206 protein-coding genes, 1 tRNA gene and 6 pseudogenes (2 of these 213 only partly in view) are annotated in these 228430 nt (G+C 59.2%); 89 read left to right on the top strand and 124 right to left on the bottom strand.

Annotated features, from left to right (window positions below; translation table 11 throughout):
- Nucleotides 1-683: the 3' portion of a sensor histidine kinase gene (locus AB4N84_RS25585; RefSeq protein WP_460043801.1), read on the top strand. 613 nt of this gene lie to the left of the window's left edge; only the last 683 of its 1296 coding nucleotides appear in the window; the start codon falls outside the window, past its left edge; its stop codon occupies nt 681-683.
- Here the strand turns inward: AB4N84_RS25585 and AB4N84_RS25580 are convergent.
- From AB4N84_RS25580 to AB4N84_RS25570, 3 genes are all read right to left on the bottom strand, one after another.
- A complete protein-coding gene (locus AB4N84_RS25580; protein WP_460047144.1) occupies nt 643-1491 on the bottom strand; it encodes a phosphatase PAP2 family protein in 849 nt (282 codons plus the stop codon). The two genes, AB4N84_RS25585 and AB4N84_RS25580, sit on opposite strands and share 41 nt — an antisense overlap.
- 46 nt (nt 1492-1537) lie before the next feature.
- A complete protein-coding gene (locus AB4N84_RS25575; protein ID WP_460043799.1) occupies nt 1538-1753 on the bottom strand; it encodes a hypothetical protein in 216 nt (71 codons plus the stop codon).
- Nucleotides 1754-1846: 93 nt separating this feature from the next.
- On the bottom strand, nt 1847-2221 hold the full coding sequence (locus AB4N84_RS25570; RefSeq protein WP_460043798.1) for a hypothetical protein: 375 nt from the start codon (nt 2219-2221) through the stop codon (nt 1847-1849).
- 407 nt (nt 2222-2628) lie between these two features.
- On the opposite strand from AB4N84_RS25570, the gene AB4N84_RS25565 reads away from it, so the two are divergent.
- Both AB4N84_RS25565 and AB4N84_RS25560 read left to right on the top strand, forming a co-directional pair.
- Nucleotides 2629-4086, top strand: a complete 1458-nt coding sequence (locus AB4N84_RS25565) for an ArnT family glycosyltransferase (protein WP_460043796.1) — start codon at nt 2629-2631, stop codon at nt 4084-4086.
- A 31-nt stretch (nt 4087-4117) separates the two neighbouring features.
- Entirely contained in the window at nt 4118-5743 is a 1626-nt protein-coding gene (locus tag AB4N84_RS25560; protein ID WP_460047143.1) for an ArnT family glycosyltransferase, read from the top strand.
- A gap of 54 nt (nt 5744-5797) precedes the next feature.
- Here AB4N84_RS25560 and AB4N84_RS25555 read toward each other — a convergent pair whose 3' ends face one another.
- The 16 genes from AB4N84_RS25555 to AB4N84_RS25480 all read right to left on the bottom strand — a co-directional run bounded on the left by AB4N84_RS25555 (nt 5798) and on the right by AB4N84_RS25480 (nt 22016).
- Nucleotides 5798-7192, bottom strand: coding sequence for a UDP-glucose dehydrogenase family protein (locus tag AB4N84_RS25555; protein ID WP_460043795.1), 1395 nt, complete (start codon nt 7190-7192; stop codon nt 5798-5800).
- A complete protein-coding gene (gene arnF / locus AB4N84_RS25550) occupies nt 7189-7614 on the bottom strand; it encodes a 4-amino-4-deoxy-L-arabinose-phosphoundecaprenol flippase subunit ArnF (RefSeq protein ID WP_460043793.1) in 426 nt (141 codons plus the stop codon). The genes AB4N84_RS25555 and arnF overlap by 4 nt, the downstream gene beginning before the upstream one ends.
- Nucleotides 7611-7955 (bottom strand): 4-amino-4-deoxy-L-arabinose-phosphoundecaprenol flippase subunit ArnE, encoded by a 345-nt coding sequence (arnE, locus tag AB4N84_RS25545; RefSeq protein ID WP_460043791.1) that lies wholly within the window; start codon nt 7953-7955, stop codon nt 7611-7613. The genes arnF and arnE overlap by 4 nt, the downstream gene beginning before the upstream one ends.
- The gene (gene arnT, locus AB4N84_RS25540) at nt 7952-9598 is read right to left on the bottom strand and encodes a lipid IV(A) 4-amino-4-deoxy-L-arabinosyltransferase (RefSeq protein WP_460043790.1); all 1647 of its coding nucleotides are present in this window, start codon (nt 9596-9598) and stop codon (nt 7952-7954) included. Before arnT ends, arnE begins: the two co-directional genes overlap by 4 nt.
- Nucleotides 9595-10479, bottom strand: coding sequence for a 4-deoxy-4-formamido-L-arabinose-phosphoundecaprenol deformylase (arnD, locus tag AB4N84_RS25535; protein ID WP_460043788.1), 885 nt, complete (start codon nt 10477-10479; stop codon nt 9595-9597). The genes arnT and arnD overlap by 4 nt, the downstream gene beginning before the upstream one ends.
- Nucleotides 10479-12470, bottom strand: a complete 1992-nt coding sequence (gene arnA / locus AB4N84_RS25530; RefSeq protein ID WP_460043787.1) for a bifunctional UDP-4-amino-4-deoxy-L-arabinose formyltransferase/UDP-glucuronic acid oxidase ArnA — start codon at nt 12468-12470, stop codon at nt 10479-10481. The genes arnD and arnA overlap by 1 nt, the downstream gene beginning before the upstream one ends.
- Nucleotides 12467-13477, bottom strand: coding sequence for an undecaprenyl-phosphate 4-deoxy-4-formamido-L-arabinose transferase (arnC, locus tag AB4N84_RS25525; protein ID WP_460043786.1), 1011 nt, complete (start codon nt 13475-13477; stop codon nt 12467-12469). Before arnC ends, arnA begins: the two co-directional genes overlap by 4 nt.
- Nucleotides 13474-14622 (bottom strand): UDP-4-amino-4-deoxy-L-arabinose aminotransferase, encoded by a 1149-nt coding sequence (gene arnB, locus AB4N84_RS25520; protein ID WP_460043785.1) that lies wholly within the window; start codon nt 14620-14622, stop codon nt 13474-13476. Before arnB ends, arnC begins: the two co-directional genes overlap by 4 nt.
- A gap of 675 nt (nt 14623-15297) precedes the next feature.
- On the bottom strand, nt 15298-15708 hold the full coding sequence (locus AB4N84_RS25515) for a RidA family protein (protein ID WP_074750686.1): 411 nt from the start codon (nt 15706-15708) through the stop codon (nt 15298-15300).
- A 65-nt stretch (nt 15709-15773) separates the two neighbouring features.
- A complete protein-coding gene (locus AB4N84_RS25510; RefSeq protein ID WP_460043784.1) occupies nt 15774-16739 on the bottom strand; it encodes an agmatinase in 966 nt (321 codons plus the stop codon).
- A gap of 37 nt (nt 16740-16776) precedes the next feature.
- Nucleotides 16777-17544 carry an amino acid ABC transporter ATP-binding protein gene (locus AB4N84_RS25505; protein WP_074750690.1) on the bottom strand — a complete coding sequence of 256 codons (768 nt, stop codon included), beginning with the start codon at nt 17542-17544 and terminating at the stop codon, nt 16777-16779.
- An 11-nt stretch (nt 17545-17555) separates the two neighbouring features.
- Nucleotides 17556-18200, bottom strand: a complete 645-nt coding sequence (locus AB4N84_RS25500; RefSeq protein WP_074750692.1) for an amino acid ABC transporter permease — start codon at nt 18198-18200, stop codon at nt 17556-17558.
- A gap of 9 nt (nt 18201-18209) precedes the next feature.
- Complete coding sequence (locus tag AB4N84_RS25495) at nt 18210-18866, bottom strand: amino acid ABC transporter permease (protein ID WP_460043783.1); 657 nt, start codon at nt 18864-18866, stop codon at nt 18210-18212.
- The gene (locus tag AB4N84_RS25490) at nt 18863-20251 is read right to left on the bottom strand and encodes an MmgE/PrpD family protein (protein ID WP_460043782.1); all 1389 of its coding nucleotides are present in this window, start codon (nt 20249-20251) and stop codon (nt 18863-18865) included. The genes AB4N84_RS25495 and AB4N84_RS25490 overlap by 4 nt, the downstream gene beginning before the upstream one ends.
- 2 nt (nt 20252-20253) lie before the next feature.
- Nucleotides 20254-21042 (bottom strand): transporter substrate-binding domain-containing protein, encoded by a 789-nt coding sequence (locus AB4N84_RS25485; RefSeq protein ID WP_460047142.1) that lies wholly within the window; start codon nt 21040-21042, stop codon nt 20254-20256.
- Nucleotides 21043-21140: 98 nt separating this feature from the next.
- The gene (locus AB4N84_RS25480; protein WP_074750700.1) at nt 21141-22016 is read right to left on the bottom strand and encodes a MurR/RpiR family transcriptional regulator; all 876 of its coding nucleotides are present in this window, start codon (nt 22014-22016) and stop codon (nt 21141-21143) included.
- 397 nt (nt 22017-22413) lie between these two features.
- Between AB4N84_RS25480 and AB4N84_RS25475 the strand changes: the two genes are divergently transcribed.
- The 8 genes from AB4N84_RS25475 to AB4N84_RS25440 all read left to right on the top strand — a co-directional run bounded on the left by AB4N84_RS25475 (nt 22414) and on the right by AB4N84_RS25440 (nt 32633).
- Nucleotides 22414-23661, top strand: coding sequence for a 2-aminoadipate transaminase (locus AB4N84_RS25475; RefSeq protein ID WP_074750702.1), 1248 nt, complete (start codon nt 22414-22416; stop codon nt 23659-23661).
- Between the two features lie 112 nt (nt 23662-23773).
- Entirely contained in the window at nt 23774-23956 is a 183-nt protein-coding gene (locus AB4N84_RS25470; protein WP_143024298.1) for a hypothetical protein, read from the top strand.
- A 148-nt stretch (nt 23957-24104) separates the two neighbouring features.
- Nucleotides 24105-25526 carry an ATPase domain-containing protein gene (locus tag AB4N84_RS25465; protein WP_460043781.1) on the top strand — a complete coding sequence of 474 codons (1422 nt, stop codon included), beginning with the start codon at nt 24105-24107 and terminating at the stop codon, nt 25524-25526.
- A gap of 51 nt (nt 25527-25577) precedes the next feature.
- A complete protein-coding gene (locus tag AB4N84_RS25460) occupies nt 25578-25946 on the top strand; it encodes a response regulator (RefSeq protein WP_460043780.1) in 369 nt (122 codons plus the stop codon).
- 148 nt (nt 25947-26094) lie between these two features.
- Entirely contained in the window at nt 26095-26376 is a 282-nt protein-coding gene (locus AB4N84_RS25455; protein WP_074750708.1) for a DUF1652 domain-containing protein, read from the top strand.
- Nucleotides 26377-26766: 390 nt separating this feature from the next.
- Nucleotides 26767-29976, top strand: a complete 3210-nt coding sequence (locus AB4N84_RS25450) for an efflux RND transporter permease subunit (RefSeq protein WP_460043779.1) — start codon at nt 26767-26769, stop codon at nt 29974-29976.
- 1 nt (nt 29977) lies between these two features.
- On the top strand, nt 29978-31183 hold the full coding sequence (locus tag AB4N84_RS25445; protein WP_460043778.1) for an efflux RND transporter periplasmic adaptor subunit: 1206 nt from the start codon (nt 29978-29980) through the stop codon (nt 31181-31183).
- Nucleotides 31176-32633 (top strand): efflux transporter outer membrane subunit, encoded by a 1458-nt coding sequence (locus tag AB4N84_RS25440; protein ID WP_460043776.1) that lies wholly within the window; start codon nt 31176-31178, stop codon nt 32631-32633. The genes AB4N84_RS25445 and AB4N84_RS25440 overlap by 8 nt, the downstream gene beginning before the upstream one ends.
- Nucleotides 32634-32737: 104 nt before the next feature.
- On the opposite strand, the gene AB4N84_RS25435 is transcribed toward AB4N84_RS25440, so the two are convergent.
- The 3 genes from AB4N84_RS25435 to AB4N84_RS25425 form a co-directional block, all read right to left on the bottom strand.
- Complete coding sequence (locus AB4N84_RS25435) at nt 32738-34303, bottom strand: methyl-accepting chemotaxis protein (protein WP_074750716.1); 1566 nt, start codon at nt 34301-34303, stop codon at nt 32738-32740.
- 128 nt (nt 34304-34431) lie between these two features.
- Nucleotides 34432-34659, bottom strand: a complete 228-nt coding sequence (locus tag AB4N84_RS25430) for a hypothetical protein (RefSeq protein WP_074750718.1) — start codon at nt 34657-34659, stop codon at nt 34432-34434.
- Nucleotides 34660-34926: 267 nt separating this feature from the next.
- Nucleotides 34927-35703 carry a FadR/GntR family transcriptional regulator gene (locus AB4N84_RS25425; protein WP_143024299.1) on the bottom strand — a complete coding sequence of 259 codons (777 nt, stop codon included), beginning with the start codon at nt 35701-35703 and terminating at the stop codon, nt 34927-34929.
- A gap of 203 nt (nt 35704-35906) precedes the next feature.
- Between AB4N84_RS25425 and AB4N84_RS25420 the strand changes: the two genes are divergently transcribed.
- The 3 genes from AB4N84_RS25420 (at nt 35907) to AB4N84_RS25410 (ending at nt 38911) form a co-directional block, all read left to right on the top strand.
- A complete protein-coding gene (locus tag AB4N84_RS25420; RefSeq protein WP_460043774.1) occupies nt 35907-37217 on the top strand; it encodes an MFS transporter in 1311 nt (436 codons plus the stop codon).
- Between the two features lie 16 nt (nt 37218-37233).
- A complete protein-coding gene (denD, locus tag AB4N84_RS25415) occupies nt 37234-38214 on the top strand; it encodes a D-erythronate dehydrogenase (RefSeq protein ID WP_074750723.1) in 981 nt (326 codons plus the stop codon).
- Nucleotides 38215-38362: 148 nt separating this feature from the next.
- Nucleotides 38363-38911, top strand: a complete 549-nt coding sequence (locus AB4N84_RS25410; RefSeq protein ID WP_074750725.1) for a cupin domain-containing protein — start codon at nt 38363-38365, stop codon at nt 38909-38911.
- A gap of 223 nt (nt 38912-39134) precedes the next feature.
- Here AB4N84_RS25410 and AB4N84_RS25405 read toward each other — a convergent pair whose 3' ends face one another.
- A complete protein-coding gene (locus AB4N84_RS25405; protein ID WP_460043772.1) occupies nt 39135-39497 on the bottom strand; it encodes a winged helix-turn-helix domain-containing protein in 363 nt (120 codons plus the stop codon).
- Nucleotides 39498-39780: 283 nt separating this feature from the next.
- Between AB4N84_RS25405 and AB4N84_RS25400 the strand changes: the two genes are divergently transcribed.
- Both AB4N84_RS25400 and AB4N84_RS25395 read left to right on the top strand, forming a co-directional pair.
- Nucleotides 39781-40059 (top strand): DUF2790 domain-containing protein, encoded by a 279-nt coding sequence (locus tag AB4N84_RS25400; protein WP_074750729.1) that lies wholly within the window; start codon nt 39781-39783, stop codon nt 40057-40059.
- 252 nt (nt 40060-40311) lie between these two features.
- Entirely contained in the window at nt 40312-40998 is a 687-nt protein-coding gene (locus tag AB4N84_RS25395) for a dihydrofolate reductase family protein (protein WP_460043770.1), read from the top strand.
- 87 nt (nt 40999-41085) lie between these two features.
- Here AB4N84_RS25395 and AB4N84_RS25390 read toward each other — a convergent pair whose 3' ends face one another.
- On the bottom strand, nt 41086-42321 hold the full coding sequence (locus tag AB4N84_RS25390) for a Zn-dependent hydrolase (protein WP_074750731.1): 1236 nt from the start codon (nt 42319-42321) through the stop codon (nt 41086-41088).
- A complete protein-coding gene (locus AB4N84_RS25385) occupies nt 42318-42809 on the bottom strand; it encodes an L-2-amino-thiazoline-4-carboxylic acid hydrolase (protein ID WP_074750733.1) in 492 nt (163 codons plus the stop codon). The genes AB4N84_RS25390 and AB4N84_RS25385 overlap by 4 nt, the downstream gene beginning before the upstream one ends.
- A 241-nt stretch (nt 42810-43050) precedes the next feature.
- Between AB4N84_RS25385 and AB4N84_RS25380 the strand changes: the two genes are divergently transcribed.
- Nucleotides 43051-43947 (top strand): LysR substrate-binding domain-containing protein, encoded by an 897-nt coding sequence (locus AB4N84_RS25380; protein ID WP_460043768.1) that lies wholly within the window; start codon nt 43051-43053, stop codon nt 43945-43947.
- 155 nt (nt 43948-44102) lie between these two features.
- Here the strand turns inward: AB4N84_RS25380 and AB4N84_RS25375 are convergent, their stop codons facing one another.
- Together AB4N84_RS25375 and AB4N84_RS25370 are read right to left on the bottom strand one after the other, a co-directional pair.
- A complete protein-coding gene (locus tag AB4N84_RS25375) occupies nt 44103-44999 on the bottom strand; it encodes an EamA family transporter (RefSeq protein ID WP_074750737.1) in 897 nt (298 codons plus the stop codon).
- Nucleotides 44996-46285 (bottom strand): MFS transporter, encoded by a 1290-nt coding sequence (locus tag AB4N84_RS25370; RefSeq protein ID WP_460043767.1) that lies wholly within the window; start codon nt 46283-46285, stop codon nt 44996-44998. Before AB4N84_RS25370 ends, AB4N84_RS25375 begins: the two co-directional genes overlap by 4 nt.
- A gap of 126 nt (nt 46286-46411) precedes the next feature.
- Here AB4N84_RS25370 and AB4N84_RS25365 point away from each other — a divergent pair, with 126 nt between their 5' ends.
- Nucleotides 46412-46870: a winged helix-turn-helix transcriptional regulator gene (locus AB4N84_RS25365; RefSeq protein ID WP_460047141.1), complete on the top strand. Its 459-nt coding sequence runs from the start codon at nt 46412-46414 to the stop codon at nt 46868-46870.
- 113 nt (nt 46871-46983) lie between these two features.
- Here the strand turns inward: AB4N84_RS25365 and AB4N84_RS25360 are convergent, their stop codons facing one another.
- Nucleotides 46984-49068 (bottom strand): 2Fe-2S iron-sulfur cluster-binding protein, encoded by a 2085-nt coding sequence (locus AB4N84_RS25360; RefSeq protein ID WP_460043765.1) that lies wholly within the window; start codon nt 49066-49068, stop codon nt 46984-46986.
- A 315-nt stretch (nt 49069-49383) separates the two neighbouring features.
- On the opposite strand from AB4N84_RS25360, the gene AB4N84_RS25355 reads away from it, so the two are divergent.
- Nucleotides 49384-50166 carry a sulfite exporter TauE/SafE family protein gene (locus AB4N84_RS25355; RefSeq protein WP_074750741.1) on the top strand — a complete coding sequence of 261 codons (783 nt, stop codon included), beginning with the start codon at nt 49384-49386 and terminating at the stop codon, nt 50164-50166.
- 65 nt (nt 50167-50231) lie between these two features.
- On the opposite strand, the gene AB4N84_RS25350 is transcribed toward AB4N84_RS25355, so the two are convergent.
- Nucleotides 50232-51152 (bottom strand): LysR family transcriptional regulator, encoded by a 921-nt coding sequence (locus AB4N84_RS25350; protein ID WP_460043763.1) that lies wholly within the window; start codon nt 51150-51152, stop codon nt 50232-50234.
- Nucleotides 51153-51261: 109 nt separating this feature from the next.
- Here AB4N84_RS25350 and AB4N84_RS25345 point away from each other — a divergent pair, with 109 nt between their 5' ends.
- Nucleotides 51262-52131 carry an SDR family oxidoreductase gene (locus AB4N84_RS25345; RefSeq protein ID WP_460043761.1) on the top strand — a complete coding sequence of 290 codons (870 nt, stop codon included), beginning with the start codon at nt 51262-51264 and terminating at the stop codon, nt 52129-52131.
- A 119-nt stretch (nt 52132-52250) separates the two neighbouring features.
- Here the strand turns inward: AB4N84_RS25345 and AB4N84_RS25340 are convergent, their stop codons facing one another.
- From AB4N84_RS25340 to AB4N84_RS25330, 3 genes are all read right to left on the bottom strand, one after another.
- Nucleotides 52251-53555, bottom strand: coding sequence for a tyrosine-type recombinase/integrase (locus AB4N84_RS25340; protein WP_460043759.1), 1305 nt, complete (start codon nt 53553-53555; stop codon nt 52251-52253).
- A gap of 141 nt (nt 53556-53696) precedes the next feature.
- Nucleotides 53697-53948, bottom strand: a complete 252-nt coding sequence (gene grxC / locus AB4N84_RS25335) for a glutaredoxin 3 (RefSeq protein WP_074750747.1) — start codon at nt 53946-53948, stop codon at nt 53697-53699.
- Nucleotides 53949-53973: 25 nt separating this feature from the next.
- Nucleotides 53974-54492, bottom strand: a complete 519-nt coding sequence (locus AB4N84_RS25330) for a carboxymuconolactone decarboxylase family protein (RefSeq protein WP_074750749.1) — start codon at nt 54490-54492, stop codon at nt 53974-53976.
- Nucleotides 54493-54622: 130 nt separating this feature from the next.
- Here AB4N84_RS25330 and AB4N84_RS25325 point away from each other — a divergent pair, with 130 nt between their 5' ends.
- Nucleotides 54623-55435, top strand: a complete 813-nt coding sequence (locus AB4N84_RS25325; RefSeq protein ID WP_074750751.1) for an AraC family transcriptional regulator — start codon at nt 54623-54625, stop codon at nt 55433-55435.
- Between the two features lie 51 nt (nt 55436-55486).
- Here the strand turns inward: AB4N84_RS25325 and AB4N84_RS25320 are convergent, their stop codons facing one another.
- Both AB4N84_RS25320 and AB4N84_RS25315 read right to left on the bottom strand, forming a co-directional pair.
- Nucleotides 55487-56827, bottom strand: a complete 1341-nt coding sequence (locus AB4N84_RS25320) for an OprD family outer membrane porin (protein ID WP_460043757.1) — start codon at nt 56825-56827, stop codon at nt 55487-55489.
- Nucleotides 56828-57163: 336 nt separating this feature from the next.
- Nucleotides 57164-57316: a hypothetical protein gene (locus tag AB4N84_RS25315; protein WP_460043756.1), complete on the bottom strand. Its 153-nt coding sequence runs from the start codon at nt 57314-57316 to the stop codon at nt 57164-57166.
- Nucleotides 57317-57734: 418 nt separating this feature from the next.
- Here AB4N84_RS25315 and AB4N84_RS25310 point away from each other — a divergent pair, with 418 nt between their 5' ends.
- A complete protein-coding gene (locus AB4N84_RS25310; RefSeq protein WP_460043755.1) occupies nt 57735-58655 on the top strand; it encodes a LysR family transcriptional regulator in 921 nt (306 codons plus the stop codon).
- The gene (locus tag AB4N84_RS25305) at nt 58655-59566 is read left to right on the top strand and encodes a LysR family transcriptional regulator (protein ID WP_460043754.1); all 912 of its coding nucleotides are present in this window, start codon (nt 58655-58657) and stop codon (nt 59564-59566) included. The genes AB4N84_RS25310 and AB4N84_RS25305 overlap by 1 nt, the downstream gene beginning before the upstream one ends.
- 38 nt (nt 59567-59604) lie before the next feature.
- On the opposite strand, the gene AB4N84_RS25300 is transcribed toward AB4N84_RS25305, so the two are convergent.
- Nucleotides 59605-60381 (bottom strand): alpha/beta fold hydrolase, encoded by a 777-nt coding sequence (locus AB4N84_RS25300; RefSeq protein WP_460043752.1) that lies wholly within the window; start codon nt 60379-60381, stop codon nt 59605-59607.
- Between the two features lie 219 nt (nt 60382-60600).
- Here AB4N84_RS25300 and AB4N84_RS25295 point away from each other — a divergent pair, with 219 nt between their 5' ends.
- Nucleotides 60601-61266, top strand: coding sequence for a DJ-1/PfpI family protein (locus AB4N84_RS25295; RefSeq protein ID WP_460043750.1), 666 nt, complete (start codon nt 60601-60603; stop codon nt 61264-61266).
- A gap of 341 nt (nt 61267-61607) precedes the next feature.
- On the top strand, nt 61608-62147 hold the full coding sequence (locus AB4N84_RS25290; protein ID WP_460043749.1) for a cytochrome P460 family protein: 540 nt from the start codon (nt 61608-61610) through the stop codon (nt 62145-62147).
- 100 nt (nt 62148-62247) lie between these two features.
- Here AB4N84_RS25290 and cynR read toward each other — a convergent pair whose 3' ends face one another.
- The 8 genes and pseudogenes from cynR to AB4N84_RS25250 form a co-directional block, all read right to left on the bottom strand.
- On the bottom strand, nt 62248-63144 hold the full coding sequence (gene cynR, locus AB4N84_RS25285) for a transcriptional regulator CynR (RefSeq protein ID WP_460043748.1): 897 nt from the start codon (nt 63142-63144) through the stop codon (nt 62248-62250).
- A 291-nt stretch (nt 63145-63435) separates the two neighbouring features.
- Complete coding sequence (locus AB4N84_RS25280; RefSeq protein ID WP_074750766.1) at nt 63436-64509, bottom strand: ArsO family NAD(P)H-dependent flavin-containing monooxygenase; 1074 nt, start codon at nt 64507-64509, stop codon at nt 63436-63438.
- A gap of 39 nt (nt 64510-64548) precedes the next feature.
- The gene (gene arsC / locus AB4N84_RS25275) at nt 64549-64971 is read right to left on the bottom strand and encodes an arsenate reductase (glutaredoxin) (protein ID WP_074750769.1); all 423 of its coding nucleotides are present in this window, start codon (nt 64969-64971) and stop codon (nt 64549-64551) included.
- A gap of 20 nt (nt 64972-64991) precedes the next feature.
- A complete protein-coding gene (arsH, locus tag AB4N84_RS25270; RefSeq protein WP_460043746.1) occupies nt 64992-65705 on the bottom strand; it encodes an arsenical resistance protein ArsH in 714 nt (237 codons plus the stop codon).
- Between the two features lie 47 nt (nt 65706-65752).
- Nucleotides 65753-66223: an arsenate reductase ArsC gene (locus AB4N84_RS25265; protein ID WP_460043744.1), complete on the bottom strand. Its 471-nt coding sequence runs from the start codon at nt 66221-66223 to the stop codon at nt 65753-65755.
- Between the two features lie 16 nt (nt 66224-66239).
- Nucleotides 66240-67523: an arsenic transporter gene (locus tag AB4N84_RS25260; RefSeq protein WP_460043742.1), complete on the bottom strand. Its 1284-nt coding sequence runs from the start codon at nt 67521-67523 to the stop codon at nt 66240-66242.
- Between the two features lie 25 nt (nt 67524-67548).
- Entirely contained in the window at nt 67549-67905 is a 357-nt protein-coding gene (locus tag AB4N84_RS25255; RefSeq protein WP_460043741.1) for a metalloregulator ArsR/SmtB family transcription factor, read from the bottom strand.
- Nucleotides 67902-67991: pseudogene (locus AB4N84_RS25250) on the bottom strand (arsenate reductase ArsC); the annotation flags it as partial. The gene AB4N84_RS25255 and the pseudogene AB4N84_RS25250, both read right to left, overlap by 4 nt.
- 187 nt (nt 67992-68178) lie before the next feature.
- On the opposite strand from AB4N84_RS25250, the pseudogene AB4N84_RS25245 reads away from it, so the two are divergent.
- Nucleotides 68179-68475: pseudogene (locus tag AB4N84_RS25245) on the top strand (N-acetyltransferase family protein); the annotation flags it as partial.
- A gap of 108 nt (nt 68476-68583) precedes the next feature.
- Here the strand turns inward: AB4N84_RS25245 and gorA are convergent.
- The 15 genes from gorA to AB4N84_RS25170 all read right to left on the bottom strand — a co-directional run bounded on the left by gorA (nt 68584) and on the right by AB4N84_RS25170 (nt 82956).
- Entirely contained in the window at nt 68584-69945 is a 1362-nt protein-coding gene (gorA, locus tag AB4N84_RS25240) for a glutathione-disulfide reductase (RefSeq protein ID WP_460043740.1), read from the bottom strand.
- 308 nt (nt 69946-70253) lie between these two features.
- A complete protein-coding gene (grxC, locus tag AB4N84_RS25235) occupies nt 70254-70517 on the bottom strand; it encodes a glutaredoxin 3 (RefSeq protein ID WP_460043739.1) in 264 nt (87 codons plus the stop codon).
- A gap of 28 nt (nt 70518-70545) precedes the next feature.
- Nucleotides 70546-71208, bottom strand: coding sequence for a carbonic anhydrase (locus tag AB4N84_RS25230; RefSeq protein ID WP_074750782.1), 663 nt, complete (start codon nt 71206-71208; stop codon nt 70546-70548).
- A 198-nt stretch (nt 71209-71406) separates the two neighbouring features.
- On the bottom strand, nt 71407-71874 hold the full coding sequence (gene cynS, locus AB4N84_RS25225; RefSeq protein WP_460043737.1) for a cyanase: 468 nt from the start codon (nt 71872-71874) through the stop codon (nt 71407-71409).
- Nucleotides 71875-72070: 196 nt separating this feature from the next.
- Complete coding sequence (locus tag AB4N84_RS25220) at nt 72071-73018, bottom strand: LysR family transcriptional regulator (protein WP_460043736.1); 948 nt, start codon at nt 73016-73018, stop codon at nt 72071-72073.
- Between the two features lie 412 nt (nt 73019-73430).
- On the bottom strand, nt 73431-73802 hold the full coding sequence (locus AB4N84_RS25215; RefSeq protein WP_074750790.1) for a response regulator transcription factor: 372 nt from the start codon (nt 73800-73802) through the stop codon (nt 73431-73433).
- Nucleotides 73803-73907: 105 nt separating this feature from the next.
- Nucleotides 73908-74483: a response regulator gene (locus tag AB4N84_RS25210; RefSeq protein WP_143024320.1), complete on the bottom strand. Its 576-nt coding sequence runs from the start codon at nt 74481-74483 to the stop codon at nt 73908-73910.
- 71 nt (nt 74484-74554) lie between these two features.
- Complete coding sequence (locus AB4N84_RS25205; RefSeq protein WP_460043735.1) at nt 74555-76396, bottom strand: PAS domain-containing sensor histidine kinase; 1842 nt, start codon at nt 76394-76396, stop codon at nt 74555-74557.
- A 188-nt stretch (nt 76397-76584) separates the two neighbouring features.
- Nucleotides 76585-76977: a lecithin retinol acyltransferase family protein gene (locus tag AB4N84_RS25200; protein WP_460043734.1), complete on the bottom strand. Its 393-nt coding sequence runs from the start codon at nt 76975-76977 to the stop codon at nt 76585-76587.
- Nucleotides 76974-77177 (bottom strand): hypothetical protein, encoded by a 204-nt coding sequence (locus AB4N84_RS25195; protein ID WP_460043732.1) that lies wholly within the window; start codon nt 77175-77177, stop codon nt 76974-76976. The genes AB4N84_RS25200 and AB4N84_RS25195 overlap by 4 nt, the downstream gene beginning before the upstream one ends.
- A 253-nt stretch (nt 77178-77430) precedes the next feature.
- Nucleotides 77431-78489 carry an acyl-CoA dehydrogenase gene (locus tag AB4N84_RS25190; protein ID WP_460043730.1) on the bottom strand — a complete coding sequence of 353 codons (1059 nt, stop codon included), beginning with the start codon at nt 78487-78489 and terminating at the stop codon, nt 77431-77433.
- An 86-nt stretch (nt 78490-78575) separates the two neighbouring features.
- Nucleotides 78576-79967, bottom strand: a complete 1392-nt coding sequence (locus AB4N84_RS25185; protein WP_460043729.1) for an MFS transporter — start codon at nt 79965-79967, stop codon at nt 78576-78578.
- 255 nt (nt 79968-80222) lie between these two features.
- Nucleotides 80223-80690 carry a cyanase gene (cynS, locus tag AB4N84_RS25180; RefSeq protein ID WP_074750800.1) on the bottom strand — a complete coding sequence of 156 codons (468 nt, stop codon included), beginning with the start codon at nt 80688-80690 and terminating at the stop codon, nt 80223-80225.
- A gap of 351 nt (nt 80691-81041) precedes the next feature.
- Nucleotides 81042-81674: a carbonic anhydrase gene (locus AB4N84_RS25175; RefSeq protein ID WP_460043727.1), complete on the bottom strand. Its 633-nt coding sequence runs from the start codon at nt 81672-81674 to the stop codon at nt 81042-81044.
- 361 nt (nt 81675-82035) lie between these two features.
- Nucleotides 82036-82956: a LysR family transcriptional regulator gene (locus tag AB4N84_RS25170; protein WP_074751387.1), complete on the bottom strand. Its 921-nt coding sequence runs from the start codon at nt 82954-82956 to the stop codon at nt 82036-82038.
- Between the two features lie 104 nt (nt 82957-83060).
- Here AB4N84_RS25170 and AB4N84_RS25165 point away from each other — a divergent pair, with 104 nt between their 5' ends.
- The gene (locus tag AB4N84_RS25165) at nt 83061-83813 is read left to right on the top strand and encodes an SDR family oxidoreductase (RefSeq protein ID WP_074750804.1); all 753 of its coding nucleotides are present in this window, start codon (nt 83061-83063) and stop codon (nt 83811-83813) included.
- A gap of 129 nt (nt 83814-83942) precedes the next feature.
- On the opposite strand, the gene AB4N84_RS25160 is transcribed toward AB4N84_RS25165, so the two are convergent.
- Complete coding sequence (locus AB4N84_RS25160; RefSeq protein ID WP_460047140.1) at nt 83943-84158, bottom strand: SLAC1 family transporter; 216 nt, start codon at nt 84156-84158, stop codon at nt 83943-83945.
- A gap of 207 nt (nt 84159-84365) precedes the next feature.
- Nucleotides 84366-84989 (bottom strand): glutathione S-transferase family protein, encoded by a 624-nt coding sequence (locus AB4N84_RS25155; RefSeq protein ID WP_460043725.1) that lies wholly within the window; start codon nt 84987-84989, stop codon nt 84366-84368.
- 629 nt (nt 84990-85618) lie between these two features.
- Here AB4N84_RS25155 and AB4N84_RS25150 point away from each other — a divergent pair.
- Entirely contained in the window at nt 85619-86299 is a 681-nt protein-coding gene (locus AB4N84_RS25150) for a glutathione S-transferase N-terminal domain-containing protein (protein WP_460047139.1), read from the top strand.
- Nucleotides 86300-86420: 121 nt separating this feature from the next.
- Here AB4N84_RS25150 and AB4N84_RS25145 read toward each other — a convergent pair whose 3' ends face one another.
- The 3 genes from AB4N84_RS25145 to cynS (AB4N84_RS25135) all read right to left on the bottom strand — a co-directional run bounded on the left by AB4N84_RS25145 (nt 86421) and on the right by cynS (AB4N84_RS25135) (nt 87938).
- Nucleotides 86421-87083, bottom strand: a complete 663-nt coding sequence (locus AB4N84_RS25145; RefSeq protein ID WP_460043724.1) for a carbonic anhydrase — start codon at nt 87081-87083, stop codon at nt 86421-86423.
- A gap of 38 nt (nt 87084-87121) precedes the next feature.
- Complete coding sequence (locus AB4N84_RS25140; RefSeq protein ID WP_460043723.1) at nt 87122-87370, bottom strand: DUF2790 domain-containing protein; 249 nt, start codon at nt 87368-87370, stop codon at nt 87122-87124.
- A 100-nt stretch (nt 87371-87470) separates the two neighbouring features.
- On the bottom strand, nt 87471-87938 hold the full coding sequence (gene cynS / locus AB4N84_RS25135) for a cyanase (RefSeq protein WP_460043722.1): 468 nt from the start codon (nt 87936-87938) through the stop codon (nt 87471-87473).
- 139 nt (nt 87939-88077) lie between these two features.
- Between cynS (AB4N84_RS25135) and AB4N84_RS25130 the strand changes: the two genes are divergently transcribed.
- Nucleotides 88078-88647 carry a hypothetical protein gene (locus AB4N84_RS25130; protein WP_460043721.1) on the top strand — a complete coding sequence of 190 codons (570 nt, stop codon included), beginning with the start codon at nt 88078-88080 and terminating at the stop codon, nt 88645-88647.
- Between the two features lie 1207 nt (nt 88648-89854).
- Here the strand turns inward: AB4N84_RS25130 and AB4N84_RS25125 are convergent.
- Both AB4N84_RS25125 and AB4N84_RS25120 read right to left on the bottom strand, forming a co-directional pair.
- Entirely contained in the window at nt 89855-91060 is a 1206-nt protein-coding gene (locus tag AB4N84_RS25125; protein ID WP_460043720.1) for an MFS transporter, read from the bottom strand.
- A 55-nt stretch (nt 91061-91115) separates the two neighbouring features.
- Nucleotides 91116-91298 (bottom strand): annotated as a pseudogene (locus tag AB4N84_RS25120) (IS5/IS1182 family transposase); the annotation flags it as partial.
- A gap of 92 nt (nt 91299-91390) precedes the next feature.
- Here AB4N84_RS25120 and AB4N84_RS25115 point away from each other — a divergent pair.
- Complete coding sequence (locus tag AB4N84_RS25115; protein ID WP_460043719.1) at nt 91391-92203, top strand: DUF1206 domain-containing protein; 813 nt, start codon at nt 91391-91393, stop codon at nt 92201-92203.
- 69 nt (nt 92204-92272) lie between these two features.
- Here the strand turns inward: AB4N84_RS25115 and AB4N84_RS25110 are convergent, their stop codons facing one another.
- Entirely contained in the window at nt 92273-92521 is a 249-nt protein-coding gene (locus AB4N84_RS25110; protein WP_460043718.1) for a hypothetical protein, read from the bottom strand.
- A 593-nt stretch (nt 92522-93114) separates the two neighbouring features.
- Here AB4N84_RS25110 and AB4N84_RS25105 point away from each other — a divergent pair.
- The 4 genes from AB4N84_RS25105 (at nt 93115) to AB4N84_RS25090 (ending at nt 95508) form a co-directional block, all read left to right on the top strand.
- Entirely contained in the window at nt 93115-93579 is a 465-nt protein-coding gene (locus tag AB4N84_RS25105; protein ID WP_460043717.1) for a thiol-disulfide oxidoreductase DCC family protein, read from the top strand.
- Between the two features lie 141 nt (nt 93580-93720).
- Nucleotides 93721-94281 (top strand): GTP cyclohydrolase I FolE, encoded by a 561-nt coding sequence (gene folE, locus AB4N84_RS25100; RefSeq protein ID WP_074750987.1) that lies wholly within the window; start codon nt 93721-93723, stop codon nt 94279-94281.
- Between the two features lie 36 nt (nt 94282-94317).
- Complete coding sequence (locus AB4N84_RS25095) at nt 94318-95028, top strand: SDR family oxidoreductase (RefSeq protein ID WP_460043716.1); 711 nt, start codon at nt 94318-94320, stop codon at nt 95026-95028.
- Between the two features lie 33 nt (nt 95029-95061).
- Entirely contained in the window at nt 95062-95508 is a 447-nt protein-coding gene (locus AB4N84_RS25090) for a PAS domain-containing protein (RefSeq protein ID WP_074750991.1), read from the top strand.
- A 72-nt stretch (nt 95509-95580) separates the two neighbouring features.
- Here the strand turns inward: AB4N84_RS25090 and AB4N84_RS25085 are convergent, their stop codons facing one another.
- The 3 genes and pseudogenes from AB4N84_RS25085 to AB4N84_RS25075 form a co-directional block, all read right to left on the bottom strand.
- Nucleotides 95581-96141, bottom strand: a complete 561-nt coding sequence (locus AB4N84_RS25085; RefSeq protein WP_460043715.1) for a carboxymuconolactone decarboxylase family protein — start codon at nt 96139-96141, stop codon at nt 95581-95583.
- A 146-nt stretch (nt 96142-96287) separates the two neighbouring features.
- A pseudogene (locus AB4N84_RS25080) lies at nt 96288-96722 on the bottom strand (SDR family oxidoreductase); the annotation flags it as partial.
- A 13-nt stretch (nt 96723-96735) separates the two neighbouring features.
- Nucleotides 96736-97035 (bottom strand): annotated as a pseudogene (locus AB4N84_RS25075) (Rieske 2Fe-2S domain-containing protein); the annotation flags it as partial.
- Between the two features lie 218 nt (nt 97036-97253).
- On the opposite strand from AB4N84_RS25075, the gene AB4N84_RS25070 reads away from it, so the two are divergent.
- Nucleotides 97254-98564, top strand: coding sequence for an MFS transporter (locus AB4N84_RS25070; protein WP_460043714.1), 1311 nt, complete (start codon nt 97254-97256; stop codon nt 98562-98564).
- A gap of 143 nt (nt 98565-98707) precedes the next feature.
- On the opposite strand, the gene AB4N84_RS25065 is transcribed toward AB4N84_RS25070, so the two are convergent.
- Nucleotides 98708-99946, bottom strand: a complete 1239-nt coding sequence (locus tag AB4N84_RS25065) for a LysR family transcriptional regulator (protein WP_460043713.1) — start codon at nt 99944-99946, stop codon at nt 98708-98710.
- A 116-nt stretch (nt 99947-100062) separates the two neighbouring features.
- Between AB4N84_RS25065 and galB the strand changes: the two genes are divergently transcribed.
- Genes galB through AB4N84_RS25050 form a run of 3 tightly spaced genes read left to right on the top strand, consistent with a single transcriptional unit; the run spans nt 100063 to nt 102602 of the window.
- Nucleotides 100063-100803, top strand: coding sequence for a 4-oxalmesaconate hydratase (galB, locus tag AB4N84_RS25060; RefSeq protein WP_460043712.1), 741 nt, complete (start codon nt 100063-100065; stop codon nt 100801-100803).
- Nucleotides 100800-101516, top strand: a complete 717-nt coding sequence (locus tag AB4N84_RS25055) for a 4-carboxy-4-hydroxy-2-oxoadipate aldolase/oxaloacetate decarboxylase (protein WP_460043711.1) — start codon at nt 100800-100802, stop codon at nt 101514-101516. Before galB ends, AB4N84_RS25055 begins: the two co-directional genes overlap by 4 nt.
- Before the next feature lie 3 nt (nt 101517-101519).
- On the top strand, nt 101520-102602 hold the full coding sequence (locus AB4N84_RS25050) for a 4-oxalomesaconate tautomerase (RefSeq protein ID WP_460043709.1): 1083 nt from the start codon (nt 101520-101522) through the stop codon (nt 102600-102602).
- 80 nt (nt 102603-102682) lie between these two features.
- Here AB4N84_RS25050 and AB4N84_RS25045 read toward each other — a convergent pair whose 3' ends face one another.
- A complete protein-coding gene (locus tag AB4N84_RS25045) occupies nt 102683-103219 on the bottom strand; it encodes a cytochrome b (RefSeq protein ID WP_074750995.1) in 537 nt (178 codons plus the stop codon).
- Between the two features lie 176 nt (nt 103220-103395).
- Here AB4N84_RS25045 and AB4N84_RS25040 point away from each other — a divergent pair, with 176 nt between their 5' ends.
- The 7 genes from AB4N84_RS25040 to AB4N84_RS25010 are packed head-to-tail and all read left to right on the top strand — an operon-like array spanning nt 103396 to nt 109734.
- The gene (locus AB4N84_RS25040; RefSeq protein WP_460043708.1) at nt 103396-104073 is read left to right on the top strand and encodes a thermostable hemolysin; all 678 of its coding nucleotides are present in this window, start codon (nt 103396-103398) and stop codon (nt 104071-104073) included.
- Nucleotides 104063-105544: an AMP-binding protein gene (locus AB4N84_RS25035; protein ID WP_460043707.1), complete on the top strand. Its 1482-nt coding sequence runs from the start codon at nt 104063-104065 to the stop codon at nt 105542-105544. Before AB4N84_RS25040 ends, AB4N84_RS25035 begins: the two co-directional genes overlap by 11 nt.
- Nucleotides 105541-106230, top strand: a complete 690-nt coding sequence (locus AB4N84_RS25030; protein WP_074751000.1) for a TenA family transcriptional regulator — start codon at nt 105541-105543, stop codon at nt 106228-106230. The genes AB4N84_RS25035 and AB4N84_RS25030 overlap by 4 nt, the downstream gene beginning before the upstream one ends.
- Entirely contained in the window at nt 106217-107026 is an 810-nt protein-coding gene (locus AB4N84_RS25025) for an SDR family oxidoreductase (RefSeq protein WP_074751002.1), read from the top strand. The genes AB4N84_RS25030 and AB4N84_RS25025 overlap by 14 nt, the downstream gene beginning before the upstream one ends.
- Nucleotides 107023-107664, top strand: coding sequence for a tetratricopeptide repeat protein (locus AB4N84_RS25020; protein WP_460043706.1), 642 nt, complete (start codon nt 107023-107025; stop codon nt 107662-107664). The genes AB4N84_RS25025 and AB4N84_RS25020 overlap by 4 nt, the downstream gene beginning before the upstream one ends.
- Before the next feature lie 10 nt (nt 107665-107674).
- Entirely contained in the window at nt 107675-108337 is a 663-nt protein-coding gene (locus AB4N84_RS25015) for a response regulator (RefSeq protein WP_074751006.1), read from the top strand.
- On the top strand, nt 108334-109734 hold the full coding sequence (locus tag AB4N84_RS25010) for an ATP-binding protein (protein ID WP_460043705.1): 1401 nt from the start codon (nt 108334-108336) through the stop codon (nt 109732-109734). The genes AB4N84_RS25015 and AB4N84_RS25010 overlap by 4 nt, the downstream gene beginning before the upstream one ends.
- A gap of 37 nt (nt 109735-109771) precedes the next feature.
- Here the strand turns inward: AB4N84_RS25010 and AB4N84_RS25005 are convergent, their stop codons facing one another.
- Both AB4N84_RS25005 and AB4N84_RS25000 read right to left on the bottom strand, forming a co-directional pair.
- Nucleotides 109772-112276 carry a phosphoketolase family protein gene (locus AB4N84_RS25005; protein WP_460043704.1) on the bottom strand — a complete coding sequence of 835 codons (2505 nt, stop codon included), beginning with the start codon at nt 112274-112276 and terminating at the stop codon, nt 109772-109774.
- A gap of 58 nt (nt 112277-112334) precedes the next feature.
- On the bottom strand, nt 112335-113543 hold the full coding sequence (locus AB4N84_RS25000; protein WP_460043703.1) for an acetate/propionate family kinase: 1209 nt from the start codon (nt 113541-113543) through the stop codon (nt 112335-112337).
- Between the two features lie 161 nt (nt 113544-113704).
- On the opposite strand from AB4N84_RS25000, the gene AB4N84_RS24995 reads away from it, so the two are divergent.
- Nucleotides 113705-114265, top strand: coding sequence for an N-acetyltransferase family protein (locus AB4N84_RS24995; RefSeq protein WP_460043702.1), 561 nt, complete (start codon nt 113705-113707; stop codon nt 114263-114265).
- A gap of 45 nt (nt 114266-114310) precedes the next feature.
- Here AB4N84_RS24995 and AB4N84_RS24990 read toward each other — a convergent pair whose 3' ends face one another.
- Nucleotides 114311-115222 carry a universal stress protein gene (locus AB4N84_RS24990; RefSeq protein ID WP_460043701.1) on the bottom strand — a complete coding sequence of 304 codons (912 nt, stop codon included), beginning with the start codon at nt 115220-115222 and terminating at the stop codon, nt 114311-114313.
- Between the two features lie 444 nt (nt 115223-115666).
- Here AB4N84_RS24990 and fnr point away from each other — a divergent pair, with 444 nt between their 5' ends.
- Nucleotides 115667-116419 (top strand): fumarate/nitrate reduction transcriptional regulator Fnr, encoded by a 753-nt coding sequence (fnr, locus tag AB4N84_RS24985; RefSeq protein WP_460043699.1) that lies wholly within the window; start codon nt 115667-115669, stop codon nt 116417-116419.
- A gap of 1 nt (nt 116420) precedes the next feature.
- On the opposite strand, the gene AB4N84_RS24980 is transcribed toward fnr, so the two are convergent.
- Entirely contained in the window at nt 116421-117479 is a 1059-nt protein-coding gene (locus tag AB4N84_RS24980) for a universal stress protein (protein WP_460043697.1), read from the bottom strand.
- Nucleotides 117480-117553: 74 nt separating this feature from the next.
- On the opposite strand from AB4N84_RS24980, the gene AB4N84_RS24975 reads away from it, so the two are divergent.
- Nucleotides 117554-118027: a potassium channel family protein gene (locus AB4N84_RS24975; protein WP_460043696.1), complete on the top strand. Its 474-nt coding sequence runs from the start codon at nt 117554-117556 to the stop codon at nt 118025-118027.
- Nucleotides 118028-118032: 5 nt separating this feature from the next.
- Here AB4N84_RS24975 and AB4N84_RS24970 read toward each other — a convergent pair whose 3' ends face one another.
- From AB4N84_RS24970 to AB4N84_RS24950, 5 genes and pseudogenes are all read right to left on the bottom strand, one after another.
- The gene (locus AB4N84_RS24970; protein ID WP_460047138.1) at nt 118033-118452 is read right to left on the bottom strand and encodes a cation transporting ATPase C-terminal domain-containing protein; all 420 of its coding nucleotides are present in this window, start codon (nt 118450-118452) and stop codon (nt 118033-118035) included.
- Nucleotides 118361-119224 (bottom strand): HAD-IC family P-type ATPase, encoded by an 864-nt coding sequence (locus AB4N84_RS24965; protein WP_460047136.1) that lies wholly within the window; start codon nt 119222-119224, stop codon nt 118361-118363. Before AB4N84_RS24965 ends, AB4N84_RS24970 begins: the two co-directional genes overlap by 92 nt.
- 186 nt (nt 119225-119410) lie before the next feature.
- Nucleotides 119411-119611 (bottom strand): annotated as a pseudogene (locus AB4N84_RS24960) (hypothetical protein); the annotation flags it as partial.
- Nucleotides 119533-120837, bottom strand: coding sequence for an HAD-IC family P-type ATPase (locus AB4N84_RS24955; protein WP_460043695.1), 1305 nt, complete (start codon nt 120835-120837; stop codon nt 119533-119535). The gene AB4N84_RS24955 and the pseudogene AB4N84_RS24960, both read right to left, overlap by 79 nt.
- Before the next feature lie 197 nt (nt 120838-121034).
- Entirely contained in the window at nt 121035-122108 is a 1074-nt protein-coding gene (locus AB4N84_RS24950; protein ID WP_460043693.1) for an NAD(P)-dependent alcohol dehydrogenase, read from the bottom strand.
- A gap of 323 nt (nt 122109-122431) precedes the next feature.
- Here AB4N84_RS24950 and AB4N84_RS24945 point away from each other — a divergent pair, with 323 nt between their 5' ends.
- The 4 genes from AB4N84_RS24945 to AB4N84_RS24930 all read left to right on the top strand — a co-directional run bounded on the left by AB4N84_RS24945 (nt 122432) and on the right by AB4N84_RS24930 (nt 128915).
- The gene (locus tag AB4N84_RS24945; RefSeq protein WP_460043692.1) at nt 122432-123679 is read left to right on the top strand and encodes an efflux RND transporter periplasmic adaptor subunit; all 1248 of its coding nucleotides are present in this window, start codon (nt 122432-122434) and stop codon (nt 123677-123679) included.
- Nucleotides 123676-126882 (top strand): efflux RND transporter permease subunit, encoded by a 3207-nt coding sequence (locus AB4N84_RS24940; RefSeq protein WP_460043690.1) that lies wholly within the window; start codon nt 123676-123678, stop codon nt 126880-126882. The genes AB4N84_RS24945 and AB4N84_RS24940 overlap by 4 nt, the downstream gene beginning before the upstream one ends.
- A 93-nt stretch (nt 126883-126975) precedes the next feature.
- Nucleotides 126976-128313 carry an efflux transporter outer membrane subunit gene (locus AB4N84_RS24935; RefSeq protein WP_460043688.1) on the top strand — a complete coding sequence of 446 codons (1338 nt, stop codon included), beginning with the start codon at nt 126976-126978 and terminating at the stop codon, nt 128311-128313.
- 431 nt (nt 128314-128744) lie between these two features.
- A complete protein-coding gene (locus AB4N84_RS24930) occupies nt 128745-128915 on the top strand; it encodes a hypothetical protein (protein WP_460043686.1) in 171 nt (56 codons plus the stop codon).
- A gap of 60 nt (nt 128916-128975) precedes the next feature.
- On the opposite strand, the gene AB4N84_RS24925 is transcribed toward AB4N84_RS24930, so the two are convergent.
- A complete protein-coding gene (locus AB4N84_RS24925) occupies nt 128976-129629 on the bottom strand; it encodes a MarC family NAAT transporter (RefSeq protein WP_460043685.1) in 654 nt (217 codons plus the stop codon).
- Between the two features lie 198 nt (nt 129630-129827).
- Here AB4N84_RS24925 and arcD point away from each other — a divergent pair, with 198 nt between their 5' ends.
- The 9 genes from arcD to AB4N84_RS24880 all read left to right on the top strand — a co-directional run bounded on the left by arcD (nt 129828) and on the right by AB4N84_RS24880 (nt 140317).
- The gene (arcD, locus tag AB4N84_RS24920) at nt 129828-131255 is read left to right on the top strand and encodes an arginine-ornithine antiporter (protein WP_460043684.1); all 1428 of its coding nucleotides are present in this window, start codon (nt 129828-129830) and stop codon (nt 131253-131255) included.
- Between the two features lie 31 nt (nt 131256-131286).
- Complete coding sequence (gene arcA / locus AB4N84_RS24915) at nt 131287-132543, top strand: arginine deiminase (RefSeq protein ID WP_460043682.1); 1257 nt, start codon at nt 131287-131289, stop codon at nt 132541-132543.
- A gap of 67 nt (nt 132544-132610) precedes the next feature.
- Complete coding sequence (locus AB4N84_RS24910; protein WP_460043681.1) at nt 132611-133621, top strand: ornithine carbamoyltransferase; 1011 nt, start codon at nt 132611-132613, stop codon at nt 133619-133621.
- 142 nt (nt 133622-133763) lie between these two features.
- Nucleotides 133764-134693 carry a carbamate kinase gene (gene arcC / locus AB4N84_RS24905; protein ID WP_460043679.1) on the top strand — a complete coding sequence of 310 codons (930 nt, stop codon included), beginning with the start codon at nt 133764-133766 and terminating at the stop codon, nt 134691-134693.
- A 63-nt stretch (nt 134694-134756) separates the two neighbouring features.
- On the top strand, nt 134757-135119 hold the full coding sequence (locus AB4N84_RS24900; protein ID WP_460043678.1) for a DUF5064 family protein: 363 nt from the start codon (nt 134757-134759) through the stop codon (nt 135117-135119).
- 477 nt (nt 135120-135596) lie between these two features.
- Nucleotides 135597-136244 (top strand): BON domain-containing protein, encoded by a 648-nt coding sequence (locus AB4N84_RS24895; RefSeq protein WP_460043676.1) that lies wholly within the window; start codon nt 135597-135599, stop codon nt 136242-136244.
- A 92-nt stretch (nt 136245-136336) separates the two neighbouring features.
- The gene (locus AB4N84_RS24890; RefSeq protein ID WP_460043674.1) at nt 136337-137032 is read left to right on the top strand and encodes a hypothetical protein; all 696 of its coding nucleotides are present in this window, start codon (nt 136337-136339) and stop codon (nt 137030-137032) included.
- Between the two features lie 137 nt (nt 137033-137169).
- Nucleotides 137170-137817 carry a BON domain-containing protein gene (locus AB4N84_RS24885; RefSeq protein ID WP_460043672.1) on the top strand — a complete coding sequence of 216 codons (648 nt, stop codon included), beginning with the start codon at nt 137170-137172 and terminating at the stop codon, nt 137815-137817.
- A 226-nt stretch (nt 137818-138043) separates the two neighbouring features.
- Nucleotides 138044-140317, top strand: a complete 2274-nt coding sequence (locus AB4N84_RS24880) for a heavy metal translocating P-type ATPase (protein ID WP_460047135.1) — start codon at nt 138044-138046, stop codon at nt 140315-140317.
- 76 nt (nt 140318-140393) lie between these two features.
- Here AB4N84_RS24880 and AB4N84_RS24875 read toward each other — a convergent pair whose 3' ends face one another.
- The gene (locus AB4N84_RS24875) at nt 140394-141377 is read right to left on the bottom strand and encodes a universal stress protein (protein WP_460043671.1); all 984 of its coding nucleotides are present in this window, start codon (nt 141375-141377) and stop codon (nt 140394-140396) included.
- Between the two features lie 292 nt (nt 141378-141669).
- Here AB4N84_RS24875 and AB4N84_RS24870 point away from each other — a divergent pair, with 292 nt between their 5' ends.
- Nucleotides 141670-141924: an Lpp/OprI family alanine-zipper lipoprotein gene (locus AB4N84_RS24870; protein WP_074751032.1), complete on the top strand. Its 255-nt coding sequence runs from the start codon at nt 141670-141672 to the stop codon at nt 141922-141924.
- 127 nt (nt 141925-142051) lie between these two features.
- Here AB4N84_RS24870 and AB4N84_RS24865 read toward each other — a convergent pair whose 3' ends face one another.
- The 4 genes from AB4N84_RS24865 to AB4N84_RS24850 form a co-directional block, all read right to left on the bottom strand.
- Nucleotides 142052-142471 carry a DUF6691 family protein gene (locus tag AB4N84_RS24865; protein WP_460043670.1) on the bottom strand — a complete coding sequence of 140 codons (420 nt, stop codon included), beginning with the start codon at nt 142469-142471 and terminating at the stop codon, nt 142052-142054.
- 2 nt (nt 142472-142473) lie between these two features.
- Nucleotides 142474-142908 (bottom strand): YeeE/YedE family protein, encoded by a 435-nt coding sequence (locus tag AB4N84_RS24860; RefSeq protein ID WP_460043669.1) that lies wholly within the window; start codon nt 142906-142908, stop codon nt 142474-142476.
- A gap of 21 nt (nt 142909-142929) precedes the next feature.
- Nucleotides 142930-143157 (bottom strand): hypothetical protein, encoded by a 228-nt coding sequence (locus AB4N84_RS24855; protein ID WP_074751038.1) that lies wholly within the window; start codon nt 143155-143157, stop codon nt 142930-142932.
- 61 nt (nt 143158-143218) lie between these two features.
- Complete coding sequence (locus AB4N84_RS24850) at nt 143219-144202, bottom strand: zinc-dependent alcohol dehydrogenase family protein (protein WP_460043668.1); 984 nt, start codon at nt 144200-144202, stop codon at nt 143219-143221.
- Nucleotides 144203-144550: 348 nt separating this feature from the next.
- Here AB4N84_RS24850 and AB4N84_RS24845 point away from each other — a divergent pair, with 348 nt between their 5' ends.
- Nucleotides 144551-145198: a BON domain-containing protein gene (locus AB4N84_RS24845; protein ID WP_460043667.1), complete on the top strand. Its 648-nt coding sequence runs from the start codon at nt 144551-144553 to the stop codon at nt 145196-145198.
- 51 nt (nt 145199-145249) lie between these two features.
- Here AB4N84_RS24845 and AB4N84_RS24840 read toward each other — a convergent pair whose 3' ends face one another.
- Nucleotides 145250-146158, bottom strand: coding sequence for a universal stress protein (locus tag AB4N84_RS24840; RefSeq protein WP_460043666.1), 909 nt, complete (start codon nt 146156-146158; stop codon nt 145250-145252).
- A 385-nt stretch (nt 146159-146543) separates the two neighbouring features.
- Here AB4N84_RS24840 and AB4N84_RS24835 point away from each other — a divergent pair, with 385 nt between their 5' ends.
- A complete protein-coding gene (locus tag AB4N84_RS24835; RefSeq protein ID WP_074751046.1) occupies nt 146544-146879 on the top strand; it encodes a hypothetical protein in 336 nt (111 codons plus the stop codon).
- 62 nt (nt 146880-146941) lie between these two features.
- Here the strand turns inward: AB4N84_RS24835 and AB4N84_RS24830 are convergent, their stop codons facing one another.
- Nucleotides 146942-147907 (bottom strand): oxidoreductase, encoded by a 966-nt coding sequence (locus tag AB4N84_RS24830; protein WP_460043665.1) that lies wholly within the window; start codon nt 147905-147907, stop codon nt 146942-146944.
- Between AB4N84_RS24830 and AB4N84_RS24825 the strand changes: the two genes are divergently transcribed.
- The 3 genes from AB4N84_RS24825 to AB4N84_RS24815 all read left to right on the top strand — a co-directional run bounded on the left by AB4N84_RS24825 (nt 147906) and on the right by AB4N84_RS24815 (nt 150514).
- A complete protein-coding gene (locus AB4N84_RS24825) occupies nt 147906-148934 on the top strand; it encodes an AraC family transcriptional regulator (protein ID WP_460043664.1) in 1029 nt (342 codons plus the stop codon). The two genes, AB4N84_RS24830 and AB4N84_RS24825, sit on opposite strands and share 2 nt — an antisense overlap.
- A 133-nt stretch (nt 148935-149067) precedes the next feature.
- Entirely contained in the window at nt 149068-149904 is an 837-nt protein-coding gene (locus tag AB4N84_RS24820) for a helix-turn-helix domain-containing protein (protein WP_460043663.1), read from the top strand.
- A gap of 181 nt (nt 149905-150085) precedes the next feature.
- Nucleotides 150086-150514, top strand: coding sequence for a helix-turn-helix domain-containing protein (locus AB4N84_RS24815; RefSeq protein ID WP_460043662.1), 429 nt, complete (start codon nt 150086-150088; stop codon nt 150512-150514).
- 45 nt (nt 150515-150559) lie between these two features.
- Here the strand turns inward: AB4N84_RS24815 and AB4N84_RS24810 are convergent, their stop codons facing one another.
- Nucleotides 150560-151849 (bottom strand): diguanylate cyclase domain-containing protein, encoded by a 1290-nt coding sequence (locus tag AB4N84_RS24810; RefSeq protein ID WP_460047133.1) that lies wholly within the window; start codon nt 151847-151849, stop codon nt 150560-150562.
- A 297-nt stretch (nt 151850-152146) separates the two neighbouring features.
- Between AB4N84_RS24810 and AB4N84_RS24805 the strand changes: the two genes are divergently transcribed.
- A complete protein-coding gene (locus AB4N84_RS24805; RefSeq protein ID WP_074751054.1) occupies nt 152147-153523 on the top strand; it encodes a pyridoxal-phosphate dependent enzyme in 1377 nt (458 codons plus the stop codon).
- Nucleotides 153520-154698, top strand: a complete 1179-nt coding sequence (locus AB4N84_RS24800) for a cystathionine gamma-synthase (RefSeq protein WP_460043661.1) — start codon at nt 153520-153522, stop codon at nt 154696-154698. The genes AB4N84_RS24805 and AB4N84_RS24800 overlap by 4 nt, the downstream gene beginning before the upstream one ends.
- 94 nt (nt 154699-154792) lie before the next feature.
- Here AB4N84_RS24800 and AB4N84_RS24795 read toward each other — a convergent pair whose 3' ends face one another.
- Complete coding sequence (locus AB4N84_RS24795) at nt 154793-156682, bottom strand: sigma-54-dependent Fis family transcriptional regulator (protein ID WP_460043660.1); 1890 nt, start codon at nt 156680-156682, stop codon at nt 154793-154795.
- Between the two features lie 266 nt (nt 156683-156948).
- On the opposite strand from AB4N84_RS24795, the gene AB4N84_RS24790 reads away from it, so the two are divergent.
- From AB4N84_RS24790 to AB4N84_RS24780, 3 genes are all read left to right on the top strand, one after another.
- Complete coding sequence (locus tag AB4N84_RS24790) at nt 156949-158772, top strand: NAD(P)-binding domain-containing protein (protein WP_460043659.1); 1824 nt, start codon at nt 156949-156951, stop codon at nt 158770-158772.
- 157 nt (nt 158773-158929) lie between these two features.
- Complete coding sequence (locus AB4N84_RS24785; RefSeq protein WP_074751062.1) at nt 158930-159166, top strand: hypothetical protein; 237 nt, start codon at nt 158930-158932, stop codon at nt 159164-159166.
- A gap of 368 nt (nt 159167-159534) precedes the next feature.
- Complete coding sequence (locus AB4N84_RS24780; protein ID WP_460043657.1) at nt 159535-159777, top strand: hypothetical protein; 243 nt, start codon at nt 159535-159537, stop codon at nt 159775-159777.
- Between the two features lie 83 nt (nt 159778-159860).
- Here the strand turns inward: AB4N84_RS24780 and AB4N84_RS24775 are convergent, their stop codons facing one another.
- On the bottom strand, nt 159861-160196 hold the full coding sequence (locus tag AB4N84_RS24775) for an ArsR/SmtB family transcription factor (RefSeq protein ID WP_460047132.1): 336 nt from the start codon (nt 160194-160196) through the stop codon (nt 159861-159863).
- Nucleotides 160197-160245: 49 nt separating this feature from the next.
- On the opposite strand from AB4N84_RS24775, the gene AB4N84_RS24770 reads away from it, so the two are divergent.
- Nucleotides 160246-161337, top strand: coding sequence for an NADH:flavin oxidoreductase/NADH oxidase (locus tag AB4N84_RS24770; protein WP_074751072.1), 1092 nt, complete (start codon nt 160246-160248; stop codon nt 161335-161337).
- Between the two features lie 219 nt (nt 161338-161556).
- Nucleotides 161557-162426 carry an isocitrate lyase/PEP mutase family protein gene (locus AB4N84_RS24765; RefSeq protein ID WP_074751075.1) on the top strand — a complete coding sequence of 290 codons (870 nt, stop codon included), beginning with the start codon at nt 161557-161559 and terminating at the stop codon, nt 162424-162426.
- A 63-nt stretch (nt 162427-162489) separates the two neighbouring features.
- Here the strand turns inward: AB4N84_RS24765 and AB4N84_RS24760 are convergent, their stop codons facing one another.
- On the bottom strand, nt 162490-162723 hold the full coding sequence (locus AB4N84_RS24760) for a hypothetical protein (RefSeq protein WP_074751077.1): 234 nt from the start codon (nt 162721-162723) through the stop codon (nt 162490-162492).
- Nucleotides 162724-162905: 182 nt separating this feature from the next.
- On the opposite strand from AB4N84_RS24760, the gene ligD reads away from it, so the two are divergent.
- Nucleotides 162906-165782, top strand: a complete 2877-nt coding sequence (gene ligD / locus AB4N84_RS24755) for a DNA ligase D (protein WP_460043655.1) — start codon at nt 162906-162908, stop codon at nt 165780-165782.
- Nucleotides 165783-165836: 54 nt separating this feature from the next.
- On the opposite strand, the gene AB4N84_RS24750 is transcribed toward ligD, so the two are convergent.
- The 4 genes from AB4N84_RS24750 to AB4N84_RS24735 form a co-directional block, all read right to left on the bottom strand.
- Nucleotides 165837-168191, bottom strand: a complete 2355-nt coding sequence (locus tag AB4N84_RS24750; protein WP_460043654.1) for an FdhF/YdeP family oxidoreductase — start codon at nt 168189-168191, stop codon at nt 165837-165839.
- A 258-nt stretch (nt 168192-168449) separates the two neighbouring features.
- A complete protein-coding gene (locus tag AB4N84_RS24745) occupies nt 168450-168647 on the bottom strand; it encodes a hypothetical protein (RefSeq protein WP_460043652.1) in 198 nt (65 codons plus the stop codon).
- Between the two features lie 244 nt (nt 168648-168891).
- Complete coding sequence (locus tag AB4N84_RS24740) at nt 168892-169944, bottom strand: GGDEF domain-containing protein (RefSeq protein ID WP_460043650.1); 1053 nt, start codon at nt 169942-169944, stop codon at nt 168892-168894.
- A 222-nt stretch (nt 169945-170166) separates the two neighbouring features.
- On the bottom strand, nt 170167-171309 hold the full coding sequence (locus AB4N84_RS24735; RefSeq protein ID WP_460043649.1) for a Gfo/Idh/MocA family protein: 1143 nt from the start codon (nt 171307-171309) through the stop codon (nt 170167-170169).
- Between the two features lie 152 nt (nt 171310-171461).
- On the opposite strand from AB4N84_RS24735, the gene AB4N84_RS24730 reads away from it, so the two are divergent.
- From AB4N84_RS24730 to AB4N84_RS24715, 4 genes are all read left to right on the top strand, one after another.
- Nucleotides 171462-172370: a LysR family transcriptional regulator gene (locus tag AB4N84_RS24730; RefSeq protein ID WP_074751401.1), complete on the top strand. Its 909-nt coding sequence runs from the start codon at nt 171462-171464 to the stop codon at nt 172368-172370.
- A 122-nt stretch (nt 172371-172492) separates the two neighbouring features.
- On the top strand, nt 172493-172873 hold the full coding sequence (locus AB4N84_RS24725) for a RidA family protein (protein WP_074751088.1): 381 nt from the start codon (nt 172493-172495) through the stop codon (nt 172871-172873).
- 122 nt (nt 172874-172995) lie between these two features.
- A complete protein-coding gene (locus AB4N84_RS24720; protein ID WP_074751089.1) occupies nt 172996-174990 on the top strand; it encodes a peptidase U32 family protein in 1995 nt (664 codons plus the stop codon).
- Nucleotides 174991-175134: 144 nt separating this feature from the next.
- Nucleotides 175135-175704, top strand: a complete 570-nt coding sequence (locus AB4N84_RS24715; protein ID WP_460043648.1) for an N-acetyltransferase family protein — start codon at nt 175135-175137, stop codon at nt 175702-175704.
- A gap of 28 nt (nt 175705-175732) precedes the next feature.
- Here AB4N84_RS24715 and AB4N84_RS24710 read toward each other — a convergent pair whose 3' ends face one another.
- On the bottom strand, nt 175733-176062 hold the full coding sequence (locus AB4N84_RS24710) for a hypothetical protein (protein ID WP_074751091.1): 330 nt from the start codon (nt 176060-176062) through the stop codon (nt 175733-175735).
- A 296-nt stretch (nt 176063-176358) separates the two neighbouring features.
- Here AB4N84_RS24710 and pcsA point away from each other — a divergent pair, with 296 nt between their 5' ends.
- A complete protein-coding gene (gene pcsA / locus AB4N84_RS24705) occupies nt 176359-177078 on the top strand; it encodes a phosphatidylcholine synthase (protein WP_074751093.1) in 720 nt (239 codons plus the stop codon).
- A 319-nt stretch (nt 177079-177397) separates the two neighbouring features.
- Here pcsA and AB4N84_RS24700 read toward each other — a convergent pair whose 3' ends face one another.
- The gene (locus tag AB4N84_RS24700; RefSeq protein WP_074751096.1) at nt 177398-177862 is read right to left on the bottom strand and encodes an Lrp/AsnC family transcriptional regulator; all 465 of its coding nucleotides are present in this window, start codon (nt 177860-177862) and stop codon (nt 177398-177400) included.
- A 210-nt stretch (nt 177863-178072) separates the two neighbouring features.
- Between AB4N84_RS24700 and AB4N84_RS24695 the strand changes: the two genes are divergently transcribed.
- Nucleotides 178073-179230 carry an aminotransferase class V-fold PLP-dependent enzyme gene (locus AB4N84_RS24695; protein ID WP_460043647.1) on the top strand — a complete coding sequence of 386 codons (1158 nt, stop codon included), beginning with the start codon at nt 178073-178075 and terminating at the stop codon, nt 179228-179230.
- A 53-nt stretch (nt 179231-179283) separates the two neighbouring features.
- On the opposite strand, the gene AB4N84_RS24690 is transcribed toward AB4N84_RS24695, so the two are convergent.
- Both AB4N84_RS24690 and AB4N84_RS24685 read right to left on the bottom strand, forming a co-directional pair.
- Entirely contained in the window at nt 179284-180003 is a 720-nt protein-coding gene (locus AB4N84_RS24690) for a hypothetical protein (protein WP_074751099.1), read from the bottom strand.
- Nucleotides 179996-180628 (bottom strand): hypothetical protein, encoded by a 633-nt coding sequence (locus tag AB4N84_RS24685; RefSeq protein ID WP_460043645.1) that lies wholly within the window; start codon nt 180626-180628, stop codon nt 179996-179998. The genes AB4N84_RS24690 and AB4N84_RS24685 overlap by 8 nt, the downstream gene beginning before the upstream one ends.
- 228 nt (nt 180629-180856) lie before the next feature.
- On the opposite strand from AB4N84_RS24685, the gene AB4N84_RS24680 reads away from it, so the two are divergent.
- Nucleotides 180857-182008 (top strand): MalY/PatB family protein, encoded by a 1152-nt coding sequence (locus AB4N84_RS24680; RefSeq protein WP_460043643.1) that lies wholly within the window; start codon nt 180857-180859, stop codon nt 182006-182008.
- Here the strand turns inward: AB4N84_RS24680 and AB4N84_RS24675 are convergent, their stop codons facing one another.
- Nucleotides 182009-182893 carry a LysR substrate-binding domain-containing protein gene (locus AB4N84_RS24675; protein ID WP_460043641.1) on the bottom strand — a complete coding sequence of 295 codons (885 nt, stop codon included), beginning with the start codon at nt 182891-182893 and terminating at the stop codon, nt 182009-182011.
- Between the two features lie 99 nt (nt 182894-182992).
- Here AB4N84_RS24675 and AB4N84_RS24670 point away from each other — a divergent pair, with 99 nt between their 5' ends.
- Nucleotides 182993-184027, top strand: a complete 1035-nt coding sequence (locus tag AB4N84_RS24670) for a D-cysteine desulfhydrase family protein (RefSeq protein WP_460043639.1) — start codon at nt 182993-182995, stop codon at nt 184025-184027.
- Between the two features lie 89 nt (nt 184028-184116).
- Here AB4N84_RS24670 and AB4N84_RS24665 read toward each other — a convergent pair whose 3' ends face one another.
- The 3 genes from AB4N84_RS24665 to ggt all read right to left on the bottom strand — a co-directional run bounded on the left by AB4N84_RS24665 (nt 184117) and on the right by ggt (nt 188161).
- The gene (locus AB4N84_RS24665; RefSeq protein ID WP_460047130.1) at nt 184117-185199 is read right to left on the bottom strand and encodes a DUF1624 domain-containing protein; all 1083 of its coding nucleotides are present in this window, start codon (nt 185197-185199) and stop codon (nt 184117-184119) included.
- A gap of 137 nt (nt 185200-185336) precedes the next feature.
- The gene (folE2, locus tag AB4N84_RS24660; RefSeq protein WP_460043638.1) at nt 185337-186275 is read right to left on the bottom strand and encodes a GTP cyclohydrolase FolE2; all 939 of its coding nucleotides are present in this window, start codon (nt 186273-186275) and stop codon (nt 185337-185339) included.
- Nucleotides 186276-186433: 158 nt separating this feature from the next.
- Nucleotides 186434-188161, bottom strand: a complete 1728-nt coding sequence (ggt, locus tag AB4N84_RS24655) for a gamma-glutamyltransferase (RefSeq protein WP_460043636.1) — start codon at nt 188159-188161, stop codon at nt 186434-186436.
- 421 nt (nt 188162-188582) lie between these two features.
- Between ggt and AB4N84_RS24650 the strand changes: the two genes are divergently transcribed.
- Complete coding sequence (locus tag AB4N84_RS24650) at nt 188583-189797, top strand: MFS transporter (RefSeq protein WP_460043635.1); 1215 nt, start codon at nt 188583-188585, stop codon at nt 189795-189797.
- A gap of 51 nt (nt 189798-189848) precedes the next feature.
- Here the strand turns inward: AB4N84_RS24650 and AB4N84_RS24645 are convergent, their stop codons facing one another.
- Entirely contained in the window at nt 189849-190526 is a 678-nt protein-coding gene (locus AB4N84_RS24645) for a TIGR04211 family SH3 domain-containing protein (protein WP_460043633.1), read from the bottom strand.
- A gap of 2 nt (nt 190527-190528) precedes the next feature.
- Between AB4N84_RS24645 and AB4N84_RS24640 the strand changes: the two genes are divergently transcribed.
- Entirely contained in the window at nt 190529-190678 is a 150-nt protein-coding gene (locus AB4N84_RS24640; protein WP_460043631.1) for a hypothetical protein, read from the top strand.
- 308 nt (nt 190679-190986) lie between these two features.
- On the opposite strand, the gene AB4N84_RS24635 is transcribed toward AB4N84_RS24640, so the two are convergent.
- The 7 genes from AB4N84_RS24635 to fdnG all read right to left on the bottom strand — a co-directional run bounded on the left by AB4N84_RS24635 (nt 190987) and on the right by fdnG (nt 200284).
- A tRNA-Sec gene (locus AB4N84_RS24635) sits at nt 190987-191082 on the bottom strand.
- Between the two features lie 28 nt (nt 191083-191110).
- Nucleotides 191111-193042 carry a selenocysteine-specific translation elongation factor gene (gene selB / locus AB4N84_RS24630; RefSeq protein WP_460043629.1) on the bottom strand — a complete coding sequence of 644 codons (1932 nt, stop codon included), beginning with the start codon at nt 193040-193042 and terminating at the stop codon, nt 191111-191113.
- Nucleotides 193039-194469 (bottom strand): L-seryl-tRNA(Sec) selenium transferase, encoded by a 1431-nt coding sequence (selA, locus tag AB4N84_RS24625; RefSeq protein ID WP_460043627.1) that lies wholly within the window; start codon nt 194467-194469, stop codon nt 193039-193041. Before selA ends, selB begins: the two co-directional genes overlap by 4 nt.
- Before the next feature lie 188 nt (nt 194470-194657).
- A complete protein-coding gene (gene fdhE, locus AB4N84_RS24620) occupies nt 194658-195590 on the bottom strand; it encodes a formate dehydrogenase accessory protein FdhE (RefSeq protein ID WP_460043626.1) in 933 nt (310 codons plus the stop codon).
- 4 nt (nt 195591-195594) lie between these two features.
- The gene (locus AB4N84_RS24615; protein ID WP_074751122.1) at nt 195595-196275 is read right to left on the bottom strand and encodes a formate dehydrogenase subunit gamma; all 681 of its coding nucleotides are present in this window, start codon (nt 196273-196275) and stop codon (nt 195595-195597) included.
- On the bottom strand, nt 196272-197219 hold the full coding sequence (gene fdxH, locus AB4N84_RS24610; protein ID WP_325951151.1) for a formate dehydrogenase subunit beta: 948 nt from the start codon (nt 197217-197219) through the stop codon (nt 196272-196274). Before fdxH ends, AB4N84_RS24615 begins: the two co-directional genes overlap by 4 nt.
- The gene (fdnG, locus tag AB4N84_RS24605; protein WP_460043625.1) at nt 197219-200284 is read right to left on the bottom strand and encodes a formate dehydrogenase-N subunit alpha; all 3066 of its coding nucleotides are present in this window, start codon (nt 200282-200284) and stop codon (nt 197219-197221) included. Before fdnG ends, fdxH begins: the two co-directional genes overlap by 1 nt.
- 340 nt (nt 200285-200624) lie before the next feature.
- Here fdnG and AB4N84_RS24600 point away from each other — a divergent pair, with 340 nt between their 5' ends.
- Entirely contained in the window at nt 200625-201668 is a 1044-nt protein-coding gene (locus AB4N84_RS24600) for an alpha/beta fold hydrolase (RefSeq protein WP_460047129.1), read from the top strand.
- 570 nt (nt 201669-202238) lie between these two features.
- Here AB4N84_RS24600 and glgB read toward each other — a convergent pair.
- From glgB to AB4N84_RS24585, 3 genes are read right to left on the bottom strand one after another with little or no spacing between them, the layout of a single operon-like run.
- Entirely contained in the window at nt 202239-204470 is a 2232-nt protein-coding gene (gene glgB / locus AB4N84_RS24595) for a 1,4-alpha-glucan branching protein GlgB (RefSeq protein WP_460043624.1), read from the bottom strand.
- 2 nt (nt 204471-204472) lie between these two features.
- Nucleotides 204473-207793, bottom strand: a complete 3321-nt coding sequence (gene treS, locus AB4N84_RS24590) for a maltose alpha-D-glucosyltransferase (protein WP_460043623.1) — start codon at nt 207791-207793, stop codon at nt 204473-204475.
- 16 nt (nt 207794-207809) lie between these two features.
- A complete protein-coding gene (locus AB4N84_RS24585) occupies nt 207810-209846 on the bottom strand; it encodes an alpha-1,4-glucan--maltose-1-phosphate maltosyltransferase (protein WP_460043621.1) in 2037 nt (678 codons plus the stop codon).
- A 323-nt stretch (nt 209847-210169) separates the two neighbouring features.
- On the opposite strand from AB4N84_RS24585, the gene AB4N84_RS24580 reads away from it, so the two are divergent.
- Nucleotides 210170-210346, top strand: coding sequence for a hypothetical protein (locus AB4N84_RS24580; protein ID WP_167362035.1), 177 nt, complete (start codon nt 210170-210172; stop codon nt 210344-210346).
- Between the two features lie 54 nt (nt 210347-210400).
- On the opposite strand, the gene AB4N84_RS24575 is transcribed toward AB4N84_RS24580, so the two are convergent.
- Nucleotides 210401-210946: an MgtC/SapB family protein gene (locus tag AB4N84_RS24575; RefSeq protein WP_074751145.1), complete on the bottom strand. Its 546-nt coding sequence runs from the start codon at nt 210944-210946 to the stop codon at nt 210401-210403.
- Nucleotides 210947-212092: 1146 nt separating this feature from the next.
- On the opposite strand from AB4N84_RS24575, the gene AB4N84_RS24570 reads away from it, so the two are divergent.
- Both AB4N84_RS24570 and mapR read left to right on the top strand, forming a co-directional pair.
- Nucleotides 212093-212341 carry a DUF3203 family protein gene (locus tag AB4N84_RS24570; protein WP_460043620.1) on the top strand — a complete coding sequence of 83 codons (249 nt, stop codon included), beginning with the start codon at nt 212093-212095 and terminating at the stop codon, nt 212339-212341.
- 123 nt (nt 212342-212464) lie between these two features.
- Nucleotides 212465-213913 carry a GntR family transcriptional regulator MpaR gene (mapR, locus tag AB4N84_RS24565; protein ID WP_460043619.1) on the top strand — a complete coding sequence of 483 codons (1449 nt, stop codon included), beginning with the start codon at nt 212465-212467 and terminating at the stop codon, nt 213911-213913.
- Nucleotides 213914-214004: 91 nt separating this feature from the next.
- Here mapR and AB4N84_RS24560 read toward each other — a convergent pair whose 3' ends face one another.
- The 8 genes from AB4N84_RS24560 to AB4N84_RS24525 form a co-directional block, all read right to left on the bottom strand.
- Nucleotides 214005-214751: an SDR family oxidoreductase gene (locus tag AB4N84_RS24560; RefSeq protein WP_074751151.1), complete on the bottom strand. Its 747-nt coding sequence runs from the start codon at nt 214749-214751 to the stop codon at nt 214005-214007.
- A 53-nt stretch (nt 214752-214804) separates the two neighbouring features.
- A complete protein-coding gene (locus AB4N84_RS24555) occupies nt 214805-216895 on the bottom strand; it encodes a putative bifunctional diguanylate cyclase/phosphodiesterase (protein WP_460043618.1) in 2091 nt (696 codons plus the stop codon).
- Between the two features lie 127 nt (nt 216896-217022).
- Complete coding sequence (locus tag AB4N84_RS24550) at nt 217023-218513, bottom strand: efflux transporter outer membrane subunit (RefSeq protein ID WP_460043616.1); 1491 nt, start codon at nt 218511-218513, stop codon at nt 217023-217025.
- Nucleotides 218510-221617, bottom strand: coding sequence for an efflux RND transporter permease subunit (locus AB4N84_RS24545; RefSeq protein ID WP_074751157.1), 3108 nt, complete (start codon nt 221615-221617; stop codon nt 218510-218512). Before AB4N84_RS24545 ends, AB4N84_RS24550 begins: the two co-directional genes overlap by 4 nt.
- A 112-nt stretch (nt 221618-221729) precedes the next feature.
- Complete coding sequence (locus AB4N84_RS24540; protein ID WP_074751159.1) at nt 221730-224825, bottom strand: MdtB/MuxB family multidrug efflux RND transporter permease subunit; 3096 nt, start codon at nt 224823-224825, stop codon at nt 221730-221732.
- Nucleotides 224822-226168: an MdtA/MuxA family multidrug efflux RND transporter periplasmic adaptor subunit gene (locus AB4N84_RS24535; RefSeq protein WP_460047127.1), complete on the bottom strand. Its 1347-nt coding sequence runs from the start codon at nt 226166-226168 to the stop codon at nt 224822-224824. The genes AB4N84_RS24540 and AB4N84_RS24535 overlap by 4 nt, the downstream gene beginning before the upstream one ends.
- 194 nt (nt 226169-226362) lie before the next feature.
- Entirely contained in the window at nt 226363-226863 is a 501-nt protein-coding gene (gene tpx / locus AB4N84_RS24530; protein WP_346831024.1) for a thiol peroxidase, read from the bottom strand.
- A gap of 108 nt (nt 226864-226971) precedes the next feature.
- Nucleotides 226972-228430, bottom strand: partial view of a translocation/assembly module TamB domain-containing protein gene (locus AB4N84_RS24525; protein WP_460047126.1) — the 3' portion only. Its footprint extends 2171 nt past the window's final position; only the last 1459 of its 3630 coding nucleotides appear in the window; the start codon falls outside the window, past its right edge; its stop codon occupies nt 226972-226974.

Genomic DNA, 228430 nt, shown 5'->3' with positions numbered 1-228430 from the left:
TGCGTGCTGCGCTGGGCCGTGAAAAACTGTTCACCAGTGACGTCAGTCATGAATTGCGCACGCCCCTGATGGTGCTCGCCACCTCCTGCGAGCTGTTGCTGGAATACCCCGGCCTTGATGACCGTTCGCGCACGCAGGTGCAGCGGATCAGCAAGGCGACTTCAGGCATGAACCAGTTGGTCGAAACATTCCTGCTGCTGGCACGTACCGAAGGCAAGCGCGCACCCGAAGGGCAGCGTTCAAGCGTTCCCCGGATGGCCGAAGAGTTGATCGAGGTCTGGCGCCAACCTATCGAGGAAAAGGGACTGGAGTTGATCTATGTTGACGCATCGCAGGGTGCTGAATGTGGTCAATACAATGCACCGCTGCTGCGCTCTGTCATGGGTAACCTGTTGCGCAACGCCTGGCATTACACCGATCACGGCTTCATCCGCCTGACCTTGACCGATCAGGGGTTCAGCGTCGAGGACAGCGGTATCGGCATTCCGCAAGAGAAGCAGCTGGCGATGTTTCAGCCGTTCGTGCGGGGTGACGAGCAGCGGGGGGAAGGGCTGGGATTGGGTTTGTCACTGGTCCAGCGGATATGCGTCAATCAGCACTGGACCGTAACATTGACCAGCCGGGAGCCGGCCGGGTGTTGCTTTACCGTTGCGCTGGGGACACCACAGTCGTTGTCGGTGTAGCGTTCAGCGTTCGCTCTGGCTGCAACGCCACCGACGGATCCAGCCGGGCCCGGCCATAGAACACCATTGCCGTGAAGAACATCGAGAACCATACGATGATGCCTGCCCATGGCGTGTGCGACATGAAGTGCCAGCCCTGAAACACGCGCGTTGTTCCGTAAACGGTCCCCAGGATCAGCGAGAACGCCAGCACTTTGCGGGCATGGCGCCAACGGTAACGGCGTGCTACGAAGAACAACGCCATCATCGTGAAGCCACCCGAGGCATGCCCACCCGGCCAGCAGCGACCTTTACCGGCATCGTGCAGCAGGTTGAAGTTCTCGTACCACTCTTTCTGCTGCTCGGTCCCGCCATACAGGGTGGTTTCCACTGGACAGTAGATGCTGGTGTGGCTTTTGAAATAGTGGATCGCGCCCGTCGTGATGGAGAACGACAACACCACGAATAACAGGTCGCGACGGTGGCGGGTCAGAAAACGCAACGCGGGCGCGATGCGGACCTTCTCCAACCAGGCCATCATCCGGGCGTGCTTCTCTGCCCTGAAGCGCGGCCACAGAAACGAAAGAAGCGCTCCGATGATGGCCGCTTCGCCCGTCCAGTTCGGGATGATCCTGGCCCACTTGTGAGTAATGGTCTCGAACAGTTTGCTGTGCTGCAGCGGGAAAGCGTGCGTGCTGGTGTTGTATAGCCAGTCGCTGAACCTGACGTCGAGCCCCGTCAGATCGAAACTGACAAACAGCACCAGCGCGAGGACCAGGGGAATACCCACATGATTGAAGTAAAAGCGGTTTCTGCTGTTTTGCACGATCACAGGTTCCGATGGGCTGTTGGACGAAAGGGTTGAGCTAGGCGGGTCAAGGGCGCTTGGCAAGCACCTTCCCCCAGTCTTGTGCGTCGATAAACCCCAGCACGCGGGCCGCGTGTGTACCAGGGTCAATGGAGACGATCAGCGATGAGCCATACCCGATGGACGACGGGGCTGGCGTGTTCAGGGATTGCTCGAGCGCAGCGGCGCATTCGCTATGGGTCACCAGCACCATATTGCGATGATCGAGTTTGTGCTTCAGCACGTCCTCCAGCATCGTTTTGCGGCAGTTGATCAACCAGTCTTCGCCCGTGCTCGTGCGGTTGAATGCGTAGGCCGAGGTTTGTTCGGTGCGTCGCTAGGGACTGTTGTAAACGTCGACCTGGCTCAATCCCAGATTCTTGAACGCCAGACCGACGTGTTGCGCCATCTGCCGGCCTTTGACGGTAATGCCGTCGCTCTTATCCAGACAGGGATTCGAGGAATGGTCGCAACGCTCAGCGTGGCGCATAAGCACCACCAGATCACCCCTGTCCCACAACGAGAAGAGATTGGCCTTGCGTGCATGATTTCCCTCGGCCAGGTCAGCGATGGTGGCCGGGCGCAGCGCAACGGCGCAGACGGCCGCCATGAGCACAATTCCCAGCGCCAACAGACCCACGCGTGCGGATTTTCCTAGCGCGTGATAACGCGCGTTCAGTTCATCCAAAGCGTGGCTTACGTTCGAGTTCATGAAGGGATCTTTTGCCGATTAAGCGTGAATGACGGGGCACTTCAATTCGTCGGTGGATACGTTACGACCACCCAGCGGCACGCGCCGAGACATCGATGAGTTCTGGTCGCGAGGGTAAGGGGACGGGAGTCAACAGCGAGTGAAGTGCATGTGAAAACTGCTTTCACATTTGTACGAGGGGTTCATGTCAATGTGGGCAGATACAGGCGTCGTTCAGTGCGGTTCATCAATAATGGCCGGCAGGTGATGTGCCACTTCAGTGAAAGGGGTGGCGGGCGGAACATTGCACTCGCGCGGAATCCTTACTCACGGGTTATATCTTCGCAATTTATCTGGACTGACGTTCACACACTTGATCGGGAATGAGGCGGCCATTGTTCAGCGTGATATCAGGGCGCGTAACCCACGTGAAAAACGACAGTGTCTATGCCGTATTTGTTTTGTGCGGGTTGCTGTTGTTTTTTGCCTTGGGCAACCATCAGTTACAGGATTCCACCGAGCCGAGAGTCGCTGGTATTGCGATGGAAATGCACCTGAGTGGTCATTGGGTCACACCGACATTGAACGGCGAACCGTTTCTGGAAAAACCTCCCCTGAGCGTGTGGCTTGATGCCGGTGCAATCCGAGGGTTTGGCGCAACCCCGCTTGCCGTTCGCCTGGCGTCGGCGTGTGCAGGTTTTCTGACCCTGTTCTTGCTGTATTCCATGCTGTGTCGAATGGGCCGTCCACGCCATGTGGCGCTCGGCGCGACGCTGTTGTTGGTGACGACAGCGACGTTCTGGGGCAACGCGCGTCAGGTGGGCGAGGATGCCTTGTTGACGTTGGGCGTGACGATGGCGCTATTGGCGTTTTTCAATGCGTGCCTTCAGCGCAACCGGTCTACCGTCCCCCTCGGTGACTGGCTACTCTTCAGCTTGGGGATCGTCATCGCGACATTGAGCAAAGGCGTGTTGGGCCTGGCGATGCCCGGTGTCGTGATCTTCGCCTATCTAAGCATTGAAAGCGGGCTGGAAGGTCGCCTGGTCCTGCGGCACTGGTTTTATCCGCTGTCGTTCACACTGCTGGCGCTTGTGCCGTTGGCGGTGTGGTTGTGGTTGTTGTACGGACAAGGGGGAACCGAGTCGCTGAAGGCCGTGTTGTGGACCAACAGTGTCGGACGCTTCGACGGCTCGTTCTCGGACGCCGGCCACTACGAAGCCTTTTACTACTACCTGGGCAAACTGCCCCAGGCGTTCCTTCCCTGGAACCTGCTGGTGTATCTGGGGCTGTGGCATTTCAGACAACAGTGGCGAGGCAATCGCTACGTCTTGTTTTTCAGCGTCTGGCTGATCGCTCAATTCCTGCTGCTGACGCTCGCTTCCAGCAAACGGATGGTTTATCTGATGTCGCTGACGCCGGCCGCGGCGGTGATCGCGATGGAGTACCTCGCGATGTGGCACGAACGCTTGCGTCATCGTGCTGAAACTTCAGTCCGGGTTCGCCGTTGGTTGCAGCATCGTCGAGGCTGGGTGACGGGCATTGTGGCGGTGGTTTGCGTTGCGTACCTGAGTGATGCGTATTGGTTGGCGCCGCGTGCCGACATGAAGCTGTCATTTTTGCCACTCGCTGAGCGTGTTCGGACCTTGCAGGCGCAGGGCAGGCATGTGGTGCTTTTTCAACCCAGTGAGCGGTTGGCAGGGGCCAGCGTGTTCTACAGTGAGAGTTTGCTCGACACGGTGCTGGACGAAGATGCCTTGCAGGGGGTGCTCAAGGGGGATGCGCACACGGTAGCGATCATGGAAAAGACTGAGGCGCCTCGGCTGCCCTTGAAGATCGTGGACCGAATCACCGTGGGCGACCGCGTCTATTATTTCGTCAGCCGCTGAACGCTCAGTGGCCGGGCAAGAGGAGTTTGTGTTGACATCGATCGCGTCTGAATTTTTATCGGGTGTCACGCCGGCGCGCGCCAGACGCCAGGCCTGGAGCGCGGGCGGGCTGGCCTTCCTGCTGTTTGTTGCCGCCAGCTGGCACCTGAGCATCGTGGGTTTCGACTCACGTTTCGTGCTCTTCGCCCAGGAAATGCTGCGCCATGGACCGGGCTTTTTCCCCACCACGTATGGCGAGCCTTACCCGGATTATTCGGCGTTTTCCACCTGGCTGATTTATCTCTTTTCATTGCCGCTCGGCGAAGTCACGAGTTTGACGGCGTGGTTGCCCACCTGCATTGCCTCGGCGGTCATGGTGGGGTTGATGTATCGCCTGTTGGCGCCCTATTCGCGACGCTGGGCGTGGTTGAGCATTGCGTTTTTGTTGCTCACCAACACGTTCATTACCGAAACCCGGGCGGTGTCCCTGGACCAGATGCTCGCGACCGTGTCGTTCTTTGTGTTCTACCTGGCCTATGCGACTGATCATTTCGGCTCAGCGCGACGGCTGTGGGCGGTGTTCGCGCTGCTGGTGCTGGGGTTCGCGATTCGGGGGCCGATTGGCCTGGTCGTGCCTGCCGGCGTCATGTGCAGTTACTACGTATTGAGCCAGCAATGGCGCCGCTTGTGGTCGTTCGGGTTGTCTGCGCTGGCGCTATTAGTGGCGTGCATGCTGATTCTGTTGCTGTTAGCGCGGCTCAGTGGTGGGGAGGCGTTATTGGCCGAGGTGCTGCGCATGCAGATCACTTCACGGATGGATGGCAGTGAAGGCAGCAGTCCGTTGCTGTGGTATTTCGGCAGCTCGCTTGGCAACTACGCCTTGGCCTACCCCATGGCGCTGGTGGTGTTGGCGGTGGTGGGTGTCACCGGGCGGCGGCCGACCAGTGCTGCCTTGCACCTGTTGTACCTCGCTGCTTTCGCCGGTCTGGTGGTGATGGTTGGATTGTCCGTGCCGCAGGCAAAAAAGGCCCGTTACGTCCTGCCGATGTTGCCGATGGCAGCGATCATTGCGGCGTATCCGTTTCAGGTGCGCACAGGGCGCGTCTTCTGGTGGCTTCGGGGGATGACGCTGACGGTGTGCTGTTTCATTCCTGGCGCGCTGGTCGCCGGGTTGCTGGCGGTGCGCCCGCGTTTTCCGGAGGCGCTGAGCGATATCGGCCCCGTTCTGGTGACGCTGGGCCTGTTGCAGTTGATCGCGTTGCCCTTGCTGATGCGCCCGCGTTTGCGCTTGTACGGGCTGCCGGCGTGTGCGGTGTTGGCGGTCTGGATCAGCTACATCGGCATTTTCGAGAAAGCGGAGCGCACGCTGTACGACACCCGTCACTTCACCCAGGCGGTCCGACAGGTCACACAAGCCGACAAGGCGCTGCTGGTGCTGCATTCGATGGGCAAAGACGCCAAGGCCATCAAGTTCATGGTCAATGTCGATCAGGACCTGATGCCGCAGTTCACCGAAACCCCGGAACAGCTGAGTACGGTGCAGGGGCCAGCGGATGTGGTGATGAGCAACAACGATTTTCAGCGGTTGCAAGGCACCCCGTTGGGCGCATTGCCGGTGTTGCTCAGCGGCCGGTTCGATAAGGAAGAGTACGTGCTGCTTCGGTTACCGGCGCCGTGACAGCGCAGGCATAAAAAAGCGCGGCCTGGATGACCAGGCCGCGCAGTCTTGGGGTTACACCGCGTGATGGTTGGCCAGCAGTTCGTAAGGCGCCCACAGCTGTTGCGGGATGGGCAGGTTGCAGGAGTCGCCCCGGCCAATCGGGAAGTACTGGAAGCCGCGCTTGGCCAGGCGTTCGGTGTCGTACAGGTTGCGGCCATCGAAGATGACCGGTGACTTGAGTCGCTGCTGAATCAGGTCGAAGTCCGGTGCCTTGAACTGCTGCCATTCGGTACAGACGATCAGCGCATCGGCCCCCAACAACACCGATTCCGGTGTGCCCATCAGGATCAGGTTGGGCTGCTCGCCGTACAACCGCTGGGTTTCCTGCATGGCTTCCGGGTCGTAGGCGCGAACCGTTGCACCTGCTGCCCACAGCGATTCCATCAGCACACGACTCGGTGCATCGCGCATGTCGTCGGTGTTGGGTTTGAAGGCCAGCCCCCACAGCGCGAACGTCTTGCCCTTGAGTTCGCCCTTGTAAAACGCGTTGATGCGGTCGAACAGCTTGTTCTTCTGGCGCTCGTTGATGTCTTCGACCACATTCAGCAGGTCGTTCGAGCATCCGGCTTCACGCGCACTGTGAATCAACGCGCGGATGTCCTTGCCGAAGCACGAGCCGCCGTAGCCACAGCCTGGATAGATGAAGTCATAACCGATCCGAGAGTCGGCACCGATGCCAAGCCGCACGGACTCGACGTCGGCACCCAGGTGTTCGGCCAGCTCGGCAATCTGGTTGATGAAGCTGATCTTGGTCGCGAGCATGCAGTTGGCGGCGTATTTCGTCAGTTCCGCGCTGCGCAGGTCCATGAACATGATGCGTTCGTGGTTGCGGTTGAACGGCGCGTAGAGTTCGCGCATGACGGGGAACACATCCGGGTTGCCACAGCCGATGACGATGCGGTCCGGGCGACGGCAGTCCTTGACCGCCGAGCCTTCCTTGAGGAATTCGGGGTTGGACACAATATCGAATTTCAACAGGCGGGCCGACTGGCGCAGGTGCTGCTCGATGTGGCTGCGCAAGGCATCACCACTGCCCACGGGCACCGTCGACTTTTCGACAATGATCACCGAGGTCTCGCGGTGCCGGGCGATGGCGTCGCCGACTGCGAAGAAGGCGGTGAGGTCAGCGGAGCCATCAGGTCGGGAGGGCGTGCCCACGGCAATGAACAGCACTTCTCCGTGCTCCACCGTGCGTTTTTCATCGGTGGTGAAGTGCAAGCGCCCGGCCTCAAGGTTCTCCCGAACCAGGTTTTCAAGGCCGGGCTCGTAGAGGGTCACATGGCCCTTGCTCAGTTGCTCGACCTTGGCCGGGTCAATGTCCATGCACACCACGTCGTGACCAACCTCAGCCAACACCGTCGCCTGCACCAGACCCACATAACCGCTACCGAAGACGCTGATTTTCATCGGGAAAGCTCCTTGTCACTGTTATTGCCGTTGTCGCAGCTACGCCGGAAATTGATCGTCACTACACCGAGCACGATCAGGGTCACACCCACCGTTCGAGGAACGGTGAGCGTCTCGTTGAAAAAGGGGAGCAAAGCCGCCAGAACGTACACCGCTGCGTAACTGATGCTGAGCAGCGAATAGGCGCGGCTAAGAGGCACATCACGCAGTGCGCCTAGCCAGCACAGCATTGACAGCGCGTACGCCGCGATCGCTGCCGTCACCACGCTGAGCGCGACCGAGTCGACGTTGCCGCTTTGTAGGTCTGCCAGCCACTGGGCGGGTTGTGGCAGCCGCTGCATGCTCCAGCGCATGCCCAGCTGTGCCGCGCTGACCAGCACGACGCTGCCCATGGCCAGGCTCAAGCCGCGGCGCGCGCTCACGCTTGACGCCCCAGCAAGACCACACCGACCAGAATGAGCGCCACGCCGAACCAGTGGCGACGGTCAACGGATTCCTTGAACAGGTAGCGTCCAGTCAAGGTGATCAGCACGAAATTCAGCGCCAGCATCGGGTAAGCAACGCCGACGTCCACGCGCTGCAGCACCAGCAGCCAGAGCAACAGGCCTGCGCCCAGACACGCCAGCGCCAGCCATAACCAGCCACTTCGCAGCGCCGCGCCAACGCCGGGGAACCTGTGCCCCCAACGCTCGACGGTCAGCTTCTGCGCAATCTGACCCATGCACGTCAGCAGACAGGCACACAGCAAGAGGCCGAACGTCATGACGGCGTCCTGTCGAAGATCATGATCGTGAGATTGCCTTCCTCATAACGCTTGCCGTCCTGCGGCAGCAGGCTGAATTCGTAGGCGTCATCGACCGCGTTGCCGCGCATCACCACCGCGACCGCACCTTCCTGGCGGGCCTTGGTCATCCACGCCTGGACCTGTTTCCAGTCGATTTCTCTGGGTTTGGATTGTGGGTACGCGAGCCCGTACTCGAGCTCGCCACGGGTGTCGTAAAACACCACATCGTTGCGCTTGAGACGCCAGGAAAGCGCGGCCGCTGCACCCAGGTCGTTACTGAGCAAGTGGGTGGCAGCGTCCAGTTCATCGAAGTGGCGCACCACGAACTGATCCGGCGTCTTGTTGAAGACAATGCTGTTGGGCAGCGCCGCCGGAACCAGCGCGATGGTCAGCCAGCTGCCCAGCGCCGGCATCAGCCAGAAACGAAGAGGCCTGGCGCCCTGTAGCGCATTGGTCGCGATCCAGCCCAGCAACACGGCAATCGCCAGTGTCAGGTGCTGAGGCTCCTGCTGATACACCGTTTTCTTGAACTGGATGAACAACAGCGCAGCCAGCGCAATCACGCCAAAGGCGCTGTTGAACAGGCCGTTGATGCGCAACGCGGTGGTCCTCCCAGCGTTCAAGGCTTCAACAAGCGCATGACCCATCAACAGGGCCAGTGGCATCAGGCACGGCAAAATGTAGGTGGGCAGCTTGCCTTTGCTCAGGCTCAAGAAAGCCAGCGGCAGGATCAGCCACATCAGCAGAAAACCGCTGTGGCTCTGGCGTCGTTGCTCCCAGGCTTGCTTGAGCGTGCCGGGCAGCAACAAGGCCCAGGGTACGCATGCGGCCACCAGCAGCGGCAAGTAGTACCACCATGGCTCGGCATGCTGAGCGTCTTCGCCGGCAAAACGACGGATGTGTTCGTGCCAGAAGAAGAACCGCCAGTAGTCAGGCTCACGGCCATGCACTGCCAGGACCCACGGCAGGCACACCAGCACCGCGACAACGATGGCCAGCGGACCGAAGGTCAGCAGCTCGCGCAGGCGTCGCTGCCAGATCATGTAGGGCAGGGCGACCACCACAGGCAAGGCCCAGGCGAGAAATCCCTTGGTCATGAAACCCATGCCGCAGGCAAAACCGAGCAGGGCCCAACACAACACACGCTGCCGTCCAACACTGTGGATGGCGAACCAGAAGGCGACCAGCGTCAGGTTCACCCAGAGCGTGAATTGCGGATCGAGATTGGCATACCCCGATTGCCCCGCGACCAGGAAGAAGCTCATGAACAGCAGCGCGCACGCGAAACTTTTGCGCGGGTCAGACCAGATGCGTCGCGCGATCAGCCAGGTCAATAGCACGCTCAGGCCGGTGGTCAACGCGGAGGCGAAACGGACGCCGAACAGGTTTTCGCCGAACACCGCCTGCGCCGCCGCGATCAGCCAGTAGCCCGCGGCGGGTTTTTCGAAATAGCGCAGCCCCATGAAATGCGGAACGGTCCAATTGCCGCTGTGCAGCATTTCCTGGCTGATCTGGGCGTAGCGGGTTTCATCGGGAATCCACAGACCGTGAGTCCCCAGCGGCAACAGATACGCGAGCAAGAATGCCGCGATCAGCAACGCGATGTTCTGATGGCGGCTCATGGTTGCTGCACGCCCAGCCAGCCTTCACGCCCATCGAGCGCGCCGCGCACCAGATGCCCCTGAGGGAGCGTCCCCAGGTTGTTAGGCAGCAGATTCCCCAGCGGTTGAAAGTGTATGTCCCGGGTTTTCGCCTGGATGAGCAGATGACGGAAATGTTCGGCCATGACAATCCCTTCCACTTCCGCGTGCACGGTGTAGACATTCAGCTTCGAAGGGCTGAACCGGCCCAGCAAGTAATTGTTGAAAGCGCGGGCATCCAGCTGAGGACCGACGACTTCATCGAAGGTCGGCAGGTCCACCGGGATCTGCGGCGTGCCCGGCTGACCGTCCGTGAGTAACGGACGGAATACACCTTGCCCTCGGCAATCGCTGTTGTAGCGGAAGCCGAAACCTTGTTTGGCTTGCACAACGCGTTCATCCGCACGCCACCCGGCGGCGGCTGAACAGGTCACGGCATTGCCGAGGATGTCACTGAGGCAATCCACGCCACGGGCGATCTGGGCCGTGAGCTGGTGCTGCGTCCAGTTGCCCGCATGCGCCTGCCAGCCATGGTGATCCCACGCGTGCAGGCCGACTTCGTGACCCGCGTCCTGGGCGCGACGCATCAAGGGGCCCAGGTCGCGACCGATGGGTTTGCCTGGCCAGGCGGTGCCGGCCAGCAAGATGTCCCATCCGTACAGACTGGCGGCTTTGGATCGCAGCATTTTCCAGAAAAACTGCGGTCTTGCCAGGCGCCACAGATGACGGCCCATGTTGTCCGGGCCGACGCTGAAAAAGAACGTGGCCTTGATCTGTGCTTCGTCCAGCAGGTCGAGCAGTCGCGGCACGCCGTCCCGCGTGCCGCGATAGGTATCGACGTCAATGCGCAAGCCTGCCTGCATCAGTTCGCTTCCGCTTTTTCAGCCATGGCTTCGCGCAGGAAGAAATCCAGGGTCTTGCCGATGGTTTCACGCAGCTCGATGGTCGGCTGCCAGTCGATCAGGCGACGCGCGTTGTCGATGCTTGGCTTGCGGTGGCTGACGTCCTGGTAGCCCTTGCCGTAGAAGGATTGGCTTTCTACTTCGCGGAAACCGGCAAACGGCGGGAAATTGTCACGCAGCGGGTGCGCGTCGAACTGACGCAGCAGCTCTTCGCCCAGTTGGCGAATGCTGGCCTCGTTGTCCGGGTTGCCGATGTTGATGATCTGAGCGTTGCAGCGGTCATCGCGGTTTTCGATGATGCGCGCCAAGGCTTCGATGCCGTCAACCACGTCGGTGAAGCAGCGTTTTTGCGCGCCGCCGTCTACCAGGCGGATAGGCGTGCCTTCCACCAGGTGCAGGATCAGCTGCGTAATCGCGCGCGAGCTGCCGATGCGAGCGGAATCCAGTCGGTCCAGGCGCGGGCCCATCCAGTTGAACGGACGGAACAGGGTGAATTGCAGACCTTTTTGCCCGTAGGCCCAGATCACCCGGTCCAGCAACTGCTTGGACACGGAGTAAATCCAGCGCTGTTTGTTGATCGGGCCAACGACCAGGTTGGAGGTGTCCTCGTCGAAGTTCGCGTCCTGGCACATGCCATAGACTTCCGAGGTCGACGGGAAGATCACACGCTTGTTGTACTTGACGCAGTAGCGAACGATTTTCAGGTTTTCTTCAAAGTCCAGCTCGAACACACGCAACGGGTTGCGGGTGTACTCGATCGGGGTGGCAATGGCCACAAGCGGCAGCACCACGTCGCATTTCTTGATGTGGTATTCGATCCATTCGGTGTGGATGCTGATGTCGCCTTCGATGAAGTGGAAATTCGAATGGCTGCGCAGGCGCTCGATGGCATCGGAGCCGATGTCCATGCCGTAGACTTCGTAGCGATCATCCTGGAGCAGTCGCTCCGACAGGTGATTGCCGATGAAACCGTTGACGCCCAGGATCAGCACGCGGGTACGCTTGAGCTGACGCCGCTTCTGGCCGCCCACCAGTCGCGAACCCTCCACCAGACCGAACTCCCGCGCCAGTTGCGGACCGCTCAGATAGAGTCCGTCATCGCCTCGCTGCCCGGCAGTGATCAGCAGGGAGTCTTCGCCACAGGCAATGCGCAGCGGTTCGCAGCTGATGACCGTGCTTGGGGCCTGACCGTCATTGCCGGATTGCACCTTGGCGCTCCAGACGATCATTTTGTGTTCACCCACCGGGCAGAACGCGCCCGGGTAGGGTTGCGTAACAGCACGCGTCAGGTTGTACAGGTGCGATGCGGGTTGCTGCCAGTCGATCAGGCCGTCGGCCGGCGTACGGCGACCAAAACAGGTGGCTTTGGATTCATCCTGCTCGGTCCCCGGCAATTGTCCCTTGCCCAGCAACGGCAGGGTTTCGGACAGCAGGTCCGCCGCGCTGGCGCGCAGCTTGGCGTGCAGGGTCAGGGCCGTGTCGGTGGTGCTGATGCTCACCCGCTGCTGAGCCATGATGGCGCCGGCGTCGGCCCGTTTGACCATGCGGTGCAGGGTCACGCCGGTTTCGGTCTCGCCGTTGACCAGCACCCAGTTGGCCGGCGCACGGCCACGGTAGCGAGGCAGCAACGAACCGTGCAGGTTGAAGCCGCCGTTTTTGGCGCATGCCAACAGGGTTTCGCTGAGCAGATGGCGGTAGTAGAACGAGAAAATGAAGTCAGGCGCCAGCTTGCCGACGCGTTCGATCCACAGCGGGTGATTCGCGTCTTCAGGGGCATGAACGGGGATGTTGTGCTGCGCACACAGTTGTGCGACCGAGCCGAAGAAGGTCTTTTCCCTGGGGTCGTCGGCGTGGGTAAACACCGCCGAAATCTCATAGCCAGCGTTGAGCAGGGCTTCAATCCCGACACAACCGATATCGTGATAAGCAAAAACAACAGCTTTGAGGCTCATGGTGCGACCTTATTCAAAATGGGAGCAGGGGCATCGACTTTCTGGGGGGCGGAAACGGGTTGGCTGCGCACGACCTTCTCGATGAAAAAACGTGGACGCGCGCGTACATCGCTGTACATGCGACCCAGGTATTCGCCAAGCAGGCCCATGCCGATGAACTGTCCGCCGGTGAAGACAAACAGCACCGCGAACAGGACAAAGGTGCCGTGTCCCGCCCATGGCGCACCGAAGATCAGGCGCAGTACGATCAGCAGCGTCGCGAACAGCACGCCGAGAAAGGCCATGCTGAAACCGATGATGCTCAACAACCGCAACGGCGTCGTGGTCATGCAGGTGACCAGGTCGAACATCAGATTGATTAGCTTCATTGCGCTGTATTTGGATTCCCCATGCTCGCGCTCAGCATGCATCACCTGTACTTCAGTGGTGTGACGGGCAAAACTGTTCGCCAGAATCGGGATGAAGGTGCTGCGTTCCCGGCAGGCCAGCATGGCGTCGACGATGCTGCGTCGGTAGGCGCGGAGCATGCAGCCATAGTCCGTCATGGCCACGCCGGTGGAGCGCTGCACGGCCAGGTTGATGAGTTTTGAAGGCCAGCGCCGCAAGGCCGAGTCCTGCCGATTGCCACGCACCGTGCCGATCACGTCGTAACCCTGTTCAGCCAGCTTGACCAGTCGCGGGATCTCTTCCGGCGGGTTCTGCAGGTCGGCATCCAGCGTGATCACCAGGTCGCCTTTGCACTGCTCGAAACCGGCCATGATCGCGGCGTGCTGACCATAGTTGCGGTTGAGGATGACCGAGACCACCGGGCTGCCTTCACGCTGGCTGGCCTCGAGCAGGATCTCGGCGGACTCGTCGCGGCTGCCGTCGTCAACCAGGATGATTTCGCAGGGTTGGCTCACCTGCGCGCAGGCCGCTTCGGTGCGGCGCAGCAGTTCCGGCAGGCTTTGTTCCTCGTTGTAGACCGGGATGACGATCGACACGCGGTGGATGGGGTACGGTTTCACGAGCGGACTTCCACAATGGATTCAATGGCGCTGACGACGCGGTCAACATCGTCAAGGGTCATGTCAGGGAACAAGGGGATGGAACACAACCGCGACGAATTCCATTCGGTCTCGGGCAAGCGCACGTCCGGGAACCGTTGGCGGTAGTAGCTGTGCAGGTGGGTCGCAATGAAGTGGATGCCGCTGCCGATGTTTTGCGCCTGCAGGGCTTTCATGAACGCGTCCCGGTCCAGGCCGCAGCGCTCGGCGTCGATGCGCAGAATGAACAGATGCCAGGCGTGGTGCTGGTCGTAGCGCGGATGCGCCAAGGGTTGTACGGGGCTGCCTGCCAGACGTTCCAGATAATGACTCGCCAGTTCGGCGCGACGGGCATTGAGCGCGTCCAGGCGCTCAAGCTGGACCAGGGCAATGGCGGCGTTGATGTCCGCAAGGTTGTATTTGAACCCCGGTTCGATCACCTCGGCTTGGGGCTTGCGGCCGTGGGTCAGGCGGTCATAGGCATCGACGCCCAGACCGTGGAATTTCAGGCGGCGAACACGATCGGCCAGCCCGGGATCGTCGCTGACGAACATCGCGCCTTCGGCGCAGGTCATGTTCTTGATCGCATGAAACGAAAAGATGGCGGTGCCAGAGGCGCCGACTGGCCGACCTTTGTAGCGCGTCCCGGCGGCGTGGGCAGCGTCCTCGATCACCGCGACTCCATGGCGTTTGGCCAAGGCATACAGGGGATCGAGATCAAACGCGGCACCGGCGTAATGCACCGGAATGATGGCCTTGGTACGCGGGGTGATGGCGCGCTCGATCATCGCGGCGTCGGTCATCAGCGTGTCGCGGTCTATGTCGACGAACACCGGGGTCGCGCCCAACAGGCAAATCATGTTGGCGGTGGAGACCCAGGTCTGCGAGGGCGTGATGACTTCATCGCCCGGACCGATGCCCAACGCGAGCAGGGTGATGTGCATGGCCCCCGTCGCTGACGAAAGCGCCACGGCCTGCTGCGCGCCGCAACGCTCGGCGAATTGCTGCTCCAGCCGCTGGCATTCCGGGCCCGTGGTGATCCACCCTGAGCGCAGAACACGGGTGGCGGCTGCCACTTCCTCGTCGCCCATGCTCGGGCGGGAAAAAGGAAGAAAATCCAGACTCATGTAGACCCTCCAGCACGTGTGACGATAGTGAGGTCGTCGTCGAGGCGCGCAAGCGAACACGCGAGTCGCCTGTAGCGAAGACGCTCGTTACTTAGATGATGTCGGCCGCATGGGCGTGCAGATAAAACGGGTGTTAGCGGTGCCCGATTCTTGGTGTAATGCATTTGCTGTGCTGTTAAAGAACAGCAAGTTTTCGCAGTTTCGTTATTGGGATGGTAGAACGTTAATTATGAAAATTCCGTTGAAAGCGTGTTGTTGTTTCATCGGTGTGGACGGAGATGAAGACGCTTTAAATTTTCTGTGGGGGTGAAATGAAAAAGTCATAAATTTCCTCTATTCTCCGCCGCTTTTTTACAGGTGCCCCGTGCTGCAGGCGTTCAGGACTCACCGTTCTACGGGGCCTTGAGTCGAGCGTACGCTCCTGAAGCTGAACAGAAACTGAAACGCCGCACGGTGACAACCCGTGAGGCCTGGCACTATCAAAAATGGATGACAAAACATCGTGAAAGAGGCGAAACAGTATTAAGCAGCGGAGCGGGGCGGGGAGCGCAGAGAGGGGCAGTCGCAATAACCGTTATAAGTCGTCCGGCCGGCCAGAAGACACAGGCCGGACAGGTGTATGAGTTGTTTAGGATCCGTTTATAACAGGACACTTTGTTGAGAAGTAAAAGCGAGTCATTCCGGAATAACAGCGATGACATCTATTTCCATTAACCACTGGGGTTGCCCCAATGCGGAGACCACCAGGCCGGTAGAAATCGGAAACACGCCCTTGAGCCATTTCCCCACCTCGCGGTACACCTCTTCGCGGTAACGCGGGTCGATCAGGTAGATGGTGATTTTCACGATGTCCTGCAGCTGGCTGCCGGCTTCCTCCAGCAGTTGCTTGACGTTTTTCATCGCCTGCTCGGCTTGCGCGCGGGCGTCGCCCAGACCGATGAGGTTGCCGTCGAAATCCGTGCCCAGTTGGCCACGGACGTACACCGTGTTACCGGCGCGTACCGCCTGGCACAGATCATTGTCCAGCGATTGATTGGGGTAGGTGTCCTTGGTGTTGAACATTCTGATGCGGGTGTGGGTCGGCATGGTTTCTAACCTGATGAGCGTGGACCGGGGGCCATCCCTGGCCGGAATATGAGAGCGCAGGGGCCTTACAGCGGCGGCGCGTCGAAGTAATCAGCGCGCACGGCGGCGCCAATCAGGTTGACGATCAAGCGCCCGGCGGTAATGGAGCTGATGTTGTTGACGTCGATCGACGGGGTGATTTCGACGATGTCCATGCCGACCACCTTGCCTTTGTTGACCAGCCCGTGGATCAACTTGCGGATCTGCACGTAGGTAATCCCCCCCAGCGCCGGACCTGCAACGCCGGGCATGATCGAAGGGTCAAGCCCGTCGGCGTCGATGGTCAGGTAATAATTGCCGCCCTCTGGAATCCGGTCGAGCACCGACTGCATGCCGTTGTCGTGGACGTCGTAGGCCGTGATCAGGTGTGCGCCGTAGTCGACGGCCGCCTGGAAGTCCGTAGGGCGTCCGCTGCCTTGAGCGCGCAGGCCGATCTGGTAGATTTCGCCGATGTGGTCCATCTCCGAGGCTCGGCGGATCGGGCTGGAAAGGCCGTCGCGCACACCGTTGATTTCTTCTCGCCAGTCCAGGTGCGCGTCGATATGAATCAGGGTGATCGGACCCCGTCCTTCGTAAGCGCGCAGGACCGGGATCGGGATGCTGTGATCGCCGCCCAGAATCACTGGCATGGCACCCGCATCGAGGATCTTGCGCACGGCTTGTTCGGCTCTCAGGCTGGTGCTGTTCAGGTCGGACGGATCGGCGGGCACATTGCCGCAGTCCACCACCTTCAGCGCGCGGTTGTCGTAGATCGGGCCGCCCACGTCGAAGTCGTAGTGGTGCAAGGCACGGCAGATACGGTCGCTCATCGCGCGAATGGCGTCAGGCGCCTTGCTTTGGTCGTTGCTGATGTGTTCGGCGACGTACGCCTTGCCGAACGGAATGCCCAGAATGGCGACATGGGCGTCCAGCGTGTCGAGGTCGGTGCAGATCGGCGACCACAAAAAGCTCTGGTGTTTTTTCGAAGGTGGAACGGTCAGCGGGAAAGCCATGAGTGTCTCCTGAGGGGGTGAGCGATCGGTCAAGCGATCAGTGATCCAGAGAAAGAAAGCGCCGCAGCTCGACGGTCTGCGGGTTATCGAAGAGCGCATGGGGCGGGCCGGATTCGTGCACCTGCCCCTGATGCATGAAAATCACCCGGTCACTGACGCGGCGCGCGAAGGCCATCTCATGGGTCACCATGATCAACGTCATGCCCTCGGCGGCCAGGCCTTCCACCACGTGGAGCACTTCGCCCACCAGTTCGGGGTCCAGCGCCGAGGTGATTTCATCGCAGAGCAAAACCTGCGGGTTCATGGCCAGCGAGCGGGCGATTGCCACGCGCTGTTGCTGACCACCGGAAAGCTGGTCCGGGAAGTAATCGAAACGTTCGCTCAGGCCGACACGCTCCAGCAGCCTGCGGGCCTGGCGTTCGGCATCGGCGTTCGCGGTTTTCTGTACCAGGCGTGGCGCGAGCATCACGTTCTGCCCGGCGGTCAGGTGCGGGAACAGGTTGAAACCCTGAAAGATCATGCCGACGTTCTGGCGCAGCTCACGCATCGCCTGGCGGTTGTCGGGGCGAATCGGCTGGCCGTCGACGGTGACCGATCCTTCTTGAAACTGTTCAAGGCCGTTGAGGCAGCGCAGCAGGGTGCTCTTGCCTGAGCCACTCTTGCCGATGATGCAGACGACTTCCTTGCGCGCGATCTGCAGGTCCACGCCTTTGAGGACTTCGTTGTCGCCGAAGCGCTTGCGCAGACCGCGAATGTCCACCAGGGCGAAGGCCCCACTGGCGTCGGTGTGATTTGACGGTGTCATGAATGAAACCCTTATCGGCGAAGTGAGTGTTCGAGGCGGCGGCTGTACAGCGACAGCGGAAAGCACAAGGCGAAGTACATGAGGGCCACCGAGCCGTAGATGAAGAACGGCTGGAACGTGGCGTTGGTGATGATTTGTCCGGCGCGGGTCATTTCGACGAAGCCGATGACCGAGGTCAGCGCAGTGGCTTTGACCACTTGCACCATGAAACCCACGGTGGGCGCGATGCCGGCCCGCAGCGCCTGTGGCAGGATCACGTAGCGCATCTGTTCGCTGAAGCTCAGTGCCAGGCTGCTGGCCGCTTCCCACTGACCGTTGTCGATGGACTCCACGCAGCCACGCCAGATCTCGCTCAGGTACGCGCTGGCGTACAGCGTCAGGCAGATCGACGCGGCGACCAGTGCCGTGGTTTCGAGGCCGAACATCGACAGACCGAAATACACCAGGAACAACTGCAACAGCAGCGGCGTTCCCTGGAACACTTGCACATACAGCATGATCAGTCGGCGCAGAAAGCGCGTGCCGGTGAGGCGCAACACGACCAGGAGCGCCCCCAAAAGCCCACCGCCAATGAAGGCGATCAGGGACAACCCGACGGTCCAGCGCATGGCCAGCAACAGGTTGCGGGCGATGTCCCACAGCGTGAATTCGTACATGACAGTCCCTCAGCGACCAAAGATTAAATGCGGACCGACCCAATTCAGCAGGCGGCGAAGCGCGATCGACAGCAGCAGGTAAAGCCCGGCCACGACGATGTAGGTCTCGAAATTCCTGAACGAGGTACTGGCGATCTGGTTGGCCGCATAGGACAGCTCTTCGGTGGAGATCTGGCTGCACACGGCCGAGCCCAGCATGATGATGACCATCTGCCCGACGAGCGCTGGCCAGACCCGTTTGAGCGCAGGGGGCAGAATGACGCGGGTGAAAATCTGCCAGCGGTCAAGCGCCAGACTTTCTGCGGCTTCGATCTGGCCATTGGGGGTGGCTTCGATGCCGGAACGTGCGATCTCGCTGACGTAGGCCCCGAGGTTGATCACGTTTGCGAGGATGGCTGCGGTCAGTGCGGTCATTTTCAGCCCTAGCCCCGGCAACCCGAAGAAGATGAAAAACAACTGAATGATGAAAGGCGTGTTGCGGATCAGTTCCACATACAGTCCGATCAGCCAGCGCGCCCAACGCGGCCCTTTGCTGCGGATCACGCCGCAGGCGATGCCCAGCGTCGTTCCGAACACCGCCGCCAGCAGGGTCAGCAATGCGGTCAGCAACAGGCCATTGAGCAGTTGCGGCCACTGCGCGAATACCACCGAGAAATCCAGAGTCATGGTTCTATCGTTTCCACATTGAGCGCTTCAGGTGCCAGCAGGTGACGAACACCCGGAAGCTGTTCGAGGCGCAGCAGGTCGTCCAGCAGGCGCCGTGCACGAGGCAGCGGCACCGCCCGGGTGCTGCATTGCATGAATTTGTCGTTGAGTTGCGCGGATGAGAGCGGTTGTGCGGCTGACCCCAAGGGCATGGCGCAGAAGCCTTCAATGGCGCTACCGTCGTGGCGCACGACCTTGACCCAGGCCCCTTCCGGGGCTGATTCAAGCAACCGCGGTTGCCAGCGGTCGCTGCTGAACATGCGCACACGCTTCATCCATGTCCTGAGGTCGGCACGGCCGAGCACGGCGTCGTCCAGCATTGCGAGCGAAAGGTCACCCAGCAGGACGGTACAGGCCATGGCAAACGGCATGCTGAACTGCGCCTGTTGTCGGGTCACCGGAAGGTCATGCGCGAGGTTCTGGATCACGATCGGCGGTACGTCGCAGATAATTTCAGCGATATCGGGCGCAGCAACGACACCACGGCCAAGCATTTCACGCAGGGCATCGATGGCGGCATGGGAAGACAGGCACACCGGCACACGCTTGATGTCGACGCCTGGTTTTAGCAGGCTCCAGCTGTCGCCAGGCATCGTCACCGGCTCCAGCCGCCCGCCGTTGAACATCGCGGCGAGACCACGGCTGTGCTCGACAATGTCCAGTGGGCCGGTGCAGCCCTGGCGGGCCAACAGCGCAGCGATGACGCCCGCTTCACTGCTGCGTCCGGCCATGAGCGTTTTCGCGTCGCTGCCAAAAGTTGCTTTCATGCCCCCGGTCCCTGCCAGCGCGAGGGCGAATGCCGCCGCCGTCTGGCCGGTGGTCAGGTCCAAGGCATGGCTGGCAGCCGCGCACGCCCCGACGACCCCCAGCACACCGGTCGTCCACCACCCCCGGTCATAAAGCTGGCGGGTCAGTGCCTTGCCGAGCGCGTATTCGCACTCGGCGCCCGCCACGAACGCAGCCAGTAAGCGTGCGCCGCTGAGGCCCTGCATCTGCGCCACCGCGAGTGCCGCCGGCATGATCACGGCCGAGCCGTGGACAAACGCGGGGTAGGCGTTGTCGTCGAAATCCAGCGCATGCGCCGCTGTCGTGTTGACGAATGCGGCGGCTGGCGCACAGACCGGACGCTCATCGCCCAGTGCGCGGGCCTGACCATCGGCTGCGGTCAGGCGCGAGAGGGCAAGTGCCTGCATGGCGACCGAAGTGCGACTGCCTGCCAGGGCGACACCTGTGGTGTCGATCAGGCAGCGCTTGGCGGCGTGCTGCACAGCGGGCGGAATGTCCGCCAACTGCAGGCCCGACGTCCAGCGTGCGAGCGTCACCAGTGAGGGCGTGAAATCGTCCATGGTTACTCTGGCAACTCGCCTGCGGGCGCACCCAGCCATTTTTGCGAGATTGCATCGAGCGTGCCGTCGGCCTTGGCCTGACGAATGATCTCGTTGACCTTGTTGCGCAACTCGGGCTCGTTCTTGTTCATGCCGATGTAATTCGGCGCATTGGACAGAATCACCTTGAGCGCAATGTCCATGTTCGGGTTCTTCTGCTTGAGCGCGGCGGCCACCGTGGTGCCGATGGCGACCATCTGTGTCTGGCCGGAGAGGAAGGCTGAAATACTGCTGTTGTTGTCCTCGAACCGTTTGGTGATGGCTTCAGGCGCCATGTCGGTCAGTTCACGATCCTGCATCGACCCTCGGGTCACCGACACGGTTTTGCCCGCCATGTCGGCCATCGTTTTGACCGGCAGCGCGGTCTTGCCGAAGACCGCATCGAAGAAGGGCGAATAGGCGATGCTGTAGTCGATCACTTTCTCGCGCTCAGGGGTTTTGCCCAGCGAGGAAATGGTGAAGTCAGCTTTGCCCGACTGAAGATACGCCACACGGTTAGGCGCGGTGACGGGCACCAGTTGCAGCTTCACGCCCAGTTGCTTCGCCATCAGGTTGGCGACGTCGATGTCCAGGCCTTGAGGAACCATGTCCGGTCCGACGTAACCATAAGGCGGGTAGTCCACCGGGACGGCGACACGCAATTCCTTGCTTTTGATGATGTGGTCCAGCGCTTCGCCGGCCTGGGTGAGGGTGGAGCAGAACAGGGCGCTAAGGCCCGCAAACAGCCCTGCGGCGACGAGGGTTTTACGCATGGGCTTGCACAGTCTGGCTTTCATCAGGACGCTCCGGTAGAGGAATGATTCGGGATGGACAAGGTGTCCAGGCAAAACGGCAGGTCTAGAAAAAAGGGTCAACCCAGGTCCCACCACTCTCCGAGGCTCAGCAGCTTCTCTTCGGTATGGGTGACCGAGGCTTCTACGTCCTGGGTCGAGGCGGCAGACATCAACGCCACCAGCATTTCGCTGACGAGCATGGCGGGCACGATGGTGTCGTAGAACGAAGGGGTCTGGTTTTTCACGATGATCGTTTCAGCCGCCAGGCGTGCGGTGGGTGAGGTCAGGCTGTCGGTGATGGTGATGATGCGCACACCCTGCTGGTGCAGGTAATTGGTGAGGGTAATCAGCCGCCGCGAGTAGCGCGGCAGGCTGCACACCAGAGCGACGTCCTTGGGGCTGGTCTGATTGATGATCGACATCACGCCGCTTTCACCGGCGCCTTCGACCAGCCTCACGTTCTTGGCAAAGTAGGAGGCCACGTGGGAAAACTGAAACGCCACCCCGAACGACGAGCGCATGCCCAGGCAGTAGACCTGACGCGCGCCTGCAAGGAGGGCTACGGCACGGGAAATGGCGCGCAGGTTGTCGTTGCTGCACATCGACTGAATCTGCTCGATGGCGTTGTTGGCCATGTCCTGAATGACCCGCTGTTCGCCGACGCGTTGCTTGAGTTCAACCAGGTCATGCGCACGTGAACCGTAGGCGCTGTTCTGTCCGCGCAATGAGTCGATGAACACTTCACGCAACTGATCGTAGCCGGTCATGCCCATGCGCTTGGCCAACCGGGTCATGGTCGAGGGCGGCACATTGGCCAGGCGGGCGATGTCTCGCATCGACATAACGGCGATTTCATGGGGGTTGTCCAGAATGAAACTGGCCGCCGCACGCTCCTGTCGCGGGAAGGTCTCGAACTGCTGCTGGAGCTGGGTGCAAATCTGATCGCGGTCCATCCGGTTGGCCACCTGGAACTGAAGTCCCGGGTGAAATTGCAACAGGTGTGCCAGAAAATTTCGAAATGATTCAAGTGATTCATGACTGAGGGGCGGTCAGTCGGCGCACCGTTGAAGGGGCGGCGACTCAGGTCGGTCGATTTCGATTGGTTTGATTCAAAAAAGGCAGAGCGGCAATGGGTGGTGAATGACGTGGTTTCTTTCCAGGGCATCCCGTGACGTCGGATGCCGGGGGCGCCACGCGTCGACGTGGTGCGACGCACTGCGACAGTGCGACCGCATTGCTGCAGTGATGTCAGTCCCTGGTGGAATGACCCGTTGCCTTTATTTCGTTTGTGAGAAAGCGGGGAGATCGCTTGAATAGGCGCCTCTCCCACCGCCTGCAGGTCGTTTGAGCATGGATTTTCCGTCAGTCAGCCAGTCCATTTCCTTCGTTCACCCCATCAGCCTTACCCATGGAAAAAACGCTGAGGTCTGGGACGTTGATGCAAAGCGTTACATCGATTTCGTCGGGGGTATCGGTGTATTGAATCTGGGGCATTGCCATCCCAAAATCGTGGCGGCCATTTGCGAGCAGGCTCAGCGCATGACGCATTACGCGTTCAACGCAGCCCCCCATGTGCCGTATCAACGGTTTATTGAACGGCTGGCGGCGTTTATTCCGGTGAGCTACCCGGTCAGCGGCATGCTGACCAACAGCGGCGCCGAAGCGGCGGAGAATGCGCTGAAAATCGTACGTGGACACACTGGCAAGTCGGCGGTCATCGCGTTCGATGGCGCGTTTCACGGGCGGACCCTGGCGACGCTGAACCTCAACGGCAAGGTGGCGCCCTATAAGCAGAAAGTCGGGTCGCTGCCCGGGCCAGTGTTCCATCTGCCGTATCCGAGCGCGGACAATGGTGTTTCGACCGCCGAAGCCCTGAAGGCGATGGACAGGCTGTTCAGCGTGGAAATCGACATCGACGAAGTCGCGTGTTTCATCATCGAACCGGTGCAAGGCGAGGGCGGCTTCCTGGCACTGGACGTCGAGTTCGCTCAGGCGTTGCGCCGGCTGTGCGACGACAAGGGCATCGTCCTGATCATCGATGAAATCCAGTCAGGCTTCGGCCGCACCGGTCAACGCTTTGCCTTCAGCCGTCTGGGCATCGAGCCGGATCTGCTGTTGCTCGGCAAGAGCATCGCAGGCGGGGTTCCGTTGGGGGCAGTCGTCGGTCGCAAGGCGCTGATGGATACATTGCCCAAAGGCGGGCTGGGTGGGACCTACTCCGGGAATCCACTGGCGTGCGCGGCAGGTCTGGCCACGCTGGATGAGATGACCGATGCCAACCTCGCTGCCTGGGGTGAGCAGTATTCGGTCGCCTTGCTGACCCGCTACGAACAATGGCAGGCGCAGAAGCTGTCGCCGTACCTTGGGCGGTTGACCGGCGTCGGCGCGATGCGCGGCATCGAGCTGCTGACCCCGGAAGGTAAACCGGCTACCGCACAAATGGCTCAGTTGCTGGCGAGCGCAAGGGAGCGCGGGTTGCTCTTGATGCCGAGCGGCAAAGCCCGTCACATCATTCGACTGTTGGCGCCCTTGACCATCGAGCCCGAGGTGCTGAACGAGGGGTTGGACATTCTCGAGGCGTGCCTGGCGAGCCTCTGATCCGTCATACCTTCAAAAAAAGCGCTGTGCGCGGTGCATCTGTGTGAAAAGAAACGCACGTCTGTGTGACCGCGCACTCTAACCCCTGCATTCACCGAATGAGTCAGTGGTCATGAGCGCAAAAACACCTCCGCCAGCGTCGCAATCTCCCGAACTCCCCGACGAGACGCCGGAATACCCGCTGTCGGCACCCATCAAACCCGATGATCCAGAGCGCCGTAGCGAACAGTCCAAGGCCGAAACGCAAGGCTGCGTTGAAGAGCAGGGGGCCGTCGACTCTGGACCGGGCACATGAGAGTGACTCGAGCTTTGCATGGTAACTGCATGCCATTCTTGATGATTGTGCTTGGAATACCCGACTAAACCCGGAAGAATGCGCCTTTTTCTCGCGCGCGTTGGTCGTGCGAATCACCACGCTGACAACCCCAGCGGAGGAAGCGAATTTGAACCAGCTAAAACGCCTTCAGAGCGGCATTGAAGGACTGGATGAGTTGCTGAAGGGCGGTTTCGTCGCCGGATCGTCGTACATCATTCAGGGACGTCCGGGGTCGGGCAAGACCATTCTGGCCAATCAGATCGGGTTCAACCATGCGCGTGCGGGTGGACGTGTGCTCTTCGCCACGCTGCTTGCCGAACCGCACGAGCGTCTGTTTCAGTTTCTGTCGACGTTGAGTTTTTTCGACAAAGACAAGATCGGCGATCAGATCCAGTTCGTCAGCGCGTTCGACACGATGGAAAACGACGGGCTGGATGAGGTGGTCAAGCTGTTGCGCCGAGAAATCGTGCGTCAGAAGTCCACGGTGATGATTCTCGACGGTCTGCTGAACGCTCGGTCCAGGGCGGATTCGCCGCTCAATACCAAGCGGTTCATCTCTGAATTGCAGGGCCACGCCGCTTTTGCCGGCTGCACGGTGTTTTTCCTGACCAGTTCGCAGCTCGATGATGGCAGTCCTGAACACACCATGGTCGATGGGGTGCTGGAGTTGGGCGAAGAGGTGGTCGGCACCAAATCGATCCGCCGCATCAAGATGCGCAAGACCCGGGGCAGCGGCGCGTTGGCCGGGGCGCATGAATGCGAGATCACCGAGGACGGGCTGGTCGTCTATCCGCGGCTTGAAAGCACCCTGACCGATTCGGCCATGCGTGACAGCGACCATTGCTCGCTCGTGTCAAGCGGTCTGCCTTCACTCGACCCGCTGATCGGCGGAGGGTTGGTGACCTCTTCCTCGACGTTGATCATCGGGCCTTCCGGCTCGGGCAAGACATCGTTCGGCATCAGTTTTCTGGGACAGTCGACGGTCGAATCGCCAGGCCTGCACTTCGGCTTCTACGAATCACCGCAACGCCTGCGCATGAAGGCTGCGTCACTGGGTCTGGATTTCGCCAGCATGGAGCGGTCCGGCGCCCTGACCATCCTGTGGAAATCGACGGGTGCCGGCTTGATCGACAAAATGGCCCTTGAGCTGCTGCGGGTGGTCGAAGAAAAATCCATCAAGCGGGTCTTTCTCGACAGCCTGGGCGGAATGGCCCGGGTCGCCGCCGACACGTCGCGCTTGCAGGACCTGTTTACCTCGTTGATGGGCGAGCTGCGAGCGCGGGATGTCACTGTAGTAGCGTCCTGGGAGGTCCAGAGTCTGTTCGGCGGAGAGATCAATGCGCCGGCACCGGACCTGTCGAGCATCGTCGACAACTTGCTGGTCCTGCGTTTCCTACAAGAAAGGGCTGAACTTAAACGCCAATTGTCCATTCTTAAAATCAGGGACAATCCCTACGATCCTGCGCTGCTGGAAGTCACCATCAGTGAGCAAGGTCTTGACGTGAAAAAGGCTCATTTCCATGCCCTTGGCGATTCCCATAACGCGTAGACACCGCGGTCGCCAATACGCTCACGATGCGTCGAGCGGACCGAGGGCCCTATGACCACCATATTGATCGTCGATGACGAGTACTTGATCGCCGACATTCTCAGCTTCGCGCTTGAGGATGAGGGCTATCTCACCGTGACCGCAGGCAGCGGCCAGAAAGCGTTGAGCATTCTGGACCGGGAAAAACCGCAGTTGATCATCACCGACTACATGATGCCTGGCATGAACGGCATTGAGCTGGCCGAGGCGGTGCGGGCGCACAAGACGCTGGGCCAATTGCCCATGATGTTGATGAGCGGTGCGCAGGCGCATCTCGGGGTCGCACGGCCTGATCTGTTTGTGGACGTGTTCGACAAGCCGTTCGAGATTCAGTCCGTGCTGTCCAGGGTCAAATCGCTGCTGGGCCCCGGCGGCGCCTGATTCGTCAGCGTCTCAATCGATGAGTTGATCATCAGCGACCGGTTACTTGCGGGTGCATGAACAGGCGTTCGTCCGGCGGAACGAAAATATCCGGAATCTCGCCCGTGACGCAGAGTCGAGTGTTTATAACACTTAAAAGGACTGCGCCATGATCTCCTCACTTGAACTCTGCCAAATCATTGAATCCTCATTCCTGCCCGCCCGCTGCCAGTGCTCGGTAGACGCGAGAGGCCTCATGTCTATCCAGCTGTACACCTCGCGCACTGGGCATGCCGACTTCATGACCACGGGAATAGATGTATCCACCCTCAACACCAGCCGCAGCATCGCGTCGCTGATCACCGGCCTTAAAGAAGATCTGCGCCTGCGTTCACTGGGCGGCGGTTCGCCGCGGGCGATTGATCGCAGAGCGACGACGTTCGGCGGTTAAGGCGGATCAAGCGGCTGCAACGGCGGCGATCATCATCTCTTTCGGCTTCACCGATGCGCCCACCGCAACGGTGAATGGCCTGCGGCATCTCCGAAATCTCCCTGACGAACGCTTTGAACCGGATCACGGCACCGACAGGTAAGCGGTGATGCACCTGTATTTACGGCGCGACGTCAATACCCAGAGTTGAAAAACACTTTATCCGCGACGCATGAAAAAATACTGGCATATACCTCTGAATCTGAATATCGTGGCATATGCCACCTTTTTCGGATGGGCGTCGTCGACTGTTTCGACCTGGATGTCGGTGAAGCCTCAACCGTGGGTTTGAAGTGGTTGAGCCGCGCACCACCGATTTTTTGATGTTCAACGCTTGTCTGGATACCTCCCATGCTTGGCCTTGTACGCGTTGCTTTGAGACGACCGTATACGTTCGTCGTGCTCGCCATCCTGATTCTGATCATCGGCCCGCTGACGGCCTTACGCACGCCCACTGACATCTTTCCGGAGATCCGCATCCCGGTCATCGCGGTCATCTGGCAGTACACCGGCCTTGCGCCGGATCAGATGGCGGGGCGAGTCACGTCGCCGTTCGAGCGGGTGCTGACCACCACCGTGAACGACATCCGCCACATCGAAGCGCAGTCGCTCAACGGCTTTGGCATCGTGAAGGTGTTCTTCCAGCCAGGCGTCAACATCAGTACCGCCAACGCGCAGCTAACCTCTGTTGCCCAGGCTATTTTGCGTAACCTGCCGCCCGGTACGGTGCCGCCGTTGATCCTCAACTACAGCGCATCGACGGTGCCCATTGTCCAGTTGGCATTGTCGGGCAAGGACCTTAGCGAGCAGAAACTCGGCGACCTGGGCCTCAACACCGTGCGCCTGATGCTGACCACTGTGCCCGGCGCTGCGTTGCCGTACCCGTTTGGCGGCAAGACCCGTCAGGTGCAGATCGATCTCGACCCGGCTCAGATGCAGGCCCGAGGCTTGTCGGCCCAGGATGTGGCGAACGCACTGGCCACGCAAAACCAGATCACCCCGGTGGGCACCGAGAAAATTGGCAGCTTCGAGTACATGCTGCAGCTGAACAACTCGCCGGTCGCTTTCAAGGACCTGGAGGACCTGCCGATCAAGACGGCCAATGGCACCACGGTATTGATCCGTGACGTCGGCACGGTGAAAGATGGCAACCCGCCACAAAGCAACATCGTGCACGTGAACGGCAATCGTTCGGTGTTGATTCCGGTGCTGAAAACCGGGTCGGCGTCGACGCTGGGCGTCATCGCCGGTATCAAGGAAAAGCTGGCGGACTCCAAGGCGCAGCTGCCGGAAAACCTGAACATCGACCTGATCGGCGATCAGTCGCTGTTTGTCCGCGCCGCGATCAGTGGCGTGGCGCGGGAAGGTCTCATCGCCGCGGCGCTGACCAGTCTGATGATCTTGCTGTTCCTCGGCAGTTGGCGTTCCACCGTGATCATCGCGGTGTCGATCCCGTTGGCAATTCTCTCGTCCATTGCGGCGTTGTCCGCGCTGGGAGAGACACTCAACATCATGACGCTGGGAGGATTGGCGCTGGCCGTGGGCATCCTGGTAGACGATGCCACGGTGACCATCGAGAACATCAATTGGCACCTGGAGCAGGGTAAGCAGGTCGAGGCGGCGATCATGGACGGAGCGGCGCAAATCGTGACGCCCGCGTTTGTTTCGCTGTTGTGCATCTGCATCGTGTTCGTGCCGATGTTCTTCCTGGACGGTGTTGCCCGCTTCCTGTTCGTGCCGATGGCCGAAGCGGTGATCTTCGCCATGATCGCCTCGTTCATCCTGTCGCGAACGCTGGTGCCGACGATGGCCAACTTCCTGCTCAAACCCCATGCGGCGGGTGAGGCGCATGGCGAAAAGCCGGTCAGTCGTAACCCGCTGGTGCGCTTCCAGCGCGGGTTCGAAGCGCGCTTCGAGCAAGTCCGCGAAGGGTACCGCGGCATGCTGGAAACCGCCCTGGAACACCGCCGGTCCGTCATGATCGCGATCTTCGCGTTCGTCATCGCCTCGTTCGCGCTGGTACCGTTCCTGGGCCGCAACTTTTTCCCGGCGGTCGACTCCGGTCAGATCCTGATGCACGTACGTGCGCCGGTCGGCATGCGCGTGGAAAGCACAGCGCGTCTGATCACCGATGTCGAGAACAGCATTCGGCGCGTCATCGAACCGTCGGAACTCAAGGCAGTGGTGGACAACATCGGTCTGGCGGTCAGCGGCATCAACGCGGCCTACAACAACACTGGTACGGTCGGCTCGCAAGACAGCGACATCCAGATCAGCCTTAATGAGGACCACAAACCGACAGCGGACTACATTCGCCAGTTGCGCGAGGCGCTCCCGCGCGAATTCCCCAATGCCGTGTTTTCGTTTCCGCCGGCAGACATCGTCGGGCAGATCCTGAACTTCGGTTCATCGGCGCCGGTGGACGTGCAGATCGCCGGCAACAACCTGCCCGCCAACTTCGCCTTCGCCAACACCTTGCTGCGCGAGATCCGTCGCGTCCCGGGCGTTGCCGACGCGCGTATCCAGCAATCCCAGCAATTGCCGACGTTCAAGATCAACGTCGACCGGACTCGCGCGCAGCTGGTGGGTATCAGCGAACGCGATATCACCAACAGCCTGGTGGTCAACTTCGCCGGTTCGAGCCAGGTCGCACCGACGTTCTGGCTGAACACGGCCAACGGCGTTTCCTACCCGATCGTCCTGCAAACCCCGCAGTACAGCCTCGACTCGCTGGCACAGCTGCACAACCTGCCGTTGACATCGGCCACAGCGCCCGGATCGCCGGGAGCGGGGCAGATTCTTGGGGGGCTGGCGTCGGTAGAACGTAGCCACAGCAACTCGGTGGTGAGCCAGTCCGATATCCAGCCGGTCGTGGAAGTGTTGACCTCGATTCAGGGTCGGGACCTGGGCGGTGTCGCTGCTGACATTCAGAAGATTCTCGCGGCGCACGCCAGTGAGATCCCGAAGGGCTCCAAAGTCACCCTGCAGGGGCAGGCGACCACAATGAACAACGCGTTCAGCGGCATGTTGTTCGGCCTGCTCGGCGCGGTGGTGCTGATCTACCTGTTGATCGTGGTCAACTTTCAGTCCTGGAGCGACCCGTTCGTGATCATCACTGCGTTGCCAGCGGCCCTGGCCGGGATTGTCTGGATGCTGTTCGTGACGCACACGCCGCTGTCGGTGCCCGCGCTGACGGGGGCGATCATGTGCATGGGTGTGGCCACAGCCAACGCCATTCTGGTCGTCAGTTTTTGCCGGGAGCGTCTGGCTGAGCATGGCAATCCGGTGCTGGCCGCGCTGGAGGGCGGATTCACCCGGTTTCGCCCGGTTCTGATGACCGCGATTTCGATGATCATCGGCATGGCGCCGATGGCGTTGAGCCTAGGCGAGGGGGGCGAGCAGAATGCGCCGCTCGGTCGCGCGGTCATTGGCGGGTTGAGTTTTGCCACGGTCGCCACACTGTTCCTGGTGCCTATCATCTTCAGCCTTGTCCACGCCCGCGATGCTCGCTCTCGCGACCGCCACGCCACCGTGCAGACCAACGCAACACAAGGGTTTTGACATGCTTACTGACACTCCTGTAATCCATCCTCAACCGCGCCGCAGTGCCGGACGCGCAAGACTCGGCCTGTTGGTCGCGCTGCTGGCGGTGGTCGCCATCGTCACGGTCGGTATCGGTGTGCGCGCCAACGAGTCGAAGGACCTGAAAACCTGGACCGACACACAGGCGCTGCCCAGTGTGATTCTGGTCAGCCCGGTCGCAGCCGCCCAAGGTGCCGCGCTGGTTCTGCCGGGCCGTCTGGAAGCCTGGTCGCGGGCGGCGATCTTTGCTCGGGTCGGGGGTTATCTGAAGTCCTGGAAGGCGGACATTGGGGCGAAGGTCAAGGCCGGTCAGTTGCTTGCCGAGATCGATACGCCCGAAGTGGATCAGCAACTGCTCCAGGCCCGCGCCGATCTGGCCGCTGCCAAGGCCAACGCCTCACTGTCCCAGACCAGCGCCAAACGCTGGCAGGCGATGCTGGCGTCCGACTCGGTGTCGAAGCAGGAAGTCGACGAACGTAACGGGGATCTGGCCGCCAAACAGGCGCAGGTCATGGCCGCCCAGGCCAACGTCGAGCGACTGACCGCGACCAAGGGTTTTCAACGCCTGACCGCGCCATTCGATGGTGTCGTCACCGCGCGTTCGACCGATGTCGGTGCTTTGATCAACGTCGGCAGCAGCACCAGCGGTCAGGAGCTGTTCGCCGTATCGGACGTCAGCCGCCTGCGTGTTTACGTGCAGGTGCCGCAGTCCTATGCGCCGCAGATCAAGGTGGGCACCGACGCACGGCTGAGCGTGCCTGAGTACCCGGGCGAACCCTTCAAAGCAACTGTGATTGCGTCGGCCGATTCGGTGAACGCGGCCTCGGGCAGCACGTTGGTGCAGCTTCAGGTCGATAACCCGGCAGGTCGTCTGTTGCCGGGTGCGTACACCAGCGTGCGTTTCGACCTGCCGGTACAACCCAATGTCGTGCGTTTGCCGGCCAGTGCCTTGCAGTTCGATGACCGTGGCATGCGTGTCGCGACGCTCGATCAACACGATCATGTGCTGTTCAAGACCGTCACCATTGCACGGGACTTCGGTGACACCGTCGAAATCGGCTCAGGCGTCACGGCAGCGGATCGAGTCATCGATACACCGCCCGATGGTTTGAGCGATAACGACCCTGTTCAGGTATCAAAACCTGCAGCGGCGAACACTGTCGCCGAGGCGAAACCTCATGGTTAAGCACAGCCTGCTGTTCATCGCCATGTTGGGCGTGGGCGCGTGTTCGTTGGCCCCGCATTACAAAGTCCCCGAGACACCGGTGCCCGCGCAGTATAAAACCCAGGGCGTCTGGAGCCTGGCGGCGCCGAGCGACCAGATCAGCCGCGACGGATGGTGGCGTGTGTACCGCGATCCGCAACTCGATGCGCTGCAACAGCAGTTGCTGTCGAACAACCCGAATCTGAGTGCGGCGCTGGCGCACTACGCTCAGGCGCAGGCGTTCGTGGCGCAGGTGAATTCGGCGCTGCTGCCGACGGTCAAGGGCTTCGGCAACGGCCAGCGTATTCGCCAGTCGGACACGCGACCGTTGCGATCAACGACCACAGACAACGTTTACAACTCCGGCACGCTGGGGTTGCAGGTCGATTACGAAGTGGATTTGTGGGGCCGCGTGCGTGACTCGGTGAACGCAGGAACCGATGAAGCGCAGGCCTCACTGGCAGACTTGGCGTCGGTACGCCTGAGCCTGCAAGCACAACTGGCGGACAGCTACATACGCTTGCGTGGGCTGGACCAGCAAACCCGGTTGCTCGAGCAAACGACCGAGGCGTTCAGCAAGGCGGTCAATTTGACTCAGGGCCTGCATGACGGCGGCATCGTCTCGGGACTCGACGTCGCGCGCGCCCATTCGCAGTTGTCCTCGGCCAGATCGCAGCTCAAACAGAACACCGTGCAGCGCGCCTTGCTTGAACACAGCATCGCCGCACTGACCGGCGCCTCGGCGTCGCAATTCAGCATCACGCCGTCGACCGAGGCATTGCCGCTACCGGTTGTGCCGACCGGCGTTCCGTCGACGCTGCTGCAGCGCCGGCCGGATATTGCTGCAGCCGAGCGTCGAATCGCGGCTGCGAATGCACGAATCGGCGTCGCACGCAGTGCGTTCTTCCCGACCCTGACGCTGAGTGCGCAAGGCGGGTACCAGAGCGACGAGTTCGCCCACCTGTTGAGCGCACCCAACCTGTTCTGGGCCATTGGCCCTGCGTTGGTCACGACTGTTTTCGACGGTGGCTTGCGACAGGCCCAAGTGGACGCTGCGAAGGCTGCGACCGACGAGGCGGGTGGCAAGTACCGGGCGCAGGTGCTGGCGGCATTCGAACAGGTGGAGGACAACCTGGCGATCATCGACGGCCTGGGTTCGGCACTGGAAGATCAACGTGCCGCAGCCGACGCGGCGCACTACAGCGAAGACCTGTCCCTGGCGCGTTACAAGCAGGGTGCGGTGGGTTATCTGGACGTTGTGGCCGCGCAGACTGCTGCATTACAGGCACAGCGCAGCGTGCTCGATCTGCAAACCCAGCAACTGGCTGCCAGCGTGGGATTGGTGAAGGCGTTGGGCGGGGGCTGGACGTCGGCCGACTTGGCGGTTGACGCAACATCGCAGGAGGCCAGACCCGCAGCACGGGTTAGATGATGCGGTCTTCGGCCTCGAAGACGCTGTGCGGGTAATCCTGCGCCGCCTGGATCAGGTGCTGTCTGAAGACGTGCTCGCCGTGGTCAATCAACGAGTAGAGCACCTCACCGGTTGAAGCGCTCCGCCAGGCTATGAAGGTAATGCGCCATTTGTTCGAGTTCGCGGCTGATGCTTGAGCCCTGTTGGGCCTGTCCGGCGCTCTGATCGCACAGTTGGGCAATCCGGTTGATCTGCTGGTTAATGCTTTCGGCCACGTGGGTCTGTTCCTCGGAGGCAGACGCCATTTGCTGGCTCATGCCGGTGATCCGTGTAACGGCCTGACTGATACCGCTCAACGCCTGTTGCACGGCCTCGACGCTGGCCACGCTTTCCTGAGACATGGCTTGCCCTCGACTCGCGGTGGCCACCGCACGGGAGGCGCCTTCTCGCAGTTCGCCAATGATCCCTTGTATCTGCTCGGTCGAGGTTTGCGTGCGGGACGCCAGCGAGCGCACTTCGTCGGCGACCACGGCAAAGCCACGGCCTTGTTCGCCGGCCCTCGCGGCTTCGATGGCGGCATTGAGGGCCAGCAGGTTGGTCTGCTGGGCAATGGCGTTGATGACGTCGACCACGCTGCCGATCGACTGGGTCGCGGTCGCGAGCTCACCCACAGCCTCGCCGATCTCCGAGACCGAGTTGGCCATATGCCGAATGGCCAACAGGCTGTCGTCGGCCAACCCACGGCCCTGTTGCGCCAGCGTGTCGGCTTCGAGCGCCGCGTGCGCGGTGTTCTGGACGTTATGGGTGACTTCCTGAATGGTCGCCGCCATCTGAGTGATGGCGGTCGCGGACTGATCGGTTTCGTTGCGTTGCTGATCCAGTGCTTCGGCTTGCAACAACGACAGGCTGGCTGACTGCCCGGCGCGCTGCTTGACCCCTTCGCCCGCGTCGACAAGGCGGGTCAGGGCGGTCTGCAGGCGCGCTTCTTCGCTGAGCATCGCCAGGTCCAGTTGTGCCTGCGGACCGCGGTTATCGCTGTAGGTGAGGGCGATCAGCGGGTCGGTGAAGGCTTTCGGGTGCTCGCTGAGTATCGTCTTCAGCGTCCGGTTCTGGCGCAGTTCCAGCGCCGCACTCAGTGCAATCAGGGTGAACAGCATCACGGCGAACGAAAGGTGTTCGGCCAGCAGGTAGTTGCACAGCCCCAACACGACGGCGGCAATGATCAATGGCAGTTGGCGCAGCAGGTGATAGCGGGCCGTGCTAACGGCCGATACGGCGGATTTGCCTGCCCGAAGGCGTGCATACAAAGCTTCGGCGCGGCGGACCTGGTCACGGGTGGGCAAAGCGCGAACGGATTCATAGCCGGCAATCTTGCCGTTCTCGTACACCGCGGTGACGTAGGCGCTGACCCAATAGAAGTCACCGTTCTTGCTGCGGTTTTTCACCACGCCCATCCAGGGTTTGCCCTGCTTGATGGTCTCCCACATGTGGGCGAACACGGAGGGTGGCATGTCGGGATGGCGGACGAGGTTGTGCGGCTGACCGATCAGCTCCTCGCGGGTAAAACCGCTGAGGGTGACAAAGGCGTCATTGCAATAAGTGATATGGCTGCTGAGGTCAGTGGTGGAGATGAGGCGCTCGCTGGCGGCAAAGGTACGTTCCTGCTGTGTAACGGGCATGTTCAAACGCATAAGACCGACTCTTCCCTGAATGACTGACATGGTGCCTGCCAGTAGGTGTAGCACAACATGTTCAGCTGCATGGGAACAGTGTGCAGCGGGCGTCCTTTCCCGCTTGCGGAGCAGTCGCGGCGGCCGGTTCAGTTGCCGTCGGCGACCTTTCTTTCGATCTCGGCCGTCTTGCGATTGAGGTCTTCTACTTCCTGCTCTTTGACCCTGTTCGAGGACGGGGTGATGACTTCATCCACGGCGCGGGTGTCGTCATCAGGGTCTTGCAGATCACGCTCGACGACATTGACCGGTTTGCCGGACGCGTCGGTGGGCGGTGCATCGGGTTGAACGTGTGGGGTGCGGTCGTCATTGCTCATGTCGATATCCTCCGGTGTGATAGGGGTTGGATAGCGGGGGCAGACACGAGTTCGAGGTTTTTGCGAGGCACGTTCTCGACGCGGCAACGATAAACGGCAGGCAGAAAAAAGCCCGCTGGGGAGAACGGGCTTAAAGAGGATCAAAAGGAGTAGGTGCAGACTGACCCTTATGGCGTGAATATTTTGTGAAAACCGATTTATAACTAATTCCCATTTAGGAGTAAGCGACGAACGGTCAAGCGTCGCTGAGGACGATGCCTATCTGGATCACGAGGTTCGGGCCCCAGGGTTTTGCCAGAACGCCGGATCGGCGCTCTTCAACCGTTCCACCGCATTGTTGATATGGTTCAGCGCGGCATGTCGCGCGGCCTCGGGATCGCACGCTGCAATGGCGGTGTAGATCGCGAAATGTTCGACGCGCACGGTTTTGGCCATGTCCCGACGGCGTTCTTCGTTCGAGCGGGTAATGCGGATTGCCTCCTTGACGAACTGACCGATGAATTCGTGAAGGGAAGGGTAGAGCGGGTTTCCCGTGGCATGGGACACCGACAAATGGAAGGCCAGGTCTTCCTCTACACCGTCGCGCCCTTCGTGTTCGGCCAGATCGATGGCCTTCAACGCGCGCTCGATCGCTTCCAGTTGCGCAGCGGTATGTCGTTGTGCAGCCAGCGCCGCGGCTTCGCCTTCGATACCGCGCCGCAATTCCGTGACCCGCAACACAGCCTCGATGGAGCCGGTCACGTCCAGATCGAGGGTGAATGCCTTGATATGCGCACCTTCGCAGACGACGGTGCCGCTGCCCTGACGCACCTCGACGAGGCCCGCGGACTTGAGCCTTGAAATGGCTTCGCGAATGACCGTGCGGCTCACGCCATAGCGCTCGGACAGCACCGGCTCGGTCGGTAAACGTGAACCGGGCAGCGCCTCCCCGCTGGCGATGTGGGCTTTCAGCGCCGCGGTGACTTGATCGGCCAGCGTCCCCTTGGAGGCATCTTTCAAACTGGACGAGGCGTTCGGTAACGAGGGTGGAGCGGGCTGGACCATAACAATCTCGTGCGTCAAATCAGGGAACGTTACTGCATTTTACCCAAGACGTCGTCCCTTCTACGCGCCTTGAGTTCGTATGACGTATTATGTAATTTGTTTTTTCTGAACACGGCGTCGAATGCTGTTTCGTTTAGCGCTGCAACGCTTGGTTCTACCCACATAACAACACCCCACTACAAAAACAAAGGGATGGGAAAGAGATGAGTGAATCACTGGCTCAAGACGGCGTCAGTCCGGTCGTCGATGCTTCAGAAGACGCGGCCTATCGCAAAGCCGCCTGGCGGATTTTGCCGCTGCTGTTGCTCTGTTATTTGCTGGCCTACCTGGATCGGGTCAACGTCGGATTTGCCAAGCTGCAAATGTCCGATGACCTGCATTTCTCTGAAGCGGTCTACGGCCTGGGCGCCGGGATCTTCTTCATCGCGTACTTTCTGGTGGAAATCCCCAGCAACCTGATCCTGCACAAGGTCGGCGCGCGACTGTGGATCGCTCGCATCATGATCAGCTGGGGTGTGATCTCCTCGTGCATGGCCTTCGTGACCACGCCGACGTCGTTCTACGTCATGCGTTTTCTGCTGGGGCTGGCGGAGGCCGGTTTCTATCCGGGTGTCATCCTTTATCTGTCGTACTGGTTCCCGACCCACCGCCGCGGCAAGATGTTCGCGATGTTCGCCACGGCCGTTCCCCTGTCCGGTCTGATTGGCGCTCCGCTGTCGGGCTGGCTGATGACCGCCTTCAACGGCGCCCATGGTTACGCCGGTTGGCAGTGGCTGTTTTTCATCGAAGGATTGCCTTCGATTGCTGTCGGTATCCTGGTGATCTTTTGCCTCAGCGACCGGATTTCCCACGCTGGCTGGTTGACTCAAGAACAGAAAACACTCCTGCAGTCGCGCATCGACGCCGAAACAAAGGGCCACGTCGCTCATAGCGTTCGGGAGGTTTTCCTTCAGCCGCGCATGTGGCTGCTGACGGGTATCTACTTCTGCCTGATCGCCGGTTTTTATACCGTTGGTTTCTGGTTGCCGACCCTGGTTCGTCAAGCGGGTGTGACGGATGTCCTGCAGATCGGCCTGTTGACAGCGATCCCTTACGGCGCGGCCGTCGCCACTATGGTTCTGGTCTCACGCAACGCCGATCGACTGCGTGAGCGTCGCTGGCATCTGGCGTTGACGGCCGTGGTTGGCGGGATTGGCTTAATCATCTCCGCGACCTGGAGTGACAACTTCACCGTTTCGATGATTGGCCTGACCCTTGGGGCAATGGGCGCGCTCAGCACCTTGCCGCTCTTCTGGCCGCTGCCGACTGCGTTTCTGGGTGGTACGGCTGCGGCTGCCGGTATCGCACTGATCAACTCGTGCGGCAACCTGGCCGGCTTTGTGTCGCCCTATCTGATGGGTTTTCTCAAGGACATGACGCAAAGCACCACTATCGGCATGTACGTCATGGCCAGCGCGCTGTTTCTCGGCGCGGCGCTGGTGTTTCGTATCCCCGCCAAACTTGTTAACCGCTGAGCATTAGGAGCTACTCATGAATATTCTCGTGACCGGTGCGGCTGGCTTTCTGGGCCGTCGCCTGATCGAAGCACTCCTGCAGCGCGGTTCGCTGACCGATCGCCAAGGCGTCAAACAGATCATCCGCCGCATCGTGGCATTCGACGTGGTGCCGCTGAGCGGTATTGAGGATGAACGGGTGCAAGTGGTGTGTGGCGACATCGCCGACCCGCACGTGCTGAAAGGACTGGTCAGTGCCGAAACGGACAGCGTGTTTCATCTCGCTGCGGTGGTGTCGAGTCAGGCCGAGCAGGATTTCGAGCTGGGCATGCGCATCAACTTCGCCGCCACGCACAATCTTCTGGAACGAATCCGCAGCCTGGGTCATTGCCCCAAATGGGTAATGACCAGCTCAGTCGCGGTGTTCGGTGGGCAATTGCCTGCGCAAGTCGAAGACGACCAGGTGTGGGCACCGCAAAGTTCTTATGGCACGCAGAAGGCGATGAACGATCTGCTGCTCGCCGACTACAGTCGCCGGGGTTTCGTTGACGGGCGCAGCCTGCGCATGCCGACCATCGTTGTGCGCCCCGGTAAGCCTAATTTGGCGGCGTCGAGCTTCGCCAGCGGGATTATCCGCGAACCGCTCAACGGGCAGGAGAGCGTCTGCCCGGTGCCGCTTGAGACCCGTTTGTGGTTGATGTCTCCCGCTCAGGCGATCACCAATCTGATTCACGGTCATGAACTCACGGATGAGCAATTGAAGGCGGGCAGGGTGATCAACATGCCCGGCCTGTCGATCACCGTTGAGGACATGATCGGTGCGTTGCGCCGCACGGCCGGTGATGCGGTGGTCAGCCGCATTCGACTGGAGCGCAACCCTGCGATCGAGAAAATCGTCGGGTCGTGGCCGGGCTCGTTTACGGCCAGATATGCGAAGGGCCTGGGCTTTACCGCTGACCATGATTTTGCCGATGTGATCGGACAATTCATTGCGGAGTACCCACCGCAAGGCGCCTGATTTTCCCGTTTTCAGATGTCGCCTCGCCGTATAGGTTGGGGCGCTCAAACGTGCTCTAATCACCCCCACTCGAACGGGGGAACGGCCTGCAGTGTCATGCTGAAGTGTCCACGCTCCCGATACCCTCCGGTTTTTGCATAGGGCTGTCATGGATACGGGGTCACGACTCAAGTTAGTGCGGGAAAGCTACAAGATGTCCCAGCGAGAGCTGGCCAGACGCAGCGGTGTCGCCAACGGCACCATCTCCTTGATTGAACTCAACCGCGTCAGCCCTTCGGTCAGCTCGCTGAAAAAGCTGCTCGAAGGGTTTCCCATGACGCTGGCCGACTTCTTTTCCTTCGACCAGCCGCCTCAGGAACAGCGTTATGTCTTCCGTGCAGGCGAGCAACCCGACCTCGGCCGCGACGGCCTGCGCCTGTTGCTGATTGGCGCGTCGGTGCCGAGCCGTCAGATGCGGATGTTGCGCGAGCAGTATGCGCCGGGCGCAGGTTCGGGAGCAGAGCCGATCGTGCATGCGCAAGGCGAGGAGTGTGGGTTGGTCACGCGCGGCACCATCGAACTGACCGTCGACGGACAGATCAGCATTCTAAATGCTGGCGACGGCTACTACTTCCCGACCACGCTGCCTCACAGTTTTCGCAACATTGGCCAGGATGAAGCTGAAATCATCAGCGCCAACACGCCTGCAAACTTTTGAGGCAGCCGGCAAGAAATACAGGCACAAAAAAAGCCGCTATTCCGTTATCTCAGACGGCGTAGCGGCTTGAAGGAGCGGTATCAAATCGGCGGATTTGATGGGTTTGAATGTACCGGCTCACTTCGCTCCTCGCCAGCCATCGTTTGACAAGACTGTATTGCCAGACTGGAAACAATACAGTTCATTCGTGCAGAGAGCGGGTTCTCACTTTTGCGCGCCAAGGTCAGCATTGTTGATGCACCAGCCCCTTTTCGGGGGCGTCTTCCACCGCCGCGAGTCGGTAACCCACGCCATGCAGGGTGTGAATCAGCGGCACCTCAAAGCCGATGTCGACGACCTGCCTGATCTCATGAATGCGAGTGGCCACTCCGTTCTTGTTCTTCAGCGTGCCATCGCCCCACAAGACCGCTGCGATTTCCGATTGCGTCACGATGGCCGGGCTCCTGCGCATCAGCAATGCGAGCACTTCGATGTTGGTGGGATTGAGTCTCAACGGTTTCCCATCACGAACCACCTTGTACTGCGTCACGTTGAGGAACAGGTCCTCAACGGTGAGAATTTCGTGGGTTCTGGGCGGGCGGAACATGCGCGAGTGTCTCTTGCGAACGTGTGATTCTGAGGGGAGCGTACAGCCGCAGATGTAAAAAATTAGTTCGGCCACGGTGAAAGGTCTGTTGCACCAGCAAGGACGAAGTAATCGGCCTCTCCCCATCGTCAGCATTGATAACGTTTCTGCTCCCATCATCCGCCTTGATGCGAGGTATCGGATCTTGCGATTTCCTTTCCATTGAGCCGGCGACGAAGATAAGTCCCAAGAGCAAACAACATGACAGCTTGCTCACTTAAGCCCTTATCTTTGGAGATACATCATGAAATATGTACTGTTCGCAGCACTCTCGTTGGCCAGCGTCTATGCCTCCGCTCAAGAGTCGGTAAGTTCGGTGAGCGATACTCAGGTCAGCGCGCAAACTCAACGCTACAACCAGCACAAAGGGCTGGATGTGTCGAAAGTCATCAGCAGCACCACTGCTCAGGACGTTCAAAAAGTGGACGGCCCGGTGAATGCGCAACTGGTCTACCTTGACAGTGCTGGCGTGAAGCACACCCTTGATTACACCATCCAGGGCTACGGTCGTCAGAACGGGTAATGAGCGAACGGCCCCATGACTTCTGAATTACGCTTCAAATCAACGCCGCATCCACGATGCGGCGTTTTTTTTGCGCGTTTTCATAACCGCTGAACCTTCCACGCCGGGCGGTATCCACTTTTCTCCGGCTGTCGTGTCTGCCCCGATGCCGTACCCGCATCTCTGGCCGACATCAGGCGGTCGCCGGAAAAAAACTGTGCCTGGGCCAGACCCCCGAAGGCATGTTCAGTGCAACTGCAGTGGGAGCTCACGATGCAGCCTTATGTCATTTGCCACATGATGTCGTCTCTGGACGGTCACGCGCTTACCGATGGTTGGGATCGCCCGTTCAAAAATGCCGCCGGGCAGCTCTATGAAAAACTGGCCAAGACGTATGAATTCGACGCGTGGATATGCGGGCGCGTGACCATGCAGGAGGTGGCGCACGACGAAGGCTACCCGACAGGCCTGGCCACCTCTCCGATTCCGCGGACTGACCATTTCGTTGATCGCAACGCCGCCTCTTATGCCATTTCCATCGACCCTCACGGGAAGGTTGGCTGGAAGAAGAATCAGGCGCTGGGTTCTCACGTGGTCGAGGTGCTGACCGAAGGCGTTTCGGACGATTATCTGGCGTACCTGCAATCCATCGACGTGTCGTACCTGTTTGCAGGCAAAACCGACATCGACCTCAAGCACGTGGTCGATACGCTCCACAAGGAACTGGGTTGCAAGCGATTGATCGTCGAAGGCGGCCCGCACATCAGTGGCTCGTTCGTGAATGCCGGTCTGGTGGACGAGGTCAGTGTGCTGATTCTGCCGCTGGTGGATGGCCGGGGAGCGCACCCGGCATCCTTCGAGATTTCGCCCAGTGCCTGGACGCAACCGGTGCACCTGACCCTGGCGTCGGCCGAGGTGCAGGAAGGCGGCGGAGTGTGGTTGCGTTACCGCCGTGGTTGATCGCTGAGCGCGAAACGAAGCGCAGGCCTGACCGTGATTCTGCCGGCGCCTGACTCAGCGCCAGGCAGTCAACCAAACGGCAGCGGGTCAGCGTGCAGCTTTATCAAGCATCGCCAGCAGCAGAACGTTAGCACCGGCTTCGGCCCAGTGAGGGTGAATGTGTTCGGCTTCGTTGTGGCTCAAACCGTCGACGCAAGGCACAAATATCATCGACGTGGGTGCGACCTTGCTGAGGTAGCAGGCGTCGTGGCCCGCGCCTGAAATCATCTTGCGATGGCTGTAGCCCAACTCAACCGCGGCCCGCTCCACGCTGTCGATGCACGCCGCATCGAAGGCAATGGGCGCGTACTGGAAGATCTGTTTTAACTCATGCTGCAAACCGGTCTTCTCGGCAATGGCAACCACTTCGCGACGCAGTTCCCCGTCGAGGATTTCCAGGACTGCCTCGTTGGGGTGACGGAATTCGACACTGAACAACACGCGCCCCGGCACGACATTGCGCGAGTTGGGGAATACGTTGACCCAACCCACGGTGGCGCGCCCTTCGTCGCCCTGAGCGACACCCATCGCGTTTACCGCTTCGACGACCCGCGACAGGCCGAGCAGGGCGTCCAACCGATGATTCATCGGCGTTGTACCGGCATGGGCGCTGCGGCCAGTGAGTTCGATTTCATACCAGCGCTGACCTTGCGCACCGGTGACGACGCCAATGGTGATGTCTTCGGCTTCGAGAATCGGGCCTTGCTCAATGTGCAGTTCGAAGGCGGCGTGGATCTCGCGCCCGCCCATGGGCTCGTTGCCCGCGTAGCCGATATCCTTCAGCGCCTCGCCGATGCTGATGCCCTTGGCGTCGGTGCGGGACAGTCCGTATTCGAGGTCAAACACGCCGGTGTAGACGCCGGAAGCGATCATCGCCGGCGCGAAGCGCGAGCCTTCTTCGTTGGTCCAGTTAACCACCTCGATGGCGCGGTCAGTCTGGATGTTGTGATCGTTGAGCGTGCGGATCACTTCAAGGCCTGCGAGCACGCCATAGATGCCGTCAAACTTTCCACCCGCTGGCTGGGAGTCGCCATGGGACCCGGTCAGCACGGGTGACAGACTCTCGTGACGGCCAGGGCGGCGGGCGAACATGTTGCCCATGGCGTCGACGCGCAACGTACATCCCGCTTGCGTGGCCCAACGGGCGAACAGGTCACGGCCGATCCGGTCTTCTTCGGTGAGTGCCAGGCGTGAGACACCGCCTTTGGGCGTGCCGCCGATCTGAGCCATTTCCATCAGCGAATCCCAGAAGCGCGCTGCGTTGATCCGGGGAGAACTCGTCATTGCTCAGGCTCCTGATCCTTGACCTTGTAGCGGAAGTTGCAGTGCGTTGCGCCCTGCATGATGGTCTGGGTGCGCGTGAGCTCGACGTTGGGGTCGTAACCGACGATGAACACTTCGTCGCGGTTGCAGGACAGCAGATGGCCGATTTCGCCAAGGCCCATCTCGTGGTACATCTCGGCGTAGCGGCAGCGGTGCACGTCGTAGTCGTAGTGGGTCGCGTCGCTGGCGATGATTTCCACCTTCAGCGCGTCGTCCTGCTCCCACAACGCTTGCAACGCTACAAAACCCTCCAGGTTCGGTCCCTGGGGTTCGCGGGAAGCGAAGTACTCGCCGGCTTTGACGGCCGCCTGGGAAACGGCTTCGCCAATCACTGCCTGGGCGCTCTCTTTGCCGTAGTCGCGTACCAGGATGTCGTAGATCGGTTTGATGATCTCAGCTTCGATTCGCCGCCGGGCCAGGATGCCCAGTTCACCTTCGACAGCGCTCATGTCAGTTCTCCTCGGTTTACGGTCAGAAAGGGGCGGCCCGTTCGCTGCGGGCCCCCCCCCCCTTGTTCTTGCTGCAGCAAAGCATCACGGCTTGCCGAAACGCACACTAGGCAATCATTCTATATTTATCAACTATCAAAAGTTCATAACCTTAAAAGTGGGTGTGATTAGTGAATGTATGCGTTCTCATAGCCGTGGGTCAGGGTTGTTCAGGCGGTTTAATTAGATTTAAACTCAATACATGAAAGATACAGAACAGTTGGAAAATGACCCTCCGCTGCGGGCCGTTCGGACTTTTGAGGCGTTCGCGCGACATGGTGGCGTCAATGCCGCCGCCCGGGAGCTGGACGTCTCGCCCTCGGCTATCAGCCATCAATTGCGTCTGCTCGAGGCGTTTCTCGGCCAGGCGCTGACCTCACGGCAGGGGCGCAACCTGATCCTGACCGACGAGGGAAGGGAGTACTACCGGGCGATCCGTTCGGCATTTTCCGTGCTGCGCAGCGCCACAGAGCATGTTCGGGAAAAGTCGGCGACGCGGCAGGTCACCATCAGCCTGATTCCGATGTTCGGCATCAATCTGTTCATTCCACGGCTCGGTGAGTTTCTTGCCGAGAACACTGGCGTCGACGTCAACGTGACCTACGCCAACCACCGCAGTTACCCCAGCGACGCTGCTGACATTTCCATTCGTTTCGGCAGCGGGCTTTGGGCGGGTTACCACAGCGAGCCGCTCATTCCTGGGGACGTGACGGCGTGGTGCAGTCCGGCCTTTCTGGCGCGTCACGGCAGTATCGATACGCCGCAGGCATTGATCGATCTGCCGTTGCTGCATGACGAGGAGCGCGGCACGTGGGGGCAATGGTTGCAAGCTGCCGGGGTCAGGCACCCGGCAGCGCTGCAAGGACTGCTGTTCGAGGATGGCCAGCTCGCGCTGACCGCTGCACTTAATGGACTGGGTTGCGCATTACTGCGCGAGCCCTTGATCACGCCGCTGCGTGATCGGGGTGAGCTGCTCAAGCTGTTCGACCAGACCCTGGACGACGGTCGCGCCTATTACCTGTGCCGCCGCGCCGATGGCGAGTTGTCCCGCGAAGGGTTGAATCTTTACAGCTGGCTCAAACGCGTGCTGCTGGCGTGAGGTCCGACAGCAACGCGCTCTTTCCAGACCCTCGCGCTCACATGCAGAATCAGGTTGTGCGAACTTAAGCCTTGCTGAAACGCGATCTTCGTACCCTTAAGGTCAACCACTTGATGCGCTGGGCTGTGCTTTGGCGCCAACAGGGTTTCTGCCTCTTATCGCTGTGACAGCTCCGGTCGCCTGGTCAAGGCCCTCAGGAGAGTTTGTCCGTACAAACCGACGCCCAGCCCTGAGACAATCAGCAGCACGGCGATCACTTTGTTGAGGGACAGTTGCTCATTGAAAATGACAGCCGAGCCAACCAGGCCGAAGACCGGAACCAACAGCGATAACGGTGCGACGGTCGAGACGGGATAGCGCTTCATCAGCGAGTTCCATACCCAGTAACCGAACAGCGTGTTGGGGTAAACCTGAAACAGAATCGACAACACGGCGCGGGCGTCTATCTGACTCACCAGTGCGCGGTAACCGACCGATCCGTTCACCGCGTAATCAAGCGCAAACAGAGGGATGGGCGAAAACGCGCTGGACCACACCAGAAAGGCAAACACCTGTGTGGTCCTGGCTTTCTTGTTGATGACGTTGGCGACGCTCCAGGCCAGCGCGCCCAGCAGCACGAGCATCAAACCGGCCGATGTGACCGTTCCGTCGGCAATGGTGAGGATGCTGAGCAATCCACATGAGGCGATCCCCATGCCCGCGATCTGGTAACGGGAAAGTTTCTCGCGCAATACCCTGGCCCCTAAAAGGAGGGTGAAAAACGCACTGAGCTGAAGGACCAGCGAGGCGATGCCTGCCGACAAGCCTGACTGGATGCCGAGATTGACCACGCCCCACAACCCCACACCGAAGACCAGTCCATAGCCTACGATGTAGCGCCACGGCACATCAGGTTTCGGAATGAAAAAGATGGCGGGAAGGGCGCAGAGTGTGAAGCGAATGCCCGCAAGGATAAAAGGATCGACGGTGGTCAGGCCCAGCTTGATCACTGAGAAATTCAAACCCCAGATGGCCGTGACCGCAATGGCGAGCAACAGGTGGCGGATTTTCATCGGTGTCTTCCTTGATGGGATGTTGAGGAGGTTGCGGGATGACGCGTCAGGTACCAGAGAATCAGCGCGACAGCACTGATGGATGCGCCCAGCAGGCTGACGGCACACCATCCCCAGCGTTCATAGGTCTGGGTTGCCGCCACGGCGCCGAGTGCGCTGCCGATCGAGTAAAAGCCCATGTACGCGCCGACCATGCGGCTCTGGGCGTCAGGGCGCGCGGCAAAGATCAGGCTCTGACTGGTGACATGAACGGCCTGGACGGCGAAGTCGAGCAGGATCACGCCACAGGCAAAGGCGAGCAGTGACGTTTGTGCAAAGCTGATAGGCAACCATGAAAACGTCAGCACGCCCAGTGCAAGTCCGGTGACGCGCTGCCCCCGACCTTGATCGGCCCAGCGGCCGGCTCGTCTGGCGGCCAGCGCACCGGCAACTCCGGCCAGACCGAACAGGCCGATGGCGGTGTGCGACAACGAGAGCGGCGGGGCACTCAAGGGCAGCACCATTGCCGTCCACAACACGGAAAACGCAGCGAAGATGAGCAGGGCCAGCAGCCCCCTGACTCGCAGCAATGGATCGCTGAGCAGCAGCGTGAAAAGGGAGCTGATGAGGCTCAAGTACGTCCCTGGAGGCCGTGGCGACTCGGTGTCAGGTACCTTTTTCCAGAGCACAGCGGCGAGGGTGAGCATCAATCCCGAGGACACGAAATAAACCGCTCGCCAACCGGCCTGGTCGGCCACCAGCCCCGAGGCGAAACGCGCCAGCAGAATCCCCAGCACAATGCCGCTGGTCACCGTGCCGACGGTTTGCCCACGTTGTGAGGGCTGGGCGAGCAGGGCGGCATAGGCGACCAGCACCTGAACGACCACTGCCATCAAGCCCACGACGATCATTGCGCCGAGCAGCGCCAGCCACGTTTGGGATGCGCCAACCGCTGCCAGTGCGATAGCCGACAGCACGATCTGACTCAACACCAACCGTCTGCGGTTGACCAGATCGCCCAAGGGGACGATCAGCAGCAAACCCAGTGCGTAACCGGCCTGAGTGGCCGTGACCACGGCGCCGATCAGCCCGGAGGCGATTCCCATGCTCTCGGCCATCGAATTGAGCAACGGCTGGGCGAAATAGACGTTCGCGACCGCCAATGCACAGGTAATCGAAAACAAAAGGGTGAGCCCAGGAGAGAGAGCGGCATGGTTGTGGCCTGCCTTCTGCTCTTGGCCCGATAGCAGCGCCCTCGAGGCGCTTTCGGACAAACATCGTGTGGAGCGTTCCGTCTCAGCTGTCATCTCGCCGTCCATTTCGTTAGACTGGTTGCAATTTGCAACCGAGGCGGATTTTTGCGCAATCCTGTTTCAAATTGCAACCAGAATTGTGAGGGTGTTGATTTGGCTTTTACGCCGAAGGGAAAGAATATGAACGAAGATGATGTGCCTGCAGGCAACGAATGCCCGGTCGCCAGGACGCTTGAAGCCATTGGTGATCGTTGGTCGCTGATGATCATTCGCGATGCGTTCGACGACATTCGCCGGTTCAGCGATTTTCAAAAGAGCCTGGGCATTGCTAGGAATATTCTGGCGGCACGCTTGAAAGCACTGGTCGACGTCGGTGTGTTCGAGGTCTGTCCGGCTTCCGATGGCAGTGCCTACAAGGAGTACGTGCTGACAGAAAAAGGACGCGAGGTGTTTCCGATTGTCGTCAGCCTGCGGCAGTGGGGTGAGCGCTTCCAGTTTGAGCCGCACGAGACCCGCTCGCTGCTGCTGGACAATGCATCCGGCAAGCCGTTGATGACGATGGCGGTACGTTCATCGAGCGGCGAACAGCTCGGGCCTTCTGATTGTCACCGCGTGAGGGTCGTTGCCGAGGACATATGAATTGGCAGACCCGCTGATTGCAACGTGCGCTGGCAGCTCACAACGACGCGTGGATCATCTGCTGCAGCACTTCGGACTGCGCTCGCGCAGAGTGTCTTCTCATAGGCCGAGCGTCATAGCTCCAGATGCAGCGGCGCTGTCCCGGCGGCAGGGACGGCACAGCAGATCAGTGCTTCACCGACGGGGACCTGAAACTCCGGCGGCTGAGCGTAGGTCACCGCGCCTTGCAGAATGTTGGTGCGGCAGGTGCCGCAAGACCCGCCCCGGCAGCCGAAGGGGGGCGCCAGGTCGCGCTGTTCGGCCAGGTCCAGCAGCGAGCCGTCACCTGGATTCCAGCGGGCTTCCTTGGTCGAAGCCATGAACATCACCGGTACTGACTCGCTGGAGATCGGCGCCAGCTCCATCACTGGCGCCGTGTTGCCCATAGAGCGTTGCAGACTCGACGGACCAAACGCTTCGGCGTGGATGCGCGAGTCGTTGATATCCAGTGCCCGCAAGCCGTCATACATCTGTTGCATGAACCCTTGCGGGCCACAGAGATAAAAATCGTAATCATCGAACGGCAGCAGCTCACGCAGCAGACCGACGTTCAGCCGACCCTCCCGCTCGTAATCCACCCCGTGTTCAGCCCCTGTGACGTCACTCAATGCCCGCACGTAGCGCAGCTTGCCCTCCGAGGCGGTGGCGAGGGCGGAGAATTCTTTGTGAAACGCAAGCTGCGCCTTGTTCGACGCCGACTGAAACACCCATGTAGGTCGGTGGTACCGGGTACGCTTGCCCTCGTGAACCAGATGCCGCGCCATCGCCAGTGCCGGTGTCACACCCACGCCTGCCGCGAGCAGCACCACCGAGCGGCGGACCGTGGCGTCGACGGTAAAGACGCCCGCCGGGGCGCGGGCTTCGATCAGATCGCCGACCTGCAGGTTGTCGTGCAGGTGCGTGGAAACCACGCCCTCACGTTTGACGCTGATGCGCAGCACATCGTCTGTTGGCGCGCTGGACAGCGTGTAGGTACGCACCACGGGTTTGCCTTGCCCGGCGATGGAGAGGCGGATCGGCAGATGCTGTCCGGCCAGGCGCGCAGGAACACCCACGCCATCATCGGGCAGCAGGTGGAATGAACGAATGGTTTCACTCTCCTGGACGATGTCGACAACCTTGTACGGACGCCAGCTCTGTTGCAGCGCGGCCGCCTTCAGCCGCATGTCCATGTCTTCCCAGCTGCCCGTCATCAGCACGTTAGGCGAAGTGCCGTTTTCCATGTCCACCCAGCGCAACGGCAACCCGCCGGGGCGTCGTATCACCCGCTCGGGGAAAAAACGCCACATGCGCTCTGCGCCGATAAAGGCCAGGGTTTGCGCGGAATCGAGAATGACCTCGGTGCGCCCGGTCATCTGCAGCAGGTCGCCTGTGCGCATGTCGACAAAGACCAGGCCCGCCCGCGGGTTGATCAGCATGTTGCCGAGGGTGTTGAAGAACAGATTGCCATTGAAGTCCGGCACGGTCAGCGCGCCGTTTTCGTCGACGCTCACGAACCCGGGCTTGCCGCCGCGATGGGAGACATCGACCTGACACTCACCGTCACGCACGACGTATGAGGCGACGTAGAAGGAATCCGCAGCGGTTATCGTTGCAATGTCCTGTTCGTTCAAAGCGGCGGACTGGCTGACTTCGCCCGGCGGCGTATCGTCGAAGGCGTAGCGGCGAAGATGAATGTACCGCGGGCAATTTCCGTAGGATTGCGTCGGTTGAATGTCGAAGGCGACATCACTGCTGCGACGCACGACGCCATTGAGCCGGTTGCGACGTCGGGTGTGCAGTTCCATACCGAGCATGCCGATGCCGTCACCGTCCTCCATCCCCGCATCTGCCGGGTCCGCCGTTTCCCGAGGCAGGTCGAGGACCAGCCGCCGTGGATCGGGCGACTGCATGAAGCCCGGTTGTCCGGCGCGCAGCGTAGCCCATGGATTGCCCTGCGGATCGACGCTGCCCAGCACCACGAAAGGTAACTGGCAATAGAACTCGCGATGCTGGTCAGGTAGCCAGTCGCGGGCCATCTGCTGCTGACCGGGTTTGACCATACGTTCGACTGCGCCGACGCTGCGTTGCAGCCGTAACTCGCCTTCGTGCCAAGGCGACAGTTCGATTTCTTCCGTGGGTGTGTGCATGACGACCATCTCGGCGAGGTGATGAGCCATCCTCCTGCAATGGCGTGGCGGGCAGAATATCTCTCTGCCTTAATTCTGCGTTTCACTGGGTGAAATGATCACCGGTTAGCGATAAAAAGCGCCGGCCCGAATGACCAGGGTATGGATCGACGTGCCGCAAGCCATGTTGGAGGGGTTACCAGCCAGGTCACTATTGCAACGGATGAAATGCTGGATTGTAAACGCTGGTAATTCCGCAGTGTGGCGACGGAGTGGACACTGGTGCCATCGACGCAGCTACCTGAACCCCCACGTTGTTATCGCGCGAAGGCGTCATTCGCAACGAGGTCTTATTCGGAGAATTTCATGGAATTCCTGCTCTATCTTGCCCTTGGCGCATGTGCCGGTGTGCTCGCCGGCCTGTTCGGCGTCGGCGGCGGCCTGATCATTGTCCCGGTGCTTGTTTTCAGTTTCACGCTGCAAGGTTTCGACAGTTCGGTATTGACCCATTTGGCTGTCGGCACCTCACTGGCAACGATCATTTTTACGACCATTTTGTCGGTGCGCGCGCATCATCGTGCCGGGGCCGTGAAGTGGAGAATATTTGGCTGGATGACCATTGGCATTCTGATTGGCGCGGTGCTGGGGTCAGTCACCGCCAGCCGCATTGCGGGGCCCACTCTTCAGAAAATCATTGGTGTGTTCGCCATTGTGATGGCCATCAAAATGGCGTTGGATCTCAAGCCTAAGGTCAGCCGCGAGATTCCGGGCAAACGCGCGTTGGCCGGTGTCGGCGTCCTGATCGGCTGGGCGTCGGCCATCTTTGGAATTGGAGGGGGCTCATTGACTGTGCCGTTTTTGACATGGCGCAGCCTGACGATGCAGCAGGCCGTGGCGACCTCCGCCGCCTGCGGGTTTCCCACAGCTATCGTGGGGACGATCAGTTTCATGGTGCTGGGTTGGCATGATCCGTTATTGCCAGAACACAGCCTGGGATTTGTGTACCTGCCAGCGCTGATCGGCATTGCGCTGACCAGCATGTTCTTCGCTCAATTCGGCGCGAAACTGGCACACAGTCTGTCACCTAAAATGCTGAAGCGATTGTTCGCTTTGATGCTGGTGGTCGTGGGTATCAGTTTTCTTGCCTGAACTGTCCTGTCCACCTGCCACCTGCCTTGAAGGGTGCATGAACCAGGAGGATGCTGGCATGGGTCTCAGTCAGCCCTGAACTTGTCTCTGATCGTCCGGTGGAAATGCTCCACCAAAAAGTCGACAAAAACACGGGTCTTGGCAGGCAAGGCTTTGCGGGCAGGAAAATAGACGGATACCGAACCCAGGTCCACGTACCAATCCGGCAATAATCGCGTCAACTCTCCGTTTTGCAGCCATGGCCAGGCGCGATCCACGGGCACCAGCGCCACGCCATACCCCATCCGGGCGCAACTGCACAGCGCCTCTGGGTCGTTCATGATTGCAGCCGGCTCGAGATTCAAATCGAACGTCTCCCCAGCGCTATTACGCAGCGTCCAGGAGCGCAGCCTGCCGGTGTCCGTTGATCGCATGACAACACCGGGCTGCCCCTGTAAATCCGCAGGTGTCAAAGGCAGCGGCCGGCCCTTCAGCCATTCTGGCGAGGCAACCGCCACAAGATGGAGTTTGGCGATCTCCCGCGCGACAACCCCCGGGGACAACTCCATGCCTCCGCCAATGGCGACGTCGAACCCATCACCGATCAAGTCAACCCGGCGGATTTCCAATTGCCAGTCCGGTATCACCGCGGGGTAGCGTTGTTTGAAGAGTTTAAGCATGGGGAGGAGGTGATCGTATGCGAGGGAAGGTGCCACGTTCACCCGTAAGCGACCTGCAGGAACGTCGCGAGAAGCGCCCAGGTGAGCGATTGCTCCCTGAATGGTTTCCAGACTGCCGCGGACTTGGGAATAAAACGCCTCACCCGCTTCCGTCAGGGTCAGGCTTCGCGTGTTCCGGTGGAATAGACGGGTCTCGAGCCTGGTCTCCAGGCGGGCTACATTTTTGCTGACTGCTGCGGCGGAGACGCCCATCTGGCGAGCCGCCTCGGAAAAACTGCCCGCTTCTGCAGCGCGAACGAATGACTCGAGATTCCCTAAGGGCTCCATGAGGTGCTCCAACATTTGGTTGAAGCTGATTCTACCTGTTGAGGACTAATTCATCCCCGGAATTGCCTTCATAGTCCGCCTGTACTTGCTAACCACACAGGCGAATGAGATGAAAAAAATCCTGGTCACTGGCGCTACGGGCCGCCTCGGCAGTGGCGTTCTAGAGTGTTTGATGCAACGCAGCGCGCCAGCCAATATCGTGGCGCTTGCTCGAGACCACCATAAGGCACAAGGGTTGGTCTTGAAGGGCATAGAGGTCCGTTACGCTGACTACAGCAATTACGACACCCTTGTGAGCGCTTTTGAAGGTGTAGACACCATCTACATGGTGTCGGCGGTGGCGTTCACGGACCGGACGGCCCAACACAAAAATGTCATTGACGCCGCGCGTTTTTCCGGCGTTCGTCACGTGATCTACACCAGCATCCAGCGCACCAGTGATGATCTCTGTCCTATTGAAGGCGTGACCGACAGCGACATCGCGACGGAAAGCATGCTGGAAAACTCAGGTATGTTCTTCACCATCGTCAGGCACCCGTTGTACGCCAACGACCTGCCCATGTTCATCGGCGCGCAGGCAGCACTCGAAGGATTTTCTTGCCCTGCGGGTGATGGCCGGATCGCGCTGGCCTGTTATCAGGAACTTGCCGAAACCGGTGCGGTTCTGTTGAGTCAGGACGGCCATGAAAATCGTCGATATTTGCTGAACAGCGGGCAGGCCTGGTCGTTCAGCGACATCGCTGAAACACTGTCGGGCCTGACGGGGAAACCGATTACCTATGAATCGATTTCCTCTCCCGCCTTCATGCTTGCGCGTGAACGGGAAGGTTGGCCTGCGCACGTGGCTCAGTTTTTGAGTGGTTGGTACGCCGCGATCAAAGCAGGCGCATTTGACGAGAGCAGTGGTGCACTTGAAGAACTGTTGGGGCGCAAACCAAAACAGCTCGAGTCGCTGCTCAAAGATGCCTTTGGCCTTTAGGGCTTGGCTCTGCTGCCGAACCCGATTTCTGATGGGAGGAGAGGGCAAGAGCGGCCCGTGTTCTGCGACGAACGCCTGCTACAGAAGGGCTGAGCAGGCGAATACACCGAGCGGGGACATTATCCTCGTTCTTTCATAGGCAGACGCTTGATCGAATACGCCCGCTTCTCATCCTCGGAGTTGTAATACACGTTCTGCGTCGTGCTGAGGCTGTTGTGTCGCAGGTCGACCTGCAGGTCCTTCATGTCCCGATGGGGGGCGTCGAACGTAGCCGAGGTGTGTCGTAGCCAATGAAGTGAGGCCGCGCGCAAGCGGGCGACGTCTTCATCGGACCAGCCTTCGGCCTGCATACGCCCGAGTGCGCGGTCAAAGACCTCCTGCAGCAATACCCGGATGTGCCGGTCTGACAAGCCTGCCCGACCTCGCTGGGTTGCAATCAGCGGCGTGGTTTCGCGAAAGCCGGGAAGCGGCGATAAACCTTGATGCACGCGCCAGCGCTTGAGGTAGTTCTCGACGTAGTCATCCCGCACACTGATTTTGCCGGCTTTGTTGCCTTTTCCGACCACGTGATACCACCAGTTTCCGGCACCGTCCTGTCGCAGATCGCCCATGCTCGGCGTCCAGTTGTCCCGCCCGACCAGGTCTGAAACGCGCAGATACATCGCAAAAATCGTCGCCACGATGAACAGCGTTCGCTCATATCTATCATCCTGAGCCGCCATCTGTTCCGCGGTTTCCAGCACGAAATCCCACTGCAATGAGGTCAGAATGCGGGTGTCTTGATCGCCGGTCGTGCGCTGCTTGTATTTGCTCTTCTGTTTAACGGCCCTGAAAGGATTGTGCTCGCAGAAACCTTCATCGATCGCATGCTGAAAAAAGCTTCCGCAGACTGCGAAAATCTGTGCGATCGAGCCCTGTGCAGGCTTGTAATGTTCCTGAAGGAGAGGGCGGCTTTCCTCCGCGGCGCGCTTGCGCTCCTCCTTGGACGCGCACTGGCTGAACGGCTTCCAGTTCTCGTTCAAAACAAAGGTATCGGTGGCGAGCTTCTTGCGCGCACCCAGCCTCGTAAATCGGGATTTGACGACTGGCCCGATCCAGGCAGGATCCGGCGCGAGGCAGAACTCCAGAAACGCTTCGGCATGGGTGCGGCGCATGTCCAGCAGGGGGACGTGCGCTTTGGTCAGTGTCCAGAGCAATAGCCGTTCGACGTGGGTTCGATAGGAGTTGAAGGTGGATTCGTTACCGGCGTACGACTTCAAGAAGCTGCGTACCGCACGGTAGCCTTCGAGGGCCTGTATTTCAGCGGGAAAGGCCATCAAATAGTCAGTGACGGCCGGCAACTCTTGTTTGAGCGAGCTGAAGTTGAGCTCACCAAAGCGGGCATAGGTTTCAAACAACGGATGCGGTGTCGAAGGCGCTGGCATGGGGATCGCTTGGCGGGCATTGGCGGAATGCCGCGTATGATCCTTTTCAGGGCATTGAGATGCAACATCCGGGTCTGACGGCTGCCAGATATTGCATTAAGGTAAAAGATGCCTCATCAGCCCTTGATCCAGGATCTGGTCTCAGGCCAGCATCGACAGCAACCCGCCTTGACGATCCAGTTTTGCCAGGTCGTCCAAGCCGCCGATGTAGGTGTTCTCGATGAAAATCTGCGGGACGGTCCTTCGTCCACTGCGTTTGATCATTTCTTCACGTTTGGCCGGTTGGGTCTGAACGTTGATCTCTTTCATCGAGATGCCCTTGCTGGCCAGCAAGGACTTCGCGCTGCGGCAGTAGGGACAGGTTTCGGTGGTATACAGCGTGACAGTCTTCATACCGGGTCCTCTGTTTTGACTGCGCTCACGCCTCGATGGCTGGGAAGTCGATATCCGTCAGCGCGACGTTGTTCAGGTAGTTGGTCAGTGTCTGCGAGGCAACGTGGGCGATCACTTCGATGATCTTGGCGTCGTCAATACCGGCCGCGCGGGCCACTGCGATTTGTTCGCTGCTCAGGTGACCGCGGGTTTCGGTGATCTGGCGGGCGAGCAGGGCATAGTTGTCGAGCTTTCCTTCACGGGCACTGAGGATCTCTTGATGGCTGAACCCGGTTTTACCTGCGAAGAATGTGTGGGCGGCCAGGCAGTAGTCGCAACCGTTAACCTGGGAGGTGGCGAGGGAAATCGATTCCTTCTCCTCAGCGTTCAGGGACGTTTTGCCCAGCGCAGCAGAGCTTTGTACATAATGGGTCAGTACGGCTGGGGCGTGAGCCAGTACCTGGAACACATTGGGCAAGAATCCGATTTTCTTTTGCACGCCTTCCAGCAGTGGGCGGGTGGCATCGGTGGCGTTTTCAAGGCTTACAGAAGTCATGCGGGTCATAATGATTCTCCAGACATTCAGCGCGGCATGCGCTGGGTATGGGGTTCATGCTATAGGCGGTCGCTGGTTAAATGGATGCACATCAGCGTTAATATGCGACCAATCGTCCAAAGTGTAAGCGAGGGTGTTGATGGATCGTCTGTCTACGTTGCTGGCTCGTTTCGGTGTCAATGCCGGAACCTTTTACAGCGGTGCGTTCTGCGGTATCTCGGCCTTCGACGGGGACCAGACCTGTGGCCATCTGCATTTGGTTCAGTCAGGCGAGGTCCTGTTGAAGCTGGCCGATGAGCGCGAGTTGTCGATCACTGAGCCGACGCTGATTTTCTTCCCTCGGCCTTACCGCCATCGCTTGTTTGCCAAAGAGGGCTCGGGGGCTCAGTTGGTGTGTGCATCGCTGGACTTCGATGGCGGCTCGGGCAATGCGCTGGCAAGGGCGTTACCGGACCATCTCATACTCAAGCTGAACGAAATCCCGACCATGGCGAGCACCCTGGACTGGCTGTTCGCCGAGGCTTTTGATGATGTTTGCGGTCGTGACGCGGTGATGGACCGTTTGTTCGAGCTGTTGGTCATCCAGTTGCTGCGCCACATTCTGAGCAGCGGTGACCAGCAACCGGGAATGATGGCCGGTTTAGCCGATGCGCGTCTCTCAAAGCCCATGAGTCTGATGCACGACGCGCCGGGAAAAGCCTGGACGGTGGCTGAATTGTCGGTGGCTGCCAACATGTCGCGCGCCAGCTTCGCCGAGCATTTCAAGCGAGTGGTGGGGCAGGCGCCAGCTGACTATCTCGTGAGCTGGCGCATCAGCCTGGCGCAGAAGCTGCTGCGTGAGGGCAAGCCCATCGCGCTCATTGCAGAGGAAGTGGGGTATGAAAGTCCCTCCGCACTGGCCCGCGCATTTCGCCGAAAAACCGGTGTCAGCCCTCGGGAGTGGCGAGGGTGAAGCCTGTTGCTCAGGCCTGACCGAACGCAGAAGGTGCCGTTCGTGGTGAGCTCAAAGGAACGTATAGCTGTAGTTGAAAATCACCCGCGTCTGGTCGGTGTCGGCTAACGCGGAGCCGTCACTGCGGTACGTGCCGTGGCGGACCGTGGTGCCAAAGCCTTTGAGCGGCCCGTTCTGGATCACATAGTCGACCCTCATGTCCCGCTCCCACTCCTTGTGGTCGCTCCCGTTTCCAATGTCCTTGATGTCGTCGCCTCTGAGGTAGGAGATCGACGCTTTCAGGCCCGGTATACCGATCTTTGTGAAATCGTACGCATACTGCCCGAAATGGGTCTGTTCTCCGGCGCGGGAGAAGTTTGCGACAATGGCGTCCGTAAAGAGGTAGAAGCCCGTCCCCCCATTGCCCTCCGGACGATTGCGCCCATCAACGACGTTGCCTTGGTTAAGCCAGACGAACCCACCGTCATCGCTGACACTCTCGTGGCCGAGCATCAGGGAATGCCCGCCGAGCGTGTAGGTGAACATGGCGCTCCAGGTTTTGTTATCGACCTCGCCGGGATTTTTTGCGTAGCCCCCATTGTTGTTGAATCGATACCCGACGTCGCCGTTCTTGCCGTCTGAACGGCTGTCGAAATAACGCAGATCGGTTTTGAACGACTGGTCGGCACCCAAGGGCAGCACGTGCACCAGGCCCAGGAAACTCTGCTTGTAATAGTTCTCGAGCCGGGCGAAATAGTATTGAAGGGTGAGGTCCTTCGTGGCTTTCCAGTCGGCGCCTGCAAAGCGGAAATCGTTGGAGTCCTTGGTGCCGCCGGCGACCGCCAGGCCAGTAGGGTTACTGGTGGCTCGCCCCGAGGATTGATCGATTTTACCGGCAGTGAGTGTCAGCCCCTCGATGTCTTTGGAGGTGATGATGCCGCCGCCAAAATTCTGATAGACCAAGCGCGAATCCGTGGCGAGCAATATCGGGAGACTGGGCGTAAAGATATTGCCGACCCCCAGCTCGGTTTTAGATACGCGCGCTTTTAACGTGCCACCTGCCCGACTCCAGGAGTGAACCGCCGAGCCGTCCGAATCACTGGGGAAAAAGGTGTTGGCGTCCGGGTGATGTCCTTTTCCTCCGTCCAGATGGACGGCGACCAGGGACGCAAGGTCCACACCGAAACCCACAGTGCCCTGGGTGAAGCCGGAAATAAATGCGAATTTAAGGGCCGTCGCCGTTTCACGCTGGTCAGCCCCTCCATCTCGATTGTCGTTTGAGTAATACATGGTTCGGGAGCTGACAGACGTTTGGCCGTCTTCGAGGAAACCATGGTTTTTCGTATCAGCGGCCGTCGCGCCTATAGAGAAACCAGCGAGAATGATCGCGGCGGGCAGGGTCGTTCTTTCCATAAAAGCTCCCGAGGTGTCGGCGCTCGTTGAAAAATGACCCACCCACCTATCTTTTCTAAAATTGACCCGATGCGGATCCCGGATTGGGGCTGGCCACCGGTATTGAGCGTAGCAGCGGCGTGCTGTCCAACCTGGCGGGACGTGCTACCGAATGGCGGAATACTGCATGACGTTTTCGACAAGAATTGCACGTGAGTGAGCACCCGTGCGGGGTCAATACCGCTCTGACGTCCTGACGTAGGGTGGAATGCTGAAGCACGCAATCAGAAAGAGTCGGGCTTGCCCGCACATGTCATCGAGACTGTTTTCCGCTTCTCCCATCCCAACGGTTGCTGCTCAACCTTCGGGTAACTTAGGACCCGCCACGGCGTCTCTAACCACGGCGACTTTAAACAACGGTTTACGCAGCTGCAGGCTCAGTTCGCTCACCTGAGGGCCGAACAACTGATGAGGGGAATAGATAAACGTTTTGTCGGCCCTGGTGGTCACCGATCATTCCATTTAATGAAATGCTGGATTGCGATTATTGGTGATTCCGATGTTTCTGATGCGCAGCGATGATGGGCCCCAAACTATTAAACGGTTCGCACTCAAATAACACCTGGCGTGCGTGATGTCCCTGAACGCGATCACGTTCTAGTGTCCTATTTGGTCTGGTGAACCGGTCTTTCCTGTTGTGTGCGGTTGCCGCCAGTAAGGTTTCAACGCATCGCTGCAAACCCAGTGCCTGTCGCAACCCTCTTTATTGCGTTTTTTTCAAAGATCCAAAGATGCTCCACGGACGGTCATGTCCACGGCAATGGATCCGTTCATCAAGGGCACACGTTGAGCAGGACGACCTGCGCAGCTGCACGGATGCCGTTCCCCCCCACATCAATCGCTGTCCTCTTACCTGACAGGGTCGCTCATGGATCGCTTTCAAGAGATGCAGATATTCACGGCGGTTGCAGAGGAAGAGGGGTTTGCCGCGGCAGCCCGTCGCCTCAATATTTCGCCACCTAGCGTCACGCGGGTCATAGCGGCAATGGAGGAGCGGATCGGCACGCAATTGCTGGCCAGAACCACTCGCAGTCTGCATCTCACCGAGGCGGGGCAACGCTATCTGGAGGATTGTCGGCGCATTCTCGGCGAGGTTGATGAGGCTGAAGAGGCGGCTGCCGGCAGTTACTCGATACCTTGCGGTCACCTCACCGTAACGGCCTCAGTGCTTTTTGGAGAGCTTTACATAGCCCCCTTGCTGGCGGGGTATCTTGATCAGTTTCCTTCGGTACATCTCAACGCGATGCTGGTGGATCGCGTGGTGAGTGTGCTCGATGAAGGCATCGACGTCGCCGTCAGAATCGGACACCTTCATGAAAATACCTTGCACGCCATCAAGGTCGGTGAGGTGAGGCAGGTGGTATGCGGGGCTCCGTCGTACTTTGATCGCTACGGCCGTCCTGGCCATCCCGGGGAGCTGGGTTCGTTAAATATTGTGATGTCTTCTGCCAGTCATCTTCTCAGCGACTGGCAGTTTGTGAACGAAGGCAACGACCTCAGTTTTCGTTTTGAACCCCGCTTGGTCGTAACTGCAAATCAAGCCGCGATCAACATCGCATCCATGGGCTGGGGGATCACCCGAGTACTGTCTTATCAGGTCGCAAGTCAGGTCGCTGCCGGAGCACTGGAGATTGTTCTTCAGGATTATGAACCGCCACCGCTGCCGATTCAGATCGTCTACCAAAAGAGTCATCGGGTGCCTGCAAAGGTCCGGACTTTCGTAGAGTTTCTGGTGGAGCGGCTGAGCAGCGATGCGGCGCTTCAACCGTACATCGAAGGTTCGTCCTGATGGATCGTTACCATGAAATGCTCATGTTTGAAGCGCTTTCAGAGCGACCCAGCCTCGCGGCAGCGGCTCGTCGACTCAACGTTTCCGGTCCCACCGTCGTCCGCGCGGTTACACGGCTGGAGGCGCGTCTGGGTGTGCCATTGCTGCAACGAAGCACCCAAGGGGTTGTGCTGACAAAGGCAGGCGCTGCATTCATGGCTGACAGTTCGAGGATCCTTAGGGAAGTCGAAATGGCGGAGGCGTCGGCTAAAGGGCTGCATGTTCAAGCACAGGGCAATCTTACGGTGTTGCTACCCTTGCTTTTCAGCCGTTATGTCATGACCTCGTTGTTGGCGGGATACATGGATGCGTATCCGCAGGTCAAAGTCTTCACGCACTACGATGACCGTTTTCCCAACATGAACGAGGAGGGCATCGACGTTGCAGTGCTCGTGGGGCATCTGCCGAACTCATCGTTGGTGGCGCGCCAGGTGGGCCACGTCCGATCCATCGTTTGCGGCAGTCCAGGCTATCTTGAGGCTCACGGCGAACCCGCCATTCCGGAGGACCTCAAGCGTCACAAGCTGATTGGCACCCAAGCTTCCCGGGGCAGCGTGCATTGGGATTTTCAAGACCAAGGCCAATATAACAGCATCAAAGCGCGGTCCAGGCTCAGCTGCGCTACTGTCCAGGCGGCCATCGATGCCACGGCTCACGGCGCAGGTCTCACACGCTGCCTGAGCTATCCGCTTTACGAGTATTTTAATAGCGGACGCCTGCAACGTATCTTGCAACCCTTTGAGCTGCCGGCGTTGCCCATCCAGGTGGTTTATCGCGAAAGACGCAAAGCTTCAATGCGCGTGCGCAGCTTCGTGGACTTCATGGTGGAGGGTCTGCGCGAGCATCCGGCGATGCGGCCAGATGCTCTTTGAACGCTCTTGCGACTGATGGGAGAGGGCAGGTCAGTTGATCACTTCGCCATTGCCGCCGATTCGATCAGCTCTGCGACGACCTTGGGATTCGACACCATCACCACGTGCGATGCACCTTTCACAGCCACTGCCTTTTTAGCGTGTGCGCGTTGTGCCATGAAGACCTGGGCCTGGGGCGGAATGTTCTTGTCTTTATCACCCCAGACAAACCATGACGGGATGGTTTTCCAGGCAGGCTCGGTCGATTTTTCATTGAGGGCAGCCTCGGTGACCGGGCGCTGTGTGGCAGCCATTAATTTAGCGTCGGCGTCGGACACATCCGCGGCGAACTGGGCATGGAATTTATCCTGCTGAATGTACAGATCCTTACCTCCGTCAGCGAGAGGGACCGGGGCAGCCAGGGTCGGGCCCAGCGTACCGCCGGGGAAACGTCCGGACAGATCGGCGGTTGACTCACCGGCGTCTGGTGCTACGCCCGCGACGTACACCAGCGCTTTGACGTTGGCATTACCGTAGGCCGCCTCACTGATGACTGGACCACCATAAGAGTGCCCCACCAATACCACCGGAGTTTTGATGCTCGCCAACAGGTCGGCGACCGAGCTCGCATCACCCTTCAGGCTGCGCAGTGGATTGGAGGCGGCGATGACGGGGTAGCCGTCCTTTTCCAGGATTTTGATCACGCCATTCCAACTGCTGGAATCGGCAAATGCGCCGTGGACCAACACCACCGTCGGCTTGACTGAGTCAGCCATGGCTGCGGCACCGCTGGCCATTGCAGCGGCGAAGGTAAGACCTGCGAGTAGCTTTTTCATCGGGTTTTCCTGAAAGCGAGGAGGAGTGACGGGATCATTTAAGCGGGCTGCTGTATCCCGTCTGTGTTCAGCCGGACGGCTTAATGTGAGGAACTGTATCAGGGGCGGAAGCGGCTAAGAACCGACACAAAACACACCGCGGTATTTCAATTGATGAAAGAGTGGATTCCGTTTTCTGGTCGTTCTCCCCGGTGGTTTTAAAGCGGAAGATGGCCTCACTTGATCAGCGAAATCCACTCAAAAATGCGGAGGCTCATGCCGATGAAACGTGTACTCATGCTGCTCGCTAACGGCGTTGAACCGTTGGAGATGGCCGCCTTTACTGACGTACTGGGCTGGGCCGATCTACTCGGCGATCATCCCATCGAACTGGTCAACGCCGGCCTTCGCAGAAACATCGTCACGACGTTTGGCCTGTCTCTCAATCCCAGCTTTCTGCTACAGGATCTGGACATCAGCCGCTTCGACGCGCTGGCCTTGCCCGGCGGTTTTGAACCCGCAGGGTTCTATGAAGAGGCGCTGAGCGAACCCTTCTTGTCCGCGATCCGACATTTTGTAGACGCAGGAAAAACCGTTGCCAGCGTCTGCGTTTCATCCGTGTGCCTGGGCGCCGCCGGCGTACTGCGCGGCCGGCATGCGACGACCTATCACCAAGAGGGCGGGAAACGGAAACAGCAACTGGTCGAAACCGGCGCCCTTTTTGTTGACCGGCCGGTGGTCGTAGACGGCCGGATCATCACCTCCACCGGCCCAGGCACAGCCACGGAAGTGGCGTTTCAGTTACTGGAACAGCTCACCAGTGCCGACAACGCCGCTGTTGTCCGCAAGAAAATGCGTTTCGCAACGCCCGACCGCAACTGGTATGAGACCCCACAGGTCCCGTAACGCAACCCCGGGTTTTACCGCTCGCTTGAGGCTGAATGACAATGCTTGCGTGCGGGTAGATCGCAATACGGATGAGTAACAGATGGGTTTTTTGTTTATTTCATCCAGAGGGAAAAATGATGCCCCATGAAAGCCACACCGTGGATTATTACGACTGGCCAACGGCAAATGGTCTTTCGCGCCTACGCCAAAGGTGAAGCGATTCGTCCCGCGTCTCTGGTGGATGCGGAAAGAAGAATACTCAACGGACTGCCCCCCATTTGAGGGCAGAATGTTTGATCGTCGATTCAAAAACCAGAACGGCGCGGTCATGCCCCAGCGCCCGAGCAGGAGCGTTTGTGATGACTTGGAAAATGCTGATGTTTTCTGCGACTGCCATTGCGATCGGCGGGGTGGCGGGCCTCTCTGTGATTGTAGAGGCTGATACACCCGCCGCCACGGCTGAAGGCTCGCCCGTCTTTGGCGTTACGCTGCCGCCTGGTTACCGCGATTGGCAGTTCGTCAGCATTGCCCACGAGGAGGGTGACAAGCCTGATATTCGGGTCATCCTCGGCAATGACATTGCCATGAGGGCGTTCAGGGAAGGGACGCTTCCATTCCCGGATGGCGCCTTCATCGCGCGATTGGCCTATAAGTATGAGTCCTCCGCACGAAATAACGCCATTTTTGGACGGGACCAATCATTCGTCGCGGGCGAGCCTACCAACGTTCAAATTGAGGTGAAGGACTCGAAACGATATGCCGGCACGGGTGGATGGGGGTACGGCCAGTTCGAGGATGGAAAGCCCAATCCGAGCGGAAAAGTGGTCAATAGCTGCTTTGCTTGCCACAGCAAGTTGCCACCAGCGACGGACCTGATTTTCACCACCTATTCCAAGTGACCGGACGCTACACGGGTTAGGGAATCTTCCGATTACCGGGTCTCGATGCGAAGGGAGGACCTGATGAAGTCGGAGAGGCCCATGTGGTGTCGCCCAGCGATCAAATAGTGTTGTCCTGTTGGGCCATCTTCCCCAGCACCAGGTCCATAAAGGCGGCTGATGCCGCGCTGTGATAATTATTCTTTCGTCTCAGCAGAGCAGCTCCGCGTTGAGGTGCCTTATCCTGCATCACCAGTTTGCTTAACGCTCTGTCCTGCGTCGCGATCGGCTCCGGAAGAATGGTGGCGACCCGGGTGTGTCGAATCACTTCTAACAGCGTGTTGACCGAGTTCACCTCCACCACGATTTTGGGGGTGATGCGGGCCTTGGTGAAGTACTCGTCAATGCAGGTTCGAGTGGCAAAATCAGGCGTCAGCAAAGCGAAATCCAATTGCGCGACCTCGTCAGTCGTCAAGGCTGTCGGGTGGTCGTACAGCGGGTGATCACGTCCGACCATCAACCCCAACGTTTCGACAAACGCGGGAATCGACTCGATGTCTGCGTTCCTGACTTCGTCAAACGCAATGGCGATGTCCAGCGAGTCGTCGGCCAGCCCCATCTCGATATCGTCCATCGACAATTCGAAAATTTCCAAGTGGATATTGGGAAAGCGTCCGGCGTAATCACGCACAATCGGCCCCACCAGATAGGCCATGAAGGTCGGCGTCATCGCGAGTCTCAAAGTACCCCGTGAAAGGTCCTTCACGTCGTGCAATGCCCGTTTGCCCGCCGCCAGTTCGACGAGCACTCGTCGAGCACACTCGATGTACGCCTGCCCTGCATCGGTGGGGGTGACGGTGCGCGATGTACGATCAAACAGGACGACGCCGAGCATCTCTTCGAGCTGACGAATCTGTTGTGAAAGGGTGGGTTGAGAAACGTGGAGCACTTCGGCCGCGCGGGTGAAACCGCCATTATCGGCGACTGCCAACAGATAACGCAGGTGTCTCAACAGCATCACATTCACCGTTCAGGGAGGGGGCATACGCCTATCAGTGTATATCGCAGCGTAAGCCTGTACTTCGTGATGTCGCAGCGTGATGGGGAATTGCATCGCAACTGACCACATGCGAATAGCCGGTAGGGATCAGCTTGAGAGCTGTTGGTTTGGAGGTCATGCGATTAACTGGAATCGAGACGCGGGGGCATCACCTGCGGCGCGTCCAGCCAGCCCGGACGAGTAGGTTCGCGTTTTCTTCGCTTCGGGTTCTGATCAGTTTTGTTGTTTCGCCAATGCTCATCTGGTGTCTCATGCAGAGAGTTTTGAAGAGAGATAGCCCTGAGCCTGCTTGACCACATCCCGAGCAGTGCGGGTTACGCCGATCAAGGTAGCAGACGCAAGTCCCGTCCAGTCGCCGTACCCCACCAGCCACAGATTGGGGCAGTCCACACTCCGGTTCTCAGTTACCGCGACTCTGTTGTCCTCTCCCACGATGCCGAGGCTTTTCAGGTGGCCGAGCGCTGGAGAAAATCCAGTACACCAGATGACGGCGTCTACCTTCGTCTCGCTCCCTGATGGCCACACCACGCCCGTTGGGGTGAATTGCACGAACGGACGTACCGAGTTCAATACCCTTCGGTCGCGAGCCTCTTTCACGGACGGCACCATTACAATGTCACCCAGACCACCTTGGGCTTGGGGCGGCTCAAGGCCCGCTTGCAGCGCCTTCAACCTAGCGGTGGCACGTTCGAACAACGCACGACCATCAACCTCATCGGGAAGAAACTGTGGCGGCTCTTGAGTCACCCAGACAGCCTGAGACACTTTCGAAACCTCAGCGTAGATCTGGGCACCGGAGTTGCCTCCCCCGACCACGAGAACCGTTTTTCCTTCAAACCCTGTTGGGCCAACGTATTGGGCGGAGTGCAGCTGCTGCCCCTTGAACAGCGCTTGCCCTGGATAAGCGGGTATTACCGGTCGGCTCCAGTTGCCTGTGGCACTGATGACCGCCTTGGCATCCCAGGAACAATCATCCGAGAAGACGCGCAGTCCATCATCGATTTTTTCAACATGAGTCACCCGCGTTGAACGCCTGATGGGAAAGTCGTAGCGGCGCTCATACTGGGTCAAGTAATCGATAACATCGTCCCGGCTGGGAGTACCGTCGGCAACGGCTGGCATTGGCCAACCAGCAATGGAACTCCATGCAGAGGGTGAAAACAGCCGAAGCGAATCCCACGCGTGCCGCCAGGCTCCTCCCGGCGCGGGCTCCGCATCAAGCAACACATAGGACAGTCCCGTTCGCTTGAGAAAGTACGCGACGGTGAGTGCGGATTGGCCGCCGCCGATAACCACAACATCCAGCTTCCGACTCTGACTCACCGCCGTGCTCCTGTAGCCGCTGTAAATCGCCGCGAAGACTCAGACTTTACGTCCATGCTCATCGATAACGACCTGCCCATCCTCTTTGACGAAACTGCCGCGTTGCGGTTGTGGAAGCAAGTCGAGGACAGCTTCCGATGGACGACACAACCGTGTGCCCAGTGGTGTCACCACGATAGGGCGGTTTATCAGGATGGGATGCTCCATCATGGCATCAACGAGCTGTTCATCGCTCAGTGATGCGTTGCCCAGTCCCAACGCTTCGTAAGGGGTGCCCTTGATACGCAGCAGGGCTCGCACCTCAATACCCATGTCCTGGATCAGCCTCACCAGCGTGGCGCGATCAGGTGGAGTTTTCAGGTATTCGATGACGGTCGGTTCTTCTCCGCTGTTGCGGATCAGTTCCAAGGTGTTTCGAGAGGTGCCACATTGTGGGTTGTGATAGATCGTGATCTGGCTCATACAATTCCCTCGTCCAGGCATTAAATGGAACGCTGATTGACGCGCTTGGATAACTCTTCGGCGGACTCTTTACGCTCGGAATAGCGATCAACCAGGTAGTCCTGACGATCCCGCAACAGCAGCGTGAACTTCATCAGTTCTTCCATCACGTCTACCAGCCGGTCGTAGTACGAGGATGGCTTCATACGGCCTGCCTCATCAAACTCGGTGAATGCCTTGGCGACGGAAGATTGGTTTGGGATGGTGAACATCCTCATCCATCGTCCCAGTACCCGCAGCTGATTGACCACGTTGAAAGACTGCGAGCCTCCGCAGACCTGCATTACCGCAAGGGTTTTCCCTTGCGTAGGTCGTACAGCTCCCATTGCTAGCGGAACCCAGTCGATTTGCGCCTTGAACACTGCGCTCATCGAGCCGTGCCGCTCAGGGGAACACCACACTTGTCCCTCTGACCACTGCATCAGCTCACGCAGCTCGGCCACTTTAGGGTGGGTGTCGGGAGCATCATCCGGCAGCGGCAGACCTGACGGATCGAAGATCCTGGTTTCGGCGCCAAACTGCTCCAGAAGACGTGCGGCCTCCTGTGTGACCAATCGGCTGAAAGAGCGCTCTCGTGTCGAGCCGTACAGGAGGAGGATTCGAGGTTTGTGGATCGACAGGGACGCCGGGGTCAGTCGCTCCAACGACGGGATATCGATCAGATCGGCGTCTACGTTCGGCAATGTGTCTTGCATATAAACTCCTACGGCGGCGCCCAGCGGGGCGCTGCCTCGGTTGATCCTCAAAGCGAACCGATGCGGTTCAGTTCGGCTTTGAGCTGGTCAGTACTCATGGTCTTTAGCGGCAGGGCAAGAAATGCACTGACACGCTCGCGAATCTTGGCGAGCGTGGATTCAAACGCGCCTGTAATCTCGGCTTCCGATCCGTTGGCCTCGGACGGGTCGGCCAAGCCCCAGTGCGCCTTCAAGGCTGGCCCTAAGAAGATAGGGCACGCTTCACCCGCAGCCCGGTCACAGACGGTGATCACAATGTCTGGAGGCGAGTCTTCAAAAGCCTCCGAAGCCTTGCTGCTCAAGCCCGCCGTCGAAATACCTGCCGCCTCCAGCGTTTGTAATGCCCGTTGATTCACCCGACCACTGGGAAAACTTCCAGAGCTGACAGCCTCTACTCCTTCAGGCGCCAGGTGATTGAAGAGTGCCTCCGACAGAATGCTGCGGCAGCTGTTGTGGGGGCACATGAACAAGACTTTCATCAGACGATTCCTTGATTCAGAAACTGAGGCGCAATGCCAAGGCGGATAAGGTGGCAATGAGGATCGGTAGGGTCAGCACAATGCCGGTCTTGAAGTAGTAACCCCAACTGATCGTTATGTTCTTGCGTGCCAGCACGTGCAGCCACAATAGGGTGGCCAGGCTTCCGATTGGAGTGATCTTCGGGCCCAGGTCGCAGCCGATGATGTTGGCGTACACCATCGCTTGCTGGACGACGCCATCGACCTCGGCGGCATGAATGGACAAGGCGCCTACCAGAACGGTCGGCATGTTGTTCATGATCGAAGACAGCAATGCTGTTAGCAGCCCAGTGCCCAAGGAAGCGCCCCAGACACCGTACCCCGCGAATACGTTCAGGATCTGCGCGATATGGTCAGTCAGGCCGGCGTTCTTCAGGCCATAAACAACCAGGTACATACCCAAAGAAAAAATCACCACCTGCCATGGCGCCTCTTTGAGTACTTTGCCTGTGTCGATGGCGTGTCCACGAGCTGCAAACACGTAGAGAATGAGCGCGCACACCGCCGCAATAGCGCTGATGGGCACACCCAAGGGTTCAATGACAAAGAAGCCGATCAATAGCAGAGCCAACACCCACCAACCGGCTGCAAAGGTAGCGCGGTCGCGAATGACCTCGCTCGGCATCTGGAGTTGGTTGAGATCGTAGGTCTTTGGCATGTCTCTGCGGAAAAACCACATGAGCATGGCCAATGTGGCCGCCACGCTGACGAGGTTCACAGGCACCATGACGGACGCGTATTCGCTGAACCCGATGCCGAAGTAGTCAGCAGAGACAATGTTGACGAGGTTGGACACCACCAATGGCAGGCTTGCCGTGTCAGCGATAAATCCGGCAGCCATAACGAAGGCCAAGGTAGCAGCGGGTGAAAACCGCAACGCGAACAACATCGCAATCACAATTGGGGTAAGGATCAGGGCCGCCCCATCATTGGCGAACAGGGCCGAGACGGCAGCGCCCAGCAGAATGATGAAGGCGAAGAGCTTACGCGTGCTACCGGCGCCCCAACGAGCAACATGCAGCGCGGCCCATTCAAAAAAACCTGCCTCATCAAGCAGAAGGCTGATGATGATGACGGCAATGAAAGTTGCCGTGGCATTCCAGACGATATGCCAGACCTCAGGGATGTCTCCGAGACTGACTACCCCGGTCACCAGGGCGAGCACTGCGCCGAAGGTTGCGCTCCAGCCCACACCAAGACCCTTGGGTTGCCAGATGACCAGCACGATGGTTGCGATGAAAATCAGTACGGCAAGTAGCATTTCAGAAACTCTATTCGGGCGCAGATCAGTTACAGACGGCCTGGTTGACAGGACGGCCATTCATGTCGCACAGACGTTTGGCTTCGGCTTCCAACCATTGCTGGTTCGCGTCCACAACCTCTTTCAGGATTGCTGTAACCCACTCGGGCAGCTCGGGATGCAAGCGGTAGTACACCCATTGGCCCTGGCGACGATCCATCAGCAAGCCTGCTGAGCGAAGCAGCGCCAGGTGGCGAGAAATCTTGGGTTGGCTCTGGTCGAGTGCAGCGGTGAGTTCGCAAACGCACAACTCGCCCTCATTGACGATGAGGAGCGTGATCTTGGTTCGAGTGTCATCGGCCAGACACTTGAACAACGAGGTGGGGGTCATAGGCTCTGTCATAGATCCTCCAGATGTTTGGTCTTGACCAATACGAAAAGCTTGATGCGTTCATGGATGTCATGAAGCGTATGGCGAATTGATTGGGGCGGACATGGTGATCTCACTCACATTCGGAAAATCGAATATACGTAATGTCGAATATTTGATAAAGCATATGTGCTCGATATCGCCGCCATCTTGCCTGCCCGGGCGGTTTAGCGCTCAGACTGCCGGATGACTTTTCACCGGAAGGCGAAAGCTGATCGCGACGCAAACCGCGAGTAAGCAACGAGCAGGGAAGTTCGGGGCCGAGGACTCGGGAAGCAACTGCTTCAGGCTTTGCTCAAGGAAGCAGAGGCCCATGGGTTCTGGAAAGTCCTCTCGCGGATTTTCGCGTCAAACCACGCCAGCCTTGCCTTGTGCGAAGCAAGTGATTTTCGCCAGGTAGGCATCTACGAGAAACACGCCTGTCTGGAAGGTCTGTGGATTGACTGCGTCATTGTCGAAAAGCTCTTTCCTGCCAATCAAACAACCGACGCACTCGCGGCTGCACCCATAAGGGCTGAAGCAGGTGGTCTCAGCGGTTGCTGATGACTTAGGCTGTTGTCCTAGACATCCCATCTACCGCACCGCGACCACTTCATCTGAGCATTCTGACCACGGGGCCGTGGCTGTCCAAAACTGGGCGGGGTCTTGATCTCACGAGTGATTGACGAGCGTACGCAAGGTCACGAATTCCTCGGCTGAGGTGGGGTGTACACCGATGGTTTCGTCGAAGAGGCGTTTGGTCGCGCCGGCTTTAAGGGCAATGGCCAACCCCTGGATGATTTCCCCGGCATCCGGGCCAACCATGTGTGCACCCAGCACTCGGTCCGTGTGGGCATCTACCACCAGCTTCATCAGCGTTCGCTCGTTGGACTCGGTCAAGGTCAACTTCATCGGCCGAAACCGGCTCTCATAGGCTGTCACCTTGTGCCCTTGGGCGACAGCCTCTTCCTCGGTAAGGCCTACGGTGCCGATGCTGGGCTGACTGAAGACGGCGGTCGGAATATGTCGATAATCCACAGGACGATACAGTTCAGGTTTAAACAAACGGCGCGCGATTGCCGTGCCTTCTGCGGTCGCCACTGGGGTCAGTTGTACGCCGCCGATGACGTCTCCGATCGCCAGGACCGAAGGTTCACGCGTCTCAAAATGTTCGTTCACTGCGACATAACCCGCATCGTTTAGCTCGACGAAGGTATTTTCCAGGCCCAGATGCTCGAGCATCGGCCGACGACCAGTCGCGTAGAAAATGCTGTCGGTTTCCAACTGGCGCCCATCATTCAAGGTCGCGAGGAGACTTCCGTCCGACAGCTTGTCGATCTTGACGATGTCAGTATTGAAGTCCAGCTGCAGACCGTTCTTGATCAACTCCTCGGCCAGGTGAGTGCGCACCGAGTGATCAAATCCTCGCAGGAACATCTCGCCGCGATACAGCAGGCGCGTATCGGCACCCAGCCCGTTGAAGATGCCTGCGAACTCAACCGCGATGTAGCCACCACCCACTACCAGCACCCGTTCAGGGAGGCTTTGCAGAAAAAATGCCTCGTTGGACGTGATCGCGTGTTCACGGCCGGGAATGTCCGGGACCGTTGGCCAGCCGCCGGTCGCGATCAGGATACGCTCGGCGCTGAATATCTGACCGTTGACTTCAACATGGTGCGCATCGGTGAGACGGGCATGACCTTCCAGCAGGGTGACACCGCTGTTGGCCAACAACTTGCGATAAATATCATTGAGCCTGTGGATTTCACGATTTTTATTGCTGATCAACGTGGCCCAGTCGAAGTGTGGATGAGCGGTTGACCAGCCGAAGCCTTGTGCCTGCTCGAAGTCATCCGAGAAATGCGCCCCGTAAACGAGCAGCTTTTTCGGTACGCAGCCGACGTTCACGCATGTGCCCCCCAGATAGCGGCTTTCCGCAACCGCGACTTTGGCGCCGTAATCGGCAGAAAAGCGTGCAGCACGAACCCCGCCAGATCCTGCGCCGATTACAAACAAATCGAAATCATAAGTCATTTTAATTCTCGTACTGGGTTAATGACCTGAAGCTGTTCAAAGGGTGTAAAACGGAACTCGACGCGCGCATTAATGCCGTGTCAGTTTCACCTCCAAACGCGGTTCGGAGAATGGGCAAAGAACTCATAACTCTATTCAGCGCAATGAAACAATCTGAGTGTGGGACCCGCGCCTGAATCCCGTGACGACCTCTGGATATTTCAAATAGATGTGTCGGCACATCGTTGCGATGAGAAGACCTATGGACATCGCGGCAGAAACTCGTCAATTGAAGTGTTCAACCGCACTCACAATCAAAGAAAGACCGTTCAACTCGCGAAGCGCGGATTGAGCATCTCCATAATTGCGCCCTCGGCGTCGAGTTGAGCCAGATCGTCGTATCCACGCACGTGCCAGTTTCCGAAGAAGATTTGAGGCACAGTGCGCCGGCCACTGCGGTTGACCATTTCGACCCTGCGCTCAACCGAATGCACATCAATTTCGGTGAAGGTAATCCCTTTGGTTTTCAGCAACTGCCTGGCGGCTTGGCAATAAGGGCAAGTGCCCGTGGTGTACATAATGACTTTCAGCATGTTGCTTGCTCCCGGAGTGAACTTGTCATCACGCGGCCGCCTGAACAGGACGGGCCTGCACGGCGCAAGTGGTCGGGTGCTCAACCAGAGATTTAAACGTGCGGTTGTCGGCATCCAGCGCGTCGATCGACCCGGTCTCGATGTCGTAGACCCAGCCATGCAGGTTCACCAACCCTTTTTCCTGTGCGAGCCGCACGCTCGGATGAGTCTGGATATTGGCCAACTGCGCAATCACGTTTTCTCGCACCATTGAGTTCACCTTGGCGGTTTCATTGACGTGAGTGCGTGATTCATTGATCACCTTCGCGGACTCCGCGTGTTGCAACCATCCCGCAACGCCGGGTAAGTGATCCATGCATTTGCACTGGGCAACGGCGGTCATGGCGCCGCAATCGGAGTGTCCGCAGATGACGATGTCGGTAACGCCCAAGACGGCGACAGCGTATTCGACGGTGGCCGACACGCCGCCTGGATGGGGGCTATACGACGGCACGATATTGCCGGCGTTGCGAATTACGAACAGCTCGCCGGGTTCCTGCTGGGTCAACAGTTCCGGTATCACTCGACTGTCAGAGCAGGTGATGAACAGCGTACCTGGGTGCTGAGTGGTTGCCAGATGTTTGAATAAGTTCTCACGTTGAGGAAATGCATCTTTTTGAAACTTCAAGAAACCTTCGATAAGCGCTTTCATGGTCGTTTCCTTTTTGTAGTGAACAGCGTAAATGAATAATGAGTTAGTGCAGCCGTTGCCAATGACGTCGTACACAAGCGTGTGAGTGCCGCCGTGGGAGTCGCTGTACGTCATCTGCACCCGCGTCGGTCCACACACACATTGGCAACAGGTTAATACCGTGCTGGCCGTTGCAGAGCGAATGGTAAGTTGCAGCCCTTAGAAGGGACGCAGCGGAAGAAACTTCCCGTCCAGCGTGATGACTGCGCGGTGACCGCCTTCCGGGTCTTCGACTTTTTTCATATCAAGCTTAAAGTTGATCGCGCTGATGATGCCGTCGCCGAACTGTTCGTGAACCAGGGCTTTGAGTGTCGTTCCGTAGATTTGAATCATTTCGTAGAAGCGGTAGATGGTCGGGTCAGTCGGAACGCCCGACAGGCTGCCGCGAAGCGGGATAATCTGGAGAAGGGCGACCATTTCATCATCGAGGTCAAGTTTTGCCCCAATAACTTTGGCGGCACTTTCTGGAAGCGGTTGCTGGCCAAGAAGGGCGGCAGTCACGTAGGCAAGGCCCAGGCCGGTACCGTCCTTGAGATCCTGCCAGGACAGGTTCTTGCTTGCCTTGCGCTGCAGGATTTCAGTGGTCAATGCAATGCTGGTTTCGTTGTAAACATGAGACTGTTTCATGGCTTCTCCAGTGATGCTTTCGTAGTGGGTGCTGTTGTGGGAACGCTAAGTTGTACTGCCATGGTCTTATCGGTCGCTAATAACGTCAAAGACCGAGATACAATCCGCTGTATAGGCGCTGCCTATGGTTTCAATATCTACAAGATGACTGTTTATGTTGAACAGGTACTGTTAAATAACGCGACTGCCGCGTTGTTCATGCCGCGAGTTTCGTTGTCACCAATGAAGCTATCAACGTGCTGCTTTCTGCCAGATGGTGTGCGACCCGGGCGCGAAGCCAGCGTTCGCCGGGATCGTTATCCAGGGTCGCGCTCCAGGACAGCGACAGTTCGAGTTCTGGCACGTCAATCGGCATCGGGTCCATGCGCAATCCGCCTTGTCCGATCATGGTGCTAGCCACATATTCAGGTACAACGGCGACCATGTCTGTGCCTTCAATCAGTGTTTTGAGTGCACTGTATTGCGGGACGGCAAGTACGACATGACGTCTGCGTCCGATCGCATTGAGCGACCGATCAATGGAATCCGTGACTTCGCCATTCAGCGAAACGGAAACATGCGGACGTTTGCAGTATTCGTCCAGGTCGAGCTCGCGAGTGATCGAATTGGCGCTCAATAACGTGGGGCGGATGCCACGCAGAAACTTTCTCTTGGCATTGGCGGGCAGGTCTCGGCTGTGGCAAACCCCGAGCGATACCTCTCCAGTCACCAGTTGGTTGGGCATGGTCAAATGATCGGTGCGACGCACGACAAAACTGACACTGGGCGCTTCCATTCTCAACTGACGCAACAAGCTTGGCAGTAAGGAATATTCCACATCATCAGAAAGCCCGATACGAAAAACAGCGTTGCTGGTTAATGGATCGAACTCATTAACATGGCTCAGTGCTGCGGCCATGGTGTCCAGAGCGGGCGTCAAGTTCTGCTGGATTTCGAACGCACGGCTGGTGGGCTCCATGGTGCGGCCGATCCGGATAAAGAGTGGATCATCAAAGTACTGGCGCAGACGGTTCAATGAAGCACTGATCGACGGTTGGCAAAGAAACAGCTTTTCGCCGGCACGGGTCAGGTTGCGTTCGTGCATCAGCGTTTCGAAAACAATCAAAAGGCTGAAGTCGATTTTGCGGAGATCATTTCTGTTCATTGTCATCCACCTTCGGGCAGTCTTATTGTTGGATCACTTCGCCGGGGTCAGCATTGACTCTCAACTTCAGCAGGCGGGTGGAACCACGTTCTTTCGCCTGGGGGTTATTGCTTGTTGGCTTGGATCTAGAATAAGGGCCTTGGTATTCATAAACACTTCTACGTACGTTCATACGCTTTAGCGCATAAGTGGTAGCACCTCATACAGTTGTATATGTTTGTTTAGGTATGCGTTTATTTAGAAGGCGTGCCTGTCAGGAAATAGATGCGCACTCACGCGACGTTCTGTGGTGAACGTCTTCACCGTTGGGGAGAACTGCACGAAGGGGAAGGCAACAAGGGGAGGGGGACGGGGGATTCATGCACTGCGTCTTGGAGCGTCGATCAATGGGTACAGCGCGGGGCCTGAGTTTTCAGGCTCTTGCGAAAACGGCCTCTATGCAATCAATCATCGTTTGACCATCAAACGGCTTGCTGAGAAAGCCAGCAGCGCCAGCATCCTCTGCCCGCTTGCGTACAGTCTCTTCCGGATAAGCCGTGATCAATATCATGGGAATGTCCTGCCCGTGATGAATGAGTTCATCCTGCAGCTCCAGGCCCGTCATTCCAGGCATCTGCACATCTGAAATCAGGCAATCGGTGTCATTGCGATGAGCGGACGCCAAAAAGTCTTCAGCGGAGGCAAAAAGACAGGGTTGGTAGCCCAACGAACGTATAAGGCTGCTCAATGCGATGCGGCCAGACGCGTCGTCATCAACAATGGAAATCACGGGGACTTTGCTCATGGTGTGTATCCTTGTGAAAGAGGCAGATTAGAGATTCACCTCTTCGCTTAGGCCCACTTTATGCGGCCATTCCTTTGAAAAAAATAATACACACGTATGTGCTTCTCAGCGTTTCTCTCCAATACCGAGTGATTCGGCCATTCGAACCAGGTCGGCGAACGATTTCGCCTGCATTTTTTTCATGGCGTGGCCGCGATGTATCTTGACCGTGATTTCACTCAGGTTCATCTCGCTGGCAATTTGTTTGTTCATCAATCCGCGGGCAGCGTATGCCATGACTTCTCGCTCCCGAGCCGTCAGTGACTGGTAGCAGGCGTGCAGTCCGGAGTCCTGCTTGCGGACTTCTCTGCAAGCGGCGTCTGTTCGGTGCGCCGCGGATACCGCATCCAGCAAGTCCTGATCACGAAAAGGTTTGACGAGAAAATCCAGCGCCCCTGCCTTCATTGCTTTCACTGACATTGCAATGTCGCCATGCCCCGTCATGAAAATGATGGGCAGATTGATGTTCGCCTCGATCAACTGACGCTGAAAATCCAGTCCACTTGACCCCTGCAGACGAACATCCAGTACCAGGCAGCTAGGCGCATCCGGATCCGGCCGCTCCAGAAACTCCGCCGCAGAAGCGAATGTTTCGACGCGCACGCCGACTGAGCGGAACAGACTGGCCAAGGCTTCGCGCATGGATGCTTCATCGTCGACGACAAAGACGATGGGCGACGTATCGGCAGAACGATGGGGCGACGTATCTCGGTTCAAGGTTGCTCCCAGGAACTTATCGGTAACGACAAATGAAATACGGCGCCTTCTCCTGGCTCTGAGGTTGCCCAGATCCGGCCACCATGAGCCTCGATGATCGATCTGCAAATGGACAGTCCCATGCCCATTCCTTCTTGCTTTGTCGTATAGAAGGCCATGAACAGCATCGGCATGCGGTCGCTTGAAATGCCCGGGCCGCTGTCTTTGATCTCAAAGGAGACAGAGCCGTCGTCGGAATGCAGAAGACGAAGATGCAGGGTGCGACGTTTGATCTTTGCGTTGGCCATTGCCTGCATGGCGTTCATGAGCAAATTGATGATGACCTGCTGCAGCTGGACTCGGTCGCCGGTGACCGAGACGGCTTCATTGTCAAAACCTCGCTCCAGCTCCACCTTGTTGCGCTTGAGTTCCCGGCCGACGAGGGCCAGTGACTCATCAATGATTTCCACCAGGTTCAACTCGGCTTTCTGCGGTTCTGTTTTGCGAGCCATCGCCCGGATTCGTCTGATAACTTCACTCGCTCTGTGCGTCTCGCTCACCATGCGTTCGATTGCGCTGCGCACTTCACCAATATCAGGCGTGTCGCGGTTCAACCAACGCAGGCCGGCAGTGCCATTGGTGGCAACAGCTGCCAACGGCTGGTTGACTTCATGAGCGATGGACGCGGCGAGTTCGCCAAGCGTCGCCACGCGACTGAAGTGAGCGAGCTGGACTTCTGATCGGTGTAGAGCCTCCTCAGCCATTCGGGTGTCCGTGACGTCCATCAACGCCCCCACATACTCGCTGTCTTCATCCCCGTCTTTTACGAGCTGAGCCAGCATCTGCAGGTGTTTGACACTTCCGTCAGCCATTGAAAGCCGATATTCGGTCTTGATGTGAGGCGCTTTCTGGAAGGCATTTTTGATGGCTGCTTTGACGATCTCAATATCGTCTGGATGGGTTTTCGCCAGAATGCTGGTCAGTGTGGGGGGCTCATCAGCATTGAATTCGAATATCCGCCGTGCTTCTTTCGACCAATACATTTCACCGCTGGGAATCTTGAGGCCAATGCTTCCCGTCTGGCTCAACCACTGCGCCCCTGCGAGGAATGCCTCGCTGCGCTGGAGGGCTTCGATCGCTCGCTTGCGGTCAGAAATGTCGTTGTGAGTGGCAAGAATCGCTTTAGGTTGATTGTTTGCCCCACGCGACAACGAGCACCGACTCACCACCGTTACGCAGGCGCCGTCGCGACAATGCTCGATCACTTCACCCTCCCAATGACCCGTCTCAAGGAGGCAAGCCATCATTTGGTCCCAGCTCGTCATCAGTTGAGGACTCAAGAGTGCGCGAAAGTCCTGACCCACTGCCTGAGATTTGGTCCAGCCGTACAGTGCTTCGGCCCCAGGACTCCATTGGGTGATGACGTGATTCATGTCCCGGACGATGATTGCGTCATGGGTCTGTGCAAGCAGCCTTACCTGCTCCTGCAATTCATCGGTGGCGGATTTATTCTTGAGGGCCAACACCGTCGTCATGCCGATCGCAGAGAGGCTGACGAGAAGACGCGCGAAACTGCCATCGTATAATTCAAAGCCGTGGCCTATCACAAAAGCAGTCAGCGTCAGGCCGATGCAAACCAATGAGACGCCTATTACGCCTTTCCTGGAGAACAGATTCACAGACATGAGTATGACGGCGACGTAGAGCACCGCAATGGCAATGTGTATCGAACTCGCGGTGTCGATGACGAAGATTGAACTAGACAGGGCGATTGCCCCAAGCCGCTGCAGCTGGACGGAATTGACAAAGGGGCGTGAAAACCACCTGACAGCTGGCGTGGGTTCAGTGATGATTTTCATAAAGGCGCAGGCCTGCTGTGTCCGCAAAGCAATACCGACAACAGTGTGAATCGTAGTCGGTAAAATCAGGACTCGCCAAACCGTTCGACGGCGTCTGGAGCGGAATTTCTACGATGAGGGAGTTGTTACCTGGTAAAGCATTACGCGGAATAAAATACTGGGTTTGTAAACGCACCCATTATTGTAAGTTAAGCGATAAGGCCTGTTTTTTGGCGAAGAATGTGGCGCAGCACGCGTAAAGGGCAGTGAATGTATTCAATCACCTGAGCGCTGTAGCTGGTGCCGTTAATGCACCAGTTGCAGAAGTGTTCGCAATTGTTCGAGAGTATTTTGTACTGAGCTTCACCCATTCTTGAACACGCGCGAGCGACGATTTCATCGTTTGAAAAAGCCGGTTGGTCTTGGTAAATCCAGATGGATCTCCCTTTGGCAAATTGTTGGAGACCGGTGACTTCAATAGGGCCGGCTCGCAGGGATCCGCTTAACCCGGAGTAGTGCGCAACCTTGCCGTCACCGAGGTAGATACCGTGATGGACGTAGAATGCGCGAGGGCTTACCAGATGAGATCCAGCGGGGATCACGTCATCCCCCCTTCGACCCGGGTCAGGTGGGTATGAGTGCTGTGATGCATCGATGAAAGACCGCTCCCGGACACACAGACATGCAGTTCATTTTCAGAGGGCTCGGTGCTCACACAGGCGGAGGGATCCACGTTGACCAAGGCCGATTTGAAGAACAGTGAAGATAATCTGGTGGTCATTTCCGCAAGCTGCTTGTTCATGACGAAACCCTCCATAACCTTAGAGAAATACTATCTTCCAGGGGCTGGAGACGCATTCGTGCGCAGGTTTAGTCAGTTAGTCAGTCCATATGCGGCGCTCATACCTCTGTATGTGTGGTCAGAAAAATGGAGGACAGGAGGCGGGGATTTCAGCAAAGGTGCCTGGGGTTAAATGCTGAGCAGGTGTCTGTCGGAGAATCCAACGCTTTGCATCGCGGTGCTTTCAGTGGAGAAGACGCTGCAGAGGAGTCGGTCATCGTTCCAGGCGTTGCAGCTGTGCACGAAGTTGGACCAACGTCGGCGTGATGATGGGCACGAACGCTGACTCGCGCCAACGACGTGCAAAACCAATACCCTGTTCTTGCAGGTAGGCTTTACCACCGCTTGCCTGCAGTTCCAGCTGCACAGCGTCAGCCGCTGACTGCGCCAGGGCGATTCGAAGGCTGAACAGCGCTTCGGGATCATCTCTGAAGCGCCCGTCGAGCAGGCCGCGTTTCAGCTCGGTAACCCGGTCTTCCAGCTGCCAACGCTGGTTCAACAAAGCCTCAAGAAGCACGGAACGATCGTGTTCCAGGTGCGCCTCAACCTCTTGAAATGATCGTCGAGCCAAGCCGATGGACATTCCACATTGCAGACCCAGGAACGCAGGTCGCACGGATTGAAGAAAGATCTGAGCGTCTTCATGCAGCAGCCAGTCGCTTGCGACGTCGACCTGCATGAACTCCAGGGCCGCAGTATTGCTGGACTGCAATCCCATCAGCTGCAAGTCGCTCGAGCGATGCAGACCTGTGGCCGAACTCGGGATTGCCAGTATGAAGGGTGTACTACCTTCCTCATCCTCAACCGCCGCTGCGACCACAAATCCGCTCCTGCGCAGATTGGTGACCCAATGCAGTCCCCCATTCAAGGTCCAGCCTTCCGGGGCCGGTTGAGCACGAACCTGCAGGGCTTCAATGCCGGAAAGGAACTTGATCGCGTTCGAAAGGCCTGTGGCGCCCGCCAGTTTTCCATCAAGCAGGGAGGGTAAAAGTCGTTCGCGCAACGCGAAGTTCGAGCTTTGCAGGACGTATTCGATAAAGGTGCGCTGTCCCCAGAGTACAAAGGCGGCCGTCATGGAGCGGTAAGCCACCGCCGACACTATTTCGACAGCGTCAGCCAGATTCCTGCCGACGCCGCCCAGGTATGGGCTGATCCCGACCCTTAGCACATTGGCGGCTGCCAGTTCGGACAGGACCTGTTGTGGGTCGCTGAGGCCCGAGTCGAGATCCTGGGCGTTGGTGTCCAGCCAGTGGCTGAGTGCCGGGTCGAGCATTTTTTTCTCCGTGAATATTCGGTGATTTAGATCCGGCGTCCCCCATGGGCGATAACAGCCGTCAGACACAACCGGCGATCAACGCTTTAATTTTTTACCGCAACAAGGCGGCCAAAACTCGCAAGACTCGCGACCGCAGCAAACAACGCGGCGGCCCACAACGCGAACGTTGCGCCATGCTCGCTTGATACCATGAAACAGTAGGCGACCAGAGCGGCACCGGTGGCCTGTCCTATCAGGCGAGAGGTTGCGACCATCCCGCTGGCGCTTCCGCCCCGATCGGGTGGAGCGCTCCCCATAAAGCCTTTGAGGTTGGGTGCCTGGAAGAAACCAAACCCGACACCGCAAACCCCCATGCGCCAGCTGATGTCAAACGTCGACGGGACATCGGACATGAGCACCAATGCAACCAGCCCGGCACCGAGGATCGCGAGACCGATGCCGCCCAGAGCGCCCGGCGAATAATGGTCACTCAGTCTGCCTGCAATCGGTGCCATGATTGCCACCATCACGGCCCAGGGCGTCATCAGGAAACCGGTCTCCACCGCAGACCGCCCAAGCGTTGTGAAGAAGTAAAAGGGGAGCGCTACAAAGGCCAATCCCTGTGCTGCGAACGTGCATACCGATGTGACCACCGACAGGGCGAACATGGGCCTGCGCAGCAAATCGACTGGAAGCATGGGCGCTTTGTGATTCGCTTGCCGACGCAGGAGGAGGGCAAAAAACAACACAGTACCTGCCAACTCGATCGCCAGTGTCTTCAGGCTCGCCTGGTGGGCGGCGTCCCCAAACATCAATATCAGAAGACTGAATGCCACCACGTTGTAAAGCGCCGTCAGCCCGTCGAATGTGTGATTGGCACGAGGCGTAGCAGGAAGCACTTTGCGACCCAGGAAGAAGGCCGCCATGCCAAGGGGAACGTTAATTGCGAACAGCCAGGGCCAGTTGGCGACCGACAAAATCACGGAAGCCAACGTCGGCCCGACCGCAAAAGCGACGGCAACCACCAAGGCGTTGGTGCCGTATCCGCGTCCGAGCATGTGTTTCGGGTAGATGGCCCTAAGCATGGCGGTATTCACGCCCATCACGGCGCTGGCACCTATTCCCTGCAGCAGGCGAGCGATAACCAGCGATGGGAGAGACCAGGCCAATGCACATCCGAGGGAGGCGAGGGTGAATAAAAGCAGTCCGAACAGGAGCACGCGTCGGTAGCCGATGATCTCTCCCAGTGCCGCGAAAGGAAGGAGTGTGGCCACCATTGCAAGTTGATAGACGTTGATGATCCAGACCGAGGCTGCCGGGGTCGTGTGCAGTTGATCTGCAACCGCTGGAAGGGCGACATTGGCAATCGCCGTATCGAGCGACGCCATACCGACGCCGATGGCCAACGAGAATATGGCGAGGCGTCGAGCATTTTGAGGCAGCCCGTCGGCAGGGATATCGACAGCATCCGCTTTCAAAGTCGCGTGTGTGGACATGTTGGCTCCTTTGTAAGCAGTAATGGGTGCCTGGATGAGCCTCACGTTCAAGCCCGGATCACGCCGCTGTATCCTGATTTGAAGGCAAACGTGCGCGTTCCTGCTCAACTGGGTCATCAGGTTCTAAACGAACAATGAGGGGTTATTGGTGGCCGCTCTTGTAGATGAACGGCCAGGTCATTGGCGGTCGTAGACGCGTTTTTCTTGAAACAGGCCCGCATGGGGTGCGGGCCGATTCAATGAGCACGTCGCAGATTAGAAAGGACGCAGTGGCAGGAATTTACCGTCAAGCGTGATGACCGCGCGGTGACCGCCTTCTGGATCTTCTACCTTCTTCATATCAAGTTTGAAGTTGATCGCACTGATGATGCCGTCGCCAAATTGCTCGTGAACCAGCGCTTTCAGGGTGGTGCCGTAGATCTGGATCATTTCGTAGAAACGATAGATCGTCGGGTCGGTAGGAACGCCGGTCAGGCTGCCACGCAGGGGAATAATTTGCAGCGCAGCGACGGCAGCCGCGTCCAGGCCCAGTTTTTCGCCAACCACTTTGGCTGCGTTTTCTGGAAGAGGGTGCTGACCGAGCAGGGCGGCGGTGACATAGGCAAGGCCAAGGCCGGTGCCATCAGCCATGTCCTGCCAGGACAAGTTTTTGCGGGCCTTGGCATCGAGAATTTCGGTGGTCAGGGCGAGGCTGGAATCTTTGTAGGCGTGAGACTGTACCATGGTGTTTCTCCGATCAAATTGGCTTGATTAATGAGGCAGCGCCTGGGCTGCCTGGGTGTGAAACGATCATCGTCCGTTACGCAGGCAACGTCCAAGACCCATATACAATCCATTGGATAAGTGCTCCCTATAGATGGCTTCCCAGCGCTCGCAGCGCCAAGAACTCGCAGCTGACTCGTAGAACCGGCCGTTAGCACTCATATAGCGACAGGCATCCCACTCATCGACAGTGTCGGTGAGTGGGTCTGGGGTGGATGACGGCGTGAGTATTGGCGGACGGCTAAAGCTTTTTAACTGCAATGATTATGGAAACAATGCAGCCGGGAAAGTTACCCTTGATACTGACGATCCCTATGCCTTTGTCTCGGGATAATCCACCAATGACACAAACTGATTGGTCGTGCCGTCCAGCGCTTCGATAGAACCCGTTTCGATATCATAAACCCAGCCGTGCAGGTTTAACTTCTTTTGCTCTATCGCCAGTCTAACGCTTGGGTGTGTTCTTAAATTCGACAGTTGTGCAATGACATTCTCTCTGACCATGGAGCACACCCGCTCTTTTTCATTGGCGTGTTTACGGGAGGCGTTGATGACCTTTGCCGACTCAGCGTAACTCATCCACGCGGCAACGGCGGGCAGGTGATTCAGGGATTTTCCACTGGAGACTGCCGTCATCGCGCCGCAATCGGAGTGTCCGCAGATCACGATATTCGAGACTCCGAGGACCGCGACCGCATATTCCACCGTAGCAGTCACTCCACCCGGTTGCGGGCCATAAGAAGGCACGATGTTTCCCGCATTGCGAATAACAAACAGTTCGCCCGGTTCTTGTTGCGTCAACATCTCAGGTATGACCCGGCTGTCGGAGCAGGTGATAAACAGCGTTTCGGGGGTTTGAGTGGTCGCCAGGTATTTGAATAGATCGGTTCTCTGTGGAAACACCTCTTTCTGGAATTTAATGAAACCGTCGATAAGTGCTTTCATTGTTTTGCCCCGTGGGTGGATGTCGGACGACGACGTTTTAACAAAGGTTAATTAAACAAAGGCTAATGCGGCCGGAATGTTTCGTCCAAGACCCTAGGAGCTTAATGGCCTGGTTATTATATGAATTTAATATAATCATCGGCAGGGGGTGTGCTACTCATCGCGGGTGCCGTAGAGAGGGCAGTTCACAGTGTTGCGAAGTGGAACAATCTTTTAAACTTCCGCGACATTGTTGTTCTATTTATAGAATGTAAGGTAATCCTTGGCAGTAAAGTAACGAGGGCGTTAATTCATTCGCGTGGCCTTCGGGCGCTTAAAAACTTGTGGCGACACAGGCATCAAGGGATCAGCGCTGTTTTTCTCACGGTGCAATCAACTGCCAGGACGGGTCGGACAGTTTCCGGATAAGGAAATCAAAAAGAACGTCTATCTTTGCCGGGCGCGTGCGTGCCGACGGCGTCACCAGGTACACGCCGCCCAACTGCATCGACCAATCGGGTAGCACTCTTTGCAATCGACCGTCTCTGAGGTACTCGCTCGCGACAAATTCCGGCAGTTCAGCAATGGCAATACCTGCGAGTAAAGCCGGGACGAGCGCGTCCACATTGGTCACGCGTAGCGAGCCGGTCGGCGTGACACTCACTTCGTTTCCCGCGTTGTCGTGCAACCGCCAAACATCATTCTGGGCTCGATACGCGTAGCCGAGGCAGTTTCGGGTCTCCAGATCCTGAGGTCGCAGTGGATGGCCGAAACGTTGCAAATAGGCTGGAGACGCAACAAGGTATCGAGAAACCGGGGCGAGTCGTCGAGCGACCAATGAGGAGTCAGGCAGCACAGCAATCCGGATGGCGGCATCAAAACCGTCGCCAATCAGGTCGACAGAGGCGTCAGCGAGGTGCAGGTCGATCGACACTTCTGGATACGCTTCGAGAAATTCCGGGAGGATAGGGGCGACCCATTTGAGCCCGAATGTCATCGGGATGGCCAGGCGCACCAACCCTTTGGGTTGTGACGATAGGTCCCGTGCTACGCCTTCGGTCTCTTCCGCGTCACGATACAGTTGGCTCGCACTCTCGGCGATGCTGCGACCGAACTCAGTCAACGCCAGTTGGCGAGACGTACGGTTCAGCAGTCGGGCACCCAATCGGTCTTCAAGGCGGCTGACACCACGGGAAACCGTGGCGACGGACACGCCCATCACCCGCGCAGCGGCTGCGAAAGATCGCTCTTCCGCGACCTTCGCAAACATCGCCAGGCCTTCAAAATCGGGCATCTTCGACATCGACAATTCTGCAATCATGGTTTGCAATCAATTCTATTTCGAAGGGTGTGCCATGTCGATAATCTTCAGATACGCGCCCCCTGCGCCCAACTGAGGAAATAAAGATGTCACGTAAACTTGAAGGCAAAGTCGCCATTGTCACGGGTGGATCCACCGGGATTGGTTTGGCGACTGCCATCCAGTTTGCCAAGGAAGGCGCCTATGTCTACATCACCGGCCGGCGTCAGGCTGAGCTGGACGCGGCGGTGCTGGAAATTGGCAACGCTAAAGGCGTTCGTGTCGACTCATCCAGGCTCTCGGAACTGGATGCACTCTATGCTCAGGTCAAGGCTGAAAAAGGTCAGATCGACGTGCTGTTCGTCAATGCTGGCGGCGGATCGTTGCTGTCTCTGGAGGCGGTGACTGAAGAGCACTTCGACGACACCTTCGGACGTAATGTCAAAGGTGTGCTGTTCACGGTACAGAAAGCGCTGCCGCTCCTCGCAAAAGGCGCTTCCGTCATCCTCACCGGCTCTACGGCTGCCAGCGGAGGTACTCCTGACTTTAGCGTGTACGCAGCGTCGAAAGCCGCGGTTCGGTCTTTTGCCCGTAACTGGATTCTAGATTTGAAAGGGCGCGATATTCGAATCAACACCCTCAGCCCTGGACCGATCGAAACCCCTGGCCTCGTAGAGTTGGCGGGTCCAGACAAAGCGCATCAGCAGGGCTTGCTTGATCACTTCGCTTCGCTGATTCCGCTGGGCCGGGTAGGGCGCCCAGAAGAAGTGGCAAAAGCCGCTGTGTTCCTGGCGTCCGATGATTCAAGCTTTATTAACGGCAGCGAAATGTTTGTTGATGGCGGTATTGCACAGATCTGATGCGCTGAAGTTGGCCATCCCGGCGCCGGTAATCTGGTCGCCTGATAGACACATACGCTACAAAGCTTGATGAGGCGTATCGCTTCATCAGGCTTCTCTTGCATTCAGCCGTGGGACGATGAGTACGTATTATCCAACCAAGTGCTTGAGATTTCCGCGCGCAAGGTTGGCGAGGGTTTTCAGCGTCATGACGAACAACAGCAATGTAACGCCTATCAGGAGCACGATAGCGACTGAGTCGGTGAACATGTTGGAAGTATGTTGAGCGTATCTCAGCGCACACACAGCGGCTCCCGCTGAAGGAAAGCTGACCGCCCACCATGAAAGGCGGAAGGGGCAGCAGATCGCCAGGTGCCATAAGCAACGATAGACTCGTCAGAACGAAGCGGGCGGGGCGTGTTGCTGCTCAATTTGGCGCACCCTCCATGGGGTAATCAGCATGGGTTTGATCCCGGTGCGGGGGCGCCGGGGCGAAAGCGTAATTGGCAGGGTGATTCGGGGAGAGAATAGCACCGGGGCACGCGGCCCCGGCACAATCACCTCAATGCTTGATTACTGTGGTGGCGTTGTCTTGAAGCTTGGCAAATCTTGAATCTTTTCCCACCAGCCGCTGAAGCCCTCGACTGAAAATACCGTTTCGGCGTCTGGCGTCATTGCAAGGTAGGCGCACGCTGGGGCGAGGTATAAATCACCGATCGACAGCGATTTACCCGCAATAAAAGGGTCGCTGCCTTTGAGCTTCATCAGTTCTGTCAGGACGAGTTTCGAGGCCTCGATGCCCTTTTTCAACGATTCGTCATTCTGGCCACCGATGAAATCAGGGAACAGGTAGTAACCAAACACCGAGGCCATGGAGCCATAGCCGTACGAGTCGTATATGGCTTGAGCCATTTGGCTTCGTGCGCGATCGCGGGGCGTGTCCGGTGTGAACGTTGGACCGGGCAAGACCGTATCGAGATAGCTCATGATCGCGCTGGTTTCAATCACCCTGAAGCCGTCATGCTCGACAACGGGGACTTTCCCGAAGGCGTGTCGTTTGAGGTGCTCAGGATGATGCGGCTCGCCTTTCATGACGTTGACCTGCAACTGGTCGAACGTTGCGCCTTTCTCCCTGAGCAGCATTTTCACGGTACGTACATAGGGACTGGCGTCAAAACCGTAGAGAGTGAGGCCCATGACGATTGCTCCAATTGAGTAAATTGATTACCGGGGGCTGGCAGCGAAATGCTGTCCTGCTGAGCGTGCCAGCTTATAGGGTGATGATGTACCACTTACGGCGGCCACAAAGGATGCCGCCACGACAGGCCGACCCGCCAAGGTAGTTCTCGGTTGCGTGATCTTGGGAAAGGTAAGCCCATTGACTGTAGCGCAAGCCGTTTTATAAACATCCCGACTGAGAAAAATAAAGTGTCAGTGGCACTGAGTCAGGGGAGTCATTTACGTGTCATAACTGGCCGGTTTTAATCGCGCCTTTATCAGGCCTGTAACGATTATTCCGTCGCACAAAATAAACAAGACTCACATCGCGTTATTCCATCGCGTGCGCTAATTAAAAAGCGGTTAGCTGTTAAATCACCCAAGACGCCATGCGAGCGCTTTAAACCCCATGATGAATGAGCTCCGCTGGTCTGAACGATGCGTTATCTCCTATGCTTATCAATACCTTTGTTTCTAATGATCTAGAATTTTGGAAGAACGCTTCAGTCAGTCTCAAGTTTGAAGTGCTTATTTTTTTCGGTTTTGCCTGCGGATGCAGAGCAGGTGAACCGACTCGGTACCCACCGTTTCACCCAGAGGGTTACGCCGTGACCACGCCTTCCAGTGCTGTCGATTTTTTCTATTGGCCCACGCCTAATGGTCAGAAGGTCGCGATCTTCCTTGAAGAGACCGGAATGCCGTATACCGCACATCCAATCAACATCAGCCTGGGCGAACAGTTCGCTGCCGAATTCACCCGCATTTCGCCCAACCAGCGCATCCCGGCATTAGTGGACGCTGAGGTCGGTGTGTCGATCTTTGAATCGGGCGCTATCCTTTTGTACCTGGCTCAGCGAAGCGGCCAATTCTTACCGGCTGACATTCGCGGTTCGACAGAGGTCCTTCAGTGGCTGTTCTGGCAAGCCGCAAGCCTGGGGCCGATCCTCGGGCAAGCAGTCTATTTTCTGAACTATGCGCCGGAGCACTTGCCTGCCCCTGTGGCTCGGTTCCATAAGGAGACGGTGCGGCTTTATACCGTGCTGGAACATCAGTTGGCTGAGCGCGATTTTGTAGCTGGGGCGTATTCAATTGCCGATATGGCGATTTATCCCTGGGTCCTGCAGTACGAGAAGCAGGGGATGACGTTGGACGACTTTCCAAACGTGGCGGCATGGTTGACGACTATTGGGGAGCGTGCCGCTGTCGTTCGTGCCTACGAGAAAGGCGAGCGCATACGCCCATCCGGGCAGACAGACGCTGACAGAAACAAACTTTACAAACTGGAATGATCGACACATCGATCGATGTGGACGAAATGCCCATACTTGGCAGCCATGCAGCATGGGCAGTTTTCGTGATGTCCAGGGTTATTGCGGGCCTGATGCTTCATCCCCATGTCGGTCGTAATCGTCAGGCTGCAGCCTTGCCGGGGCGCGCCTGTACCGCACAAGTGGTAGGGTGCTGAACCAACGACTTGAAGCCACGGCCGTCTGCATCCAGTGCATCGATCGACCCCGTCTCGATGTCATATACCCAGCCATGCAAATTCACGGCGCCTTTTTCCTGGGCCAGGCGGACGCTCGGATGCGTTTGAATATTCGCCAACTGGGCAATGACATTCTCTCGCACCATCGAGTTCACCTTCGCGGCTTCACTGATGTGAGACCGGGATTCGTTAATGACTTTGGCAGACTCAGCATGCTCCAACCAGCCAGCAACCGCCGGTAAATGGTCCATGCACTTGCACTTTGCAACCGCCGTCATCGCACCACAATCAGAGTGTCCGCAGATGACGATATCGGTCACGCCCAGCACGGCGACTGCATATTCGACCGTGGCAGATACACCGCCCGGATGGGGGCTGTAGGAGGGCACGATGTTACCCGCATTGCGGATCACGAATAGCTCGCCGGGCTCCTGCTGCGTCAGAAGTTCGGGTACGACTCTGCTGTCAGAACACGTAATGAACAGAGTTCCGGGGTGCTGGGTTGTGGCCAGATGTTTGAACAAGTCTGTGCGTTGTGGAAAGGCTTCTTTCTGAAACTTCAAAAAACCGTCAATGAGTGCTTTCATTTTTTAATGCCTTCGAACTGGAGGATTTGATTGGAATGTTAGTTAGTGCAGCCTTCGCCCATCACGTCGTATTCCAAAACGTGAACACCGCCTTGCGAGTCTTTGTAAGTCATCTGTACAGGAGTTGGCGCGCACACAGTGGCGGCGGGAGTTACCTTGACAACATGAGCGATGTCCAGGTGCATGCCGTATGTATAGTGAACGACTTCCGAAGTGGGGGGTGCTTCTTGAGCGAACGCGGCCGTTGAGGCAGTAAGCGACAGTACTAAAAACAGAAACTTGTTCATGGGGATTCCTCCATTCAAATTTGGTGTTTGATCAGTAATAAATTAAGTGTTGAAGCAGGCCTGCGTTGGCGCAGGCCGAATTAACTTTCCTGGTGCATCCTTAGAAAGGACGCAGTGGCAGGAACTTGCCGTCTAATGTAATGACAGCACGGTGACCACCTTCAGGGTCTTCAACTTTTTTCATGTCCAGCTTGAAGTTGATCGCACTGATGATTCCGTCGCCGAATTGTTCGTGCACAAGCGCTTTCAGGGTCGTGCCATAGATCTGAATCATCTCGTAGAAACGGTAGATGGTCGGATCGGTGGGCACACCGGCCAAGCTGCCGCGCAACGGGATGATCTGGAGGCGGGCCACTGAATCGGCATCCAGTTCAAGTTTGTCGCCAATGACCTTTGCAGCGCTGGCTGGCAGAGGATGCTGGCCGAGCAGGGCTGCTGTGACGTAGGCGAGGCCCAGACCGGTGCCGTCAGTCAGATCCTGCCACGACAGGTTTTTACGAGCCTTGGCATCCAGAACCTTGGTGGTCAATTCAAGGCTAGTATCGTTATAGGCGTGGGACTGTTGCATGGTGTTACCTCTATCAGTGGGTTGAGTTCGGTGGGTGTTGCTTCGTGTGAGGCAATCATCTTCCGTTCCTGTGATAGCGTCCAAGACCGATATGCAATGCACTGCATAAGCACAACCAATAGATGACGAAGGAGGGTTGATGGACGTGCGCGATCCGGACTGTCTGATGTTGATACCCGATGGTTACCCGGTGTGGATCGACGTTCCGCAGGCGAGCGTTGGCGGCACGGCCACAGCGTTGCGTTTCGTCTTGCCCGTACGCGCTCACAACCTCCCACTTCTGCATCGCAAAGAAACGAAGCTGGTCGTCGCCCTCAGTGGCGCGCTGGAAATACGTACGGGGGATGGGCAAATAGCGTTCCTGAGACAGGGCGATGCGTTAAGGCTGGAGGCGGGGACAGCCCATCGGATCCACCAATATGGTGCGGCAGCCAGCACGGTAGGGGTGGTGCTGTGGCCTGGAGGTGTCGAGCAAGCATTTCGAGAAATCGCTGATGCAGCGCTGCACGTGCCTTTCCTGCGCAGCGACATGGTTGAAATTCTCGATCGCTATGACGTGGTTTGGACCGTATCCTTCAAACCACCACACGCCGAGAGCGAGCCGCTTATTGGAACGGCTTTTCCAGGATGGCTTCGCGAGTTACCGAGGGAAGCGGCAACGCTGCTGCAATCGAGATGGGGAGAGGCGTACGCCCTTGGAAATGCCTGAAAGCTGGACGTCTCGTTGCACGCATAGGCCAGGATTCAGTCACATGATTGACGCGTCAACGGCTTCGGCGCCGGCAGCCAGAGCGTTGACCTCACAGATGTGAAATATCCGGGTCTGGTGATTATCGGATATTGCATTTGTGACGGCGGGCATCTCATTTGCCAGGCGTACGCATTTCTAATGATGACCAGGCAAACTCGAGGCCAACCGTGGTAATGGCCTTCCAAGGGAAAGATTGGCGCTTCTAAGGGTATCCAGTCGCCAAAAAAAGCGCTTGAAAGCCCCATTAATTTGGCCTTTAACCCTTGTAAACCGTGGCTTTCAGCGCTTTTTCCGCGTTTATGCAAGGGCTGACACGCCGTCAGTCGTTATTCCAATGGAGAAATTCGGCCAAGTCGGCGTTTTAACCGATGGCGCGGCTAGCAAAACCTTAGCGGCATGTCCCGCGCGCTGAATTCCTCGCCGTGAACATGCACGCAGCATGTCAACCAAACCTGACCCAGACGCCGTGCCCGAGCCGCAGCGCCTGGGTGATTGAGCTGATTTGGTTTGCAGCAGTCGATGGGTTTGAGCGGTGATACTCGGCGTTTCGGATGCTGCGTATGAGGTGCCGCTGATTGATGGTGCGCGCGCGCGCGTGAATAGTCGAAGGTGAGCGCAGGAAGCAGACACAGTGACGGGGTCAAGGCATGGATAGATCGAGGATCGACGAAAAGCCTGATGTAGGTGGCCAAAGGCGAATCGAGGACCGAGGCTGCGTTCAAATCCGGCACGGCAACCGCCCCAGTCTGTAATACGTTGTTACGTATAATGTATATTATGTTAAATGATATGACAGGTCGTCCGGTGAAAGTCTGCGCAGACAATCACCCACTCCGACGAAGGCCTCTTCCCAGGTCGTGGCTACGTATCGGCCTGAATTCGGGTCGCAACGCATCGCGGGTAAGCCGACCGTAATGCTCAAGGTCGTGATCGCTCCAGTTGCGTAACTCGCTCAGGGAATGCCGGTGAAAGAAATCAGGTTCAATGCATGGGTTCACCGGGCTTGGCCCAGGCGCAACTGACGCAGGCAAAGCCGTCAGGCTTGTTTTGCTTGAGTAATGCCTTCGTCCCCTTGATACGGTCTGTTCCGGCCAAAGGATGTTCATTACCGAATGAGCAGAGCCCTACTCCCGGACGCCCCCGTCGCGCGCTTCGCCATCAACCGTTAATCAATGCGGCCATAGTCATGGCGGTTGGAAAAAGAGGCGCCCATCAAGTAAAAACACCCACCTGCCACGATAAAGGCGGCGAGCATGTAGAACATGAACTGCGGCGGCTGCGATGCCAATGCAAATCCGCACAATACCGGGCCCAGAGCGCCCCCAAGGCTCGACAGGTTTTGCGCACCGTAATACATGCCCCGCAAGTGCTCGGGCGCGATGCGATCGATGAACATGTACTCGGCGGGGAAAACAATGACTTCACCCACGGTGAATATCCCTACTGCCAACGCCCAATGCCAGACGCTGGTGGACAGCGCAAATCCGACGACCCCCAGCAGAAACAGGCTGAAGCCTGCGGTCAACCATCGATTCAGATGCTCGTTGGTGATGCGTTTGCCAACCAGGTACTGCAGGCAGATCACCACCGTCGCGTTCACGGCTACCACTGCACTGATGACTTGATAGGTGAATTCCGGCGTGCTTGTAGTCACAAGGTATTGCGAGATATAGCCGGTAAACTGGCCGAACGCCACGGCGCTTAGCGCGCCACCAACAGTGAAGCAGACCAGACGATGATCCTTTAGCAGGGTGCGCCCCACAGAAACGAAGGAGATAGGCAGACTGGCCCGGTCAGTGGGGCTGAGCGTTCTGTCGCCCCAGATCATATAAGTCAGAAAGGTACCCAAGCCCAGCGCCGCTGATATGAGGAATGGCAATTTCATATCCATGTGCGCGAACCCAGCGCCAATGAATGGCCCCACCGCATAGCCGATATTGATCAGTGAGTAGCGCACCGAAAACACTTTGCCACGCTCGGCTTCTGGCAGCAGTTTGCCGAACGCCGCCTTCACAACAATATCGATTACCGAATAAGCAAAATTGAATGCCACCAGAAACAGGAAAAACATCCAAAGGTGCGCAGTGACGCACATCCCGATGAAGCCCAGAGTAAAGAACCCCGTAAAACTCAGGATCAATCGATAACTGGACACTTTGTCAGTCAGGTAGCCGCCGTACACGCTGAGCAGCGAGCCAACGAGCATGGCGCTGCCCACTACCAGACCGATATCACTGACTCCCAACGTGAAGTTGGAGGACAAATAAATAACCATGTAGGGCAAGGTAATGGCGCGCCCCATTGTCAGGAACAAAGACGACAGCAGTAGCAAATTGACCGAATACGGATAATGTTTGAAGACCGCGAGCATCTGCGTCTATTCCTACGGTGGCTGCATCGAAGCCAAGGAGCATATCGTTAAACATTCAGCTTCGTCTTCCTAACTGATGCTCATGTTCGACGGCCGGCGTTTCAACCAGCGTGAATTCATCCTTGGCGCCACTCATGCCACGTCGCTGCAGGCGATCCAATTTCAGGATGCGCTTGAGGTGGGCAAACAACATTTCGACCTTTTTACGTTCATGGCGAGAGCGCTGATATGCCGGCGTTGCAACTCGTGGGATAGGCGAACTTCGAGTCAAGGACCGAACCCCTTTAGGCCAAAGGGGTCTGCTGCTGTATTACTTTCGGAATACGTCCAATGTCCACGCAACAGAACCTTGTGATACTTGCCCGGGGCGGGTACGCCGCCCGAGGAATGCTTTACCTGATCATCGGGATCTTCGCATTGCTGGCCGCCCAGGATTCGACAAAACCCAAAGACAGCCACAGAAGTCTGGAAGCCTTGCTGGCACAGCCGTTTGGTTATTTTTTAGTGGGGCTCGTGGTGGCGGGCTTGCTCGCGTTTGCGGCCTGGCGTGTGCTGCAAGCGACGCGTGATGTCGACCATCACGGCAAAGATCTTAAAGGTTTGACCATTCGCACTGGCCTGCTTGCGGGAGGTCTGGTGAACGGTGCTCTGGCATTTTTTGCGTTAGGCCTGCTGGTGAGCGGTATTAAAAGCTCGGGCAGTTCTGGAGGAAAAACCAAGGATTGGCTGGCGCATCTGTTGTCTTGGGAATACTCCAACTTACTGGTGTACTTGATCGCTCTTATTCCATTGGGCGTTGGAATTGCTCACATCATCAAAGGCTGGAAGGCATCGTTTGAGAAATACTTTGAGGCCGACGAAGACGTCATGCGATACGTTCGCCCGGTATCACGGTTTGGACTGATTGCCCGGGGCGTGGTTTTTATAGAGATTGCGGTGCTGCTGGCGGTCAGCGGTTCTGCTTATCAAGCCATGGACCCGCCCGGTATGAAGGAGGCTCTGGACGCACTCCAGAATCTTCCGGCTGGATGGCTGGCTTTGATGACGATGGCCTTTGGGTTGATTGCTTTTTCGGTTTACAGTTTTTCCGAAGCCTTCTGGCGGAAGATCAATATGCAAATACCAGGCGTATGTGGACAGTGAGTCTTCACTGGATGCATTGAGCTGGATGCATTGAATAGCTAGGGCGTGAGCCCTAGCGACCAGCAGATGTCACTTCTTCTTTTTCGCGGGCTTGTCTGCTTTGCCTGATTTCGATGTCTTTTCAGGATTGCTATCCGCCTTTTTGGCAGACTTCTTCGGCTCAGCGTCTTTTTTCTTGTCTTTCTTCTCAGAAGATTTCGCAAGCGCTGACGCCGCTGCTGATTTTTTTGCTGGTGACGTCTTTTTGTCTTTTAGCTCTTTGCTGGCTTTTGAAGGACTTTCTTTGGATTTCTTTTCGTCTTTAGCCACGTTCATCACCCCTCGGGTATGCCGCTATCGGCACATCGCCAGTGGATTATCCACAAGCTGATCATTAGGCGAGCACACGAAGAAGCGGTTCAAACTTTCTGACGCCTTGCCCTCGTCTCAGGTGCCCGCACCGGTTTCAACGCTACCTCAACACTGCTTAATCGTCCTCGGTCTCCGCCTTGTCACCCTCCTCCATGGGATCCTCGTGTTCAGGCGCATGCTCAGGGGGATTGGGCATCACATCAGGTCGCCCTGGCTCCAGCGGTGCTATTGACGCCCCGTTACCGGACCCACCTTCCAGCTCTGACTTACTTTTCATCATTTGACTCCCAGGGTCGCAAAAAGGGTTGCGACGTATGGGTTCGAAGCTGGAAACGTGGCGTCGTTCGGTGAATCTTTCCCGGTGCCGACAAATGAGCGTCAAGTCCTGGAGCGAAGGCGAAGACCAGGGCTTCCGATCATTGCTCAAGAGGCAGAATCCAGCAGCCCTCTCCTTCTATACGCGTCTGATCGATCTGACGGTTGCCTAAAAAGAATGCAGCCCATTGTCAGCCTGTTTCTTTCAGCCTATCTTGTACAAAACCTATACAAGGCCGTGACTGATGTACAACAAAGTGAAGTGGCCGCTGACGCTGTACTTTGACGGCGATTGCCCGCTCTGCGCTCGCGAAATCAGGCTTCTTCGCCGACAGGCTGCAGCGCAGCGCCTGCTTTTCGTTGACATCAGCACCGGTGAATTCGACGCGACCACACTTGGGTTCACGTTCGGGCAGATGCAGTCGTTGTTGCATGCCCGTTTCGCCGATGGGCACTGGGTGACCGGGCTGGATGCCACGCTATGGAGCTGGCGAGCCGCGGGTTTGGGTTTTTGGGCTACGCCACTGACATGGCGAGCACTCCGTCCGCTGCTTGAAGTCGGGTATCGCCTTTTCTGCCGGCTGCGTCCCGCTTTGGCGTGGTTACCTCATCCGGATGGAGGCCGCCGCTGTGTCGATAACCGGTGCGCGGTACCGGAATCCAAACCTTCACCGAAGGAGGCGCCCGGCCTGAAAACTAAGCAGAACTAGAACGCTTCGCTTCGACACTGGCGCAGAGGAGCCCGCGCCATAGGTCGTCCCGCGAACCCTGTGTTATCGGGTGCGAAGTACGCATCCCCTACTCCCAACGATCAAGCCACATTTAGCGCAGCATGGCTGCGAGGTATCAAAATGAACCTACCATTAGCCGAACACTACCGTGAAATTTTAGTCGGCGTAGGCGAGAACCCGGACCGTGAAGGCCTTCTGGACACGCCCAAGCGCGCAGCCAAAGCGATGCAGTACCTGTGCAATGGCTACTCGTTGAATCTGGAGGAAATCATAAACGGCGCACTGTTCGAATCCCAAAGCGATGAAATGGTGATCGTGCGTGACATTGAGCTGTATTCCTTATGTGAGCATCACATGCTGCCCTTCATCGGCAAGGCCCATGTCGCGTATATCCCGACTGGCAGGGTGCTGGGCCTGTCCAAGGTCGCTCGAGTGGTCGATATGTTCGCCCGCCGCCTGCAGATTCAGGAAAACCTGACCAGGCAGATCGCGGACGCCATTCAGCGGATAACCGACGCCGCCGGCGTGGCGGTGGTCATTGAGGCAAAGCATATGTGCATGATGATGCGGGGCGTCGAGAAACAGAATTCGGTGATGACTTCATCGGTGATGCTGGGCGCATTCCGCGAGTCCTCGGCGACGCGTCACGAGTTTCTCCAGCTGATCGGGCGACTCAGCTAAAGCAAACGGATCGAGGCTATCGGCGGGAGAGTCCAGATGAACGGTTCCTTTACGATGAGTTCCCTTGGTGACGATTACCGTGCCTTGGTGATCGGCGGCAGCGGAGCGCTCGGCTCGGCGTTTTGTGAGTGGCTCAATGACGATCCGCGCTGTGCCGGTGTTCGTCAACTGGGGCGCAGCACCATTCCAGCCCTGGATCTTGAACAACCCGACAGCATCGCCCAAGCGGCTGCCGAGCTGGCTGAGGAAGGGCCTTATCAATTGATTGTGCATGCCGCAGGGCTCCTGCATCGCGACGGCATCAAGCCTGAAAAAAGTTACGCGGCGATTGAGGCCGATGCCATGCAGGCGGTATTCCAGGTCAACACCCTGGGGCCCGCGTTGGTTTTGCGCCACTTTCTGCCGCTGCTTGATCGCAGCGGGGCCATGGCGATGCTCTCCGCCAAGGTGGGCAGTATCGGTGATAACCGTCTGGGCGGCTGGTATGCCTATCGCTCCTCCAAGGCCGCGTTGAACATGCTGATTAAAACAGCTGCCATCGAGCTGGCGCGAACGCGACCACAGACCCGTTTATTGAGCCTTCATCCAGGCACCGTGATTTCGGGCCTGTCGCAGCCCTTTCGGGGGGCCTCAGGCGCCCGGCCGGCACGTATTGCTGCCCGTGAGTTGTTATCGCTGATCGACGGTCTGACGCCTGCCGACAGTGGCCGTTTCTTTGCCTATAACGGAGAGCGCCTACCCTGGTAGGCACTGATGTGACATTCCTCAGGAACACTGAACATGATAAATGCAGAACTTTTGCAACTGATGGTGGAAGCATCCAGCGATGGCATCGTGGTTGCCGAGCAGGAAGGCGAAGAAAACATCCTTATCTATGCCAATCCCGCGTTCGAACAGCTGACGGGCTACAGCAATGACGACATCCTTTATCAAGACTGTCGTTTTCTGCAACGTGATGACCGTGACCAAAGTGGTCTGACGCTCATCCGCGAGGCCATAAAAAACCATCAACCCTGTCGGCAAATCATCCGCAACTATCGCAAGGATGGCAGCGGTTTCTGGAATGAGCTCTCGATAACCCCGGTGTTCAACGCCGCAGATCAGTTGACCTATTACATCGGCATTCAGAGGGATGTGAGCGTCGAGGTCGAGGCTCGCGAGCGAGTGCGCGAACTCGAGGCTGAAGTTGCAGCGTTAAAGGAACAACTGGCTCAATCGAAGCGCTAAGCCTCTCTGTGTCAGCTACCAATACGCCGGTCCCGGCCGGCCCCTGTCGACAGTGGCACCGCTCGCAGCCCCCTACTCATCAAATGGCAATGGCGTATCAGGATCTCGCCGCACGTCAAAGGCATTGAGCGTCATCGCAACCAGCGAGTAATACCCATAGACGCCGATCAGTTCGACCATGGCAGGCTCGCCAAAGAGCGCGACGCCCTGATCGTAGAGCGCGTTATCCACACGTCGGGTTTGATACAGCGACTGCCCGATCTCGTAAACGCACTGCTCATCCGGACGTGTAAACGTCGGCGTCAGTTGCTGCCTGAGCGCCTCGATCACGCTGTCGCAAACGCCCGCACGCCTGGCAATGGGCTCATGAATCTGCCACTCCGCCTGGGAGCGCCACCAGGCGGCGGTCGTCAGGATGGCGAGTTCAGTCAGCCGTAATTCCAACGCGGTTCCGTAGCGGCAGAACGCACCCAGTCGCTGGGCATGGTCAGCCAGCGCCGGGCTGTGAATCCACGCGAGGAAAGGACCGTCCAGGTTACCGCGAGGCCCCTCCAGAATTTCAGCCAGCACGCGCTGTTGATCTTCGCTCATCTGATCGGGCTGCAAGGGTGTGAGGCGCGACTGAATGTCCATGTGTTCTCTTTTCCCAAGCCGGTCGTTAACGCTATCGAGGACGTCGCCAGCGCACTGATTCATGACCTGCTCAGGGTAAACCGGAACAAGGCACCCTCGCCAGAGCGCAAGCGCGTGCAACGCCAAGGCCCGGCCGTACGTTCGAGTCAGCCCAGGTCGCCACCTCCCACCGGCAACGTCACGCCGGTGATATACGACGCTTCGTCGGAGGCCAGGAAGAGGATCGCGCTTGCTTGCTCGTCGATCGTCCCGTAGCGCTTCATCAAAGTGCTGTCGATCTTCTGATCAACGATTTTCTGGTACCACACCTGCTCCTGCTCACTCTGGGCCTCGGTGACGATGGCACCGCTTCCTTGTTTGAGCATATAGGGCAATACGCTGTGGCAGCACCACAGGGTGGGGAACAAGGAGCGACGGATTTCCGCCTCGATCTGGTTTTCCACGTAATGCTCGAGGGGTTTGGCCCAGATCGTCCCGCCCACATTATTGATCAGGATGTCGATGCGCCCGAAACGCTGGTCGGCCGTCGCCATGACACGCGCGCATTCGGCTTGCAGCTCAAGGTTCGCCCTCAGTGTCAGGCAACGCTCATAAGGAGCATTTGTTGCCCTGCTTGCGGCGGCACAGCATAGCGCCAAGGTGCGCGCAGGCGTTGACCAGGCCGTGCACGTCGCCCTGCTTGTCGCGGGTGATGACCACCGGCTGGCGACCGATGTACATGGGGAAGTGGTCCTTGATTTCAGGCACCTGGCTTTCATGCGCCAGGTAAACCCAACCACCTTCGAAAATATGATTCATCTCCAGCGCGAAGAGTTCGGCGTCGGTGAAAATGTCGCGTCGGAAGCGGAACACGCCGGTGGCGGGGTCATCCTGAGTGGATAAACGGCCGCTCATTATCCGCCTGCTGCAAATCGCTATCCGCCCAGCGCAAAGCTGTCTCGCTGATGGTGGCTGGCTCAAGAAACTGGCAGCGTTGATCCCGCGAGACGCAATGCGAGTTAATCAAAACGCCCTATAAATAATTTGGGGGGCTGGATAAACATTTCGCGCAAGCCCTGCCGGGCAACCTCAGTATCCTCACCGCTCCTGGCTATAAAAATAAAGGTAAAGGTATGCGACTGGGATGGTATTCCGATCTCTCATCTACCGAAAAACGTACCTACTGGGCGTGCTTCGGCGGATTCACACTGGACTCGATGGACGCGACGATCTTTGCGCTGATGATGCCGGTCCTTATGACGGTGCTGAGTTTGAGCAAATCCGACGCGGGCTTGCTAGGTTCCGTATCGTTGATCGGCAGCGCCCTGGGCGGCTGGGGAGCTGGCATGCTCGCCGACCGCTACGGTCGCATCCGCGTCATGCAAGGCACGGTGCTCTGGGTCGCCGTGTTCACCTGCATGGGCGCTTTTTGCACGGGGTTCTGGACGTTCTTGCCTGTCCGTTTCCTGCAGGGCATTGGCTACGGCGGTGAGGCCGTCGTCGGTGCGGTACTGATCAGTGAAGCCATCAAGCCCGCGTTGCGTGGTCGGGTCGCCGCCTCCGTACAGAGCGGTTACGCCGTCGGTTACGCGATCTCACTGGCGACGATGCCCGTGCTGTTCAATTTCCTGCCACAAGAGATTGCCTGGCGAGCGTTCTTTGCCATCGGCTTGCTTCCTGCCCTTCTGATCTGGTTCATTCGGCGCCTGGTGCCGGAATCTGCGGCCTTCACCCAGACACAAACTCGCCGCAAAGGCGTAGACGTCCGTGCGATATTCTCTGGCGAACATCGTCGCGTCACGATCATCAGCACGATATTGGCCAGCGGGATATTCGGCGGCGCTTACATCATGATCACTTGGCTGCCGACTTATATGCGTACGGTGCTGAACTTGCCGATCGCCTCCACCTCAGGCTATCTGGCGGTCAACATCGTAGGGTCCTTGCTGGGGCCCTTTATCTACGGTCTGATCAGTGACCGTATCGGTCGCGGCAGAGCGTTCATGTTGTTTCTCGTATGCCAGGGGTTGGTGGTTTCCGTCTACATGTTCGCCGACGTCAGCATGAATCTGATTCTTGCGCTCGGTTTGTTGCTCGGCGCCTTTCAGGGCGGGCTGGCATCAGGGCTACCGCTGACGTTCTCCGAGCTTTATCCCACGCGCATGCGGGCCAATGGGGCCGGTTTCTGCACAAGCTTTGGCCGGGGATTCGGTTCGATCATGCCGGCGGCGGTCGGGTTTGCATCGGTGCACATGAGCCTCTCCGTGGCGATGGGTTCGTTTGCAATCGGGTCGTACCTAATCGGGTTCATTGCCGCGTTGTCCCTGCCTGATGCGACCGGGGCGGATCTCAGCGCAGCCGATTCGCTTTATGCAGAGGTGGATCGGCAGGCAACATCTGCTGGGGCAGAACAGCAGGCGGTGAGCACTCAACCCCACGCCTGATCCACAACGCTCAGGCGACCTTTTTTGACCGCACGACCGGTTCAACTCATTTAACCGGTCCTTGTGCAGACATGAACATGGCGCGAATCATCGAAGGGGCTCACCCTGGAGGCGTTTCAGAAGCCCCGGAACCAGCAGGTCACCTATTCGGTGGCGGGCAAACCACCCGGCACCTCTTCATGAACCCTGCTGGCAACGTCATGTGCGACCTCTCGTATTTTTTCGATGAGCGCCTGCGCAGCCGGTGAATGCAAGCCGTGGGTACGGTAAATCAGGCCAATGGCTCGATGGGTCTGCTCCAGCTGCAGGTTCAGACGCTGCAGCTCACCCGAGGCCAGCTCATATTCCAACTGATGCTCTGACACGATCGCCAACATGTCCGAACGCATCAGCAATCCCCTGATGATCGCCATGTCACCGGTTTCAACCACCGGTTCGGGTGGGGCTCGATTCAGCTTCGCGAAATGGGCATCGAGGAGCAAGCGAGCAGGCGTGTCCGCGCGCGGCATGACCCATCGGGCGGTCGCCAGGTCATCCATCGTGAGACTGCGCTCCAGCCATGGATGACCTCTTCTGCCGAGGATTACCATCTCTTCTGTCAACAGCTTTTCCCCGTGCAGGTCGGTGGCGTAGTCCTGAGCCCTGAGGGCGCCAAAAACAAAATCCACATCGCCCGCGCGCAACTCCAGCGCCAATAAATTGAAAGGGCTTTCATTGGTCGCCACCTGAACATGAGGGTGGTCGGCAACGAGGCGCACGATCGCCTCCGGCAGGATTCGCGTGCGCCCCAACGGCAGCGCGCCGACCGTTACCAGTCCCTGCAACGAACCTTTGATGGCGGCGACATCCGCCCGGATATGGCGTAAGTCATTCAGGGCGCGTCGCACAGGATAGAGGATCTCCTGGCTGGCACGTGTAGGCTGCAAACCCCGCGCGGTTCGCTCGAACAGGGTCTTGCCTGCGCCGTCCTCAAGGACTTTGAGCGCAGCGCTGATGGCGGGCTGGGTGAGGTCGAACGAGCGCGCCACCGTTTGCATGTGCTGGGTTTCGCAAAGCTTGACGAAGATCTGCAGCCGACGGGTGTGCAGCAGGTAGAGCGGTTCGTGGGGCGCATGACCGAGCATGGCGGGAATCGATTCCAGCTCGGTCATCACCCTCCTCGCCCTCGGCAGGATGGCCTTGCCATAAGGCGTCAGCAACATGCCACTGGCGTGTCGTTCGAACAAAGGGACATCGAGACTGGCCTCAAGGTCACGGATGGATCGCGTCACCACCGACTGTGCCCGCAGCAGCGCATCTGAGGCTCGTGACACGCTGCCGTGCTCTGCAATCCGAATGAACGCACGAACCTGCATCAGGTGCAGTAACGGTGATGTTGCCATGGGTGCTTCAAAGCCTTCTTATAAATAAAAGGTATGCGTGCCCAAGCCTTACGCATTACTCCCGCCAAGGCAAGCCTGTCAGGATTCATGGAAACCAACAAGGGAGTCGTCCCACCATGAATCACCCCATCAAAAAAAGCGGTCTGGTCGTCAGCGCACATTCGGCAGATTTCGTATGGCGCGCAGGTGGCGCGATCGCACTGCATGCAGCCCAGGGTTACGACATGCATATCGTATGCCTTTCATTCGGTGAACGCGGTGAGTCGGCCAAGCTCTGGCGAAAAGGCCCCCACATGGATGAGGACACGGTCAAGACTGCGCGTCGTCAGGAGGCTCAGGCAGCGGCGGATATCCTCGGCGCAAGTGTTGAGTTCTTCGACATCGGCGATTACCCGATGCGCGCTGACAACGAAACCCTGTACCGTCTTGCAGATATCTTCCGCCGCGTGCAACCGGAGTTCGTTCTCAGTCACTCCCTCAAGGACCCTTATAACTACGATCATCCGCTGGCGGTTAACCTGACCCAGGAAGCACGCATCATTGCCCAGGCCGAAGGCTACAAACCGGGCGAGAAGATCGTGGGCGCCCCACCCGTCTACAGTTTCGAGCCGCATCAACCCGAACAGTGCGAATGGCGGCCGGACGTGCTGCTGGACATCACGTCCGTATGGGACAAGAAGTACGCAGGGATCCAGTGCATGGCCGGTCAGGAACACTTGTGGGAGTATTACACAAGGGTGGCACTGCAGCGTGGCGTTCAGGCCAAGCGCAACATCGGCATTACCGCCACTCGGGACATCGTGTACGGCGAGGGTTACCAGAGCATATTCCCACGCGTGACGGAGAATCTGGGATGAGCAGCCTGGTAGGCAAAACCGGCATCGTCGTGCGTAACATCAATCGCGCCGACAGCCAGCTGATCGACGAGCTCGCGCGCTATGGCGTGGCGACGGTTCATGAAGCACAGGGCCGCAAGGGGCTGCTCGCTTCCGGCATCCGCCCGATCCAGCAAGGCGTCGTTGTGAGTGGCTCGGCGGTGACGGTCATGGTGGCGCCGGGCGATAACTGGATGTTCCATGTGGCTGTCGAACAGGCCCGACCGGGCGATATCCTGGTGGTTGCACCCACCTCGCCGTGCACCGATGGTTATTTCGGTGATCTGCTCGCCACGTCCCTTCAGGCTCGCGGGGTCCGCGGGTTGATCCTCGACGCCGGGGTTCGCGACACCGCGACGCTGCGGGAAATGGGGTTCCCTGTCTGGTCCCGTGCGATCCATGCGCAAGGCACGATCAAAGAAACGTTAGGCTCGGTCAATATTCCGGTGCTGTGTGCCGACCAACTGGTCAATCCTGGCGATGTCGTGCTGGCCGATGATGACGGCGTTGTCGTGGTACGGCACGATGAGCTACAGCGCGTGATCGAGGCCAGTCGCAAGCGCGCCGACCTTGAGGAACAGAAACGCCTGCGTCTGGCCGCAGGCGAACTGGGTCTTGATATATATGCCATGCGCGCGCGGTTGCAGGAAAAGGGACTGAGGTATTTCGACCGACTGGAAGACGTGGAGGATTGACCCGTGGTGCCGTCTCGTATTCCTTGCCTGTTGATGCGCGGTGGCACATCGAAGGCCGCGTATTTTCTCGCAGATGATTTACCTGCCGAGGGTGAGCTCCGCGATCGGGTCCTGCTGGCCGCGATGGGTTCGCCGGACCCACGGCAAATCGACGGCTTGGGTGGTGCAGACTCATTGACTAGCAAAGTCGGCATCATCAGAAAGTCCAGTCGCTCCGGCACTGATGTCGACTACCTGTTCGCTCAGGTTGTGGTCAACGAGCCTCGTGTGGATTACGGCCAGAACTGCGGGAACATTCTGGCGGGTGTGGGTCCGTTTGCGGTTGAGCGAGGTTTGGTCACTGCTCAGGGAGACAAAACCTCGATCAGGATCTACATGGAAAATACCGGTCAGACGGCGACGACCATTGTCGAAACCCCCGAAGGCAAGGTGCGCTACACCGGCGATGTCAGCATCGACGGTGTGCCAGGCACTGCCGCGGCCGTCGTCGTCGAATTCGAGGAAATTGCCGGCTCCACTTGCGGAGCTCTGTTGCCGACGGGAAGTACGTCTGACCATATCGACGGCGTTGAAGTGACCTGTATCGACAACGGCATGCCCGTGGTGATCATTCGCGCGAACGACTTGGGTTGTACAGGCTATGAAGGTTGCAGTGACCTGGATGCCAATCCCGACCTCAAGCACAGAATAGAATCGATCCGATTGCAGGCTGGCGTGCTGATGAATCTCGGCGACGTCAGCCAGCGCACCATCCCGAAAGTGGTTCTCGTCGCGCCGCCCGTCAAGGGCGGTGCCGTTTGCAGCCGCAGCTTTATTCCCCACAAATGCCATACGTCTATTGGCGTGTTCGGTGCCGTCAGCGTCGCCTCGGCCTGCCTGATCAAGGGAGCGGTGACAGACGGCTTGGCGAACGTCTCTTTGGCGAACACACAGCAATTATCCGTCGAACACCCCACTGGCGAGTTCAGCGTGCAGCTGCGCATGCATCTCGGGCGGGTCATCGGCTGCGGGCTGGTGCGAACCGCCCGACTGATTTTCGACGGTGTCGTGCATATTCCCGCAACGGCGTGGCGCGTCCTGAGATGAAGCCCGGCTCGAAGCCTTGAGTGCTTCTGCTCTGCACAGACAACCGCATACGTTCAAAGTGGAGGTACGCCTGACCACGCCTAGCGCGGCAGCATGCGCCTGAGGGTGTTGTCCCGGACGTAGTAGTGATGGAACAACCCGGCAGCGGCATGCAGTCCAATCAGCCAGTAGCCCAGATTGCCCAGCCACTCGTGCCATCCCTTGATCTGCTTGGCCAGGGCGGGATCCAGGGCGATGGGCGCAGGCATGAAGAACTCGAAATAAGGCATCGGTTTCCCTCCCGCTGCCAACATCAACCACGCCAGGACGGGCGTGACGATCATCAGTCCATAGAGCGCTGCGTGCATCGCGTGCGATACCCCGGTCTGCCAGGCCGGCGGCGTCGGGCTGATGGCGGGTGCCTTGTTCATCAGCCTGCCCAGCAGGCGAATCCACACCAGTGCAAAGATGGAAAGACCGAACAGGCCGTGAAAGCCCAGCGCCGCTGAGCGCAGGGTGCTTCCGCGAGGCGCCAGGCCTTTGAGCTCGATGCACGCGTACACGCCGACAAACAGTGCCAGCATTAACCAGTGCAGATACATCGAGAGCTTCGCGTAGCGTGGGGATGATGGATTCATGCCGGGTACTCGTCAGTTAGGTCGCAGAAAGGCCTTGAAGGCGTGCGGAATGTGCAGCAGTTGCCTTAAGGAAATCTGAAGGTGCCCGGGACATTCATTTTTTTCTCACCTTCAGACTTCATTAAGAATCGGCGTTGATACTTCCTACCATTCGCCACTGGGGAGGAGCCTCGCCCATGCAGGGTCTGGATTGGAACATCTGTTTACCGTTTAGCTTCGGCAACGCCGCGGCACCCACACTGTCGCTTAACCGCGCGTTGGTTCAGGAGCCACTGCGCGCGGAGTTCGAGGCCTTTATCCATGAGCGCTTTCACAAAGCCCATAACGCCGAAATCAGCCACTTCATGCCGGAACTGTTCGGGCTCAATGATGAGGCGGGTACGCTATGTGCGGTGGCGGGTGTGCGCAAAGCGATGTCCGGACCGTTGTTTCTGGAGCACTACCTGGATGAGCCGATCGAACGGGCCATAGAAGGACACGCCGCCAGACCGGTCGATCGCCAAGCCATTGTCGAGGTGGGCAACCTGGCCGCGAGCACACTGGGAAGCGCGCGGTTGAGCATCATTACGGTCACCTGGCTATTGGCGATGGGCGGTCTGGAATGGGTGGCGTTCACGGGCAATGCCGGGTTGGTCAACAGCTTCAACCGTCTTGGCCTGCGCCCCGTCACCTTATGCCCGGCCGATCCGATGCGCCTGGGCGAGGAGCGACATGCGTGGGGCAATTACTACGACACCCAACCCCACGTGCACGTCGGGGATATCCGCTCAGGCTTCCTGCATTTGAGTCATAGCGGCGTGTTCGAGCGATTCGGCCTTCCCCTGACCCTGGAGCAGACCTGCCATGTCGCCTGAACTGACCGCGTTTCGCCTGCGAATTTCCGACCTCGCCATTGAGCAGCCCCATGCCTACGCCCTGTGGGGCGATGACCTCAAGCTCGACTATGCCGAACTGGATGCCGAGATCCGGTTGCGTCAGCAGGTGCTTAAAGACCTCGACGCCAAGGTGGTTGCGATAGCCCTCGAGAACGGTCCGGACATGCTGATCTGGGACCTGGCGATCCTGTTCGAAGGGCTCGCGTGTCTTGCCCTGCCCCCTTTCTTCAGCGCCGCTCAGCGGCTTCATTGCCTTGAGCAAAGCCAGGCAGACCTGGTGATTGCCGAAGCGCATTATGAAACTGAACTGGAGCAAGTGGGGTTCAGGAGCTATGAAGGGTTCTGGGTGCGACAGGTCCGCCAGCCCTCGCCTCTGCCCGTGGGCACCGCGAAATTAACCTTCACGTCGGGCACCACCGGCACGCCCAAGGGCGTCTGTCTGAGCGCACACAGCGTATTGTCGGTCGCCCGCGAGCTTTATCGCGCCAGTCAATCGCAACAACCTCGTCATCACCTGTCGTTGCTGCCTCTGGCCATCCTGCTGGAAAATATCGGCTGCTACGCCGCGCTGTACGCTGGCGCCATGCTGAGTGTGCCTAGTCAGCGCGAAGTGGGCATTCAGGGCGCCAGCGGCGTGGATTTACCGCGCCTGCTTTCAACCCTGAAAACGCGAAATCCGCAGAGCATGATTCTGGTGCCGCAACTGCTGTTGCTGTTGGTCAGCGCCTGTGAGATCGGAGCCTTCGACGCCAGTGAGTTGCGATTCATCGCCGTGGGCGGCGCCAAGGTCACCCATGAATTGTTACTGCGTGCCGAGTCGGTGGGCATTCCTGTTTACGAAGGCTACGGACTTTCCGAGTGTGCATCGGTGGTGGCGCTGAACCGCCCTGGAGCGCATCACCCCGGCAGCGTGGGCAAGCCGCTCCCCCATGTGCAGATACGCCTGGCAGAAGACGGCGAAGTCCTGATCGCAGGCGCCGGCATGCTCGGCTACCTGGGCGACACCGATGGCGTTCCAGAGTGGTGGCCGAGCGGCGACCTCGGTGAGTTCGACGCCAATGGTTATCTCTACCTCTATGGCCGCAAAAAACACCAGTTCGTCACCAGTTATGGACGCAACGTCAACCCCGAATGGGTGGAGGCCGAACTGACACAACGCGGCCGGATTGGCCAGGCGTTCGTCTACGGCGAGGCAATGGCCCACAACCACGCCTTGCTCTGGCCTGCCCGTCCGGAGACCACCGACCTGCAGATCGCCGACGCCGTCGCCCACGCGAATCAAGCCCTGCCCGACTACGCCCGTGTTCACAGCTGGACACGGCTTGAGCAGCCGTTCACCGCGGGCAACGGGATGGCCACCGCGAACGGCCGACCGAAACGCGACGCCATCCTGGCGCATTACCGACACCACTTCATCGAGCCCACGCGAGCCGAGGACGTTCAATCATGAGTTTTTTCCAGACGCTGCAAGACGAAACACGTATCGAACGCGAGACGCTGTTCAACCTGCCCATCATTCATCAGGCGCTGTTCGGGCAAGTCACGCTTGAGAGTTACCGTGCATTTTTGACTCAAGCCTATTACCACGTTCGCCACACCGTGCCCTTGATGATGGCCTGCGGCGCACGGCTGCCCTCGCGGCTTGAGTGGCTGCGTGGTGCTGTCTGCGAATACATCGACGACGAATACGGGCATGAGCAGTGGGTTCTCAACGACCTGCGGGCCTGCGGTGCGGATGCCGAAGCAGTGCGTGACGGTGCGCCAGGCCTGCCCATCGAGTTGATGGTCGCCTATCTCTACGACCTGATCGCCCGGGGTAATCCCGTGGGACTGTTCGGCATGGTCAACGTGCTGGAAGGCACCAGCATTGCGCTGGCGACACACGCCGCTGGGAGCATTCAGCAACGCCTCGGCCTTCCACCCACCGCGTTCAGTTACCTCAGCTCCCACGGCAGCCTCGACGTCGGGCACATGGAAACCTATCGCAAATTGATGGACCGCCTGGAAGACCCGGACGACCAGGCGGCGGTGATCAAGGCTTCCAAAGTGGTGTACGGGCTGTACACCGAGATGTTCAGGCAATTGCCGACGGCGGCGACCGAACCTGAAAAGGAATCCACTCATGCGTCTCTCTGAAGCCCGCGTGGTCCTGACCGGTGCCAGCGGCGGTATCGGCATGGCCATTGCCGAAGCGCTGTGCAGCCATGGCGCGGAAGTGCTGGCGGTCTCTCGTCATCGAGAGCCGCTGATGCCCTTGCAAGCGCAATACCCGCATCTGCTGCATTGGGTGAAAGCCGACCTGACGACCCACGAGGGCCGTCAGCACGTGCTGATGACGGCGCAGGCCATGGAAGGCATCAACCTGCTGATCAATGCCGCCGGTGTTAATCATTTCGCCATGCTGGAACAACTGCCGGGCCGTGAAATCGACGCGATGCTCAACATCAACCTGCACGCGCCCATTTTGCTCACCGGGTTGATGCTGCCGATGCTGCGCAATGCGCAACGGGCCATGGTCGTCAATGTCGGCTCGACCTTTGGCTCGATCGGCTACGCCGGGTACGCGACCTACTGCGCCAGCAAGTTTGCCTTGCGCGGGTTTTCCGAGGCGTTGCGCCGTGAGTTGGCGGACACGCGCGTCGGGGTGCTTTACGTCGCCCCGCGCGCCACCCGCACGACAATGAACAGCCCCGCGGCACGCGCCCTGAACACCGCCCTTAAAAGCAACGAAGACGATCCGCAGACCGTCGCCGCTGCCGTCGTCAGCGCCATCGTGGGCAACCAGCGCGAACTGTATCTGGGCTGGCCGGAACGATTCTTCGTGCGACTCAACGGCCTTCTGCCTACGGTCGTGGATCGTTCGTTGCGCAAGCACCTGCCGCTGATCCGCAAGCTCAGCAATACGCCTTTTGAAGAGAAACCCAAACCATGAAAAAAATACTGCTTGTGCTGTTTGCACTTCTCAGCGTGCCTGCCTGGGCACTGGATGCACCCGACCAGCAACGTCTGTCTTCCATTCAACAGCAATGGGCTCACATCCAGTACCAGTTGCCTGAAGACCAGCGCGTGGCAGCGTTCGAGAAACTGGCATCCGAATCATCCTCCTTCACCCAGCAACGCCCCAATGCGGCTGAAGCCTGGATCTGGTCAGGGATTGTCACCAGCAGTTGGGCAGGTGCCCAAGGTGGTCTCGGCGCGCTGAGCAAGGTCAAGCAGGCCAAGGCCGACCTGGAAAAAGCCATGACCCTGGACCCCAATGCCTTGCAGGGTTCGGCGTATGCAAGCCTGGCGGCGTTGTACGATCGTGTGCCCGGCTGGCCCATCGGCTTCGGCGATGCAGACAAAGCACAGGCACTGTTGGAACAAGCCTTGAAAATCAACCCCAATGGCATAGACCCGCTGTACTTCTGGGGCGATCATCTGTTTCGCCAAGGGCACTATGCTCAAGCCAAGGAGGCGTTGGACAAGGCCTTGCAAGCAGCGCCCCGCCCAGGCCGTGAAGTGGCGGACAGTGGACGACGCAAGGACATTCAGCTATTGCTGGTCGACGTGAACAAAAAACTGAAATAACGGAGCGTTCATGCGTTTGCTGTTGATCGAAGACGATGTTGCATTGGGCGAAGGCATTCACCAGGCTTTGAGCCGTGAGGGTTACACCGTCGACTGGGTCAAAGACGGAGCGAGCGCGTTGCATGCGTTGCTGAGCGAAGGATTCGATCTGGCGATTCTTGACCTCGGCTTGCCCAAGCTGGACGGGTTGACGGTGTTGAAACGCCTGCGCGAAAGCGGATCGGCCCTGCCCGTGCTGATTCTGACCGCTCGCGATGCCACCGAAGACCGCATCGCCGGCCTGGACGCAGGCGCTGACGACTACCTGATCAAGCCGTTTGACCTGTCCGAACTCAAGGCAAGGTTGAGGGCGTTGCTGCGGCGCAGTGCCGGTCGCGCGCGGGTGATGATCGAACATGCGGGCATCAGTCTGGATCCGACGACTCAACAGGTGACTTACCATAACGAACCGGTGTCTCTCACGCCCAAGGAGTATCAGCTGCTGTATGAACTCCTGTCGCCACCGGGACGGGTGATGACCCGCGAGCGGCTGATCCAGCTGCTGTACGGCTGGAATGAAGAAGCCGAGAGCAATACGCTGGAGGTGCACATTCATCACTTGCGCAAGAAGTTCTCTACGGAGCTGATTCGCACCGTTCGCGGAGTGGGTTACCTGGTGGAGGACCGTCCTTGACCTCGATCCGCCGACGCACGCTGACCATCATCCTTGGCCTGGTGATCGCTGGATTGCTGATCCTGACCTTGGTCAACGTCCACGACAGCAATCACGAAATCGCCGAGGTCTACGACGCTCAGCTCGCGACCAACGCCAGGTTGCTGCAGGGTGTGATGCGCATGCCGCTCGCTCGCCAGGAGCATGCGCAACTGTACCAGGCGTTCAACCAGGCACTGGGACAGGCGGACCCCAAGGTCGACGGGCATCCCTACGAGAGCAAAATCGCCTTTCAGGTGTGGGATCTGCAGGGCAATCTGCTGGTCCACACGCCCAGCGCGCCTACGCTCACCCATGCCCCGCAGTACACCGGGTTCAGTGATATCGATGACCTGGGCAAACATCAGTGGCGTACGTTCGTCCTCAAGGACGAGCAGCACAATCTGCTCATCTGGGTCGGAGAACGTGACGATGTGCGTTCGGACCTGGTCAATCGCATTGTGCGGCACACGGTACTGCCTAACCTGATGGGAAGCCTGCTGCTGATGGCTGCCATCTGGCTGGCAATCGGCTGGGGCCTCAAGCCGCTTGCCAACCTCGCGACGATCTTGCGCGGCCGACATCCCGGTTCGCTGGAGCCGCTGCAACTGGCGCCTCTGCCCAGCGAACTCGAACCGATGCAAGCCGCGCTTAACCGCTTGTTAGGGCAAATTCAGGACGTCCTGAGCCGTGAACGGCGGTTCATTGCCGATGCCGCCCACGAAATGCGCACACCCTTGGCCGTGTTGCGCGTGCATGCGCAAAACGTGCTGGAAGCCCACAACGACGCGCAGCGGCGGGAGTCTCTGAATTATCTGATTGTCGGCGTTGACCGCACCACCCGGCTGGTCAACCAGCTGTTGACCATTGCACGGCTGGAACCCAACGCAGGGCTGCCGACGACGCGCACCGACCTGGTCAAAACCGTCCGTGACAGCCTGGTGCAGCTGACACCCTGGGTGTTAAGCCGAGGCCTGGAACTCTCCTTTGAATGCAGCGAGCAAGCGTACGTCCTCAAAACCGACGTCTCCGCCATCGACATTGCCTTGCAAAACCTGGTGACCAATGCGGTGAATTTTTCGCCATCGGGAGGACAGATCACGATCACGCTCCAGTTCTCCGCAAAGCGTTTCCAGCTCGCCGTCACCGACCAGGGGCCGGGTATCGACGAAGCAGAACGTGAGAGACTTTTCGAACGTTTTTACAGCCGTGCCAACGATCAGGGCGTTGGACTGGGCCTGACCATCGTGCAGGCCGTGGCCGTGCGTCTGGGCGGCGAAATCCGCCTCGAGAATGTGTCGCCCCATGGACTGCGTGCCGTCATGGACATCCCACTGGCCGCACACAATGATGATCCGGCTACACCTGCGATCATCTGATCGGGATGTGGACGAGATCAATGCCTTGGCGCTGTGCTCAGGCATCGGTGAACGGCTGGCGTTTCACGTGACCTCTCGCCAGGGGCGGCGGTTGCTGTGACTCAGAGAAATCGGAGGTCCATTGCCAGTTACGGATTTCGGGCAGGTCCTCAAAGTGCTCGCGGATCCAGACGTGATGTCGACGCAGTTGTGCTTCGAAAAAAATCACCGCCTGCGCTGCCTCTTCTCGCAAACGCGGGATGTGGGAGAGTGCATCGATCGCCAGTTGATACCGGCTCATCGTGTTCAGTACCACCATGTCGAACGGCGTTGTCGTGGTGCCGCGATCACTGAAACCGCGCACGTGAAAGCGCGCCTCGTTCGCACGCCCATGGACCATCGAATGAATCACCCAGGTCGAACCGTGGAAGGCAAACATCACCGGCGCCTGGGCCGTAAAAAGCGCTTCGAACGATGCAGTGTCAAAACCATGGGGTCGTACCTGCGGTGCGCTGAGCACGCCCAGGTCGACCACGTTGACGAGCCTGACCCGGATGCCGGGAACGTGCTTTTGCAACAGCCAGCTCGCGGCTACGGCTTCGGTGGTAGGGACATCCCCTGCGCAGGCCAGTACCACGTCGGGAAGCTGATTCTGGTCATTGCTCGCGAACGGCCATATCGAGGCGCCGCGCGAGCAGTGCTCCCGCGCCTGGTGTGGGCTGAGCCATTGAAAGTCGGGTTGTTTACCGCACGTGATCACGTTTATGCAGTTGCGGCTGCGCAGGCAATGGTCGAAGACGTTGACCAGACAGTTGGAATCCGGCGGGTAATACACGCGGATCACGTCGGATCGCCGTTGCAACACATTGTCGACGAAGCCGGTGGACTGATGACTGAATCCGTTGTGATCGTTGCGCCAGGCGTGGCTGGTCAGGAGGATATTCAGTGATGCCAGCGGTCGTCTCCAGGCGAATTCCCTGCTCTGCTGCAGCCATTTGGCGTGTTGGGTGACCATCGAATCAACCGTCTGGGCGAAGGCTTCATAGGTGGACCACATCCCGTGCCGCCCCGTCAGCAGATACCCTTCCAGCCAGCCCTCGCACAGATGTTCGCTGAGTACCTCCATGACTCGGCCATCGGCGGCCAGGTGATCGTCGACCTCAAGGCAAGGACCGGCAGCGGTTCGGTCGCTGGCGTCGAACACGGCGTTGAGCCGATTGGAGTTGGTTTCGTCTGGCCCGAATACCCTGAAGTTGTACGGATTGTTGCGCATGACGTCCCGTAGATATTCACCCAGCTTGCGCGGCGCCTCTGCAATCACCTCCCCGGGCTGTGGAACCTCAAGACCGTAGTCGGCAATGTCGGGGAGATCCAGCGCAACCAGCCGACGACCGCCATTGACACTGGCCACAGCCCCCATGCGCAACGCCGCTGGAGGAGTCAGCGCCTGTAGCTCCTGTCGCAGCGTTCCGCGTTCGTCAAACAGCGATTGCGGCGCGTAACTGCGCATCCACGCTTCAAGCTGCTGCAGATGCTCCGGGTTGCTCACCACCGTGGCGAGCGGCACCTGATGTGCGCGAAAGGTGCCCTCCACGGGCAGCCCATCGACCACCTTTGGCCCGGTCCAGCCCTTGGGACTTCGCAGGATAATCAATGGCCAGCGTGCCCGGACGGGCACGCCTCGTTCTCTGGCGTCTCGCTGTATCTGCCGGATGGTGTCGTGGCAGGCATCGAGCGCCGCCGCGAAGCGTTGGTGCATGCCCGGCAGGTCATCCCCGGCCACGACAACGGGCTGATACCCGCGACCGCGATAGAGGTCAATCAAGTCTTCGTGGGACAGGCGGGCTTCTACCGTGGGCCCCGAGATCTTGTAGCCATTGAGGTGCAGTATCGGTAACACCGCACCGTCGCGCCTCGGATCGAGAAAATGAACGCTTTTCCAACTGCCCTCCAATGGGCAGGTCTCGGCTTCACCGTCACCAATGACACAGGCGACCAACAGGTCCGGATTATCGAAGGCCGCGCCGAACGCATGCATCAGCGAATACCCCAGCTCCCCGCCTTCGTGCAGCGAATTCGGGGTGTGCGGCCCGCAGTGGCTGGGAATGCCGCCGGGGGTCGAAAAGCTGCGAAACAGCCGGAGCATGCCGACTTCATCGCGGGTAATGCTCGGGTGGACTTCGCTGTAAGTCCCTTCGAGCCATGCACAGGCATTCATTGCGGGGCCGCCGTGGCCGGGGCCGGAAATGAAGACCGTCTCGACGCCACGTTCGGTGATCAGGCGGTTGACATGCACATAAATGAAGTTCTGCCCGACTGATGTCCCCCAATGGCCCAGCAGACGCGGCTTGATGTGCTCGGCGCGAAGCGGCTCGCGCAGTAAGGCATTGGCTTTCAGATAAATCTGACCAACGCATAAATAGTTGGCGGCGCTCCAATAGCGATGCAGGCATGCGAGCCTTTCGGCATTGAGAGGCCCCACGTTTTCAGGAGCGGTTGGCGGAACCGGCGCTGTGGTTTCGGTGCGATCGGCACTGGATAGCAGAGCATTGAAACGATACATGGCAACTCCGTGTAGACCCCGGTGAGAAATAACGTGCAGCAAGGTCATCGGCAAGGGTTCAGGCGGTCTCGCGCAAAGCCCGCAGGGCGTGTCGAGCCATCATCAGGTTTTCGTCGGTAGGAATGACCCAGGCCGACACGGCGCTCCCCAGACAGGAGAGTCGAGGAGGTCCTTCGCGGGTGTCGTCGGTCTTCGGCTGCAAACCGAGCCATCGGCAACCGTCGAGGATGGCGTTTCGAACGCCGACGGCGTGCTCGCCGATGCCAGCGGTGAACACCAGCGCGTCAACGCCGCCGAGTGCCGCCGCCATGGTCCCGATTTCACGGACCACGCTGTGAACGAACAATGCAATGGCCTCTTTGGCCTCGGGTGCAGGGCTGCTGGCAAGCACTCGCATATCACTGCCGATCCCCCCTGAAACCCCGAACAGCCCGCATTCGTGATAGAGCAGGTGTTCAAGGGCTTTCACGCTCAGGCCCCGTTCGCGCATCAAGTACAGCAGTACTCCGGGATCCAGACGTCCGGGCCGGGTGCCCATCAACACACCGTCGAGCGTCGAGAAACCCATGGTGGTTGCGCGACTCACGCCATTGTTCATGGCGCACAGGCTTGCACCGTTGCCCAGATGAGCGACGATCGTTCGCCCTCGTGCAGCCTTTTTGTCGTAGTCCGGCAAAACGCTTGCGATGTATTCATAGGACAGACCATGAAAACCATAACGCCGCAGGCCCTGCTCGCTCAGTGCTCGCGGCAGCCCGAAGGTGTATTCCTGCGGCGCCAGTGTTTGGTGAAACGCGGTATCGAAGCAGGCAAACTGGGGCATGTGCGGGTGTTCATCGATGAGATAACTGATGGGTAGCAGGCACTGTCCCTGATGAAGCGGCGCCAATGGCGTCAACGCCTCCATTTCTGCCATCAGCCCAGGGTCGACCCGGCAGACCGCTTCGGTCCGAAGGCCGCCATGAACCACCCGATGGGCAGCGGCGCAAACCTGCCAGTCGGTGTGCTGCTCGATCCACTGCATCAGGTTCAGCAGTGTCCCCTGCCGGGAAGACGCCACGCCACGTGGCCATTGCTGTTGATCAGGTGACTGACTGCCCGTGCGCTGAAAGACCAGGGTCGACTGCGCGAGGGTGAGTTCGAATACGCCATGCCCATAACACTGAGGCCCCGACCCGGCGTCCGGGTTGGCCTGATACAGGGAGAACTTCATGTTGGAGGATCCTGCGTTGAGGACCAGCAGCACCTGGTGCGACACATCAGTCATGGGTCTCTCCCTGAACAACTCTCGACGCTCGGCCCGTTTACCGGTGGTCAGTCTCTGCGCGTGGCGGCAGTCAGTATTGATCTGGATCAGAAACGAACCACATGCGTGGCGTAAACAGACGGTTCCACCTTGTTTCTGGCCGGTAATTCGAGGACACACACATGACCACCCTGCCCCATACCGCCTCAACCCATGAGCCTGGCGTGAGAACCCGACATTGGGTCGATCCGTTGAATGACGGTACGCACATTCTGATTCGTCCTCTGGAAGCCAAAGACCGTGACCGGGAGTTCGCTTTTATCAGCGGCCTGTCGCCGGAATCCAGGCACTTCCGGTTCCTGAGCACGATCAAGGAGCCCAGTGAGCCGCTGATGAATCAGTTGATGGACGTGGATTACCGGCTGCGCATGGCGTATGTCGCACTCACCATGGAGGGTGGTCAGTTGATCGAAATAGGGGTGGCGCGTTATGCCGCTGCACCTGGCGACAGCCAATGTGAATCGGCGGTCGTGGTTGCCGACAGATGGCAACGCAAAGGGCTGGCCAAAAGACTGATGCAGCACTTGATCGACGCTGCAAAAATCAACGGGTTCGAGTACATGATGTCGATGGACAGTTCAGCAAATACGCACATGCACCAACTGGCGGAGGACCTTGGTTTCGAATGCCGAACCGATCCGCTGGACGCCACGCAGGTGGTGTATCGCCTGAAACTGACATAACCCTCGAGACAGGCGCCGCCTGCCTGGCGGCGCCATTCCTTTGCATTACTCGTCGGCGGTATGCGGCTTTACGGCCAACAGACTGCAGGGCGCGTGATACGCCACTTGCTCGGTGGTACTGCCCAGCAGCCTGAGGGTGTGTCGGCGATGGACCGTTCCCATGACGACCACATCGATCCCTTCCGATAGCACCAGGGCTTCGATTTGTTTTGCCGGGCTACCCATGGCCAGATGTTGCCGATTCTCAGGAACGCCAAATCGGTCCACCAGCTTGCGAAAGGCCAGCGCGTCGGTTTCATATAGCTGTTGCGCCAGGTCCGAAGAAAAGCCGTCATAGCCTCCCGATGCAAAGACGTAGGACAGGTCGTAGGCGTAGAGCAGGTGCAGTTCGGCACCACACTGCGCGGCCAGTTTTTCCGCAGCGGCGATGATTTCTCCGTTGAAATCGTCGTACTGCTCATCGGGGCGAAACGGGTCGACCGCCGCCAGCACCTTACGCGGTTTGGCGTGGGTCACATGGGACACCAGCTGCAGGGGCACTGGGCATTCATGCAGCAGGCGCAGGTCAAGAGAGGTGAACATGGCACGGCTAATCCACGACTCATGCTCCAGATCCTTGATCACCATCGAGGGGTTGAGCTCACGAATGTGCACCACGATTTCCGTGAATGCACGCAGGACCCACACCACTTCAGTGGTCACATGAACCCCTGTTCGACGCATGCCCTCGGCTTGCTCCTCAAGCCATTGGCGATGACGCTCCACGTAACCTTCGCGCATTTCTGCCAGCGCCTTTTCATTCACTAATCCCGCCGTGGCCAGGCCGTCGACATAATCGAACGCGACGATGTGCAGCGAAGCATCCATGGCCTTCGCCAGCGCGCTGGCCCGATCAAACGCCGGGGTTCTGTGCATGATGGGTGAAGCAATCAACATCAAGCGTTCTGAGTCGACCATGTGACACCTCCAGAAGCATCAACAGAGAGTAAGCCTGCGACGGCAAGGCTCGGGGTTCAGGTCTGTGCATGATTGTCGTTGGGCACCTCCGTGACTTGATTTATGTCAGGCCGGTGCCAACGGCCGCGTCCTTTTCTAAAGGCGCCGGTGTCACGCGGGGTAAACGCGCGACGGAGAGTCAGGCCGTAAACGTAAAATTCTGACTTGGATCAATATTTTCAGTGAGCTCAGACGGACTTGGGCAACTACCGTTTTTCTATCCCGATGGACATAAATTGAACCCGAAGCAGCGCAGTCATTCCGATCGGATAGCGGGATATAACGCGTTTGAACACCCTTTATAACGCGAGGCCCAATAGGCCTTGGCCACTGATCCAGAATGCCCCCCGTTCAGTGGTGTTTGTGTTAAACCGTTCCTTGCCCCGCGAATAAAGGACCGCCGTTATGGAAGCACGACCGGTTACCGTGCCGAAGCTGCAACTCAAGACGGTGTGCTCCAATTGCACCGTCCGTGAGCTGTGCCTGTCGGTAGGCATGAGTGTCAGCGACGCCACACGTCTGTCTGACATCATTCCGCAAAGAATCAAAGTCAAAAAAGGCGCCGCGCTTTATCACGCCGGCGATCCATTACGTTCCCTGTATGCCGTGCGTTTCGGTTTCTTCAAAACGACGATCATTTCAGAGGACGGACGAGAGCAACTCACCGGGTTCCAGATGGGCGGAGAAATGCTGGGCATCGATGCGATAAGCAATGACCGGCATGTGTGTGATGCGATTGCCCTGGAAGACAGCGAGGTCTGCCCAATCCAGTTCAGTGAACTGGAGAAGCTGTCACGGGAGCTGCCTTCTCTGCAACATAACCTCAACCGCATTCTCAGCCAGGAAATCGTCCGGGACCACGAGATGCTGCTGTTGATGGGGAATCTGAACGCAGAAGAACGGATGGCCGCATTCCTCCTCAACCTGTCCAACCGCATGAGGCATCGAGGCTACTCACCGACTGCATTCGTGTTGCGCATGACACGCGAAGACATCGGTTCCTATCTGGGGCTGCGCCTGGAAACCATCTGCCGGGCCATCGGTTACTTACGTGACACCGCCATTGTCAGGATCTCCGGCCGCGCGGTGGAAATCCTCGATCTTGAACGCCTTAAGCTGCTCATCAATGGCTGCTCTCACCGCGCGCATCCACTGTGAATCAAACGTCGTCACCCCCGTTACGCGCCTTCACAATCAATACGCTACACGGCGCATGACCCAGCAAGACCTCGGCGGTATTACCCATGATTCGGGTCAGGTTGTGCCGAGGCAAGGTGCCCACCACAAGCAGATCAAACTCATTCTGACGGGCGAAGCCGTTGATGGTCGAAATCGGCGTGCCTGTCATGAAATGCCGGTGCCTGTCGTCAATTCCATGACTCTCGCACAGTCTGGCGAACGCTTCCTCGTGGGCGTCGCTCAACGCTTCCTCAAATCCGCTTTCGACAGGCATCCCCAGCCGGGGCATCCCTGCTGCGTAAATCGACGACCAGTCATAGACATACAACACATGCACGCAGGCACCGGTCTGCCGGCCCAGCTCAGTGGCCTCCAGCAAGACCGCATCGTTCAAACGAAGATCGGCGTCGTCGGCCCGGTAAAGGTTCACCGCCGCGAGTATCTTGCGTGGCAACGCGTGAGGGGACGGGGTTACGAGCTGCACAGGGCATTGACATCCTTGCAGCAGGTGCCAATCCAGGGGCGTTGAAAACACGCGCTTGAGAACTGATTCACGGTGTATATCCTTGATCAGCATTGCGGGCTGCATCGACGCCAGGCAATTACGGATTTCATCGACTACCTGATCGCTCCACATCACATGAACGCTGCAATCCAGGCCTCGCTTGCGTTCGTACGCGGCTTCGCTCTCCAGCCAGCGGCGATGAGTCTGCAGGTAGCTGTCGCGCAACGTCACCAGAACCTCCTGGTTGAACAGCCCGAGCACCTCAAGAACCCGGATGTAATCCACCGCGAGGATCCGCAAACCGCACTGACAGGCCTCGGCCAATGACACCGCACGCTCGAATGCGGGTGTGCGCTGCATTCGGGATGACGCGATCAGGAGAAGTTGTGCGGGATCGTCCATAGCCACCTCGGCGGAGACAGGGGGATGTGAGCGAGGCTCAGCGCCTGTTTTCCTCGCTCTGGAGCCAGTGTGACGAGGCTTTGACAGGGCCATCTGATGTAGATCAGAAATACCGCCGGTGGCGACATTCATTAAGGGAGGTGATTTTTATCAAACCCGATCTGGCGTAAGCGATGCACACTGAGGGCTTGCCGGAGGCCGTTCTCATGATTCTGATCACCCTGATCAATACGCTGATCATCACCACCGCCGTCATCGTCCATTACGAGTGCCTGATGCGGCTCAACCTGCTGATGCCCAGACTCAACATCTGGCATCGCTTCAGAATGGTGTTCGGTGTCCTCGGCGCATTGGTGGCGCATGCCATTGAAGTCTGGATTTTCGCGCTGGGGTATTACCTGATGAATGCGTCTGAACACCTTGGGCAACTGACCGGCGATTACGACGGCAGCTTCATGGACTCGGTGTATTTCTCGTTTACCACCTTCACCACCATAGGCTTCGGCGACATCACCCCGATCGGACCGCTGAAATTTCTGACGGGGCTGGAGGCACTGACGGGTCTGGTACTGATCACCTGGACGGCCTCGTTCCTGTTTATCGAGATGCAAAAGTACTGGAGTGACCAAGACAAGGGCGTTAAAGCGCGTCAGGGTGATAACCGACGTGACAGACATTGAGCGCCCTAACTCATGGGGTGTATTCGTTGGTTCCGCAGCAAGATAAGTGTTTGCCTCGTCCACTTGGACAGCTCAACGATGGCAACCGGTGCCAGTGAACACGCGATGATCAACCACCAGTCACTCAAGCCGAGCGGCACTGTGCCCAACACCCTGTTCATCTGGGGCTGATAAACAGCCACGAGCTGGAGCATCACGCAGAGCATCACTGCAGCCCACAACCACCCGTTGGTAAACAGCTGGTGCGTGAGAGAGCGATGTCGGGAGCGCGTGTTGAATGCATGCAGGATCTGAACGAGCCCCAGCGTCATGAAGGCAACGGTCACCGCGCGGTCATGCCCGGCCACTGAATCGTTTTGAAGCGCGATGTAAAACGCCACGAGGGTCGCTGATGCCAGCAGGACGCCCTGTCCCAGAATGGTCATCATCAGTGCAGGGGGGGAGTAACGCCGAATCTGGTGCACGTGGGCCCCGCTTCATCACATCGGGCGACGAAGGCTCCAGCGCCAGTGCGAGGGCGGGAAACACATCGGTAATCATGTTGAGCCAGAGGATCTGCAACGGCACAAGCGGTAACGGGAGGCCACCCATGATTGCCAGAAAAACGGTCAGCAGCTCAGCCAGGTTGCAGGACAGTAAGTAGTGCACGAAATGAATGATGTTGGCATACAGAATTCTGCCCTGCTCCACGGCCTTGACGATGGTTGAAAAGTTATCGTCGGTAATCACCATGTCAGCCGTCTGCCGCGCGACATCGGTACCGCTGATCCCCATGGCGATACCGATATCTGCCTGCTTGAGCGCCGGCGCATCGTTCACCCCGTCCCCGGTCATCGCAACCACATGCCCCATCTGCTGAAACGCATGAACGATCTGCAGTTTATGCCGAGGTTCGGCTCGCGCGATGACAGCAGTGCGTGCCAGCACGCCGCCCAGTGTCTGAGGGCTGATTTGCGCCAGGGATTGAGCATGTATCGCTTCGTAGACCTTCCCATCGACCGATCGGTCAATGCCCAACCGGCGACCGATGGCCTGGGCGGTTGCGATTTGGTCTCCGGTAATCATGACCGTTGCAATGCCCGCCGTTCGGCACAGTGATACCGCCTCGTGTGCCTCATCACGCAGCGGATCGATGATGCCGACGAGCCCTGCGAACACCCAGCCGGGCGTCGACTCATCCTCGACCTCGCTGTCCATGTCGCAGGTCTCCCGATACGCCAGGCCCAGAACCCGCAACGCGTTATTCGCCAGTTGAGTATTGCTGTCTTCCCACCATTGCCTGCGTTCCTGGGTCAGAGGCCGGTAACCCGTCCCCCAGGTTTCGTATTCGCACTGCCTCAACAATTGTGACGGCGCGCCTTTGGCGCACTCCAGTTGCCGATGGTCCGGCGCCCGGTGAACGGTGACCATCTGTTTGGTCTCGCAGGTGAAAGGCGTCTCGGACAACCTGGGACTGGAAGCTCTGAGCGACTTCAGGTCCAGTGCGGCTTTTTCAGCCAGAACAATCAGGGCGGCCTCTGTCGGATCGCCGGTGACCCCATGCTTTCCAGCGTCATGCCATACGCTCGCGTCGTTGCACAGCACCCCGATCCGCAGCAGGTTGAACACCAGTGGGTCGCAGGTGATATCGATAATCCGGGCATCCTCCAAAAACGGCCCGTTGTCCCATACCCGATGCCATCAACCTGAATGATCCGGTCGCCGACGACAACGGTTTCAACCGTCATTTCGTTACGGGTCAGCGTGCCTGTTTTGTCGGTGCAGATGGTGGTCGTTGCGCCCAGTGTTTCCACAGCGCCAAGGTTGCGAATCAGCGCTCCCATTCCGGCCATTCTTTGCATACCGATCGCCAGGGTGACCGTTGTCACTGCGAGCAACCCTTCCGGGACGGCGGCAATGGCCAGAGAGATAGCCACCTTGAGCATTTCCAGAAACGGCAGTCCGCGCAAATAGCCAACGATCAACATGACTGCGCACAGGCCGATGACGATCACGACCAGCACCGTTCCCAGTTGCTGCAGTTTTGTGGTCAAGGGACTGCTGCGTTTTTCCGTCTGACCCACCAGACAACCGATTTGGCCGATCTGGGTGTCGGCACCGATTGACGTCACGAGCATTCGTCCATGCCCGGAAACAATGGACGTGCCCATGAACCCCATGTTCGCGAGCTCAGCCAACGGCATTTCCGACTGGCTGAGGGCCGTCGACGATTTGGAAATGGCGACCGACTCCCCCGTCAGCGCTGATTCATCGACCAACAGCGAATGACTCACGACGATGCGACCATCGGCCGGCACTCGGTCTCCGGCCTCCAGCAGCACAACGTCGCCGGGAACCAACTCTTGCGCAGCGATACGCTGTTCGGCGCCATCGCGGATGACCCTGCTCCATCTCTCCTCGCACGCCTGCAGATTCAGCAGCGTTCGCTGCGCTTTCCATTCCGTAAAGAACCCGATCAGAGCGTTCAGGAGGATGACAACCAGGACCATCGCGGCTTCAAGGCTGTCACCCATGATCCAGGCCAGTACAGTGGCGACCAGTAACAGCGCGACGATCAGGCTTCGGAATTGATCGATCGCGATCATCAGGGTCGAGCGACCCGTTGAGGGGGCCAGGTGATTGCGGCCATAAAGCTGTCGGCGGGCATCGAGTTCGCTTTCTTTCAGGCCTGAGTCCAGATCGGAATGCAGCAGATGCGCCGTCTGTTCATTTGAGTAGGCTGGCCACCCATTGAACGTACGGCCGGGCTGGATCTCTGGTGATTCGGCCTTGCGCGTAAAGACGCGCAACGGAGAAACCCGAATGGACATGGCTAAAGGGTCCTGGGCAGACACGCTGCTCGATGAAGTTGAGTGTGTACAGCGAGACACAGAGCGATGTGCTGCCATCTCGCCCGCAACTCGTGTCGCAACGTCTGCAGCGTTCTTGGGCACCTTCCCCGACGGGTTCATCGTTACCATTACGACGACATCGTGTTTGATCTAAGTCAACAAACCGACTTCTTTGCTCAGGGGCAGATGGCAACCTTGATCACGCCATCGCGCTGGTGCGAGAAAAGCTCATACGCCGCCTCGATTTGGTCGAGCTTGAAGCGGTGTGTCACCAGCGAGGAAAAATCGACTGAGCCAGCGGCGACCACCGCCATGAGGCGCCTCATGCGCTCCTTGCCGCCGGGGCACAACGTGCTGGTGATGCTGTAATCGCCAAGCCCCGCAGCAAAACCGGCGAGCGGGATATTCAGATCGTGAGAGTAAACGCCCAGACTGGAAAGCCGACCACCCGGGCGCAGGACTTGAAGCGCCCACTGAAAAGTGCTCTGCGTGCCCAGCGCCTCGACAGACACATCCACGCCCCGACCATCAGTCAGTGCCATTATCTGATCGACCACATCCCCGGTCTTGAAATCGATGACATCTGTGGCCCCCATGTGCCGGGCGACCTTTAAACGCTCGGTGACCGTGTCGACCCCGATAATGCGAGAGGCCCCCCTGAGGCGTGCTCCAGCGACAGCACAGAGCCCTATGGGGCCAAGCGCGAAGACTGCCACCGTGTCGCCTATGGTGACTTCACCTCGCTCCGCGCCGGAAAACCCCGTCGACATGATGTCCGGACACATCAGAACCTGCTCATCGCTCAACGCATCCGGAATGGGGCACAAGTTGGCCATCGCATCGGGAATCAGCACGAACTCGGCCTGGCATCCATCAAGGGTATTACCCAGCTTCCAGCCACCTGCCGCCTTGAACCCATGCCGTGTGCCGGGCCCATCCTGGGCACCACATCCGCACAGACACGCGTAACTGTGCCCGCTGGGCGTGATGGCGCCTGCGATCACGCGCTGCCCTTCGGTGAACCCTGTGACGTGTTTGCCCAGACGCTCGATCACACCAACGGGCTCATGACCGACGATCAATCCGGGCGCCACAGGATATTCGCCCTTGAGAATATGCACATCCGTGCCACACAGCGTCGTCGTGGTGATGCGCAGCAGCGCGTCGAGCGGTCCGACCTCAGGGACGGGCTTGTCCTGCAGAACGATTCTGTTTTTTTCCACAAAAACCGCGGCTTTCATCATGCTCATGCTGATCCTCCTTGCTTTGGGCATTCGCTACAGGGAATAAACAAGACTGCGCCGATGGAACGTCGAAGACTTGATAATCATCATGCTTTGCGGTTTCGGGGCTTGCGCGAGCCGACCGTACCTGCGCGATGCACGCCATGTATTGGCACGGGTGCGCGAGCGACGAACTCTGACAAATATCAAAACTGCGCCAGCAAAATGTGGTTTCAATCATGCCTTGAGTCGACGCTGAGGCGTGGCAGCTTCAGGCCCTGGAAATCACTACCTGAAAGACGTGGTTGAAGCTCACATGGGGATGAGCCCTTCGCATCGTCGAGGTCGGCATGATGACGAATGTTGCCAAACTGCATTTAGGCATGCCGTTATCCTTACTTATAGGGATAGTTAGTCTTCTGAGTGGCTGTGAAAAAGAAACTGCGCCCGTGGCTCGGCCAGCTCCAGATGTCACTGTGATGACGATCACTGTGCGCGATACCCCGGTGACCTTCGAATTCGTCGCGCAGACCCAGAGCTCGCGCGAAGTGGAAATCCGCGCGCGCGTGGCCGGATTTCTTGACCGGCGTCTTTACAGCGAAGGCGATCTGGTAAAGACCGGGCAGACGCTTTTTCAGATGGATCGGAAGCCTTTCGAGGCTGCACTGGCCTCGGCGCAGGGCCAGATGGCCCAGCAGCAGGCACGCTATGAAGTGGCGAAAGCCACCCTCGCCCGCGTGCGTCCACTGGCGGCACAAAATGCGGTCAGCAAAATGGACCTGGACAACGCCGTCGGCGCGGAGCGTGAAACCCGTGCAGCCGTTCTAGCCGCAGAGGGCTCGGTGCGTACTGCCCAACTTAACCTGAGCTATACAACCATCAATTCGCCTCTGGATGGTCTTTCAAGCTACGCAAAAAAACAGGAAGGCAGCTACGTGACACCGGGGGAATCGGGACTGCTGACCACCGTTTCCCAGATGGACCCCATCTACGTCAATTTCAATCTCTCGGAAAATGAAACCCTCAAATACCGTGAAGACATCGCCGCAGGACGTCTCACCTTCCCTGCCCGCAACGACTTTGTCGTAGAGGTCGTACTGGCGGACGGCACGGCGGTGCCGAACAAAGGCCAGGTCAATTTTCTTTCCCCGTCCTTCAGCCAGCAAACGGGGACGTTTCTGGTCCGGGCAGTGATCGGCAACCCCAACGGGCTGCTCCGGCCTGGCCAGTTCGTCCGAGCGTTGGCTAAAGGCGCGACCCGGCCAAAGGCGATTCTGGTTCCGCAAAAGGCAATTCTGGAAGGCGCCAGGAGCCATTTTGTCTGGGTCCTCGACAGTCAAGGCAAGCCCCAACAGCGCGTGGTCGAAGTGGGCGAATGGCAGGGTGACAACTGGTTTGTCAACCAGGGGTTACGCGCAGGCGAGCGCATCGTGGTGGAAGGTGCTTTGCGAGTGACTGCCGGGGCGGCTGTCAACATCGTCCAGCCACCTGATGATCCTGATGATCCTGATGATCCTGATGCCGAGGAAACGGACACACCTCCCGCACGCCCCGCGAGGGCTGACTCAATGGCTGCATCCCGCGTGAAGCGTTCATGAGCATCTCCCACTACTGCATCGAGCGCCCCATCTTTGCCAGCGTGATATCGATCGTCATCACGCTGGCAGGTTCGGTGGCGATGCTAAAAATGCCCGTGGCCCAATACCCGGATATCACCCCGCCGCAAATCACTGTCGCCGCCACTTATCCGGGGGCCGATGCGCAGGTTGTCGCCAATAACGTCGCAGCGCCCATCGAGCAGCAAGTCAACGGCGCCGACAACATGATCTATATGAACTCGTCGAGCTCGGCTACCGGAAATATGACGCTCAACGTCTTCTTCGAGATCGGCACCGATCCTTCGCTGGCCCAGGTGGATGTCCAGAACCGGGTCAATCTGGCTTTACCGCAACTTCCCTCTGCGGTCCAAAGCCAAGGTATCCAGGTCCAGAAAAAATCCTCGGCATTCATGATGGTGCTTGCCGTCTATAGCGCCGGCGAACGGTATGACAGTACCTATGTAGCCAACTATGCCAACCTTTACATCCTGGATGCGATCAAGCGCATCCCGGGGGCCAACCAGGCGAGTATCTTCGGCACACCCGACTATGCGATGCGAATCTGGCTCAAACCGGACCGCATGGCGCAATTAAGTATTACGGCCGCTGATGTGCAAGCAGCGGTGGCGAATCAGAACCAGCAGTTCGCTGTTGGCCGTGTCGGCCAGTCGCCTACGGGGGCTGCCGTGGAGCAGTCATTCGCGGTGACCACCAAAGGTCGGCTTACCGAACCTGTCGAGTTCGAAAACATCATTCTTCGGGCCAGCAGCGATGGGGTCGCCCTTGTCAGGCTCAAGGATGTCGGGCGCGCAGAACTGGGGCAAAAAGACTATTCACTGCGCAGCACTTACCAAGGTAAGCCTGCCACGCTGATCGCGGTCTATCAGCAACCCGGCGCCAATGCCCTGGACGTCTCGGCCGCGGTCACCCAGACGTTGGCGAACTTGAAGACAACCTTCCCCGAAGGTATCGACTACAAAATCGTAATGGACACCACCGACTTCACCCGTGCATCGATTTCCGAGGTGATCCACACTTTTTTCGAGGCTTTGGTGCTGGTGGTGATCGTCGTCTACCTGTTCCTGCAGAGCCTGCGGGCCACGTTAATCCCGGTCATTGCAGTGCCGGTGTCCATTATCGGCACCTTCATCGGCATGTCCGCCCTGGGTTTCTCCGTAAACATGCTGACGCTGTTTGGCATGGTGCTGGCGATCGGGATTGTCGTGGACGATGCGATCGTGGTGATCGAAAACGTCGAGCGCAACATGCATGTCCATCAAATGAGCCCCAAGGAGGCCGCCAAACGGGCCATGGACGAAGTCGCCGGGCCAGTAGTGGCTATCGTGCTGGTGTTATGCGCCGTGTTCATTCCCGTGGCGTTCATGGGCGGGATTACCGGCCAGCTCTACAAACAGTTCGCCATTACCATCGCCATCTCCGTGGTGATCTCAGGCGTCGTCGCACTGACCCTTTCACCGGCACTGGCCGCACTGCTGCTCAAGCCGCAGCACGGCAAGAAGAACGCTTTCTTCCGATGGTTCGAACGCAGCCTTGAACGAGTGACCCAAAGCTACTCTCGCTCGGTGGCTTTCATGATCAAACGCTTCATCCTGGCATTGCTGTTGTTCGCTGGCATGATCGGGCTGATCGCGTTGATGGCACAGCGCATTCCCAGCGCTTTTCTGCCGCCGGAAGACCAAGGGTATTTGCTTGGCGCGGTAATCTTGCCAGACGCTGCCAGCCTCGATCGCACCGCCGAGGTGGGCAAGGTTGCCAGTAACTTCTTCATGAAGGAGGACGCCGTGGAAGGTGTCGCAATTGTCAACGGCTACAGCCTGCTGGATGGACAAAACAAGAACAACTCAGCCGCGTTTTTTGTAGGTTTCAAGGACTTCGAAGGACGCTACAAGGATTCGGGCACCACAGCGCAGCAAAGCGCATCGGCTGTGATTCAAAAAGCAACCCATGCGTTCTCGACGGTGCAGGAAGGCATCATCCTGCCCGTCAATCCGCCGTCAATTCCGGGGCTGGGCACCACCGGGGGGATGGAGGTCTGGATACAAAGCAAGGGGGACGCGCGTATCGATCAACTTGCCGACACCGTCGCTAAAATCATGATCAACGCCAAAGGCCGCCAGGAGGTGGGGACGATCACGTCAACGTTCAATGTTTTTTCCCGGCAACTGATGGTCGAGGTGGATCGGGAAAAAGCCGAGAGCCTGGGGGTACCGGTAGAAGACGTGTACAGCACCATGCAGACCATGTTCGGCTCGTTGTACGTGTCCCAATTCAATAAATTCAGCCGGCTATGGCAGGTCATTCTGCAGGCCGAACCTGTCTACCGGCTCAAGGCCGACGATCTGCAACAGATCTACGTGCGCAATCGCAACCTTGAGATGGTGCCGCTCAAGGCGTTGTTGACCACCCGATACGTCACCGGCCCCGACATGCTGACCCGGTTCAATAACTTCCCGGCAGTCAAGCTTACGGCCAATCCGGCGCCCGGCTTCAGTTCCGGGCAGGCACTGAAAGCTCTGGAGGACGTCAGCGCACAGGTCATGACCAATGATTATGCGCTCGCCTTGAGCGGTGAAGCCTTTGAAGAAAAGAAAAGTGGTGGCGCGTCTTCCCAAGTGTTTATTTTCGGGCTGGTAATGGTTTTCCTGATCCTGGCCGCGCAGTACGAAAAATGGTCGCTTCCAATCGGCGTACTGCTGGCGGTGCCCTTCGCATTGTTCGGAGCTCTGCTCGCCGTTCTTGTCCGCGGCCTGAGCAACGACGTCTATTTTCAGATTGGTTTAACAATGCTGGTGGCGCTCGCCGCCAAGAATGCCATTTTGATATTCGAGTTTGCGGTCCTCAACCGGGAAAGCGGCATGTCCGCCTACGACGCCGCCATGGTTGCCGCGAAGGAACGCTTACGCCCCATCGTCATGACATCCCTGGCCTTCATCCTGGGCTGCGTTCCGTTGGCGATTGCCGTGGGGGCATCGGAGAACAGCCGTCATTCCATCGGCACCGGGGTCATCGGCGGAATGCTTGCTGCGACGGTCATAGCGATTTTCTTCATTCCACTGTTCTACTACCTGGTAGAGAGAATGTTCGGGAAAAAGGACGTCACTGAAGAGACCGCTCAACCGTTGCCACCGGCACACCCAGCACCGCCGGATACGGCAGCACAACGCAGGCAGGACGGAGATTAAGATGCACCAGCGATCGCTTGCGCTCATCCTCTGCCTGACATTGGCTGGGTGCATGGTCGGCCCGGACTACCACCCCCCGTCATTGAAACCCCTGTGGCCTACCGCTATGCAGACCAAGAAGCCATGACGCTGTCCAACTCGCGTTGGTGGGAGCAGTTTCAGGATCCGGTCCTTGAGCGTTTGATCCACACTGCATTGCTTCAGAACGAAGACATCAAGATTGCCGCTGCACGGGTGGAAGAGTTTCGGGGGCGCTATGGCGAGGCTCATTCGTTGCTCTACCCTCAGGTCGGGCTAGGCGCTCAGGGTCAGCGCAACCGTTCCCCTCGAGACAATGGCCCGGTACCGCTGGACTCCTCTACCGACCCGGTGTTCAACAACTATCAGGCCACCCTCAACGTGAGCTGGGAGCTGGATATCTGGGGACGCCTGCGGCGCATCGACGAATCCGCCCGCGCCGATTTGTTGGCATCCGAGGAAGGACGTCGTAGCGTTGTGCTGACGCTGGTGGCGTCGGTGGCGTCGAGTTACATAAGACTGCGAGACCTGGATCGGGAACTGGAGATTGCGCGCATCACGGCCAAGGCACGCGCTGAGTCTTTCGATATATTCAAGTTGCGCTTCGGGGCCGGGACCATTTCGGAAATGGAGCTGGCGCAGAACCAGTCGGAATACGAAAGAACACTCGCCTCGGTGGCACAACTCGAACCTTTGGTTGCGCAACAGGAAAATGCACTGACGATACTCCTTGGGCGCAACCCCGGGCCTCTTCTCAGGGGACGAGATCTGATGCAACTGACGTTACCTTCCGTGCCATCAGGCCTGCCATCGGACTTGCTGCAGCAGCGTCCGGATCTGCGTCAGGCAGAGCTGACTCTGATTTCGGCAAATGCCAGAATCGGTGTGGCCAAGGCTCAATACTTTCCGACCATCTCTCTGACGGGTCTGCTGGGATCAGTCAGCAATCAGCTCTCGAATCTTTTCACGGGACCTGCGGCCGCATGGTCCTACGGCGTCGCCGCAAGTGTTCCGATCTTCACCGGGGGTGGCATCGCGGGGCAGGTCCGACAAGCAGAGGCCATCCAGCAACAAGCGCTGTTTACTTACCGTAAAGCGATTCAATCCGCCTTCAGCGATGTTGAGAACGCACTGATAGCGTCCAGCAAAACTCGGGAACAAATGGAGTATCAAGCGCGACAGGTCAGGGCGCTGCGCACCTACGCCCACTTCGCGCGATTACGGTATGACAATGGCTATACCAGCTACATCGAAGTGCTGGACGCCGAACGCAGCCTGTTCGATGCCGAGTTGAATTACACCCGTACACGAGGCAGCGTGTTCACATCACTGATCGATCTTTATAAAGCCACCGGTGGCGGGTGGGTCAACGAAGCAGAAAAACTGACTATCCTGGAGGTCGCTCATCCATGAAGCTGTCCGCGACCCGACAAAGCAAGATCAAAACCGTGAGTGAACTTTCGTCAGGGTTGGCTGATTCTCCCGAGAGTGGCGCCCCATTTTATAAAACATTAAAATCCTGCACACCTGATTGGACATAAGCGCCTATCCGAACACATGGCTGTACCGAGGTTAATAACAAAAGGCGCTAACTGCACGCCCGTCATACCTAAATAATCAGATGCAACATAGTTAAGCGTCTATACATAACAGAACCGCCGACCCTCAGCGTATTAATAAAGCGTCAGCGCATCAAGGCATGACTGCAAACATGGCACCATTCCCAATAACCGCAGGCATGGGTTTGTGCTCGACCCTTACAGTAACTCTAGATCGGGGGGCTTGTCTGCCTACACTGAAGAGGCGCATGCACACTGCGAGTCCTGTGCCGGATATTCGACTATATGCCTGTGGCGATGATGGTGCAGCGCAACGATGCTGACCTAGTTCTGCTCGTCGATACCGTATTGGGTGATGCCTACCGCTCAGGCGCTATAGAGCGCGCTTACGACAAATACCTCGGAGGCGTTGATGAGGCTTCCAAACAGCTTTTCAAGGTCTACGCATTACCGTGACGTCGCCAGCAGAGGCGCAGCGATCTGCAACCCCGCAACGCCACGACAAAACACCCCTCGTTATGCCCCAGGCATCAGGGTGCGGACGATCTCTACACATCCATTGATGACAAACTGGACCCCCATACAAATAAGTAAAAAACCCATGAGTCGTGATATCACATCGATTCCCGACCTGCCTAATGCTTTCATGATCAACCCGGAGGTCAGCAAGCAAATCCAAAGAATCAGGGAGACCGAAAGAAAGATCAGCGGCGGCGCTACCCACAATACCCACGTTGCAAACACCGTATTGTTTTTTATGGTCGCAGACGCACTGATGATCATGGCAATCGTACCCGGCCCCGCCGTACTTGGCATGGCCAGCGGGATGAAGGCGAAACTTGTTCGGTCCCCTGCCTCAGTGTCCATCGCGGATAGCGGGCGAGGCGCGGGAAATAACATTTTCGACCCTATGAAGATAAGTATCCCGCCGCCGGCAATTCGCAGGCCCGGTATCGATATGTTGAACACCCTCATCACAACTTCGCCTGTGTAATAGGTGATCGTCATGATCATAAAGACGTAACAGACCGTCAAAAACGCCTGTCTGTTTTTTTCTGCGCGGCTCAGCCCTCTGGATAACGCTAGAAAAAGCGCCACCGTGGTAGGAGGGTTAATTAACGGCAACAGTGCCAGCAGGCCGAGTACGACGGCGTCGAACAAGCCATTCATATTCCCTCTCCTTGCTCTCAGTGTTGGCTGACTGCCTGTCAAAGACCTCTGGCCGATAACGATAGCCTCGCTCTCCCGGTTCATTCGATTTCGCCGAACAAATGAAAGCGGAGATTGGGCATACCTTGATTTAAGTCAGAGAGCTCGTCCTTGAACGACTCCAACCTGCCTCATCGCTTCTACTTATTGGAGTCATTCATGTCGGGGTCATCAGGAAAACTGAAGCTGGGTGCCCTTGTGGCCTTGGTGGTGGGTTCAATGATTGGCGGCGGGATATTTTCATTGCCGCAGAATATGGCCGCCAGCGCGGATGTCGGCGCCATACTCATCGGCTGGGCCATTACGGCCGTGGGCATGCTGACCCTGGCCTTCGTATTCCAGACCCTTGCCAACCGCAAACCGGAGCTGGACGGTGGTGTTTACGCTTACGCCAAAGCCGGATTTGGCGACTACATGGGGTTCTCATCAGCCTGGGGTTACTGGATCAGCGCCTGGCTGGGTAACGTCGGCTACTTCGTGCTGTTGTTCAGTACCCTTGGCTATTTCTTCCCCGTTTTTGGAGAAGGCAATACGGTTGCGTCCGTGATCGGTGCGTCCGTGTTGCTCTGGGCTGTGCATTTCCTTGTGTTGCGCGGAATCAAAGAAGCGGCGTTCATCAATCTGGTGACCACCGTGGCCAAGATCGTGCCGCTGGTACTGTTTGTCCTGATTGCGTTCTTTGCGTTCCGGTTGCAGATTTTCTCGGCAGACATCTGGGGCTTGAAAAACCCCGATCTGGGCAGCGTCATGAATCAGGTGCGTAATATGATGCTGGTCACCGTGTGGGTCTTCATCGGCATCGAAGGTGCGAGTATTTTTTCGGCGCGGGCAGAAAAGCGCAGCGACGTCGGTAAGGCCACCGTGATCGGGTTCATTACGGTGCTGTTGTTCCTGGTCCTGGTGAATGTGCTTTCGCTGGGCATCATGAGTCAGCCGGAACTCGCTAAACTGCAGAACCCTTCGATGGCCGCCGTGCTGGAACACGTCGTCGGACCGTGGGGTGCGGTGGTGATCAGCATCGGGCTGATCATATCCCTGCTCGGGGCTTTGCTGTCATGGGTACTCCTGTGCGCGGAGATCATGTTCGCCGCCGCGAACGATCACACCATGCCTGCGTTTTTACGCAAGGAAAATCCGAAGCAGGTGCCGGTGAACGCTTTGTGGCTGACCAACGCCATGGTTCAACTGTTCCTGATCGTCACCCTCTTCTCGGCCGGCACCTATCTATCGCTAATCTACCTGGCCACCTCCATGATTCTGGTGCCGTACCTGTGGTCGGCGGCCTATGCCCTGCTGTTGGCGGTGCGCGGTGAAAGTTATGAAAACGCCGTCGCTGAGCGCAGCAAAGACGTGGTCATCGGTGCAGTAGCGTTGACCTACGCGATTTGGTTGATCTATGCCGGTGGCGTGAAATATCTGCTGCTGTCCGCCCTGCTCTACGCGCCTGGCGTCATTTTGTTCGCAAAAGCGAAACTTGAAATCAATGCACCGATTTTCACCCCTGTCGAGAAGCTGATTTTCGCAGCGGTCGTTGTGGGCGCGTTAATCGCCGCCTACGGGCTGTATGACGGCTTCCTGACCCTTTAACCGACTTATTACCATCCGGAGATTGACTGTCATGATCACCGAAAAAGCCAAGTACGGCGTTCATTCCGAAGCCGGGAAACTGCGTAAAGTCATGGTTTGCTCTCCAGGTCTGGCTCATCAAAGGTTGACCCCGAACAATTGCGACGAACTGCTGTTTGATGATGTGTTGTGGGTTGCGCAGGCCAAGCGCGACCACTTCGACTTCGTCACTAAAATGCGCGAGCGTAACGTCGACGTATTGGAGATGCACAACCTGCTGACCGATGTCGTGGCCATCCCCGAAGCACTGGACTGGATTCTGGAACGCAAGATTACCGCCAACTCAGTGGGGGTAGGACTGGTCAACGAAACCCACGCATGGCTGCGCAGCCTTGAGCCGAGAAAAACCGCAGAATTCCTGATCGGCGGTGTCTGTGCCGATGACCTTCCGCCAAGCTTTGGCGGAAAGACGCTGCAGACGTTTCGCGATTTTCTTGGACACTCCAGTTTCATCCTCCCACCGCTGCCCAACACCCAGTTCACCCGTGACACCACCTGTTGGATTTACGGTGGAGTGACGCTCAACCCGATGTATTGGCCAGCACGTCGTCAAGAAACGTTACTGACAAGCGCCATCTACAAGTTTCATCCGGAGTTCACCCATGCCGACTTCCAGATCTGGTATGGCGATGCGCAGCAGGATCATGGCAACGCCACCCTGGAAGGGGGTGACGTGATGCCGATCGGAAACGGCGTGGTGTTGATCGGTATGGGTGAGCGGTCTTCTCGACAGGCCATCGGTCAATTGGCGCTGAGCCTCTTCAAAAACAAGGCAGCAGAGCGTGTGATCGTCGCCGGACTGCCAAAATCCCGCGCTGCAATGCACCTGGACACCGTGTTCAGCTTTTGCGACCGCGACCTCGTGACGGTCTTTCCGGAAGTGGTTAATCAGATCGTGGCGTTTACCGTTCGCCCTGATGAAGACAAAACGGCGGGCATCGACATTCGCCGAGAAGAAACGAGTTTTCTCGACACCGTCGCCAAGGCGCTTAACCTCAATGCCCTGCGGGTGGTAGAGACGGGCGGCAACAGCTTTGCTGCGGAACGTGAACAATGGGACGACGGCAACAATGTGGTGGCCCTGGAGCCGGGCGTGGTCATCGGCTATGACCGCAACGCCTATACCAACACCCTTCTGCGAAAAGCCGGTGTAGAAGTCATCACAATCAGCGCCGGTGAGTTGGGGCGCGGACGTGGAGGCGGCCATTGCATGACGTGTCCGATCATTCGCGACGCAATCGACTACTGAATTGCCTGCCTCGGCTGTGCCCTGAAGGGCAAGCCTGGGGAAGAATCCTCATTCAAGGAGAACCGAAATGGCCTTCAACTTGCGTAACCGCAGCCTGCTTTCGTTGATGCACCATACGACTCGCGAGCTGCACTATCTCCTGGACCTCTCCCGAGACCTCAAACGCGCCAAGTACACCGGCACGGAACGAGCCCACCTGAAAGGCAAGAACATCGCACTGATCTTCGAAAAAACCTCGACCCGGACCCGATGTGCTTTCGAGGTCGCAGCTCATGATCAGGGCGCCCACGTTACCTACATCGATCCGGTGTCATCGCAGATAGGGCACAAGGAAAGCATGAAAGACACTGCTCGTGTCTTGGGAAGGATGTTCGATGCCATCGAATACCGAGGTTTCGAGCAAACCATCGTCGAGGAATTGGCGGAGTATGCGGGTGTCCCGGTGTTCAACGGCCTGACTGCGGAATTCCACCCGACCCAGATGATCGCCGATACCCTGACCATGCGCGAACACAGCGACAAGCCGCTGCACGACATCAGCTACGCGTACCTGGGAGACGCCCGCTACAACATGGGTAACTCCCTGCTGATGATCGGCGCCAAACTCGGAATGGACGTGCGAATCGGCGCGCCTAAAGCATTGTGGCCACACGCTGATTTCATTGCACAGTGCCAGGCTTTTGCCAAAGAAAGCGGCGCACGCATCACCCTTACCGAGGACCCGAAGGAAGCGGTCAAGGGTGTGGACTTTATCCACACCGACATCTGGGTGTCGATGGGTGAGCCGGTCGAGGCGTGGGATGAGCGTATCGAGCAATTGCTGCCTTACCAGGTTAACGCCGACATGATGAAGGCTGCTGACAATCCTCGTGTGAAATTCATGCATTGTCTGCCAGCGTTCCATAACAGCGAAACCAAGGTGGGCAAGGACATCGCCTCGCGCTATCCGCATCTGGCCAATGGCGTGGAGGTGACCGAGGATGTCTTCGAATCGCCGGCCAATATCGCCTTTGAGCAAGCAGAAAACCGTATGCACACGATCAAGGCGATCCTGGTGTCCGCGCTGGCAGACATCTGAAGGAACCCGGATCGGTTTCTTTTGCGCGGCGTAGTCTTCTGCGACGGAGCAAGGCGGTGTATGTGCGGCACCGCACTGCCCGGAATCAGCCCTGTTTCTGGGGCGAGCTACGTCTTGACTTTCTTTTCAGAAGGACTCCGACATGCGTATCGTCATTGCTTTAGGCGGCAACGCCCTGCTGCGTCGCGGGGAACCGATGACCGCCGATAACCAGCGAGCCAATATCCGCGTCGCCACTGAACAGATTGCCAAAATCCATCCTGGCAACCAGTTGGTGATCGCGCACGGCAATGGCCCGCAAGTCGGTCTGCTGTCCCTGCAGGCCGCTGCCTACACGCCTGTTTCGCCCTATCCTCTGGACGTGCTCGGTGCAGAAACCGAAGGCATGATCGGCTACATCATCGAGCAGGAGTTGGGGAACCTGCTGGACTTTGAAGTGCCCTTTGCCACCCTGCTCACTCAAGTCGAAGTCGATGCCCATGATGCAGCGTTTCAGAATCCCAGCAAACCCATCGGCCCGGTTTATTCAGTCGCCGAGGCACAAAGACTCGCGACCGAAAAAGGGTGGGCCATGGCCCCGGATGGCGACAAAATGCGCCGCGTCGTCGCCAGCCCGAGACCCAAACGTATCTTTGAAATTCGTCCCGTCAAATGGTTGCTGGAAAAAGGCAGCATAGTGATCTGCGCGGGAGGCGGAGGTATCCCCACCGTCTACGGCCCCAGCGGAAAACTCCAGGGTGTGGAGGCCGTTATAGACAAGGATCTGTGCTCGGCACTGTTGGCCGAACAGCTCGAAAGCGATCTGCTGGTGATCGCCACGGACGTCAGTGCCGCCTTTGTCGACTTTGGCAAACCGACCCAGAGAGCCATTGCTCAGACCCATCCCGACGAGATTGAAAAACTCGGCTTTGCAGCAGGCTCCATGGGACCGAAGGTTCAGGCCGCTTGCGAGTTTGCCCGTCATACCGGCAAAGTGGCGGTCATCGGCTCACTTGCAGAGATCGAGGCCATCGTTCAGGGGACGGCGGGCACCCGAGTCAGCACGGCGCAACCGGGAATCAACTACCAATGAAAGACTGCCAGGGACGGTCTGCGGTCGTCATGGCGTCCAGGGTTCTGTAAAGGAGAGACGACAATGGCAACGTTCGAACCGGGCCACCTGCATATCGAGCGTCACGCGCTCACCACTGACGACGTCAGTTACGACATTTACATCGACTATGAAGTCCATCAGGACCCCAAAGAAGGTAAAGGCATGTTGTTCACCGTGCATGGAAATATGCAGGGCGTGGAGATGAAAGAGCAGTTCTTTTTGCGCAAAGACCAATCCTATAACTTTGCTAGCAACGTCACTCAGATTGCGGAGAAATACGGAATTCCCAAGATCTACAGCTCGATCGGTTCAATGCACAAAAACTACGATGTGATGTTCGAAGATGTCAGGGCACAGCTGGATATGAAATCCGGTGACCCAGTCAACCCCGAGCATTTTGAATAAGCCGCTCCTGCGCGCTAATCACCGCGTTACAGAGGCGACGGCGCCTTACCCTCCCAGCCAAACGATCAGGCCGGTCAATGATGCCTCAGAACCTGGTCCTGCTGACCGCTATCCTTCTGACCTACAGCATATTTGCGGGACGGTTCGAGTGACGTCGGCTCAATGGTCCACTCATGCAGTCTGCCCCTCACCCTCTGGTTTGGCCCTCTAAGCCTGGCAAGCATCGTCTTTGCCGGGATGACAGTGGGCTACCCACTTCAAACAGGGCGTACATGGGTGGGCAGCGCAAGTTTTGTCCGCACGCATTCAGATTCTGCTCAAGGCTGGCGCGGGATTGTCGGCATGGCGCTCATGCAACCTTCGCCTCGATCGCTCCCGCTCACGGAGGTTGATAAAACTCAATAGGACAAAGCCGCGGATGGCGTACATAGAAACAAGCTTTGACGCACGTAAGGCTATAAAACGAGGATCGATATCATGAGCGACATCAGCCTGCGCAGGACGATTATGGAGCAGCTCGAATTTCAGCCTGATATCGATGCCGCACAGATCGGCGTCGTGGTCGCCAACGGGGTGGTCACACTGTTTGGTTACGTCGCCAGTTACGCGGAGAAGGTCAGCGTCGAGCGTGCGGTAAAAGCGGTCAATGGCGTTCGCGCCTTAGCTGAAGAGATTCAGGTGAAACCGGATAAACGTGCAGGTATCGAGGACGATCGCATCGCCAGCCGGGCGCTGAGCATCATCCAGTGGAGCTGCGACTTGCCGAAGGATGCCATCAGGGTCGTGGTAGAGAGCGGCAAACTGACGCTTGAAGGAGAGGTTGACTGGCAATATCAAAAAAATGCGGTGGAGCGCGCGGTCAGGAAGCTGACGGGCGTCATCAGCGTGCAGAACCTTCTCACCCTCCGGCCTCATCCCGATGCTATAGACGTCCAGAACAAGATCGAACAGGCATTGATGCGCAATGCCGAAATAGACGCGAAAGGTATCTCGGTCAAGGTCTCAAAAAATGTTGTGACGCTGGAAGGCAAAGTCCGTTTCTGGCGTGAGCGCCAAATTGCCGAAAGGGCCGCGTGGTCTGTACCAGGGGTCAGAGAGGTGCATGTTCACCTGTCGTTTACCTGAGGCACTGAACAGTGGTCTGCAAGCATCCTTCCGGTATTGGCTGACGGCCCCCTTCCCCCCTCTAAAGCAAGATCAAACGGAGTGATGACGCCATGAACGCAGCCGATAAGCTGAAATTGACCGTTTGGCTGAGAAGGCCCAGAAGCAGCTTCGGGTTGCTTGCGGGTATCGCTTCTTTCGTGGTGCTTATGTCGCTGGCAGCCTGGATGGAGCACGCCTACGACCTGATGCTGAGCGCGCCTTTCACCTTGATCACCTTTCTTTTGGTCAGCATAGGCACCGGCATTGTCGTGCAACACCGATTCACCCTGCGTCTGGGTGACACCCTTTTCAACAGCCCCGCACAAGGCTGGCAACGCGCCTGGCACCAGCTTTCGACACGGGCCAGAGAATCAAACATTCTTCTGGCCATTTTGCTCGCCCTTTGCATCGGATTCCCAGTCACGATGTTCTATGCGGTGCAGTCGATTCAGACCATTGTCAGGGACTGTCAGCAGGATCTCGAAGCCCAGGCTCAACTGTACGAAGAGCAAATCCCGACCACGTCATTCTCAAGACCGCTGTGTGAATGCCTGTCGCAGCAGTTTCTGAGGAAGAACGGTGTTGTGCGCCTTGCTTTGTTCAACACCAGAATTCTGGATATCACGGATTTCGAGGGCGTCACGCCAACCGATGAGCAAGTGTGTCTGAACAGTGTGCTGGGGGTAAACGTCGAATTGTTGTCTCGGCAAACGTCACCCTTCAGGTCTTGGGGCGCCCTGGCGCGTATGAAGCCCGGCAGCGAATGATGATCCCGGCCGGGTATCCACAAGTCAAACAGCGTCCCTTTTGACAAACCTCAACAAACGGCATCTCAAGTCGGCGTAAACATTCAGTGAGCCCAAAACGGTACGCGCCCCCTACGATACTGAACGGAGACACGATCATGAGTGATTTGAGTTTGCGCAAAAACATCCTCGACGAACTGGAATTCCGTCCTGACATCAACCCGGCCAACGTCGGTGTCACGGTGGAAAACGGTGTGGTGACTTTGACCGGTCACGTCAGCACCTACGTGCAAAAAAACGCCATCGAGCGCGCGGTGGCAGCCGTCAAGGGCGTGCGGGCCATCGCTGAAGAAATCGAAGTGCGTCCAGCGGTCCAGAACCGCGTGACGGACGACATGATCGCGGCGCGTGCTGCCAATATCATCAGCTGGACCGCAAACGCCCCAGAGGGCGCTATCAAAATAAAGGTCCAGGCGGGCTGGGTCACGCTGGAAGGCCAGGTCGACTGGCAGTACGAACGTCATTCGATCCTGCGTGCGATCCACAAGCTTTCCGGCGTCGTCGGCGTGACCAACATCCTGACGCTGCGTCCCCGGCTGGATGCGGTGGATATCCAGCGTCGCATCGAGGACGCATTGAAACGCAGCGCCGAGGTCGATGCGAAACAAATACGCGTCAACGTCGAAGGCGATGTCGTCAAACTCGAAGGGACAATTCATGTTTTGCACGAGCGTGAAATCATCGAGCGGGCGGCATGGGCGGTACCCGGTGTGCGCAAGGTGGAAGACCACTTGAAGGTGGCCTGATTGCCATCACCAGACCCGACTCCGGCAACGGAATGCCGCAGATGCCTCTGAATCACGGGCACAGCAATAAGCCTGAGAAAAGGCCTCCGTTATAGGGGCCCGACACGAGGCATGTCCCTTACCCCTCGTCGCTGAGCGCCGACGAGGGGTTTTTATTCCTCCCACTCCCCGTTCACGTCCCTGTGCCTTGAATGCCTTGCGTGCGGATCAGTCAGAAGGAGCGATCATGCAACGCAGCAAACTCGATCCCACGCTGTTACTGATTTCAATCGCCGCGCTGCTGGCCGGGATTCTGGCCGACGCGTACGGGCGTCCCGAACTTACGCAGCTTTGCTGGATAGGCTCGGCGGTCCTGTTGATGGCGGTCACCGGTGTGGAGGTGATTGTCAGCCTGCTACACAAGCAGGTCGGTGTCGACCTGATCGCCCTGTTATCCATAGCAGCTAGCCTGTGGTTCTCGCAGTTTCTGGTGGCTGCGGTCATTGCGATCATGCTCGCGTCCGGACGCTCTCTTGAGTTTTACACCTCCCAGCGAGCCGAGCGTGAACTACGACGCCTTATCCAGCGCGCTCCCACCTTCGCTTGGCAACTGGAGGGCGAGAGCCTGACGCAGGTCCCTTTAGAGCGTGTCGTCCCTGGCCAGCGAATTCTGGTGCGCATGGGCGAGGTGATTCCGCTCGACGGCGTCCTGGTGATCAATGGTGCAACCGTCGACGAGTCGGCACTCACGGGCGAACCGATTCCTGTCGAGTTTTCCGCGGGGGCGACTGTCAGAAGCGGTGCAGTCAACGTCGGAGCACCCTTTACGCTTCAGGTCACCCACCGTGCAGGCGAAAGCACCTATGCAGGCATCGTGAGAATGGCCGAAGCCGCACGGCGTTCAAAAGCGCCCTTTGTGCGGGCAGCGGATCGTTATGCGCTGATACTCATCCCCGTGACACTGTCGATAGCGGGTGTCGCCTGGGCGGTGTCGGGCGATCCGCTTCGCGCGCTGGCGGTGGTGGTGGTGTCGACGCCCTGCCCGCTCATTCTCGCGGTGCCGATCGCCATTCTCTCGGGTATTTCGCGCTGCGCCCGCCGCGGCATTCTGGTTAAAGACGGCGCCACACTTGAGGCAGTCGCGCAAACCCGCTTCCTGATGCTGGACAAAACCGGCACGCTCACCACCGGCCGTGCGTGCATCGACAGTGTAGAAACCGCGGGCGATATCAGTCAGGACCGCTTGTTGTATGTGGCAGCGTCGCTGGCACAAGCTTCCGCACACCCGGTGGCCAGTGCCATCGTCACCGCCGCACAGACGGCCGGCGTCGGACTGGGCGTACCGACAAACATCAGCGAAACCGCCGGGGCCGGGCTCAAGGGCCTTGTCGACGGACAGAGCGTCGAGCTGGGCAGCCTGACCTATCTTGGTACGCAGACGCCGTGGTCGGCGGCACTGCTGACACGCCTGGATTACCAGGGCGCGGGCGCTAGTTTTATCGCCGTCGACGGCAAGCTCGCGGGCGCTGTGGTGTTCAGCGATCAGCTGCGCGTGGAGTCCGCTGGCGCCGTGCGCGCAATCAAACACATGGGTGTCGAAAAGGTCACCATGCTGAGCGGTGACCGGCTGGAAACAGCCCAGTGGATAGCCATTGGTGCGGGTGTCGACGAGGTGCGCGCCCGTCTGGAACCTCAGGATAAAGTTCTCGCCGTCCAAGCCTCGTGCGCTGTGGGCATGACGATGATGGTGGGAGACGGAATCAACGATGCACCGGCTTTGGCAGCGGCTGACATCGGTGTCGCGATGGGGGCAGCAGGCGCCAGCGCAGCGTCGGAAGCTGCGGGGATGGTGCTGTTGGTTGACCGGTTGGACCGTGTCGCACACGCCATGGAAATCGCTCGCCGCTCCTGCCGCATTGCCCGAGAAAGCATGCTCATCGGCATGGGTTTGTCGATGCTCGCAATGCTCATTGCCGCTGCCGGGTACTTACCTCCGCTCGCCGGGGCTGTTGTACAGGAGGTCATCGATGTCGGCGTCATCCTTAACGCTCTGCGAGCGCTGACGCCACCGGGCTGGCGGACGCTGCCCAGTCTGGGCAGTGACCCTCTCGAACGGCTCGGTGACGATCATCAGGAAATGACGCAGGTATTGAAGAAGCTGCATCGTCTGGCCGGCGAATTTAATCGTCTTGGGCCTGAACGGGCCCGTACCGAATTGCGGTCATTGGTGACGCTGCTCGACGCGCAACTGCTGCCTCATGAACACGACGATGAAAACCGGCTCTATCCGCTTCTGGTTGCCTATCTGCACGGCGCCGACCCGTTGGCAGCAATGAGCCACACACATCGCGAGATTTTTCGGCTGGTGAACGTTCTAGAACACCTGAACGACAGACTGACTCAAGATTCTGCCGAGGTTCAGAGAGACGAGATCCACGCGATGTTGATTCGGCTGGACACACTAGTCGCCCTGCACTTTTCGCAGGAAAACGAAATATTCAACAGCCTTGATCGACGTTGACCGGGTTTGGCAACACACGTTTTCCGCATATAAAAAAGCGCCCTTTCGAACGCTTTTTGGTGTAAAGGGAGGGGATTCAAGTGAGATTCACGGCAGTGTATTCATGAGTCGATAAAGCCGGGCGCACGTGAACGTCGCGATCCTTGAGCGCCAGAAGACTGCAGGGTGGATGGCCGAGCACTCTCTGTGCGGTGCGGCCAAGCAGCAAGTCCGTTGCCATGTAGTTCGTGGCGCCGAAGACCAGCACGTCGAAGTGGCAATTGCTCACATACTGATTGATGCTGCTCGCACAGGCGCCCACCACGAAGTGTCGGCATTGAGCAGAGATTGCATATTGATCCGCCAACAGATCGAAGCGTTTTCTGGCCTGCTCGTAGGTCAACAGCGAAGGCGGACAGAAATCGTTGCCCTCTGCGACCGGCAACGCTTCCCGGTCGTACACAGACAGTATGTGAACACTCGCGCCAAATGAATCAGCCAGCTGACTGGCAGCCTCGATGCTGCTGCGGTTCATCTCCCGCACCTGCGGTTCGTGATGCAGGACATCCACCGCTGCAACGATCTTGCGGGACGTCGCGGCGCCATCGTGCTGGACAAACAGCACGGGCACCCGGCTTTCGTGCAGCAGCTGCCAATCCAGCGTTGAGAAAGTACGTCCTTCTGAGGTGATCTCCTCTTCCAGGTCTTTGATGACGTAATCGACTTCGGCTTCTTCGATGTAATGACAGAGGTTGATCACGTTTCTCTCGCACCACAGAACTTCTGCGCAGACTTGAAGGCCACCTTTGGACAACAAGCCAGCCTCGGCACTGAGCCAGCGCTGGAACGACCACAACGGCGATCGATGTGCCGTCTTTGGCTCTCCTTGATGAGCATCGACCTCGTCCAGGATGTTCTGGTGCACAAGCGCGACGATACGCAAGGTGGCATTCATTCCTTGGGCCATTTGTGCCGCACGCTCAAATGCCAACGTGCAGACCATTCGGGATGGGGCAATCAGAAGCAATCGTTTAGGTTGTGCCACCGCACACCTCCTTAGCGTATCCGGCTCAGTCCTCACCTGAAGGTTCGGATGAGCGGACAGCAGGACTGTCTATGAGGGGACGCATGCAGGCCTCCTGCTTCGTCCCGGCGTATTAGACACGCCGGACTGCTCCGCTCGGCGAAATCACCCTGATACTGTCCACTTTCTGACAGACCGACGGATTGATTAAGATCAACTGAGATGCACGCCCAAACACCTTAGTCGCAGAGAGCTTCTGACTTTAATCAAACGGTTTTCCCGTGGTAGCGATACGGTTCGGTCACCCGGCAGCTTTTGCCGTTTCTATCGCCACCACGAGGAATACCCCATGAAACGCCTATCCATGACTGCTTTCGTCGTCATTACCCTTGCCCTTACAGCCGGTTGCGGTCACCGACATGCTCAAGAAATGAACGCGCGCATGGAAGCCGTTGAAGACACCGCAGCGACCGCTCGGCTTAGGGCAGATCAGGCCTACGACAAGGCAGAAATGGCGATGAGTGCGGCGACTCAGGCGCAGAGGACAGCTGATGAAGCGAATGAACGGGCCATTCGCATGATGGAAAAGGCCACGCGTAAATAGCGTCTGGATGAGCCGCCAGTTCGGGTTTGGCGGCGGCTTATGATCCGGAATCGGATGAATCAGAGGTACAACCGCTGGCGTTAGGTGCGGCCGTGTGTCAGCGCAAAGCCCCCCTCAGCACTCAGCTTCATCGGCTGTGCCGAGCCTCTAGAACCGTGAATAACAGCATGCCTGCCACCATGGCCAGCATGAACACAATAACTTGCCAGTGCCCTGTCAACAGGATTGCTACGGCGGGTCCGGGGCAAATACCTGCTATTCCCCAGCCGATACCAAACAACACGCTGCCGCCGATCAGGCGCCGGTCCAGCGAATGTTTCATCGGTAACTGCATGGGGTTTCCCAAGATCGATCTCGACTGTCGGCGAGCCCAGGCCATGGGGCCAATGGCCACAGCAATTGCCCCTACCATGACCAGTGCCAGAGAAGGATCCCAAGCGCCGGATACATCAAGGAATGCCAGCACCTTTTGAGGGTTAGCCATGCCCGCCAGGAGCAGACCCAAACCAAACAGAATGCCGGCGAGCAATGCGGTCAATTTATTCATGTTCAGCTTCCCCAAAAGTGACGTGAGACAAACACCGTGGCGACACCGCTGAACATGAAACACGCCGTCGCCACGATTGAACGAGGCGAGGCCCTGGCGATTCCACAGACCCCATGGCCGCTTGTGCAGCCAGAGCCATAGCGTGTGCCGACGCCAACCGCCAACCCGGCGACTATTAACCCGGGCCAGCCGCAGGAAAATTCAAGGGTCGGAAGCGAGCTGAACAGGCTCCAGAGCAGTGGCGCCACTAGCAACCCTGTCAGAAAGAGCACATTCTCGATTGCCCCGGTGCGGCGTCGTTGCAAAAGGCTGCCGATCAACCCGCTGATGCCAGCAATACGACCGTTGGCGACGATGAACAGACTGGCCGCCAGGCCAATCAACATGCCACCGATAAGGGATGACCAAGGTGTGAAATTGGGCCAGTCGATCGTCATGGGTTTCTCACTTGCGGTGAATTAAAGGTCCAGATCATGCACCAGGCGATCGTAATCCGTGCCCAGGTTGACGGACGTGAAACCCGATCGTTTATACCAACGATGAACCGGATAATCAGTGCAAAGGTCAGTCGAGGTCATGGTGCCGAATCCGGGTGCCATTCGCTGCCAGGCATCAGCAACGGCCACCGAGCAATCACCTGCGCGTGAGTCGGCAATCAGTGTGGCAGTGTACTCGTTGGCGAACATAGGTCTCTCCCGGCGTGATGAGGCCACGTCCCAGCGGGGGGGGGCCGACGCCTGAGTGCGTTCAGGGGATGAGCACCGCTGCGCCCTGAAACGCACCTGAACGCAGATCGTCCAATGCCTGGTTGGCTTCGTGCAGCGGATAGCTGTGCGTGTGAGTGACGATCTTTATGTCCCTGACCCGCTCGAAAAACTCGATGCCGTCCTGACGGGTCAAATTGGCCACCGACAACAGAGAGCGCTCTTCCCACAACCAGCGATACGGAAAACGCGGAATATCGCTCATGTGGATACCGGCGCACACCACTCTTGCGCCCTTGCAAACGGCGTGCAGTGCCAGCGGAACCAGCGCGCCGACCGGTGCAAATATGATGGCGGCGTCCAGCGGTTCCGGAGCAAGCTCGTCAGAACCGCCCGCCCACACCGCGCCTAGAGACTTTGCAAACGCACGCGCTTCGTGGTCACCGGGCCGAGTGAACGCAAAGACCTCCCGACGCTGTGTAATGGCAACCTGAGTGATGATGTGAGCCGCCGCACCGAAACCATACAAACCCAGCCGTTTCCCAGGGCCGGCCATGGACAATGCCCGCCAGCCGATCAAACCGGCGCATAACAGCGGCGCGACTGACTCGTCAGTGCCTCGTTCATCCAGAGCGAAAACAAAACCCGCGTCGGCCACGGTCGCAGTGGCAAAACCGCCATCAAGGGTGTAACCGGTAAAACCCGGCGAATCGCAGAGGTTTTCTCGATGGGAGCGGCAGTAGCTGCAGCCCCCACACGTGTGGCCCAGCCAGGGCACACCGACCCTGTCGCCTGGCTGGAAGCCCTTTACACCGGCACCGATTGCCGAGACACGCCCGACGATTTCATGGCCAGGAATCAAAGGAAGATGCGGATGAGGCAATTCCCCGTCGACAACATGAAGATCAGTGCGACAGACGCCGCAGGCTCCCACATCGATCAGTACCTGTCCCCTCCCGGGCGTGCGGTCCGGTAACTGGCAATGCACCAATGGCTCGCCAATACGGTGTAAGACCATCGCGTACATGCTACCTCCGACCTTGAGCGATGCCTGGCGGTGAGTGCCTCGTCGGGCGTTTGTTGTTGTCGGCTCCTTCGGCGTGAACCAGCCCCCGCCCCTAATGCGTGGCGCATCGAAACGGAACCGGGCAACCCCAAGACTGAGGCTGTGGGCATCGATCGTTATTGACGAAAGTCAGAAAACCTCGCTGCGGGTACTGGCCTGTCTGGACACCCCAGGCAAACACCACGTGAGGTTAGATGCCTCGCGAAATCCTGATAAAGCTCAACGTTTTTTTCTTCCGTACGCGTTCAATGGACGGTGTTCATTGGCATGGCCCGTTCCGGGGTCATTCACGTATCTACGGGAGCGAACATGAACGACTTGATGCTGCGCAGAACCATTCTTGACGAACTTGAATTTCAACCCCACATCGACGCTGCCGCCATAGGTGTAGCCATCGAGAATGGCGTGGTCTGCCTGACCGGCCATGTAAAAACCTACGCAGAAAAGATCGCGGCCGAGCGGGCGGTCAAAAGCGTCAAGGGGGTAAAGGCCGTTGCCGAGGAGATTAAGGTCAGGCTTCCTTCAGAACTTGATGTCGGGGACGAATCCATCGCCTCGCGGTGCATGGATGTGATTCGGTGGAACAGCTCCATCCCGCAAGACCGCATGCAAATCAAGGTGCAGCAGGGTTGGGTGACCCTGGAAGGTGAAGTGGACTGGCAATATCAGAAACAAGCGGCTCAAAGCGCGGTCCGAAAGCTGGCGGGTGTGGCCGGCATCAACAACCTGCTGGTGGTTCGGCCCAAGTCCGATCCGGATGACATCAAGGCGCGTATCGAAGCGGCCATCGCGCGAAATGCCGAGCTCGATGCCAGCAAGATCCGCGTGACCGTTGAGGGCAAGACAGTCAAGCTCGAAGGCCACGTCGATCTGTGGATGCAGAGGAAGGCCCTTGAGACGGCAGCCTGGGCGGTGCCCGGTGTATGCCATGTCGAAAACTACATTCTGATCGCCTGACCTGTCGGCCCGGACAACAAATGTGCATGCGTTGTCCGGGCCTTGGACTCGTCAGAGCTGTGATCCGGGATGGATGGTCAGTAAGCTGCTGGGGAGATGATGAGCCAGTTGCTCGGTGGTACTGCCTATCAGTTTGTTGACGATGTCGCGGTGCACCGTACCCAGCACCACGACGTCAATGCCAGCACTTAGCATGAACGTCTCGATGACTTTGGCTGGATTCCCCATCATCAGATGCCGGCGGTCATCGGGAACGCCGTAGCGGTCAGCCAGCTTCGCAAAACCTGAGCGCTCGTGCCTGTAGAGCTCGTCTATCACGGATGGCTGATAGCCAAACCCGCCGTCCAGCGCATACACGTACGACAAATCATAGGCGTACAGCAGATGCAGTTCGGCATTGCACTGCTCTGCCAGCGTTTGAGCTTCTGCGATGATCCGGTCATTCAAACGTTCGGCCTGATCGTCAACGCGGAAAGGATCGACAGCTGCGAGAATTTTGCGTGGAATACCGTGCTGAACCTTGGCAACCAGGTGCAAGGGGGCCGGGCAGCTGTGCAGCAACCTCATGTCCAGCGAGGTGAACAACGCCCTGCTCAGCCAGGACTCGTGCAGCAGGTCCTTGATGACCATTACTGGGTCAATGCCGTGGATATGATCCAGAATGTCTTCGAACGGGTGCTTCGTCCACGCCACCTCAGTGGTCACATGGACGCCCATGTGACGGATCCCGGCGGCCTGCTCATCAAGCCACTCACGATGGCGGAACACATAACCCTCGCGCATCTCTTCAATCGCCGTCTCATTGACGAGGCCTGCGTTGGCGATACCTTCAACGTAATCGAAGGCAACGATATGCAGCGCTGCAGACTTGGCCTTGGCCAGGGCGGCCGCGCGATCAAACGCTGGCGTGCGGTTCATGAGGGGTGAAGCAATCAGTAGTATTCGCTCGATTTCGGCCATTTCACACCTCCACAGGTTCAACGGGTCCGCAGCGTCTCAGCGACGGCGGATGTCGAGGTCAGTGTGGGTCTGGCACAGGTTGGCGCGCTTGACGTATGTCAGAAGACGCCTGTACCCAGTGCAGTGGCGTGTCCTCAAATTGCTCGGCCACAAACCGTAGCCGATCACGTACTGGGCATTGTTGCTTTCCCGGCGATAAAGTCGGCGGCAGCGCCCAACCTCTCCGCCCGGGGAATCAAGCTCGGACCTGTTTGACGAGGAGCTGTGTAATTTTTTCTAGGCGCCGCCGATCGGTGGTGGCAATATACTGGCGCCAGAAGAAGGATCAGAAGGCCGTTAGAGCTCTCGGTCTGCCCATTGCCCTAACCTGCTCTGTGAGTTAACCATGATTGCGTTTCTTGCCCCGGTACCGCCTGAGGTCGCCGCGGGGCTTTCTACTTTGACGTTCCTGACAGGCTGGATATTCGCTCGCTTCAAGACCAAACCGCTTCGTGCTTTTTGGGTCGGGACCGAAGATGTCTACGCCGCACGCTCCGAATCACATGCGCTCAAGCTCGCCACAGATGACGGCGCGAAGTTTTTAACGCTTGACGACATTGATGAGGTTTGCGGGCTACCGCTTTACTATCCGATGCCTGACGAAGCCGAGACTGGGCAAACGCTTGCCCAGTTGCTGCGAAAAACCCGAACGCCAGGCTGGATTGCAACCGCACGCGGCTGATCGCTAGCGCTACCGGCACGCGAAGCATCCGTTGTCGGTCGCGAAGACAATGGCTTGGCCTTTCAGACGCTCATCCCCGTCCACTGCTCCGACAGACGCCAAAGCCGTTCAGCGTATTCCGGGTCGACCGCCCACTGCGCCACGCCTTTACGCCCGATTTCCGAGCGGTTGAGCGTGGCGATATTGCAGTCTTCGCAATAGACACCGCCTTGGCCTTCCAGCGCGGGACTGGTCGCACACCACAAACCGGTCGATGCACCTTGCTCCAGCGTCTTGAGACCGAGCTCGGGCGCGATTTTCTGCTCCCCGTTTTCGTCGAACACGTCAAACGCGGCAATCTCGGCGCTGCTCAGATGGCGGCCGAGGTCCGTCAGGATCTGGCCGGGATGCAGCGAAAACGCACGAACACCCTGCTCGCGTCCTCGGCGGTCGAGTGCCACGGCGAACAGGGCGTTGGCGGTTTTCGACTGACCATAGGCTGTCCATTTGTCATACGTGCGACGGATGAAATCGATGTCGTCGAAGTCCACTCCCGCGATCTGGTGACCCCGCGACGACACGGCAATCACGCGCGCGTTACCCGAAGCCCGCAACGCGGGCCACAGTCCACACGTGAGTCGGTAGTGCCCGAGGTGATTGGTGGCAAACTGGCTTTCGTGCCCGGCAGCGTCGCGCAATAGCGGCGACGCCATGACGCCCGCGCAATTGATCAACAGTGAGACCGGATGCCCACGCCCGACCACGTCTGCGCAGAACGCCTGAACAGAGTCGGGACTGGCCAGGTCCATCGGTTGGACCGTGACGTTCCTGACACCGGCCAAGGCAACGCGGGCGCGCTCCATATCCCGGGCCGGCACAATCACCTGCGCGCCTGCGTCGGCCAGACATTTTGACGTGACCAGGCCCAGACCGGAGTAACCGCCTGTGACAACGGCGAACTGTCCTGACAGGTCCACGCCCGCCATCACCTCGGCGGCGGTGCTGGCCGCATCGAACGGTGAAGAAATCGGCTGCTGAAGCGTTGTCATGAAAAGGTCCTCGCTGAGTAGTAGAGCGGATGATTCTTCGCTAAGGTGTCCGGACGAACCAGCTCAAATAATCCGGATTTTTGTCGTGATCATCCAGAACCCCTCCTCTGATCCTCTTTCTGACGTACTGGCCCTGGCTGGACTCAAGGCCGCTTGCTCGGTGCGTCTTCGAGCCGGGGGCCAGTGGGCTTTGCGCTTCCAGCCCATCGAATTGAAATTCAACGTGGTACGACGGGGGGAATGTTGGCTGTGCATGGACGGTCTGCCGCCGCGTCATCTCTGCGCAGGCGACTGTTTCGTGGTTTCGCGCACCCCGTTCGTTCTCGCCAGCGCACCGCAAATACCTGCGGTAAACGCATCGGAAGTCTTTGCGCTGTCAGGCTCATCGGCTGCGTACGGAGTGGGTGATGACGTGGAACTGCTCGGCGGCAGCGTCTCGCTGATCAGCCCGGGGGCAGCGGACCTGCTTGACCTGTTACCACCCGCCATCGTGATTCACGCCGGGTCAGGCGGCGCGTCATCATTTGCCTGGCTGCTGGATGAACTGGACCGGGAATGGCAATCGACGCAGGCAGGCGCATACGCGATGTGCAATGACTTGCTTCGGCTGATCTTCGTTCACGCGCTGCGCCACCACATCACCACTGCCGACATCGCCGATCTGGCCTGGCTGGGAGGGTTGCGAGACCCAGACATCGCCAGTGTCATGCGTGCCGTTCACGGCGCGCCGGAAAAACCCTGGAGACTGGCAGACATGGCCGAGATCGCCAGCATGTCGCGATCAAGCTTTGCGGCGCTGTTCAAAGCTCGCGTGGGACAGTCGCCGGTCGAATACGCCACGTGCTGGCGAATGAAGGTGGCTGCGTCCCGGTTATCGCGCGGCGGAACCAGCGTTGCGGCCGTTGCGGCGTCGTTGGGCTATCTGTCCGATGCCGCCTTTGGGGTCGCCTTTCGAAGGGTTCACGGGGTGTCCCCAGGGCAATATCGCCGTGCGTTTCAACCGTCAGCGAGTGCGCAAGCGCACTGATACGGAGGTCGTGCTGTGCCAGGAAGGCAGGTATGATAATGAGGCACGTTATCATTACGAGCGTCATATCCATCGAGTAGACCGCAGCCACCGAACGTTTACATCGCTGCACTCAGACCAAGGGATCTACTTCATGGCTTTTATGTCGCCCAAGCTCAACGGCAATTCGCCCGATGTGTTTTATCTTGAAACCAGCGACACGAGCGGTTACGCCGTAGATTGGCACGCTCACGACTGCCACATGCTGCTGTTACCGCGTCGGGGCGGGCTGTTCCTGTCGACTGAAAGCAGCCCGACGACTCACGTGGCGTGCCAGTCGTTTTACCTTGTCCCGGCAGAGTTTGCTCACGCCACTCAAGCGACTCCCGGTCGAGAGGAGCACCAGACCCTGTATGTCGACCCCTCCTACCTTAAACATCAGGGCCTGTCGTATGGGTGCACCAGCTTCTCCAGAAAGGCCGCACGCCCTGGGATCTGGCAAGCAACCGAAGCGCTGGACAGCATCCTTCGCCTGCACGATCAATTGCAAAGCACGACTGCAGCACAAGACTTCCAGCGTCAGTTACCCCACCTCAATCATCTGCTTTTCCAGGAGTGCGCGCGGGTCATCGCAACGCAGCAGGCGTCGCCTCAATTCAACGAAGGCCAGCAGAACGCACTATTGGTGCGCGACATTCAGCGGTACGTTCGGGAACACCTGGAAGCCGAATTGAATATCGAATCCATTGCGCATGAATTTCACCTGTCACGGCGTCATCTGACTCGCATCTTCAAGGCTCAAACAGGCGAAACCCTTCTGGATTTCGCCAACCGCAGTCGGGTGGAAAAAGCGTCTGCGCTTATTTCAACCACGTCGCGGTCCATTCTTGAAGTCTGCCTTGCGGTGGGTCTGGACTCTCCCTCCTACCTCGCCCGCCTGTTCAAACGCTATCTGGGCTTGACCCCGAGCGAGTTGCGCAAGCGTCGCTGACGCATGGCCCAAATGGACGAAAACGCGGCCCAATCCATCGCTCTCGCTGACGCAATGCTGGCGACAATAGACCTTGTCTCCCGTTACAGAGGTCAGCATGAACGAGGTTTGCATTGTAGACGCCGGAACATCCAGTGCGATTGGCGAAAAATCGGCACCCGCCTTGATCAGTGCCGCTGGAATGGGTGCCGAACAGATCCGGAATATCGCGCACCTCTGTATTCGTCTCCTGCAGACGGGTCACGGTCAGGCTCGTTTGAGTTATTGGCAGGAACGCACAGCCAAAGAGCTGATGATGGCCCACCTGGGTTCTACCATTCAGATTTCGACTGTCGCCAAAGAGTGCGCCCTGTCACGTAGTCACTTCTCCCGCGCCTTTAAAAACTCCACGGGGCACGCCCCCAGTGCCTGGCTTCTGCTTGCACGACTGACCCGGGCTCAAGAGCTCCTGGCGCAAACGGATTGGCCGATTTCTCAGGTGGGGTATGAATGCGGGTTCGCCGATCAACCCCATTTCACCCGGGTCTTTGCCAGAGAACTGGGCATGACTCCAAAAAAGTGGCGCGTGAAGAAAAAAACGGCTCAAGACAAGCCTCAGCGTAACGACTGACCCTCCTTCGCAGGCAATCGGCATACGATCGTTTGTCCAGCAGGCTCACGGTTCCACAGCAAATCGGAACTGACCTTTTCCACGCCGTTTGGCGTCGTACATGGCCGTGTCGGCAGCACGCATCAAGTCTTCGACGGTGCTCCCGCTGTCAGGCAGGCACGCAATGCCGATACTCGCGCCCAGCTGAAAGCGAGATTGATCGGCGGACACTTGCCCGATCAGTTTTTCAGCGACGGCGGCGGCGTCCCCCGGACCGTTAACGCCTTCGATGATGACCGTGAATTCGTCACCACCGATCCTGGCCAGCCGGTCATAAGGCCTCAAACAGGCCTGTAACTGACCACTGACCCAGCGCAAGGCGTCGTCTCCTCGATCATGACCAAATTGATCATTGATCTGCTTGAAGCCATCGAGGTCCAGAAACAGCAGCGCGCTCATCCGCCCGGTCCGTTGATTCCGCGAAATCGCTGCCTGCAGGGCCTGGATGAAACCACGGCGGTTCAGCAAACCGGTCAGCGGATCGGTGATGGTCATCACCTCCAGTTGGTGGTGGAGCTCGCGCACCGCCGACATGTCCAGCGCCAGGATCGTCATGGCTTGCTGTCCTTGCGTCAGTGGTGAGCAGGACAAGGCAACAGGGATGCATCTGCCGTCCCGGCTGCGCAGATTGGCGTCGTGCAATCGAAAGCTCTCACCCCGTTGCAGGTGGTCCCGCCACACCGACGCAGCCCAATCGTCCTCGTGGGGCGTTTCGATCCAGTTCAGCAGCGCAGTGCCTTGCAGTTCGTCGCCGGAACAGCCGAGCATGCCGCGGATGGCCGGGTTGGCGAAACAGATCAGGCCTTGGCTGTCGACCACCAGAATGCCTTCAGCGGTGTTGTCCAGAATCGATGCGTTAAACGCCCGCGCCCGCTCCAGTTGCTGGCTCGCCTGCAACAGGCTGCGCCGATACTGTTCATGCTCCAGCAACACCCGTGCCTTGTGCAGGAGCATGGCGGGATGCACGGGTTTGGTCATGAAATCCACGGCGCCTGCGGTGTATCCCTGAGCCAGCACCGCGTCGGTCTGCCGCATCCCGGAAATAAAGATGATGGGCGTGAATCGGGTGTCGGGATCAGCCCGCATCCGACGTGCCACTTCAAAACCGTCCATGCCAGGCATCTGGACATCCATCAACACCAGCCCTATCGACCCGGATGTCATGCAGGCCAGCGCCTTGGCGCCGGAGTCGACGCAGCGAACGGTCCGGTCGAGCTCTTCGAGCAACTCCTGCATGCCCTCCAGATTGTCCGCTTCGTCATCGACGACGAGGATTTCCAACGCCTGCTCGTGCACGTGCAATGCACACCTCCCTGTCTATGAACACTGCGGCCCTCGCGCCCACGGCGAGATGATCGTGCCGACGAAAGCTAAAGCATAGCGGTGCTAATCCATTCGACCTGCTTCTTTTCCCCGTCCGTTCTGACGGTGGCGAGTCTTCAGCGTCATCACTGGATGACGCCCGTACAGACGTTTCTCGTCCCTTCAAGTGGACACCTGCCGAGGGTCGTCCACACTGTATGCATCAAACCGGTGCACATTTGTAACGCGTCGCGGTCCATTGCGTATGGGATGTACACGTGAGGATATGAGATGTCAGCTGATTCCCGTCCGGCCGTACTTGAACTGATCGGCAACACCCCACTGGTGCGCGTCAGTCGCATCGACACGGGGCTCTGTACCTTGTTTCTCAAGCTGGAATCCCAGAACCCCGGTGGCTCCATCAAGGACCGCATCGGTCTGGCGATGATCGATGCCGCCGAGCGCGATGGCTCGCTGCGCCCCGGAGGCACCATCGTCGAGGCAACAGCGGGGAACACGGGGCTGGGTCTGGCGTTGGTCGGCCGGGCCAAGGGCTATCGGGTCGTGCTGGTGGTGCCCGACAAAATGTCCACGGAGAAGGTCCTGCACCTCAAAGCCATGGGCGCCGAAGTGCACATCACCCGCTCCGATGTCGGAAAAGGCCACCCCGATTACTATCAGGACGTGGCCGCGAGGTTGGCCAAGGACATACCGGATGCCTTCTTTGCCGATCAATTCAACAACCCCGCCAATCCATTGGCCCATGAATGCAGCACCGCCCCGGAGATCTGGGCCCAGACGCAGCATGACCTGGACGCGATCGTGGTCGGCGTAGGCTCGGCAGGCACGCTCACCGGCCTGACCCGGTTCTTCAAACGGGTGCAGCCGGATCTTGAAATGGTCCTGGCCGACCCCGTCGGCTCGGTGGTCGCAGAATACAGCCGCACACGCACGCTGCCGGAGCCCGGTTCCTGGGCGGTCGAGGGCATCGGCGAAGACTTCATTCCCTCGTTCGCCGACCTCTCCAGCGTCCGCCATGCCTATTCCATCAGCGATGAAGACAGCTTCGAACATGCCCGGCATTTGTTGCGCGCCGAGGGCATTCTGGGCGGCTCATCGACCGGCACGCTATTGGCGGCTGCGTTGCGTTTCTGCCGCGAGCAGAAGGAGCCCAAGCGCGTGGTCAGTTTCGTTTGCGACACCGGAACCCGGTATTTATCCAAGGTCTACAATGATCAGTGGATGACCGATCAGGGCCTGATGCAGCGCACCCGATACGGCGACCTGCGAGACCTGATCGCCCGGCGTTTCGAGGACGGTCGTGTCATCAGCGTCGGCCCGGATGACACCCTGCTCACCGCTTTCCAGCGCATGCGTCTGGCCGATGTCTCGCAATTGCCTGTGCTGATTGACGGCAAACAACTGGTCGGGGTCATCGATGAATCGGACATTCTCCTGGACGTTCACAATGACGCGTCGCATTTTCGCACCACGGTCGCCAGCGCCATGACCGGCAAACTGGAAACCCTGCCGCCCGATGCGGGCCTTGCCAGACTTCAGGCAGAACTGGATCGCGGCCTGGTCGCCATCATCGCCGACGCCTCAGGCTTCCACGGCCTCATCACCCGCGTCGACCTGCTCAATCACTTGCGGAGATCCCTTGCATGAGTCAGCACGACGAGCACCCTCCATCCCTCGCTTTCGCCACACGCGTGATCCACGCCGGGCAGTCTCCGGACCCTTCGACCGGCGCCCTGATGCCGCCGATCTACGCCAACTCCACCTACCTGCAAGAAAGCCCCGGCGTACACAAAGGGCTGGACTATGGCCGCTCGCACAACCCGACGCGCTTTGCACTGGAACGTTGTGTGGCGGACCTCGAAGGCGGCACTCAGGCCTTTGCATTTGCGTCAGGGCTGGCGGCGATTTCTTCGGTGCTGGAATTGCTAGATGCCGGCTCACACATTGTGTCGGGCGATGACCTGTACGGCGGGACCTTCCGCCTCTTCGACAAAGTCCGTCAGCGCAGTGCAGGCCATCGTTTCAGCTTCGTCGACATGACTGATCTCTCCGCCGTCGAGGCGGCCATTCAGGACGACACCCGGATGCTCTGGGTCGAGACTCCCAGCAATCCGCTGTTGCGCCTGTCCGACCTGGCCGCCATCGCGCGCCTCTGCCGTGACCGGGACATCATCTGTGTCGCCGACAACACCTTCGCCAGCCCCTGGATTCAGCACCCGCTGGCACTGGGTTTCGACATCGTCGTGCACTCCACCACCAAATACCTCAACGGCCACTCGGACGTCATCGGCGGCATCGCTGTGGTGGGGCAGAACCCGGAACTGGCAGAACGTCTTGGCTTTCTGCAAAATTCGGTCGGTGCCATCGCCGGACCGTTCGACGCCTTTCTGACCCTGCGCGGCGTGAAAACCCTTGCGCTGCGCATGGAGCGGCACTGCAGCAACGCGCTCGAACTGGCGCAATGGCTGGAGCGGCAGCCCCAGGTGGCCGCCGTTTACTACCCGGGACTGCCCACGCACCCCCAACACGCCCTCGCCTGTCGGCAAATGCGCGGGTTTGGCGGGATGATTTCGCTGGACCTGAAAACCGATCTGGCCGGCACGCGACGCTTCCTCGAACAGGTGCAGATATTCGCTTTGGCAGAAAGCCTGGGGGGCGTCGAAAGCCTTATCGAACATCCGGCCATCATGACCCATGCCAGCATCCCGGCAGACAACCGCGCGAAGCTGGGCATCGGGGATTCGCTGGTCAGGCTGTCCGTGGGGATCGAAGAGGTCGAGGATCTGCGCGCAGATCTGGCGCAGGCGTTAAGCAGCATTTGATCGCTGCTCGCTCCAGCCTCTGCCGACAGACAGGGACCGGAGCGGGCCCTTCAGATGGACCGGGCCGATCCCTCCCGCGCCCCGACGCTTACGCTTAACCCGGCCGCGCTATCCCATGATGGCGCAGCTTGCGATAGAGCGTATTGCGGCTGATACCCAAGCGCTCCGCCACGCGGGCGATGTGCCAATGCTCTGCTTCGATCAGGCTGAGCAATGTCTGACGCTCGGAGATATTCAGCGGGTTCTCGACACAGGCAGCGGGCGCTGTCGGCAGCAACTCTTCAACGTCCTCCAGGGTAATGCGCCCTTCCCACGCCAACGCAACCAGGGTGCGCAAGCAGGTGCGCAGTTGCCGGACGTTGCCCGGCCAAGGGTGCGACAACAGCCGATCCTTCACACCGGGCTCGAACCGGATCGTTATGCCCTTTGCTTCTTCGCGCAGCAGCCATTCGAGCAGGCTGCTTTTGTCGGAACGCTCACGCAGGGGCGGCAACTGAACGGCAAATCCACCCACTCGGTAGAACAGATCTTCCCGGAAGCGACCGTCAGCCACACACGCGTTGAGGTCCTGATGAGTGGCACTGACGAGCCGGATGTCCAGCGGTCGTGGGGATGCGCCACCCAAAGGCATCACTTGACGCTCCTCCAGGACCCGCAACAGACGCGTCTGCAGGGCCAACGGCATGTCAGCGATCTCGTCGAGAAACAAAATGCCCCCGTGCGCCTGCTCCAGCTTGCCGACCATGCCGTCTTTGCGTGCGCCGGTGAAGCTGCCGCCGCGATAGCCGAACAGTTCGCTTTCGATCAGTGATTCGGGAATGGCCGCGCAGTTGATCGCAATAAAGGGTTGACTGGATCGCGAGCTCGCCCTGTGCAAGGCCGCTGCGAAGGCTTCTTTGCCGGTCCCCGTTTCGCCCTGCAAAAGCACCGGGACATCGCGTTCCAGTACGCGCAATGCGCGGCCAAAGCCGCGTTGCAGGCGTGGGTCTTCCAGGCACACGCGTACGTCGTTGATTTTCGGCATCGCCGGGACGACCAAGGGGGCCGAGCGCAGGGGCGCTCGCAATTGGCCGTAGAACAGGCGTCCGTCCAGCCATCGCAGCGGCCAGCAGACACTGGGTTGAGCGCTGGCCTGACTCAGTAGGTGTTCAAGTGGCGTGTCCAGCAGCGTCGTCAGCGACTGTCCGACCACAGACCCACGGCTCAGGCCCAGCAGGTCCAGCGCGGCCTGATTGACGGAACAGACGCGCGCCTGGTCATCGAAACCGAGCAGGCCTTCACCCAACAGGCCGACGAACCCGGCTTGCGAGTGAAAGCGCAACAAGTACCGATCCGGCGCGTCGCCCAGAAAGAAGCAGCTTTCGATTAATCGGGCAGACAGGTTGGTCAGCGCCATGGCCTGAAAGTGCTGCTGAAGGCTCTGTTCCTCCCGAACGGAAGACAGGTTGAGGACGGCAAGCAAGTCCCCCTTGGCGTCGAATATGGGGCTGGCCGAGCACGTCAGGCCGACATGCTTGCCACGAAAGTGCTCGTCTCGGCGTATGGTCACGTGACGGCGCTCGACCAGGCAGGTCCCGACGCCGTTGGTGCCTTCGCTTTCTTCACGCCAGACCGACCCCAGCCACAGGCCGGAGCGCTGAAACTCGGCGCGTTCGGCGTCGTTGAACACGCTGTCGATCGCCACGCCGCGCGCATCGGTGAGCAGCACGACGTGACCGTCACGGCCGACCTGCTGGTGAAGGCTGTTCATCTGCCAACGGGCGACACCGATGATGTGTTCCAGCGGTGCACGGTGATCCTGCAGTCGCGGCTGTTCGACGACGTCGGGCGCTCGGCGACTGGCGGGGTCGAGCCCGTGCTGGTCCAGGCAACGGCGCCAGGAACGGGCGATGGCGACGTCTGCCACCGGGCCGGGACAGGCCTGAATTCCCTGCACGGCTTGCAAGACTTGTTGCGCGTGCGCGCTGATCAGGGTGGGCGTCATTGTTTTTATTCTCCGCGACGATCAAGAAACGGTTCCGTTCGCAGCTTAGACCAAGGCATCAGGCAGCAAGCGACAACGGGACGGACGCCTCCTGGCGGCGCGTGACACTGTGTCACCCGTGATTATCGCTGGCGTGACACTCAGGCCGCACTGTCAGAGGGGTACAACCTCTAGTCGACTGCTCTGGAACAAGGGTCTTGGGGGGATGGCCCGAGCTTTGCTCTGACCAACGCGGTACAAAAACAACAAGATCGGGAGAAACCCCCATGAACGTCGCAATCGAAACACCCCTGCAAACGCCCACTGCCCAACTGTCGTCGTGGATCGAACAGTTGGGCGACCGTCTCGCCCAGCGTGACATCGACGGCACCCTCGACCTGTTCGCCGACACGTGTTACTGGCGTGACTTGTTGCTGTTCAGCTGGAACCTGGTCACGCTGGAAGGCAAACCGGCCATCCGAGACATGCTGGAATCGCGACTCGATACGACACGCCCTGAACATTGGCAGCTGGAAGGCGACGCGACGCTGACGGATGGCGTGCTTGAAGGCTGGATCAGCCTGGAGACCGACGTCGCGCGTGGCAAAGGCTATGTGCGCTTGAAAGACGGGCTCTGCTGGACACTGCTGACCACCATGCGCGAACTCAAAGGCCACGAAGAACCCACCGGTCGACGCCGTCCCATGGGCGCCAACCACGGTCACGGCTACGCCGACAAACGCAACTGGCTGGAACGTCGCCGCGATGAAGAGGCGTCGCTGGGCATCACCACCCAACCCTACTGCCTGATCGTCGGCGGTGGCCAGGGTGGACTGGGGCTTGCAGCGCGACTCAAACGCCTGGGCGTTCCCACGTTGGTGATCGACAAGGCGGAGCGTCCGGGCGACCAATGGCGGGGGCGCTACAAATCACTTTGTCTGCACGACCCGGTCTGGTACGACCACATGCCGTACCTGCCCTTCCCCGATCACTGGCCGGTGTTCACGCCCAAAGATCAGATTGGCGACTGGCTGGAAATGTACACAAAGGTGATGGAGCTCAATTACTGGGCGCGCACCGAGTGCGTCAACGCCCGATTTGATGATCAGGCAGGCACCTGGACGGTTGAGGTGCTGCGTGATGGCGAACGCCTGACGTTGCAGCCGACCCAGTTGATTCTCGCCACCGGCATGTCCGGCGTGGCGAATGTGCCGGCCTATCCGGGCGCCGAGGTGTTCAAAGGCCAGCAACATCACTCCAGCCGCCATCCCGGCGGCGACGCATGGCGCGGCAAACGTGCGGTGGTCATCGGTGCCAACAACTCGGCACACGATATTTGCGCCGACCTGGTGGAAAACGGCGCCGAGGTGACCATGGTGCAACGCTCCAGCACGCATATCGTGCGCTCCGACAGCCTGATGGACCTGGTGTTCGGCGGGCTGTATTCGGAAGATGCGCTGGACAGCGGGCTGACGACGGACAAGGCCGACATGCTGTTTGCGTCCATTCCCTACAAGGTCATGCCCAGTTTCCATCAACCGGTCTTTGAAGCGATCAAGGTCCGTGACAAAGCGTTCTATGAGCGACTCGAAAGCGCCGGTTTCATGCTCGATTTTGGCGACGATGAATCCGGGCTGTTCATGAAGTACGTCCGTCGCGGGTCCGGTTATTACATCGACGTCGGTGCTTCGGAGCTGATCGCCAACGGCACGATCAAGCTCAAGAGTGCGCCCGGGCTTGGCGTTGAGCGCATCGAAGCAGACGCCGTGGTGCTTAACGATGGCAGCCGGTTGCCGGCTGATCTGATCGTTTATGCCACCGGCTATGGATCAATGAATGGCTGGGCGGCAAAACTGATTTCCCAGGACGTCGCGGACAAGGTCGGCCGTTGCTGGGGGTTGGGTTCCGGCACCACCAAGGATCCAGGCCCTTACGAAGGCGAATTGCGCAACATGTGGAAGCCGACGCAGCAGGAGAACCTGTGGTTTCACGGCGGTAATCTGCACCAGTCACGGCACTATTCGTTGTACCTTGCGCTGCAATTGAAGGCGCGTTTTGAAGGTCTCGAACCCTCGGTCTATGCCCTCGCGCCCAGCCACCACGCAGGCTGATAAAAAAGTCGCCCGACTTCGGTTGGGCGACGCTCTCCTGTTTAAAAAAACGCCTACACTTTCGCTCGATCAGTACCGCCTCAATCGCGAGCGTTCGGTGAAGCCGTGAACGCCGTTCGCTCTCTACGCCCCCTCTATCGCCGCAGGAGATGACTGTATGCCAAAGAGTCGTTCCCCTTTCACCATGGACTGCTGGAACAAGGCGTGGATCATTCACGGGCATAAACTGGCTTGCCGGCATTGCGGCGCAAAGCAGTGCCCGACGACCGACGAGCACCCGTTCAGGCACACCGATACCTGTGAAATGAGCGCAACGGGGCCTCGTTATCCCTGGAAGGAACTCAATGATCTGCTGAAAGCGGATCTCGCAGAAACCCGAAGGATGCTCCACTGAATACCCAAATACCGGATACCGACGCCCAGAACCGGGCGGCGCAGGCCTCGTCGTCCGGTGGCAACGTGGGGTGCCCGGCAAATCACAGGCAATAAAAAACCCGCCTGAGCGGGTTCTTTTCTATCAACACCATTCCAACGTCCTGTCGGCAGCCTTCCGGGCAAATGGCAGATCATCCTTGACCTCTGAAGCCCTTCCTGTGCTTCAGTCGATGGATCCAATGTATGACGTCGGCACCGGTGTGTATACGGCGGGTTTGCGCAAACGCGTGTAAGCCTTTCGCTATAGGCCACATCGCGTGCTGCCAGTGCGCTGCCGTTACGTGCGAAGATGATGCCACCGAGCCCTCGGCTATTCAGGATTGAGCAATGCCACAAGAGCGAATTGAAGCACTCCGCCTCCACAAGTCCATACAAGGGCCGATCAATGATCTGGTGCGGGCACTGAACGCCGCCACCACCCGGGAAGACATCGAAAGAGAAGGTGCCATGGAGATAGCCTTCATTCTGGGCCTTGAGACAGCACGACGCCTGCGTGCCGCCGACATCGAAGCGCTTTACATCATTTTTGACGACGCTGTGCAGCAACGGCTCAAGCAATTGTCGAATTGATCCAGGGTTGAACGCTGCGCGGTGCGTAACGACTGCCCGGCACTTTCGTGACACCCCCCACCGTACACAGCATTCGCGGGCTGTCAGGCTTGCGCCAGAATACTGTTCAGTAACCCCGGAAAACGCAGTTCAAGCGCGTCGGCTCGCAAGGTATTCATGTGCGTGGTCCCCACATTGCGGGTCTGGACCAGCCCGGCATCGCGCAAGACACGGAAATGATGGGACATGCTCGACTTGGGTCGCCCCCCGTCCAGTTCACCGCACGTCGCTTCGGCGACACTGGCCAGCCGGCGCACGATGTCCAGGCGGACAGGGTCGCTCAGCGCATAAAGCAGACGCTCAAGGGACAGTTCGGACGGCAGAGGATGTTTGAAGGCGCGCATGTGCGCATCATAACGAGGGGTTTCGCGTAACGCCATATTTCGAATACTATCGAACAAGCGAATCAACCCTACGAGGAATCTGTCCATGTCTGCACTGTTCGAGCCGTTCTCCCTGAAGGACGTCACCCTGCGCAACCGCATCGCCATTCCCCCGATGTGTCAGTACATGGCCGACAACGGCGTCATCAATGACTGGCATCACGTCCACCTTGCCAGCATGGCGCGCGGTGGTGCCGGCCTTGTGGTGGTGGAAGCCACTGCCGTATCGCCTGAGGGACGCATCACCCCCGGCTGTGCCGGTATCTGGAGTGACGAACATGCCCAGGCCTTTATTCCAGCCGTCAAAGCGATCAAGGCCGCGGGTTCAGTGCCGGGCATTCAGATCGCCCATGCAGGCCGCAAAGCGAGCGCCAATCGCCCGTGGGAAGGCGACGATCACATTGCAGCAACGGACCCGGCCGGCTGGCAGACCATCGGCCCCTCCCCGATCGCGTTCGGAGCCCACCTGCCCAAGGTGCCGCAGGAAATGACGCTGGACGATATCGCCCGCGTTCGTCAGGACTTCGTCGACGCCGCCCGCCGCGCTCGCGAAGTCGGGTTTGAATGGATCGAGCTGCACTTCGCTCACGGTTATCTGGGGCAGAGCTTCTTTTCCGAGCACTCCAACCAGCGCACTGACGCCTACGGTGGCAGCTTTGACAACCGCAGTCGCTTCCTGCTGGAAACCCTGGCGGCAGTGCGCGAAGTCTGGCCTGAAAACCTGCCGCTGACCGCGCGCTTCGGCGTGATTGAATACGACGGCCGCGACGAGCAGACGCTCAGTGAATCGATCGAACTGGCGCGCCGCTTCAAAGACGGCGGTCTGGACCTGCTCAGCGTCAGCGTCGGCTTCACCATCCCGGACACCAATATCCCGTGGGGCCCGGCCTTCATGGGCCCGATTGCCGAGCGCGTGCGTCGCGAGGCGGGAATACCGGTGACCTCCGCTTGGGGTTTCGGCACGCCGCAACTGGCGAACGACGCCATCAAGGCCGGGCATCTGGACCTGGTGTCGGTTGGCCGTGCTCACCTGGCGGATCCACACTGGGCGTACTTCGCCGCCAAAGAACTGGGCGTGGACAACGCGTCCTGGACGCTGCCTGCGCCTTACGCGCATTGGCTGGAACGCTATCGCTGAGGCGACGCTGAACCGGGGACGTCGCTCAGGCGGCGTCTCTTTTGGTACAGATCACACAAAAAAATGCGCACCAGTGGTCTTTTTTGGTGCGTTATGTGTGCGGCGCATACCCCATGCCGAACCGTCATAATCCTGATTTTATTGGCCGTGATACTCTCGCCGCACTTTTAAACAGGCGTAGATCGTATCTTCGACGAAGGCCCAGACTCAGGAACCGTCATGTCCAGAATTTCCCACTCCGCTCTGCGCCGTAATTTTCGCCAACTCCTGGCCTCTCAGGCCTGCTTTGAAACCGCTTCCGTGTTTGATCCGATGTCTGCCCGCATTGCTGCCGATCTGGGCTTTGAAGTCGGCATTCTCGGCGGATCGGTCGCTTCGCTGCAGGTTTTGGCCGCACCGGACTTTGCACTCATTACCTTGAGTGAGTTCGTGGAACAAGCCACCCGCATTGGCCGCGTGGCACAACTTCCTTTTATTGCCGACGCTGATCATGGCTACGGGAACGCGCTGAATGTCATGCGCACGGTCGAAGAGCTGGAGCGCGCAGGTGTTGCCGCGCTGACGATCGAAGACACCCTCTTGCCTGCACAGTTTGGCCGTAAATCCACCGATCTCATTTCTGTAGAAGAAGGCATCGGCAAGGTCAAAGCGGCGCTTGAGGCACGTGTCGACCCGGAGTTGGCGATCATTGCGCGCACCAACGCAGGCGTACTGTCGGTCGAAGACTGCATCGAACGTACACTGGCCTACGAACAAGCCGGCGCTGACGGCATCTGCATCGTCGGGATCAAGGACTTCGAACACCTCGAACGTATTTCGGAAAAGCTGACAGTGCCGCTGATGCTGGTGACCTACGGCAATCCGAAGCTCAACGACAACGCGCGGCTGGCGAAGCTGGGGGTGCGGATCATCGTGGCCGGTCACGCCGCCTACTTCGCCTCGATCAAGGCCACCTACGACAGCCTGCGCGCGCAGCGTCAGGTCACGCACAGCACCGAAAACCTCAGCGCGACCGAACTCACCCACACCTACACCCTGCCGGAAAGCTATGTGGCCTGGGCGGAAGAGTTCATGGACGTCAAAGAGTAACCCTGTTGCCCGGCGAATCAGCGCCCGCCACAGCACACGGGTGGGCCTGCCGGGCCGCGCGGGTCAGGTCTGCAACAAACCACTGACCTTCTCCAGATACGGGATCTGCGTTTCGCTGCGGTGACTCACCAGCCACGCCCGTGCCTTCCCCACATCGAAGATCTGTCCCTGGTCCATGAGCGCGAGCACCAGCGCGTGGGACATCCGGTAGTGGCCGCACGCTGCGCATTTCCTTTCCTCCCAGGGCTCAGGGCACGCGAGCTCTTCGGCCGGGCCTGCGCAAATCAAGCAAGTCATGGGTCTTCCCCCCGTTTTTATTATTCGTCATGTCGACCGGTTTATCGGCGACGAATTCCCGAAAAGCACCCCGTACACGCCTATAACCGACCGAGGCCAGATGCCTCGACCAAAAATGCCGAACTCGCCCGCTCCCGAGCCCTCACATAAGAACGTTTCGGGCGCAATCGAGGGAACGCGCGATGCAAAACCTTAAGATCGCCACCTACAACGTCAATGGCATCGGCACGCGACTGCCCAATGTCTTGCAGTGGCTGGACCGGGAACAGCCCGACATCGTTTGCCTTCAGGAACTCAAGGCCCCGGACAAATCGTTTCCGGCAGGAGCGCTTGAGGCAGCCGGTTACGGTTCGCTGCACCTGGGCCAGTCGTCCTGGAACGGGGTGGCCATTCTGGCCCGCGACGCGGAGCCGTTGCTTATCCGCAAAGGCCTTCCCGGCATGGAAGACGACACCCACGCCCGGTACCTGGAAGCGGCAGTCCATGGGCTCGTCGTGGGTTGTCTGTACCTGCCCAATGGCAACCCTCAGCCGAGGCCGAAGTTCGACTACAAGCTCAAATGGTTCGAGTGCCTGATTGACCATGCGAAAACATTACAGTCCTGTGAGCATCCGGTCGTGCTCGCGGGCGACTACAACGTCGTTCCCACCGACGAGGACATTTACAACACCCGTTCGTGGCTCAAGGACGCGCTGCTTCAGCCAGAAAGCCGCGAATGCTATCAGCGGCTGCTCGCCCAGGGCTGGCTTGACGCCCTGCGGCACATCTACCCGGACGAGCGCATTTACACCTACTGGGACTATTTTCGGAAGCACTGGCAGACGAATTCCGGGCTGCGCATTGATCACCTGCTGCTGAACCCTGTGCTTGCGCCTCATCTGCAGGACGCCGGTGTCGATGCATGGGTGCGCGGGGAAGAACATGCCAGCGATCACGCACCCACCTGGATTCGCCTCGGCGCGGCTCGAAGGAAGGCCCGAAATCCCGCAAGCGACACGTCCAGATCCGCCCACTCTGCACCCGCGCCGAGCACGCAGCGTGAGGCGTCCAAGCGCAAACCGGACTCCGACCCCACGCCAGAACCACCCGGTACGTCGAAACCCAAGCGCTCTGCAACGGCTGCCGCTGAAACGTCGGCCCTCCCAGACAGCATCAAACCGGAACTCGCGACACTGGTGGAATCGGCGCCCGAGGGTGACTGGCGCTACGAAATCAAGTTCGACGGGTACCGGGTCATGGCCCGCGTCGACCACGGCAGCGTGCAGCTGTTTACCCGTAACGGTCACGACTGGACGCACAAATTGCCACGCCAGGCTGAAGCCATTGCCAGCCTCGGGCTTGAATCCGCCTGGCTGGACGGTGAGATGGTGGTAACCAACGAGCAAGGCGTGCCTGATTTTCAGGCCCTGCAAAACGCCTTCGACGTGGGCCGTAGCGAAAGCATCGTCTACTACCTGTTCGACCTGCCGTTTCTCAACGGCATGGACCTGCGCGAAGTGGCGCTGGAACAACGACGCGAGGCGCTGTCCGAGGTGCTGAAACACAGCGATGACGACGTGCTGAGGTTTTCCGACGACTTTGGCGAGACCCCTGAGGACCTGCTCAACAGCGCCTGTCAGATGCAAATGGAAGGGCTGATCGGCAAGCGCGTCGGCAGCGCGTACGTGTCCCGGCGCAGCACAGACTGGATCAAGCTCAAGTGCAAACGGCGGCAAGAGTTTGTCGTCGTCGGCTACACCGAGCCAAAAGGTGCGCGTAGTAAGTTCGGCGCGCTTTTGCTGGGCCTGCACGACGCGGACAGTGGTGAGCTGCGCTATTGCGGCAAAGTAGGCACCGGCTTCAATGAAGCGACGTTAACGACGATTTACGATCAATTGCTGCCGCTTGAAATCAAAAAAGCCGCCGTGGTGAATCCGCCCACCGGTTTTGAGGCCAAGGGCGTTCACTGGCTTGACCCGAAGCTGCTGGCTGAAGTCGCGTTCGCCGAGATCACTCAGGACGGCTCCGTAAGGCACGCAGTGTTTCAGGGCTTGCGCAACGATAAGCCCGCGCAGGCGATCACAGAGGAGCGCCCTGCCCCTGCCAAGGCCGCAAACGCCGCAAAAGCCAAGAAGCAAGTGCCCGCGAAGCCCGCCCATGCCCGGTCTGAAGACGAGAAAACAGCGCCCCCCGCCACGTCCGGGAAAATCAGGCTCACGCACCCCGAACGGGTCATCGATCCTGTCAGCGGCGCGACCAAGCGTGATCTGGCTGACTACTGCATCCGTGTCTCGGAGTGGCTCTTGCCACAGCTGGCACAACGTCCCGTGGCACTGGTCCGGGCGCCGGAAGGGGTAACGGGGGAGCTGTTTTTTCAGAAAAACGCCGAGCATCTGGCGATTCCGGGCATCGAGACAATGGGCAAGGCCTACACCGGCCATCCGGTCATGCTGATCAACAACCTCGAAGCCTTGGTCGGGGCGGTGCAGATGAGCGCGATGGAGCTGCATGTCTGGAACGCCGTGGCGAAGGATCTTGAGCGTCCTGACCGATTCATTCTTGACCTTGATCCGGACCCTGCCCTCCCCTGGAAAAGCATGGTGGAAGCGACCCAGATGACCCAGGCCGTGCTCGACGAGCTGGGCCTGAAATCGTTCTTGAAAACCAGCGGCGGCAAAGGGATTCATGTGGTCGTGCCACTCACGCCGAAGGCCGACTGGGACACCGTCAAAGCCTTCAGTCACGCCATCGTCAAACACATGGCCAAACTTGTCCCTGACCGATTCTCCGCAGTCTCCGGCCCGAAGAACCGCGTTGGGCGGATATTCATCGACTACCTGCGCAACGGGCTTGGTGCGACAACCGTCAGCGCCTATTCGGTGCGCACCCGCGAGGGGCTGCCGGTGTCGGTGCCGATTTTTCCGGAAGAAATTCACGACATCAAAGGCGCAGACGTCTGGACGCTGCGCAACCTTCATGAACGGCTGGACCACTTGGACACGGACCCGTGGGCCGAATTAGCCAGCACCCGGCAGACCATCACCGCTGACATGCGTGCGCGGGTCGGCATGAAGAAATAGCCGGCGGCTAACAGCGGTAATACAGCCCGTCGAGATGCCGTCGGCCAGCAGGCTTCAGATCAGATGATCGCTTGCGCGCAACGCACGATCCTTTGCGCGCGCATCGGGCAGCGCGGCCTGCACCGTCACCGGGACGGATTTCGCCGCGGGCACTTTGCTGCGTTCGGCGTGATGCCACAACGGAACAAGCGGGTTGCATTCGGGGTAATAAGCGGCCGCGCAGCCTTCGGGAATGTCGTAGGCGATGATCTGCAACGGCCCGACTTCACGCAGGACTTCGGGCTCGACGGCTGTGCGCAGCGTCACCCAGTCGCCCGGGGCATGGCCGAGGCGCACCACATCGTTGCGGTTCATGAAGACCACGCGGCGCGTGCCATGCACACCCCGAAATCGATCGTCATACCCATACACCGTCGTGTTGAACTGGTCGTTGCTGCGCAACGTCATCAGCTGGATCACCGCGCGGGCATCAAGACCGGGCGACACATCGTCATCCTCATCAAGGCCCTGCGGCACCTTGAAACGGGCCTTGCCGGTGTCGGTCTTCCATTCACGCCGGGCTGCGGGCAGTGGACGGTGGAAACCGCCCGGTTCCCACATGCGGGTTTCCATGTCATGGAACATCTCGGGATAGACGCTGGCGATCGCTGCACGGATCAACGCAGCGTCACCGCGCCATGCATCCCACGGAACGCGCTCGCTGCCATCGAGCGTCGCTTGAGCAATGCCGGCGATGATCGCGGTTTCAGACCGCAGCTGATCGCTGGCCGGCGCCGCCCTTCCTTGCCAGACATGCACACAGCCGGTGCTGTCCTCGGTGGTGTAGACCTGCTCGACGCCGTCCTGCACATCCTGCTCGATACGGCCCAGACACGGCAGTAACCAGGCGCTTGCCCCGGGCAACAGGTGGCTGCGATTAAGCTTGGTTGCGATCTGTACATTCAACGCCAGGCCTGCCCACGCCGGCTCCATCCGGTCGGTATCCGGCACCGCGCGGATAAAGTTGCCCCCAAGCGAAATAAACCCGTTCACGGTGCCGTCCAGCATTCCCTCGCAGGTGTCGACCGTCGCTCTGCCCTTGCGCTCTGGCACTTTGAATCCAAACAGTGACTCGATTTTTTCTTTGGGCACCTTGGCCGGATCTTCAGTGATGCCCACCGTGCGCTGGCCCTGGACGTTGGAGTGCCCGCGAACGGGGCAAATACCTGCGCCAGGCTTGCCAATATTGCCGCGCAAGAGCAGCAGGTTCACGAGCATCTGCACGTTCTCCACGCCGTGGCGGTGCTGGGTCATGCCCATGCCGTAGATCACCATGACCCGCTCGCTGCGCGCATAAACCACCGCCGCCGCTTCCAGGGCGCTGCGACTGAGCCCCGAACGACGCTCAAGTTCGACCCAGGGATGGCGCTCGACGTCCGCCAGAAAGGCGTCGACACCGTCGGTGTGTTCGGCGATGAAGTCGTGATCGAGCACCGGCTTTTCGCCACGCTGTACCGCCAGGCGATCCATCTCCAGCAATGCCTTGGCGATGCCCATGACGGCAGCCGTGTCACCTCCAATCGACACTTGGTGGTATTGGGTACTGATGACGGTGGAGTCGGGGCCGATCATCTGGCGAGGCGACTGCGGATTGACGAACCGTTCCAGCCCGCGCTCCCGGAGGGGGTTGAAGGTGATGATCGGCACATGACGCTTACGTGCGTCCTGCAACGGATGCAGCATCCGAGGGCTATTGCTGCCCACATTCTGTCCGAAGAAGAAGATGCAGTCGGTATGCTCGAAGTCGGCCAGCGTCACCGTGCCGACGGGCACCCCGATACTCTCCTGGAGCCCGACCGACGTGCTTTCGTGGCACATGTTGGAACTGTCGGGCAGGTTGTTGGTGCCGTAGGCCCGGGCGAATAACTGGTACATGAACGAGGTTTCCAGCGAGGCCCTGCCCGAGGCATAGAACACGACTTCGTCAGGCTTGAGGGTTTTCAGGCCGGCGCCAATGGCGGCAAACGCGTCCTCCCACGTGGTCGAGCGATAACGGTCCGTTTCGGGGTCGTAGCGTAACGGCGCCGTGAGACGCCCATGCTGCTCCAGTTCATAGTCGTCCCAATCCCTCAGTTCACTGACCGTATGCTGGTCGAAGAAGCCGGGACCGGTCTTCAGCGAAGTCAGCTCCCAGGCCGTGGCCTTGGCGCCGTTTTCACAGAACTCCAGAGCATGGGGGTCGCCCGGCTTGGCCCATGCACAACTGACGCAGGCAAAGCCTTTGGGTTTGTTTTGTTGAAACAGCGCGGCAGGGGTTTTGAACAATGACTGCTCGCGCCAGAGCATTCTCATCACCGAATGAGCCGAGCCCCAGCCTCCAGCGGCTGACGTATAGGGCCGGTAAAACGCAACAGGGTGGATGAGCTGCATGAGACCTCACATTGGCGACGATTGGGAGCGAGCGTCTGAGGTTGTTAGCGCGAAAGTCGAAACACATGAGTGCGTCTGAGCAGCGCAGCGGTGAATCTGCCAACAACCTGAGCAAGCTCTGTTCACATCGATTGAGGTCGTGGCGGTGCCCGCGTTCAAGGTGCCTTGCCGGTATGACGACAAGCGGTCACGATCAGTTGAAAGTGTCGGAATTCAAAAAAGACGAAAAAGAATCGGAATGAGACAGGTGCTGCCGTGTCAGGACTCAGCACCACGGTCGTGCGACGCGGGCGCCGAACGCTCGGCGATGTGGTCCGTCACGCGACGCCCCAGGTTTCCGGTCTTGGTCAAGCGCTCGACATGACGACGCAGGAGCTCTTCCTTTTCCTGCAGCGCCAGGACCATTCTGGCGGTGGACTCAGCGGCCCGAGGGAGGTCCTTTTGAGACAGGTCCACCGAAAGCTCCATGATCCGATTGCCCAATGACCGCAGCTCCTCGGCGGTATCGGACAGGTCCTGCACAAGAGAATCGCGCCGCTTTCGCATCCACATACCAGATATCTCGCCGTTAGCATTGTTGTTGAGTCTCACCCCGCACGCCCGAATATATACGGTCAGTCACGCAAAACGGATGCACGTTTGCGGACAAAACGCAGCCTTTCGCGACATTCAAGACAGGCGGTTAAAACACGGGAATGGCTCAACTCGCCAGCATCAAGCGGTCACGGCCCTCCTGTTTTCCCTGATACAGCATCTGATCCGCGCGATTGAGCGTGTCTCGAAAGGTTTCGCCAGAATGCATGGTGGCCACCGCCAGCGTTGCTGTGACGTTGACCGTCGTTGCTTCACCCAGCGCCGTTTGGGCACGAATGTGCAGCATCAACCGCTCGGCAACCTGTTTGGCTTCTTCAAACGTCGTATCGGGCATGAGCACCAGAAATTCTTCACCTCCCCAGCGAGCGGCGATGTCGGTCACGCGCACACAGTCCGAAATGACTTCCGCTACCCGTTGCAACATCACGTCGCCCAGATCATGGCCGTGTTGATCGTTGATCCGCTTGAAATGATCGATGTCGATCAGCACGATCGAGGTCGAATTGTCGCCCCGACCGCCGCCCAGATGACGCAATTTCTGCAGCACGCGACGGCGGGTGTACAGGTTGGTCAGGCTGTCCCGGTGAGCGGAATGAAACAGGTTCATCTGCATGGTCATGTTGAACCGCACCGTCAGGGCGGTGGCGTGCAGTAACAGGGCCGTCGCGGTGAATGCGTTGACAATGCCAAAAATCTCTTGCGCCTTGACGCCAATCATCGCCCCCGGCACATGGTGCCGGAAGGCAAAGCCGAGGACCGCTACGGCCAGAATCGCGACGCTCAGGCAGGTGCGTCGGACGGGAGACGACTGAAAACTGAAGGCGATGATCGGAACGATGCAGAACATGTAGAAGTGAAAGTTGCTGTCCCAGCCCAGCACCCAGGTGGCAACGGCGGCATGCACGATGATTTCGGCACTGATGAGAAAGCCCGCCCATTGATACCGTCGACGCCGTATGGCAAACAGGCAGCCGATGTAGATCGCGATGCTCAACGCATTCAGGATCCACATCACGGGGATAGCCACGATCAGAAAGAGCCCCAGCAGCAACACGTGAATGGCAAAGGCGATTTGCACGATCGGGATGATGTGCTTCCAGTACTCGGCGGTGGCGTCCCTAACGACCTGAAGGCGGTCATCGGCGGAAAGGGTGTTCATCGAGGCGACTCGCAGGAAAGGCTTGGGAGTGTACTGACCGACATTCTTCAATAAAGTGTCGGCCAGCCAATCAAGCAGTTTATGCAGTCTTTCAGATCGCGAGCGCCATTTTCAGTCGAAACGCCCGAACCCGTGCCGAAGGCACCCAACAACCGCGGCGCCCGCGATTGCCCATCGGCCAACGACGGCCGCTGAAGGCCGTTTTCCGGGGGTAGAAGGCGTCTACCGCCTGTCGCCCCTCAGTCGATACTCGGCATCCTCTGCAACCTGCTCGCGTCGCCCTGTCTGCGAAGACACCAAGGCCGCATCGAGCAGCTTGTGCATGCGGACAGCGTCGTCGAACGTGGCGGCGGCCTGTGTGCCGTGCGCCACGTCTTGCGCGTGCACGTAATACAGCTCGGCGAGCTCCAGCACGGCCGACGGCAGATCAGACGGTGGCAAGCGGAAATAACGGTCCGGAATCGGCAAAACCTGCAGCGGCAGGTTATCGCCGTGAGCGCCCTCGATCACATAATCATCGCCGACTGCGCCAAAGGCCGAGGTGTTGGTGATCCGCAGGTCGCCTTCATGGCCAGTGATCTCCATCTGCACACCCGAACCATTGCGCTTGCCGCCTTCGATGTGAACCGAGACCAGGGCGCCGTCCTCCAGTTGGCCCGCCAGCACCATCTGGTCCGGCGCCGAGGTCTGGAACACCTCGTGGGTTTCCTTGATGGTCACCTTGTCGAACTGATTGACCACAAGACCCGTGACGTTCACCGGCCAACCGGTGGCGGTGAACAGCATGTCGAGAAAATGCCCCGCGTAGATCGCAATCACGCTGGAGAAGTTTTCCACGGGCACCGTCCAGCGCAGCGCATTGGGACGCAGTGCCTGGAAATAATTCATGCTGACGTGAATCCGCACCGAGCGCACCCTGCCGACATAGCCCTGTTGCAACAGATCCTGCAAATAGCGGTTGTGCGGCGCGTGGCGGCGCTGCAGGCCAACGATATGGCGAACACCGGTCTGTTTGGCGAGGCGCGTCAGTTCTTGCGAAATGGCGGTGCTGGTGGTCAGCGGCCACTCGCAATAGACATCTTTCCTGGCGGCGATCGCGGCGCGCACGGCTTCTTCATGCTGAGGCGCCGTGGTTAGCACGATCACCAGGTCCACCTCCGGATGGTTGACCAGCTCATCGAGTGATCCCACCACATGACGGATGCCGAATTGCTCCGCCGCGGCGTGGGCGCTTTCCTGTCGTTGGCTGTAAATGGCGCTGATTTCATACTGGGGCAGCAGAGAAAGCACCCGCACGTGACCGTGCAGGGCCCAATTGCCGATGCCGACCAGGCCGACGCGAATGGGGGTGGAAACGGTGCTCATGACAGGCTCCCTACAGCAAGAAGAATAGAGCCTGGAGTCTATGGAGCGGTTCGTGGGAGAAAAACAGGTCGGGTATCCGAACATTGCGGACAAAATAGCTTAAATTGGCGCACGCTCTGATCCCTTCCCCGCCTTTGGGAGTCAACACGATGCTGGACAGCCTCAGCGGTATCACCGCCTTTGTGCAGGTCGCCGAAACCCGCAGCTTCACCGAAGCCGGGCGGCTGCTGGAAATCTCCTCGTCTGCCGTCGGCAAAAGTGTTGCGCGCATGGAAGAACGCCTGGGGGTGCGCCTGTTCCATCGCAGCACCCGTAGCGTCACCTTGACGGCTGAAGGCGAGATGTTTCTGGAGCGCTGCCGGCGGATCATTCAGGAGGCCGAGCAGGCGGAAATCGAACTGTCGCAACTGGCCGAGTCGCCTCGCGGCAAGCTGCGCATCAGCGTTCCGCTGCAGAACACCCTGATTTTTCCGCTGCTCTCGGGCTTCATGCAGGCCTACCCGCAGATCGAGCTGGACGTCGACCTGTCCGATCGAATGGTCGATGTGATCGAAGAAGGGTTCGATGCCGTGATCCGCACCGGGCAGCCTTCGGACTCCAGGCTGATGGCGCGCAAGCTGGGCGAGTACAAGCTCGAACTGGTCGCCTCTCCGGGCTATCTGGCACGTCACGGGCGGCCCACGCACCCCGATCAACTGCGCGACCACGCCTGCCTGCTGCACAAGTTTCCCGCCAGCGGCGCGCTGGAACGCTGGCCGGTGCGCGCAGAGGACGCTGACAGCGATCCGGAACTGGGAAAGGTCATCACCTGCACCACCACGGACGCCCTTACCCACTTGGCCCTCGAAGGACTGGGGATTGCGTGCCTGGCGGACTTCTCCACCCAGCAGGCCCTGCGCGACGGCACGCTTGAAAAAGTCCTGCCGGCGTTCACCGACCATCGAGGTTCGTTGTGGATGCTCTGGCCCTCCAGCCGCAATGCCACACCAAAACTGCGCGCCTTGATCGATTACTTCAAAGAGCACATCGCGGCGGTGCCGCAGCCCACCGTCCGATCCTGACGACGGACGACGGACGCGGCGATCCGAAACTCACACGCCCGCGTTCTCCTTTATGATGGCCGTCTTTGGTCCAGCGGCTGATACGCGGCCTGCTGTCTTCCTCCACAAGCAAGAGATGATTCATGGCGACTCAAGACCTCACGTTTCTTCCCGACCCCGATGCAGACTCCATTTCCTCCGACGTCGCCACGTTCGGCGGTGTCATGGTTTCCACCCAGGTTCCGACCCGTGCCGATGGCAGCCTGGAACTCGGTGACATCACGGCGCAAAGCGAATGCACGCTGCAAGCGTTGAAGGTGGCGCTGGAGCGCGCGGGCAGTTCGATGGATCGCGTCATGCACCTCACCATCTACCTCACCGACATGGCGGACCGCGCCGCCTTCAACGACGTGTACAAGCGCTTCTTCGCCAAACCCTGGCCTGTTCGCGCCGCTGTTGGCGTTGCCGCGCTGGCGGTCGAAGGCATGCGCGTTGAAGTGACCGCGATGGCGGCCAAGGGCTGAGTCGTTTCGCTGAGTCGGCGGCTTCGTTCACGGCGAGGCCGCCATCGGGCAGTAGAAGGATGCCGGTCAGGCGTTTCGCCGCTACAATGCGCGACTTGCCCGTGACGATCCGACTAAAAAACATGTCCTTACCCAAGCACCACCTCGAATTGCTCAGCCCTGCCCGCGACACCGCGATCGCGCGCGAGGCCATCCTGCACGGCGCTGACGCCATTTATATCGGCGGCCCCAGCTTCGGCGCCCGTCACAATGCCTGCAACGACGTGAGCGATATCGCCGAACTGGTTGAATTCGCCCATCGTTACCACGCGCGGGTGTTCACCACGATCAACACCATCCTGCACGACAACGAGCTGGAGCCGGCGCGCAAGCTGATTCACGAACTGTACGACGCCGGCGTCGACGCCCTGATCGTTCAGGACCTCGGTGTGATGGAACTGGACATTCCCCCCATTGAACTGCACGCGAGCACCCAGACCGATATCCGCACCCTGGCGCGAGCGAAATTCCTCGATCAGGCCGGCTTTTCCCAACTGGTGCTGGCCCGCGAGCTGAACCTTCAGGAAATCCGCGAGATCGCCGATGAAACCGATGCCGCCATCGAGTTTTTCATCCATGGCGCGTTGTGCGTCGCCTTCTCCGGGCAGTGCAACATCTCCCACGCCCAGAATGGCCGCAGCGCCAACCGTGGCGACTGCTCTCAGGCATGCCGTTTGCCGTATACGTTGAAAGACGATCAGGGCCGCGTCGTGGCCTTCGAAAAACATTTGTTGTCGATGAAGGACAACAACCAGAGCGCCAACATCCGCGCACTGGTCGAAGCCGGCGTTCGCTCGTTCAAGATCGAGGGTCGCTACAAGGACATGGGCTATGTGAAGAACATCACCGCCTATTACCGTCAGCGTCTGGACGATGTGCTTGAAGACCGCCCGGACCTGGCACGCGCCTCCAGCGGCCGTACCGCGCACTTCTTCCTGCCCGACCCGGAAAAGACCTTCCACCGTGGCAGCACCGACTACTTCGTCACCGATCGCAAGATCGACATCGGTGCGTTCGACACCCCGACGTTCACCGGCCTGCCGGTAGGCATCGTGGAAAAAGTCGGCAAACGCGACTTGCAGGTCGTCACGCATGACCCATTGACCAACGGCGACGGCCTGAACGTGCTGATCAAGCGCGAAGTGGTGGGCTTCCGTGCCAACATCGCCGAACCTAAAGGCGAGTTCGAGGAGGACGGCGAGAAGCGCTATCGCTATCGCGTCGAGCCCAACGAAATGCCGGCCGACCTGTACAAAGTCCGCCCCCATCATCCGCTGAACCGCAACCTGGACCACAACTGGCAACAGGCTTTGCAGAAAACCTCCGCCGAACGTCGCATTGGCCTTTCGTGGCTGGCGCGCCTGCGTGAAGAGCGCCTGGAAGTGACGGCCACCAGTGAGGAAGGCATCAGCGCGAGCGTCGTGCTGGAAGGCCCGTTTGGCGCCGCGAACAAGCCAGAACAGGCACTGGATCAGTTGCGTGATTTGTTGGGCCAGTTGGGCACCACCCAATACCACGCCACGGACGTCAAACTGGACGCCCCGCAGGCGTACTTCGTCCCGAACTCCCAGCTCAAAGCCTTGCGCCGTGAGGTCATTGATGCGCTGACCGCCGCCCGTGTGGCCGCCCATCCTCGTGGTGGTCGTAAAGCCGAGACCAGCCCGCCGCCGGTGTACCCGGAATCGCACCTGTCGTTCCTGGCCAACGTCTACAACCAGAAAGCCCGTGATTTCTACCACCGTCATGGCGTTCAGTTGATCGACGCGGCCTTCGAGGCGCACGAAGAAACCGGCGAAGTCCCGGTGATGATCACCAAGCATTGCCTGCGCTTCTCCTTCAACCTGTGCCCGAAACAGGCCAAGGGCGTGACCGGCGTGCGCACCAAGGTTGCGCCGATGCAACTGGTCCATGGCGACGAAGTGCTGACGTTGAAGTTCGACTGCAAGCCGTGCGAAATGCATGTGATCGGCAAGATAAAGGGCAATATCCTCGGCCTGCCGCAGCCTGGCAGCGTGCCCGTCGTGGGGCACATCAGCCCTGCCGATTTGCTCAAAACCATTCCCCGCGCACCGCACTGAGTGATGGCCGGGCGCGCCGCAATGGCGCGCCCGGATGCGAAAACGACGGCCATCGGCGTGATCGCGACGTGGCTGTCCAGCGCCCTGCCTCTGCTTCACATTCCACGTTATAAAAGGCGCCCAATGCCTTGTGGAGCCTTGTGAATGACTGTCGAGTTTCGTCCGGCGCGACGTTCGGATGCGCGTGAAATCGCCCGCCTGTTTCAAATCACCTCGGAAGGTGCATCAGATTACATCTGGAGTCAGCTGGCTGAGCCGGGCCAACACCTGCTCGACGTCGGGGAGGCGCGCTATGCCCGCGAGGGCGTGGATTTTTCCTACGAAAACTGCTTGATCGCCGAGGCACATGGCGAAGTGGTCGGCATGATGCACAGCTACGTCATGCGTGAGGATCCCGATGCCCAGCCGCCGACCGACCCTGTGCTTGCGCCCTACGCCGATATGGAGGTGCCCGACACGCTGTACATCTCGAGCCTGGCGCTGCATGAAGGTTGGCGCAACAAGGGGCTGGGGCTTCAATTCCTGCACCGTGCTCAGTCAAGAGCCCAAGCTTTGAGCCTCAAGGGGTTGAGCCTGATCGATTACGCCGCGAACACGGGCGCCCGACGCTTTTACGAACGCCACGGGTTTTCGGTCATAAAGACCTGCCAGATCACGCCGCACCCGATGATTCGCGTGACTGGCGAGGCGTACCTGATGCAACGGTTTTCCTGAGGGAGGACTGCTACAGCCCCGGCCGGCGTCAGCGGCGCGCCAGTTCGTGCCGCGTGCAGCCTTCGTAATAGACCTGCTTTACGCCCTCAGGACGCATTCGCGAGGCGCTGTCGTAGGTCTGTTCGGTGATGCCCAGGGCACTCATGCGCATCCACTGCTGGGGAAAATGCCGGGCCTGCATCTTGTTCCGCGCCCCGTACAGGGTCAGTCCGGCCAGTTTGTATTGCTGCGCGGTGGCGGCAACCCCTGCACCCCAGGTGCATAAATCCCGCTCGTTCTTGCTTAGATCCCGCGCAAACAGGGCCGATGAGGCACCTGCCGCGACACAAAACACCAAAGCAATCCTGAGAGTTTGCATGCAAATCCTTGCCTAACTGACTGATAGGACGTGGATTTTGCCGAGCTTTATGGATAATAGGGGCCAGCAGTTTGCCTCCTTTGGTGGTCAGGCGACCAATGACACGGCTTGCGCTTAAATCGTTGCTGGCGTTTTGACAATTCAGTAACGAAAGCCTGCGCCGCCTGCTACCGTGTAGGAGTTGAGGGTGAACCTTATCGACCGATGACCGGTCGATAGTTGCACCTCTGGCCAGGTTGATCGGTAGCAGCACCGGCGCGTTGATCTGGCTGGCTTTATTTCAAGAAGGACCGTCCATGATCCCTATTCAACGCATCGCCTGGCTCAAAGCATGGGGCGCCCATGGTTTTACAGCCACTGGCGTCGTCCTTGCCTTCCTCGCGACCATCGCGCTGTTCGACAACCAGCCCAAAGCCTGTCTGCTGTGGTTGGGCATTGCCCTGATCGTCGACGGAGTCGACGGTTCGCTCGCGCGCAAGGTCAACGTGCAGTCGGTATTGCCGCATTTCGACGGGTCGGTGCTGGACCTGGTGATCGACTACCTGACATATGTGTTCATTCCGGCGCTGTTCATCTACCGCTATATTCCGCTGCCGGATTACACGCTTCTGCTGACCACTTCGATCATTCTGGTGTCGTCACTGTTCTGCTTCTGCAACACCGAGATGAAAAGCAAGGACAACTACTTCCAGGGCTTCCCTGCGGCCTGGAACGTGGTGGCGCTGTGCGTGTACATCCTTTCGCCCGCGCCGTGGCTCACGTTCATTACCGTGATCTGCCTGGCGCTGCTGACCGTGACCCGGATGAAGTTTCTGCACCCGTTCCGTGTGCGTCGCTTCATGCCGATCAACATCGCCGTGACCAGCGTCTGGTTTCTGTGCAGCTTTCTGCTGGTCATCAATCACCCGTACAACGGTACGGTCGTGCTGAGCGTCTGGCTCGCCATGTCGGCTTATTTCCTCGGCATCTGCATCTGGCGTACCTCGCTTGAGTGGATCGACAAGGCGCGCGTCTGACGCCGTTCAAACGCCCGACAGCAAAAAGCAGCCCTCAGGCTGCTTTTTTGTTTTATGGGTGATCAACTTAGTCGGGCATCGCCATTGCAGGAACCCGCTTGCTGCGGGCCGCGGTCGGACCAATGGGGTGGGTCAATCGGCATCACCGGCGGCTGACCCACCGCGTTCGCTGCCCTCGTAACCTCGGACGTCTCCTACAGGTATTGCGGTGTTCCAGTCATCTGCGCTGGGCATCGGCATCACCGGTGGCTGACCCACCGCGTTCGCTGGCCTCGTAATCTCGGACGTCCTACAGGTTTTGCGGTGTTCCTGCGGGGGTTCAGGACCGCGTATAGCTCAGGGGCAACTGCGTCGTCGATTTGATCTGTTCCATCGCAAAGCTGGAGCTGATGTCGGTGATGCCCGACAACTGAATCAGCTTCTTGTAAACGGCGTCGTAGCCTGCAATGTCGGGTACGACGATGCGCAGCATGTAATCCGTGTCGCCTGCCATTCGATAGCACTCGACGACTTCGGGAAGGGTCGCGATCAAATCGTGGAAGCCGCCAAGCCACTCGGCGTTGTGTTGATTGGTGCGCATGGCCGCGAACACTGTCACCGCGACATTGAGCTGTGCCGGGTCTAGCAGCGCCACCCGGCCACGAATCATGCCCTGCTCTTCCAGTTTCTGGACGCGCCGCCAGCAGGCCGTGCTGCCCAAACCGATGCTCTCGGCCATGTCGGCGATCGGTCGGGTGCAGTCGCTTTGCAGGATGCTCAAAATCGCTTGATCAAACTTGTCCATGGTGTGCGTTTGCCGTTTCAGAGGGTTTTTATGGCGTCGAGCGATAAGGATAGACCCGAAGCATCCCTCGAACGAAATCATATTCGCTGATTGACGGTCTAAATAGGTAAATAATCTAATCCATCGCTGAAACAGCGTTCAGTAATCAATTTTTTTTCAGTTCGACGCTAGTAGTATTTTCAGCATTACGGACAGCGCGGATTTCTCCCCATGAGCACACTTCCTTGTTACTTCGATTACGCAGCCACTACTCCTGTCGATGACCGCGTCATCCAGGCAATGGTGGCGTGTCTGGGCCGCGAAGGCACCTTTGGCAATCCGGCTTCCAACTCCCACGCCTACGGCAATCAGGCCCGCCAGGCGGTAGAACTTGCGCGGCGTCAGGTCGGCGAACTGGTCGGCACTGATGCCGAGTCGCTGATCTGGACCTCAGGCGCAACCGAGTCCAACAATTTGGCCATCAAAGGCATCGCCTTCGGTGCCAAGGGTCCACGTCGGCATCTGATCACCAGCCGCATCGAACACAAGGCCGTGGTCGACACCGTGCGCCAACTCGAACAGGCCGGTTACCCCGTGACCTGGCTTGAACCCGACAGTCAAGGCTTGATCCAGCCGGAGACTGTGCGCCAGGCGCTGCGCGAAGACACGCTGCTGGTCTCCCTGATGCTGGTCAATAACGAGTTGGGCACTGTCACGGACATCGCGACCATCGGCCAGCTTGTCCGCGATCAAGGTGCCCTCTTCCATGTCGATGCTGCGCAAGGCGCTGGCAAACTCGCCATTGATCTGAATGCTCTGCCTGTCGACCTGATGTCATTTTCCGCGCACAAGACGTATGGCCCCAAAGGCATCGGTGCGCTGTATGTCGGTGAGCGAGCGCGTCCGTTGCTGGAAGCGCAAATGCACGGGGGTGGTCATGAGCAAGGCTTCCGCTCGGGCACCCTGGCAACTCACCAGATCGTCGGCATGGGCGCTGCCTATGCCCTCGCCAGCGCCGAGATGGCCGAAGAATTGCAACGGATCAGCACACTGTCGGCCCAGTTACGCGATGGATTGCTGGCCCTGCCGGGCGTCAGCCTCAATGGCGATCCGCAACAGCGCGTCCCACACACTTTGAATATCTGCGTCGACAGCCCGGGCTTTACCGCCATGAGCCTGTCCAGCGAGTTAGCGGTGTCATCGACATCGGCCTGCAACTCGGCCAGCAGCGGCGCTTCCCACGTGTTGCTCGCCATGGGGCTGAGCCAAGCCCGGGCCGGCAGCAGCTTGCGCTTGAGCCTGGGACGCTACACCCAGGCAGCGGACGTAGAGAAAGCCATCGCGGTCATTGCTGGCCGGTTGAGCGCTCCGTCGGCAACGTTCTGGTAGTCAGCACGTCAGTAACCTCTGAAGGTTACATTGAGGAAAGTAACCTTCAGAGGTTACTTTCCTGACAGTTTCAGCACGGCCAGCCCAATGGCGATGCTGACGGTGAAGCTCACCAATGTCCCGAGCAAGACGTATTCGCTGAGCGAGCGCTGCTCGGCGCTTTTGATGTCGTTGAAGCGCAGTATGCTTTTGGCGGTCAGCAGAAAGCCGATGCCTTCCCATTGCTGCAACAGGACGAAGGTCAGAATCAGTACTCGCTCCAGATAGCCAATCAGCGTGCCAGCCCTTTTCAGCGACCCTTCGCTGTTGACGCTGGCAAGCCACGGCGTCAGCACGGCGCCAATCAACGCGGACGCCGGGCGTAAGACCAGCGCATAACCGAGAACGATCAGCAGGTTGTGTGTGCTGAACACGTCTTTGGTCAACTCACCGGCCCACCCCCAATAGCCTTCGGCACTGAGCCAGACCGCCGTGAGGGCGACCACCTGCAAGGCAAACCGCAAGACGAACGCAAATCCCGATTGCCACTTGCCGACCAGCCAGCGAACCACTCCCCAGCCGAGCGCAAAGGTTATGCCCGCCACAGCAGCAACAAGGGCCTGTCGGTCAAAGGCGTACAGCACGACGCCCATCATGGTCCCTTGAGCGAAAGCCACTAACACGCCACGCACCCGCCCAGGGCCTGGCTTGCGCTCTTGCCATTGGGCATAGCCATAGTCCAGGAGCATGTTGAGCAGGATCAACACCAGTAGCACCAACGAGGTATCACGCATCGGGCGACTCCTTGGCCTGCAACTCATTGATCCAGTCCCGCGTACACGCCAGATAGCGATCAAGCAACTTGGCCTGACCACGCTGCAGCGCCTTGTTGATCGCGACCCGTGACTTGCCCAGGTTCTCGGCGATGGTTTGTTGATCACCCGTGCCCAGCAGGTGCGCGTAATAGGCCTGGGCCTCGACCACCGTCCATTTGTCCACCGTGGCGGCGACGAATTCGGTGACCAGTTCAGCCGCCCGCAGCAGGGAGGCGTCGTGGCTGAAGACCGCCAGGGTGAGCTTTTTCATTCCGTCCAACCCCTGCCCAGACAAAACGAACGCCTCACCATACTGCTTGCCGGAGGCCGACGGGCCGACACCGATAGCGATGCGCGCGTCCCAGCGTTCCCCTTCCGGGCTGGCGGTAATCAGGCCCGCGCGTATCGCCAGCGCGCACTCGAATCCGTGGATCGCTTGTGCGGGCACGACTTGAAAACCATCGCCCCGGTAAGTGTCAGTGTTCAATCCATAACGAGCGCCGAGCGCCGTCAGCACACGCTGCAGCCCGTCCAGATACGCCTGGGTATCGGACACGGTCTGTGAGTGCATGAGGTCGCCGGTCAAGACTGCCTTGAGGGTCATGGGTAGGTCCTGAATCCAGTGCAGGGGTGATATTCACTATAGGGCAAATACGCAAGGTGTAACCTTAAAAGGTTACTTTCGAAAATGTAACCTCCTGAGGTTACTTTTACTCAAAAAAATGGCGCGATTGGCAGCCATGTCTAACCTCGCACCCCAAGCACCCCGCGCTGGTTGTTCATGGCTCACCCGGTCTCTGGCACAATCGCCCCTCGCTTTTTCGAGACGAGCATGACCATGGACCTGAACAGCGTTCACCAACGCTTGCACACCGGCAGCAAGAAGTGGAGCCAGTACCCCGAAGACGTATTGCCGATGTGGGTGGCCGACATGGACTTCCCGGTCGCTGAGCCGATCGTTCAGGCGCTGACCGCGCGCCTGCAACATCCGCTGCTGGGCTATTCCGTGGCGCAGGACACATTACGCCAAACGTTGGTGGCGCATCTGGCTCAGCACTACGATTGGCAGGTCAAGCCTGAGGAACTGGTGTTCCTGCCCGGCGTAGAACCGGGCGTGAACATGGCGTTGAATGCTTTGGTGCCCGAAGGCAGCGGCGTGCTGGTGCAGACACCCAACTACGCGCCACTGCTGGATGCCCCGGGTCACTGGAACCTGCCACGCATCGACCTGCCCTTCCATGCCGACGCCGATGGCCAATACCCGACCGACATCGCCGCCTTACAGGGCGTCCTGCCCAAGGTTCGCGCCCTGCTGCTGAGCAATCCGCACAATCCATTGGGCAAGGTCTTCGACGCGCAAGAGTTGCGCGCCATTGGCGATGCCTGCGTGCAGAACGATGTGCTGATCGTGTCCGACGAGATTCACGCCGACATCCTCTTCGATGGCCGTCGCCACACGCCGATCGCGTCCCTGAGCCCGGCCATCGCCGACCGTACGGTGACGCTGATGTCCGCCAGCAAGGCCTGGAACATTGCCGGCATGAAAACCGCGTTCGCCGTGATACAAAACCCCGATCTGCGGCTGCGCTTCAACGCCGGACGCCTGGGCCTGGTCGACAGCGTCAACGCGCTTGGCCTGGACGCCACCCAAGCGGCGTACAGCAAAGGCGCGCCGTGGCTGACGCGGGTCATTGCCTACCTTCAGGACAACCGCGACTATCTGGCGAATGCAATCAAAACCCGATTTCCAGGGATCTCGATGAACCTGCCGCAGAGCACCTACCTGGCCTGGCTGGATTGCTCGGGACTGGATATCGAAAACCCTCAGCAGTTCTTCCTCAATGAAGCCAAAGTGGCGCTAAGCGCAGGCCATGAGTTCGGTGACGATTGCGGCCAGTTCGTACGGCTGAACTTCGGGTGCCCACGCTCGATGCTGGAAGAGGCACTGGCCCGTATGGAGCGCAGCCTTCAACGACGGGGTTGATCAGACACCCAGCCGCTGGGTCGCGAAGTCGATGAAAGCCCGCAATTTCGGCAGCCGCGCGCGTTGCGGTGCATAGATCAGGTGGACCGGCTTTGGGGACGGCAGATAATCTCCGAGAACGGACACCAGTGCGCCACTGGCCAGGTCATCAGCGACCAGGAAGCGCGGCTGCATCAAGATCCCCGCCCCGGCCAGCGCGGCCAGACGCAATGCAGGGCCGTCGTTGCTTTTCATCACCCAGTGCTCAGGCCAGGGAATGTCTGTATTTCCCTCCTTGAGCGCCCAGTTGAAGCGTTGCGTCCAGCTCGAATGCACCAGTAAACGGTGGTGCGCCAGATCGGCCGGTTTTTCCGGCGTGCCATTAAGCTGCAAATATTCAAGCGACGCGCAGATGAGCATTTCGTAGGCCTGCAGCGGTTTGGCGACCAAATCCATTTCTTCCAGATGAGCAATACGGAACGCAGCGTCGAAGCCGTCCTGCAGCAAATCCACGGAACTGTTGTTGAGGATCAGCTCCACCCGAATCTGCGGGTAAGCCACCAGGAAGGCAGCCACCAGCGGTGCAACCATGCAGGAACCCAGCGTCATCGGCGCGGTGATGCGAAGCAGTCCATGGGGTGTCGATTGCAGTCCTTCCACACTTTCACACGCCTGTCGCCACTGCTCGAGCACCTGACGCGCCTCGGCATAAAAAGCTCGCCCTGACTCTGTCATTTGCATGTGCCGCGTGGTCCGCTGAATCAACGGCGCCCCGAGGCTCTGCTCGAGCGCCTTGATGTATTTACCCACCATCACCGCCGAGATTTCCAGCGTTGTGGCGGCCGCAGTAAAACTCCCGCCGTCGATCACGGCAACGTACACCTCAAGACTGCGAAGCCTGTCCATTACAAACCCTGGGTTAGAAATCCACGAATGAAGCCTGCATTTATCACGATTGACGCAAGCAATACAGTCAGGTTTTGGCACTTCACTTGAGGAACGTCGATGCAAACATCACTGGAGCAGGCCCTGGCTGCGTTCCCCCGAGTCGCGCTGCTGGATGAACCGACGCGTATCCAGCGGGCCGAACGACTTGAAACAGCGCTCAAAAAGTACGCCAAAGGCGTCGGCATATACCTCAAGCGTGACGATCACATGCCCGTCGGTGGTGGCGGCAACAAGTTACGCAAGCTCGAGTTTCTGCTGGGCAGCGCTCAGCAAGATTGCATTGATACGGTGATTACCGTTGGTGGCGTGCAGTCCAACCACGCGCGTCTGACGGCGGCAGTCTGCGCACGTCTGGGCCTGAACTGCGAGTTGGTCCTGACCCGTGCGGTGCCAAAATCCGATACCGATTACGACCACAACGGCAACGTCCTGCTCGACCATCTCTTTGGCGCCAGACTGGAGACCCATCCGGGCGGCACCGACAGTCTGGCGATTGCCCATGCCCGCGCCGGGCAATTGCGCCAGGCCGGGCGCAATGCACTGGTTATTCCCACAGGCGGCTCCACGCCACTCGGCGCGCTGGGGTACGCCCGCTGTGCCGCAGAAATTGCACATCAGGAGCAGCAACAGGGCATTCGCTTCAAACATGTGATCGTGCCCAATGGCAGCGCCGGCACCCATGCGGGCCTGGCCACAGGTTTTGCCGCCCTGCAGCGCGAGCCCGGCCTGGTGAAATCCTTTGCCGTATTGGTCGAACAGGCGGCCGCAATCGACAAGACGCGGCAGTTGATGCAGGCGACCGCTCAGTTATTGGGTACGCCAGAGGCAACACCGACCGAGGCACCTAATATCGACGGCAGTCAGCTGGGCAGCGGTTATGGCCTTCCAACCCAGGACATGCTGGACGCGGTTCGCCTGATGGCACGCAGCGAAGGCCTGTTATTGGACCCGGTGTACTCTGGCAAAGCCTTTGCCGGACTGATCAGCGACTTGCGGGCAGGCCGTTATCAGCCTGGCGACAACGTGCTGTTCGTCATGACCGGGGGGGCGGTGGGTTTGTATGCGTATCGCGAAACGTTCCAGCCGGAGTGACCGGCCAAAAAGCACCAGACTCGCCGACCTGACGGCGTGATGCTTCGCGTCGATCATCAGCACACGCTGCAGGGCCGTGTGCACCCGCGTCAGAAGTATTTCAACCAGTGGATATCCCGGCGCCGGGCCTTGAGCTCGGCGAACCAGCGCACGGCGGGAAACAACAGCACACTCAGCACCACGGCACAGGCCCAGACCGCAGCCATTGAATCGAAGCCATAGTAGCTGCCGTGCGACGCGCCCCAGATGGCCATTGCAATGACGTACAGGCACTTGAGTACATACAAGTGCAACAGGTAGAAAAACATCGGTGCCGCACCGAAAATCGCCAGCGGCTTCAACCATCGCTGGCCGTTGCTGCGCTCCATCCACGCGAGCAGCAGCAGCCCCACGCCCAGCGTCAGGCTGATGAACAACAGAGACGGCGGGTATTTGGTGATGTTGAAGATGCTCATCACGGTCTGCGTCGTGGTTTCGCCGATCACCCAGCTGTGTTCGCCATAGCCGTTGAGGCTGCGTAACGCCAGAAACAGCGCAAGGATGCCAAATCCCCACGCCATCAGATTCAACTCACGCTTGTCCGGGTCACTGCCGCTGGCGAACCAGGGGCCGGCCGCGTACCCCACGGCAATGACGCCGATCCACGGCAACACCGGGTAGGACGTGCGCAGGCGCAGACTGTCGAGCACCTCGACCCAGCCCCGGTCGTGCAGAATCGCCCACGGAATGTGCAGGCGTGAACCCGCCGCGAAATGCACATCGTCCAGCAGGTTGTGCCCGGCAATGATGACCAGTCCGACGGCTGCCAGCCATCCTCGGGGCAAGGCCACCAGCGCTGCGAGCGCCAGCATGCTCAGGCCGATGGCCCAGATGACCTGCAGATAGATCACCGTCGGCGGGAACTGAAAGGTCCAGGCAAAATTGACCAGCGTCAGCTCCAGTGCAATCAACACTAATCCGCGCTTGAACAGAAAACCGGCGACCTGACCTTTGCCCGCGTGCCGCTCGCCGTACAGATACGCGGAGAGACCGGTGAGGAACACAAACAAGGGTGCACAAAAATGCGCCAGGGTGCGGCTCAGAAACAGATCCAGCCCCGTGCTGGTGACATCCATGGGGTCCGACACCTGACGATGCAGAAAAAACGTTTCGCGCACGTGGTCGAGCAACATGAACAGGATGATAAGGCCGCGCAATGCATCGATCGATTGCAAACGTGCCGGGCGCTGGAGCGCGCCGGGCGAACACGCGGTGTCGGTGGCGGGTGCTGCGCCTCGTGCGTCGCGATTCAGTCCAGTGAACATCTCACTCATGCCCAACGCCCTCCGCCCACCGTCCGCAACGGCACTGCCAAGTCGTTGGAGACCGACGCCACCGCGTCATGCGGGTGCAGGCTTTCCAGATGCCTGACCGAAACACTGCTGACCGGGAAACGCAACGAAAGCGATTGCTGGATCTTGCGCGCGGCGTCTTCGACGTACATCAGGTTTTGCCCGTTCAATCGGGCAAAAGCTTGCTCGTCGACGCGTTTCACAGCGGTCTGGACAGGCGTGCCCAAGGCGGCCTCCACTGCGTCGATGAGACTGAGCAGACCCATTTGCTCGGCTTCCTGTTCGATCCGCACACGAACACTTGCGACGCTGCGCTGACTGTGAGGCGTCGCATGGGAGCCGTGTTGACGTAACCACTCAGCCACCTCAACGCTGTCGACCACACCCGCTGCGAACTGCGCCCTGAAGGCCTGTTCCAGCAGTTGGCGAGACAAGGCGGCAGAGCACGGGCAGGTTGACGAGTACGTGACGTCTGCGCAGACGTCCAGCATCAGATGGCCTTGCTGCCATTGCGCATCGATGACCACAGGGTATGACTTCCAGCCGCTCAGACCCGCGGTCACCAGCGCCGCTCGCTTGCACAGTAATTCAAACGACAGGCGTAGCCTCGCCTGCGACGAATGACAATCGCCATGGCTGGCGACCATCAGCTCCAGCAGAGCGGCCAGGCTCGCCGGGCTGACCGCGTGATGCTCCGCGAAACGGTCCAGCAACGTGTACAGCCGGGACATGTGGATGCCCTTGATCTGCGGCACGGGCATGTTCACCTGCAGATCGGCGCGCGCGTGCACAGCGACATCAACGCCAGGCTCGTCAAGCATCAGGGGAATGTCGATGCCCTGCATGCCGACCCAATCGAGTGGCAGCAACGCTTGGGATACTTCGGAGCAAGCAACGTCGGGAAGAAGACTGTTCATACAAAGACGGATTCTCGGAGCACAGGAGTCATTCGAGCGCCAAACGCTCGTCACGGAGAGTTATAACATAACATCTCATGGGAATAATCTGGCAACGAAAATCCGTAAATAGAGCAATCGAGCGAGGCAGCCAACGCTGCCCCGCCCGGCTCTCCGACTCAGTAACCCAACGACAGCCCGGTATTGCGGCGTGGATCATTGGCGCCGTAGAAACGGTTGTTGCCGACCGGTTTGCCACCCAACGAGGGTGCGCCGACCAGAATCGCCGCCAGGTGGTTCGCGTCTTGAGGCCCGGCGAACTTATGGCCCCAGCTTTCAAGGATCTTCTGGGTGTCGGGACTCACGGCGAAGCGCTCCAGGTTGGTGGTTTCCGGCATCCATTGCTGGTGGAAACGTGGCGCGTCAACCGCTTCCTGAATGTTCATGCCGTAGTCGATGACGTTCAACATGGTCAGCAGCGTGGCGGTGATGATCCGGCTGCCACCCGGCGTACCGACCACCATGACGGCCTTGCCATCCTTGGTGACGATGGTCGGGCTCATCGACGACAGTGGTGTCTTGCCCGGGGCGATGGCGTTGGCCTCGCCTTGGATCAGGCCATACATGTTCGGTACGCCGACCTTGGAAGTGAAGTCGTCCATCTCGTCGTTGAGGATGACACCGGTCTTGCTCGCCATCACGCCCGCGCCAAACCAGTCGTTGAGCGTGTACGTGACAGACACCGCATTGCCCCACTTGTCGACGATGGAGTAGTGAGTGGTGTTGTTGCCTTCATGGGGCGCGACACCCGGCTTGATGTCCTGGGACACACCGGCTTTCTGCGGCTCGATGGCGGCACGCAGTTTCGCTGCGTAGTCACGGTCGAGCAGGTGGTCGATCGGGTTCTTCACGAAATCCGGATCGCCGAGGTAACTGTTACGGTCAACGTACGCGTGGCGCATGGCCTCGATCTGATAATGCATCCCTTGGGCGGAGTGGTAACCCAACTCTTTCATCGGGTAGCCTTCGAGGATGTTCATGATCTCGCAGATCACCACACCGCCCGAGCTGGGAGGCGGTGCAGAGACCACGTGGTAGCCACGGTAATCGCACTCGATGGGCGCCAGTTCGCGGGTTTTGTATTTATCCAGATCCGCCTGGACGATGATGCCCTTGCCTGCCTTGCTCGAGTCGACGATGGCTTTGGCCACCCAGCCCTTGTAGAAACCGTCGGTGCCCTTCGCCGAGATTTCCTTGAGGGTTTTCGCCAGGTCTTTCTGCACCAGCTTGTCGCCGACCTGCAGCGGCTGGCCCTTGTTCAGGAAGATCGTCCCCAGGTCCTTGGCGTCTGCCTTGAATTCATCGGTCGCGGTGTGCAGAAGGTCAACGTCACCCTGCCCCAGGACAAAGCCGTTCTCGGCCAGTTTGATCGCAGGCGCAATCACTTCTGCCCGCTTCCTGGTCCCGTATTTGCTCAACGCCATCTCCATGCCGGACACGGTTCCCGGCACACCTACGGCGAGATGCCCTTTGGAGCTCAAGTCAGGAACGACGTTGCCGTCTTTGTCCAGGTACATGTTGGCGGTGGCGGCTTGCGGGGCTTTTTCACGGAAATCCAGGAAAGTCTTGCGGCCATCGGCGAGCTGAATGGTCATGAAACCACCGCCGCCCAGATTGCCCGCTGCCGGGTAAACCACCGCCAATGCATAGCCCACGGCAACCGCGGCATCGACGGCGTTGCCACCGGATTTGAGAACGTCCACGCCGACGTGGGTCGCGAGGTGTTGCGCCGTGACCACCATGCCGTTTTCGGCAGCGACCGGGGCAACGGACGCCGCGTACGTGGATGAAAAAGCGAGGGTAAATGCTGTCGCAATCAGCGACTTGGCCAAGGGTTCATACTTCATGTGTCGACTCTCTTTATTCTTCTGAATGTGGAACAGCATTGAACGGGTCGAACCGTGACGGGGATGCACCCTCTCGCGGTTGGCCCGGCATCCTTGCGACTGCAGATGCACATTTTTTTGAGCGTTGTTCATTGACCGCTACCGCGTCTGAAGCTGCACCAAAGTAGCGCGTACCGCAGAACAAACCCAGTACCTATGACAGGATATTTCACGGAAACGTCGCGGTTTTACTGGGACGTCCGTTCCATGAAAAGTGCGTCAGGTGCTGCACGACCCGTGCGTATACGCGTAACCTAGGGCCTGCGTCCGGTCGCATGAGAGTCATCACGACCACCCCGGACACACCGACAAAGGACGTCGTTCGACTTGCTGAGAAGGCCTGCCCTGGTGAAAAAATCCGACCGACCGAGCCACATTGCTGATGGCCAGAACCTTCCGTTCGCTGGCTGTTTACAACTTCCGCGTCTGGTCTCTGGGCGGGATCGTCTCCAACATCGGCACCTGGATGCAGCGCACGGCGCAGGACTGGCTGGTGCTCACCCAGCTCACCGAACAGAACGCCACCGCGCTGGGCATTGTCATGGCCTTGCAGTTCGGGCCGATGTTGCTGCTTCTGCCCATCAGCGGCTACGCGGCCGATCATTTCGACCGACGTAAACTGCTCATCGGCACGCAACTGGCGTTTGCCGCCTCGGCCCTGGGGCTCGGGCTGCTGACGGTCACCGGGCATGTGCAGTTGTGGCACGTGTATTTCTTTGCGCTGGTTTCCGGCTGCGTTGCTGCGATCGATGCCCCGGCGCGGCAGACCGTTGTGTCCGATCTGGTCGAGGAGTCCTACCTGAGCAACGCTGTGGCCTTGAACTCGCTGTCGTTCAACGTGGCGCGAATGGTCGGCCCGGCGGTGTCCGGATTATTGATTCCCTGGGTGGGCAATGGCTGGGTGTTTCTGCTGAACGTGCTGACGTTTGTCGCGATGATCGTCTCGCTGTGCAAACTGCGGAAAAACCAGATGCACGCGCGCGAACGCCCTCCCCGTGTTCGCGGCCAACTGGCCGAAGGTTTCCGCTACGTCTGGGCTCGCCCTGACCTGAAAGCCATCCTGTTGATGCTGTTTCTCATGGGCACGTTCGGCCTGAACTTCCCCATCTACATCTCGACCATGGCCGTCACGGTGTTCGACGCCGACGCCAGCCATTACGGTCTGCTGACGTCGCTGATGGCAGTGGGTTCAGTGACCGGCGCCCTGCTTTCTGCGCGACGCTCGCGCCCGGGTCCGATGCTGCTGTTCTGGGCCTGCGCGCTGTTCGGCGGGTGCTTCGTAATGGCGGCCCTGATGTCGAACTTCTGGCTTTTCGGCGGCCTGCTGTTCGTGTTGGGGATTTCGGCGCAGACCTTCACCACATCGGCCAACAGCATGGTGCAGTTGTCGACCGATCCATTGATGCGAGGGCGGGTGATGGCGATTCTTTTGGCGACCACCCTGGGCGGCACGCCCGTCGGCGCGCCCATCGTGGGCTGGGTCGCCGATCTGTTTGGCCCGCGTTGGGCCATGGGCATTGGCGCTGCCTCGGGGCTGTGGGCAGCGCTGGTCTGGTTCCGATATCAGCGCAGTGTCAGAACCCCATTGGCAACCTGAGCCTGGTCCGGCTTCAATGGCTGTCGCCTGTCGCCGGCCGTACTTGACCGGTTAGAACCAGCGGTCGTTGCGCTTGCGACCCCGGGTCAGCGCCGGCAGGATCAAACCGAGCAACAGCCCCGCCCCCGCGATGCTACCGCCATACACCATGTAGCGCATGAGCACCTGATTGTTCTCGTCACCGAGCTTGGCCTGGGTAGACCGCAGCTCCGACTGGGCGTCGGTCAGTTGGGCGTTGAGGTCCTTCGTGCGGGCTTCCAGCTCATCCACCAGTTTCTTGCGCGAATCGAGCGTCTCCTGCATGCCCTGGACCTTGGTTTTCCAGTCGTCGTCGATGGTTTTCAGTTGGGCACTGAGGTCGGCGACTTGCTGAGTCAGTTGCGGCAAACGCTCGGCCTGGCCGGGCACTTCCTGCAGATCTGCCGAGGGGATCCACACCGTGTCACCGGCATTGCCGCGCACCTGGCTGTAATCGCCCTGGGTGGTGAGCAACTCGACTTTCTGACCTGATTTAAGCGTGCCGACAATGCGATAGCCATCGGTCGGGCCGCTGCGGACGTAGGTGCTCAAGGTGTCGTTGACCCAGCGATCCTTGCCTTCAGCTTGCGCCTGGGCGACTACACCAACGGTCAGCAGGGTTCCCAGCAAGCCGGCGCTGAGCAAACGGCGTCGGGCGCCCGGCGACAGGGAGGATGGAAGAGAAGCAGAAACGGGACGAGATAGAGACATGGGTGATCTTCGACAAAAATAAAAAGAAAGGCCGGATGGGCGGGCCGCATGCAATGGACAAAAGCCTGATCGGCAGCGACGAGCAAGGCGCTGCAACCGCTGGAGAAGGCAACAACGCGCGGGGAAATCCACAAAACACCGGGGCCTCGTGACCCGGCGCACCGCGCGCGCAGTGGTCAACAGACCGTTCAAACGGTGTCAGGTTCACTACAGGGAGGTGACGTTCGTCCGGGAAATGCCGCAGCGGGTACTAACAACCCCGTGCCGGTGGAAGCGTCTTATGCGCCTGTGGTCCCCTGATCCTTACCACACCCGCGTGGTTGACGCTCTGCGTCAAAGTGGACGCAGAGGGTGGGAACGATCGCATGCAGACTGTCATGGCGCATTCGTCGGAGTGCCGCCCAGACCAGGTTCCCCCAGGATCGAGCGTCATCAGACGCCTATTAAGGCAGAAGAAAAATGGCGGAAGGCAGCGGGAGTCGAACCTGCCCGGGAACGGCTGCCGTCCCCAACCGGGTTTGAAGCCCGGCCGCGCCACCGGGCGCGATTGCCTTCCATGATCGAACTGACCGTCTCGGAACGTTTCACCCCTGAGCGTCAGGCCTGGACGCCTGCGCCAGAGCATTGTCCCCCCGCACCTGGCGCTGATCGCCGATACGACGGGTGAAACCGATACGGTCGAAATACTCGAGAATCTGGATACTGCGCTTGCGGCCGATGCCCAGCCTGTCGCGAAACGCTGCCGCCTGAATCACCGGATCCGCTGCAGACAGTTGCAACAGCATAGCCACCATTTCCCGAATTGTGGACTCCAGATAAAACAGATCACGCACCACCTGATGCACCTGCCCGATGCGCGCCAGCTTGCGCAGCAGCAAACGCGTGTCCGCTTCGGTGCGTCCGGTGGCCGCGGCAAGGTCACGCACCCACGGCGGGTCGAAGCGCGCCTGCTGCATCAGCGGTGAAAGGCGCTCCCAGAACTGCTCGTCTTCGTTATTGAGCTTCACCTGATGATCCGGCAGGTGCAGCCACGGTCCGCTGCTGGCCATTGTGCCTGCGGCAAGCAACGCGTCAATCAGGGCAATGAATGCCGGACGCTCCAGCGGCATCGCCGCGAAACGCCGTAGCCGATCGCGATCAGGCCCGAGCTGATCAGGCTCCTGCTCATGGAAGCGTCCCAGATGTCCAAGTAATGCACCTTGCAGGGCTTGCCATCGCGCCTCGCTGAACAGCAGTTGCCCTTGCCGAGTGATAATGGTCTGGATGTCGGGCGGTAATCGCCAGGTCGCGCGCAGGCGATTGAACTGCCGTTCCAGCCGCTGCGGGTCAAGGCCGGTTTCGCTGTGTGCAATCAATGCGGGCAGTGCTGTTTCAAGGTCCGGCGCGCCGGCAAGAATGTTCAGCGTCGCCAGTCGCTCGGCACTGCGGCGCTGACGTGACGGTGCAAACGGGTCCAGCACCCGGCCGCCACCCAAGGTGCGTTGCGCGCTTTGGTCGCGCACCACCAGACGATCCCCATGAACCGCGTGCACCGGCGCATTGAGCAGCAATTGCGCGAACATGCGCCCGCCGGGGGCGACACTGCCCCCTTCAAGCAAGGCGACGCGGGCCGTAACGTCCTGAGTGCCAATGTGGACGTGAACCGGGCTGAAGTGCTCGAACGCGCGCGTCTCGCTGTTCAGCAATTGCAGGTCGATGTCGATCCGCCGGGTCGGCGCGAACAGCCACTCCGCCAGCAACCAGTCGCCGCGATGGATGTGTTCCAGGGAAAGCTTCTCAGCGCTCAGATTCAGCGCCACACGTTGCCCGATGCGAGCGCGTGCGGCGGTCTGGTTCTGTGCGTGAAGACCACGTACCCGCACGCTCTTGCCTGATTGCCCGAGTCGCAACGTGTCGCCAACGGTCACTTCTCCGGCCAGCGCAGTCCCGGTCACGACAATACCGGCACCGGACACACTGAACGCCCGGTCGATGTCCAGCCGAAAGCCGCCGCGGTGGCTGCGTTCCAGCACGCTGTTCTGAGCATTGAGCAAGGCCTGACGCAAGGCGTCGATACCTTCGCCCGTGAGGCTTGCGACTTCGAACTGCGGCGCATCGGCATACGGACCCGACGCCAGCAGGTGACGAAGCTGCGTGCGGACCTGCTGCACACGGGCCGAGTCGACCCGATCGCACTTGCTGATCACGACCCGCAACGCAGGAATTCCGAGCAATTCGACGATTGCCAGGTGCTCGCGGGTTTGAGGCATCACGCCGTCGTCCGCCGCGACCACCAGCAGCACCAGATCGATACCCTGTGCGCCAGCGAGCATATTGTGAATGAAGCGCTCGTGGCCGGGCACATCAATGAACCCGGTCAGTGGCGCATCGGCAGCAAGGGGCGCGTACAGATAACCCAGGTCGATGGTGATGCCGCGCTCGCGTTCCTCGCGTCGGCGGTCGCCCGCTTGCCCGGTCAGCGCTTCCAGCAACGCCGTCTTGCCGTGGTCGATGTGTCCAGCGGTCCCGACAATCACCCCGCCTCGCCCTCCCACCGCAACTGGCTCAACTGGCCCGTCCAGCCCGCTTCGTCGTCCAGTTGTCGCAGATCGAGCCAGAGCGCGTCATCGTCGATGCGCCCCAACACCGGAATCGGCAGGTTACGCAGCCCGGCCTCCAGCCTGTGAAGCTGACGGCCGCGAAGCTTTTTCGAGACGATCGGTCGTAAACACAACGAAGCGCTGGGCAGCCGCGCCACCGGTTGGCTGCCGCTGCCGATCATGCCTAGGCTCGGCTGCACGGCCACGCCCCAGCCTTCGCCCAGTGTCTTGGCCAAGAGAGGCCGCAGGCGTTCGGCCTGGGCCAGAATTTCACCTTGCCCACGCGTCAACAGGCGCAGGCTGGGCAAACGCGCGGCCAGGCGGTCGGGATCGCGGTACAGACTCAGGACGGCTTCCAGCGCCGCCAGGGTCAACTTGTCCACGCGCAACGCGCGTTTGAGGGGGTTCTTTTTGATTTTTGCGATCAGCGCTTTGCTGCCGACAATCAAGCCGGCCTGTGGACCGCCGAGCAGCTTGTCGCCGCTGAAGGTCACGATGTCGGCGCCTTCGGCCAAGGTCTGACGCACCGTCGGTTCGGCCGGCAACCCCCAGCGTGTCATGTCCAGCAAGCTGCCGCTCCCCAGGTCTTCCAGCAGCGGCAGCTCGTGCTCATGGGCGATGCTCGCCAGTGCCTGCGTCGGCACACTCGTGGTGAAGCCCTGAATGCTGTAGTTACTGGTGTGAACGCGCATCAGCAAGCCCGTGCGCGGATTGATGGCTGCCTCGTAATCCTTGGCATGGGTGCGGTTGGTGGTGCCGATCTCATGCAGCTTCACGCCCGCCCGGGCCATGATGTCGGGAATGCGAAACGCACCGCCAATCTCGATCAGCTCGCCGCGAGAGATGATGCCTTCCTTGCGCGCGCCCAGGCTGTTGAGCGCCAGCAACACCGCCGCCGCATTGTTGTTGACGACGGTTACGGCCTCGGCGCCGGTGAGTTCACGAATCAACCCCTCGATCAGGTCATCGCGGTCGCCGCGCTTGCCGCTGGTGAGGTCGAACTCAAGGTTCAGCGGGTAACGCGCGGCGGTCTGGATGGCCTCGATGGCTTCCTCGGGTAGCAGCGCCCGGCCCAGATTGGTGTGCAGCACTGTGCCCGTCAGGTTAAACACCCGGCGCACCTTGCTCCGGTGCTGGATCGCCAGACGCTCCGATGCCCTGCCCGCCAATACCTCACTGCTGAGCTCCGCTGCACTGGCGTGTCCTGTTACAGCCGACTCACGCACGTCATCGAGCAACTGGCGGACGGTGGCCAGCACCGCGTCGCGTCCATAGCGGTCGATCAGGGGATGGCAGGCGGGATGACGCAACAGGCTGTCGACGGAGGGTAAACGCGGCGGGATCGAGGCAAGGTTTGCGGGCATTCATGTACTCCGAAATAGGCGTCCTGAGGAACTGCCTTCCATCCAGCCCGCAGGCGCCGGCTTGCTGGCGAAGGCGTCCACTCAGTCCTCTCTCTGTTGACTGAACAGCCCCTTTCGCCAGCAAGCCGGCGCCTGCGGGCCAGAAGCAGATTGCAGCGTGTTGCGGAATCTGAGTGTAGACGCCCTTTTCACTCGCCCCCAGGCGCCAGCATCAGGTTCGGCGCCAGCCGCTGGATGCCTTCCAGGTCCAGGCGCATGTCCAGCATCAGGCTCGCCAGGTCCGCCGACAACGCCTCGGCTTCGGCATCGCACTCCAGATAAATCTGCTTGAGGTACGTGTTGCAGCCCGGACAGACCTCGGCCCGCAGGGGCGCCTTGTCCACCGCCACGCGGTCATCGTCCAGGCTGACGTACTTCAGGCCTTTGCTCTGTTCGCAATACACGCACTTGACCCGTACCACATGCCATTCACAGGCACACAGCGAACACACGAGGTAGCGCAGACCGTTGTACTTGCCGCGATGACGAATGACACCCGCCATCGCCGGTGAACCACAGGCCGGGCACTGGCCCAGGCTGTCGCAGGGTTTGAGGTCGGTTAAGGACAGCGTCAACAACCAATGGCTCCAGGCCGTTTGCAGGGCGGCGCCCAGAAACGGCACCACAGCCGCTGGCAGACCCGCGTACTGACCACTGAGCAGTGAAATCGCCCACGCTTTGCGCTGTCCTTCGTCTGCAGAGAGTAACCGGGCGACGGCCTGCTTGACGTGATCCTGCGCTAACGGTTGGAAGCGTTGGAGGAGTGCTTCCAGATAGCGCTGCCAGTGCGCTTCGCGAACCAGGCTGTCGGCGGCAAGCGGCGGCAGGCCGTGCTGACGGCATACCTCAAGACGGCCGCTGTCCGGGACCCAGTCGCTGGGTGGCTGATCGAGCAGATCCTGTTGAACCCGACACAGCGCCGCGATCAGACGCAGGTAGTCGGCCAACGGATGCCCTTCGGCGAGCAGTTCCAGGCGTGCGGCTCGCAGCGCAAACAGGTTGGCAGGCGGCAGGTACAGGAACGGCAGGGAATAAGCCCCCGCCTGCGCCTGGATTTCTTCGGGTTCGAGGGTCTGACTCAACGCGTCATCCTTTCTTGGTTACACGAGGCTGCGCCTGAACCGGCGGGCCTTCTTCATCGACGATCTTGCGATACCACAACGCATGATGTTTCTTCGCCCAGCGGCGGCTGACCCAGCCATGCAGCATGGCGCTCACCGACCCCTTGATCCAGATACCGGCATAAATATGCACGATGATGCTGGTGATCAGCACGAAGCCCGCCAACGCGTGCACCAAAGCGCCAAGACGAATCACCGTGATGCCGAAGTACTCGCTGAAGTAGGCACGCCAGATCACCAGACCACTCAACAGCAACGCCAGCATGCACAGCAGCAGCGTCCAGAACAGCAGCTTCTGACCGGGGTTGTATTTGCCAATCGGCGGCACGCCCTCCTCTGAGTTGACCATCACCCGGTCGATCCGCTTGAGCCATAGGCGGTCATTGGGGATGAACAGGTTGGCGCGCCAGAAACGAATCACCAATCCCAGGAAGAACACAAACATCGCCACCCCCATGAACGGGTGCAGGATGCGCGTCCACGGGCCTCCGCCGAACAAATGGGTCAGCCAGAACATCGCCGGATGAAACAAGGCCAGGCCGGACAACCCTGCCATGAAGAACAGAATCGCCACCAGCCAGTGGTTGGTCCGCTCATTGGCGTTGTAGCGCAGGATGGTCTTGCCGGGTTCACGGTTTTCGCTCATGGCCGCTGCTCCCCTTCAGGTCCCGTTTTATGGGGGTCATAGACATGCACGGCAGGATCGACATCGTGCACATTCGGGTCTTTCACAGGTTCGTGCTCGTCTTCCTCGCGCTGCGGGCCGATGCGCACGTAATGGAAGAAGCCCGCGAGCACCGCGACGCCCATGGCAAGCAGCCCCAGCGGTTTGCTGACGCCTTTCCACAGCCCCACCAACGGGCTGATTTCCGGGTCCTTCGGCAAGCCAGCGTACAACCTGGGATCATCGGCGTGGTGCAGCACGTACATCACGTGGGTGCCGCCGACCCCGGCGGGGTCATACAGACCGGCGTTTTCAAACCCTCGGGATTTCAGATCGACGACCCGCTCGGCAGCGTGCACCTTCATGTCTTCCTTGGTACCAAAGACGATGGCACCGGTCGGACAGGTCTTCACGCACGCTGGTTCAAGCCCCACGGAGACGCGGTCCGAGCACAGCGTGCATTTGTACGCCTTGTGGTCTTTCTGCGAGATCCGCGGAATGTCGAACGGGCACCCGGTGATGCAGTAACCGCAACCGATGCAGTGATCCTGGTTGAAATCGACGATGCCGTTGGCGTGTTTGATGATCGCACCCGGGCTTGGACACGCCTTCAAGCAACCGGGATCAGCACAGTGCATGCAGCCGTCCTTGCGAATCAGCCACTCCAGGTTGTCGTCGGCGGTTTCGTGCTCGGTGAAGCGCATCAGGGTCCAGGTTTCTGCGCTCAGGTCCTGCGGGTTGTCATAGGTGCCGTGGTTGTGGCCCACCTCGTCGCGCAGCTCGTTCCACTCCGAGCACGCGACCTGACAAGCCTTGCAGCCGATGCACTTGGTGGTGTCGATCAGTTTGGCGACCTCTTCCAGTTGCCTGACCGACGAGGGCACCGTGGTGGTGGCTGAACGTGCAGTGATGTCTTGAATGGCCATCAGATTTTCTCCACGTTCACCAGGAACGACTTGGATTCCGGGGTTTGCGAGTTACCGTCACCCAGGAACGGCACCAACGTATTGGCCAGGTATCCGTTGCGGGTGGTGCCGGTGAACCCCCAATGGATCGGGATACCGATCTGATGCACCACCTGATTGTTGACCTGCAACGGCCGGATCCGCTTGGTGACCACCGCAACCGCCTCGATGAATCCGCGCTTGCTGCTCACCCTGACCCGATCCCCTGCGACGATGCCTTTCTCCTTGGCCAGCGCCTCCCCGATCTCGACAAACTGCTCAGGCTGCGCAATCGCATTGAGCCGGCAATGCTTGCTCCAGTAGTGGAAATGCTCGGTCAATCGGTAACTGGTGCCCGCGTACGGGAAGTCCTTGGCCACCCCCAATGAGTCCCATACCGAATCGAAGATGCGTCCGGCAGGATTGCTGGTCGCCTGTTTGTTGTTGGGGTGCAGCGGGTTGATGCCGATCGGGGTTTCGAACGGCTCGTAGTGTTCCGGGAATGGCCCCTCGTTCATCTTGTCGACGGCGAAGAATCTCGCCACCCCTTCGGGGTTCATGATGAACGGATTCATCCCCGCTTCCGGCGCGGAGGTCACGACGAAGTCCGGCACGTCAGTGCCCGTCCAGGCCTTGCCATTCCACCAGACCAGCCGTTTCTTCGGATCCCAGGGGTTGCCGTGGGTGTCTGCGGAGGCGCGGTTGTACAGGATGCGCCGGTTGCTCGGCCAGGCCCATGCCCACCCTTGATGCTGGTGCATGTCATAGGGGTCGCTGTTATCCCGTCGTGCCATCTGGTTGCCGGCTTCGGTCCAGCTGCCGCAGAAAATCCAGCACCCAGACGCCGTGCTGCCGTCGTCTTTGAGCTGGGAAAATCCGGTCAGCTGCGCGCCACCCTTGATGGCCGCGCCTGAGAAATCCGTGAAATCCGTCGTGGCGGCGCCGTTGATCTCCTTGGCAATCTCTTCGGGCGACGGTTCCTCAGGCACCTTGTACGGCCAGCTCAGTTTCAACAGCGGTTCGGCATACGCACCGCCCTGTTCCTGATAGCGCTTGCGCAGGCGCAGGAACAATTCGCTCATGATGCGGATGTCGGTGGTGGCTTCGCCGGGACCCTCCGCGCCTTTGAAGTGCCACTGCAGCCAGCGGCTGCTGTTCACCAGCGAGCCGTCTTCCTCCGCGAAGCAAGTCGTGGGCAGGCGAATGACTTCCGTCTGTATGGCGTCAGTCTGTACGTCGTTGTACGGGCCGACTTTCTGCCAGAACTCAGACGTCTCAGTCGCCAGCGGGTCCATGATCACCAGCCATTTGAGCTTGGCGAGCGCCTTCATCACCCGGTTCTTGTCCGGCAACGCCGCGATGGGATTGAACCCTTGGCAGATATAGCCGTTGACCTGCCCCTTGCCCATCATGTCGAACATTTTCAGGATGTCGTAGTTGGGTATGTCGAGCTTCGGCAGCCAGTCATAACCCCATTTGTTCTCGGCCGTGGCATTGGCGCCATACCAGGACTTCATGAGGCTGACGTGGAATTTGCTGTAGTTCTGCCAGTAAGACAGTTGCCCCGGACGCAGGGGCTTTTGCGTGCGTTTGGTGATGTACGCGTCGTAATCCTGTTCCGCATCGGACGGCAGGGTCAGGTAACCGGGCAGCGCGTTGGACAGCAGCCCAAGGTCGGTGAGGCCCTGAATGTTCGAGTGACCGCGCAAGGCGTTCACGCCTCCGCCCGGCATGCCGACGTTCCCCAGCAGCAGTTGCACCATCGCCGCGCTGCGGATGATCTGCGAACCGATGGAGTGCTGCGTCCAGCCCAGCGCGTAGAGAATCGTCATGGTCTTGCCCGGTGTCGAGCAGGTGGCGATCTCTTCCCAGATCTTCATCATCCGGTCCTGTGGCATGCCGCAGGTCAGGCTGGCGATTTCCGGGGTGTAACGGCTGTAATGCTGCTTCATCAGCTGATAGACGCAATGCGGGTCCTGCAGGGTCGGGTCGACTTTGACAAACCCGTCCTCGCCCAGCTCGTAGCCCCAACCCGACTTGTCGGTGTAGAGCCGCTTGGTCGCGTCGTATCCACTGAAGATCCCGTCTTCAAAGCCATAACCGGCTTTGACGATGAAGGACACGTCGGTGTAATTGCGCACGTATTCGTGCTGGATCTTGTCTTGGGTCAGCAGGTAGTTGATCAACCCGCCCATGAACGCGATGTCGCTGCCCGTGCGGATCGGCGCGTAATAGTCGGCCACGGACGCAGTACGCGTGAAACGCGGGTCGACCACGATCAAGCGTGCCTTGTTGTGCGCCTTGGCTTCGGTCACCCATTTGAAACCGCAAGGGTGTGCTTCTGCTGCGTTGCCGCCCATCACCAGGATCAGATTCGCGTTGGCGATATCGGTCCAGGTATTGGTCATGGCTCCACGGCCGTACGTCGGGGCAAGACTTGCCACCGTCGGGCCATGTCAGACACGTGCCTGGTTATCGAACCCCAGCATGCCGGTTGCGCGAATGACCTTGTGCGTCATGTAACCGGCTTCGTTGGACGCCGCGGACGCTGCAAGGAAGCCCGTGGTCAGCCACCGGTTGACGGTCTGGCCCTTGTCGTTCTTTTCGATGAAGTTGGCGTCGCGGTCGGCCTTCATCAGGTCCGCCACGCGGTCCAGCGCCTCATCCCAGGAAATGCGGGTCCATTCGCTGCTCCCCGGCTTGCGCACTTGAGGGTATTTGAGGCGGCCCGGGCTGTGAATGAAGTCCAGAAGACCCGCGCCTTTCGGGCACAAGGTGCCGCGGTTGACCGGGTGATCGGCGTCGCCTTCGATGTGAATGATGCTCTGCGCGACGTTTTTCGCGGCATCGCCCTGGCTGTACATGATCAATCCGCAGCCGACCGAGCAGTACGGGCAGGTGTTGCGGGTTTCATGGGTGTGGGCGAGTTTGAAATGGCGTATCTGCTCGGCGAACGCAGACGTTGGGGCCATGCCCAACGCCGCCAGGCTCGAGCCTCCAAGGCCGACAGCGGCGACCTTGAAGAACTGCCGACGGTTGAGGTCCATCGTGAACTCCTGATCAGGTGGAAAGACCCGATACGTTGTCGGGTCCTTTCAATCACGGGTGTTGAACACGTGTCGGCGCAAACCCGACCTCAAAAACTCTAGCCCAGAATGCCAGCATCGCCAGGAAATCAGATCATCGGCCCCGGCGCAGGCGATCTGCGGCGTGGGTGGCTGTGAATAATTGTGAGCGCGAAATAGGTATTCACAGCATTCGTTCATAGAACGATGATCGAGGACCGTCGACGCGTTGGGCCCCGGTGCCGCGCGCGCTGATCCGGTCAACACCTCAAGTGGAGCGTCTATGAATAACAAGAACATCAGATTCCCCTTCCTGCATGCCATGCCTCTGCTGTGCGCCTCGCTGTTTGCCAGTCACACCGTTCAAGCGGCTTCGTTGCCCGCCGCGAAAGAAGGCGACTGGGTCGCCCCCGAATTCACCTTTCATGACGGCAAAAAACTCAACGACCTCAAGTTGCACTACGTGACCCTGGGAAACCCGGAAAACCCGGCCATCCTTTACCTGCATGGCACCTACCGACCGGGCAGCGATGTGCTGAGCAAAGACTTCGGCGGCGAACTGTTCGGCCCGGGCCAGCCGCTGGACGCGAGCAAGTACTACATCATTTCGACCGACGGGATCGGGATGGGGCAATCGACCAAACCCTCAGACGGCCTGCGCGCGGCGTTTCCGCAGTACAACTACGAAGACATGGTGCAAGCGCAATACCGACTGGTCACCGAAGGATTGGGGGTCAAGCACCTGCGTCTGGTGATCGGCAACTCCATGGGCGGCATGCAGACCTGGATGTGGGGTGAAAACTGGCCACAGATGATGGATGCGCTGGTCCCCATGGCGTCACAACCGACAGAGATGTCCTCGCGCAACTGGATGATGCGTCGCTTGCTGGTGGAGTCCATCAAACAGGACCCGGCCTGGAACAACGGCAACTACACCGCACAACCCCCTTCACTGCGCCTGGCCAACGCCATGTTCAGCACCGCCACCAGCGGCGGCACTCTGGCGTACCAGGCCAGCGCACCGACCCGGGCATTGGCTGACAAACGGGTGGACGAAAGCCTCAACGCCCCGCAGACCGCCGATGCCAATGACTTCATCTACCAATGGCAATCGTCCGCCGACTTCAACGCTGCGCCTGGCCTCAGCAAAATCCAGGCGCCGGTATTGGCGATCAATGCGGCCGACGATGAGCGCAACCCACCTGAAACCGGGACCCTGCAAACGTCACTGAAGCAGATAAAGAACGCGCGGCTGTTGCTCATCCCGGCCAGCGCCGACACCCGAGGGCACGGCACCACAGGGAACGCGCGGTTCTATGCCAGCGAACTGGCGGCGTTTATGAAAGAGACTGAGAAGAAGCGTTGAGGGGCGTAGGGAAAGTAACCCTCAACGGGTTGAGGCGTTTCGGGTACATCGAGGGTGAATGACACACTCCATTCGTCAGCAAGCTGACTCCCACAGGTCCGAGTGGTGCTCAAGTTTTGATCGCCCCCACGCTCCGCGCCGGAATGCCCGGCAAGACGCTCCGCGTTCCATTGACGCGGAGCGTCATTCACTGCGTTACCACGCGAAGCGTTGTTTTTGCTTCCAAACCCGCGACAGTCCGAACGACGTCGTCGCGATCGTACCGAGAGGTTGTGAACGACGCAGGTTGCGACTTTGGGAGGCCGAGCAGAGGTATTGCGCAGGGGGCAGCGCGACATGGATGTCGCGCTAGCCGACGTTCGGCCAAGGATGGCCGGTCGGCGGCGTGCCCCCGGAGCAATGCCGGAGCGAGGGAACCCGACGAAGTCGGGCCGTACAGGGAGCGGGGCCTTTTTGGTTACTTTTTCGGCTCTTGGAAAAAGTGACCCGCCGTAAGGGCGGAACCCATGTCAACGCCACCCTCAACAACGGATATACACGCGAGGCATGGGCCCACCCAAAGCGCCCTCACTATTCTCCAACCGGCTTGAACACCACCACCGCCAACGGCGGCAAATCCAGCGCCAGCGAAAACGCCTGACCATGGCTCTTCACATCATCAGCCACCACCGCCCCGCCGTTGCCAATATTCGAACCCGCATACACCCCGGCATCGGAATTCAACAGCTCAGCCCACTTCCCGCTGAACGGCACGCCCACCCGATAGCCATGGCGCGGCACCGGCGTCAGGTTGGCAACCACCAGCAGCGGCTCACCCTCCTTGCTCCAGCGCAGGTAGGCATACACGCTGTTACCGGCGTCATCACCAATCACCCACTGGAAACCCTGCGGTTGGCAATCCTGCTCATACAGCGCCTTCTCCGAGCGGTAAAGACGATTCAGGTCCCCGACCAGTGTCTTCACGCCCTTGTGATCGGCGTACTCCAGGTAATGCCAGTCCAGTTCCTTGTCATGGTTCCACTCGAGCCACTGGCCGAATTCGCAGCCCATGAACAGCAGCTTCTTGCCGGGGTGGGTCCACATGAACGTCAGATAGGCGCGCAGGTTGGCAAATTTCTGCCAGCGGTCGCCCGGCATCTTGTCGATCAGCGAACGTTTGCCATGCACCACTTCGTCGTGGGAAATCGGCAGGATGAAACGTTCGGACCAAGCGTAAACCAGGCCAAAGCTCAACTCATTGTGGTGGTGCTGACGATGAATCGGGTCCTGTTCGACGTAATGCAGGGTGTCGTGCATCCACCCCATGTTCCATTTGTATGAAAACCCGAGGCCGCCTTGTTGAGTCGGCTGGGAGACGCCGGGCCATGACGTCGACTCTTCGGCGATCACCAATGCGCCGGGTGCCTCAAGGGCAACCACATCGTTGAGGTGGCGAAGGAAGTCGATCGCTTCCAGGTTCTCACGGCCGCCGTAGCGGTTAGGCACCCACTCCCCGGCCTTTCGCGAATAATCGCGGTAGAGCATCGAAGCCACGGCATCGACACGCAGGCCGTCGATGTGGAAGTTCTTCAACCAGTGCAGACCCGACGCGATCATGAACCCGTGCACTTCCGTGCGACCAAGGTTGTAGATCAGCGTGTCCCAGTCCTGGTGAAAGCCTTCCTGCGGGTTGCCATATTCATACAGCGCAGTGCCGTCGAATTGCGCCAGACCGTGGGTATCGGTCGGGAAATGCGCGGGCACCCAGTCCAGAATAACGCCGATGTCATTCTGGTGGCAGGCGTTGACGAACGCTGCAAAATCCTCAGGCGTGCCATAACGCGCGCTAGGCGCGAACTGCGACAACAGCTGATAACCCCATGAACCGCCGAACGGGTGTTCCATGATCGGCATGAGTTCGATGTGGGTGAAACCCAGGCCCTTGATGTACGGGATCAGTTTTTCGGCCAGCTCATGCCAGTTGTAGGGACGATCCGGTTCATCGTCCCCGCCGTGGTGCCATTTCCACGAACCGACATGCAACTCATAGATCGACAGCGGTTTTTGGATGTCGTGCTTGTCGCCGCGCGACTGCATCCAGTCGGTGTCCTGCCAGTTAAAGCTCAGCGGCGCAGCCACTTTTGACGCTGTGTTCGGCGGCACCGTGGTAGCCAATGCCATCGGGTCGGCTTTCAGTGGCAGGACGCCGTGCTGCCCGAGGATCTCGTATTTATAGGTCTCACCGGGCTTGATGCGCGGGATGAAAATCTCCCACACGCCGGACGGATAGCGCACGCGCATCGGATGGCGACGACCGTCCCAACTGTTGAAATCGCCCACTACAGAGACGCGACGTGCATTGGGTGCCCACACCGAAAACCGTACACCCTCGACGCCGTCGACGGTTTTCACCTGCGCACCCAGGGCGCTGCTCAAATCCCGGTGATTGCCCTCGGCAAACAGGTACAAGTCCATCTCACCGAGCAACTGGCCAAAGCTGTAAGGGTCCTCGGTGATCTGCTCACCGGTGGCCCAGTTGATCTTCAACAGGTACGGCTCGCGCACCGGAAAATGCCCGGCAAAAAAGCCGGGCTTGTCGCTCATGGTCAGTTCGCCAAGGTCACGCTCACCGTCGCGAGACAGCACGCGCACACCCAGCGCATTGGGCAGATAGGCGCGGATCACCTGCCCGTCCTTGCCATCGCTGTGGGGGCCGAGCATGGAGAACGGGTCACGGTGTTCGGCGCGGATCAACGCGTCCATATCGCCGGCGCTGGGCAACAACTTGTGGTTGCCATCACCGAATTGGTCAGACGCACTCATTTTCATTCTCCATCAGACAAGTTCAACAGCCCGCGCAAGCCTTGAAGCGGGACCGACAACCAAGTCGGCCGATTCTCAGCCTCGTAGGCCACTTCATAAGCGGCTTTTTCCAGGGTGAACAACGCCAGTGCAGCGGCCTCTCCCTTGGCATCTTTCCAGGCGTGCGCGACGTCGGCGGTGGCGTTCTTGTAGCCATCGAGGAACGCTGCGCGCGCCTGACTCAAATACGTTTCAGCGACATGTTTACGCGCTGCGGATGCCTCCGGCGAGGTGTCCGCGGACTGCGCGTTGCGCATCGCCATGGCGGCAGCGTAGTCGAAAGATCGCAGCACACCGCTGACATCTTTGAACGGGCTGTATTTGGCCCGTCGTTCCTGCAGCGCACGCGCCGGTTCCCCTTCGAAGTCAATCAGATACGCATCGCCCTTGACCACCAGCATCTGCCCCAGGTGCAAGTCACCGTGTACCCGCATCCGCAACCCACCGACCGACTGTTTCGCCAGGTTTTGCACCTGCGCCAACAGCGGTTTGCGTTTGCCCAGCAGTTCACTGACCAGTTGCTGGTCGGCGGGTTCCAGCGTATCGCGATGTTGCTCCAGCAGATCCAGCGCGCGCTCGACTTGCGCCGAGACGCTCTTCGCCGACGCCTGGCTGTCCTTGACGCTGGTCACCTCGGTTTTGAAGTCCGGATTGTCGGTCGGGGCGCTCAACACGACATGCATCTCACCCAGGCGCTGGCCCAGCAGTCCGGCAAAATCCTTGAGCTCCAACAGTGCATTGGCGTGTTGTTCCACGTTCGAATGACCGTGGGCCATTTCATCCCGCACCGCCCGCTCAAGGTTGTTCTGGGTCCATTCCCACGCGTCGCCCTGATTGCTCAAATACCCCTGAGCAATCATCAGCAGGTTGTTTTCTCCCTCGTTGTCCACGCGCACCACAGCGCCCAGCAACGGCGAGATGTGCTGATACCCGGCCTCGGTCAGGTAAGCACCCATTTCCAGCTCAGGGTGCGTGCCGGCGGCGACGCGGCGAATCATCTTCAGCACCACGCTGCTGCCGATCACCACTGAGCTGTTGGATTGCTCAGCCGACAGGTAGCGCACTTCGGATTCGTCGTTCAGTCCCAACGGCGCCAGTTTCGACGTCTGCTGGAATTGCAACTCCCCGTCGCTGGTCGCAAGGACAGTCTTGTCCTGCATGCCCTTGATCACTGCACGAATGAACGGCTCAAGCGTAAACGCATCGGTGATCAACCCGACCTGCCGCCCGCGACGGACGCGGGCAAGTGCCAGTTGTTGCGGCAAGGCGCTGCTGAAATCGTCTTCGGCGAGGAAACCGAAGGGCAGCTGATAACGGGCCACTTCACCGCCCGCCGTCACTTCGATCTCGCTCAGCATCACGGGGCGCTGGGCGGAGCCGAAACGCACGCCGTAGCGGATGTGAACATTGTCGATGGCCGTCCCTTTGCCGGCGAACCAGCGACGCTTGGGCAAGTAAACCGACAGCGACGTATGCTCCAGCGTCTGGCGCAGCGGTTCGTCCAGCAATTCTTCCAGACGTTGCTTGAGCACCAGGGTCGGAAAGTCCGGCATGCTCTCGGCGGGTTCGACGTGCCAACTGGGCATTTGATTCTCCGCGGCCAGCAGGAACCAGTAGAAGCCGTAAGGCGGCAACGTCAGCAGGTAGTTCAGCTGGCCAATAGGTGGGAAAGCGCTGCCGCCGAGCATTTCCACCGGCACGGTGCCGGCGTACTGAGAGAGCTCAAGCTCAGCCGCTTGGGAGGCCGACGAGACGTTGGCGACACACAGAATGATTTCGCTCTTGCCGTCAGGGCCGGTGTACTCACGGGTGTACGCCAGAATCCGGCGGTTGCTCGGCGAAAGCATTTTCAGCGTGCCACGGCCAAAGGCCTTCTGCTGCTTGCGCACGGCAAGCATGCGACGCGTCCAGTTCAGCAACGAATGCGGGTCGTGGTCCTGCGCTTCGACGTTGACCGACTGAAACCCGTAGAGCGGGTCCATGATCGGCGGGAGCACCAGGCTCGCGGGATTGGCGCGCGAAAACCCGCCGTTGCGGTCGATGGACCACTGCATGGGCGTGCGCACACCGTCACGGTCGCCCAGGTAAATGTTGTCACCCATGCCGATTTCGTCACCGTAATACAGGGTCGGTGTACCTGGCATGGACAACAACATGCTGTTGAGGAGCTCTACGCGACGACGGTCGCGTTCCAGCAAAGGCGCCAGACGGCGCCGGATGCCGAGGTTGATCCGCGCGCGGCGATCGGAGGCGTAGTAGTTCCACAGATAGTCACGCTCACGGTCGGTGACCATTTCGAGGGTCAGCTCATCGTGGTTGCGCAGGAAAATCGCCCACTGGCAGTTTTCCGGGATTTCCGGGGTCTGACGCAGGATGTCGGTGATCGGGAAACGGTCCTCCTGGGCCACGGCCATGTACATCCGAGGCATCAAGGGGAAGTGAAACGCCATGTGGCATTCATCGCCGTCCTTGCCCTTGCGATCACCGAAATACAGCTGGGTGTCCTCAGGCCACTGATTGGCCTCAGCCAGCAGCATGCGGTCAGGGTAATTGGCATCGATTTCGGCACGAATCTGCTTGAGCACGTTGTGCGTCTCTTGCAGGTTTTCGTTGTTCGTCCCGTCACGCTCGATCAAGTAAGGGATCGCGTCCAGCCGCAGACCATCAATGCCCATGTCCAGCCAGTAGCGCATCACTTCGAGCACCGCTTTCATGACCTGCGGATTGTCGAAGTTCAGGTCCGGCTGGTGGGAGTAAAAACGGTGCCAGAAATACTGACCGGCCACGGGATCCCAGGTCCAGTTGGATTTCTCGGTGTCGAGAAAGATGATTCGCGTGCCGTCGTACTTTTGATCGTCATCGGACCAGACATAAAAATCGCGAGCCTTGGAGCCTTTCTTGGCATGGCGGGCGCGCTGAAACCACGGATGCTGGTCGGAGGTGTGGTTGATGACCAGTTCGGTGATCACCCGCAACCCACGGTCGTGCGCTTCGGCGATGAATTTCTTCGCGTCGGCCATGGTTCCGTAATCGGTGTGCACGCCGCGGTAGTCGGCAATGTCATAGCCGTCATCGCGGCGCGGTGACGGGTAAAACGGCAGCAGCCAGATGGTGTTGACGCCCAATTGGGCGATGTAATCCAGTTTGGCAATCAGGCCCGGGAAATCGCCGATGCCATCGTCGTTGGAATCGAAATACGACTTCACATGAACCTGGTAGATCACCGCATCCTTGTACCAGAGCGGGTCATCGATAAAGGCAGCGTTGCGAGGCTTTTTTGCCATGACCACATCCTTCGAATTATGGGTTTGTGGTTCTGATCCGCCAGATACCAAACGGCTGGTAGGACGGATCGATGCGCATAAACTGCGTCTTGCCGTACCAGGTCCAGCTGTGCCCGGTCATCAGATCTTCGCCCAGTGTCGCGGCATCGTCTGGCAGGCCCATTTCCCACAGTGGCAACTCGAAACTCGCTTCCTGAACGTTGTGCGGATCGAGGCTGACGGCGACCAACACGAAATTGCTGCCATCGGCAGTGCGTTTGCCGAAATACAGGATGTTGTCGTTCCACGCGTTATAGATGCGCAGGCCCAGATGGGTCTGCAAGGCCGGGTTTTGCCGACGGATCCGGTTCAACTGCGCGATCTCGGCGATGATGTTGCCCGGTTGGGTGAAATCACGCGGACGAATCTCGTATTTCTCCGAATCCAGGTATTCCTCCTTGCCAGGCACAGGCGCCGACTCGCAGAGCTCGAAGCCCGAATACATGCCCCACAACCCCGAACCCATGGTCGCCAAGGCAGCCCGAATCAGAAAACCGGCACGGCCCGAGTCGTGCAGGAAATGCGGATTGATGTCGGGTGTGTTGACGAAGAAGTTCGGCCGGTAGCAGTCGCGCCATGGTGTCTGGTTGAGCTGGGTGAAGTACTCAGCCAGTTCTGCCTTGGTGTTGCGCCAGGTGAAGTAGGTGTAGCTCTGCGAATAACCGACCTTGCCCAATCGCGCCATCATGGCCGGTTTGGTGAACGCCTCGGCGAGGAACATCACGTCGGGATGCTGAGCGCGGACATCAGCGATCATCCACTGCCAGAACGGCAGAGGTTTGGTGTGTGGGTTGTCGACGCGAAAGATCTTCACACCCTCCTCGACCCAGCCCAGCACCACATCGCGCAGTTCCAGCCACAGGCTGGGAATGGCGTCCGGCGCGTAGAAATCGACGTTGACGATGTCCTGATATTTCTTCGGCGGGTTTTCCGCGTAACGAATGGTGCCGTCCGGCCGCCAAGAGAACCAGCCCGGGTGCTCTTTGAGCCACAAGTGGTCCTGGGAGCACTGAATGGCGAAGTCCAGGGCGATTTCCAGCCCATGCTCGGCCGCAGCAGCCACCAGGTTACGGAAATCTTCACGGGTGCCCAACTGCGGGTGAATGGCATCGTGACCGCCCTCAGCGCTGCCGATGGCATAAGGGCTGCCCGGGTCGTCAGGCCCTGCCGTCAGCGAGTTGTTCGGGCCTTTACGGTGCGCGCGACCGATAGGGTGAATCGGCGGGAAATACAGCACGTCAAAGCCCATGTCGCGAATCATCGGCAAGCGGCTGTGGACGTCATTGAAGGTGCCATGACGGCTCTTGTCGTCGGTGATCGAGCGCGGGAACAGTTCGTACCAGCTGGCGAACTGAGCCCGTTCACGCTCGACATCCAACGGGTATTCGAAGCTGCGACTCAGGAATGCGTGATTATCGGCGTGCGACATGATCGTCGCCGTCTCGCTGCTCAAGAGCAACGCCACCTGTGCCTCATGCTCCGTGTTCTGACCCAGGCGCTGCAGCACGCTGTCGATCTGCCCGCGAAGCTCATGCTGACTGCGCTCGGACGCGTGAACGAGATGAAGACGCCCTTCTTCCAGCTCAAGGCCAATGTCGACCCCGGCGGCGTATTTCTTTTCGAGCTCGTAGCGATAACTGGCGAACTGGTCGATCCAGGCTTCAAGGCGGAAAACATAGCGGCTCACCGACGTCGGCGTGAACTCGCCGATCCAGCTGTCGTTACCCAGGTCGCGCATGGGCGCCTTGTGCCATTGCTGCTCGTCGGCAGCGCGATAGCAAATGCGCACGGCCATCTTGTCGTGGCCGTCGGCAAACACCTTGCTGGTGACCGTCACTGGCTGCTCGATGATGGCCTTGGCCGCAAGCTGCCCGCCCTCGATCACCGGTTGCGTGTCTTCGATGACAATACGCGGCAATTGCAAGGCTTGAGTGAGGGGTAAAGGTTGGCTTGGGTGCGGTACATCGGTGGCCAGGGAATCAGGGCCGTATGGCTGATCAGCAGTCACATTCATCGAGCATCACTCCTCACGCCCCAGGGACGCTCCTCGTTGAGCGTCCGTTGCAAAACGTCTTATCCATAAAAAGGGAGCCACCGGATTGAACGCATCCCGACGTGGCAGCATAGGTTCCGAACGCCAGCCTTGGGGAAAAGTTCAAAGAGCTTGTGCGGCAAAAATCGATCCATTGCCAGCGTAGTCGTGGGTCGTCCATCCGTTTGGAAAACAAACGGGAAATCGCGCTGAATCATTCAAACCGCCTCGCTGTCGAAGCCAGCGAGCGCGTTGAAATGCGGCACTAATGCCTGTTCGAACCTGCGCTGAAGGAAGGTGAAGCAATGAACATTCCCATTCCCGCAGAAACGCCCGATCCGAATATCGACGACCCGGAATTGCCGGTCCCCAAACCCGAAGAGCCGCCTCCACCGACCATGCCGCCGGTGATTGAGCCACCCAAGGGCGACCCGCCTTCACAGGAACCACCCGCCATTCTCGGTGAGGATTTTCCTGAGTAACCATGCCGAGCAGTGACCATGGACGAAATGGGCGCGCCGAGGGTATCGGCGTGCTCAGGGTGGGTGCGAGTCGCCTCCGGTGTTGCGCTCCGGGTCTTTTTCCTTTTCTTGCGGTGAATCGAAACGTTCGACGATCAATGGCACGAGGCTGAAAATTCCGAGCGCCAGAATCGTACTGAGTACGGCGGTCGTTTCCCGCCCCATTCCTGCCGCAATACCGATGGCGGCGGTCATCCACAATCCCGCTGCCGTGGTCAGTCCTTTGACTTGATGGGTACTGAGCTTGTCGCCTTTGAGGATGGTGCCTGCACCGAGAAAGCCGATTCCCGCGACGATCCCCTGCACCACCCGGCTCAACGCCGCATCGTCGGCGCCTGCCAGTCGCGGAACCAGCACAAATAATGCCGCGCCCATGCACACCAGCATGTGCGTCCGCACCCCGGCCGCCTTGCCTTTGTGCTCGCGCTCGAAGCCCAGGATGCCGCCCAGCACTGCCGCAATGACCAAACGAACGGTCACCCGGGTCAATTGGGAGGCATCGGTGATGTCTGAAAATTCGGAGCGCAGGGTCTCGACGACTTCTTGCCACCAGGCATTCATTGGCAGTTCCTATAGGCTCAGTGCCTCTTCGCGGGCACATCGTTCAATGGACCGCACGGCCGTCGGCTCGTTCGCCGTAGCCCCGCCTTGTTCGGCTTGCTCGTGAAGGCGGCAGGTCAGACACGGCAGCTGTGGCTGACCCACCGCATTCGCTACCGTCGTAACCTCCGACGTCTCCTACAGGTTTTTGGGCGTCACTCGGATTCGTGGCTGACACAGACTCTGTAGGAGCCGGCTTGCTGGCGAATGCGTCAGGCCAGTCGACATCACCATTGGCTGACCCATCGCATTCGCTGCCGTCGTAACCTCCGACGTCTCCTACAGTTTTTTCGGCGTCGCTCAGATTCGTGGCTGACACAGACTCTGTAGGAGCCGGCTTGCTGGCGAAGGCGGCAGGTCAGCCGACGTCACCCTTGGCTGACCCATCGCATTCGCTGCCGTCGTAACCTCCGACGTCTCCTACAGGTTTTTCGGCGTCGCTCAGATTCGCGGCTGACACAGACTCTGTAGGAGCCGGCTTGCTGGCGAAGGCGTCAGGCCAGTCGACATCACCATTGGCTGACCCATCGCATTCGCTGCCGTCGTAACCTCCGACGTCTCCTACAGTTTATTTGGCGTCACTCGGATTCGCGCCTGACACAGACTCTGTAGGAGCCGGCTTGCTGGCGAAGGCGTCAGGCCAGTCGACATCACCCTTGGCCGACCCACCGCATTCGCGGCCGTCGTCACCTCCGACGTCTCCTACAGGTTTTTCGGCGTCACTCGGATTCGTGGCTGACACAGACTCTGTAGGAGCCGGCTTGCTGGCGAATGCGGTGGGTCATCTGACGTGTTCATCACTGACCCACCGCATTCGCTGCCGTCGTAACCTCCGACGTCTCCTACAGTTTATTTGGCGTCACTCGGATTCGCGCCTGACACAGACTCTGTAGGAGCCGGCTTGCTGGCGAATGCGGTGGGTCATCTGACGTGTTCATCACTGACCCACCGCATTCACGGCCGTCGTAAACTCCGACGGCTCCTGCAGAGCTTTCAGCGCTCTTGAGGTTTGCGCAGGCTCGCCACAGGCCTACCCACTGTCGGAACGGGGAAACGATTCGCTTGTCTTCGCAGTCACAGCTTCACACCCCGTGAAGGAGTACGACCATGCCTCTGGAATTCGACAGCAGCCATCAACACTGCTCAGCGATGGTGGACGGCACGACCTACCGCAGCGCTGTCATCGACGTGGTGATCACCACCAATGACGCGACCCATATGTCCGAAGCGGACATCGGCGGCCGGAAGGTCCCGATCACCGAAGCAGAAGCCGATGCCTTGACCGTCTATAAGGCAAAGGACATGCGTCATCACACCATTGGCGTAGAACCCGGTGAAGACTCTCCGGTGATCTGATCTGCTGTTTATGGAAAAATCTGCACCTGTACTGAAACGGCATTCGCGCGCATAGTCCGGTCATTCCCGCCCGGTGGAGCATTGCTGCACCGCAGGCCTGACCGTCCAGCCGCGAGCCCCTTAATGAAGCGTTATGAAAAGTTTGCCGACGATATCGCCGAGCTGATCCGCTCGGGTGTGCTTGCGGCGGGTCAACGCGTGCCGTCAGTGCGCTACGCGAGTCAGACCCACGGCATCAGCCCTTCCACTGTTTTTCAAGCCTATTACCTGCTCGAGCGGCGCGGCCTGATCCGCGCCCGCCCGAGGTCAGGCTATTTCGTCAATGACAGCTTCGCCAGCGAGACCTTCGCTGCGCAGCGCTTCGAGCTTGCCCCCGTCCTCGAACCGTCGCAGGAACCACAGGTCAGCGAGTCCACGGAAGTCGATGTCAGTGAACTGGTGTTCTCGGTATTGGAGTCCATCAAGGACCCCAATACGGTGCCGTTTGGTTCGGCGTTCCCCAGCGCTGGCCTGTTCCCGCTGCAACGCCTGGCGCGCTCATTGGCCAGTGCCACCCGCGACATGGACCCGAGGATGGTGGTCAGCGACCTGTCGCCGGGCAACCCGACGCTGCGCCGACAAATTGCCTTGCGTTACATGGTGGCGGGTCAGATGCTGCCCATGGAAGAACTGCTGATCACCAATGGCGCACTGGAAGCCCTGAATCTGTGCCTGCAGGCCGTGACCGAGCCCGGCGATTTGGTGGCCATCGAAGCGCCCGCGTTCTACGCCTGCCTGCAGGTGCTGGAACGGCTGAAACTCAAGGCGGTTGAAATACCGGTGCACCCGCAAACCGGCATCGACCTTGCCGTCCTTGAGCAAACGCTGGAACGTTATCCGGTCAAGGCCTGCTGGAGCATGACCAGCTTTCAGAACCCGACTGGGGCAACGGTTTCGGAATCACGCAAGCGCGAACTTGTCGAACTGCTGCGCAAGCATGACGTGCCGCTGATCGAAGACGACGTCTACGCCGAGCTGTATTACGGGCAGCATGCCCCAAAACCGGCGAAGGCATTCGATACGGAAGGGCTGGTTTTGCACTGCGGCTCCTTTGCCAAGAGCCTGGCACCGGGTTACCGCGTGGGCTGGGTGGCGGCGGGACGCTACGCGCAGAAAGTCGAGCGACTGAAACTGATGACATCGCTGTGCGCATCAATGCCCGCACAAGCCGCCATCGCCGACTACCTGCAGCACGGCGGCTATGACCGTCATCTGCGTAAACTGCGCAACAGCCTGGAAGACCAGTTGCGGGCCATGCTGGGCGCGGTCGCGCGTTATTTCCCCCCGCAGACCCGCGTCAGCCAGCCGTCAGGCGGTTACTTCCTGTGGCTGGAGCTGCCTGAGCAGATTGATTCGTTGAAGGTGTTTAACGTGGCGCTTGCCCAAGGTATCAGCATTGCGCCAGGCCCGATGTTCTCGCCCACCCGACGCTTCAAGAACTGCATCCGCCTCAACTACGGCAGCCCATGGAGCGACACTTCGGAACGGGCGATGGAGACGCTGGGGAAGATCATTCGCTCGATGCTGGGTTAGCCGATGGTGGTTGCAGCGCCGATGTCTGGATCGGGTCGAAGGCCGAGCGTTTCTCAACCCGGGAAATGCAGACATCCGCACAACCGGCCTGTCAGCGACCGCCGCCCAAATCAATGAACGAACCCGTCGAATACGAGGCCTTGTCCGACAGCAGCCACAAAATCGCCTCGGCCACTTCATCGGCCAGTCCGCCGCGCCCCATCGGAATGGTCGGTTCGAGCTTGCTCACGCGCTGGGGATCCCCGCTCAACGCATGGAACTCGGTGAAGATGTAACCCGGACGCACGGCATTCACACGAACGCCCTCGCCCGCGACTTCCTTGGCCAAGCCAATGGTGAAGGTGTCCAGCGCGCCTTTGGAGGCAGCGTAATCGACGTATTCACCCGGCGAACCCAGTCGCGCGGCCACCGATGACACGTTGACGATGCTGCCACCGTGGCCGCCGTGGCGCGGCAACATGCGCAGCAATGCGTGCTTGCTGCACAGCATCGGCCCCACCACGTTGCTCATCATGATCTTGAGCATACGGAATTCGGACATGGCGTCGACCCGCGAGGCCTCGCCCACTGTCCCGGCATTGTTGACCAAGGCAGTCAGACGCCCCATTTCAGAATCCACGCGGGAAAACAGTCGAATGATTTCGTCTTCGTTGCTGACATCGGCCTGAACCGCGATGGCGTAACCGCCCGCCTCGCGAATCTGTCCGCAGATGCGCTCGGCCGAAGCATGGTCAGAAAGATAATTGATGCAGACGCGATATCCCTGCGATGCCGCCAGAACTGCCGTGGCTGCGCCAATACCTCTGGAGCCGCCAGTGATGAGGAGGTTTTTATCCATGGGTGTTTCCGACTCTATGCTCTTGCTTTTAGTGTTGTGCAAAGCGTGAAACGTCAAAGCGTGCTCTCGGATACGCGGTTCTGCGCCGCGCTAATATCCGCCATGAAGCGGTCCGCTGGCAATGGATGCCCCAGCAGATAACCCTGCAACGAGTCGCAGCCCAAGTGGGTCAGGAAACTTTGCTGACTGCTGGTCTCCACGCCCTCTGCCACGATGCGCAAATTCAGCGCCTGCCCCAGCGCCACGATGGCCGAGACAATGGCGGCATCGTCGCTGTCATTCTCCAGATCGCGGACAAACCCACGGTCGATTTTCAGTTCATTGGCGGGCAAGCGCTTGAGGTACATCAGGCTGGAGTAACCGGTGCCAAAATCGTCGATCGACAAATCCACGCCCATGTCCGACAGCTGCTGCAGCACCATCATGCTCGCATCGGCATCGCTCATGGCCGTGGTTTCAGTAATCTCCAACGTGAGGCAATTGGCGGGCAAACCATGCGCCGCAAGCGATTGCGCGACGTTTTTCACCAGCCCCGCGTGGGAGAACTGCAACGCCGACAGGTTCACTGCAATGCGCCAGTGCGTGTAGCCGGCGTCAAACCAGACGCGCATTTGTCGACAGGCTTCGTTGAGCACCCACTCGCCGAGGTTGATAATCAGACCGGTCTTTTCCGCCAGCCCGATGAATTTATCCGGCATCAACAGGCCGTGCTCCGGGTGATTCCAGCGCACCAGCGCCTCTGCACCGACGGGCTCTCCCGTACCGGCGGCGAACTTGGGCTGGTAGTGCAGGCAGAACTGGCCTTCACGCAGCCCGACGCGAAGGTCCTGAAGCAATTGCAACTGGTTACGCGCGTTGGTGTTCATCGACGCATCAAAGAAGCTGTAGCCGTTCTTGCCGGCACTTTTGGCGTGGTACATCGCCGCATCCGCGTTCATCAACAGCTCCTGCTGTGTACGCCCGTTGCCAGGATACAGACTGATGCCGATGCTGACCGTCACCTGGAGATCATGGTCCTGGACGGTGAACGGCTTGCCCACCAAGGCGACTTGACGCGAAGCGACGGTCGTTGCATCGTCGATCTCCTCGAGTTCGACCAGCAAGACGAATTCGTCGCCGCCGATGCGCGCCAGGGTGTCATGGCGATGGAAGTTATCGCGCATGCGCAACGCGACTTCCCGCAGCAGTTGATCCCCGACATGGTGGCCGAAGGCATCGTTGACTGGTTTGAAGCCGTCCAGGTCCATGAACATCAAGGCGAACAGGCCGCCTTGGGAATCGACCTTGCGCATCGCTTGTTCGATACGGTCGGCCAGCAGAATCCGGTTGGGCAATCCGGTCAGGGTGTCGTGCAAGGCCAGTTGGGTCAGCTCCCTATTCGCCTCGCTCAGCGACTCCGCCAGTTGCGCGGTGCGGGCTTCCAGGCGGGCGTCCAGAACCGACGTGAGCAAGGTGATGGTTAGCACGGCAAGGGTGGTGACCAGGACCAGTTTATCCAGCCCGTCCGTGCGCAGGCCGTTCACGGCGGCGCCGCAGAAACTGCCTTCAGGGAAATTCGCGGCGGCCATGCCGGTGTAATGCATACCGACGATGGCGAACCCCATGATCACCGCAGCCCCGCCACGGGCCAGCCGCACGTACGGCGTTTCCTTGCGCAGACGCAACGCGATACACAGCGCCGCGGCCGACGCCGTGACCGCGATGGCCAGGGACAGACCAAACAGCGTCGGGTCGTAATCAATACCCGGTTGCATGCGCAGTGCAGCCATGCCGGTGTAATGCATGGTGCTGATGCCCGTGCCCATTGCGAAGGCGCCGAACAGGACATGCAGCAAAGGGACATGTCGGTGGCTGACCAGCCACAGGGCGAAGCCTGATGACAGAATGGCAACTGCCAGCGACATCAGCGTGAGGCTGAGATCGAAACCGAGGTCAATGGGTAACTTGAACGCCAGCATGCCGATGAAGTGCATGGACCAGATGCCGATGCCCATCGACAGCGCGCCGCCGCAGATCCACATGATCTTCGCCCGGCCGAGGGCCGTGGCCACTCTTCCCGCCAGATCAAGCGCGGTGTAGGAAGCAAGCATGGCCACCAGAATGGAAACCAGGACCAGCGACAACGTGTAGTGTCCAATCAGCATGGGGCGAGACTCATGACTCAACCAGATAAGGCTTCACAGCCCTGGAATAGGGCGGCGATTGTACCCAATCCGCCAAGAATGTTCGCGGCAGCCCGTCGAAATTATGGCAAATAGCCTTTATTCATGATCAGCGTCTGGATATCTCGGGTTCATGCGTCAGGCCGGTTTCGGCATTCCAGCCACCCCCCAATGCCGCGATCAACTGAACGCTGGCAATCAGCCGGCTTTGCAGCAATGTCAGCACACTGCGCTCATTGCTCAACGCTGTGGTTTGCACGTTGACGACATCTAGATAGCCAATCAAACCGGCCTTGTACTGATTACTGGTCAGACGCAGGGAATCGCGGGCGGCGTCCAGTGCCTCTTTGCGCACCCCGGCTTCCTGCTCATAGACGCGCAATTGCGCCATGTAGTCTTCCACTTCCTTGAAACCGTCCAGGACGGTCTGACGGTATTGCGCAACGGTTTGGTCATAGAACGCTTCGGTGCGATCCACTTCGGCCGCGCGCTGACCGCCATCGAACAGGGTCATGGCCAGTTGCGGCCCAACCGACCAGAACCGGTTCGGCAGGCTGATCCAGTTGCTGAAGGTACTGCTGCTGTAACCACCATTCATGCTCAGCGTCAGGTCCGGGTAATACGCCGCTTTCGCCACGCCGATATTGGCATTCGCGGCCATCACCGACCGTTCGGCCGCTGCAATGTCCGGACGGCGCTCAAGCAACTGCGAGGGCAACTGCACCGGAATCTGCGGCAAGGCAGGGACGCTGGTGGTGGGCGCCAGGCTGAAGTCGGCAGGCGCCTGCCCCATCAGGACCGCAATTGCGCTTTCAAACTGCGCGCGCTGCCACGCCAGGTCGATGAGGTCGGCTTGCGTGCTTTTCAACTGGGTTTGCGCCTGAGCCACCGCATCGCGCCCGGAAACGCCCGCCCGGTACTGGTTTTGCGTCAATTTGAGCGAGCGCTCATAGGTATCGACCGTGGCTTCCAGCAAACGCTTTTGCTCGTCGATGACACGCAGTTGCAAGTAGTTTTGCACCAGTTGCGATTGCAGACTCAGCTGCATCGAGGCGAGATCCGCCAGGCTTGCCTGAGCACTGGCCTTGTCCGCCTCCAGTCCGCGTCGCAGCTTGCCCCAGATGTCCGCCTCCCAGCTGACGCCCAGTTGCGCGTTGTAGGTGTCACGAATCCCGCTGCTGGAGCTGCTGAGGCTGGAACTGCTGCTGCCGGTGCCCTGGCTTGAGCGATTCTTGCTGGTGGTCAGGTCCAGCGTCGGGAAGAACGCGCCCCGTGCACTGCGCACCAGCGCCGCCGCCTGACGGTATTGCGCTTCGTACTGCGCGACCGTCTGGTTTGAGGTGTTGAGTTTCTCCACCAGACCGTTCAGTTGCGCATCGCCATAGATCTCCCACCACGCGCCGCGTGCAATCGCGTCACTCGGATTGGCCTGGGTCCAGCCTTCGGCTTGCTTGAAGTGCGCGGGCGTCGGCATGTCCGGCTTTCTATAGTCCGGGCCCACCGCACACGCGCTGAGCAGCAGCGCGCACAAGGCCACCGCGAAGGTGCGCTGCAAAGGCAGCAATCGCTGGGGTACAGAAACGTTCGGACGATGGGTCATAGCGGAGTTTCCAGGGCAGCATCCGTTCGCACGCCGCGCCATTTATTGACGCGATGCCGCAAACGGTCGAGATAAAGGTAAACCACAGGCGTGGTGTAGAGCGTCAGAATCTGGCTGAGGATCAAGCCGCCGATGATGGTCAGGCCCAGAGGACGGCGCATTTCCGCGCCTTCGGCACTGCTCAGCAGCAATGGCACGGCACCGAGGATCGCCGCCAGCGTGGTCATCAGAATCGGCCGCAGCCGCTGCAGGCAGGCATTGCGGATGGATTCCAGTGGCGACATGCCGCTGCCTCGCTCCAGCTGCAAGGCCAGGTCGATCATCAGAATGGCGTTCTTTTTCACCACGCCGATCAACAGAAACAGCCCCAGCAGCGAGATCAGGCTGAACTGCCCGCCGGTAAGATAGATGCTTAGCAGCGCACCGACACCGGCCGACGGCAGCGTCGACAGAATGGTCAGCGGGTGCACATAGCTCTCGTAAAGAATGCCAAGGACCAGGTAGACCGCCACCAATGCCCCGAGGATCATCCACGGCTGGCTTTTCTGCGTGGCGGCAAAGGCATCGGCGGTGCCCGCCATTTTCGCAATCACATCTTCGGGCAACCCTACCGCAGCCACGGCACGCTCGATGGCCGCCGTGGCTTGATCCAGCGTCACGCCATCGGCGAGGTCGAAGGAGATGTTGTCCGAGGCGAACTGCCCGTCGTGATTGACCCGGTCATCCTCAAGACTGCGTTCGTAGTGGGCGATGGTCGACAGCGGTACGCGCGCGCCGTCTGCGGTGATCACCTGAACCTGCTCCAGCGTGACCGGGTCGAGCGCGTACTTGGGATTGACCTCCATCACCACCTGATACTGGTTCAGCGGGTCATAGATGGTGGACACCTGACGCTGGCTGTAGGCGTTGTTCAGCACCGTGGTGACCATGTTCATGTCGATGCCCAGGCGCTTGGCTGCGTCGCGGTCGACCATCAATGTCACCTGCTGCGTACCGCCGCCGTCATGAGCATCAATGGCCGTCAGTTCCTTGAGCGACTTCAATGCGGTGACCACTTTCGGGTACCACAGACGCAGGCTCTCCAGATCGCCGCTCTGCAGGATGTACTGGTATTGCGAGGAGGTCTGCTCGCGCCCGCCGCCCAGTTGCAGGTCCTGGTCCGGCTGCAGGAACAGGCGTCCGCCCGGAACCTGAGGCATCTCCTTGCGCAGACGCTCGACCACTTGCTCGGCGCCGATCTTGCGCTCGGCAATGGGCTTCAGCCGCACGATGATGAACGCATTGCCCGTGCCGCCGTTGCCGCCGATGAAACCGGCGACGCTTTCCACCGCCGGGTCCTTGAGGATCGCGTTGCGAAACACGTCCATTTTCGGCTGCATGACCGAAAACGAAAGGCCATCGTCCCCGCGCACGAAGCCCATCAACTGGCCGGTGTCCTGCTGCGGCAGAAACGTCTTCGGCACGACCACGTACAACACGATGTTCACGCCGATGGTGAGCAGCAGGGTCAGCAGGGTCAGGCGGCGATGACGCAGCGCCCAGCCGAGGCTGCGGTCATAGCCGGCGACCATGCGATCGTTGACGCGCTGGCTCCAGCGCTGCAAGCGGTTTTCCGTGCCGGGCACATGGGGCTTGAGCCAGCGGGCGCAGAGCATGGGCGTCAGGGTCAACGAGACGATCAGCGACACCACGATCGACGCTGACAGCGTGATCGAGAACTCACGGAACAGGCTTTCCACCAAGCCGCCCATAAACAGAATCGAGATGAACACCGCCACCAGCGACACGTTCATAGACAGCAGCGTAAAACCGACCTCCTGCGCGCCGAGATAGGCCGCTTTCATGGGCGGCACGCCTTCGTCGATGTGCCGGGAGATGTTCTCCAGCACCACAATGGCGTCGTCCACCACCAAACCCGTGGCGAGGATCAGCGCCATCAGCGACAGATTGTTCAGCGAGAACCCGCACAGGTACATGATCGCGAACGTGCCGACCAGGGACACCGGTACGGCCAGCGTCGGAATCAGCGACGCGCGGAAGTTACCCAGGAACAGGAACACCACGATGATCACCAGCACCACGGCAATGAGCAGCGTCATTTCGGCTTCGTGCAACGTGGCCTTGATCACCGGTGAGCGGTCCATGGCCAGGTCCAGCTTGACGCTGGACGGCAGCACCGCCTGCAACGCGGGCAACTGAGCCTTGATCGCTGCGACGGTCTCGATGATGTTGGCACCCGCCTGACGGTTGATGACCAGCAGCACCGCCGAATTTTTGTTGAAGAAGCCGCTGTTGTAACGGTCCTCGACCGAATCCTTGACCTTCGCCACGTCTTTGAGCCGCAGTGCGGCACCGTTCTGATAGCGAATGATCAGCGGCTCGTAATCCTTGGCTTTTTCCAGCTGATCGTTGGCCTGCACCTGCCAGTTATGGTCGGCATTCTCGACGAACCCTTTGGGCCGACGCACATTGGAGCCGGAAATCGTCGTGCGCACCTCGTCCAGCGATACGCCGTACTGATCGAGCAACTTGGGTTCGAGCTCGACCCGCACCGCGGGCAACGAACTGCCACCAATCTGCACTTCGCCGACGCCGTTCACCTGGGACAGGCTCTGCGACAGAATCGTCGATGCCAGGTCATACAGCTGGCCTTTCTCCAGCACGTCCGAGGTCAACGACAGCACCATGATCGGCGCCTGGGACGGGTTGACCTTTTTGTAGGTCGGCATGCTGCGCATCCCGCTCGGCAGCAGATTGCGCGAGGCATTGATTGCCGCCTGCACTTCACGGGCCGCACCGTTGATGTCGCGGTCCATGTCGAATTGCAGAATCACCCGCGTCGTGCCCTGACTCGAACGGCTGCTCATGGTGTTGACCCCGGCAATGGTGCCCAGGGATCGCTCCAACGGTGTCGCCACGCTGGACGCCATGATTTCCGGGCTGGCACCTGGCAACGAGGCCGTGACCACGATCACCGGAAAGTCCATGTTCGGCAGCGGCGACACCGGCAGGAGGCCGAAACTCATGCCGCCCAGCAGCATGATCGCCAGGCTCAGCAACATCGTCGCCACCGGCCTGCGGATGAAAGGGGCCGAGAGGTTCATGGGCGACCGTTCCAGGCCGAAAGCTTCAAGCTGCAAGCAAGAGCAAACGCCCACGCGTGCGCAGTTCTGCTTCTCGCTTGCTGCTTGACGTTTGAAACGTGCAACCGACCGGTCATACCGCCACCTCGGTCTTGCCCGAACGGCGGAACCGGCGCCCCATGCGATCGAAGTACAGATAAATGACCGGCGTGGTGAACAGCGTCAGCACCTGACTGACCAGCAAGCCACCGACCATAACCAGGCCCAGGGGCTGGCGCAACTCGGCACCGGACCCGGTGGCGAACATCAGTGGAATCGCGCCGAACAGCGCTGCCAAGGTGGTCATCAGGATCGGCCGGAACCGCAGCAGGGCCGCTTCGTAAATGGCGGTCTGCGGATCAACGCCGCGGTTGCGCTCAGCGTCCAGCGCAAAGTCGATCATCATGATCGCGTTTTTCTTCACGATGCCGATCAACAGGATGATACCGATGATCGCGATCATGCCCAAATCATTGCCGCTGAGGATCAACGCCAGCAAGGCACCAATCGCCGCCGAAGGCAGGGTCGAGAGAATGGTGATCGGATGGATGTAGCTCTCGTACAGCACGCCCAGCACGATGTACATGGTCACCACGGCGGCCAGCACCAGCAACAAGGTGCTGGACAGCGAGGCCTGAAAGGCTTCGGCAGCACCCTGGAATTCAGTCTGCACGCCGATCGGCATGCCGATGTCTTTCTGCACCTGCTCGATCACCTCAACCGCCTGCCCCAGCGCCACGCCAGGCGCCAGGTTGAACGACATCATCACCGCCGGGAACTGGCCGATGTGAGTGATGGCGAGCTGCGCCTGACGCTGCTCGACCTTCGCCAGGCTCGACAGTTTGACCTGCCCCCCATCGGTGGTCTTGACGTGGATCTGGTCCAGCGCCTGCGGACCGAGGTCGCTCGCCGCAGCCGCCTGCAGCACGACACGGTACTGGCTAGCCTGGGTGTAGATGGTGGAGATCTGCCGCTGGCCGAACGCGTCGTACAACGCGTCGGTGATGTTGGCCACCGTCACACCCAGACGACTGGCGGCGTCACGGTCGATGTTCAGGTACACCTGCAAGCCCTTGTCCTGAAGGTCACTGGCGACATCGGTCAGTTCGGTACGCGCGGCCAGTGCCTCCACCAGCTTGTTGCTCCAGAGACTCAGCAGTTCGGCGTCCGGCGACGACATGCTGAACTGATACTGCGTACGACTGACGCGGTCCTCGATCGTCAGGTCCTGCACCGGCTGCATGAACAAGCGGATGTCGGACAATTGATCGACCTGCGGCTGAATGCGTTGAATCACCTGGGTGGCGGTCAGGTCGCGCTGATTGTGAGGCTTGAGGTTGATCAGCATGCGACCGCTGTTCAGCGTTGCGTTATCGCCGTCGACCCCGATGTAAGACGACAGGCTGGCCACCGCAGGGTCTTGCAGGATGATATTCGCCAGCGCTTGCTGCCGCTCGCTCATGGAAGCAAACGACACCGATTGCGGCGCCTCGGAAATCCCCTGAATGACGCCCGTGTCCTGCACCGGAAAGAAGCCCTTCGGCACGGCCAGGTACAGCAACACGGTAATGCCCAGAGTGGCGATGGCGACCAGCAGGGTCAGCGGTTGATGCTTGAGCACCCATTGCAACTTGCGACCGTAGGCGCCGATCAGCCAGTCGATCCAGACACCGCTGGCGCGATAGAACCGTCCCTGCTCCTCTTCCCTGGGTTCACGCTTGAGCAGCCGGGCACACATCATCGGCGTCAGCGTCAGCGAAACCACCAGCGAAATCAGGATCGCTACCGCCAGGGTGATGGCGAACTCACGGAACAGCCGCCCGACCACATCCGCCATGAACAACAACGGGATCAAAACCGCGATCAAGGAGATGGTCAGCGAAATCAAGGTAAACCCGATCTGCCGCGCGCCTTTGAGCGCCGCCTGCAACGGGGTTTCACCCTCCTCCAGGTGCCGGGAAATGTTTTCCAGCATCACGATGGCATCGTCGACCACGAAACCGGTGGCGACGGTCATGGCCATCAAGGTCAGGTTGTTGACCGAAAAACCGGCGAGGTACATGACGCCGAAGGTGCCCACCAGCGACAGCGGCACGGCCACGGAAGGAATGATGGTGGCGCTCAGGCGCCGCAGAAACAGGAAGGTGACCAGCACGACCAGAACGATGGAAATCAGCAGTTCGTGCTGCACATCGCTGACCGAGGCGCGGATGGTTTGGGTACGGTCGGTCAACACCACCACGTCCAGACCAGCAGGCAGGTTATCGGTGATGCTCGGCAACAAGGCCTTGATCCGGTCGACCACTTCAATCACGTTGGCGCCGGGCTGACGCTGAATATTGAGCAGGACCGCCTGATTCTGGTTTGCCCACGCGGCAAGCCGTTCGTTTTCCGCGCCGTCGACAATCTGTGCGACGTCCTTGAGCCGCAGCGGGCCGCCGTTGTTGTAGGCCAGGATCAGGTTGGCGTATTCCTCGGGGGATTTGAGCTGGTCGTTGGCATCGAGCATCGACACCCGGGTCGGACCATCGAAATTACCTTTGGGCGTATTGACGTTGGACGCCGTGACCAGCGTGCGGACGTCCGACAGGTTCAGACCGTTGGCCGCCAAGGCGTCCGGGTTGACCTTGATCCGCACCGCCTGACGCTGGCCGCCGGCGATGCTGACCATGCCGACGCCGCTGATCTGCGCGATCTTCTGCGCCATGCGCGTATCGACCAGATCATTGAGTTTGGGCAGCAGCATGGTTTTGGAGGTAATCGCCAGGGTGAGCACGGGCGTGTCGGCCGGGTTGACCTTGTTATAGGTCGGCGGTGCCGGTAAATCGTTCGGCAACAGATTGGTGGCACCGTTGATGGCGGCCTGCACTTCCTGCTCGGCGACATCCATGTTGATGTCCAGGCTGAAGCGCAAGGTAATCACCGAAGCCCCGCCGGAACTGGTGGACGCCATCTGCGTGAGGCCTGGCATCTGCCCGAACTGGCGCTCCAACGGCGCGGTCACGGCACTGGTCATCACCTGCGGGCTGGCGCCGGGATACAACGTCATCACCCGGATGGTCGGATAGTCCACCTGGGGCAACGCCGACACCGGCAGCAAGGTGTAAGCGATCAGGCCGGCCAGCACGATGGCCAGCATGCTCAGCGTGGTCGCGACGGGCCTGAGAATGAACAGGCGTGACAGGTTCATACGTTGCCTTTTTTCGCGGTTGCGGCATTGGCCGACTCACCGGACGCCTTGTCCTTGGACGGCTGGCCCTGCAGTTTCTGCCCAGGCGTCACCGGCACGTCCTTGCTGTCGTTGACCACGTCCACGTCGCTGCCGTCCTTCAGGCGGTCGGTACCTTCCAGCACCACGCGATCGCCAGCGACCAGGCCTTCGGTCACGACCGTGGTGTTTTCATCGCTTGGCCCGGTTTTCAGCGAGCGAATGCGGACTTTCTTGTCGCCCTCCATCACGTACACGAAGGTGCCGTTGACGCCGAACTGAACCGATGCCGAAGGCACCAGCACCACATTTTTCAGGGTGGTCGCCAGAAGCCGCGCGTTGACGAACTGATTGGGGAACAGCGCTTCGTCGTCGTTATCAAAGCGCGCCTTGAACTTCAGCGTGCCGGTGGTGATGTCGATCTGGTTGTCGATGCTTGCCAGCACACCCTTGGCCTGCAATTTCACGTCACCACGGTCCCACGCCTCGACAGGCAGCTTGTCGCCGCTGCGGTAATGGCCGATCACGTCCGCGAGGTCTTTCTCCGGCAACGTGAAGTTGACGGTGATAGGCTTGGTTTGGGTGATGACCGCCAGGGCGGTGGTGTCGTTGGCGGCGACCAGGTTACCGACGTCCAGCTGACGGAGACCGATGCGGCCCGAGATCGGCGCCCGGATTTGCGTGAAGTCGAGGTTAAGCTTGGCGTCACCCACAGCCGCCTGATTGGTCTTGATGGTGCCCTGGTACTGTCCGACCAAGGACTCCGCGGTGTCGAGGGTCTGCTTGGCGATGCTGTCTTCTTTGTACAGGTCCCGATAACGCTGTACGTCGATTTGAGCATTCTTCAGCAACGCCTGGTTCTGCATCAGCGTGCCTTCGGCCTGTTGCAACGCAATCTGGTAGCTGCGTGGGTCGATCACTGCAAGCAGATCCCCCGCCTTGACCTGCTGACCTTCCTGGAAGTTGATCTTCATCAACTCACCGGCGACCCGACTGCGCACGTTGATGGTGTTCATCGCGGTCACGGTGCCCAGGGCCTTGTAGTAGATCGGGAAGTCACCGGTCGTTGCCGGCGCCACGCGCACCGGAACCGGGCCGGTGGACCCGCCAAAACCCGGGCGCTGGCCCGTCACTTTCCCCGCGCCGCCACTGCGGCTGGCGCCCTTGTGGGTCTGACCGGATTGCTGCGCGCTGGCATCCGTCTTGGCTGACGAGCCCGGCCAGTACCGCCAACAGACGCCTGCGACAATCAATAGGACCAGCAGGCTGATCAGCCAGCGGCGGGAGTTACGGGAACCAGACGATTGCATGAATAAGTCAACCAGTGTGCGCGTGAGCGTCTTCGGGAGGCTGAACAATAAGCATAGTTAGGTGCCAAGCAAAGGGCCTTTACCGGCAATTTACTGAGTGCTTACTTAGGTAAGGTGTTGACCTGCAAATAAAAACGGCCTGATCGAGTCAGGCCGCTTTGTGTTGCGAAGTATTGCCGTGTGTTATCCGGCAATACGCAACGAACGACTTACTTGAGCACGGCCAGTGCGGCGTCGTAGTTCGGCTCCTGACCGATCTCTGGCACCAGTTCGCTGTGCAGGACGTTGTCGTTTTCGTCCAGCACAACGACAGCGCGGGTGGTCAGGCCAACCATCGGGCCGTCAGCGATTGCCACACCGTAGGCTTGCATGAAGTCAGCGCCCCGCATGGTGGACAGGTTTTTAACGTTTTCCAGGCCTTCGGCGCCGCAGAAACGCGCCTGCGCGAAAGGCAGGTCGGCCGAGATGCACAGCACCACAGCGTTGTTCAGGTCATTTGCCTGAGCGTTGAACTTGCGCACCGAGGTGGCGCAGGTCGGCGTGTCGACGCTTGGGAAGATGTTCAGCACTTTGCGCTTGCCGGCAAAGGTTTCCAGGGTCACGTCAGACAGATCGCCACCGACCAGTTTGAAAGCAGGCGCCTTGCTGCCGACCTTTGGCAGTTCGCCGCTGATCTGAACCGGGGAGCCTCTACGAGTCACTTGAGCCATGAGCTGAGTCCTTATTTTGAGGTTGCGGGAAAGACAGGAAGTTAACCACGATTCGGCCTGACGACCTACTGGCAGGCATCACTTTGTTGTCGTTGATGCCTTCGCCCTTTAAAAATCCCGTTTATAGAAAATATCCAGCGAACTGGCGACACCGCTCGCCGCCTCCACGTACACCTTCTTGCTCAACAGGTAACGCAGGGCGATCGTATTCGCCGGTTCGAACACCCCTACCCCGTACCGCAAGCTGAGTTTGTCGGTGATCTTGCCGCTGGCAACCACCGCGGTGGTGTCGCCGCTGCCGGAGGTGTCCAGATCGAAGTCTTTGATCCCGAGATCGGAGGCCAGTTTACCCGCTGTCGACGAACTGCCGGCCAACCCAAGGGCCAGCGCGGCCTGAGCCATCATGTTGTTGTCTTCGCCATTGGTGGCCAACGGGCGGCCGAGCACCAGATAGGACAACGCTTGTTCCTGGCTCATCGCAGGCTCGGAAAATACCGTGGTCGTTGGCTGTTCGGCGCTGCCACTCAGGCGAATACCGGCAATCACGTCATCGGTCTGGCGGATCGCTTCGATGTCCAGGTACGGTTGATCCACCGGCCCCGCGAACAACAGCCTTGCTTTGCGAATGGTCAGGCGCTGGCCATAGGCGCGATAACGGCCATCATTGAGGTTCAGTTCGCCGCGGGTGTCCAGGTTGTCACCAATGTGCACGTGCCCCGCAAGGTTGGCCGTCAGACCAAAACCGGTGAAGCTCAACTTCTCCTGACCGACTTCGACGTTGATGTCCATGGCGATCGCCATCGGCGGTTTGCCCGCTTCGGTCTGCGCACCAACGATCACCGTGTCATCGGACACTTTGACAGTGGACGGCGGCAGTTGGCGCACGGTGATCTCGCCTTTGGGGATCAGTACCTTGCCTGACACCGCCAGCCGGTCACCCTGCAGGCTGATCTTCAGGTCAGGTGTCGCTTCGAGCTTGGCGTAGGGCTCGACGGTGATCGGCAGACGCGAACCCTGCAGGTTGACATCCACGTCCAGCGCGTCAGCCCAGGCGATGTGCCCGCCAAGGCTGCCTTGACCTGCCGCACCGCTGCGCCAGTTGCCCTTCAGCTGAACGTTTTCGCCCGCGATCAAGGCTTGCACGTTGAGTTTTTCAAGGGTGATCGGCAATTCCGGCCCGGACACCTCGCCGTCACTCAGCACCACATTGCCGTTGACCTGCGGCGCCAACAGGCCACCCGAGATGCGTCCGCTGCCGTTCAGCTTGCCGTTGAGCTTTTCAACCATTGTGACGAAGGGCCGCGCCACGGACACATCCAGCCCCGTCAGATTGAACTCGCCATTGACTGGTTTGTTCTTCGCAACGGGATCAATGCTCAAGCGTGCCAGCAGGTCACCCAGCTTGCCCCCCCGAAAATCCACCGTCGTGTCGACTTTCTTGGGTGTCAGGCTGCTCGTAAGCCTGAGCGTCTGATAAGGAAAATCCAGCCACTGGTTTTTTTCTTTGACGCGCAACGTGCCGCCACTGGCGTCGATCACCACCTGACCGTTGGGCCCGGACGCCGGC

The organism is Pseudomonas sp. S2_H01 (assembly GCF_054668305.1).
This window is presented reverse-complemented; position numbering and strand designations above follow the sequence as displayed.

Bases quoted from the DNA above. Each gene is read 5' to 3' on its own strand.
- AB4N84_RS25570 (WP_460043798.1), bottom strand. From the start codon at position 2,221: ATGAACTCGAACGTAAGCCACGCTTTGGATGAACTGAACGCGCGTTAT.
- AB4N84_RS25555 (WP_460043795.1), bottom strand. From the start codon at position 7,192: ATGAAAATCAGCGTCTTCGGTAGCGGTTATGTGGGTCTGGTGCAGGCG.
- arnE (WP_460043791.1), bottom strand. From the start codon at position 7,955: ATGACGTTCGGCCTCTTGCTGTGTGCCTGTCTGCTGACGTGCATGGGT.
- arnT (WP_460043790.1), bottom strand. From the start codon at position 9,598: ATGAGCCGCCATCAGAACATCGCGTTGCTGATCGCGGCATTCTTGCTC.
- arnD (WP_460043788.1), bottom strand. From the start codon at position 10,479: ATGCAGGCAGGCTTGCGCATTGACGTCGATACCTATCGCGGCACGCGG.
- arnA (WP_460043787.1), bottom strand. From the start codon at position 12,470: ATGAGCCTCAAAGCTGTTGTTTTTGCTTATCACGATATCGGTTGTGTC.
- arnB (WP_460043785.1), bottom strand. From the start codon at position 14,622: ATGAGTCTGGATTTTCTTCCTTTTTCCCGCCCGAGCATGGGCGACGAG.
- AB4N84_RS25515 (WP_074750686.1), bottom strand. From the start codon at position 15,708: ATGCCGACCCACACCCGCATCAGAATGTTCAACACCAAGGACACCTAC.
- AB4N84_RS25510 (WP_460043784.1), bottom strand. From the start codon at position 16,739: ATGGCTTTCCCGCTGACCGTTCCACCTTCGAAAAAACACCAGAGCTTT.
- AB4N84_RS25505 (WP_074750690.1), bottom strand. From the start codon at position 17,544: ATGACACCGTCAAATCACACCGACGCCAGTGGGGCCTTCGCCCTGGTG.
- AB4N84_RS25500 (WP_074750692.1), bottom strand. From the start codon at position 18,200: ATGTACGAATTCACGCTGTGGGACATCGCCCGCAACCTGTTGCTGGCC.
- AB4N84_RS25495 (WP_460043783.1), bottom strand. From the start codon at position 18,866: ATGACTCTGGATTTCTCGGTGGTATTCGCGCAGTGGCCGCAACTGCTC.
- AB4N84_RS25490 (WP_460043782.1), bottom strand. From the start codon at position 20,251: ATGGACGATTTCACGCCCTCACTGGTGACGCTCGCACGCTGGACGTCG.
- AB4N84_RS25485 (WP_460047142.1), bottom strand. From the start codon at position 21,042: ATGCGTAAAACCCTCGTCGCCGCAGGGCTGTTTGCGGGCCTTAGCGCC.
- AB4N84_RS25480 (WP_074750700.1), bottom strand. From the start codon at position 22,016: ATGGACCGCGATCAGATTTGCACCCAGCTCCAGCAGCAGTTCGAGACC.
- AB4N84_RS25475 (WP_074750702.1), top strand. From the start codon at position 22,414: ATGGATTTTCCGTCAGTCAGCCAGTCCATTTCCTTCGTTCACCCCATC.
- AB4N84_RS25470 (WP_143024298.1), top strand. From the start codon at position 23,774: ATGAGCGCAAAAACACCTCCGCCAGCGTCGCAATCTCCCGAACTCCCC.
- AB4N84_RS25460 (WP_460043780.1), top strand. From the start codon at position 25,578: ATGACCACCATATTGATCGTCGATGACGAGTACTTGATCGCCGACATT.
- AB4N84_RS25455 (WP_074750708.1), top strand. From the start codon at position 26,095: ATGATCTCCTCACTTGAACTCTGCCAAATCATTGAATCCTCATTCCTG.
- AB4N84_RS25450 (WP_460043779.1), top strand. From the start codon at position 26,767: ATGCTTGGCCTTGTACGCGTTGCTTTGAGACGACCGTATACGTTCGTC.
- AB4N84_RS25445 (WP_460043778.1), top strand. From the start codon at position 29,978: ATGCTTACTGACACTCCTGTAATCCATCCTCAACCGCGCCGCAGTGCC.
- AB4N84_RS25440 (WP_460043776.1), top strand. From the start codon at position 31,176: ATGGTTAAGCACAGCCTGCTGTTCATCGCCATGTTGGGCGTGGGCGCG.
- AB4N84_RS25435 (WP_074750716.1), bottom strand. From the start codon at position 34,303: ATGCGTTTGAACATGCCCGTTACACAGCAGGAACGTACCTTTGCCGCC.
- AB4N84_RS25430 (WP_074750718.1), bottom strand. From the start codon at position 34,659: ATGAGCAATGACGACCGCACCCCACACGTTCAACCCGATGCACCGCCC.
- AB4N84_RS25425 (WP_143024299.1), bottom strand. From the start codon at position 35,703: ATGGTCCAGCCCGCTCCACCCTCGTTACCGAACGCCTCGTCCAGTTTG.
- AB4N84_RS25420 (WP_460043774.1), top strand. From the start codon at position 35,907: ATGAGTGAATCACTGGCTCAAGACGGCGTCAGTCCGGTCGTCGATGCT.
- denD (WP_074750723.1), top strand. From the start codon at position 37,234: ATGAATATTCTCGTGACCGGTGCGGCTGGCTTTCTGGGCCGTCGCCTG.
- AB4N84_RS25410 (WP_074750725.1), top strand. From the start codon at position 38,363: ATGGATACGGGGTCACGACTCAAGTTAGTGCGGGAAAGCTACAAGATG.
- AB4N84_RS25405 (WP_460043772.1), bottom strand. From the start codon at position 39,497: ATGTTCCGCCCGCCCAGAACCCACGAAATTCTCACCGTTGAGGACCTG.
- AB4N84_RS25400 (WP_074750729.1), top strand. From the start codon at position 39,781: ATGAAATATGTACTGTTCGCAGCACTCTCGTTGGCCAGCGTCTATGCC.
- AB4N84_RS25395 (WP_460043770.1), top strand. From the start codon at position 40,312: ATGCAGCCTTATGTCATTTGCCACATGATGTCGTCTCTGGACGGTCAC.
- AB4N84_RS25390 (WP_074750731.1), bottom strand. From the start codon at position 42,321: ATGACGAGTTCTCCCCGGATCAACGCAGCGCGCTTCTGGGATTCGCTG.
- AB4N84_RS25385 (WP_074750733.1), bottom strand. From the start codon at position 42,809: ATGAGCGCTGTCGAAGGTGAACTGGGCATCCTGGCCCGGCGGCGAATC.
- AB4N84_RS25380 (WP_460043768.1), top strand. From the start codon at position 43,051: ATGAAAGATACAGAACAGTTGGAAAATGACCCTCCGCTGCGGGCCGTT.
- AB4N84_RS25375 (WP_074750737.1), bottom strand. From the start codon at position 44,999: ATGAAAATCCGCCACCTGTTGCTCGCCATTGCGGTCACGGCCATCTGG.
- AB4N84_RS25370 (WP_460043767.1), bottom strand. From the start codon at position 46,285: ATGACAGCTGAGACGGAACGCTCCACACGATGTTTGTCCGAAAGCGCC.
- AB4N84_RS25365 (WP_460047141.1), top strand. From the start codon at position 46,412: ATGAACGAAGATGATGTGCCTGCAGGCAACGAATGCCCGGTCGCCAGG.
- AB4N84_RS25360 (WP_460043765.1), bottom strand. From the start codon at position 49,068: ATGGCTCATCACCTCGCCGAGATGGTCGTCATGCACACACCCACGGAA.
- AB4N84_RS25355 (WP_074750741.1), top strand. From the start codon at position 49,384: ATGGAATTCCTGCTCTATCTTGCCCTTGGCGCATGTGCCGGTGTGCTC.
- AB4N84_RS25350 (WP_460043763.1), bottom strand. From the start codon at position 51,152: ATGGAGCCCTTAGGGAATCTCGAGTCATTCGTTCGCGCTGCAGAAGCG.
- AB4N84_RS25345 (WP_460043761.1), top strand. From the start codon at position 51,262: ATGAAAAAAATCCTGGTCACTGGCGCTACGGGCCGCCTCGGCAGTGGC.
- AB4N84_RS25340 (WP_460043759.1), bottom strand. From the start codon at position 53,555: ATGCCAGCGCCTTCGACACCGCATCCGTTGTTTGAAACCTATGCCCGC.
- grxC (WP_074750747.1), bottom strand. From the start codon at position 53,948: ATGAAGACTGTCACGCTGTATACCACCGAAACCTGTCCCTACTGCCGC.
- AB4N84_RS25330 (WP_074750749.1), bottom strand. From the start codon at position 54,492: ATGACCCGCATGACTTCTGTAAGCCTTGAAAACGCCACCGATGCCACC.
- AB4N84_RS25325 (WP_074750751.1), top strand. From the start codon at position 54,623: ATGGATCGTCTGTCTACGTTGCTGGCTCGTTTCGGTGTCAATGCCGGA.
- AB4N84_RS25320 (WP_460043757.1), bottom strand. From the start codon at position 56,827: ATGGAAAGAACGACCCTGCCCGCCGCGATCATTCTCGCTGGTTTCTCT.
- AB4N84_RS25310 (WP_460043755.1), top strand. From the start codon at position 57,735: ATGGATCGCTTTCAAGAGATGCAGATATTCACGGCGGTTGCAGAGGAA.
- AB4N84_RS25305 (WP_460043754.1), top strand. From the start codon at position 58,655: ATGGATCGTTACCATGAAATGCTCATGTTTGAAGCGCTTTCAGAGCGA.
- AB4N84_RS25300 (WP_460043752.1), bottom strand. From the start codon at position 60,381: ATGAAAAAGCTACTCGCAGGTCTTACCTTCGCCGCTGCAATGGCCAGC.
- AB4N84_RS25290 (WP_460043749.1), top strand. From the start codon at position 61,608: ATGACTTGGAAAATGCTGATGTTTTCTGCGACTGCCATTGCGATCGGC.
- cynR (WP_460043748.1), bottom strand. From the start codon at position 63,144: ATGCTGTTGAGACACCTGCGTTATCTGTTGGCAGTCGCCGATAATGGC.
- arsC (WP_074750769.1), bottom strand. From the start codon at position 64,971: ATGAGCCAGATCACGATCTATCACAACCCACAATGTGGCACCTCTCGA.
- arsH (WP_460043746.1), bottom strand. From the start codon at position 65,705: ATGCAAGACACATTGCCGAACGTAGACGCCGATCTGATCGATATCCCG.
- AB4N84_RS25265 (WP_460043744.1), bottom strand. From the start codon at position 66,223: ATGAAAGTCTTGTTCATGTGCCCCCACAACAGCTGCCGCAGCATTCTG.
- AB4N84_RS25260 (WP_460043742.1), bottom strand. From the start codon at position 67,523: ATGCTACTTGCCGTACTGATTTTCATCGCAACCATCGTGCTGGTCATC.
- AB4N84_RS25255 (WP_460043741.1), bottom strand. From the start codon at position 67,905: ATGACAGAGCCTATGACCCCCACCTCGTTGTTCAAGTGTCTGGCCGAT.
- gorA (WP_460043740.1), bottom strand. From the start codon at position 69,945: ATGACTTATGATTTCGATTTGTTTGTAATCGGCGCAGGATCTGGCGGG.
- grxC (WP_460043739.1), bottom strand. From the start codon at position 70,517: ATGCTGAAAGTCATTATGTACACCACGGGCACTTGCCCTTATTGCCAA.
- AB4N84_RS25230 (WP_074750782.1), bottom strand. From the start codon at position 71,208: ATGAAAGCGCTTATCGAAGGTTTCTTGAAGTTTCAAAAAGATGCATTT.
- cynS (WP_460043737.1), bottom strand. From the start codon at position 71,874: ATGAAACAGTCTCATGTTTACAACGAAACCAGCATTGCATTGACCACT.
- AB4N84_RS25220 (WP_460043736.1), bottom strand. From the start codon at position 73,018: ATGAACAGAAATGATCTCCGCAAAATCGACTTCAGCCTTTTGATTGTT.
- AB4N84_RS25215 (WP_074750790.1), bottom strand. From the start codon at position 73,802: ATGAGCAAAGTCCCCGTGATTTCCATTGTTGATGACGACGCGTCTGGC.
- AB4N84_RS25210 (WP_143024320.1), bottom strand. From the start codon at position 74,483: ATGCGCGAAGCCTTGGCCAGTCTGTTCCGCTCAGTCGGCGTGCGCGTC.
- AB4N84_RS25205 (WP_460043735.1), bottom strand. From the start codon at position 76,396: ATGAAAATCATCACTGAACCCACGCCAGCTGTCAGGTGGTTTTCACGC.
- AB4N84_RS25195 (WP_460043732.1), bottom strand. From the start codon at position 77,177: ATGAACAAGCAGCTTGCGGAAATGACCACCAGATTATCTTCACTGTTC.
- AB4N84_RS25190 (WP_460043730.1), bottom strand. From the start codon at position 78,489: ATGCTCGACCCGGCACTCAGCCACTGGCTGGACACCAACGCCCAGGAT.
- AB4N84_RS25185 (WP_460043729.1), bottom strand. From the start codon at position 79,967: ATGTCCACACACGCGACTTTGAAAGCGGATGCTGTCGATATCCCTGCC.
- cynS (WP_074750800.1), bottom strand. From the start codon at position 80,690: ATGGTACAGTCTCACGCCTACAAAGATTCCAGCCTCGCCCTGACCACC.
- AB4N84_RS25175 (WP_460043727.1), bottom strand. From the start codon at position 81,674: ATGAAAGCACTTATCGACGGTTTCATTAAATTCCAGAAAGAGGTGTTT.
- AB4N84_RS25170 (WP_074751387.1), bottom strand. From the start codon at position 82,956: ATGTCGAAGATGCCCGATTTTGAAGGCCTGGCGATGTTTGCGAAGGTC.
- AB4N84_RS25165 (WP_074750804.1), top strand. From the start codon at position 83,061: ATGTCACGTAAACTTGAAGGCAAAGTCGCCATTGTCACGGGTGGATCC.
- AB4N84_RS25155 (WP_460043725.1), bottom strand. From the start codon at position 84,989: ATGGGCCTCACTCTCTACGGTTTTGACGCCAGTCCCTATGTACGTACC.
- AB4N84_RS25145 (WP_460043724.1), bottom strand. From the start codon at position 87,083: ATGAAAGCACTCATTGACGGTTTTTTGAAGTTTCAGAAAGAAGCCTTT.
- AB4N84_RS25140 (WP_460043723.1), bottom strand. From the start codon at position 87,370: ATGAACAAGTTTCTGTTTTTAGTACTGTCGCTTACTGCCTCAACGGCC.
- cynS (WP_460043722.1), bottom strand. From the start codon at position 87,938: ATGCAACAGTCCCACGCCTATAACGATACTAGCCTTGAATTGACCACC.
- AB4N84_RS25130 (WP_460043721.1), top strand. From the start codon at position 88,078: ATGGACGTGCGCGATCCGGACTGTCTGATGTTGATACCCGATGGTTAC.
- AB4N84_RS25125 (WP_460043720.1), bottom strand. From the start codon at position 91,060: ATGCTCGCGGTCTTCAAACATTATCCGTATTCGGTCAATTTGCTACTG.
- AB4N84_RS25115 (WP_460043719.1), top strand. From the start codon at position 91,391: ATGTCCACGCAACAGAACCTTGTGATACTTGCCCGGGGCGGGTACGCC.
- AB4N84_RS25105 (WP_460043717.1), top strand. From the start codon at position 93,115: ATGTACAACAAAGTGAAGTGGCCGCTGACGCTGTACTTTGACGGCGAT.
- folE (WP_074750987.1), top strand. From the start codon at position 93,721: ATGAACCTACCATTAGCCGAACACTACCGTGAAATTTTAGTCGGCGTA.
- AB4N84_RS25095 (WP_460043716.1), top strand. From the start codon at position 94,318: ATGAACGGTTCCTTTACGATGAGTTCCCTTGGTGACGATTACCGTGCC.
- AB4N84_RS25090 (WP_074750991.1), top strand. From the start codon at position 95,062: ATGATAAATGCAGAACTTTTGCAACTGATGGTGGAAGCATCCAGCGAT.
- AB4N84_RS25085 (WP_460043715.1), bottom strand. From the start codon at position 96,141: ATGGACATTCAGTCGCGCCTCACACCCTTGCAGCCCGATCAGATGAGC.
- AB4N84_RS25070 (WP_460043714.1), top strand. From the start codon at position 97,254: ATGCGACTGGGATGGTATTCCGATCTCTCATCTACCGAAAAACGTACC.
- AB4N84_RS25065 (WP_460043713.1), bottom strand. From the start codon at position 99,946: ATGGCAACATCACCGTTACTGCACCTGATGCAGGTTCGTGCGTTCATT.
- galB (WP_460043712.1), top strand. From the start codon at position 100,063: ATGAATCACCCCATCAAAAAAAGCGGTCTGGTCGTCAGCGCACATTCG.
- AB4N84_RS25055 (WP_460043711.1), top strand. From the start codon at position 100,800: ATGAGCAGCCTGGTAGGCAAAACCGGCATCGTCGTGCGTAACATCAAT.
- AB4N84_RS25045 (WP_074750995.1), bottom strand. From the start codon at position 103,219: ATGAATCCATCATCCCCACGCTACGCGAAGCTCTCGATGTATCTGCAC.
- AB4N84_RS25040 (WP_460043708.1), top strand. From the start codon at position 103,396: ATGCAGGGTCTGGATTGGAACATCTGTTTACCGTTTAGCTTCGGCAAC.
- AB4N84_RS25035 (WP_460043707.1), top strand. From the start codon at position 104,063: ATGTCGCCTGAACTGACCGCGTTTCGCCTGCGAATTTCCGACCTCGCC.
- AB4N84_RS25030 (WP_074751000.1), top strand. From the start codon at position 105,541: ATGAGTTTTTTCCAGACGCTGCAAGACGAAACACGTATCGAACGCGAG.
- AB4N84_RS25025 (WP_074751002.1), top strand. From the start codon at position 106,217: ATGCGTCTCTCTGAAGCCCGCGTGGTCCTGACCGGTGCCAGCGGCGGT.
- AB4N84_RS25020 (WP_460043706.1), top strand. From the start codon at position 107,023: ATGAAAAAAATACTGCTTGTGCTGTTTGCACTTCTCAGCGTGCCTGCC.
- AB4N84_RS25015 (WP_074751006.1), top strand. From the start codon at position 107,675: ATGCGTTTGCTGTTGATCGAAGACGATGTTGCATTGGGCGAAGGCATT.
- AB4N84_RS25005 (WP_460043704.1), bottom strand. From the start codon at position 112,276: ATGTATCGTTTCAATGCTCTGCTATCCAGTGCCGATCGCACCGAAACC.
- AB4N84_RS25000 (WP_460043703.1), bottom strand. From the start codon at position 113,543: ATGACTGATGTGTCGCACCAGGTGCTGCTGGTCCTCAACGCAGGATCC.
- AB4N84_RS24995 (WP_460043702.1), top strand. From the start codon at position 113,705: ATGACCACCCTGCCCCATACCGCCTCAACCCATGAGCCTGGCGTGAGA.
- AB4N84_RS24990 (WP_460043701.1), bottom strand. From the start codon at position 115,222: ATGGTCGACTCAGAACGCTTGATGTTGATTGCTTCACCCATCATGCAC.
- fnr (WP_460043699.1), top strand. From the start codon at position 115,667: ATGGAAGCACGACCGGTTACCGTGCCGAAGCTGCAACTCAAGACGGTG.
- AB4N84_RS24980 (WP_460043697.1), bottom strand. From the start codon at position 117,479: ATGAATGTCGCCACCGGCGGTATTTCTGATCTACATCAGATGGCCCTG.
- AB4N84_RS24975 (WP_460043696.1), top strand. From the start codon at position 117,554: ATGATTCTGATCACCCTGATCAATACGCTGATCATCACCACCGCCGTC.
- AB4N84_RS24970 (WP_460047138.1), bottom strand. From the start codon at position 118,452: ATGACCATTCTGGGACAGGGCGTCCTGCTGGCATCAGCGACCCTCGTG.
- AB4N84_RS24965 (WP_460047136.1), bottom strand. From the start codon at position 119,224: ATGGACAGCGAGGTCGAGGATGAGTCGACGCCCGGCTGGGTGTTCGCA.
- AB4N84_RS24955 (WP_460043695.1), bottom strand. From the start codon at position 120,837: ATGTCCATTCGGGTTTCTCCGTTGCGCGTCTTTACGCGCAAGGCCGAA.
- AB4N84_RS24950 (WP_460043693.1), bottom strand. From the start codon at position 122,108: ATGAGCATGATGAAAGCCGCGGTTTTTGTGGAAAAAAACAGAATCGTT.
- AB4N84_RS24945 (WP_460043692.1), top strand. From the start codon at position 122,432: ATGATGACGAATGTTGCCAAACTGCATTTAGGCATGCCGTTATCCTTA.
- AB4N84_RS24940 (WP_460043690.1), top strand. From the start codon at position 123,676: ATGAGCATCTCCCACTACTGCATCGAGCGCCCCATCTTTGCCAGCGTG.
- AB4N84_RS24930 (WP_460043686.1), top strand. From the start codon at position 128,745: ATGCCTGTGGCGATGATGGTGCAGCGCAACGATGCTGACCTAGTTCTG.
- AB4N84_RS24925 (WP_460043685.1), bottom strand. From the start codon at position 129,629: ATGAATGGCTTGTTCGACGCCGTCGTACTCGGCCTGCTGGCACTGTTG.
- arcD (WP_460043684.1), top strand. From the start codon at position 129,828: ATGTCGGGGTCATCAGGAAAACTGAAGCTGGGTGCCCTTGTGGCCTTG.
- arcA (WP_460043682.1), top strand. From the start codon at position 131,287: ATGATCACCGAAAAAGCCAAGTACGGCGTTCATTCCGAAGCCGGGAAA.
- AB4N84_RS24910 (WP_460043681.1), top strand. From the start codon at position 132,611: ATGGCCTTCAACTTGCGTAACCGCAGCCTGCTTTCGTTGATGCACCAT.
- arcC (WP_460043679.1), top strand. From the start codon at position 133,764: ATGCGTATCGTCATTGCTTTAGGCGGCAACGCCCTGCTGCGTCGCGGG.
- AB4N84_RS24900 (WP_460043678.1), top strand. From the start codon at position 134,757: ATGGCAACGTTCGAACCGGGCCACCTGCATATCGAGCGTCACGCGCTC.
- AB4N84_RS24895 (WP_460043676.1), top strand. From the start codon at position 135,597: ATGAGCGACATCAGCCTGCGCAGGACGATTATGGAGCAGCTCGAATTT.
- AB4N84_RS24890 (WP_460043674.1), top strand. From the start codon at position 136,337: ATGAACGCAGCCGATAAGCTGAAATTGACCGTTTGGCTGAGAAGGCCC.
- AB4N84_RS24885 (WP_460043672.1), top strand. From the start codon at position 137,170: ATGAGTGATTTGAGTTTGCGCAAAAACATCCTCGACGAACTGGAATTC.
- AB4N84_RS24880 (WP_460047135.1), top strand. From the start codon at position 138,044: ATGCAACGCAGCAAACTCGATCCCACGCTGTTACTGATTTCAATCGCC.
- AB4N84_RS24870 (WP_074751032.1), top strand. From the start codon at position 141,670: ATGAAACGCCTATCCATGACTGCTTTCGTCGTCATTACCCTTGCCCTT.
- AB4N84_RS24865 (WP_460043670.1), bottom strand. From the start codon at position 142,471: ATGAATAAATTGACCGCATTGCTCGCCGGCATTCTGTTTGGTTTGGGT.
- AB4N84_RS24860 (WP_460043669.1), bottom strand. From the start codon at position 142,908: ATGACGATCGACTGGCCCAATTTCACACCTTGGTCATCCCTTATCGGT.
- AB4N84_RS24855 (WP_074751038.1), bottom strand. From the start codon at position 143,157: ATGTTCGCCAACGAGTACACTGCCACACTGATTGCCGACTCACGCGCA.
- AB4N84_RS24850 (WP_460043668.1), bottom strand. From the start codon at position 144,202: ATGTACGCGATGGTCTTACACCGTATTGGCGAGCCATTGGTGCATTGC.
- AB4N84_RS24845 (WP_460043667.1), top strand. From the start codon at position 144,551: ATGAACGACTTGATGCTGCGCAGAACCATTCTTGACGAACTTGAATTT.
- AB4N84_RS24840 (WP_460043666.1), bottom strand. From the start codon at position 146,158: ATGGCCGAAATCGAGCGAATACTACTGATTGCTTCACCCCTCATGAAC.
- AB4N84_RS24835 (WP_074751046.1), top strand. From the start codon at position 146,544: ATGATTGCGTTTCTTGCCCCGGTACCGCCTGAGGTCGCCGCGGGGCTT.
- AB4N84_RS24825 (WP_460043664.1), top strand. From the start codon at position 147,906: ATGAAAAGGTCCTCGCTGAGTAGTAGAGCGGATGATTCTTCGCTAAGG.
- AB4N84_RS24830 (WP_460043665.1), bottom strand. From the start codon at position 147,907: ATGACAACGCTTCAGCAGCCGATTTCTTCACCGTTCGATGCGGCCAGC.
- AB4N84_RS24820 (WP_460043663.1), top strand. From the start codon at position 149,068: ATGGCTTTTATGTCGCCCAAGCTCAACGGCAATTCGCCCGATGTGTTT.
- AB4N84_RS24815 (WP_460043662.1), top strand. From the start codon at position 150,086: ATGGGTGCCGAACAGATCCGGAATATCGCGCACCTCTGTATTCGTCTC.
- AB4N84_RS24805 (WP_074751054.1), top strand. From the start codon at position 152,147: ATGTCAGCTGATTCCCGTCCGGCCGTACTTGAACTGATCGGCAACACC.
- AB4N84_RS24800 (WP_460043661.1), top strand. From the start codon at position 153,520: ATGAGTCAGCACGACGAGCACCCTCCATCCCTCGCTTTCGCCACACGC.
- AB4N84_RS24795 (WP_460043660.1), bottom strand. From the start codon at position 156,682: ATGACGCCCACCCTGATCAGCGCGCACGCGCAACAAGTCTTGCAAGCC.
- AB4N84_RS24790 (WP_460043659.1), top strand. From the start codon at position 156,949: ATGAACGTCGCAATCGAAACACCCCTGCAAACGCCCACTGCCCAACTG.
- AB4N84_RS24785 (WP_074751062.1), top strand. From the start codon at position 158,930: ATGCCAAAGAGTCGTTCCCCTTTCACCATGGACTGCTGGAACAAGGCG.
- AB4N84_RS24780 (WP_460043657.1), top strand. From the start codon at position 159,535: ATGCCACAAGAGCGAATTGAAGCACTCCGCCTCCACAAGTCCATACAA.
- AB4N84_RS24775 (WP_460047132.1), bottom strand. From the start codon at position 160,196: ATGGCGTTACGCGAAACCCCTCGTTATGATGCGCACATGCGCGCCTTC.
- AB4N84_RS24770 (WP_074751072.1), top strand. From the start codon at position 160,246: ATGTCTGCACTGTTCGAGCCGTTCTCCCTGAAGGACGTCACCCTGCGC.
- AB4N84_RS24765 (WP_074751075.1), top strand. From the start codon at position 161,557: ATGTCCAGAATTTCCCACTCCGCTCTGCGCCGTAATTTTCGCCAACTC.
- AB4N84_RS24760 (WP_074751077.1), bottom strand. From the start codon at position 162,723: ATGACTTGCTTGATTTGCGCAGGCCCGGCCGAAGAGCTCGCGTGCCCT.
- ligD (WP_460043655.1), top strand. From the start codon at position 162,906: ATGCAAAACCTTAAGATCGCCACCTACAACGTCAATGGCATCGGCACG.
- AB4N84_RS24750 (WP_460043654.1), bottom strand. From the start codon at position 168,191: ATGCAGCTCATCCACCCTGTTGCGTTTTACCGGCCCTATACGTCAGCC.
- AB4N84_RS24740 (WP_460043650.1), bottom strand. From the start codon at position 169,944: ATGAACACCCTTTCCGCCGATGACCGCCTTCAGGTCGTTAGGGACGCC.
- AB4N84_RS24735 (WP_460043649.1), bottom strand. From the start codon at position 171,309: ATGAGCACCGTTTCCACCCCCATTCGCGTCGGCCTGGTCGGCATCGGC.
- AB4N84_RS24725 (WP_074751088.1), top strand. From the start codon at position 172,493: ATGGCGACTCAAGACCTCACGTTTCTTCCCGACCCCGATGCAGACTCC.
- AB4N84_RS24720 (WP_074751089.1), top strand. From the start codon at position 172,996: ATGTCCTTACCCAAGCACCACCTCGAATTGCTCAGCCCTGCCCGCGAC.
- AB4N84_RS24715 (WP_460043648.1), top strand. From the start codon at position 175,135: ATGACTGTCGAGTTTCGTCCGGCGCGACGTTCGGATGCGCGTGAAATC.
- AB4N84_RS24710 (WP_074751091.1), bottom strand. From the start codon at position 176,062: ATGCAAACTCTCAGGATTGCTTTGGTGTTTTGTGTCGCGGCAGGTGCC.
- pcsA (WP_074751093.1), top strand. From the start codon at position 176,359: ATGATCCCTATTCAACGCATCGCCTGGCTCAAAGCATGGGGCGCCCAT.
- AB4N84_RS24700 (WP_074751096.1), bottom strand. From the start codon at position 177,862: ATGGACAAGTTTGATCAAGCGATTTTGAGCATCCTGCAAAGCGACTGC.
- AB4N84_RS24695 (WP_460043647.1), top strand. From the start codon at position 178,073: ATGAGCACACTTCCTTGTTACTTCGATTACGCAGCCACTACTCCTGTC.
- AB4N84_RS24690 (WP_074751099.1), bottom strand. From the start codon at position 180,003: ATGCGTGATACCTCGTTGGTGCTACTGGTGTTGATCCTGCTCAACATG.
- AB4N84_RS24685 (WP_460043645.1), bottom strand. From the start codon at position 180,628: ATGACCCTCAAGGCAGTCTTGACCGGCGACCTCATGCACTCACAGACC.
- AB4N84_RS24680 (WP_460043643.1), top strand. From the start codon at position 180,857: ATGACCATGGACCTGAACAGCGTTCACCAACGCTTGCACACCGGCAGC.
- AB4N84_RS24675 (WP_460043641.1), bottom strand. From the start codon at position 182,893: ATGGACAGGCTTCGCAGTCTTGAGGTGTACGTTGCCGTGATCGACGGC.
- AB4N84_RS24670 (WP_460043639.1), top strand. From the start codon at position 182,993: ATGCAAACATCACTGGAGCAGGCCCTGGCTGCGTTCCCCCGAGTCGCG.
- AB4N84_RS24665 (WP_460047130.1), bottom strand. From the start codon at position 185,199: ATGTTGCTCGACCACGTGCGCGAAACGTTTTTTCTGCATCGTCAGGTG.
- folE2 (WP_460043638.1), bottom strand. From the start codon at position 186,275: ATGAACAGTCTTCTTCCCGACGTTGCTTGCTCCGAAGTATCCCAAGCG.
- ggt (WP_460043636.1), bottom strand. From the start codon at position 188,161: ATGAAGTATGAACCCTTGGCCAAGTCGCTGATTGCGACAGCATTTACC.
- AB4N84_RS24650 (WP_460043635.1), top strand. From the start codon at position 188,583: ATGGCCAGAACCTTCCGTTCGCTGGCTGTTTACAACTTCCGCGTCTGG.
- AB4N84_RS24645 (WP_460043633.1), bottom strand. From the start codon at position 190,526: ATGTCTCTATCTCGTCCCGTTTCTGCTTCTCTTCCATCCTCCCTGTCG.
- selA (WP_460043627.1), bottom strand. From the start codon at position 194,469: ATGCCCGCAAACCTTGCCTCGATCCCGCCGCGTTTACCCTCCGTCGAC.
- AB4N84_RS24615 (WP_074751122.1), bottom strand. From the start codon at position 196,275: ATGAGCGAAAACCGTGAACCCGGCAAGACCATCCTGCGCTACAACGCC.
- fdxH (WP_325951151.1), bottom strand. From the start codon at position 197,219: ATGGCCATTCAAGACATCACTGCACGTTCAGCCACCACCACGGTGCCC.
- AB4N84_RS24600 (WP_460047129.1), top strand. From the start codon at position 200,625: ATGCCTCTGCTGTGCGCCTCGCTGTTTGCCAGTCACACCGTTCAAGCG.
- glgB (WP_460043624.1), bottom strand. From the start codon at position 204,470: ATGAGTGCGTCTGACCAATTCGGTGATGGCAACCACAAGTTGTTGCCC.
- treS (WP_460043623.1), bottom strand. From the start codon at position 207,793: ATGGCAAAAAAGCCTCGCAACGCTGCCTTTATCGATGACCCGCTCTGG.
- AB4N84_RS24585 (WP_460043621.1), bottom strand. From the start codon at position 209,846: ATGAATGTGACTGCTGATCAGCCATACGGCCCTGATTCCCTGGCCACC.
- AB4N84_RS24580 (WP_167362035.1), top strand. From the start codon at position 210,170: ATGAACATTCCCATTCCCGCAGAAACGCCCGATCCGAATATCGACGAC.
- AB4N84_RS24575 (WP_074751145.1), bottom strand. From the start codon at position 210,946: ATGAATGCCTGGTGGCAAGAAGTCGTCGAGACCCTGCGCTCCGAATTT.
- AB4N84_RS24570 (WP_460043620.1), top strand. From the start codon at position 212,093: ATGCCTCTGGAATTCGACAGCAGCCATCAACACTGCTCAGCGATGGTG.
- mapR (WP_460043619.1), top strand. From the start codon at position 212,465: ATGAAGCGTTATGAAAAGTTTGCCGACGATATCGCCGAGCTGATCCGC.
- AB4N84_RS24560 (WP_074751151.1), bottom strand. From the start codon at position 214,751: ATGGATAAAAACCTCCTCATCACTGGCGGCTCCAGAGGTATTGGCGCA.
- AB4N84_RS24555 (WP_460043618.1), bottom strand. From the start codon at position 216,895: ATGCTGATTGGACACTACACGTTGTCGCTGGTCCTGGTTTCCATTCTG.
- AB4N84_RS24550 (WP_460043616.1), bottom strand. From the start codon at position 218,513: ATGACCCATCGTCCGAACGTTTCTGTACCCCAGCGATTGCTGCCTTTG.
- AB4N84_RS24545 (WP_074751157.1), bottom strand. From the start codon at position 221,617: ATGAACCTCTCGGCCCCTTTCATCCGCAGGCCGGTGGCGACGATGTTG.
- AB4N84_RS24540 (WP_074751159.1), bottom strand. From the start codon at position 224,825: ATGAACCTGTCACGCCTGTTCATTCTCAGGCCCGTCGCGACCACGCTG.
- tpx (WP_346831024.1), bottom strand. From the start codon at position 226,863: ATGGCTCAAGTGACTCGTAGAGGCTCCCCGGTTCAGATCAGCGGCGAA.